General features: G+C 61.2%; 214 protein-coding genes and 2 pseudogenes (2 of these 216 running past the window's edge). 88 read left to right on the plus strand and 128 right to left on the minus strand.

Annotated elements, in window-relative coordinates; genetic code table 11:
• The 9 genes from HB630_RS07925 to HB630_RS07965 form a co-directional block, all read right to left on the minus strand.
• On the minus strand, positions 1-859 hold the 5' portion of the coding sequence (locus HB630_RS07925) for an amino acid permease (RefSeq protein ID WP_213771512.1). Its footprint begins 620 nt before the window's first position; the window shows 859 of its 1,479 coding nt (coding positions 1-859); it begins with the start codon at positions 857-859; its stop codon lies beyond the left edge, outside the window.
• 93 nt (positions 860-952) lie between these two features.
• Positions 953-1,657, minus strand: coding sequence for an ABC transporter ATP-binding protein (locus HB630_RS07930; protein WP_213771514.1), 705 nt, complete (start codon positions 1,655-1,657; stop codon positions 953-955).
• 4 nt (positions 1,658-1,661) lie between these two features.
• Positions 1,662-2,429, minus strand: a complete 768-nt coding sequence (locus tag HB630_RS07935; RefSeq protein ID WP_213771516.1) for an ABC transporter ATP-binding protein — start codon at positions 2,427-2,429, stop codon at positions 1,662-1,664.
• Positions 2,422-3,411, minus strand: coding sequence for a branched-chain amino acid ABC transporter permease (locus tag HB630_RS07940; protein ID WP_213771909.1), 990 nt, complete (start codon positions 3,409-3,411; stop codon positions 2,422-2,424). Before HB630_RS07940 ends, HB630_RS07935 begins: the two co-directional genes overlap by 8 nt.
• A 14-nt stretch (positions 3,412-3,425) precedes the next feature.
• The gene (locus tag HB630_RS07945) at positions 3,426-4,310 is read right to left on the minus strand and encodes a branched-chain amino acid ABC transporter permease (protein ID WP_213771518.1); all 885 of its coding nucleotides are present in this window, start codon (positions 4,308-4,310) and stop codon (positions 3,426-3,428) included.
• A gap of 54 nt (positions 4,311-4,364) precedes the next feature.
• Positions 4,365-5,618, minus strand: a complete 1,254-nt coding sequence (locus tag HB630_RS07950; RefSeq protein ID WP_213771520.1) for an ABC transporter substrate-binding protein — start codon at positions 5,616-5,618, stop codon at positions 4,365-4,367.
• A gap of 65 nt (positions 5,619-5,683) precedes the next feature.
• Positions 5,684-8,077 carry a xanthine dehydrogenase family protein molybdopterin-binding subunit gene (locus tag HB630_RS07955; protein WP_213771522.1) on the minus strand — a complete coding sequence of 798 codons (2,394 nt, stop codon included), beginning with the start codon at positions 8,075-8,077 and terminating at the stop codon, positions 5,684-5,686.
• Positions 8,074-8,568, minus strand: coding sequence for a (2Fe-2S)-binding protein (locus HB630_RS07960; protein WP_213771910.1), 495 nt, complete (start codon positions 8,566-8,568; stop codon positions 8,074-8,076). The genes HB630_RS07955 and HB630_RS07960 overlap by 4 nt, the downstream gene beginning before the upstream one ends.
• Before the next feature lie 2 nt (positions 8,569-8,570).
• Positions 8,571-9,449 carry a xanthine dehydrogenase family protein subunit M gene (locus HB630_RS07965; RefSeq protein WP_213771524.1) on the minus strand — a complete coding sequence of 293 codons (879 nt, stop codon included), beginning with the start codon at positions 9,447-9,449 and terminating at the stop codon, positions 8,571-8,573.
• 183 nt (positions 9,450-9,632) lie between these two features.
• Here HB630_RS07965 and HB630_RS07970 point away from each other — a divergent pair, with 183 nt between their 5' ends.
• A complete protein-coding gene (locus HB630_RS07970; RefSeq protein ID WP_213771525.1) occupies positions 9,633-10,739 on the plus strand; it encodes an LLM class flavin-dependent oxidoreductase in 1,107 nt (368 codons plus the stop codon).
• Positions 10,740-10,782: 43 nt separating this feature from the next.
• Positions 10,783-11,658, plus strand: coding sequence for a polysaccharide deacetylase family protein (locus HB630_RS07975; RefSeq protein WP_213771527.1), 876 nt, complete (start codon positions 10,783-10,785; stop codon positions 11,656-11,658).
• 25 nt (positions 11,659-11,683) lie between these two features.
• Here HB630_RS07975 and HB630_RS07980 read toward each other — a convergent pair whose 3' ends face one another.
• Genes HB630_RS07980 through HB630_RS07995 form a run of 4 tightly spaced genes read right to left on the minus strand, consistent with a single transcriptional unit; the run spans position 11,684 to position 14,674 of the window.
• Entirely contained in the window at positions 11,684-12,367 is a 684-nt protein-coding gene (locus HB630_RS07980) for a TetR/AcrR family transcriptional regulator (RefSeq protein ID WP_213771530.1), read from the minus strand.
• The gene (locus HB630_RS07985; RefSeq protein ID WP_213771532.1) at positions 12,364-12,936 is read right to left on the minus strand and encodes a flavin reductase family protein; all 573 of its coding nucleotides are present in this window, start codon (positions 12,934-12,936) and stop codon (positions 12,364-12,366) included. The genes HB630_RS07980 and HB630_RS07985 overlap by 4 nt, the downstream gene beginning before the upstream one ends.
• Before the next feature lie 10 nt (positions 12,937-12,946).
• Positions 12,947-14,164 (minus strand): acyl-CoA dehydrogenase family protein, encoded by a 1,218-nt coding sequence (locus HB630_RS07990; RefSeq protein ID WP_213771534.1) that lies wholly within the window; start codon positions 14,162-14,164, stop codon positions 12,947-12,949.
• 9 nt (positions 14,165-14,173) lie between these two features.
• The gene (locus tag HB630_RS07995) at positions 14,174-14,674 is read right to left on the minus strand and encodes a VOC family protein (RefSeq protein ID WP_213771535.1); all 501 of its coding nucleotides are present in this window, start codon (positions 14,672-14,674) and stop codon (positions 14,174-14,176) included.
• Between the two features lie 146 nt (positions 14,675-14,820).
• Here HB630_RS07995 and HB630_RS08000 point away from each other — a divergent pair, with 146 nt between their 5' ends.
• On the plus strand, positions 14,821-15,711 hold the full coding sequence (locus HB630_RS08000) for an NAD(P)-dependent oxidoreductase (protein WP_213771536.1): 891 nt from the start codon (positions 14,821-14,823) through the stop codon (positions 15,709-15,711).
• A gap of 51 nt (positions 15,712-15,762) precedes the next feature.
• Here HB630_RS08000 and maiA read toward each other — a convergent pair whose 3' ends face one another.
• The 5 genes from maiA to HB630_RS08025 form a co-directional block, all read right to left on the minus strand.
• Positions 15,763-16,422: a maleylacetoacetate isomerase gene (maiA, locus tag HB630_RS08005; protein ID WP_213771537.1), complete on the minus strand. Its 660-nt coding sequence runs from the start codon at positions 16,420-16,422 to the stop codon at positions 15,763-15,765.
• A 224-nt stretch (positions 16,423-16,646) separates the two neighbouring features.
• Positions 16,647-18,128 (minus strand): ATP-binding cassette domain-containing protein, encoded by a 1,482-nt coding sequence (locus HB630_RS08010; RefSeq protein ID WP_213771540.1) that lies wholly within the window; start codon positions 18,126-18,128, stop codon positions 16,647-16,649.
• Complete coding sequence (locus tag HB630_RS08015) at positions 18,128-19,054, minus strand: branched-chain amino acid ABC transporter permease (protein WP_213771542.1); 927 nt, start codon at positions 19,052-19,054, stop codon at positions 18,128-18,130. The genes HB630_RS08010 and HB630_RS08015 overlap by 1 nt, the downstream gene beginning before the upstream one ends.
• A gap of 2 nt (positions 19,055-19,056) precedes the next feature.
• Positions 19,057-19,932, minus strand: coding sequence for a branched-chain amino acid ABC transporter permease (locus HB630_RS08020; RefSeq protein ID WP_213771544.1), 876 nt, complete (start codon positions 19,930-19,932; stop codon positions 19,057-19,059).
• 95 nt (positions 19,933-20,027) lie between these two features.
• Complete coding sequence (locus HB630_RS08025) at positions 20,028-21,284, minus strand: ABC transporter substrate-binding protein (RefSeq protein ID WP_213771546.1); 1,257 nt, start codon at positions 21,282-21,284, stop codon at positions 20,028-20,030.
• A gap of 190 nt (positions 21,285-21,474) precedes the next feature.
• Here HB630_RS08025 and HB630_RS08030 point away from each other — a divergent pair, with 190 nt between their 5' ends.
• Positions 21,475-21,702 (plus strand): hypothetical protein, encoded by a 228-nt coding sequence (locus tag HB630_RS08030; protein WP_213771548.1) that lies wholly within the window; start codon positions 21,475-21,477, stop codon positions 21,700-21,702.
• 221 nt (positions 21,703-21,923) lie between these two features.
• On the opposite strand, the gene HB630_RS08035 is transcribed toward HB630_RS08030, so the two are convergent.
• Positions 21,924-22,445 (minus strand): hypothetical protein, encoded by a 522-nt coding sequence (locus tag HB630_RS08035; RefSeq protein WP_213771550.1) that lies wholly within the window; start codon positions 22,443-22,445, stop codon positions 21,924-21,926.
• 217 nt (positions 22,446-22,662) lie between these two features.
• On the opposite strand from HB630_RS08035, the gene HB630_RS08040 reads away from it, so the two are divergent.
• Both HB630_RS08040 and HB630_RS08045 read left to right on the plus strand, forming a co-directional pair.
• Positions 22,663-23,133 carry a tripartite tricarboxylate transporter TctB family protein gene (locus tag HB630_RS08040; RefSeq protein WP_249780720.1) on the plus strand — a complete coding sequence of 157 codons (471 nt, stop codon included), beginning with the start codon at positions 22,663-22,665 and terminating at the stop codon, positions 23,131-23,133.
• Positions 23,130-24,689, plus strand: a complete 1,560-nt coding sequence (locus tag HB630_RS08045; RefSeq protein WP_213771552.1) for a tripartite tricarboxylate transporter permease — start codon at positions 23,130-23,132, stop codon at positions 24,687-24,689. The genes HB630_RS08040 and HB630_RS08045 overlap by 4 nt, the downstream gene beginning before the upstream one ends.
• Positions 24,690-24,837: 148 nt before the next feature.
• On the opposite strand, the gene HB630_RS08050 is transcribed toward HB630_RS08045, so the two are convergent.
• Positions 24,838-25,065: a hypothetical protein gene (locus tag HB630_RS08050; protein ID WP_213771554.1), complete on the minus strand. Its 228-nt coding sequence runs from the start codon at positions 25,063-25,065 to the stop codon at positions 24,838-24,840.
• A gap of 285 nt (positions 25,066-25,350) precedes the next feature.
• On the opposite strand from HB630_RS08050, the gene HB630_RS08055 reads away from it, so the two are divergent.
• Entirely contained in the window at positions 25,351-26,391 is a 1,041-nt protein-coding gene (locus HB630_RS08055; protein WP_346656049.1) for a 5-methyltetrahydropteroyltriglutamate--homocysteine methyltransferase, read from the plus strand.
• A gap of 165 nt (positions 26,392-26,556) precedes the next feature.
• Here HB630_RS08055 and HB630_RS08060 read toward each other — a convergent pair whose 3' ends face one another.
• Entirely contained in the window at positions 26,557-26,934 is a 378-nt protein-coding gene (locus HB630_RS08060; RefSeq protein WP_213771558.1) for a carboxymuconolactone decarboxylase family protein, read from the minus strand.
• A gap of 361 nt (positions 26,935-27,295) precedes the next feature.
• Here HB630_RS08060 and HB630_RS08065 point away from each other — a divergent pair, with 361 nt between their 5' ends.
• Positions 27,296-28,183: a hypothetical protein gene (locus HB630_RS08065; protein WP_213771560.1), complete on the plus strand. Its 888-nt coding sequence runs from the start codon at positions 27,296-27,298 to the stop codon at positions 28,181-28,183.
• A 15-nt stretch (positions 28,184-28,198) separates the two neighbouring features.
• Here the strand turns inward: HB630_RS08065 and HB630_RS08070 are convergent, their stop codons facing one another.
• The 4 genes from HB630_RS08070 to HB630_RS08085 form a co-directional block, all read right to left on the minus strand.
• On the minus strand, positions 28,199-29,740 hold the full coding sequence (locus HB630_RS08070) for an MFS transporter (protein WP_213771562.1): 1,542 nt from the start codon (positions 29,738-29,740) through the stop codon (positions 28,199-28,201).
• 68 nt (positions 29,741-29,808) lie between these two features.
• Positions 29,809-31,098, minus strand: a complete 1,290-nt coding sequence (locus HB630_RS08075) for a cytochrome c (RefSeq protein WP_213771564.1) — start codon at positions 31,096-31,098, stop codon at positions 29,809-29,811.
• The gene (locus HB630_RS08080) at positions 31,095-32,858 is read right to left on the minus strand and encodes a GMC family oxidoreductase (protein ID WP_213771566.1); all 1,764 of its coding nucleotides are present in this window, start codon (positions 32,856-32,858) and stop codon (positions 31,095-31,097) included. The genes HB630_RS08075 and HB630_RS08080 overlap by 4 nt, the downstream gene beginning before the upstream one ends.
• Positions 32,858-33,652 (minus strand): gluconate 2-dehydrogenase subunit 3 family protein, encoded by a 795-nt coding sequence (locus tag HB630_RS08085; protein WP_213771568.1) that lies wholly within the window; start codon positions 33,650-33,652, stop codon positions 32,858-32,860. Before HB630_RS08085 ends, HB630_RS08080 begins: the two co-directional genes overlap by 1 nt.
• 362 nt (positions 33,653-34,014) lie before the next feature.
• Between HB630_RS08085 and HB630_RS08090 the strand changes: the two genes are divergently transcribed.
• Entirely contained in the window at positions 34,015-34,548 is a 534-nt protein-coding gene (locus HB630_RS08090) for a methylated-DNA--[protein]-cysteine S-methyltransferase (protein ID WP_213771912.1), read from the plus strand.
• Between the two features lie 93 nt (positions 34,549-34,641).
• Here HB630_RS08090 and HB630_RS08095 read toward each other — a convergent pair whose 3' ends face one another.
• Positions 34,642-34,938 (minus strand): hypothetical protein, encoded by a 297-nt coding sequence (locus HB630_RS08095; RefSeq protein WP_213771570.1) that lies wholly within the window; start codon positions 34,936-34,938, stop codon positions 34,642-34,644.
• A gap of 495 nt (positions 34,939-35,433) precedes the next feature.
• Here HB630_RS08095 and HB630_RS08100 point away from each other — a divergent pair, with 495 nt between their 5' ends.
• The 3 genes from HB630_RS08100 to HB630_RS08110 all read left to right on the plus strand — a co-directional run bounded on the left by HB630_RS08100 (position 35,434) and on the right by HB630_RS08110 (position 38,101).
• A complete protein-coding gene (locus HB630_RS08100) occupies positions 35,434-36,729 on the plus strand; it encodes an O-acetylhomoserine aminocarboxypropyltransferase (protein ID WP_213771572.1) in 1,296 nt (431 codons plus the stop codon).
• Positions 36,730-36,732: 3 nt separating this feature from the next.
• Positions 36,733-37,515 (plus strand): alpha/beta hydrolase, encoded by a 783-nt coding sequence (locus HB630_RS08105; RefSeq protein WP_213771574.1) that lies wholly within the window; start codon positions 36,733-36,735, stop codon positions 37,513-37,515.
• A gap of 154 nt (positions 37,516-37,669) precedes the next feature.
• Positions 37,670-38,101, plus strand: coding sequence for a hypothetical protein (locus HB630_RS08110; protein ID WP_213771576.1), 432 nt, complete (start codon positions 37,670-37,672; stop codon positions 38,099-38,101).
• Positions 38,102-38,177: 76 nt separating this feature from the next.
• Here the strand turns inward: HB630_RS08110 and HB630_RS08115 are convergent, their stop codons facing one another.
• The 11 genes and pseudogenes from HB630_RS08115 to HB630_RS08165 form a co-directional block, all read right to left on the minus strand.
• Positions 38,178-39,023, minus strand: coding sequence for a CmcJ/NvfI family oxidoreductase (locus HB630_RS08115; RefSeq protein ID WP_213771577.1), 846 nt, complete (start codon positions 39,021-39,023; stop codon positions 38,178-38,180).
• A 226-nt stretch (positions 39,024-39,249) separates the two neighbouring features.
• Positions 39,250-40,224, minus strand: coding sequence for a tripartite tricarboxylate transporter substrate binding protein (locus HB630_RS08120; protein WP_213771578.1), 975 nt, complete (start codon positions 40,222-40,224; stop codon positions 39,250-39,252).
• Between the two features lie 41 nt (positions 40,225-40,265).
• Positions 40,266-41,024 (minus strand): ABC transporter ATP-binding protein, encoded by a 759-nt coding sequence (locus HB630_RS08125; protein ID WP_213771579.1) that lies wholly within the window; start codon positions 41,022-41,024, stop codon positions 40,266-40,268.
• A complete protein-coding gene (locus HB630_RS08130) occupies positions 41,021-41,836 on the minus strand; it encodes an ABC transporter permease subunit (protein ID WP_213771581.1) in 816 nt (271 codons plus the stop codon). The genes HB630_RS08125 and HB630_RS08130 overlap by 4 nt, the downstream gene beginning before the upstream one ends.
• Positions 41,833-42,804 (minus strand): ABC transporter substrate-binding protein, encoded by a 972-nt coding sequence (locus HB630_RS08135; protein WP_213771583.1) that lies wholly within the window; start codon positions 42,802-42,804, stop codon positions 41,833-41,835. Before HB630_RS08135 ends, HB630_RS08130 begins: the two co-directional genes overlap by 4 nt.
• 88 nt (positions 42,805-42,892) lie before the next feature.
• Complete coding sequence (locus HB630_RS08140; protein WP_213771585.1) at positions 42,893-43,360, minus strand: carbon monoxide dehydrogenase subunit G; 468 nt, start codon at positions 43,358-43,360, stop codon at positions 42,893-42,895.
• 9 nt (positions 43,361-43,369) lie between these two features.
• Positions 43,370-44,347 carry an amidohydrolase family protein gene (locus HB630_RS08145; protein ID WP_213771587.1) on the minus strand — a complete coding sequence of 326 codons (978 nt, stop codon included), beginning with the start codon at positions 44,345-44,347 and terminating at the stop codon, positions 43,370-43,372.
• Positions 44,344-46,752, minus strand: coding sequence for a xanthine dehydrogenase family protein molybdopterin-binding subunit (locus HB630_RS08150; protein ID WP_213771588.1), 2,409 nt, complete (start codon positions 46,750-46,752; stop codon positions 44,344-44,346). Before HB630_RS08150 ends, HB630_RS08145 begins: the two co-directional genes overlap by 4 nt.
• Before the next feature lie 140 nt (positions 46,753-46,892).
• Positions 46,893-47,351: pseudogene (locus HB630_RS08155) on the minus strand ((2Fe-2S)-binding protein); the annotation flags it as partial.
• Positions 47,348-48,229, minus strand: a complete 882-nt coding sequence (locus tag HB630_RS08160) for an FAD binding domain-containing protein (protein ID WP_213771591.1) — start codon at positions 48,227-48,229, stop codon at positions 47,348-47,350. The pseudogene HB630_RS08155 and the gene HB630_RS08160, both read right to left, overlap by 4 nt.
• A gap of 29 nt (positions 48,230-48,258) precedes the next feature.
• Entirely contained in the window at positions 48,259-48,582 is a 324-nt protein-coding gene (locus HB630_RS08165; RefSeq protein ID WP_213771593.1) for an NIPSNAP family protein, read from the minus strand.
• 252 nt (positions 48,583-48,834) lie between these two features.
• Here HB630_RS08165 and HB630_RS08170 point away from each other — a divergent pair, with 252 nt between their 5' ends.
• Entirely contained in the window at positions 48,835-50,223 is a 1,389-nt protein-coding gene (locus HB630_RS08170; protein WP_213771595.1) for a PLP-dependent aminotransferase family protein, read from the plus strand.
• A gap of 68 nt (positions 50,224-50,291) precedes the next feature.
• Here HB630_RS08170 and HB630_RS08175 read toward each other — a convergent pair whose 3' ends face one another.
• The 9 genes from HB630_RS08175 to HB630_RS08215 all read right to left on the minus strand — a co-directional run bounded on the left by HB630_RS08175 (position 50,292) and on the right by HB630_RS08215 (position 58,784).
• A complete protein-coding gene (locus HB630_RS08175) occupies positions 50,292-51,983 on the minus strand; it encodes a thiamine pyrophosphate-binding protein (RefSeq protein ID WP_213771597.1) in 1,692 nt (563 codons plus the stop codon).
• A 214-nt stretch (positions 51,984-52,197) separates the two neighbouring features.
• On the minus strand, positions 52,198-52,938 hold the full coding sequence (locus tag HB630_RS08180) for a Crp/Fnr family transcriptional regulator (protein ID WP_213771599.1): 741 nt from the start codon (positions 52,936-52,938) through the stop codon (positions 52,198-52,200).
• A 19-nt stretch (positions 52,939-52,957) separates the two neighbouring features.
• Entirely contained in the window at positions 52,958-53,263 is a 306-nt protein-coding gene (locus HB630_RS08185; RefSeq protein ID WP_213771601.1) for a hypothetical protein, read from the minus strand.
• Between the two features lie 202 nt (positions 53,264-53,465).
• Positions 53,466-54,215, minus strand: coding sequence for a hypothetical protein (locus HB630_RS08190; RefSeq protein ID WP_213771603.1), 750 nt, complete (start codon positions 54,213-54,215; stop codon positions 53,466-53,468).
• Between the two features lie 40 nt (positions 54,216-54,255).
• Positions 54,256-54,996: an ABC transporter ATP-binding protein gene (locus tag HB630_RS08195; protein ID WP_213771605.1), complete on the minus strand. Its 741-nt coding sequence runs from the start codon at positions 54,994-54,996 to the stop codon at positions 54,256-54,258.
• The gene (locus HB630_RS08200; RefSeq protein ID WP_213771606.1) at positions 54,980-55,741 is read right to left on the minus strand and encodes an ABC transporter ATP-binding protein; all 762 of its coding nucleotides are present in this window, start codon (positions 55,739-55,741) and stop codon (positions 54,980-54,982) included. The genes HB630_RS08195 and HB630_RS08200 overlap by 17 nt, the downstream gene beginning before the upstream one ends.
• Complete coding sequence (locus HB630_RS08205) at positions 55,734-56,669, minus strand: branched-chain amino acid ABC transporter permease (protein ID WP_213771608.1); 936 nt, start codon at positions 56,667-56,669, stop codon at positions 55,734-55,736. The genes HB630_RS08200 and HB630_RS08205 overlap by 8 nt, the downstream gene beginning before the upstream one ends.
• On the minus strand, positions 56,666-57,532 hold the full coding sequence (locus HB630_RS08210; protein WP_213771609.1) for a branched-chain amino acid ABC transporter permease: 867 nt from the start codon (positions 57,530-57,532) through the stop codon (positions 56,666-56,668). Before HB630_RS08210 ends, HB630_RS08205 begins: the two co-directional genes overlap by 4 nt.
• A gap of 31 nt (positions 57,533-57,563) precedes the next feature.
• Positions 57,564-58,784 carry an amino acid ABC transporter substrate-binding protein gene (locus HB630_RS08215; protein ID WP_213771610.1) on the minus strand — a complete coding sequence of 407 codons (1,221 nt, stop codon included), beginning with the start codon at positions 58,782-58,784 and terminating at the stop codon, positions 57,564-57,566.
• Positions 58,785-58,943: 159 nt separating this feature from the next.
• Here HB630_RS08215 and HB630_RS08220 point away from each other — a divergent pair, with 159 nt between their 5' ends.
• Positions 58,944-59,846: a LysR family transcriptional regulator gene (locus tag HB630_RS08220; RefSeq protein WP_213771612.1), complete on the plus strand. Its 903-nt coding sequence runs from the start codon at positions 58,944-58,946 to the stop codon at positions 59,844-59,846.
• 146 nt (positions 59,847-59,992) lie between these two features.
• Positions 59,993-61,009, plus strand: coding sequence for a formamidase (locus HB630_RS08225; protein WP_213771614.1), 1,017 nt, complete (start codon positions 59,993-59,995; stop codon positions 61,007-61,009).
• A 159-nt stretch (positions 61,010-61,168) separates the two neighbouring features.
• Here HB630_RS08225 and HB630_RS08230 read toward each other — a convergent pair whose 3' ends face one another.
• Positions 61,169-61,942 (minus strand): ferredoxin--NADP reductase, encoded by a 774-nt coding sequence (locus tag HB630_RS08230; RefSeq protein ID WP_213771616.1) that lies wholly within the window; start codon positions 61,940-61,942, stop codon positions 61,169-61,171.
• A 156-nt stretch (positions 61,943-62,098) separates the two neighbouring features.
• On the opposite strand from HB630_RS08230, the gene HB630_RS08235 reads away from it, so the two are divergent.
• Positions 62,099-63,295, plus strand: a complete 1,197-nt coding sequence (locus HB630_RS08235) for an amidohydrolase family protein (protein ID WP_213771618.1) — start codon at positions 62,099-62,101, stop codon at positions 63,293-63,295.
• A gap of 43 nt (positions 63,296-63,338) precedes the next feature.
• On the opposite strand, the gene HB630_RS08240 is transcribed toward HB630_RS08235, so the two are convergent.
• Complete coding sequence (locus tag HB630_RS08240; protein WP_213771620.1) at positions 63,339-63,770, minus strand: EamA family transporter; 432 nt, start codon at positions 63,768-63,770, stop codon at positions 63,339-63,341.
• Between the two features lie 53 nt (positions 63,771-63,823).
• Complete coding sequence (locus HB630_RS08245) at positions 63,824-64,543, minus strand: transporter (protein WP_249780721.1); 720 nt, start codon at positions 64,541-64,543, stop codon at positions 63,824-63,826.
• Between the two features lie 143 nt (positions 64,544-64,686).
• Between HB630_RS08245 and HB630_RS08250 the strand changes: the two genes are divergently transcribed.
• Both HB630_RS08250 and HB630_RS08255 read left to right on the plus strand, forming a co-directional pair.
• Positions 64,687-65,574 carry a MurR/RpiR family transcriptional regulator gene (locus tag HB630_RS08250; protein WP_213771622.1) on the plus strand — a complete coding sequence of 296 codons (888 nt, stop codon included), beginning with the start codon at positions 64,687-64,689 and terminating at the stop codon, positions 65,572-65,574.
• A 41-nt stretch (positions 65,575-65,615) separates the two neighbouring features.
• Positions 65,616-66,389, plus strand: a complete 774-nt coding sequence (locus HB630_RS08255; protein ID WP_213771624.1) for a hypothetical protein — start codon at positions 65,616-65,618, stop codon at positions 66,387-66,389.
• A 33-nt stretch (positions 66,390-66,422) separates the two neighbouring features.
• On the opposite strand, the gene HB630_RS08260 is transcribed toward HB630_RS08255, so the two are convergent.
• The 8 genes from HB630_RS08260 to HB630_RS08295 all read right to left on the minus strand — a co-directional run bounded on the left by HB630_RS08260 (position 66,423) and on the right by HB630_RS08295 (position 74,673).
• Positions 66,423-66,878: a MarR family winged helix-turn-helix transcriptional regulator gene (locus tag HB630_RS08260; RefSeq protein WP_213771626.1), complete on the minus strand. Its 456-nt coding sequence runs from the start codon at positions 66,876-66,878 to the stop codon at positions 66,423-66,425.
• A gap of 30 nt (positions 66,879-66,908) precedes the next feature.
• Positions 66,909-67,613, minus strand: coding sequence for an ABC transporter ATP-binding protein (locus HB630_RS08265; RefSeq protein WP_213771628.1), 705 nt, complete (start codon positions 67,611-67,613; stop codon positions 66,909-66,911).
• On the minus strand, positions 67,610-68,401 hold the full coding sequence (locus tag HB630_RS08270) for an ABC transporter ATP-binding protein (RefSeq protein ID WP_213771630.1): 792 nt from the start codon (positions 68,399-68,401) through the stop codon (positions 67,610-67,612). Before HB630_RS08270 ends, HB630_RS08265 begins: the two co-directional genes overlap by 4 nt.
• Positions 68,398-70,284: an ABC transporter permease gene (locus tag HB630_RS08275; protein ID WP_213771632.1), complete on the minus strand. Its 1,887-nt coding sequence runs from the start codon at positions 70,282-70,284 to the stop codon at positions 68,398-68,400. The genes HB630_RS08270 and HB630_RS08275 overlap by 4 nt, the downstream gene beginning before the upstream one ends.
• Positions 70,285-70,453: 169 nt before the next feature.
• Positions 70,454-71,659, minus strand: coding sequence for an ABC transporter substrate-binding protein (locus HB630_RS08280; RefSeq protein WP_213771634.1), 1,206 nt, complete (start codon positions 71,657-71,659; stop codon positions 70,454-70,456).
• Between the two features lie 24 nt (positions 71,660-71,683).
• On the minus strand, positions 71,684-72,268 hold the full coding sequence (locus tag HB630_RS08285) for an amino acid synthesis family protein (RefSeq protein WP_213771636.1): 585 nt from the start codon (positions 72,266-72,268) through the stop codon (positions 71,684-71,686).
• Between the two features lie 36 nt (positions 72,269-72,304).
• Entirely contained in the window at positions 72,305-73,216 is a 912-nt protein-coding gene (locus HB630_RS08290; RefSeq protein WP_213771638.1) for a UPF0280 family protein, read from the minus strand.
• A complete protein-coding gene (locus HB630_RS08295) occupies positions 73,213-74,673 on the minus strand; it encodes a 6-hydroxynicotinate reductase (RefSeq protein WP_213771640.1) in 1,461 nt (486 codons plus the stop codon). The genes HB630_RS08290 and HB630_RS08295 overlap by 4 nt, the downstream gene beginning before the upstream one ends.
• Positions 74,674-75,001: 328 nt before the next feature.
• On the opposite strand from HB630_RS08295, the gene HB630_RS08300 reads away from it, so the two are divergent.
• From HB630_RS08300 to HB630_RS28745, 6 genes are all read left to right on the plus strand, one after another.
• On the plus strand, positions 75,002-75,484 hold the full coding sequence (locus tag HB630_RS08300) for a (2Fe-2S)-binding protein (RefSeq protein WP_213771642.1): 483 nt from the start codon (positions 75,002-75,004) through the stop codon (positions 75,482-75,484).
• Positions 75,484-79,050, plus strand: coding sequence for a molybdopterin cofactor-binding domain-containing protein (locus tag HB630_RS08305; protein WP_213771644.1), 3,567 nt, complete (start codon positions 75,484-75,486; stop codon positions 79,048-79,050). The genes HB630_RS08300 and HB630_RS08305 overlap by 1 nt, the downstream gene beginning before the upstream one ends.
• 55 nt (positions 79,051-79,105) lie before the next feature.
• The gene (pncB, locus tag HB630_RS08310) at positions 79,106-80,410 is read left to right on the plus strand and encodes a nicotinate phosphoribosyltransferase (protein ID WP_213771646.1); all 1,305 of its coding nucleotides are present in this window, start codon (positions 79,106-79,108) and stop codon (positions 80,408-80,410) included.
• Positions 80,411-80,514: 104 nt separating this feature from the next.
• Entirely contained in the window at positions 80,515-81,036 is a 522-nt protein-coding gene (locus tag HB630_RS08315) for a CAP domain-containing protein (protein ID WP_213771648.1), read from the plus strand.
• 344 nt (positions 81,037-81,380) lie between these two features.
• Positions 81,381-82,142, plus strand: a complete 762-nt coding sequence (locus tag HB630_RS08320; RefSeq protein ID WP_346656050.1) for a hypothetical protein — start codon at positions 81,381-81,383, stop codon at positions 82,140-82,142.
• Positions 82,143-82,276: 134 nt separating this feature from the next.
• Positions 82,277-83,290 (plus strand): LysM peptidoglycan-binding domain-containing protein, encoded by a 1,014-nt coding sequence (locus HB630_RS28745; protein ID WP_213771650.1) that lies wholly within the window; start codon positions 82,277-82,279, stop codon positions 83,288-83,290.
• A gap of 108 nt (positions 83,291-83,398) precedes the next feature.
• Here HB630_RS28745 and HB630_RS08330 read toward each other — a convergent pair whose 3' ends face one another.
• The 6 genes from HB630_RS08330 to HB630_RS08355 all read right to left on the minus strand — a co-directional run bounded on the left by HB630_RS08330 (position 83,399) and on the right by HB630_RS08355 (position 88,378).
• Positions 83,399-84,022 (minus strand): isoprenylcysteine carboxylmethyltransferase family protein, encoded by a 624-nt coding sequence (locus tag HB630_RS08330; protein ID WP_213771653.1) that lies wholly within the window; start codon positions 84,020-84,022, stop codon positions 83,399-83,401.
• Positions 84,015-85,019, minus strand: coding sequence for an NAD-dependent epimerase/dehydratase family protein (locus tag HB630_RS08335; protein ID WP_213771656.1), 1,005 nt, complete (start codon positions 85,017-85,019; stop codon positions 84,015-84,017). The genes HB630_RS08330 and HB630_RS08335 overlap by 8 nt, the downstream gene beginning before the upstream one ends.
• 21 nt (positions 85,020-85,040) lie before the next feature.
• Positions 85,041-85,580, minus strand: coding sequence for an Mpo1-like protein (locus HB630_RS08340; RefSeq protein WP_213771658.1), 540 nt, complete (start codon positions 85,578-85,580; stop codon positions 85,041-85,043).
• 276 nt (positions 85,581-85,856) lie between these two features.
• Complete coding sequence (locus HB630_RS08345; protein ID WP_213771659.1) at positions 85,857-86,663, minus strand: RMD1 family protein; 807 nt, start codon at positions 86,661-86,663, stop codon at positions 85,857-85,859.
• 203 nt (positions 86,664-86,866) lie between these two features.
• On the minus strand, positions 86,867-87,262 hold the full coding sequence (locus tag HB630_RS08350) for an OB-fold domain-containing protein (RefSeq protein ID WP_213771660.1): 396 nt from the start codon (positions 87,260-87,262) through the stop codon (positions 86,867-86,869).
• A 573-nt stretch (positions 87,263-87,835) separates the two neighbouring features.
• On the minus strand, positions 87,836-88,378 hold the full coding sequence (locus tag HB630_RS08355) for a MarR family transcriptional regulator (protein ID WP_213771663.1): 543 nt from the start codon (positions 88,376-88,378) through the stop codon (positions 87,836-87,838).
• A gap of 323 nt (positions 88,379-88,701) precedes the next feature.
• On the opposite strand from HB630_RS08355, the gene HB630_RS08360 reads away from it, so the two are divergent.
• The 3 genes and pseudogenes from HB630_RS08360 to HB630_RS08365 all read left to right on the plus strand — a co-directional run bounded on the left by HB630_RS08360 (position 88,702) and on the right by HB630_RS08365 (position 91,640).
• Positions 88,702-90,324: a porin gene (locus HB630_RS08360; RefSeq protein ID WP_213771665.1), complete on the plus strand. Its 1,623-nt coding sequence runs from the start codon at positions 88,702-88,704 to the stop codon at positions 90,322-90,324.
• A gap of 244 nt (positions 90,325-90,568) precedes the next feature.
• A pseudogene (locus HB630_RS28750) lies at positions 90,569-90,842 on the plus strand (methyl-accepting chemotaxis protein); the annotation flags it as partial.
• Positions 90,843-90,995: 153 nt separating this feature from the next.
• Positions 90,996-91,640, plus strand: coding sequence for a hypothetical protein (locus HB630_RS08365; protein ID WP_249780722.1), 645 nt, complete (start codon positions 90,996-90,998; stop codon positions 91,638-91,640).
• Position 91,641: 1 nt separating this feature from the next.
• Here the strand turns inward: HB630_RS08365 and HB630_RS08370 are convergent, their stop codons facing one another.
• The 4 genes from HB630_RS08370 to HB630_RS08385 form a co-directional block, all read right to left on the minus strand.
• Positions 91,642-92,196, minus strand: a complete 555-nt coding sequence (locus HB630_RS08370; protein WP_213771667.1) for a PQQ-dependent catabolism-associated CXXCW motif protein — start codon at positions 92,194-92,196, stop codon at positions 91,642-91,644.
• On the minus strand, positions 92,193-93,032 hold the full coding sequence (locus HB630_RS08375) for a substrate-binding domain-containing protein (protein WP_249780762.1): 840 nt from the start codon (positions 93,030-93,032) through the stop codon (positions 92,193-92,195). Before HB630_RS08375 ends, HB630_RS08370 begins: the two co-directional genes overlap by 4 nt.
• Positions 93,033-93,127: 95 nt before the next feature.
• Positions 93,128-93,607, minus strand: a complete 480-nt coding sequence (locus HB630_RS08380) for a c-type cytochrome, methanol metabolism-related (RefSeq protein ID WP_213771915.1) — start codon at positions 93,605-93,607, stop codon at positions 93,128-93,130.
• Between the two features lie 150 nt (positions 93,608-93,757).
• Positions 93,758-95,638, minus strand: a complete 1,881-nt coding sequence (locus HB630_RS08385) for a methanol/ethanol family PQQ-dependent dehydrogenase (RefSeq protein WP_213771671.1) — start codon at positions 95,636-95,638, stop codon at positions 93,758-93,760.
• Positions 95,639-96,128: 490 nt separating this feature from the next.
• Here HB630_RS08385 and HB630_RS08390 point away from each other — a divergent pair, with 490 nt between their 5' ends.
• Positions 96,129-96,995, plus strand: a complete 867-nt coding sequence (locus HB630_RS08390; RefSeq protein ID WP_213771673.1) for a quinoprotein relay system zinc metallohydrolase 2 — start codon at positions 96,129-96,131, stop codon at positions 96,993-96,995.
• 162 nt (positions 96,996-97,157) lie between these two features.
• Entirely contained in the window at positions 97,158-97,994 is an 837-nt protein-coding gene (locus HB630_RS08395) for a quinoprotein dehydrogenase-associated SoxYZ-like carrier (protein WP_213771675.1), read from the plus strand.
• Between the two features lie 143 nt (positions 97,995-98,137).
• Here the strand turns inward: HB630_RS08395 and HB630_RS08400 are convergent, their stop codons facing one another.
• Both HB630_RS08400 and HB630_RS08405 read right to left on the minus strand, forming a co-directional pair.
• Positions 98,138-98,488 carry a hypothetical protein gene (locus tag HB630_RS08400; protein WP_213771676.1) on the minus strand — a complete coding sequence of 117 codons (351 nt, stop codon included), beginning with the start codon at positions 98,486-98,488 and terminating at the stop codon, positions 98,138-98,140.
• 84 nt (positions 98,489-98,572) lie between these two features.
• Complete coding sequence (locus HB630_RS08405; RefSeq protein WP_213771916.1) at positions 98,573-98,926, minus strand: cytochrome c family protein; 354 nt, start codon at positions 98,924-98,926, stop codon at positions 98,573-98,575.
• Between the two features lie 315 nt (positions 98,927-99,241).
• Here HB630_RS08405 and HB630_RS08410 point away from each other — a divergent pair, with 315 nt between their 5' ends.
• Both HB630_RS08410 and HB630_RS08415 read left to right on the plus strand, forming a co-directional pair.
• Positions 99,242-100,018: an ABC transporter ATP-binding protein gene (locus HB630_RS08410; protein ID WP_249780723.1), complete on the plus strand. Its 777-nt coding sequence runs from the start codon at positions 99,242-99,244 to the stop codon at positions 100,016-100,018.
• Positions 100,015-100,860, plus strand: a complete 846-nt coding sequence (locus HB630_RS08415) for an ABC transporter permease (protein WP_213771680.1) — start codon at positions 100,015-100,017, stop codon at positions 100,858-100,860. Before HB630_RS08410 ends, HB630_RS08415 begins: the two co-directional genes overlap by 4 nt.
• An 18-nt stretch (positions 100,861-100,878) precedes the next feature.
• Here the strand turns inward: HB630_RS08415 and HB630_RS08420 are convergent, their stop codons facing one another.
• Together HB630_RS08420 and HB630_RS08425 are read right to left on the minus strand one after the other, a co-directional pair.
• The gene (locus HB630_RS08420) at positions 100,879-103,122 is read right to left on the minus strand and encodes a TonB-dependent receptor (RefSeq protein ID WP_346656061.1); all 2,244 of its coding nucleotides are present in this window, start codon (positions 103,120-103,122) and stop codon (positions 100,879-100,881) included.
• Between the two features lie 385 nt (positions 103,123-103,507).
• Positions 103,508-104,884, minus strand: coding sequence for a histidine kinase (locus HB630_RS08425; protein ID WP_213771684.1), 1,377 nt, complete (start codon positions 104,882-104,884; stop codon positions 103,508-103,510).
• Positions 104,885-105,211: 327 nt separating this feature from the next.
• On the opposite strand from HB630_RS08425, the gene HB630_RS08430 reads away from it, so the two are divergent.
• Entirely contained in the window at positions 105,212-105,832 is a 621-nt protein-coding gene (locus HB630_RS08430; RefSeq protein ID WP_213771686.1) for a response regulator transcription factor, read from the plus strand.
• Positions 105,833-105,921: 89 nt separating this feature from the next.
• Here the strand turns inward: HB630_RS08430 and HB630_RS08435 are convergent, their stop codons facing one another.
• The 3 genes from HB630_RS08435 to HB630_RS08445 are packed head-to-tail and all read right to left on the minus strand — an operon-like array spanning position 105,922 to position 108,382.
• Positions 105,922-106,665, minus strand: coding sequence for an ATP-binding cassette domain-containing protein (locus HB630_RS08435; protein WP_213771688.1), 744 nt, complete (start codon positions 106,663-106,665; stop codon positions 105,922-105,924).
• Positions 106,625-107,365 carry an ABC transporter permease subunit gene (locus HB630_RS08440; RefSeq protein ID WP_213771690.1) on the minus strand — a complete coding sequence of 247 codons (741 nt, stop codon included), beginning with the start codon at positions 107,363-107,365 and terminating at the stop codon, positions 106,625-106,627. The genes HB630_RS08435 and HB630_RS08440 overlap by 41 nt, the downstream gene beginning before the upstream one ends.
• A 3-nt stretch (positions 107,366-107,368) precedes the next feature.
• Entirely contained in the window at positions 107,369-108,382 is a 1,014-nt protein-coding gene (locus HB630_RS08445) for an ABC transporter substrate-binding protein (RefSeq protein WP_346656051.1), read from the minus strand.
• Positions 108,383-108,492: 110 nt separating this feature from the next.
• Here HB630_RS08445 and HB630_RS08450 point away from each other — a divergent pair, with 110 nt between their 5' ends.
• On the plus strand, positions 108,493-109,425 hold the full coding sequence (locus HB630_RS08450; protein WP_213771692.1) for a hypothetical protein: 933 nt from the start codon (positions 108,493-108,495) through the stop codon (positions 109,423-109,425).
• A gap of 23 nt (positions 109,426-109,448) precedes the next feature.
• On the opposite strand, the gene HB630_RS08455 is transcribed toward HB630_RS08450, so the two are convergent.
• Positions 109,449-109,853: a hypothetical protein gene (locus HB630_RS08455; protein WP_213771694.1), complete on the minus strand. Its 405-nt coding sequence runs from the start codon at positions 109,851-109,853 to the stop codon at positions 109,449-109,451.
• 89 nt (positions 109,854-109,942) lie between these two features.
• On the opposite strand from HB630_RS08455, the gene HB630_RS08460 reads away from it, so the two are divergent.
• Entirely contained in the window at positions 109,943-110,467 is a 525-nt protein-coding gene (locus HB630_RS08460) for a DUF3280 domain-containing protein (RefSeq protein ID WP_213771696.1), read from the plus strand.
• A 36-nt stretch (positions 110,468-110,503) separates the two neighbouring features.
• Here HB630_RS08460 and fghA read toward each other — a convergent pair whose 3' ends face one another.
• The 3 genes from fghA to HB630_RS08475 all read right to left on the minus strand — a co-directional run bounded on the left by fghA (position 110,504) and on the right by HB630_RS08475 (position 113,317).
• Positions 110,504-111,349, minus strand: a complete 846-nt coding sequence (gene fghA / locus HB630_RS08465; protein ID WP_213771698.1) for an S-formylglutathione hydrolase — start codon at positions 111,347-111,349, stop codon at positions 110,504-110,506.
• A 134-nt stretch (positions 111,350-111,483) separates the two neighbouring features.
• Positions 111,484-112,056: an S-(hydroxymethyl)glutathione synthase gene (gfa, locus tag HB630_RS08470; protein WP_213771700.1), complete on the minus strand. Its 573-nt coding sequence runs from the start codon at positions 112,054-112,056 to the stop codon at positions 111,484-111,486.
• Between the two features lie 151 nt (positions 112,057-112,207).
• The gene (locus HB630_RS08475) at positions 112,208-113,317 is read right to left on the minus strand and encodes an S-(hydroxymethyl)glutathione dehydrogenase/class III alcohol dehydrogenase (RefSeq protein WP_213771701.1); all 1,110 of its coding nucleotides are present in this window, start codon (positions 113,315-113,317) and stop codon (positions 112,208-112,210) included.
• Between the two features lie 429 nt (positions 113,318-113,746).
• Between HB630_RS08475 and HB630_RS08480 the strand changes: the two genes are divergently transcribed.
• On the plus strand, positions 113,747-113,953 hold the full coding sequence (locus HB630_RS08480; RefSeq protein WP_213771703.1) for a hypothetical protein: 207 nt from the start codon (positions 113,747-113,749) through the stop codon (positions 113,951-113,953).
• Positions 113,954-114,045: 92 nt separating this feature from the next.
• Here HB630_RS08480 and HB630_RS08485 read toward each other — a convergent pair whose 3' ends face one another.
• Positions 114,046-115,029 (minus strand): PQQ-dependent catabolism-associated beta-propeller protein, encoded by a 984-nt coding sequence (locus HB630_RS08485; RefSeq protein ID WP_213771704.1) that lies wholly within the window; start codon positions 115,027-115,029, stop codon positions 114,046-114,048.
• Between the two features lie 327 nt (positions 115,030-115,356).
• Here HB630_RS08485 and HB630_RS08490 point away from each other — a divergent pair, with 327 nt between their 5' ends.
• From HB630_RS08490 to HB630_RS08505, 4 genes are all read left to right on the plus strand, one after another.
• A complete protein-coding gene (locus tag HB630_RS08490; protein ID WP_249780763.1) occupies positions 115,357-116,529 on the plus strand; it encodes an ABC transporter substrate-binding protein in 1,173 nt (390 codons plus the stop codon).
• A gap of 140 nt (positions 116,530-116,669) precedes the next feature.
• Complete coding sequence (gene pqqA, locus HB630_RS08495; RefSeq protein WP_009031067.1) at positions 116,670-116,750, plus strand: pyrroloquinoline quinone precursor peptide PqqA; 81 nt, start codon at positions 116,670-116,672, stop codon at positions 116,748-116,750.
• Positions 116,751-117,299: 549 nt separating this feature from the next.
• Positions 117,300-117,752 (plus strand): (2Fe-2S)-binding protein, encoded by a 453-nt coding sequence (locus HB630_RS08500; protein ID WP_213771706.1) that lies wholly within the window; start codon positions 117,300-117,302, stop codon positions 117,750-117,752.
• 2 nt (positions 117,753-117,754) lie between these two features.
• Complete coding sequence (locus HB630_RS08505; RefSeq protein ID WP_213771708.1) at positions 117,755-120,073, plus strand: molybdopterin cofactor-binding domain-containing protein; 2,319 nt, start codon at positions 117,755-117,757, stop codon at positions 120,071-120,073.
• 91 nt (positions 120,074-120,164) lie between these two features.
• Here HB630_RS08505 and HB630_RS08510 read toward each other — a convergent pair whose 3' ends face one another.
• Together HB630_RS08510 and HB630_RS08515 are read right to left on the minus strand one after the other, a co-directional pair.
• Complete coding sequence (locus HB630_RS08510) at positions 120,165-121,892, minus strand: methanol/ethanol family PQQ-dependent dehydrogenase (RefSeq protein ID WP_213771710.1); 1,728 nt, start codon at positions 121,890-121,892, stop codon at positions 120,165-120,167.
• 72 nt (positions 121,893-121,964) lie between these two features.
• Positions 121,965-122,621 (minus strand): ubiquinol-cytochrome c reductase iron-sulfur subunit, encoded by a 657-nt coding sequence (locus HB630_RS08515; protein WP_213771712.1) that lies wholly within the window; start codon positions 122,619-122,621, stop codon positions 121,965-121,967.
• Positions 122,622-122,874: 253 nt separating this feature from the next.
• Between HB630_RS08515 and HB630_RS08520 the strand changes: the two genes are divergently transcribed.
• Both HB630_RS08520 and HB630_RS08525 read left to right on the plus strand, forming a co-directional pair.
• The gene (locus HB630_RS08520) at positions 122,875-123,021 is read left to right on the plus strand and encodes a hypothetical protein (protein ID WP_213771714.1); all 147 of its coding nucleotides are present in this window, start codon (positions 122,875-122,877) and stop codon (positions 123,019-123,021) included.
• Between the two features lie 192 nt (positions 123,022-123,213).
• Positions 123,214-124,854, plus strand: a complete 1,641-nt coding sequence (locus tag HB630_RS08525; RefSeq protein ID WP_213771715.1) for a methyl-accepting chemotaxis protein — start codon at positions 123,214-123,216, stop codon at positions 124,852-124,854.
• 93 nt (positions 124,855-124,947) lie between these two features.
• On the opposite strand, the gene HB630_RS08530 is transcribed toward HB630_RS08525, so the two are convergent.
• The 14 genes from HB630_RS08530 to HB630_RS08595 all read right to left on the minus strand — a co-directional run bounded on the left by HB630_RS08530 (position 124,948) and on the right by HB630_RS08595 (position 138,643).
• The gene (locus HB630_RS08530; RefSeq protein WP_213771716.1) at positions 124,948-125,133 is read right to left on the minus strand and encodes a hypothetical protein; all 186 of its coding nucleotides are present in this window, start codon (positions 125,131-125,133) and stop codon (positions 124,948-124,950) included.
• Positions 125,134-125,360: 227 nt separating this feature from the next.
• Positions 125,361-125,642: a ferredoxin family protein gene (locus tag HB630_RS08535; protein ID WP_213771718.1), complete on the minus strand. Its 282-nt coding sequence runs from the start codon at positions 125,640-125,642 to the stop codon at positions 125,361-125,363.
• Positions 125,643-125,654: 12 nt separating this feature from the next.
• Positions 125,655-126,698, minus strand: a complete 1,044-nt coding sequence (locus HB630_RS08540) for an aromatic ring-hydroxylating dioxygenase subunit alpha (RefSeq protein ID WP_213771720.1) — start codon at positions 126,696-126,698, stop codon at positions 125,655-125,657.
• A 260-nt stretch (positions 126,699-126,958) separates the two neighbouring features.
• A complete protein-coding gene (gene ggt / locus HB630_RS08545) occupies positions 126,959-128,599 on the minus strand; it encodes a gamma-glutamyltransferase (RefSeq protein ID WP_249780725.1) in 1,641 nt (546 codons plus the stop codon).
• 18 nt (positions 128,600-128,617) lie between these two features.
• Entirely contained in the window at positions 128,618-129,394 is a 777-nt protein-coding gene (locus HB630_RS08550) for a class II aldolase/adducin family protein (protein WP_213771722.1), read from the minus strand.
• Positions 129,395-129,420: 26 nt separating this feature from the next.
• Positions 129,421-130,881, minus strand: coding sequence for an NAD(P)-binding domain-containing protein (locus tag HB630_RS08555; protein WP_213771724.1), 1,461 nt, complete (start codon positions 130,879-130,881; stop codon positions 129,421-129,423).
• An 81-nt stretch (positions 130,882-130,962) separates the two neighbouring features.
• On the minus strand, positions 130,963-132,126 hold the full coding sequence (locus tag HB630_RS08560; protein ID WP_213771726.1) for an ABC transporter substrate-binding protein: 1,164 nt from the start codon (positions 132,124-132,126) through the stop codon (positions 130,963-130,965).
• Positions 132,127-132,146: 20 nt separating this feature from the next.
• Complete coding sequence (locus tag HB630_RS08565) at positions 132,147-132,878, minus strand: ABC transporter ATP-binding protein (protein ID WP_213771728.1); 732 nt, start codon at positions 132,876-132,878, stop codon at positions 132,147-132,149.
• Positions 132,868-133,695 (minus strand): ABC transporter ATP-binding protein, encoded by an 828-nt coding sequence (locus tag HB630_RS08570; RefSeq protein ID WP_213771729.1) that lies wholly within the window; start codon positions 133,693-133,695, stop codon positions 132,868-132,870. Before HB630_RS08570 ends, HB630_RS08565 begins: the two co-directional genes overlap by 11 nt.
• A complete protein-coding gene (locus HB630_RS08575; protein WP_213771731.1) occupies positions 133,692-134,525 on the minus strand; it encodes a branched-chain amino acid ABC transporter permease in 834 nt (277 codons plus the stop codon). Before HB630_RS08575 ends, HB630_RS08570 begins: the two co-directional genes overlap by 4 nt.
• Positions 134,525-135,400, minus strand: a complete 876-nt coding sequence (locus tag HB630_RS08580) for a branched-chain amino acid ABC transporter permease (protein WP_213771732.1) — start codon at positions 135,398-135,400, stop codon at positions 134,525-134,527. The genes HB630_RS08575 and HB630_RS08580 overlap by 1 nt, the downstream gene beginning before the upstream one ends.
• Before the next feature lie 257 nt (positions 135,401-135,657).
• Positions 135,658-136,362, minus strand: a complete 705-nt coding sequence (locus HB630_RS08585) for a GntR family transcriptional regulator (protein WP_213771733.1) — start codon at positions 136,360-136,362, stop codon at positions 135,658-135,660.
• A gap of 123 nt (positions 136,363-136,485) precedes the next feature.
• Positions 136,486-137,871 (minus strand): FAD-dependent oxidoreductase, encoded by a 1,386-nt coding sequence (locus HB630_RS08590; RefSeq protein WP_213771735.1) that lies wholly within the window; start codon positions 137,869-137,871, stop codon positions 136,486-136,488.
• 64 nt (positions 137,872-137,935) lie between these two features.
• On the minus strand, positions 137,936-138,643 hold the full coding sequence (locus tag HB630_RS08595; protein WP_213771737.1) for a glutamine amidotransferase: 708 nt from the start codon (positions 138,641-138,643) through the stop codon (positions 137,936-137,938).
• Here HB630_RS08595 and HB630_RS08600 point away from each other — a divergent pair.
• The gene (locus tag HB630_RS08600) at positions 138,614-139,222 is read left to right on the plus strand and encodes a tripartite tricarboxylate transporter TctB family protein (protein ID WP_213771739.1); all 609 of its coding nucleotides are present in this window, start codon (positions 138,614-138,616) and stop codon (positions 139,220-139,222) included. The two genes, HB630_RS08595 and HB630_RS08600, sit on opposite strands and share 30 nt — an antisense overlap.
• A 4-nt stretch (positions 139,223-139,226) precedes the next feature.
• On the opposite strand, the gene HB630_RS08605 is transcribed toward HB630_RS08600, so the two are convergent.
• Entirely contained in the window at positions 139,227-140,759 is a 1,533-nt protein-coding gene (locus HB630_RS08605) for a tripartite tricarboxylate transporter permease (protein ID WP_213771741.1), read from the minus strand.
• Between the two features lie 295 nt (positions 140,760-141,054).
• Here HB630_RS08605 and HB630_RS08610 point away from each other — a divergent pair, with 295 nt between their 5' ends.
• The 5 genes from HB630_RS08610 (at position 141,055) to HB630_RS08630 (ending at position 146,039) form a co-directional block, all read left to right on the plus strand.
• Positions 141,055-142,494, plus strand: a complete 1,440-nt coding sequence (locus HB630_RS08610; RefSeq protein WP_213771742.1) for a UbiD family decarboxylase — start codon at positions 141,055-141,057, stop codon at positions 142,492-142,494.
• A gap of 36 nt (positions 142,495-142,530) precedes the next feature.
• Entirely contained in the window at positions 142,531-143,739 is a 1,209-nt protein-coding gene (locus HB630_RS08615; RefSeq protein WP_213771744.1) for an FAD-dependent monooxygenase, read from the plus strand.
• Between the two features lie 66 nt (positions 143,740-143,805).
• Positions 143,806-144,765, plus strand: a complete 960-nt coding sequence (locus HB630_RS08620; protein WP_213771746.1) for a tripartite tricarboxylate transporter substrate binding protein — start codon at positions 143,806-143,808, stop codon at positions 144,763-144,765.
• Positions 144,766-144,779: 14 nt separating this feature from the next.
• Complete coding sequence (locus HB630_RS08625) at positions 144,780-145,424, plus strand: UbiX family flavin prenyltransferase (RefSeq protein ID WP_213771748.1); 645 nt, start codon at positions 144,780-144,782, stop codon at positions 145,422-145,424.
• A gap of 108 nt (positions 145,425-145,532) precedes the next feature.
• Positions 145,533-146,039 carry a TIGR02444 family protein gene (locus HB630_RS08630; RefSeq protein WP_213771751.1) on the plus strand — a complete coding sequence of 169 codons (507 nt, stop codon included), beginning with the start codon at positions 145,533-145,535 and terminating at the stop codon, positions 146,037-146,039.
• Here HB630_RS08630 and HB630_RS08635 read toward each other — a convergent pair.
• Positions 146,036-146,236 (minus strand): hypothetical protein, encoded by a 201-nt coding sequence (locus HB630_RS08635; protein ID WP_213771753.1) that lies wholly within the window; start codon positions 146,234-146,236, stop codon positions 146,036-146,038. The two genes, HB630_RS08630 and HB630_RS08635, sit on opposite strands and share 4 nt — an antisense overlap.
• 41 nt (positions 146,237-146,277) lie before the next feature.
• Here HB630_RS08635 and HB630_RS08640 point away from each other — a divergent pair, with 41 nt between their 5' ends.
• On the plus strand, positions 146,278-146,667 hold the full coding sequence (locus tag HB630_RS08640; protein ID WP_213771755.1) for a RidA family protein: 390 nt from the start codon (positions 146,278-146,280) through the stop codon (positions 146,665-146,667).
• 626 nt (positions 146,668-147,293) lie between these two features.
• Here the strand turns inward: HB630_RS08640 and HB630_RS08645 are convergent.
• From HB630_RS08645 to HB630_RS08680, 8 genes are all read right to left on the minus strand, one after another.
• Entirely contained in the window at positions 147,294-147,878 is a 585-nt protein-coding gene (locus tag HB630_RS08645; RefSeq protein ID WP_213771756.1) for an NAD(P)H-dependent oxidoreductase, read from the minus strand.
• 1 nt (position 147,879) lies between these two features.
• A complete protein-coding gene (locus HB630_RS08650) occupies positions 147,880-149,235 on the minus strand; it encodes an FAD-binding oxidoreductase (protein ID WP_213771920.1) in 1,356 nt (451 codons plus the stop codon).
• 78 nt (positions 149,236-149,313) lie between these two features.
• Positions 149,314-150,066 carry an alpha/beta hydrolase gene (locus tag HB630_RS08655; protein ID WP_213771757.1) on the minus strand — a complete coding sequence of 251 codons (753 nt, stop codon included), beginning with the start codon at positions 150,064-150,066 and terminating at the stop codon, positions 149,314-149,316.
• A 38-nt stretch (positions 150,067-150,104) separates the two neighbouring features.
• Positions 150,105-151,085, minus strand: a complete 981-nt coding sequence (locus tag HB630_RS08660) for a 2-oxoglutarate and iron-dependent oxygenase domain-containing protein (RefSeq protein WP_213771759.1) — start codon at positions 151,083-151,085, stop codon at positions 150,105-150,107.
• Positions 151,086-151,235: 150 nt separating this feature from the next.
• Positions 151,236-152,273: a BMP family ABC transporter substrate-binding protein gene (locus HB630_RS08665; RefSeq protein ID WP_213771761.1), complete on the minus strand. Its 1,038-nt coding sequence runs from the start codon at positions 152,271-152,273 to the stop codon at positions 151,236-151,238.
• A 114-nt stretch (positions 152,274-152,387) separates the two neighbouring features.
• Entirely contained in the window at positions 152,388-153,308 is a 921-nt protein-coding gene (locus tag HB630_RS08670; protein WP_213771762.1) for an ABC transporter permease, read from the minus strand.
• On the minus strand, positions 153,305-154,411 hold the full coding sequence (locus HB630_RS08675) for an ABC transporter permease (RefSeq protein WP_249780726.1): 1,107 nt from the start codon (positions 154,409-154,411) through the stop codon (positions 153,305-153,307). Before HB630_RS08675 ends, HB630_RS08670 begins: the two co-directional genes overlap by 4 nt.
• Positions 154,404-155,978 (minus strand): ABC transporter ATP-binding protein, encoded by a 1,575-nt coding sequence (locus HB630_RS08680; protein ID WP_346656052.1) that lies wholly within the window; start codon positions 155,976-155,978, stop codon positions 154,404-154,406. The genes HB630_RS08675 and HB630_RS08680 overlap by 8 nt, the downstream gene beginning before the upstream one ends.
• Positions 155,979-156,443: 465 nt before the next feature.
• Here HB630_RS08680 and HB630_RS08685 point away from each other — a divergent pair, with 465 nt between their 5' ends.
• The 13 genes from HB630_RS08685 to HB630_RS08745 all read left to right on the plus strand — a co-directional run bounded on the left by HB630_RS08685 (position 156,444) and on the right by HB630_RS08745 (position 171,295).
• The gene (locus HB630_RS08685) at positions 156,444-157,304 is read left to right on the plus strand and encodes an alpha/beta hydrolase (protein WP_213771764.1); all 861 of its coding nucleotides are present in this window, start codon (positions 156,444-156,446) and stop codon (positions 157,302-157,304) included.
• A gap of 13 nt (positions 157,305-157,317) precedes the next feature.
• Positions 157,318-158,658 carry an 8-oxoguanine deaminase gene (locus tag HB630_RS08690; RefSeq protein ID WP_213771766.1) on the plus strand — a complete coding sequence of 447 codons (1,341 nt, stop codon included), beginning with the start codon at positions 157,318-157,320 and terminating at the stop codon, positions 158,656-158,658.
• A gap of 242 nt (positions 158,659-158,900) precedes the next feature.
• Positions 158,901-160,385, plus strand: coding sequence for a 4-hydroxyphenylacetate 3-hydroxylase N-terminal domain-containing protein (locus HB630_RS08695; RefSeq protein ID WP_213771769.1), 1,485 nt, complete (start codon positions 158,901-158,903; stop codon positions 160,383-160,385).
• A 9-nt stretch (positions 160,386-160,394) separates the two neighbouring features.
• A complete protein-coding gene (locus HB630_RS08700) occupies positions 160,395-161,588 on the plus strand; it encodes an amidase (RefSeq protein WP_213771770.1) in 1,194 nt (397 codons plus the stop codon).
• A complete protein-coding gene (locus tag HB630_RS08705; protein WP_249780727.1) occupies positions 161,585-162,502 on the plus strand; it encodes a polysaccharide deacetylase family protein in 918 nt (305 codons plus the stop codon). Before HB630_RS08700 ends, HB630_RS08705 begins: the two co-directional genes overlap by 4 nt.
• The gene (locus HB630_RS08710; protein WP_213771772.1) at positions 162,499-164,004 is read left to right on the plus strand and encodes an amidohydrolase family protein; all 1,506 of its coding nucleotides are present in this window, start codon (positions 162,499-162,501) and stop codon (positions 164,002-164,004) included. The genes HB630_RS08705 and HB630_RS08710 overlap by 4 nt, the downstream gene beginning before the upstream one ends.
• 4 nt (positions 164,005-164,008) lie before the next feature.
• Positions 164,009-165,523 (plus strand): NAD(P)/FAD-dependent oxidoreductase, encoded by a 1,515-nt coding sequence (locus tag HB630_RS08715; RefSeq protein ID WP_213771774.1) that lies wholly within the window; start codon positions 164,009-164,011, stop codon positions 165,521-165,523.
• Positions 165,510-166,583 (plus strand): hypothetical protein, encoded by a 1,074-nt coding sequence (locus HB630_RS08720; protein ID WP_213771776.1) that lies wholly within the window; start codon positions 165,510-165,512, stop codon positions 166,581-166,583. The genes HB630_RS08715 and HB630_RS08720 overlap by 14 nt, the downstream gene beginning before the upstream one ends.
• Entirely contained in the window at positions 166,552-167,529 is a 978-nt protein-coding gene (locus HB630_RS08725) for an ABC transporter substrate-binding protein (RefSeq protein WP_213771777.1), read from the plus strand. Before HB630_RS08720 ends, HB630_RS08725 begins: the two co-directional genes overlap by 32 nt.
• A gap of 201 nt (positions 167,530-167,730) precedes the next feature.
• Positions 167,731-168,684, plus strand: a complete 954-nt coding sequence (locus tag HB630_RS08730) for a 2-oxoglutarate and iron-dependent oxygenase domain-containing protein (protein ID WP_213771779.1) — start codon at positions 167,731-167,733, stop codon at positions 168,682-168,684.
• A 233-nt stretch (positions 168,685-168,917) separates the two neighbouring features.
• Positions 168,918-169,085, plus strand: a complete 168-nt coding sequence (locus tag HB630_RS08735) for a hypothetical protein (protein ID WP_213771781.1) — start codon at positions 168,918-168,920, stop codon at positions 169,083-169,085.
• A 413-nt stretch (positions 169,086-169,498) separates the two neighbouring features.
• The gene (locus HB630_RS08740) at positions 169,499-170,779 is read left to right on the plus strand and encodes an MFS transporter (RefSeq protein ID WP_213771783.1); all 1,281 of its coding nucleotides are present in this window, start codon (positions 169,499-169,501) and stop codon (positions 170,777-170,779) included.
• A 213-nt stretch (positions 170,780-170,992) separates the two neighbouring features.
• Positions 170,993-171,295, plus strand: a complete 303-nt coding sequence (locus HB630_RS08745) for a carboxymuconolactone decarboxylase family protein (RefSeq protein ID WP_249780728.1) — start codon at positions 170,993-170,995, stop codon at positions 171,293-171,295.
• Between the two features lie 220 nt (positions 171,296-171,515).
• On the opposite strand, the gene HB630_RS08750 is transcribed toward HB630_RS08745, so the two are convergent.
• The 10 genes from HB630_RS08750 to HB630_RS08795 form a co-directional block, all read right to left on the minus strand.
• Positions 171,516-172,109, minus strand: a complete 594-nt coding sequence (locus HB630_RS08750) for an NAD(P)H-dependent oxidoreductase (protein ID WP_213771787.1) — start codon at positions 172,107-172,109, stop codon at positions 171,516-171,518.
• A 253-nt stretch (positions 172,110-172,362) separates the two neighbouring features.
• Positions 172,363-173,271, minus strand: a complete 909-nt coding sequence (locus HB630_RS08755) for a DMT family transporter (protein WP_213771789.1) — start codon at positions 173,269-173,271, stop codon at positions 172,363-172,365.
• A 37-nt stretch (positions 173,272-173,308) separates the two neighbouring features.
• Complete coding sequence (locus HB630_RS08760; protein WP_213771791.1) at positions 173,309-174,307, minus strand: 2-hydroxyacid dehydrogenase; 999 nt, start codon at positions 174,305-174,307, stop codon at positions 173,309-173,311.
• A 137-nt stretch (positions 174,308-174,444) separates the two neighbouring features.
• Complete coding sequence (locus HB630_RS08765) at positions 174,445-175,113, minus strand: helix-turn-helix domain-containing protein (RefSeq protein ID WP_213771793.1); 669 nt, start codon at positions 175,111-175,113, stop codon at positions 174,445-174,447.
• Positions 175,114-175,283: 170 nt separating this feature from the next.
• Positions 175,284-175,910, minus strand: coding sequence for a 2-phospho-L-lactate guanylyltransferase (gene cofC, locus HB630_RS08770; RefSeq protein ID WP_213771794.1), 627 nt, complete (start codon positions 175,908-175,910; stop codon positions 175,284-175,286).
• Positions 175,907-176,872 carry a 2-phospho-L-lactate transferase gene (gene cofD / locus HB630_RS08775; RefSeq protein WP_213771796.1) on the minus strand — a complete coding sequence of 322 codons (966 nt, stop codon included), beginning with the start codon at positions 176,870-176,872 and terminating at the stop codon, positions 175,907-175,909. Before cofD ends, cofC begins: the two co-directional genes overlap by 4 nt.
• Positions 176,869-177,597 carry a coenzyme F420-0:L-glutamate ligase gene (gene cofE, locus HB630_RS08780; RefSeq protein ID WP_249780730.1) on the minus strand — a complete coding sequence of 243 codons (729 nt, stop codon included), beginning with the start codon at positions 177,595-177,597 and terminating at the stop codon, positions 176,869-176,871. The genes cofD and cofE overlap by 4 nt, the downstream gene beginning before the upstream one ends.
• Before the next feature lie 186 nt (positions 177,598-177,783).
• Positions 177,784-178,461, minus strand: a complete 678-nt coding sequence (gene npdG, locus HB630_RS08785) for an NADPH-dependent F420 reductase (RefSeq protein ID WP_213771800.1) — start codon at positions 178,459-178,461, stop codon at positions 177,784-177,786.
• Positions 178,462-178,480: 19 nt separating this feature from the next.
• A complete protein-coding gene (gene cofH, locus HB630_RS08790; protein ID WP_213771803.1) occupies positions 178,481-180,907 on the minus strand; it encodes a 5-amino-6-(D-ribitylamino)uracil--L-tyrosine 4-hydroxyphenyl transferase CofH in 2,427 nt (808 codons plus the stop codon).
• A 64-nt stretch (positions 180,908-180,971) separates the two neighbouring features.
• Positions 180,972-182,234 carry a pyridoxal-phosphate dependent enzyme gene (locus HB630_RS08795; protein WP_213771805.1) on the minus strand — a complete coding sequence of 421 codons (1,263 nt, stop codon included), beginning with the start codon at positions 182,232-182,234 and terminating at the stop codon, positions 180,972-180,974.
• A 47-nt stretch (positions 182,235-182,281) separates the two neighbouring features.
• On the opposite strand from HB630_RS08795, the gene HB630_RS28755 reads away from it, so the two are divergent.
• Together HB630_RS28755 and HB630_RS08805 are read left to right on the plus strand one after the other, a co-directional pair.
• Positions 182,282-183,211 (plus strand): IclR family transcriptional regulator, encoded by a 930-nt coding sequence (locus tag HB630_RS28755; protein WP_213771807.1) that lies wholly within the window; start codon positions 182,282-182,284, stop codon positions 183,209-183,211.
• Between the two features lie 472 nt (positions 183,212-183,683).
• The gene (locus HB630_RS08805) at positions 183,684-184,634 is read left to right on the plus strand and encodes a tripartite tricarboxylate transporter substrate binding protein (RefSeq protein WP_213771809.1); all 951 of its coding nucleotides are present in this window, start codon (positions 183,684-183,686) and stop codon (positions 184,632-184,634) included.
• Between the two features lie 105 nt (positions 184,635-184,739).
• On the opposite strand, the gene HB630_RS08810 is transcribed toward HB630_RS08805, so the two are convergent.
• From HB630_RS08810 to HB630_RS08820, 3 genes are read right to left on the minus strand one after another with little or no spacing between them, the layout of a single operon-like run.
• A complete protein-coding gene (locus HB630_RS08810) occupies positions 184,740-185,927 on the minus strand; it encodes an alanine racemase (RefSeq protein ID WP_276571595.1) in 1,188 nt (395 codons plus the stop codon).
• A 14-nt stretch (positions 185,928-185,941) separates the two neighbouring features.
• On the minus strand, positions 185,942-186,943 hold the full coding sequence (locus HB630_RS08815; RefSeq protein ID WP_213771813.1) for an LLM class flavin-dependent oxidoreductase: 1,002 nt from the start codon (positions 186,941-186,943) through the stop codon (positions 185,942-185,944).
• Positions 186,944-186,996: 53 nt separating this feature from the next.
• Complete coding sequence (locus HB630_RS08820) at positions 186,997-188,181, minus strand: Xaa-Pro peptidase family protein (RefSeq protein ID WP_249780732.1); 1,185 nt, start codon at positions 188,179-188,181, stop codon at positions 186,997-186,999.
• A 204-nt stretch (positions 188,182-188,385) separates the two neighbouring features.
• On the opposite strand from HB630_RS08820, the gene HB630_RS08825 reads away from it, so the two are divergent.
• From HB630_RS08825 to HB630_RS08840, 4 genes are read left to right on the plus strand one after another with little or no spacing between them, the layout of a single operon-like run.
• On the plus strand, positions 188,386-189,255 hold the full coding sequence (locus HB630_RS08825; RefSeq protein WP_346656053.1) for a xanthine dehydrogenase family protein subunit M: 870 nt from the start codon (positions 188,386-188,388) through the stop codon (positions 189,253-189,255).
• Positions 189,252-189,737, plus strand: coding sequence for a (2Fe-2S)-binding protein (locus HB630_RS08830; RefSeq protein ID WP_213771814.1), 486 nt, complete (start codon positions 189,252-189,254; stop codon positions 189,735-189,737). The genes HB630_RS08825 and HB630_RS08830 overlap by 4 nt, the downstream gene beginning before the upstream one ends.
• A complete protein-coding gene (locus tag HB630_RS08835) occupies positions 189,734-192,040 on the plus strand; it encodes a xanthine dehydrogenase family protein molybdopterin-binding subunit (RefSeq protein WP_213771815.1) in 2,307 nt (768 codons plus the stop codon). Before HB630_RS08830 ends, HB630_RS08835 begins: the two co-directional genes overlap by 4 nt.
• Positions 192,037-193,053, plus strand: coding sequence for an LLM class flavin-dependent oxidoreductase (locus HB630_RS08840; protein ID WP_213771817.1), 1,017 nt, complete (start codon positions 192,037-192,039; stop codon positions 193,051-193,053). The genes HB630_RS08835 and HB630_RS08840 overlap by 4 nt, the downstream gene beginning before the upstream one ends.
• A 6-nt stretch (positions 193,054-193,059) precedes the next feature.
• On the opposite strand, the gene HB630_RS08845 is transcribed toward HB630_RS08840, so the two are convergent.
• Positions 193,060-193,833 carry an FCD domain-containing protein gene (locus HB630_RS08845; RefSeq protein WP_213771819.1) on the minus strand — a complete coding sequence of 258 codons (774 nt, stop codon included), beginning with the start codon at positions 193,831-193,833 and terminating at the stop codon, positions 193,060-193,062.
• 295 nt (positions 193,834-194,128) lie between these two features.
• On the minus strand, positions 194,129-195,376 hold the full coding sequence (locus HB630_RS08850; protein ID WP_213771821.1) for a Rieske 2Fe-2S domain-containing protein: 1,248 nt from the start codon (positions 195,374-195,376) through the stop codon (positions 194,129-194,131).
• Between the two features lie 354 nt (positions 195,377-195,730).
• On the opposite strand from HB630_RS08850, the gene HB630_RS08855 reads away from it, so the two are divergent.
• The 10 genes from HB630_RS08855 to HB630_RS08900 all read left to right on the plus strand — a co-directional run bounded on the left by HB630_RS08855 (position 195,731) and on the right by HB630_RS08900 (position 205,568).
• A complete protein-coding gene (locus HB630_RS08855; protein ID WP_213771822.1) occupies positions 195,731-196,900 on the plus strand; it encodes an ABC transporter substrate-binding protein in 1,170 nt (389 codons plus the stop codon).
• 12 nt (positions 196,901-196,912) lie between these two features.
• Positions 196,913-197,779, plus strand: a complete 867-nt coding sequence (locus HB630_RS08860; protein WP_213771823.1) for a branched-chain amino acid ABC transporter permease — start codon at positions 196,913-196,915, stop codon at positions 197,777-197,779.
• Between the two features lie 55 nt (positions 197,780-197,834).
• Positions 197,835-198,716, plus strand: coding sequence for a branched-chain amino acid ABC transporter permease (locus tag HB630_RS08865; RefSeq protein ID WP_213771824.1), 882 nt, complete (start codon positions 197,835-197,837; stop codon positions 198,714-198,716).
• Between the two features lie 53 nt (positions 198,717-198,769).
• A complete protein-coding gene (locus tag HB630_RS08870; RefSeq protein ID WP_346656054.1) occupies positions 198,770-199,492 on the plus strand; it encodes an ABC transporter ATP-binding protein in 723 nt (240 codons plus the stop codon).
• A complete protein-coding gene (locus HB630_RS08875) occupies positions 199,485-200,195 on the plus strand; it encodes an ABC transporter ATP-binding protein (RefSeq protein ID WP_213771826.1) in 711 nt (236 codons plus the stop codon). Before HB630_RS08870 ends, HB630_RS08875 begins: the two co-directional genes overlap by 8 nt.
• Before the next feature lie 183 nt (positions 200,196-200,378).
• On the plus strand, positions 200,379-201,383 hold the full coding sequence (locus HB630_RS08880; protein WP_213771827.1) for an efflux RND transporter periplasmic adaptor subunit: 1,005 nt from the start codon (positions 200,379-200,381) through the stop codon (positions 201,381-201,383).
• Positions 201,380-202,318, plus strand: coding sequence for an ABC transporter ATP-binding protein (locus tag HB630_RS08885; protein WP_213771828.1), 939 nt, complete (start codon positions 201,380-201,382; stop codon positions 202,316-202,318). Before HB630_RS08880 ends, HB630_RS08885 begins: the two co-directional genes overlap by 4 nt.
• Positions 202,315-203,295: an ABC transporter ATP-binding protein gene (locus tag HB630_RS28760; RefSeq protein ID WP_213771829.1), complete on the plus strand. Its 981-nt coding sequence runs from the start codon at positions 202,315-202,317 to the stop codon at positions 203,293-203,295. Before HB630_RS08885 ends, HB630_RS28760 begins: the two co-directional genes overlap by 4 nt.
• Positions 203,292-204,428 (plus strand): ABC transporter permease, encoded by a 1,137-nt coding sequence (locus tag HB630_RS08895; protein ID WP_213771830.1) that lies wholly within the window; start codon positions 203,292-203,294, stop codon positions 204,426-204,428. Before HB630_RS28760 ends, HB630_RS08895 begins: the two co-directional genes overlap by 4 nt.
• A 6-nt stretch (positions 204,429-204,434) precedes the next feature.
• A complete protein-coding gene (locus tag HB630_RS08900) occupies positions 204,435-205,568 on the plus strand; it encodes an ABC transporter permease (RefSeq protein WP_213771831.1) in 1,134 nt (377 codons plus the stop codon).
• Between the two features lie 240 nt (positions 205,569-205,808).
• Here HB630_RS08900 and HB630_RS08905 read toward each other — a convergent pair whose 3' ends face one another.
• Positions 205,809-206,282, minus strand: coding sequence for a hypothetical protein (locus HB630_RS08905; RefSeq protein ID WP_346656055.1), 474 nt, complete (start codon positions 206,280-206,282; stop codon positions 205,809-205,811).
• 35 nt (positions 206,283-206,317) lie between these two features.
• Positions 206,318-207,343: an alcohol dehydrogenase AdhP gene (adhP, locus tag HB630_RS08910; protein ID WP_213771832.1), complete on the minus strand. Its 1,026-nt coding sequence runs from the start codon at positions 207,341-207,343 to the stop codon at positions 206,318-206,320.
• Positions 207,344-207,497: 154 nt separating this feature from the next.
• On the opposite strand from adhP, the gene HB630_RS08915 reads away from it, so the two are divergent.
• Positions 207,498-207,896 (plus strand): translational machinery protein, encoded by a 399-nt coding sequence (locus HB630_RS08915; protein WP_213771833.1) that lies wholly within the window; start codon positions 207,498-207,500, stop codon positions 207,894-207,896.
• Positions 207,897-207,928: 32 nt separating this feature from the next.
• On the opposite strand, the gene HB630_RS08920 is transcribed toward HB630_RS08915, so the two are convergent.
• Positions 207,929-208,459, minus strand: a complete 531-nt coding sequence (locus tag HB630_RS08920; protein WP_213771834.1) for a flavin reductase family protein — start codon at positions 208,457-208,459, stop codon at positions 207,929-207,931.
• A 232-nt stretch (positions 208,460-208,691) separates the two neighbouring features.
• Between HB630_RS08920 and HB630_RS08925 the strand changes: the two genes are divergently transcribed.
• From HB630_RS08925 to HB630_RS08970, 10 genes are all read left to right on the plus strand, one after another.
• Positions 208,692-208,916: a hypothetical protein gene (locus tag HB630_RS08925; protein WP_213771835.1), complete on the plus strand. Its 225-nt coding sequence runs from the start codon at positions 208,692-208,694 to the stop codon at positions 208,914-208,916.
• Positions 208,917-209,149: 233 nt separating this feature from the next.
• Complete coding sequence (locus tag HB630_RS08930; protein WP_213771836.1) at positions 209,150-209,557, plus strand: Hsp20/alpha crystallin family protein; 408 nt, start codon at positions 209,150-209,152, stop codon at positions 209,555-209,557.
• An 8-nt stretch (positions 209,558-209,565) separates the two neighbouring features.
• Positions 209,566-211,956 carry an endopeptidase La gene (lon, locus tag HB630_RS08935; protein WP_213771837.1) on the plus strand — a complete coding sequence of 797 codons (2,391 nt, stop codon included), beginning with the start codon at positions 209,566-209,568 and terminating at the stop codon, positions 211,954-211,956.
• Between the two features lie 201 nt (positions 211,957-212,157).
• Positions 212,158-212,907, plus strand: coding sequence for a CBS domain-containing protein (locus HB630_RS08940; RefSeq protein WP_213771838.1), 750 nt, complete (start codon positions 212,158-212,160; stop codon positions 212,905-212,907).
• A gap of 284 nt (positions 212,908-213,191) precedes the next feature.
• Positions 213,192-215,840 (plus strand): magnesium-translocating P-type ATPase, encoded by a 2,649-nt coding sequence (gene mgtA / locus HB630_RS08945; RefSeq protein WP_213771839.1) that lies wholly within the window; start codon positions 213,192-213,194, stop codon positions 215,838-215,840.
• Between the two features lie 289 nt (positions 215,841-216,129).
• Positions 216,130-217,758, plus strand: a complete 1,629-nt coding sequence (locus tag HB630_RS08950; protein ID WP_213771840.1) for an NAD(P)-binding protein — start codon at positions 216,130-216,132, stop codon at positions 217,756-217,758.
• 8 nt (positions 217,759-217,766) lie between these two features.
• The gene (gene nifJ, locus HB630_RS08955) at positions 217,767-221,363 is read left to right on the plus strand and encodes a pyruvate:ferredoxin (flavodoxin) oxidoreductase (protein WP_249780733.1); all 3,597 of its coding nucleotides are present in this window, start codon (positions 217,767-217,769) and stop codon (positions 221,361-221,363) included.
• Positions 221,364-221,413: 50 nt separating this feature from the next.
• A complete protein-coding gene (locus HB630_RS08960; RefSeq protein ID WP_213771841.1) occupies positions 221,414-222,415 on the plus strand; it encodes a dihydroorotate dehydrogenase-like protein in 1,002 nt (333 codons plus the stop codon).
• A gap of 32 nt (positions 222,416-222,447) precedes the next feature.
• On the plus strand, positions 222,448-223,254 hold the full coding sequence (locus HB630_RS08965) for an SDR family oxidoreductase (protein WP_213771842.1): 807 nt from the start codon (positions 222,448-222,450) through the stop codon (positions 223,252-223,254).
• A gap of 64 nt (positions 223,255-223,318) precedes the next feature.
• Positions 223,319-224,941: a UbiD family decarboxylase gene (locus tag HB630_RS08970; RefSeq protein WP_213771843.1), complete on the plus strand. Its 1,623-nt coding sequence runs from the start codon at positions 223,319-223,321 to the stop codon at positions 224,939-224,941.
• Positions 224,942-225,038: 97 nt separating this feature from the next.
• Here HB630_RS08970 and HB630_RS08975 read toward each other — a convergent pair whose 3' ends face one another.
• The 5 genes from HB630_RS08975 to HB630_RS08995 form a co-directional block, all read right to left on the minus strand.
• On the minus strand, positions 225,039-226,481 hold the full coding sequence (locus tag HB630_RS08975) for a porin (RefSeq protein ID WP_213771844.1): 1,443 nt from the start codon (positions 226,479-226,481) through the stop codon (positions 225,039-225,041).
• A 356-nt stretch (positions 226,482-226,837) separates the two neighbouring features.
• Complete coding sequence (locus tag HB630_RS08980) at positions 226,838-227,992, minus strand: dihydrolipoamide acetyltransferase family protein (RefSeq protein ID WP_213771845.1); 1,155 nt, start codon at positions 227,990-227,992, stop codon at positions 226,838-226,840.
• Entirely contained in the window at positions 227,989-228,969 is a 981-nt protein-coding gene (locus tag HB630_RS08985; protein WP_213771846.1) for an alpha-ketoacid dehydrogenase subunit beta, read from the minus strand. The genes HB630_RS08980 and HB630_RS08985 overlap by 4 nt, the downstream gene beginning before the upstream one ends.
• Before the next feature lie 3 nt (positions 228,970-228,972).
• Positions 228,973-230,073, minus strand: coding sequence for a pyruvate dehydrogenase (acetyl-transferring) E1 component subunit alpha (pdhA, locus tag HB630_RS08990; protein ID WP_346656056.1), 1,101 nt, complete (start codon positions 230,071-230,073; stop codon positions 228,973-228,975).
• Positions 230,074-230,083: 10 nt separating this feature from the next.
• Positions 230,084-230,686, minus strand: the final stretch of a protein-coding gene (locus HB630_RS08995) for a sodium:solute symporter (protein ID WP_213771848.1). It continues 1,038 nt past the right edge of the window; only the last 603 of its 1,641 coding nucleotides appear in the window; the start codon falls outside the window, past its right edge; it ends in the stop codon at positions 230,084-230,086.

Below are 230,686 nucleotides of genomic sequence, written 5' to 3' on the forward strand. Positions count from 1 at the left end.
GAATGCCGATCGGCATATCGCGCATCGGCACCTTGGCCTCCTGCGCGGCGGCCGCGACGGCATCGAACCCGATATAGGCAAAGAACACCACCGCCGCGCCGCGCAGCACGCCGGACCAGCCGAACATGCCGACCCCGGCATTGGGGGGAATGAAGGCGCCGTCCGGATTGCTCGGCGTCACCCAGTTCGCCGCGTTGAACGCCGGCGCCGCGCAGACGATGAAGAGCGCGATGACAATCAGCTTCACGACAACGATCAGGCCGTTGAACCTTGCCGACTCCCGGATGCCGATCACCAGCAGCGCCGTCATCAAGACGATCACCAGCATGGCCGGCACGTTCAGGACTGCGCCGGTCGAGGACCAACCGTGCCGGGCGGCGTCGAAGGCCAGCGGCGACGATACGAACCGCTCGGGCAGAGCGAGCCCCAGATCCCTGACGAAACTCACGACATAGCCGGACCAGCCGATGGCGACGGTGACCGCGCCAAGCGCGTATTCGAGGATCAGGTCCCAGCCGATGATCCACGCCACAAGCTCGCCCAGCGTCGCATAGGCATAACTATAGGCGCTGCCGCTGATCGGAATCGTCGAGGACAATTCCGCGTAGCACAGGCCGGCGAAGGCGCAGGAAACCGCGCCAAGCAGAAAGGACAGCGTCACCGCCGGCCCTGCATTGGCCGCGGCGGCATGCCCGGTCAGCACAAAAATGCCAGCGCCGATGATGCCGCCGACGCCAAGCCCGACCAGATTGAGCGCGGACAACGAGCGATGAGGAAGATGGACGTCGCCATCGCCCCCGCCACACGCCGCTTCGTTCGCCAGTTCCGCCGTCGACTTCCGGGCCCAGAAATTCGCCAAGAATGAGCATCCCTTTGGGCAAGGCTCAAACGTGACAACGTGCCAGACAGGGCCTGATTTGCCGCTCGAACTTGCGAGTACCCGACACGTTGCTCACACCGAGCAGTAACGTTCCTTGATCTCGCTATCTGCTAGCAATTCCCGTGCCGAAGCCTGGTGTACGACGGTGCCCTGATCCAGCACATAGGCGCGGTCGGCGATATCCAGCGCCAGTTCGACATTCTGCTCAACCAGCAGCACGGTCGTTCCCTCCGCCTTCATGGCACGGAACAGCTCGAACATCTCGTCGACCAGCACCGGCATGATCCCCTCCGAGGGCTCATCGAGCATGATGAGATCGGGCTTTGAGATCATGGCGCGTGCGATCGCCAGCATCTGCTGTTCGCCGCCGGACATGGTGACGGCTTCCTGGTCCAGCCGCTCGGCGAGCCGCGGGAAAATCCGGGCGATGCCGTCGATCAGTTCCGCCTCCCGCTTCTTTTGCGGCGAAGCCACCAGGCCGAGCCTGAGATTTTCCCGCACCGACAGCCCCTGCACGATGCGCCGCTCCTCCGGCACATAGGCCAGCCCCAGGGCAAAGCGCGTATGCGCCGGCTGCCCCATGAGCTCGCGGCCCTTGAACAGGACCGAGCCGCGCGTCTTGTCCAACAGACCCATCACCGATTTCAGCGTCGTGGTCTTGCCGGCGCCGTTGCGCCCGATCAGGCATACGATCTCGCCCTTGGCGACTTCGATGGAAATGTCCTGCAACACATGGCTGGCGCTATACCAGGCGTTCAATTGGCTGATCCGAAGCATCCGCTCAGTGCTCCCGCTGGCCAAGATAGACCCGCTTCACCGCCTCGTTCCGGCGCACCTCGGACGGCGTGCCTTCCGCCAGCAACTCGCCGTGATGCAGAACCAGGATGCGGTCGCTGATCCCGAGCACCAGCTTCATCTTGTGCTCGACCAGGATGACCGTGCGCTCGCTGGCGAGCTTGACGATCAGATCCATCATGGTGCGGGTTTCTTCCGGGCTCATGCCGGCGGTCGGCTCATCCAGCAGCAACAACCGCGGCCGGCTCGCCAGCGCCATCCCGATCTCGAGCGCCCGCTGTTCGCCATGCGCCAGCGTCTTCGCCGTTCGTCCGCGCGACTCCCACAAGCCGACCAGCGCCAGCAATTCGTCGGCCTGCTCGGTCAATTCGCGCAGCCGCGCCCGCGGCCGCCAGATGTCGTAACGCGACACCAGCGCCTGAAGTCCAACCCGGACGTTCTCGCGCGTGGTCAGTTGCGGAAAGACATTGGTGATCTGGAACGATTTCGCGACGCCCATATGCGCGAAGCGATGCTGCGGCAACCCGGTGACGTCGCGGCCTTCGAACTCGACGCGGCCGCTGGTCGGCCGCAGCGCGCCGGACAAGAGATTAAAATAGGTGCTCTTCCCTGCCCCGTTGGGGCCGATGATCGAGGTGATCGCGCCTTCGGGAAATTCCGCCGAGATGTTGTTCAGCGCGACGAATTTGCCGAATATCTTGCCCACCCCCCTGGTGCGCAGGATCACCTGCCGCTGCTCGCTGGATTCAGTCATGCTTGGCCCGCCGAATCAGCGTCCCCCAGATGCCGGCCGGGAAGAACAGCACGCAGATCATGAAGATGGCGCCGACGACGAGCTGCCAGTGTTCGGTCCACAGCGAAACTATGTTCTCTAGCAGCAGAAACACCGCCGCGCCGATCATCGGCCCGAAGAACGTCCCCATGCCGCCGAGCAGCGCGATCATCACCACGATTCCCGAAGTGTCGTAGTGCAGGATCTCGATCGGTACGATCGACCAGTGCAGCGCCTGCAACGCGCCGGCCAGCCCGCAAAACCCGCCGGACAGGATGAAGGTGATCAGGCGCGTCGCGGTGACGTCATATCCCGAGGCTCGCGCCCGCGCCTCGTTCTCGCGCACCGCTTCGATCACGGCGCCGAACGGCGACGCCAGAATCCGCGACAGCACGAAAAAAGCCGCGATCACGAAGGCCGCAATCACGTAATAGCGGATCAGCGGATTGATGAAGTCGAGCTTGAGTCCGAACAGGTCGATTTCGCGCACATTGATGCCGCGAAGACCGTTCTCGCCGCCGGTCCAGCCGACCGCCTCATAGAACAGATAATAGACGCATTGCGACAACGCCATCGTGACCATCGCGAAGTAAATGCCGCGGGTCCGGATCGCCAGCGCGCCGATCGCGGCCGCCATCACCAGGCCGCCGCAAATGCCGAGCACAATGGCGACATACCACGGCAATCCGAAATGCACGATGGCGATACCGCAGAGATAAGCGCCGGTTCCGAACAGAGCGGCATGCCCGAACGACAGCAGGCCGAGATAGCCGTAGACCAAGTTGAAACCGAGCGCGTAGAGGCCGTAGATCAGGATGTTGGCAGCCAATGCCGTGAACGGCATGACCAACGGGAATGCAAGCACGGCCAGGCCCGCGATACTGGCACGGTGCGTGGTGGCAAACGCGAACCAGCTCACCGGCGTGGCTTGTGGCCGCTGCAATGGCTGGGTCATTTCATTCACGCTGGATTGCATTTTCAACTCATCAATCCGGCGCGGCCGAAGAAGCCTTGCGGCCGGACGATCAGGACGATCGCCATCAGCGCGAAGATCGACACCTTGCCCATTTCCGGCGCGAACAGCGAGGTCATGCTGACGACGACACCGACCAGAAGCCCCGCCAGCACCGCACCGCCGATCGATCCCATGCCGCCGACGACGGTGACGACAAAGGCTTCGGCGAGGATGGTGCCGCCCATTTCCGGGATGACGCCTTGCAGCGGCGCCGCCAATAATCCGGCAAGGCCGGCAATCGCGGTCCCGATGCCAAACACGATCAACCAGACCTGCGCGACATTGACGCCAAGCACGCGAACGATCTGCGGATCGCGCGCGCCGGCGCGGATAATCAGGCCGAAGCTGGTCCTTTCCAGAAACAGCCAGAGCGCGAGCAGCACGACCGCGGCGGCGCCGATCACGAACAGCCGATAGAGCGGAAAATAGCCGACGCCGATGTCCACCGCACCCTGGAGAATATCGGGCGTATCAAAGGGAATGCCGGTCTTGCCGAAGGCGATCCGCACCAGTTCGACCATCACATAGCTGAGGCCGAAGGTCAGCAGCAGCGGATAATCCATCCCCCGTCCGTAAAGCGGCCGGATCAGGAAGCGTTCGACGACGAGACCGATCAGGCCAACCGCCAGCGGCACCGCGATCAGGCAAATCCAGAAATTGCCGCCGAGCATCAGGATGTAAACCCCGACATAGGCGCCGACCATGTAAAATGCCCCGTGGGCGAAGTTGACCACGGTCAGCATGCCGAAGATCAAGGATAGACCGATCGCGAACAGCACATAGATCGCGCCGAGCGCAAGGCCGGCAAACAACTGCAATGCGATGAGATCAAAGCTCAAACCGTCCATGCGCGCTCCCCAAAGAGCGATACGCGCCTCGAAGGCGCGTACCCGTTGACCCCATCAGGCCTTGTGACCCAGCTCTTCACAGCTGCGCAGATTGGCTTCGCTCGGCTCGTCGGCGCCGATGATCTCGAAGACGTCGGATTCGTTGCGCAGATCCTTCGACTTCGACTTGATGACCAGCACCGACTGGACCGACTGATGGTCGCATTGGCGATAATATTGCGGTCCCTTGTAGAAATCGTATTTCAGCGCTTCCAGCGCCGCGATCACTCTGTCGGTGTCGGTGCTGCCGGCATTCTTGACGGCCGCGAGCACGGTGCGGACGCCGCCATAGCCGAGCGCGCCGTAGTCGGACGGCAGCTTGCCGTCATACATCTTGCGGAAGGCGTCGTTGAAGGCCTTGGTGGAAGCGAATTTTTCCTCAAGGCCCCAGTAGAATGAGCAGCCGCCGATCACGCCTTCGAACGCCTGCGGCCCCGCCGCGACCCGGCTTGCGTGCGAGAGCAGCGGCGCGATGATCTGCGTGGTCTTCTTGACGCCGAAATCGGTCGCCTGCTTCAGCGCGATCTGCTGATCACGTCCGAAATTGCTGATGCAGAGGATGTCGGGCTTGAGCGACTGAATGCGCGGCAACAGCGTCGAGTAATCGGTGGTGCCCAGCGGGTGCCGGATATCTCCGAGGTTCTCGATGCCGAAGGTCTTGCCGACATCGAGAAAGCCGCGGACCATTTCGTGACCATAGGCATAATCCGCGGTCAGGAACGCGACCTTCTTGCCGAATTTCGGAAAGGCGTAGCGGCCGACCGCGCCCGCGGTCATGTGCGGGTTCAATGCTTCGTGGAAGGTGTATTTGCTGAAGTCGGCCGCTTCGTTGATGGCGTCGGACTGGCTGATCGAGTTGAAGATGACGCCGCGCTCCTTGGTCACGTTGTTGATCGCGAGTTGCACCGCGGCCGAAAGGCTCCCGACGACGAAATTGACCTTGTCCTTCTCGACCAGTTCCAGCGTGCGGGTCGCCGCCTCGCCGGGATTGAGCTTGTCGTCTCGCACCAGCAGTTCCGCCTTGCGCCCGTTGAGGCCGCCGCCGTCGTTGAATTCGGCAATCGCCAACTGCGCGGCCCGCACCTGATCCTGGGCCTCGGTGCCGTAGGGCCCGGTCAGCGGCACCGGAAAGCCGATCTTGATGGTGGCTTCTTCCGCCTGCACAAGGTTGATGCGAAACGTCGAGGCGGCGAGTGCGGCTCCCGCGCTAACCGTTGTCAGAAGACGGCGGCGGGAAATCGATCCGAATGCGGTGATGCTTCGTGCCATGTTGTCCTCCCTGGGTATTTTATGATTTTGTTTGTTATAATCGATCTTGTCGGCGGCGTCCTTGCTCAAATTCGCCGCAGCGCGGTCAGGATCGTCTGCGGCGTCAATGGAATTTCGGTGATCGTGGCGCCGAACGGCCTCAATGCATCGTTTACGGCGTTCGCGACCGCAGCAGCGGCTCCGGCGGTGCCGGCCTCGCCTGCGCCCTTCGCCCCCAATTCGGTCTCGGCAGTCGGCGACACCACGTGACCGATGTCTATATCCGGCATCTCGCCGGACATCGGCACCAGATAATCGGCCATATTGGCATTGGTGAGCTGGCCGCGCTCGTCGTAAATACATTTCTCGAACAGCGCAGCGCCCAGACCCTGGACGACGCCGCCCCTGATCTGCTCGTCGACCAGTTGCGGGTTGATGATGGTGCCGCAATCCTCCACCACCCAGTGCTTAAGCAGCTTGACAAAGCCGGTATCGGTATCGACTTCAAGCCACGAGGCCTGAATGCCGTTGGTGAAGGCGAAGGGATAGTCGCGCGGCACGAAATGGCGCGTGGCCATCAGTTCGGGCTGAATGCCCGGCGGCAGCGTGTCGGGACGGAAATAGACGATCCGCGCCAGTTCGCTCAATTCGATGCGCGTCGATCCGTCGCCTGCATTGACGATCGCATTGTTGACGATATCGAGTTCGGCCGGCGTCGATTGCAGGATGGCGGCCGCAACGTCGAGGATATTACTGCGCAGCGCCTTGGCGGCCTGAAGCGCGGCCTCGCCGCCGATTCCGGCGCCGCGCGAGGCCCAGGTGCCGCCGCCATAGGGCGTGTTGTCGGTATCGCCGAGAATGACGCGGACGCGCTCCATCGGAACACCGAGCACGCTGCCGACGATCTGCGCGGTGAGCGATTCCGATCCCTGCCCCTGCTCGGTGATGCTGGTCTGGCAGATCGCCGCGCCCGTCGCATCCATCCGCACCGCGACGCCGTCCTGCGACGAGATCCGCGCGCCGCCGACGCCGTAAAATGCCGCGCTCGGATTGGTGATCTCGATGAAGCTCGCAATGCCGATGCCGCGGTGAATGTTCTTCTTGCGTAATGCCGCCTGCTCGGCACGCAAGCCATCGTAATCCATCATCGCCATCAGTCTGTTGAGCGCGGCGTGATGCGACAATAGCTCGAACTTCAGGCCCGAGGGCGAAGCACAGGGATAGGCGTCATCGGGAACCAGGTTGCGGCGGCGGATCTCAACCGGGTCCATGCCGATTTTAGCGGCCGCCAGATCGACCAGCCCTTCCGTCACCGAGCACGCCACCGGATGACCGACGCCGCGGTACTGGCACATGACGTTTTTGTTCTGGAACACGACGCGGGTCCGCGCGCGATAGTTCTTGGCGACGTAAGGGCCGCCGACGAGGTTGACGACCTGATTGGCCTCGATCGCGCTGGTGCGCGGATACATCGAATAGGGGCCGATGCCGGTGAGATCGTCGATCTCGAACGCCGTGATGGTGCCGTCGCGCTTGACCCCGATCCGGCCCCTGCAAAGGTGATCGCGGGCGTGAATGTCGGTGTTGAAGCTCTCGACCCTGTCCGCGACATACTTGACCGGCCGGCGCAGCAGTTTCGACAAGGCGTAGGTCGCCATCTCGTCGGCATAGACATGGACCTTGATGCCGAACGAGCCGCCGACATCCTTGCAGACCACACGAACCTGCGAATCCTGAAGCCCGAGATGCAGCGCCGCGATGTTCTGCACCATATGCGGCGCCTGGGTGCCCTGATAGATTGTCAGCCGCGCCTCGGCGGCGCTCCAGTCGGCGACCACCGCGCGCGGCTCCAGCGTGACGCCGGTGTGCCGTCCAAAGACGAAATCCGCCTCCACCACTTCGTCGGACCCGGCGAAGGCCTGATCGACGGCGCCGGCGTCGAGATGGCGCTCGAAGGCGAGATTGTCGCCAAGCGAGGCGTGAATGACCGGGGTGCCCGGGTCGAGCGCGGTGCGCATATCCGTCACCGCCTCCAGCTCTTCATATTCGACCGCAACCAGTTCAGCGGCGTCCTCGGCCACCGCGCGGCTGGTCGCGACGATCGCGGCGACCGCCTCGCCCTGCCAGCAGACATGGTCGATCGCGATCGCGTGCTGCGGCGCCGATTTGAGGCCCTTCATGTGCGAGAGCACGCCGACCCAGGGCGTGATGACGGCCGACAACTCCTTGCCCGTTACCACCGCGATGACGCCGGGAACCTGCTTGGCTGCGACAGTATCGATCTCGATGATCCTGGCATGGGCATGAGGCGAGCGCAGATACACCACCTGCACCATGCGCGGCAGCACCATGTCGCTGACATATAGCCCGCGCCCCTGCACCAGCCGCTCGATGTTCGGCCGCGGCACCGTCTTGCCGATATAGGAATTTGGCCGGTCCAGCACCGAGAGGCGTTCGGAATGCGTTGCCGCCGTCGTCATGATGGGCGTTCCATGCGTGTACGCGCCGTGGCTTCGACCGCATCGACAATGGCCTGATAGCCGGTGCAGCGGCAGTAATTTCCAGAAAGATGCTCGCGGATCTGCTCGCGGCCGGCTTCCGGATGCTGCTTCAACAGGTCCTGCGCGGTCATCAGCATTCCCGGCGTGCAGTAGCCGCATTGCAAGGCGTTGCGCTGGCGGAAGGAGGCCTGCAAATCGGCGATCTCGCCGGAGTCAGATAAGCCCTCGATGGTTTCGACCGAGGCGCGATGGGTTTGCACCGCCAGCATCAGGCAGGAACGCACGATGTCGCCATTGACGCGCACCGTGCAGGCGCCGCAGACGCCATGCTCGCAACCGACATGCGTTCCCGTCAGGCTCAGATGTTCGCGCAAGAAATCCGCAAGGTTGAGTCGCGGCAGCACTTGCGCCTCGACGGGCTCGCCATTGACCTGGAGCGAGATCGGCACCAGCACGATGGGCGCCTCCATTGTCACGCCGGCGCTCCGCTCAAATCCGGACGGCCGAGCAGCGCGGAAACGCCGCGCACCAGAAGCACCCCGGCCAGATGCCGCCGCATCGCGGCGGACGCCTGCTGATCCTCCTGCGGATCAAGTTCTTCGCCGAGCGCCGCCGAGGCCTCAGCCAAGATTACAGGTGTGATCGCGACATCGACCAGTCTCGCGGCCACCTTCGCCAGCAGCGGACGGTCACCGACCGCAAAGAAGGCGATACGCAAATCGGCGAACACGCCGTCTCGCACGACCGCCTGCGCCGCCGCGCCGACGATGGCATAGTCGCCGTGCCGCCGTGCAAATTCGTGAAAGAAATGGGTAGAGTCTTTCCGCGCGACCGGGACTTCGACGGCGACCAATAGTTCCTGCGGCGACAGCGCCGTCTCGTAAATCCCGGTGAAAAAATCTCCCGCCGCGATGCGCCGCTCACCGGGCTGACCGCGAACAATGATGGTTGCCTTCAACGCCAGCATGCAGGCCGGCAGTTCGGAAGCCGGATCAGCATGGGCCAGGCTGCCGCCGATCGTCCCCCTGTTGCGGATCGCGGGATGCGCGACATGGCCGATCGCTTCCGTCAACAGCGGCGCATGCGCCGCAATCTCGGGCGACTGCAACAGATCCACATGACGCGTCAGCGCGCCGATCCTGAGCACATCGCCTCGCAGCACTATGCCCCTGAGCTCGGCAAGATCGCCGATATCGACCAGCAGTTCCGGATTTATCAAACGGAGGTTCATCGCGGGCATCAGGCTTTGGCCGCCCGAAAGCACCTTCGCGCTGTCGCCATGCGCGGCGAGCAAATCCAGCGCGTTTGCAACGCTGGTTGCGCGTGCGTAGCTGAAAGCCGAGGCTTTCATCCGACGTAACCTCCCCGGCCAATTTCAGGCGTGTTTCTTTTGATTAGAAGACGGGGACTCTTAAAGGTCAAGTTTGTTTATCGAACGATTATTTGAGATATATTCGACTTTCGGACATGTCATGGTAACGAAAACGCGCGCGGTGCAATCCGCGGCAAAAAACGGCCCAGGGAGGACCAACTCATGAAACTGGGTTTCTTTACGATGCCGATCCATCCGCTTGAGAAGGATTGGCGCAAGTCCCTCAAGGAGGACCGCGAAGCCTTCGTGCTGGCCGACGAGCTTGGCTTCACCGAGGCTTATGTCGGGGAACACGTTACCGACAGAGCCGAGAACATCACCTCCTCGATCGCGTTTCTGGCCTGGGTGGCAGCGGCCACCAAACAGATCAGGCTGGGGACCGGCACCCTCAACATGCCGAATACCCATCCGGCCACGGTCGCGGCCTCGATGGCGATGCTCGATCACATGCTCGACGGACGGCTGATTTTCGGCATCAGTCCCGGCGGGCTGCTGTCGGATGCGGAGATGTTCGGCAACCTCGCGGCCAATCGCAACGAGATGTTTCTCGAAGCGATCAACCAGGTGCTGGCGATCTGGTCCGGCGAAGCGCCCTACAATATCGAAGGCAAATACTGGAACCTCTCGACGCAGAAAACGCTGATGGCGGAGGTCGGCCAGGGCTATATCGCAAAGCCGTTGCAGCGGCCGCATCCGCCCATCGTCGTGACCGCGGTCGCGCCGTTCTCGAAGGGCGTCGAGGAAGCCGCCGCCCGCGGCTGGAATCCCATCTCCGCCAATTTCCTGATGCCGGCCTGGGTGAAAAGCCATTGGCCGAGATATGCCGAAGGCTGCAAGCGCGGCGGGCGCGCGGCCGACCCTGCGAACTGGCGCGTCGCCAAGAGCGTTTTTGTCGCCAAGGACGCCGCGACGGCCAAGGCCTACGCCACCGACCCGAACGGCCCCTATGTCTATTACTACCGCTCGCTATACACCAAGCTGAAGAAGAACGGACGGATCGAACTGTTCAAGACCCGCCGCGACCAGCCCGACGAAGAAGTGACCCTTGAGAATGTCTGTGACCGATTGATCATTTACGGAACGCCCGATAGCGTTGCCGACCAGTTACTGGCTTTCCAGGACGAGGTCGGCAGCTTCGGCACGCTGCTCTATGCCGGCAAGGACTGGAAAGATCCCGAACTCGCTCGCCAGTCGATGATCCTGATGGCAGAAAAGGTCCTGCCGCGGGTCAATGCAGGCGCGGCGAAACGGTCCACCGCCGCGGAATAGTCCGCGGCCATTCGAGAAGTTTTTGACATTAAAAGGTTTTGACGTGGCTCTTAGCGATCGCATTCCCTACCAGGCGCAAATCGACCGGCCCAGGCTCCGATTGCCGGGCGGCAAGAAACTGGCCGTATGGGTCATTCTCAATGTCGAAGAGTGGCGGATCGAGAACGCGATGCCGCGAACCGTGCTGAGCCCGCCGATGGGCCAGCCGATGCTGCCGGATGTGCCCAACTGGTCCTGGCACGAATACGGCATGCGCGCCGGCTTCTGGCGGCAGCTCAAGGCGCTGACCGATCGCAACATGCCGGTGACGCTGGCGATCAACGGCAATGTCTGCAACTCCTACCCGCGCGTCGCCTCCGCCGCGCGCGAAGCCGGCTTCGAGTTCATGGGCCACGGCTTTCTGCAGGGCCCGATGCACAAATTGGAAAACCAGGCCGATGCGATCAAGCGGGCGGTCGACACCATCGCGAAATTCGCCGGCCGGCCGCCGCGGTCATGGGAAAGCCCCGGCCTGACCGAGACCGAGGAGACCATCGATCTGTTGCGCCTCAACGGCATCGAATATCTGGCCGACTGGGTGATCGACGACCTGCCGCAGGACATCGCGACGCCGCACGGCGTGATCACCACCGTTCCCTATTCGGTCGAAACCAACGACATCGTCATCCACGCGCTGCAACATCTTCCGTCCGAACAATTTTTGAAACGCTGCACCGACCAGTTCGACCGGCTCTACCTCGAAGGCTCCACCAATGCGCGGATCATGGCGATCTCGATCCATCCCTACATCACCGGCGTCCCGCATCGCATCAAATATCTGGAAGCGCTGCTCGACTACGTCATCGGCCATGACGGCGTCGCGCTGATGACGGCGAGCGAGATCGGCGACTGGTATCGCGCGGAAATGGCGAAACTGTAGCCGGAGACGGCTGCACGTCAGCAGCCTATACTGGCAGTTTCTCCGGCGTTCGTTGCGTGGCGGCGGCGGCAAACACCTGCTGGAAGCCGGCCAGAAAGGCATCCACGGCATCGCTGATCATCTGCTCCTTGTCTTCGAGCACCGGCGATTCGTAGATGTATTTGCGAACGCCGTAATAGAAAATGCCGCTGTGGAATACCCACGCCATTTCCAGTTCGGCTGCCGTCGGTTTACCCCGCGCCGGACGTCCCGCTTCATGCCAGCATTCTCTGACGATACGGGTCAGGATCGTGTCCCCGACCATGCCGACATACCAGCGGTTGATATCGAGCCCCTTCAGGCCCGAATAGAAATAAATACGGAGCCATTTACGCGTGAAGATGACCTTGGTGTAGGCGCTGTAGAATTCCTTGAGCCGGCTGCGAAGCGGACGGGAACGGTCGGCCAGCAGCCTGTCCCAGGCGGTATCGAACGGCTCGAGATAGACCGTGCGATAGACTTCCTTGATGAGGTCGTCCTTGCTTGGGAAATAGCGGTAGAGCAGCGGCTGGGTGACGCCAAGCCGGCGCGCGAGATCGCGGGTGGCGCCGCCAAATCCCTCTTCGGAAAAGAATTCGGTCGCCTTGGCGACGAATTCCTTGCGGCGGTCGTCCGGGGAAAGCCGCTTCTGCTTGGTACGCCCACCCTTGGGCAGGGCCTTCCTGCTCATGACGACCTGTCGGATCCGGCAACGCCGTCAGGCGGGATAAATCGCCCATAGCCGCCGCGCACGAACAACAGCGGCTCCTGCCGGTTATACGCATAGGCTTCCACCGCGCCGAGAAAGATGATGTGGTCGCCGCCATAGTACCGGTCGGCCGCGCGGCACTGGAAGTTCGCCACGCAGCCGGCGATGATCGGCGCGTTGCCGAGCCCCGGCGTCCATTCGACGCCCGCGAACTTGTCCTCCGACGATTTTGCGAACTTGTTCGAAAGCGCCTGCTGCGAAGCGCCGAGGACGTTGACGGCGAAATGGCTGGCGTTCTGGAATATGCCGACGCCTTGCGAAAACATCCCCAGGCTCCAGAGCAGCAGCGGCGGATTGAGCGACACCGAAGCAAACGAGTTGCAGGTCAGCCCGTAAGGCTTTCCGTCGGCGGTAGCAGCCGTAATGATGGTGACGCCGGTGGCAAAGGTGCCGAGCGCGTTGCGAAAATCACGGGGATCGATCGGCGAATTATCGCTCGCCAGTTCAGCGGCCGGATCCGGATGTGCTGGATGCTTGGGTGCGTCGGTCATCCCGTGTTTCTCAAAGTGTCAGGTTTTCCGATGGCAGGCCAAGGGCAACGCGGCCGTAATTGGTGCCGGCCGCATCAAAATTGAAAGCCAAATGAGCGTTGATCGCGTGCGCGTCGCGGAACTGGCGTTGCAGCGCGCCCGAGATGAACAGGCTACGCGCGCCGCTCGCCGCGAACAGAAGCGAAACCGCTTCGGTGCAAAGATTGACCGAGAAGGCACCATCGCGCCGCAGCCGCGTCTTCGCCGCCATGTGAGGAATGTGATTGCGCCGCGCGTCCGCCATCGCCGCGATGCAGTTCGAGCGCATCACGAGCCGCGCGGCGTCGACCTTGGCGGAGGCTTCCGCGATCTTGATCTGCGTGATCTGCATGTCGCCGACCTTGGCGCGGTTATAGGTCGAGGCGCGATGCCGCGCGATCTCGACATAGTCGTCGAGGCAGGCCTGCGCGTTGCCCAGCGCCACCCCGGACAGCACATAGGGAAACAGCGAAAATACCGGCAGCGCATAAAGCGCGTTGGGATTGACCGTGCTTCCCGGCGTCGGGCCGCCGGCGAGGTCGCTCGCCGCGACCGACATATGCTCCGCGACGAAGGCGTCCTCGACTTCGACATCGTTGGATCCGGTGCCGCGCAGTCCGGCCGCGATCCAGGTATCGTTCACCTTGTAGTCACGCTTGTTGAGCAGGAAAATCCGGTATTCGATCCCGTCGGCTTCGTCATCCGAGGAGACCACGCTGGCGAGCATGTTCCATTCGCAGGACTCGACGCCCGACGAGAACGGCCAGCTCCCGCTCAACACATAGCCGCCATCGACCTTGCGGGCGCGTCCGGCGGGGAAGATGAACGAAGACGCGATCAGCGCGTTGACGTCCCTGTTCCAGACTTCGTCCTGGGCGCGCTTGTCGAACATGCCCAGCATCCAGTGATGGCTGGCCAGATTGGCGAAATTCCACGCCACCGATGCGTCGCCCTGCCCGAGCGCGTCGGCGCAATCGACCAGCGCGACATAATCGAATTCGGAGCCGCCCACCCGCTTCGGCTGCACGACCCGGAACAGGCCGGCATCATGCAGGTCGCGCTCGGTCTCCGGCGGCAGACGCCGCAATTCCTCGGTCCGCGCCGCGCGATCGCGCAGCTTTGGAATCAGCGCTTCCGCTCGCGCGATCATCGCGGCATAGGCGCCGTCGTCTCCATCCGTCGCGGAGGACTTGCGATCGACGCTTGCCATGCGTCCTCGCTATCCTGCCCGCTGCCGCGCGCGCTTGAGATGCGGCCGATCCAGATAGAGCGAGGCGGCAAGCCCTTCCGAATCCTGCTCGGCGAACTCCGTCAGTAGTTTCATCTCGGGAATGCGCGAGCGGTCGAGGGTTTCGACATCCGGCCAGTCGATCTCGATCAAATTGCCGTCGGGGTCACGCAAATACATTTGCACGCAGCCGTCCGGAAGTTCGTTCACCGGATTGCGGAACGCTTTCGAATCCAGGGCGCCGATCGCCTTGGCGGCGTCATAGGCAGCATGGAAGTCATCCACGTCGACGGCAAAATGCTGATAGACCGGAACGCGGTCTTCAAGTTCGAAGAGGTGCAACTGAAGATCGCCGCAGCGGAGATATTTGGTCTTGAAACCGAAATTGTAGCTTGGGATGACCTCCATGCCCAGCACGGTCTCGTAAAACCTGACCGACTCGGCAAGGTCCCTGGTGCCGATCGACAGATGGTTGAAGCCGGTAACCTTCATCGCTCGCCTCCCTTGAAAACATTTTGCATTGCACTGCAACGTAGCCAACTGACGCGACCTTGCCCTTGTTTATCGCTTGATCACTAGTTATTCAAGGCGCGGCCCGGTTTGGATCGCAGCCGTTCCCCTGCTCCACGGAGATGTTGATGAGCAAGACCGTTGGAATCATTGGCCTCGGCATCATGGGAAGCGCGATTGCGCCCAACCTGGTCGAACGCGGATGGCGGGTGATCGGCTTCGATATCGATGCCGCGCGGCGGGCGGAGCTTTCGAAAGCTGGCGTCATGATCGCCGATGATGTCGCCCATATTGCCCGCGACGCGCCCATCATCATGACGAGCCTGCCGACACCGGCCGCGGTCATGGAGGTCGCGCAAAGCATCGCTGCTTCCGCGCAGAAGCCGCGGATCGTGGTCGAACTCAGCACGCTCGCTCTGGCCGACAAGCTTCGCTTCGAAGACATCCTGAAGCAAGCCGGCCACATCGCGCTGGACTGCCCGTTGAGCGGCACCGGCGCGCAGGCCAGGCTGCGCGATCTCGTGGTCTATGCCAGCGGCGACAGCCAGGCGATTTCACAATGCGCGGGCTTGTTCGCCGACTTCGCCAAGCAAAGCGCCGATCTCGGCGCTTTCGGCAATGGCAGCCGGATGAAATTCGTCGCCAATCATCTGGTTGCGATCCACAATGTCGCCACCGCCGAAGCGATGGTGCTGGCGGAACGCGCCGGGCTCGATCCGCAAATGGTGGTCGATCTGGTCGGCCCGGGCGCCGGCGGCTCGCGCATGTTCCAGATGCGCGCGCCGATGATGGTGAAGCGCGTCTACGAGCCTGCGACCATGAAAGTCTCGACCTGGAAAAAGGACATGGCGATCATCGCCGAATTCGCCGACGACGTCGGCTGCGAGACGCCGATGTTTACGCTGACCCAGCCGGTCTACACCGAGGCGATGGCGATGGGGCTGGGCGACCAGGATACGGCGTCGGTGTTCGAAGTGTTGAAGAAGACGATTATTGCCGCACCCGGATCGAGCGAATAGCCGGCCTCTCCGATGTCTCCTGACATCGGAGATACCAAGCGCCACTCATCGTCAGTGGTGTGCGCTCGCCGTCTTGAAGCCGGGCTGCTCGAATGGATGCGATGTGGCAAACGCCGGCAGCGCAAAGCAGCGGTCGGCCAGGGCGGCGACCGCCGGAAAAGGCGCCAGCCCGAGTTTGAGGAAGTGCGCGCCCACCACCTGGCCCGCGATGCAGATATCGGCAAGGCCGGGCTTTGCGCCCAACGCGAAAGGCGCCGCCGGGCGGCGGGCCAACAGCCGCTCATAGGTCGCAAGCCCTTCGGTGGTCCAATGCTCGCCCCAGGCTTCGATCGCCTTCGCGTCGGCGCCGAAGGCCCGGGCGAGATGATTGCGAACACGCGGCACCACCAGCGGATGCGAATCGGCGATCGTCATCAGCGCCAGCGAACGCGCATAGGCCCGCTCCTTCGCATCCTCCGGAATCAGCCGCGGCTCGGGGTGGATCTCATCGAGATATTCGAGGATGGCCAGCGACTGGAATACGGAGTGTCCGTCATGGATGAAGGTCGGCACCACGCGCTCGACATTGACGGCCTCATAGCCCGGCTCGAATTGCTCGCCGGACAGGATGTCGATCGGGATTTCCTCAAACGGCAAGCCCTTGAGCCTCAGCGCGACCCTGACGCGAAACGAAGCAATCGACCGCCAGAACCCATAGACCTGTATACCCATCAGACCCCCGTTTACTTAAAGCCATAGCGTTTTCGAGCGAGGCGGATTTCCGGCCCGCTCGAAAACGCGTCAAAACAGAAATATGAGGACCGGTTCTGACTTAATCAGAACCGATAAGGCTCTCACAGGCGATGCCGCCGGCCGGTTCTATAACCCCGGCCGCGCCGGCTTGCCGCGCACATTCGCTTGAACAGCGCCGACGGCGGCGCGGCGAAGTTGGGTTTTCAGAGGTACCCTTCTCCGGCCTCGGCCGCAAAGCGGCCGGGGTCGCCCTCCCACACGATCCGCGCATGTTCGAGCACATAGACCCGGTCGGCATGGGGCAGCGCGAACGTTACGTTCTGCTCGCCCAGCAGCACCGTGATCGATGTGGTCTGGCGCAGTTTTTCCAGCGCCTTCGACAACAATTCGAGGATGACGGGCGCGAGCCCGAGCGTCGGCTCGTCGAGGATCAGGATTTTCGGCTGCATCATCAGCGCGCGGCCGATCGCCAGCATCTGCTGTTCGCCGCCGCTGAGCGTCTGCGCCAGCTGGCCCTGCCGCTGTTGCAGGATCGGAAACAACTCGAACAGCCAGGCGATCTGCTTGGCCCTCACCTCCTCGGTCAAATGCTGTCCGCCGAGATCGAGATTCTCGCGCACGGTCATCTCACCGAACAGTTCGCGCGACTCCGGGCATTGCACGATGCCGCCGCGCGCGATGCGCGCCGCGCTGGTGCCACGAAGCTTCCGGCCGCCATGAGCGATCTCGCCGGAATAAGGCAGGAACCCCGAAATCGTATTGAACAGCGTGGTCTTGCCGGCGCCGTTGAGACCGACGACGGAAACGAATTCGCCTTCATGCACATGGATCGAAACGTTCTCCAGCGCCTGCGCCTTGCCGTAGTGAACGCTCACATTCTCGACCTGCAACAGCGGCACCTTGTCCTTGAAACTGGTTTCCGGCCGGGCCGATATTTCGAGCGCGCCACCGAGATAAACCCGCCGCACGGTCTCGTTCCGCATCACTTCATCGGCGCGCCCGGTGACGATCTCCTCGCCGAGATACATCGCAAGCACCCGGTCGACCAGCGCGGCGACGCTCTTGACGTTGTGGTCGACCAGCATCACCGCGCGCCCTTCGTCGCGGAAGCTGCGGATCAATTCCGAGAACGTGCCGACTTCGGCCAGCGTCAGCCCCGCGAACGGTTCGTCCACCAGCACCACCTTGGGATCACGGGCGATGGCCTTGGCCAGTTCGAGCCGGCGCAAATCGGCGAACGGCAAGGTCGGCGGCCGCCGACCCATCACCGCGCCGAGGCCGACGCGCTCGGCGATCCATTTGGCGCGCTCGGTCAGAGCCCGGTCCGGAAACAGCATGAACAGGCTGTCCGGCAATAGCGCGACCATGATGTTCTCGAGCACGGTCTGGCGGTTCAGCGGCCGCGAGTGCTGAAACACCATGCCGAAGCCCTTGCGCGCGATCTTGTGCGCGGGAAGGCCGGCGACGTTTTCGCCCTGGAAAATCACTTCGCCGCCGGTGGGCCGCTCGATGCCCATCACGCTCTTCATCGCCGTCGACTTGCCCGAGCCGTTCGGGCCGATCAGGCCGAAGATTTCGCCGGCGCGCAGATCGAAGCTCAGATTCTTGACCGCGGTGAGTCCGCCGAACCGCTTGATCAGGCCGCGGACTTCAAGGACGGGTGCGTTGTTGGTCATGGCGTCCATTACGATCGGGCCTCACGTGACAACGCCGCTCCGAGGAAGCCGCCGGGGAAGAACAGCACGACGAGCAGCGCGACGGCCGAAACGATGAACGTCGCCAATTCACCGGTCGGCCGCAGGAATTCGCCGGCAACGATCAGGAAGATGGCGCCGAGCGCCGCGCCCAGCACGGTGCGGCGGCCGCCGAGCACCGCGGCGACGATGACGTTGACGCCGACGGCCACATCGACCACCGTGCCGACCGACGCGGTGCCGAAATAGAACACCAGCAGCGCGCCGGAGAGGCCCGAGAAGAAGGCGCTGACGATGAAGGCCGCGAGCTTGTGCTTGACGATGTTGAAGCCGAGCGCGCCGGCCTGAACCGGATCCTGCCCACTCGCCTGCAACACCAGGCCGATCGGCGATTGCGATAGCCCGTAGAGGATGGCCGCGCTGACGACCATGAAGCCGAGCGCGATCCAGTAATTGGCGTTGGCGTCGATCGTGATCACGTCGGGAATGGTCAGGCCGATCTCGCCGCCGGTGAGATCGGCGAACACCACGATGAAGTTCTGCAGCATCAGCACCGCGACGAGGGTCGTCAGGCCGAAATAAGGGCCGCGCAAGCGCAAGGCCGGCAGCGCCAGCACGAATCCGGCGACGACCGAGGCCAGTGCGCCGAGCACGATGCACAGATAGACCGACCATCCATACTCGTTATTGAGGATGCCCGCGGTGTAGGCGCCGACGCCGATCAGGAACGTGGGACCAAAGTTCACTTCGCCGGCGAAACCGAACAACAGGTCCCATGACATCGCGAACACGCCGAAATAATACGCGACCGTGAGCAGGCCAAGAATGTAGCCGGAAACATAGAGCGGCAGCGTCGCGGCGACGATGACGACCAGCAGCGAGACGAAGAACAGCCGCGATTTGAAAAAACCAGCCATGCTCATCGCCTCCCGAGCAGGCCTTGCGGCCGGATATACATCACGACAACCAACAGCAGCAGCGCCGGAATGGTTCGATAGGCCGGCGAAATCAGGTAAGCGGTCAAGGTTTCGAGATAGCCGACCACAAAGGCCGCGATCAGGGAGCCGGACACGCTGCCAAGTCCGCCCAGCACGACGATCGAAAACGCGCTCGCCGTGAGCGGACCGACGCTGTAGGAGCTGACGCCGAGAAACATCCCGAGCAGTACGCCGGCGATGCCGGCCAGGATGCCGTAGATCGCCCACACCACGATATAGATATTGGTGAGTTCGAGCCCGAGCAGCGTGACGCCGCGCGGATTCATCGACGCCGCCAGCACCGCCTTGCCGGTCCGGGTGCGGTTGACCAGCAGCCACAGCAGCCCGATCACGAGGCAGCAGACCAGGGCGGTGAAGATCTCATTCCTCGGCGTACGCACGCCGAGGATGTCGACGACACCCTCGACGATCGGGAGCACCGTCTTGGCGTTGTTGGTGAAGAAATACGCGATCAGTTCCTGGATCATGATCCCCCACAGCAAGGTGCCGGTGAGAACGAAGATTTCCTTCTCTTCGTTCGGGATCCGCCGCGATTTCTGGATCGGCTGCACCACGGCGAAGTAGGTGAGGAGCGCCGCAACCAGCGCGACCGCGACGCCGAGCAGCGCGCCCAAATAAGTATCCAGATGCAGCACGCTGGCGGCCGCCCAGGCCGCCACCGCCGCCAGCACCATGATGGCGCCATGTGAAAGATTAAGCACGCCGGAAACGCCGAAGATCAGCGTAAAGCCGGTCGCACCGAGCGCGTAGAGCGCACTGATGGCAAAGCCGTCGATCAGGATCTGGAACGCAAGCATCTATAATGGCCACGGCAGCAGCGCTGCCCCACATTGGAAAAACTGCACAAGCGAAAAGGCTCCCGGGAAGACCCGGGAGCTCGTTCGTTCGAGTTTCAATTCGAGGTGACCTTGATGAAGTTCGGGAACTTCAACGGGCCCTTGGCCACTTCCTTCGGCCAGACCGCGACCTGCTGGCCGTCCTGCCACTGCGCCAGCAAGCCGGTAATGAGACCTTTGCCGTATTTGAGGCCGTGGGTGAATTCGTCGTCCTTGCCGTAGAACTGGACGCGGCCGATGGTCCCTTCCCAATCGGTCTTTTCCAGCGCATCCACCATCTTGTCAGCGTCGGTCGAACCGGCGCGCTTGATGGCGTCGGCGATGTAATAGACCTCGTCATAGGCGGTGTAGCCGGCATAAGAAGGGTAGTTGCCGTACTTCTTCTTGAACGCCTCGGCAAACGGCACCGATTTCGGCGTCATGGCAACGCCCGGCCCGGCGACAGCCTGGAAAAGCACACCGTCAGCGGCGTTGTTGGTGTCCTTGCCGAAGGTTTCGTTGGTCGCCTGCGAACTGATGCCGAGCATCGGGATCGGCACCTGCTGGTTCTTCCACTGCACCGTGGGCTGCACGCCGACATGGGAAATGCCGGTGATGATCACGTCAGGTTTCGAACCTTCGATCTTGTTGAAGATCGGCGTGAAATCCGTGGTGTCCGGCGAGAAGCGGATATGGTCGAGTTCCTTCAGGCCGATCTTGGGCAGGCAGGCCTCGTATCCGATATCGAGCGGCTTGGTCCAGGCCGCGTCCTCGCTCATGATGACCGCGGTCTTCATGTGCTTTTCGTCGACCAGAAGATCCTTGGCGGCGTCGCAGACCGAAAGCGCCAGCGCCGCCGACGTCAGATAACCGTGGAAGGTATATTTGTTCTTCTCGTAGTCCTTGTGGACGCTGAGCGGGATTTCGTTGGAGGCGGCACCGGGAGTCACCAGCGGCGTCTTCAGGCGCGCGGCCCACGGCATCAGCGCCAGCACCACTTCGCTGACATAGCTCGCGATCACGGCATGAACCTTGTCTTCGTTCACGGCGCGCTGGAAGGCGCGAACCGAATCCGCCGATGAGCTGTGATTGTCGTAGGTGACGATCTCGATCATGCGGCCATCGACGCCGCCCTTGGCGTTGATTTCATCCGCGGCCAGTTGCGCCGCCTGGGGAATCGACGCGCCCGCGATCGCCTGGGCTTCCGCAATCACACCGAACTTGATGGGATCTGCAGCCAAAGCCTGACCGGAAGTCAGCAACAGGCCGATTGCGCTGGCTCCGAGAAGCCTACGCACTGACCAAAAAACAGGCGGCCTGGATGTATTCGTCATTTCGTTTCTCTCCACTAAGCTATTAATTTTTCTTGTGGCTATTTTAACCGTGCTTACACACCGGGCAAGCGAAACTGCAACCGAAATCGCGTTCGGACGACGCAACTTAAGTAGATAGACCTGACCTCCGCGCGGCCATGAAGAGGCCAAGCGCAAGCCATCAGCACTCTGAATGTCCGGAAATACCCGCATGCTGGAGAATTCCCGGCCAGTTTGTGCGCTGCAGGTGCGGCCCGGACGGCAAGCGGTTCACACCGCTCGATCTTCGGATCACGATCATGTCGCGGCAAGCACGCCAGCTTCGCATGCGTTGACAGCGAGCGAAAACCGCCGCGTCACGCACCGCTGGTTATTCCCGGAGACGGAAAAATTCCAGCTGCACGCCGAACGTATCGGTGATGACACCGCTCGTCCCTGAACTGGCTTCCTGAAAAATCCGGCGCACAGACATTCAAGCCCTGTTGCGTAAAGCCCGCAGGCACGGGATCGTCATGCGCGCGATCCGTTGCCTAAGGTTTTTCCACCCGGCACAGAGGCAGATCAGCGATCAGGCGGTCTAAGCCAGTCGCCGCCGGGTGCGGCATTGAGACGCAATGACGAATATCGGGAGAAACGCCGCCGCGGATAAAGCTCGATCCCCTATCCGGGATCTCGCAGTTGCGAAGAGATTTCAGGGGCCAGAATGCACCGGCCCTGCGGGTCGATCGACGCCGTTATTTTCTCGGCGGGCAACGTGCTCAGAAAATTCTGTAAAATCAGCCGGCTCTCATCGGAGAGGCTGAAAAGCCCGCGCACCATTTCGAGAAATCCCGGTTCTTCGCCGACATACAACAATTCGAGCAGTTCGGCGCTCGTATACCGTCCCAGAGCGGACATCAGCCGCTCCGTTTCGTCGATTGAACCGCTCTCGCCCGAGCGATCGAAATTGTAAATTACTGCAGTCATTGATGCCCCCGTCGCCCAACGATAACGCCGCCAGCCTGCGCGCGCCATCGCGAATTCAATTTGAGGAGAATCAAGAGAACCGTCTGGCTGAACAGCCCCCGAGAGCAATCGTGGAACGGCCGCCCAGGATCTTTCGCTGTGAATCCAGGCGAAAAAGGCCGGTAGAATGCCCCTCTCCTCGCCTTTCTGCGGCGACCGCGCCGACATGGTGATCAATCGGTAAACTTACCTTGATCGGCGCGCCGCCCGCGCCCGATGCGAGTTGCCTGACCGCGGGATCTGCGACAACCGAGAATATCGGATCATTGCCGAGGCAACTCATAATGGCCGCGCTCGCGAGATCCCTGCGGGGCGGATAGCGACGAGAGCTTATCTCGACAGGCCGCGGCTCTACGGGTAGGGTCCGGCAAAACATTACCTGGAGACACCCCCGTTGGAGAAGTTTAAGCTTAAACGCGACTATTACGCCGGGGGTCTGATGATCCTGATCGGCGTCGGAGCTGCGGTCATCGGGGCTGGCTACAAGTTCGGAAGCCTGGCCAGAATGGGGCCCGGATTTATGCCGGTCATGCTCGGCATCGTACTGGCCTTTCTCGGCATCCTGATCGCCGGCACCACTCTGGCCTCCTCCGAGCCCGACGACGCCAGATTTCTGCCGGCCAACCCGCAATGGTTCGGCTGGGCCTGCATCATCGCGGGCCCGATCCTGTTCATCGTCCTTGGAACCTATGCCGGCATGATCCCCGCCGTGTTTGCCTGCGTCTTCGTCTGCGCGCTCGGAGACAAGACGGCCACCTACAAATCGTCGGCCATCCTGGCGGCAGGCATTACGGTGTTCGGCGTCCTGCTGTTCCATTACCTGCTTGCTGTCCCGTTCCCCTTGATGCGCGGGGTCGACCTGTGATTTCCACTGCCATTACCGATCTCTATTACGGCTTCGGCGTCGCGCTCGAGCCGCACAACCTGATGTACTGTTTTCTTGGCGTACTGGTCGGCAATCTCGTCGGCGTGCTGCCTGGAATGGGACCGGTCGCCACGATTTCCATTCTGCTCCCGCTGACCTTCGGGATGCAGCCGGTGCCCGCGATCCTGATGCTGTCCGGCGTCTATTATGGCGCGCAATATGGCGGCGCCATCTGCTCGATCCTGCTGAATTTGCCGTGTCATCCGCCGCATGCCGTGACATGTCTCGACGGATTTCCGATGACGAAGCAGGGCAAGGGCGGCACCGCGCTCGGCATCACCATCATCGCGGCCTTTATCGGCGCATCATTCGGCATCACCGAGATGATTTTCCTGGCGCCGTTCCTCGTCAAGATGGCGCTCGAATTCGGGCCGGCCGAAGTATGCTCGCTGATGCTGGTGGGATTGCTCGCGGGCTCGACGCTGGCCAAGGGATCGCCGCTCAAGGGCATCGCGATGACGGTGTTCGGCCTGCTGGTCGGCATCGTCGGATCGGACATCGAGACCGGACAGCCGCGCTTCACTTTCGGTATCACTGAATTGTTCGACGGCGTCGAAATCGTGGCGCTGGCGCTCGGCCTGTTCGGCGTGGCCGAATTCCTGAACAGCATCAACAATACCGAAACCGTCGACATGAAATACGCCAAGGTCGGCATCTCCGACATGTTCCCGTCGAAGGCCGACCTCAAGAAGGCGTTTTTCCCGATGATCCGCGGCACGATACTTGGCAGCCTCTGCGCGCTGATTCCGGGCACCGGACCGACCATCGCTTCCTTCGTGTCCTACGCGACCGAGAAGAAGATATCGAAAACGCCGGAGCGTTTCGGTCACGGCGCGATCGAGGGGGTGGCATGTCCGGAGGCGTCGACGCACTCTTCGGTGCAGGGCGACTTCATTCCGACCATGAGCCTGGGCATTCCCGGCGATACCGTGATGGCGCTGTTGTTGGGCGCGCTCATCATCCACGGCATCGTTCCTGGCCCGCAGCTCATCAGCCAGCACGCCGACATCTTCTGGGGCCTGATCGCAAGCTTCTGGATCGGCAACATCCTGCTGGTCGTTCTCAACGTGCCCATGATCGGCTTGTGGGTGAAGATGTTGAGCATTCCCTATCGCTATCTCTATCCGAGCGCGATGTTCTTCGTCTGCATCGGCGTTTACGCCGCCAACAACGACATGTTCCAGGTCGGCGAGACGCTGTTCATCGGCATACTCGGCTACATCCTGCTGCGGCTCGATTTCCACCCGGCTCCGATCCTGCTCGGCTTCGTGCTTGGACCGCGCTTCGAGGAAAACTTCCGCCGCAGCCTGCTGATCTCGCGGGGCGACCTGACGACCTTCATCGATCGCCCGATCAGCGCATTCTTTCTCCTCATCTGCGTCGTGCTGATCGGAGCCCAGATCTACGTCTGGCTGCGCAAGCCGAAGATTATCGAGGAAGAAAAAGCCATCGAGGCCCAGGTACCGACGACGCCCTATTCGGAACTGGCCGAATAGCTACCGCCTCTAATCCGCAGCCCTTGATTTTCTGCCTTTGATAAAGACCTCCGGCGACCCTGCCGGGGGTCTTGGATTCGGTGGGCAGCAAATTGGCCGAGCCATCGAAATCGCTGAATCCGGAACGATGCGCAGGCGCGCAAAAAACTCAGCCGGCCAGCAACAGGCTCTCGTCAGCTGCATCGGGCGCGGTCTGGATCACCGGTCCCGCTGACGCAGCGTCGGCGCGTTCCTTGAGACGGCAAGCCATCTCTTCCTGCGCCTTGTGATGCCATTTCTCGGCTTCGGCCAGCAGCCGCCAACTCTCGAGGGGCCGGAACACCGCGTTCTGGCGGCACAGGGATTCCATCGCACGGTAGCGAGCGAGGTTGCTCATCTCACGCCTCCAAGCAGGTCGCCCGGTATAATGTAAAGCCGATATTGAGACGGTCTCACAACGCTTCGTCATCGACCGAGTTCCGCCGAAATCCTAAGGAACCCGCCTGATACGCGAGTATCGATAATGCAACTTGACGACGCGCGTACGACGCCATCGCTAAAAGCACCTGCCCGGCCTGCGATACCCGCCTTGGCAAGCTTCTTTTCGGGTGGAACGATCCGGCGCGGGACGATCGCTGTCATGGTACAAGAACGATCAGCTTGCTCGCAAGGAGTCGAAGCAGTGGCGCTACCGAAACACCTCCTGCCGACCACCGTGGTCGGAAGCTATCCGCAGCCGGACTGGCTGGTCGACCGCCAGTTGCTTTCAAAATCCGTTCCGCGAACCCGCATGACGCAGCTGTGGCGGATTCCGGACGCCTATCTTGAGCAGGCCCAGGACGATGCGACGGTCGTCGCCATCCGCGACATGGAACGCGCCGGCATCGACATCGTGACCGATGGCGAGATCAGGCGGGAGAGTTACTCCAACCGTTTTGCAACCGAGCTGGAAGGCATCGACACCGAAAATCCGGCCATCATCATCTCGCGGTCGGGCAATGCGACTCCGGTCCCGCGCATTGTCGGCGAAATCCGCCGCAACGGCCCGGTCGAACTCCGGGACATGGAATTCCTCCGCCGCAATACCGACCGCGCGGCCAAGATCACCCTGCCCGGCCCGTTCACGATGAGCCAGCAGGCCAGCAACGAGTTCTATAAGGACGACGAGGAACTGGCGATGGCGATGGCCGCCGCCGTCAACGCCGAAGCGCTCGAATTGCAGAAGGCCGGCGCCGATATCATCCAGCTCGACGAGCCCTGGGTGCGCAATGATCCCGCCTCCGCCAAGCGCTATGCCGTGAAGGCAATCAACCGCGCGCTGCAAGGCATCACGGTGCCGACGGTCGTGCATATCTGCTTCGGCTATGCCGCGGTCGTCCCCGGCGATACCAAGCCGTCGGGCTATTCCTTCCTGGCCGAACTCGACGATTCCATCGCCGAGCAAATTTCGATTGAAGCCGCGCAGCCCAGGCTCGATCTCGGCGTGCTCGCGGATCTGTCGTCGAAGAAAATCCTACTTGGCGTGATCGATCTCGGCGATCCCGAAATCGAGACCGCCGCCGTGATCGCCGATCGCATCCGCCACGGTCTCGATTATGTCTCCGCTGACCGGCTGATCCCGGCGCCGGATTGCGGCATGAAGTACATGCCGCGCCATGTCGCATTCGGCAAGCTCAAGGCGATGAGCGACGCCGCAGCCCTGGTCCGCCAGGAAATTAGCTAGCTAAAACCCTCTCGGTTCTGATGGAATCAGAACCGAGCTCACCTCTTTTGTTTTGACGCATTTACTTCACGCGAACCGGATGCCACCCCGGATCAAGTCCGGGGCAGGCTTTCGCTCGAAAACGCTATAAGAGATTAAGGCGTTGGCCCAAAGCCGCTCACGCCGTTAGCCGTTCTCCAGTTCCTTGAATGCCTCGCGGGCGATGCGGAAACTGTCGATGCCCGCGGGAACGCCTGCATACACCGCGACCTGCAGGAATATTTCCTTGATCTCGTCCTTGGTGAGGCCATTTTTCAGCGCCGCCTTGACATGCAGCTTCAGCTCGTGCGGCCGGTTGAGCACGCTGATCATCGCCAGATTGACGATGCTGCGGGTGCGGCGGTCGACGCCCGGACGGGCCCACAATGCGCCCCAGCAGAATTCAGTCGACCATTCGGCCATCGTGCGCGTGAACTCGTCGGCACCGGCGATCGACTTGTTGACGTAGTCCTCGCCAAGCACCTCTTTGCGGACCTTGAGTCCCTTATCAAATAATTCAGTCATGGTTTGCCTTGCCTCATTTCTTGTGCGGGACGGAATCGTCTGCGCAGTCATAAACCTTGTTGGGCCTCCAATCCTAGAGCCTTATCGGTTCTGATTAAATCAGAACCGATAGAACTCTAACATTTTGTTCTGACGCGTTTTCTTTACACGAACCGGAATCTACTTCGTTCGAAAACGCTATAGTGCGGCAGGTCCCGGCCTGTCGATAGCGGGTTCCAACGCTGTGCCTCCCGCGCCAAACCCTCGCGGGCGCGCCTCCGGGTCGTTCGTCAACGAACGCTCGGAGCTTCATCCCATTTTATTGGATCGGTGCGTCCCGTTGCAGTATGATGTCGCGTTGTCCGCATCCGGGATCACGTCCATGCAGCCATTCGACCGCGCCGCCGAGGACCTTGGCAACTCCATCCATCTCGAACACGTCAATGTCCAGGTGCCGGACCAGCATCTGGCGATGCTGTTCTACGTCGCGGGACTCGGGCTGACGCGCGATCCCTACCTGATGGTATCCGACAGCAACATGTGGATCAATGTCGGCAGAAATCAGTTCCACCTGCCGAGCGGCAACCCGCAGGTGCTGCGCGGCCATACCGGCATCGTGATCTCCGGCCGCGAAGCGCTGCTCAACCGGCTTTCGTCGGTGGCCCGCAAGCTCGAAGGCACCGCGTTCGCTTTCAAGGAAAATAACGGTTACGTCGAGGCGGTCTGTCCGTGGGGCAACCGGGTCCGCTGCTATGAGCCGGATGCGGAGCGCTTCGGACGCATCACGCTCGGCATTCCCTATGTCGAGTTCGAAGTGCCGGTCGGCACCGCAAAAAGCATCTGCGGCTTCTATCCGGAGATCATGGGAATGCCCGCCGAATTCAGGAACGGCGACAGCGCCGTGGCGCGCGTACAGGTGGGCAAGGCGCAATATCTGCAATTCCGCGAGACCGACCGACGGCAGACGGAATATGACGGGCATCATGTGCAGATCTACATCACGAACTTCTCCGGGCCGCATCGCGAGCTGGCAAAGCGCAATTTGATCTTCAGCGAAGACAACCCGTACCAGTATCGGTTTCGCGATATCGTCGATATCGAGAACGGCAGGCACCTGTTCACCGTCGAGCATGAAGTGCGCAGCGCCACCCATCCGATGTTCCTGCGGCCGCTGGTCAACCGCAGTCCGGCGCAGAACAACCGGAATTATGCCCACGGCTACGAACAATGGCCCTGGGCGATGCAGCCGGAAGAGTACGACCGGCCATAGCGCCCGCGTCGGTTTTTAATTGCCACTTCTTTTTAAGACTACGTCGGTCTGCCGGATCGTCAACCAGCCCACAACGCCGCCAAGTGCGGCGCATGAGGCGGCAACCTGCATCACCAGGCGCAGAGCGCGCTCGAATGCCGAAATGGCGGCGCTGGTCGCGCCAGCCTGCCCGGCCAAAACCGCGTTCAATGCCTCGTTGGCATGGGTGGGCGCAACATTGGCCAGATGATGTGAGAAACTTACGAATAAAATCGCGCCGAGCACCGCGACCGCCAGCAGACCGGCCACGCGCGCAACGGCGTTGTTGACGCCCGAGGCGACGCCCGCGCGGGCCTCCCCGACCGAGGTCATCACGGTCGATGTCAACGGCGAAACGGTAATCGTCATTCCGACGGCGAGCGTGCAAATCGGGGGAAAGACATTTTCCCAATAGGGTCCGCCGAAATCGCTGAAAGCCAGCCACATCAATCCAGCGGCGGCGATGATCGGTCCTGACGTCAGCGACAACCGTGGGCCGAAACGGTCGGAGAGAGCACCCGCGAATGACGAGCCCACCCCCATGATCAGCGCGAATGGCAGGAACGCCGCGCCGGCCTGGGTTGCGGAATAGCCCCCGAGCCGGATCAAACCGAAGGGAAGAAAATACAGCACGCCGCCGAGCGCGAAATAAAGCAGCAGCGTCAGCGCATTGGTTCCGGAAAAATCACGCGAGCGATACAGCGACAGCGGCATCATTGCATGTTCCCGCGAATGGGCTTCAATGGCGAGAAACGCCACAAGAAACACGATGCCCAATCCCAGCGCGCAGAGCACGGCGACGTCATGGAATCCCGAGGCCGGAATGGCGCCAAGACCCCAGGTGATTGCCGCCAGACCGATCGCGACCGCGGCTGCGCCGTTCCAGTCGAGCCGTTTTGCCTGGGGATCGCGGCTCTCGCTGGCAAACAGGATCGCAAGACCGGCCGCGGCGATGGCAAGCGGCACGTTGATCAGGAAAATGGCCCGCCATGACACATGATCGACCAGCCAGCCGCCGAGCACCGGCCCGGCCGCGGACGTCAGCGCGCCGACGCCTGCCCATATGCCGATCGCGCGGCTGCGCTCATGCGCATCAAACGTCGCGCCGAGCATGGCGAGACTGGCCGGCGTCAGCAACGCCGCACCAAGACCTTGCACGGCGCGGCTGGCGACCAGCGCGTTGATATCCGGCGACAGGCCACAGGCAATCGAGGCAAGCGTAAATAGCGCGATGCCGATCAGGAATATCCGCCGGCGGCCGAAAAGATCGGCGGCCGAGCCTCCGACCAGCACCAGCGCGCCCAGCAGCAGCAAATAGGCGTTGACGATCCATTGCGTGGATATTGCATCAGCCTGCAATGCCTGCTGGATCGCGGGGAGCGCGATGTTCACGACCGAACTGTCGACGAACGCCATGCTCGATCCGAGGATCGTCGCTGCCAGCGTCAGGCGCTTGCGCTTTTCCGGCAATGCGACCGGAAACGCAGGGGCGGCGCGGATGACGCCGGCGTCGCAGGGTGACCTCGAAACGCCGAGCATAAGATCCTCGCCACGACATGATGCCCCGCCTTGCGACCGATCTGGAAATCCCCGCGCCGATAGAAGCCTTATTGCGATGCCGAGCGTTCGGCCGGCCCCGCGACCTTGCTCCGCAAGGCCTTGACCATGTCAGCATCCACGGCCGACGCCGCATTGCCCCAGCTATTGCGGATATAGGTCAAGACCGCGGCGACCTGACTGTCATCGAGACGATAGCCGAACGATGGCATCGCCGGCGAGGTCGGCGCCGCATCGGTGCCTGCGCCCCTCACGCCGGTCAGGACAACCCGCACCAGCGTCGCCGGATCATCCTGCCTGACGATCGCGTTGCCGGCAAGCCGGGGAAAGATGTGCTCGATTCCATTGCCGTTGCGGGTGTGGCACGCCGAACAGACATCGACGAAGACGGCTTCGCCGACCTGCATGCGCGGATCGGAGCCCGCGATCGGCGTGGGCGCAGACGCGCCGGACCCGCCCTGTTCCTTCAGGTAAACCGCGATCGCCTTGAGATCGGCGTCCGGCATCTTGGAGGTCGAGTCTTCGACGACGTCCTTCATCGGACCGCTGGCGATGCTGGTGCGCGTCTGACCGGTCTTGAGATACTGCACGATCTCCTCGACGGACCATTTGCCGAGGCCCGCCTGCTGATCATTGGTGAGGTTCGGCGCCGTCCAATTGTCGATCCGGCTGCCCTGCAGGAACTGATCGGACTTGTTAGCACCGAACATATTCATCGGCGTATGGCAGGCGCCGCAATGGCCGAGCCCTTCAACCAAATAAGCGCCGCGATTGAACTCCTCCGAGTGACCGGAAGCCGGCACGAACCGGCCCGGCTTGAAGAACAGCGCATTCCATCCCAGCATCGAGGTGCGGATGCTGAATGGAAACGGCAGCGTATTGCGGTTGACGGCGTTGGAGACTGGCGTCAGCGTCCGAAGATAGTCGTAGATCGCGTCGGTGTCCTGACGCGTCACCTTTGTATAATAGGTGTAAGGGAAAGCCGGATAGAGATAGCTGCCGTCGGGCCTTCGGCCCTGATGCATGGCGCGGGCAAAATCATCCTTGGACCAGCGGCCGATTCCGGTTGCCTCGTCGGGCGTCAGGTTTGGCGTCACGATCGCGCCGAACGGCGTTGCCAGCGAAAGGCCGCCGGCGAACGGCTTTCCGCCGGGTGCGGTATGACAGGCGAGGCAATCTCCGGCGGTGGTCAAGGCCTTGCCGCGCAGGACATCGACATAATTGTCCGGGTCCGCCATGGCGCGGTCCGCGACGATCAAGCCGACGAGCACAATCGCGTACCGCCACCATTTCCTCGCCGGCCCGGCAAGGCGCGACGCACCGTTCACGGACGAACTCATAGCTGCACCAGCGGGCCGGAGGATTTGAGATAGCGCTTGATCGCGTCCAGCGCCCAATAGGTCAGTGCGCCGACGGTGCCGGTCGGGTTGTAGCCTGCATTCTGCGGAAACGCCGAAGCGCCCATGACGAACACGTTCGGGACATCCCAGGACTGCAGATAGCGGTTCAGCACGCTGGTCTTCGGGTCGTTGCCGAACACGGCGCCGCCGGTGTTGTGCGTCGTCTGATAAGGAACCACCGACCACGGGCCGACCAGACGATTTAACTGCGTTTGCTTGGCACCCATCGCCTTTGCGATCTCATCGCAGCGGTCGGCCATCCAGTTCGCCATCTTGCGTTCATTGTCCTGGTAGTCGAACGTCATCCGCATCAAGGGCCGTCCGAGCGGATCCTTGTAGGTCGGATCGAGATCGAGATAGTTGTTGCGATAGCTCATGACGCTGCCTTGCGCGCCGACGCTGGTGACGCGCTGATAGGTCTCGTGGACTGCCTTTTTCCATTGGCTGCCCCAGGTTGGCGTGCCGGGCGGCGTCGGATGATAGAGAATGGGCCGGCCGTTGGTATAGGCGCAGGTGATCGAGGCGCCGCCGACGAAGCCGTGCGGCCCGTGATCGAAATTGTCGCTGTTGTAATCGTCCGCCGCGGTGCCGAGCGAGCCGGCCGCCGCGAACGGATTGAATTTCGCGTCCTCGAAAAACGCCGTCGAACCGGAACCAGTCTGGTAGGCGTAATTGCGTCCGACGACGCCCTCGTCTTTGACGGGATCGTAGGGCTTGCCGATGCCCGACAGCAGTAACAGCCGCACGTTGAAAAGCCCGAAGGCACAGACCAGCACGAGATCGGCGGGCTGCTCCCATTCCTCACCGTTGAGATCGACATAGGTGACGCCGGTGGCGGTCTTGCCGTCGGCGGACAGATTCACCTTCGTCACTTCGCTGTCGGTGCGCGCCTCGAAGGTGGGCTGGCGCACCAGCGCCGGCAACACGCAGGTTTGCGGCGAGGACTTCGAATAATTGGCGCAGCCGAATCGTTCGCAGAAGCCGCAATAGGTGCAGGGCGCCATGCTGCATCCATACGGATTGGTGTAGGCGACGGAGAGGTTGGCCGACGGGCGCGGAAAGGGATGCAGGCCGAGGTTGGCGGTCGCCTTGTTGAACAAATCCTGGGCGTAGCCCTGCTTCATCGGCGGCGTCGGATAGTCGCGCTCGCGCGCGCCCTCGAACGGATTGCCGCCCGGCTGGATCTGTCCCTTGATATTGCCGGCCTTGCCGGAGATGCCGGCGACATATTCGAACTTGTCGTAATAGGGCTCGAGCTCTTCGTAAGAGACCGGCCAGTCCTGAATGTGGTGGCCTTCCGGAAAGATCGCTTCGCCATAGCGCTCAAGCATGTGGCTGCGGATGCGGAAATCGTCCGGCAGGAAACGCCAGGTCTGACCGTTCCAATGCACACCGGCGCCGCCGACGCCATTGCCCGGCAGGAAGCTGCCCCATTTGCGGATCGGCAGCGCCGTCTGCGACGGGTTATTCCGCATGGTGATCGATTCCTGCGTCGGACGCAGGAAAACGTCGTGGCGCACGCCATATCGCAACTCATCCGGCGCCGTGCCGATATTGAAATCGGTTGCGGTGTCGCGCCACGGGCCGCGCTCGATCGCGACAACCTCCAGGCCGGTGCGGGAGAGTTCATAGGCAAGGATCGATCCGGTCCAGCCGAGACCGACGATGACGACATCCTTGCGTGGCAAACGGCGGGCCATCAGCGCTCTCCCCAGGCCGGACGGCCTTGCATACCAACCGGCGGCAACAGATAGGCCTGATTGGGTTTCTCCATCACGTCGCGATAATCGTAGCGCGTGCCGGGGAAGCCGATCAGCTTCCAACCCGCCATGTCACGATTGCCGCCATAGATCGGATCGGCGAAGAAGCCTTCCATCGTGTTGCTGTAGATCGCCGAGAACAACATCCTGCTGCTGAAATTCGGCAGCTTCACCTCGCCCTTCTCCATGCCGGTCAACAGCTTCTCCTGCTCCCCGGTGCTAAGCTGAACGAAGCCGCGGCCGCCAAAGCTCGTCTTGCAATAGGCCTCCAGCGCCGCGAGCCCCTGGCGGTATTGCTGCCGTGGTGTCAGCGGCGACTGCAAGCCCTGGCTCGGCAGCGGCGTCGCGGAAAATGGACCCTGCATATAAAGCCAGTCATGCCCGCCATAGGGGCCGGTCAATTGCCGGTCGATAAAGGTCGTCACGCCCGCGTCCCTGGCGCCGGGGCCGAGATCGTCGGCCGGGATCAGGCGGTCCACGAAAGCATCGACGATGGCCGCCTCTTCGGACGTCAAGAAGAAATAGCCGCCGGGCTTCACCGGCACCACCGGATAGGCCTCGTTGGGGTCCCACGGCAGAACTTTCGTCACCACGCGGGCGCCGGCGACGCCGGTCGTCATCAGGAGGGCCGCGCTGGCCAGCAGGCTTCGGCGCGTGATGTGGCCGCGATGATGCCGGGCCGGGCCTGACGCAGAACGTTTTCCGCGTGACGAGATACTATCCGGATGCGTCATCAAAATCCTCCAGCCCACGGCCTGCGTCTATTGCCCGATTCTCGACAGAATGCACCTTTCCCGCGCGCATGTCAGGGATGAAAATCGAAGCAGCGGCCCTTCGGGAAGGTATCCGCCGTACATCAAATCGGTCGCCTGACCGGCTATCGCGCGCCGGATAAAATCCGGGAGCGGCGAATATGATGTTTTTAAGAAGATTGTCCGTGCCCGCGTCGTCGCAGCGCCGTGCCAGCCATCATGATCGGGTTTCGGGTGGTGAAATATCGCGTGGACGTCCAATCTCAGCGGCAGGAAAAGGAAATTGTCGGAAAGGACATGACGCCGTGACCCAGAGCGCAGCGCAAAAAACTGTCTACGTCTACATGATCATCGACTCTCCGCTTGGCCGGCTCAAACTGATCGCGAGCGAAAAGGGATTGGCCGCGGTGCTGTGGGAAAACGACGACCCGCGGCGCGTCCGTCTCGGCCCGCTAACACCTGACCCGGATAACCGTTTGCTGAAACAGGCCGAGAAACAACTGAACGCTTATTTCAAGGGCAGGCTGAAACAGTTCACGGTGCCGCTGGATTTCAAGGGAACTGATTTTCAGAAAAAAGTCTGGGCGGCATTGCTCACGATTCCGTTCGGCGAAACACGCAGCTACGCCGAAATCGCCAGGCAGATCGGCAAGCCCGCGGCGTCACGCGCGGTCGGGGCGGCGAACGGCCGGAATCCGATCTCGATCATTGCCCCTTGCCATCGCGTGCTCGGGTCCACCGGCAAGCTGACCGGCTTTGCCGCCGGTCTCGGAGCCAAGGAGGAATTGCTCAAGCTGGAAGGCCGCGCACCCCTGCTCGGACCGGCCAGTCGGAGCACCCGAAAAGAACAGAACCAATCCAGATGGATCATGCAATAGCGCCGGCGACCGTTGCTTGCGATCAGTGCGACCGCCTTCCGCATAAGCGTCGTCGGCGCAGGCACTATGCACCAAAAGCTTCGTAGCGAACGCTTACCAAGCCAATTGCATCGTCCGCCACGGATAGTCGTCGATGTCCGCCAGCACCGCGCTCAGATAGCGTTCCGCCGCCGGAGACGTGCCGAGGACCAAAGGCAGATCGCCCGTCTCGCCGCTGTTCAACACAACGACATCGCGATCCATTTCCGACAGCGGAATCTTTGCCCGGATCGCGTTGGCGACGCGCTGCGCCAGCCAGCGTGAAGCGGCGCCCCCCTCGGGCAGCTTCACGACAATAATGTCACTTCCGGATGGTCGCGGAATATCCGTCACCCACACTTGCTTCGTCATGGCATCGTTCTCTGTCGGTCGTAACCTGGATCAATCTGGAAGATACTGGAGACAGGTGATGACCGATATCGAGGCGGCATTCCATCTCAAATACTTTTCAACCAAGGCGGCGTAAACGGAACTTGCCGCATCGCAGGTAAACCTTGCCGCGACACAGACATTTGATATGTCCCGATTCGATTGAACTGAATAGCAGAACAAATATCGTCGCGCAGACATTTGCTCGCGCCAACCTTACAGGCTTGTAATTTTCTCTGCTCCGCGTTGCCCTCCAAAATAGTGAGATAAAAGCACCGCAGATTGCCGGATAGGCTTGATACGACCTCTCGTCGAAGCTGCCGGTAGCGCGGCTGCCATCCGGAAAATCACCGCTGAACGTACCATGCAGCGTCAAAAAAGACGCAAGGGGCGGCTAACGCCCCTCGCCGTTTTGTGGCAAGAAACGCGGGCGTCACTTCCAGGTTGATTTTGCAGGTTGATTTTGTGAGGTCCACAATGCCCGCGCCAAAGCCTCCCGCGTTCGAGACATTGAGCCTGCATGCAGGCCAGCATCCCGATCCCTCGACCGGCGCGCGGGCCGTGCCTATCTATCAGACGACCTCCTATGTCTTTCAGGATTCCGAACACGCCGCGGCGCTGTTCAATCTGGAACGCGCCGGGCACATCTACACGCGGATTTCCAATCCGACGACGGCCGTTCTCGAAGAGCGGCTGGCGGCGCTCGAAGGCGGAATAGGCGCGATCTGCACGGCGAGCGGAATGGCCGCGATGCATCTGGCCATCGCGACATTGCTCAATGCCGGCGACCATATCGTCGCCTCGTCCTCGCTCTATGGCGGCACCATCAACCTGCTCGCGCACACCCTGCCCCGCTTCGGGATCACCACGACATTCGTCAAGCCGCGCGATCTCGGCGCATTCCGCTCGGCGATCCAATCGAACACGCGGCTCGTGATCGGCGAGACCATCGGCAATCCCGGCCTGGAAGTGCTCGATATTCCCGAAGTCGCCGGCATCGCGCATGACGCCAAGATCCCGCTTTTGATCGACAACACGTTTGCGACGCCCTATCTGAGCCGCCCGATCGAGCTCGGCGCCGATATCGTCATGAACTCGGTCACCAAATGGCTCGGCGGGCACGGCATCGCGATCGGCGGCGTCATCGTCGATGGCGGCCATTTCGACTGGCACGCCTCCGGCAAACTCCCTGTCCTGACCGAGCCCTATGCCGGGTACCACGGCATCGTCTTCGACGAGCAGTTCGGGCCGGCCGCTTTCATCATGCGCGCGCGGACCGAGGGCCTGCGCGACTTCGGCGCGTGCCTGTCGCCGACCAACGCCTTCCAATTGTTGCAGGGGATCGAGACCCTGGCGATCCGCATGGATCGCCACCTGCAGAACACCTACGCCGTACTCGATTTCCTGAAGGCCAACAAAGCCGTCGATTGGGTTCTTCATCCCTCGCTCGCAGACCATCCAGATCACGCCCTGGCGAAACGGCTGCTGCCGCGCGGCGCCGGTTCGATCGTCAGCTTCGGCATCAAGGGCGGGCGCACCGCCGGCCGCAAGTTCATCGAGAGCCTGCGGATGATCAGTCATCTCGCCAATGTCGGCGACGCCAAGACGCTCGTCATTCATCCCGCCAGCACCACGCATCAGCAGATGGATGCCGCGCAACTTCAGGCCGCCGGCATCGGCGAGGAACTGGTACGGCTGTCGGTCGGCATCGAGGCGGTCCAGGACATTGTCGAGGATCTCGGCCAGGCGCTGCGCGCATCCCAGAAGGTGTAGCCCATGAATTTGTCCATCAACGGCAATGAAACGTTCGTCGCAACCGGCGGCCGCGAATTCGATCGTTCCTTGCCGGCCGTGGTGCTGCTGCATGGCGCCGGCTTCGATCATTCCGCCTGGGCGCTGCACAGCCGATGGTTCGCGCATCACGGTTTTGCCGTGCTGGCGCCGGATCTGCCGGGTCATGGGCGCTCGGCAGGTCCCGGCTTGCGCAGCATCGCTGACATGGCGGACTGGGCGGCGGCGCTGCTCGACGCGACGGGTGCCGCAAAGGCGCATCTGGTCGGCCACTCGATGGGCTCCCTGATCGCACTCGAAACGGCGGCACGGCATCCAGCGAAAGTATCGGCGCTCAGCCTGATCGGAACGGCGGCCGTCATGACGGTCGGTCCCGATCTTTTGACGGCCGCGGAAGCCGATGATCACGCCGCCATCGACATGGTGTCGATCTGGGGCCTGGGCTTCAGGGCCGAACTGGGCGGCAGCCTGGCGCCGGGATTGTGGATGCACACCGGGGCGGAACGCGTCCTGGAACATTGCCGGCCTGGCGTGCTGTTCAGCGATTTGTCGGCCTGCAACTCCTATCAGAATGCGCTTGCCGCTGCCGCAGGGATTGCGGTGCCGACGGCCCTGATCCTCGGCGAGCGCGACATGATGACCCCCGCCAGGGCCGGCAAGACGCTCGCCGCAGCGATTCCTCACGCGCGAACCGTGATCGTGCCCGGCGCCGGTCACATGATGATGGCCGAACGTCCCGACGAATTGCTCGCAGCGTTACGAGGCTGAGCCCTCACAAGGACCAATGCTCATAAAATACGAGGAAAGCGTCCCGAAATCGGAAACAGGGCATGGCGCCTTGAAGCATCGCGTGCCAATCATATTTGCTGCGCATTGCAAAAATGCTTCGGCCTGGCCGCCTTAGCCATCTGTGGTAGTCCCTATGCGATTTCGGGTCAGGAGATTCGCCCACGTTCTGGAACGCGTCGGGCTGGCGATGGCCGGCGCGGCAAGCGGGCTGTTTGTCGGCGTCCACGTCGGTTCAAGTGTTGCGGCGCTCACCTCCCAGGCCTTCCTGCTGCTCATGATGATCAGCGGCGCCGTCGGATTTTACCTGGGGATCGACACGCCCCCGCTGCCCTTTCACAGCCCTGACGAGGCGTCGAAAGACGGCTCGGCCGGACCGATCGATTCCGCGGAATTTCTAACCGCCGTGGGCACGTTTCTGGCCGCGCTGACGGCCTTTGCGTCGGTCGGCGTGATCGTGCTCCGGGCCGAACCGCATATCGTCTGGACAGCGATGATCATGCTGGGATGGGTGGTCGGCGTGGCGATGCAGATCGTCGCCGGAACGATGGCGCGCCTCCGCAAGTGATATCCTGCAAGGGATCCTGCAACCGCACGCCCCGAGCCCTCGCCCGGAGCGTACAACGCGTAAGCTCTTACCAAACTCAGTGCTTGTGGAATACCAGCGTCCGCAGCTCGATGCTCTCGCGCGGCGGCGCATCGGCCGGTGTCGTCGGGTCGATGAACGCCGTATGCGGCCCGAAACGGGTCCGGCCATCGGTCGCGGAATCGTAGCACTTCAGCAGCAGCGCTTCGTCGGCAGTCATTTCCGGAACGTAGAACCAGCGATGGTTGGGGTTGAACTTCACGGAATAGGTTTCGCCGTTCCGGTTGGGATAGATCAGGTCGGAGGCGACGAGATCGCCGGGCGCCACGGTCTGGCCGTCGCACATGGCGAGCGGCGCGTCACGCAGCGGACCGCGTATCGGCCGCCACAGATTGATGACCTGCACGCGTCCCTTCAGAAGCTCATCCGCCTCTTCCGGCAAATGCTCGCGAACGCGATTGCGGCCCGATAGATCGGTCTGGTCGACGTGAACGCGCGTTGCCGGCTGCCGCGGGGCGACGCCGCGAACATCGTCCGTGCCTTCCACCCGTTTGCGGACGGTATGGTCGAATATAAAGACGCGATCCGCCTTCAAGGTCGCCTTGATGAACGCCTCCGCCGCCGGATAATAGACGCTCCTGACCTCCTTATCGTCATAGAAGTTCCTGACCGCGGTCGGATGCCGGACCAGGGCAAAGCCCTCACGATCCAGTGAAATAGCGTCGGCGATCAAGCGCGCATCGAAGATCGGAACGATGTGAGGCTCGGGCAGCGCCGTCGTCCTGGGTTCTCCCGGCGGCGGATCATAGGCATAGGTCCTGGGCTTGCCTGCAACGGGCGCGAGATAATTGAGTTCCGCCGTCACGAACGGCAGCGATTCGATGTTCGACTGTTGAAGGCCCATGGCGATCTCCCGGAGAATCCGATGTCTCGCCTTCATTTTGGACGGCCGGCACAGCCCGGCAAGGCCACGGCCAAAATAGCAACATTGCTATGCCGAATAGCTGGAAACGAGGAAAAACCTTTCCGGGACATCGTCCGGCCTGGGCGGTCCTTCTCGGCCGCGCGGATTTCGGGAAGGCGGCCCGAGCAGGGACTTTCAACGGCCGTCGATGGGAGCCTTCAGAACGTTAATCGACGCTGATCCCGCTGGTCTTGATCAGCGTCGACCATTTCGCGATCTCGCTCTGCACGAAGCCGTCGAGATAGGCCGGCGTGGCACGATCTTCCGAAACGATCTTGAGGCCGAGCGCGTCCATCCGCTGGCGCAGTTCCGGCGTTTTCATCGCCTCGATCATGGCGTGATTGAGCTTCTGGACAATGGCATCCGGCGTGCCCTTCGGCAGGAAGAACGCATTCCAGGTGTAAGCCTTGACATTGAAACCCTGCTCGACCGCGGTCGGAACGTCCGGCAACGCCGACGAACGCGCATCGTCGAGCACCGCGATCGCCTTCACTTGGCTGGAATCGATCTGCGGCTTGGCCGAGGTGACGATATCGCAGAGATAATCGACCCGTCCGCTGACGATATCCTGCATGGCAGGATTTGAGCCGCGATAGGGCACATGCGTGACATCCAGCCCCGCCACCGAATTCATCAGGGCGCAACCAAGATGGATGGCCGAACCGGTGCCGGCGGACGCAAACTGCATCTTGTCCTGATTGGCCTTGGCGTAAGCGACGAATTCCTTCATCGAGTTGACCGGCAGATCCTTGCGCACCACCAAAACCAGCGGCACCTCCAGGAACAGGCCGACACTGACGAAGTCCTTGGTCGAATCATACAGCGGCTTCTTGTAGAGCGTCTGGTTCTGCGCCTGAGTGCCGACGGTCCCCTGCAGAAACGTATAGCCGTCGGGCGTCGCCTTCACGACGCGTTCGGCCCCGTTCATGCCGCCCGCGCCACCGACATTCTCGACGATGATGGTCTGGCCCAGGATCTCACCCATCCGCTGCGCGAACAGACGCGCGGGCACATCGTTGGGCCCGCCGGCAGCGAACGGATTGACCATGGTCAACGTATGCGTTGGCCATTCCTCCGCCGAGGCTTGCCCGGCCGCGAGCATACCCAGCACCGCCAGACCGGCAAAAAACAACTTTCGCATCGCCTCCCCCATCGCCTAGACGTCCGGTGCGCCGTTCGCGCTTATGCCGCCAACACGCCCTGGATCTGGTTACGGATCGCCAGCTTTTCCGTTTCCGTCGTTTCCGATGTCAGGGGCAGATCGACGGCGATGTTCGCTGGCCGCTTCAGTACCACGATCCGGTCGCCGATCTCCAGCGCTTCGTTGATCGAATGGGTGATGAACACGGCGGTCTTGCCGTTCTGCTTGACCAGCCTGGCAAACTCGGCCCGCAGCGAGCGGCCCGTCATTTCGTCCAGCGCGGAAAACGGCTCGTCGCATAGCAGAATGTTTGCGTCGGTGGCGAAAGCGCGCGCAATCGACACGCGCTGCCGCATACCGCCGGACAGCGCGTGCGGATAATCGTTTTCATGGCCCCGCAAACCCAGCGTCGTCAGCCAGTGCATCGCAGCTGTCCGGCGTTTCTCCGCTGGAACATCCAGCATCTCGAGACCGAGTTCGACATTCTGGACCGCGGTACGCCAGGGCAGCAGGCGATCGCCCTGAAAAACGATCGCGATCTTGCCCCGAAAAGAATCGAAGTCGCGGAACGGGTTGCGGCCGTCGATGGTTACATCGCCGGAGCTCGGCTCCGTCAATCCTGCAATCATGTTGAAGATGGTCGATTTGCCGCAACCGGTCTTGCCGAGCAGCGCAAGCATCTGACCTCGCCCGACGTCGAGATCCAGCCGGTCGACGGCCGTATAGGACGAAGCCCCGCCCGCCTTGCCAAAGCTCTTGGAGACCTGTTTCAGACTAATGATCGGCTGTGATGTGGTCATAGGCTACGCTCCGATACGGCCCGGTAGCGGAAAGCAATGTTCTCGATCAGGGTGAGCACCCCCTGCGCGATCAGCACGAAAAAGACGAGCTGCAACGTCCAGGCCAGCGCGCCGGCCATGTCGAACACCTGCTGTTGCTGCAAAAGTTCATATCCGACGCCGCCGGTCGCGCCGACCAGTTCGGCCACGACGACGACGCGCGAGGCGTTTCCGAGATTGACCTTCCAGGCCGTGAGAATGTCCGGCAGGATCGCGGGAATGATCATCACGCGAAACAGCTTCACGCGGTTCGGACGGAAGCTCATCACCATTTCCATGAGATCGCGCGACATCGCCTGCAGCGCGCTCAGCACCTGAAAGGCGAAGGCCGGCAGCGTCGTCATCACCATGATGAAGAAGATTCGCGGCTCGACACCGTGAAACCAGATGATCGCAAACACCACCCAGGACAGCGCGGGAATGCCCTGAAACAGGGTCAGGATCGGCGAGAGGAATTCATTCGCCGCGCGCGAACGCGCCATCATGACCGCAAGCACGGCGCCGACGATAAAGGCTCCGGCCAAGCCGGCCAGGATACGGCCGACCGTCGCGAGCACGTCGCTGAACTCGCTCCAGCTCGCGAAAATCAGTATACAGCGCTTGAACACGTCGACCAGCGACGGAAACAGGAATGGCGGAAAGAACAGCGATGCGATCTGCCAGATCCCGGCCACGACGACGAATGGAAAAACATACGTCAGCGCGCGGCGACCGACGGCCCAACTCCAGCTCGCCGGCTGTGGCGAAGATAATTCAGCTTGCGGCATCGTCATTGCATCGGTCCATCATAGATTGTTGAAGCCGAAGGATCCGACGGTAGAAAGGCGATCGACTTGCCGGCGTCGTAAACCGACCTGATCTCCTTGCTGACTTCGGCGGCGGTGCGGATATTCATGCCGAGCCGGTCGTTGGCGCGAATGAGATCGGCGATCGCCTTGCGGTCGTCGTCGGAACCCTTGGGCGAGATCAATTTGGCCGCATCATCGGGATGCGCGGCGGTCCACTGGCCGGCTTCCTTGTAGGCCGCATAGAGTTTCGGAATCAGGTCTTTGTTTTTCTCCGCCCAATCGGTATGAGCGGCGACGCCGAGATACGGAATGTTGGTGCTGCCCGTCACCCTCTTCCAGCTTTCGGCGATCTTGAGATCGATGGTCTTGATGTCGGGCTTCTTGGTGAGCAGCGTGGTGTAGGCCGGTTCCCAAAGTTGAACGGCGGTGGCGCGGTCGGCAATGGCATAGCCGATGAGGCCCGGCGTGGCGGTGTTCACGACGGAGAACTTGCTGGTGTCCGCGCCCAATTGCCGGGCAAACCAGTCAAACATCACGTAATTGGTCGTGCCTTTTGCCGCCGCGAGATCCTTGCCTTCGAGGTCCTTGATCGACTTGATGTCCGAGTGCGTGGTGACCACCGTGCCCCAGAAATCGAACAGATTGAAAAGGTAGGTGACCTTGACGCCCCTGATATCGGCAAGCCCGACGGTCAGCAGCGCCGCGCTGCCGCCGAGCTGGAATTCCCCGGAATTGAACTGCGCCGTATAGGCGTCCGGCGTGCGCTCCTCGAACGAAATCGACAATCCGTTCTTTTCGTCGAGCTTCTGGGCCTTGATGACGGGCGGCAGAAAGGCGCCGAGGGACGGCGTTCCGAAAACAACAATGGAGAGCTTCTGCAATTCCTGGGCCGACGACGGCGATCCGATCACGGCCAGCAGCAACAGGCCAAGACTCATACTAACTCGGTTCATTGCACTCCCTCCCGACGCCTCAAGTGCCGCGCCCCGCATGCGGCCCCTGCCTTATCCCCCGCCGCGCTCAATAGCGCGATGCGTCATTTTATCCCGCAGCGCCGCCGATCGGCGCTTCGAACTCCTTGCGCAGGGCAACGAAGAAACGGCCGATCAGGTGCTTTGAAACACTCGCCAGAATGCGCTGCCCGACCCCGGCCACAAGACCGCCGATTTCGCCATTGCCCTTGTAGACCAGGCGAGAACCGTTGTCGCCATCGGGCTCGATTTCAAACCGGGCAGTGCCGTTGCCATGCCCCAGCGAGCCCGCGCCGGACACCTTGATGCTGCACGTCTTGGGCTCCTGCTTGTCGAACAGCGATATCTCGCCTTCGAACGAGCCGCCGACCGCGGCAACCTTGAGCTGCATGTCGACCTTGTAGGAATCAGGAGCGATCTCCGTCATGCTCTTGCAGCCGGGAACGCAGCGCGTCAGGACGTTGGGATCGTTAAGCGCGACCCACAGCGCATCGACCGAGGCGGGAATCGCTTCATTGCCACCGATATCTAGTTTCACGGCCTTACCTCACAATCCAAATAGTTTTTGCGCGAGTCCGCCATTGATGCTCGCCCGTTCGCTGTCCGTGAACGGCGTGTCCTGCACGATCTTGAGCGGCACCAGGTCGCCGATCGGGAACGGCATGTCCGACCCCATCATGATGCGGTCGGCGCCGACGACGTCCGCCAGGAACCGCAGCGCGCGGGTATCCTGCACGATGGTGTCGTAGTACATCGCAGCCAGCGCCGCGTCGGGATCGCCGAGCTTGTCCTTGTCGAGCGAATAGTTCCGGCGCAGGCGGCCGACCACATAGGGCAAGGCCGCGCCGCCGATGCCGGCCACGATCTTGGTGTTGCTGAAGCGCGTGACATGGCCGGCATAAATCAGCCGCGACATCGCGATCAGCGTATCCGTGATGCGCCCCACCGCATTGGCCATTCCGTAATCGTGAACGCGATCGTCGCCGCTCTCGAACACCGGATGGATGAAGATGACCGAACCGAGTTCGTTGGCGGCCTGCCAGAACGGCAGCAGGCTGGGATCATCGAGCACGCCGCCCTTGCCTTTCGGCTGGGTGCCGATCATCGCGCCCTTGAAACCCTGGCCATGGGCTTCCTTCAGCACTTCGGCGGCGCGCGCGCCATCCTGCAACGGGACCGTTGCAAGCGGAATAAAACGCGGCTGTTCCTTCGCCGTCTTTGCCAGATAGGTGTTGATCAGGCGAGACCAGCGAAGACCCTCCTCCGCCGGAATCTCATAACCGAACATGTCGAGCCAGCCGCCCACGACCTGACGCTCGACCTTGTTGGTGTCGAGCCACTGCAACCGGGCGGCAATGTCACTGAGCGGCTTCGACACCGGACGGGTCGGCTTGTTGCCGGCGAATGCGAAGCCGAGGCTGCCGCCCTCCTCGATCAATTTGACAGAGGGGAAATTCGCGCTGTCGGCACGAATGGCATCCAGCAGGGCGGGCGGAACGAGATGAGCGTGACAATCGATGATCATTTCTGGACCTTTGTTTTCGATTCTTGCGCGGCGGCTATGGCGTCGCTGATGGCTGCGATCCGGATCGGCAGCCTGGAGAACGAAACTCCGAACCCCGAAACCGCGTCATTGATAGCCCCGGATATCGCAGCCGGAGACCCTAGATAGCCGCTTTCGCCGGACCCTTTCTGGCCGAAGACGGTGAATGGCGAGGGCGTGCAATGATGCACGATCTCGACCTTCGGCACCTCGTGAGACGACGGCAGCAGATAATCCATGAAGCTCTGCGCCAGCATCTGGCCTTCGCTGTCGTAGACGAATTCTTCCAGCAGCGCGACGCCGATGCCGTGGGCGATTCCGCCGAGCGTCATGCCCTTGACGATGTGCGGGTTGATCACCGTGCCGCAGTCATGGCCAATCACGTAACGCTTGATTTCGGGCTTGCCGATCTGCGGATCGAACGCGATCAGCACCAGGTGGAACTCAAAGGAATGACACGGATACATCTGCACCCGGCCGTTTTCCGGCAGCTTGGCGCCGGTCGGCACCTGCATCACATGGGTGACCTCGAGGCCGGGCTCCATGCCTTCCGGCAGCAGATGGAAATTGCGGTGCGCGATGTTGACGTGTTCGATCCAGCTCAGCTTTTGCTTCGAAGCGGGATACGAGACCGCGCCGCCGTCGTAAACGACATCCTTATCGCTGCATCCGAACTGATGTGCGGCAAGATGCACAATCTTGGCCTTGAGCTTCTGCGCGGCATGGAACGCCGCTCCGCCCAGCATGATCGCCATGCGGCTGCCGACCGGCGTATTCGACGGCAGGCAGTTGAGCGAATCCGGACGCACGATCCGGATCATATCCGGATCGATCTCCAGCACCTCGCCGATGACAGTGGCCGCCAGCGTCTCATGTCCCTGCCCGGCTGAGGTCGTATGGATGGTCGCGGTGATGAAGCCGACGCCATCGACATTGATGCGGCAGGAATCCATCCAGGTCGTGGTGGTGTTCTTTTCGTTGAGCAGAGGCTCAAACGCCGAGTTGCCGCCGCTGGGCTCGAGACAAGCGGCAATGCCGATGCCGGCGCATTGTCCGGCCGCCCGCAAGGCGTCGCGCTCGCGCTTCAACCCTTCGTAGTCGGCATGGGCCAGAACCTTGGCGACCACGGTGTGATAATCGCCGCTGTCGTAACGCGTGCCGCTCGGGATCAGATAGGGAAATTCATCGCTGCGGATGAAATTGCGGCGGCGGATCTCGATCCGGTCCAGCCCGACCGCGGCAGCGACCTTGTCGATCGCGGTTTCGATCGCGTAATTGGTCGGCGATTGTCCGAAGCCGCGCACCGCCTCCTGCGCCGCCTTGTTCGAAGTGACCGCGATCGCGCGATACTGCACGCTCTCGATCTTGTAGGGCCCGACGATCGCGCCGATCGGCTTGCCGAGCTGGAACGGCGATCGTCCGGCATAGGCGCCGACATTGTCGAGCGCGCGCATCTTCATCGACTTGATGATGCCGTCGTCGTTGAAGGCGATCTCGACGTCGAAGGTGCGCTCCGGCCCATGGGCGTCGCCGGCCCGCATGTTGTCCAGCCGATCCTCGAGCAGGCGAACGGGACGTCCCAGGATCCGCGCCAGATGCGAGGCGATCACCGTCTGCTTGATGCCGCGCTTCACGCCATAGCTGCCGCCGACATCAACGTCCTGGTGAACCCGGACGTTGTTGGCCGGAATACGAAGCGCGCGCGCGATCTGATCGGGGTATTTCGGCATCTGGATCGAGGCCCAGACGTCAAGCATCTCACGCCACGGATCCCACTTGGCCGCGACGCCGAAGGTTTCGATCGGCACGGTCGAGTTACGGCTCCAGGCCACGCGGAACGAGAGATGGCGCGGGCTTTCGGCGAAGTGCTTTTCGACCTCGCCCCAGACGAAGGTCTTGTCGAGCAGCACGTTGCTGCCATGCGCCGGATGGACCGGCGTACTTGACGGATCGAACGCTTCTTCCCCGTCAATCACATAAGGCAGCGGCTCGTATTCGATGCGGACTTTTTCCGTGGCATCTTCGGCCTGCGCGCGAGTCTCGGCAACCACCGCAACCACCCACTCGCCGGCATAGCGCACCTGGCCGACGGCAAGCGGAAAACGCCGCACATTCGGCGTATCCAGCCCGTTCATCAGGGGTTCGGTCGCCTTGACGAGTTCCTCGCCGGTCAGCGCGTAATGCACGCCGGGCATTTTCATCGCTTCGGTCGCATCGATCGAAACAATCCGTGCCGCCGGATATTGCGACGGCACCAGCGCGACATGCAGCATGCCTTCGAGCGCGACGTCAGCGACGTAGTGGCCGTGGCCGGCGACAAAGCGGCGATCCTCGCGAACGCGGCGATTCGAGGAAACGAATTTGAGGGGCAGCGTCGGTGAACTCACTTACGGCCTCCACGCGGTGCGCTGGTCTGGGCGGTTTCGAGAACGCCCTTTTTCGGCGCGGCTCCGGATTCGGCGGAGGGAGCGACGGGCGCCTCATCGACAGGTGCAAGCTTGGCGCTGCGCGGTGCATTTGCCTTGCGCAGGCGGTCGGCAGCGAATTCCACCGCCTCGACGATTTGTCCATAGCCGGTGCAGCGGCAGATATTGCCGGAGATCGCTTCCACGATATCCTCTCGCGAGGGCGCATCGTTATTGTTGAGCAGCGCATGCGCCGTCAGGATCATGCCGGGCGTGCAATAGCCGCATTGCAGGCCGTGGGTCTCGCAGAAGGCGTCCTGAACCACGCTCAACTCTCCCGGCGCTGGCGCCAGGCCTTCGATGGTCGTGATCTCATAGCCGTCGGCCTGAACGGCAAACATCAGGCAGGAACGCGCCGGCTCGCCGTTAAGCAGCACCGTGCAGGCGCCGCAAACGCCGTGTTCACAGCCGGCATGACTGCCTACCAGCAGGAAATCCTCCCGCAGCGTGTCGAGCAGCGTCTTGCGCGGCTCGACATCGACCTCGCGCTTGTGCCCATTGACGTTGAGGCTGACCTTCATTGAACCACCCCACCATGCGAGCGCGCCTCGGCAAAGGCATCTTCGAGCGCGCGCGTTCCGAACACGGCCGCGACGCGCTGGCGATAAGAGGCGGTCACATGCATATCGGAACTTGTTTCAAGATCTTTTGTACCCGCCCGAACGACGTCCGAAATCTGCGCCCGATCGACATTCTTGCCGATCAGCGCCGAAACATCGATGCGCGTCGCACGATCGCCGACGCCGCCGAGACCCAGAACGGCATCGACGCAGCGGCCGTTTTCGTCGATCGCCACCTGCGCGGCAGCCGCGACAAAGGCGAAGTCAGACTGGCGCGCGCTGACTTCATGGAAGCCCGTTCCCACGCGCGGCTGCGACCAGACCGGAAAATGCACCGCGCAGACGCAGTCGCCCGGCATCACCGAGGTGAGCATCGGCCCGATGAAGAAATCATCGGCCGGCATCTTGGTGCGGTCGGACGAATTGGCGATTTCAATCTCGGCGCCCAGCGTGACCGCGACCAGCGGGATTTCGGCCGACGGATCCGCGTTGGCGATCGAGCCGCCGACGGTGCCGCGGTTGCGGGTCGGCGGATGACCGACCCACGGCAGCGCCTTCATCAACAGCGGCAGCTTGCGATGGAGCATTTCGTTGCGCTCGACCTCGACCTGGCGGGTAACCGCACCGATCACGACCGTATCGTTCTCGAAACGAACGCCCTTCAGTTCCTGAAGACGCAGGATATCGACGAGTCTGGTTGGGCGGGCGAGCCGCATCGCCAGCATCGGGATCAGCGTCTGGCCACCTGCGATGACACGCGCATCTTCATCGGCCCCCAATATCTCGCAAGCTTCTTCAAGCGAGCCGGGCCGGGCATATTCAAACGGCGCTGGTTTCATGTTCGTCCTTCGGGCGCGCGATCGGCGGCTTACGCCAGCAGCAGGCCGGCCACTGTCGGCGACAGCACCGACACCGTCTGGTTCTTGAGAAGCGGACCGTTGGTTTCGGAGGCGGCCTTGATGGCGCGCCATTCCGGATCGGCGCCGAAAGCGGCCCAGCCTTTGGTGCGGTCTTCTTCGGATTTGAAGCGCGTCACGTAAGTCAGCCGCGAAGCGTCGGCCTCCGATTCAAACACGCCGAGCAATTCAATGCCATGCCCTGGAAGCCGCTTGACGACTTCATTCTTGAACCGCGCCTTCATCGCCTCGGCCTTGCCGTCGGCGGCTTCGTACACTCTGATTTCGTAGATCACTTGCGCACTCCCTTATGCCGGAACGATAAAAGCCAAGGGGAGCCAAATGTCAAACTTCCAATAGTTCAATTTGTCATATTTGTTATAATGCACCGCAACAATTCGCCCATTCAACGCTAAATTCCACCAGGATTGCCACGGATTCCCTCCAGAATTCGCATTTCAGCATATCAGCGTGTCTTTGATAGCATCACGTATTGCAACAATTCCACGATTGTACTATTCAGATAAAATAAAAATTAGAGAGCCATTGTGTCTCAAACTTCTTCTTCCGACGATTGGCTGCCGGTTCTGTCCGAAACAGACGGGCCTCGATATCTCGCCTTCGTCCAGGCGCTCGAAAACGACATTCAAACCGGCGTCCTGAAACCGGGCACCCGCCTGCTGCCCCAACGCGACATGGCGAGCCAGCTCGGCCTCAGTGTCGGGACGGTCTCGCGGGCCTATGCGGAGGCCGAAACCCGCGGCCTGATTTCGGGTGAGGTCGGCCGCGGCACCTTCGTGCAACGCCGCCGGCCGCCCGCGAACACCAAAGGCCCGGTGCAAACCACCATCAATCTGGCGCTCAACGTTCCTCCCTCGACCGGCGAGGCCGAACTGATCGCCTCGGTGCTGTCGGAGATCCTGGCGGACGGCGCGCTCAGTCCCCTGCTCGGTTATCTTCCGCACCAGGGACTGCCCTTGCATCGCGAGATCATGAGGGGCTGGCTTGCGAGCTTCGGCATGAAAGCCGATGTCGCCAACCTCTTCATCACCCATGGCGGGCAACACGCGCTTTCGGTTGCGTTCAATATGGTGGCGAAGCCGAACGAGATGGTGCTGACGGAACGTTTCACCTATTCCGGAATGGCCGCGCTCTCGTCGCAAAACGGATACCGGCTGCACGGCGTCGACGGCGACGCCGAGGGTTTGCTGCCCGACGCGCTCGACCGCGCCTTTACGGAAACCGGCGCGCGCGTGCTGTTCGCCACCCCCAGCCTGCAAACGCCGACGGGGACCGTGATGATGCCGGAACGGCGCCGCCAAATCGCCGACATCATTCGAAAGCACAACGCCTATTTCCTGGAGGACGACGCCTACGCGTTTTTGTTCGCGTCGCCGCCGACCCCGATCTCGGCGCTGGTTCCCGAACGGAGCTTTTACGTCACGAGCTTCGCGAAATGCCTCGCGCCGGGCCTGCGGATTGCCGCCATGATCGTGCCGGAGCAATTCCGCGACCGCTCCATCAATGCCGTGCGCGCAACGGGCTGGATGGCTTCGCCGATCATGGCGGAAGTGGTCACGCGGCTGATCCATAGCGGCGACCTGTTGCGGCAGGTGCATGCGAAGCGCACTGCGGCAGCCCGCCGCAACGCCATCGCCGATCGCGTGCTCGGCACCTGGCTCGCACCGATGTCAGACACGCCGGGATTTCATCGCTGGCTGCCGATTCCCGCCGGACGCACGCTGATCGCGCTGGTGGCACAAGCCGCGCAAGCCGGCATCACCATTGCGCCACCGGGCGCGCTGCAGCAGGTCGACCGCGGAACGCTCGGCATCCGGCTCTGCCTCGGTCATCCCGCGACCGACGAGATTCTGGAAAAAGCGCTGCTTGAACTCCGGCAGATCCTGGAGACCGCGGAAGCGATCTCTTTCGTGTGATGAATCGCGTTGCCTTGCGCAACGATTCCGGCTCGGCGATCAAAGCCGCCGGTATCACTCCCCCGTCATCATCCCGTCACCGCGACGATCGCTTCCTTGATCTTGGCCAACGCATAATTGCCGGCCTGTTCAAGCTCGATATGCGGCATGTTGGGCATCTCATCGGGAACGACCACGCAATCCACGATCGCCGGGCCATCGCAGGCAAATGCTTCGCGCAATGCGGCCGTCAAGCCGCCCGGCTGTTTGACCGAAAAACCGTGCGCGCCGCAAGCGCGGGCAAGGGCGGCGAAGTCCGGATTGGGAAATTCAATCGCGCTGCGGAACGGCAGGATACCGACGCTCTCGGCCTCCAGCGTAATCAATCCCAGCGCCGAGTTGTTGAAGATGACGACCTTGATCGGCAGCTTATGATGAACCGCCGTCATGAACTCACCCATCAGCATGTTGAAGCCACCGTCGCCGGTCAGCACGATCACCTGCTTGGTACGGTCGAGCGACTGGACGCCATTGGCCTGGCCGACCGCGGTACCGACCGCGGCGTTGTTGAAGGAGCCGATGATCCGTTGGGTGCCGTTCTGCCGGATCCAGTTGCCCGACCACAGCGTATTGAGGCCGGTATCGAACACGAAGGTCGCATCGGATGCCGCGAGGTCGCTGACGGAGCGCGCGACCGCCTGGGGATGCAGCCTGTCGCGGCTGCGTGCCGGATCGGCCTGCTTATCGAGCATCTCGTCCCATTGACGGCGTTCGTGGGTCACGTGGGTGAAGAATTTCGCATCGGCCTTGGCCTTGGTCTTTTCGAGCAGCCGTTCGATCGTCGGGCGCGCCGATCCCGTGATGCCGAGAGCCGTCGGCGTGCGGCGTCCCAGCGCCAGCGGCCGTTCGTCGATCTGGATCACATTGCCGTTCGCCGGTAGAAAATTCGAATAGGGATAGTCGGTGCCGATCATGACCAGCAGGTCGCAACGCTGCACGGCGTGGTACACCGGCTTGGTGCCGATCATGCCGAGCCCGCCCATCCAGCGCGGGTCCTTGTAGTCCATGATCTCCTTGCCCCGCACGGTATGGACGAGCGGCGCTTTCAGCCGGTCCGACAACGCCCCGAGTTGGTCGGCGAGGCCCCGGCAGCCCGCGCCGCACATGATGACGATGCTGGAGGCCGCATCGATACGGCTGGCCGCATCGTCGATATCGGCCTCGTTCGGAACGATCTCGGCGCGCGGCCGCAGCGTCGCGACGCTGGACATCGCGCCCTCCGCCTTTGACGACAATACGTCCTGCGGCAGCGTGAGATGGGCAACACCCGGTCCGGCATAGGCGGCTGCGATCGCCTGATGGATCACGCCCGGCGCCTGCGCGGCCGAGACGATCGTCTGGGTGTAGAGCGACACGTCGCGGAACAGGAGATCGGGTTCGGTCGTCTGGAAGAAATCGATGCCCTTCATCTTGCGCGGCATCTCGCCCGAAAGCGCCAGCACCGGTGCGTGGTCGCGGCTTGCCTCGTACAGCCCGGCCACCAGATGGGTGCTGCCGGGACCTGTCGTGCCGGCACACACGCCCAGCCGGCCCGTGAGCTTGGCCTGGCCCGAAGCCGCCAGCGCCGCGCCTTCCTCGTGCCTGACGCCGATCCATTCGATCTTGCTTTTGCGGACCGCGTCCCCGAGCGGGTTAAGGGAATCGCCGATCAGGCCAAAGACCTGTCTGACGCCAATCCGTTCAAGCACATCGACGAGCACTTCCGCGACCGTTTGCGACATTTGACACCTCGGGTTTTTTCCGCCGTCCGATCATCATAAGATATCCGAACCAAAATGCGCGGCATTTTCCGTTGGCATCCAACCCCTGCGAATTACGACTGCGTGATTACCAGACTGGCATCAATTTGATTCAACCGCCCGGCTCGCGCACAAAAAGCAAGCTGATGTTCCTGATTTTCGGAACGCACGCGGCGTCAGGCCCGCCGGCCACCTCTTAGCCATCCTGGCTATCGGCGATCTTTTCGAACGCCTTCCTGTCGAGGATCTTGACGTGACGGCGATCCCGGCAAGAGATGACCTTCTGGGAAATCAGCGTCCGAAACGCCCGGCTGACGGCCGACAAGGTCAGCCCCAGATAGGCGGCAATGTCGGAACGATCCATCGGGAGGTATATTTCCGAAGCCGATTCGCCCTGCGTGGTTTGCAGATGTTCGTGCAGATCGAGGAACATGGCGAGCTTCGGGACCGATCTCTTCTGGGTGAGAAGGAATGCATGGCGCTGGGCCCGGCGCAGCTCCTCGCAGAGCTTGATGATGACATCGACGTCCAGATCCGTGCTGTTCGCCAGCAGGCGTCGCATCGCCGTCACAGGTATCTTGTAAGCTACGACCGGCGTAACGGCCCTGCATGCGTTTGTGTAACGCCCTTCCTCAGACAGGCCGAAAATATCACCTGGATGCAGCAGCGAGGCGATGTGCTCGCCATCGTCCGGGAGATTGCGATACGCGGCAACGACGCCGCTTATGATATTGAAAGCGGCGTCCGCGGCATCGCCTTCACTGTAAATCCGGTCGCCCTTCTTGAATCGCACAATCGATGAAATTTTTGCAAGCTGCGCCCGCTCATTTTCACTGAGTAATTGATGCCGCCTGCCCTTGGCGGGGTTGCCAGGCAACCACGGATCAACCGCGTGGATCGCCGGTCCGCCCGGGCGCTTCAGGTCAACCGGCGTCACGCCCCGTTCCTTTCCATTTTCAGCAATATTCAGCAATATCAATATAAGCCAAATGTCGAACCAAAGTTTGATCGCAATCAAACTCTGGCTTGATGCTGGCACTGGCCAAAAACCGGTCTAAAATACGATAGTCGCGCTCCCGGAGGGAAAGGTCGTGACTGATGATGCCAGGTTCACAAGTCCACGCGAGATAGCCGAACTGAACATCGAGCACCTGAGCAAGCTCTTGCAGGCCCCGCTCGATGAAGAAAAACGCAAGGTAGTCGAGAAACTGCTCGCGCAGGAGCGGGAAAATCTGGCGAAACTCCTTAAAAAGTAACGCCACAGACGACGGACACGGTGTCCATCTTCAAAAGGCCATAGCCCGCTGTATCGGCAAACCGGAAATCACGCTGCCGGCGCTCTTGCCATTCAAGCCTGAAAGATCATGATCCGATCAGATCGAATCACGGTCCTGTCTCTTGTCTGAGCATGATCTCCGCGCAAGCGCGTTCTGCGTTTGTCGCGAGGGAAGACCGGATCGTGCTTTAGACAACGCGCTCGATATGGACCTTGCGGCAGTCCATCTCGTATTCCAGATCGACCACGGGCGGACGGTTGAAATGCCATGTCAGGCCGGAGCGCAGCACGCCGCGGCGGCCCAATTCGCTTTCCAGAAACGGGAAAATATCGCGGATGGTGTAGAGCTGTACCGCCGTGGTCTGGCTCCAGTCGCCACTGAACGCACTCATGCGCCGCTCCATCTCGCCCAGCACCCATTTTGCCTTTTCCAGCATTCCCGCCGGGCTGATGTCACCGAGGCGAATCGCGTGGTCGCGATAATTGGCCTTGCCTTCGACGGACTCTCCGCTGCCGGCGACGACGAACGACGCCGGCGTATCGGGCGCGACGGTCGCGAAGGAAAAGGCATGAAAGCCCGGCTCGGCCGGCGGATCGAGCTTCGGGCAGACGTTGCTGCGCGCGACCGGATTGACGCCGTCTTTCATCACGCCCCATTCGATCAGCGTTTTGATATAGATCTCGTTGAAGGCCTTGAAGCCTTCCTCGGTGAATGGCGCGGGCGAGCGCAATTCGCAGGCGCCAAAGGCCGTCAGCGGCCGGCCGGCGGCCTTGATGATCTCCGCGATCTTCTCGAAGCCCTGCTTCAAGGGAATCACTTTTGAAAAGCGCACGCGCTCGATGGTGAAACCGGGAAGCGCGCCGATGCCGCATGAATACTGGCTGACACCCGGCATGAACCGGTAGCCGCCGTTTGCCGCCTCAATGGTTTCGATCATGGTAACTCCTTGTGAAAAGCACGAGAGATATTTGGCGCGATCAATCCTCGAGCACGCCGAGATAGGCCTCGCGGATGATCGGATCGGCCAGCAATTCGGCGCCCGGCCCCGTTCGCACGATGCGGCCCATGTCCATGACATAGGCGGAGTGGCAGATGTCGAGCGCGGTGGTGACGTCCTGCTCGACCAGCAGGATCGACATGCCCTTTGCATTCAGCGCCCGCAGCGCAGCGACCAGTTGCTCGACCAGGAGCGGCGACAGGCCGAGCGACAATTCATCGATCATCAGAAGCCGCGGCGCACTCATCAGGCCACGCCCGATCGCGCACATCTGCTGCTCACCGCCGGACAAGGTCGCCGCCGCCTGGTTGCGGCGCTCGCGTAACTTCGGGAACGTGCCATAGACGGAATCGAGATCGCGGCCGAGTTCGGCACGGCTCACCTTGCGCGAATAGGCGCCCATCAGGAGATTGTCCTCGATGCTCATGGCGCCGAACAGCCGTCGTCCTTCCGGAACGTGGACGACGCCGCGGGCGAGAAGCTCGGCGGCGGTGTCGCCCGCGACGTCCCTGCCATCGGCGAAATAATGGCCGCTCTGTACCGGGATCAGCCCGGAAAGAACCCGCATCAATGTGGTCTTGCCGGCGCCGTTCGAGCCGATCAGCGCGGTGATCTCGCCCTGCCGCACCTTCATGTCGACGCCCCACAGCACCTGCACCTCGCCATAACCGGCGCAGAGTTGCTGCAATTCGATGATGAGGGAATCAGACACCGGCCGCATTCCGTTGTGCGTATTGCTGCCCGAGATAGGCGTCGACCACGGCGGGATTCTTGATGACGTCGCGCGGCGCGCCATCCGCGATCAATTGGCCATTGTGAAGCACCGCGATGCGGGTACAGACATTGAGCACGACCTTCATCAAATGCTCGATCATGACGATGGTGATGCCGCCGGCCGCCAGCTCGTGAATGAGTTTGGTCGCGCGCGCCACCTCGGCGCTGTTGAGGCCGGCATTCACCTCATCGAGGAACAACAGTTTCGGCTTCATCGCCAGCGCCTTTGCCAATTCGAGCCGCTTGCGCATCGCAAGCGTCAGCGTCGCGGCCGGCTGGGTCGCCTGCGCCTCCAGCCCGACAAAGGCGAGATGGGCGCGGGCCGCCTCGCGCGCGGAAGTCAGGCTCTCGCCCGGCTGCGAGAACAGGGCCGCCGCGGCGACATTGTCGAGCGCGGAGAATTCGGCAAAGGGCTGCACGATCTGGAAGGTGCGCGACAGGCCGAGCCGCGCCGCCTGATAGGTCTTGATCCGGGTGATGTTCTTGCCCAGGAAGGTGACGGTGCCCCCGCTTGCCGGCGTCACCCCGCAGATGGTGTTGACGAGCGTGGTCTTGCCGGCGCCGTTCGGGCCGATCAATCCCAGCACTTCACCCCTGGCGATGCCGAGCGTGACCCCGCGCAGCGCCTGCAACCCGCCGAAACGCCGGGATACGTTATCGAGATGCAGGATCTCAGACGCGCCCTCAGACATGTTTCGCCTTTCGCCTGAACATGCCGGGGCGCAACGATATCAGGCCGTGCGGCAGAAACAGGAGCAGCAGAACGATGAGCACACCGAGCACGCCGCTATGGATCTGGATGTAATTGCGCCAGACCACTTCCTCGAGGCCGAAATAAAGGAACGCGCCGGCCACCACCCCGATGGGCGATCCGAGCCCGCCCATCAGCGCCATCACGATCGGCTTGACGGAATAAAGCACATCGAACACGTCGGAGGGATCGATGTAATGCACCCAGGCGGCATAGATGCCGCCGGCGGCGCTGACGAAACAGGCCGACAATCCGAAGGCGATGCTCTTGTAGAGCGTCGCGTTGAGACCAACCATGCCGGAAGCGGTTTCGTTCTGCCGGATACAGGACAGCCCGAAGCCGAGCTTCGACATCGAAACCGCGATCACCGTCACCGCTGTCGCCAGCAATATTCCCCACATCGCGTAGAAGAAGAACATGGCGTCCGCCATGATGCCGGACCCGGACGCGAGCGGGATATTCAGGCCCATGCCGCCGCCGGTGAGATCGGTGGCATTGTTGACGAGTTCGCTCAAGACCTCGACCAGCGACAGGCTCGCGATCGCGAAGTAATGGCCGCGCAGCCGCAGCAGCACGGCGCCGAGCAGGCCTGCCAACAGAAACGACGTCACGAAGCTGAGCAGGATGGTCAGGGATAGCGGCAGGCCCATGTTGAGCAGCACGCCGGTCGCATAGGCGCCGAAGCCGAAAAATGCCGCCGTTGCAAATGACGGATACCCGGCCAGGCCGCCGACCACGTTCCACGACAAAGCGAGGATCGCATACATGCAGGCGATGGTGCCGAGCCGCAGCGCGTAAGCGCCGCCGAACAGCGGCAAGGCAGCAAGGCAGACCAGCAACACCAGCAGCGCCGCATTGGACCGGGTCATTCAAAACCCTTTCGGCCAAGCAGCCCCTGGGGCCTGACGATCAGGAAGACGATCAGCAGCACAAAGGACAGCGTGGTCGCGTGCTCCGGCCCCAGAAAAGTCGTACCCACCCCTTCAACCAACGCCAGCAACACGCCGCCGGCGAGCGCTCCGGATACGCTGCCGAGACCGCCGAGCACGCAGACCACGAAGGCCTTGCCGAGAAAGGTCGACGACGTCAGCGGCGAGATCGGGTAGACCAGCGCCATCAACACGCCCGCGCACCCGGCCAGCGCCGCGCCAAGACCGAACGCGACGGCGTAGATCGATTTGACGTCGACGCCCATCAGCACTGCGGCATCGCGGTCAAGCCTCACCGCGACGATGGCGCGGCCAACCCGCAAGCGCCGCAACACCAGATAAAGCAGGCCCGTCAGGGCCAGCGCGGCCACGGTCGCAATCAGGCGATCAATCGGCACCACCGCGTGAAACAGCGAGACCGACCCCATCGGCGGACTTAACGTGAGCTTCCGGTAGTCCGCCTTGAAGAAATAGATCATCGCATTGTTCAGAATCAGGTCGAGCCCGAAGGTCATCGTCAACGTCACCAGCACCGGCGCATTGATGACGCGGTTGAGCAACAGAAACTGCAACAGGTAACCGAGGACGAAAAACAGCGGCGCGGCGACGATGATCGCATACCAGGGCGAGATCCCCAGCGTCTGGTAGAGGCCGAACGCGAGATAGGAGCCGAGGACGATGAACGAGCCGTGGATCAGGTTGATGACGTTGAGGACGCCCCAGACCAGCGAGAAGCCGATCGCGATACACGCGTAAAGGCAGCCCAACACCAGGGCGTTGATGAGCACCTGGGTTAGCCACATATCCGATCCTCGCCGGCCGCGATAATCGCCGTCAATTGACGCCGAGCTGGAGGTCGCCCTGCTTGATCGCTTCCGGGAACAGCACGACGGGCTTGGCGTTCTGGATCTGGAACACCGGCGGCTCCAGCGAATTGATCTGGCCGTTGGCTCCGAACTTGACCGGGCCCCAGAACGTCACGACGTCCAGGCTCGCGAGCGCGTCGCGCACCTTATCGCGGTCGAGCGAATCGGCCTTCTCGATCGCAAGCTGAAACAGCGCGCCGCAAACCGCGGCCGACGCCTGCCCGTAATCCGGATCGTAATTGTATTTGGCGTGGAACAGTTTCACGAAATTGCTGGTCGAGCCGAAAACGTCCTTGCCCTGATATTCCTCGGCCGGATGCCACCACGACGCGCTGGTGAGGTTCTCCGCGCTTTTTCCGGCCGAATCGATGAAGTCGCGATAGGCCGGACCGGCGATCATCGTGACCACCGGCGCCTTGATCTCCTGATCAACCATCTGCTTGCGCGCCAGCAGCAGGTCGTTGACGTAGCCGGTGATGAAGATCCATTGCGGCGACAGCGATTTGATCTGCGACAGCGCCGCCGAATGATCCAGCGTGCCGATCGCGTATTTCTCGAAATAGACCACCTCAAGGCCGTTCGCCTTCGCCGACTTTTCCATCTCCTGCGCAATCGCCAGCGGGAACAGGTCGTTGCGCGCCAGAATCGCCACCTTCTTCACATCCGGCGCCTTGGCCTTGACGATTTGGGTCAGCGGCGTGGTCAGCGTGTCGTTCGGCGTGAAGGTGCCGAAGAAATACTTGTAGCCCTGGTCGTAGACCTGAACCGACGAAGCGGCCGCGGCGATCGTCGGCACCTTGTATTTTTCGGAAACCGTGCTCGCCGCCTTGGCTGCGCCGGAACCGAACGCGCCGAACAGGAAGTTGACGTTGTCCTGCGTGATCATCTGTTCGGTGGTCTGCACCGCGCGCGGCGTGTTGGACTGGTAGTCGGAATAAACGATCTCGACCTTGTATTTCTTGCCGCCCACGGAAATGCCGCCGGCCTTGTTGGCCTGCTCGGCCCAGAGGTCATAACCTTCCTTCTGCTTGATGCCTTCCGGCGCCAACGGCCCCGTCAGCGGCAGCGGGGCGCCGAATCGAATGACGTCTTCAGCCCTGGCCGGGGATGCCGTCGCGCTCCAAGACGCGGCCGCCAGCACCGCGGTGCCCAGCAAAACCGAGCAACGGACCCATTTCGAACCGAACATCCCAAGCTCCTTATTCAGACCGCCAAATCACAGCAACAGCACAGCATGGCAAATAGAACATTCGAATAAAAGCATTGAAATTAGAGATTTCAGGTCGAATAATTCGAACATTAGCCAATACCTGCCGATATTTTGGGCAAATTTGCCCCAAGGAACCCCATGATTGAATCGACCGCAATCCGGTATTTCCGGGCGGTGACCGAAAGCGGCTCGATCAAACAGGCTGCCGCCTCGCTCCGCATTGCCCCCAGTGCGATCAGCCGCCAGGTACAGGCCATCGAAGAGGAATTGTCGGTCAAGCTTTTCGAGCGCGGGGCGCGCGGCATGACCCTGACCGATGCCGGCCACCTGCTCTATCGCTATGCGATCGAGAACCGCAACCAGCTCGACGGCATCCGGGTCAAGGTGCAGGAGTTCGACACCCTGCGGCGCGGTCAGGTCAAGATCGCGACCGTGGAGGGAATGCTCGCGAACTTCCTGTCGAATTTCGTCATCGATCTCGCAAACGACTATCCGGGCATTTCGATTTCCATCACGGTGTTGGGTTCGCGCGCCGTCGCCGAAACGGTGGGCCACAACGGCGTCGATCTTGGCCTGGTGTTCGGCCGGTCGCCGCGGCGCGACCTGATCGAACTGGCGCGGATGCGGCAGTCGCTATGCCTGATCGTATCGCCCCGTCATCCTCTGGCCGGCAGGGATCATTGTTCGGTCAAGGATCTCGCCGGCCTACGCGTGGTCGTGCCGGACATATCCTTCGGCATCAGACAGGAAATCGACCGGGCCTGCGCCGGCAGCCGGATCGGACTCGAAATCTGCAACGAAACCAACTCACTCGCTTTCGCGCAGACGCTTGCCGCGCGAACCGACCTCGCCACCTTCCTGCCCCGCGACACCGCGATGCCCTCGCTGCAAGCGGGACTGCTGGTGGCCGTGCCGTTGCGCGACGAACGCCTAGAAGCGACGCAGGTGACGCTGGTTCAACTGGCCGCGCGGAACATGTCGCCGTCGGGCCGGCTGGTGGCCGACCTGCTGGTCGGCAGAATGAAAGCCATCAAGGATTGACGAGGCGAACGTGGCCGAAAATCCTGGAGGCTTTGTGCTGGCTAATCATTAGCCGTTCGCCTGAAAAATAATCTGTTGCCGTTGACAGAAATCGGCTTTGTTTCGCAGCGGTCGCGACCAATGCACGGCGTTTCAAGGAGGTGGACATGAATGGGCTTGGCGGTCTCAACAAATCTCCGGAAGGCGTGGTCATCGGGCTAGTCCAATTGCAATTGCCTGTCGTGGCGACCAAGGCAGATCTCGCGCGCCAGACCGAACGCATCGTGTCTATGGTCGGCAAGGCGCGCCGTAACCTCGGCACCATGGACCTCGTTGTCTTCCCCGAATATTCGCTGCACGGCCTGTCGATGGATACCAATCCCGACATCATGTGCCGGCTCGATGGCCCGGAAGTCGCAGCCTTCAAGCAGGCCTGCATCGATCACAAGATCTGGGGCTGCTTTTCCATCATGGAATTCAACCCCCACGGCAATCCCTATAATTCCGGGCTGATCATCGACGACCACGGCGACATCAAGCTTTACTATCGAAAATTCCACCCGTGGATTCCGGTCGAACCGTGGGAGCCCGGTGATATCGGCATTCCCGTGGTCGAAGGACCGAAAGGCGCCAAGATCGCGCTGATCATCTGCCATGACGGCATGTTCCCGGAAATGGCGCGCGAATGCGCCTATAAGGGCGCGGAGATCATGATCCGCACCGCCGGCTACACCGCGCCGATCCGTGAAAGCTGGCGCTTCACCAATCAGGCCAATGCGTTCCAGAATCTCATGGTCACGGCCAATGTCTGCATGTGCGGCTCCGACGGGTCGTTCGATTCGATGGGCGAAGGCATGATCGTGAATTTCGACGGCAGCGTCATCGCTCACGGCACCACCGGACGGGCGGACGAGATCATAACCGCGGAAGTGCGTCCCGATCTCGTGCGCGAGGCGCGGATCCACTGGGGCGTCGAAAACAACATCTACCAGCTTTGGCACCGCGGCTATGTCGCGGTCAAAGGCGGGGCGATGGATTGCCCCTACACGTTCATGCAGGACATGGTCGCCGGCACGTTCCGGCTGCCCTGGGAAGATCAGGTCAAGATCACCGACGGCACGTCGTGCGGATTTCCCGCACCGACCCGCATGTTCGGGGCCGAGCCGGCAAAGGCTGCGGAATAGCCGCAGCCCATCGCAAGCGACGATATCGCGCGCGAGAGCGTTTTCGAGCGACAACCTGCCCCGGACTTGATCCGGGGTGGATACAGGTTCGCATGAAGAAAACGCGCCAAAACAAGAATCCAGAGCTTCGGTTCTGGTTCAATCAGAACCGGCAATGTCCTAGCGCTCGGCGAAGGCCTTCTCGACCACGAACTGGGCCGGCTCGCCGTGATTGCCTTCGACAAAACCCTTGTCCGACAGTAACACGCGCGTGTCCTGGACCAGCGACGGGCTGCCGCAGATCATGACGCGGTCGTGTTCGGACTGAAGCGACGGAAGGCCGATATCGGCGAACAGCTTGCCCGATGTGATCAGGTCGGTAATCCGGCCGCGATTGCGGAACGGGTCGCGCGTCACCGTCGGATAATAGATCAACTGGTTGCGCACATATTCGCCCATCAATTCATCGTTCGGCAATTCCTCGGTGATCATCTCACCATAGGCGAGCTCCGCGACCCGGCGGCAACCATGCAGCAACACGACCTTCTCGAAGCGCTCGTAGGTCTCGGGGTCCTTGATCACGCTCAGGAACGGCGCCAGCCCGGTGCCGGTGCCGACCAGATAGAGATTGCGGCCGTTCTCGAGATTATCGATCACCAGCGTGCCGGTCGCCTTGCGGCTGACGATGATTTCGTCACCTTCCTTCAGATGCTGGAGGCGTGAGGTCAACGGCCCGTCCGGCACCTTGATGGAGAAGAATTCGAGATTGTCCTCGTAATTGGCGCTGGCGACGCTGTAGGCGCGCAGCAGCGGCCGCTCGCCGACCTTGAGGCCGATCATCGTGAACTCGCCGTTGCGAAAGCGGAACGAGGGATCGCGGGTGGTGGTGAAACTGAATAGCGTGTCGGTCCAGTGATGGACGCTCAAAACACTTTCCTGATTGAAATTGCTCATCGTCTGATCCGAGTTTGGGCCTGGTCGGCACCGGATCCGGCAATCCCGGTTGCCAATCAAATTCATTCGTATACAAATGACTAATTCAGCTTGGCCCCGCCGTCAAGGCACGTTCAAAATCGCAAGCGATTTCAGTTACCAGAAGGGAACCTTCTCATGGCTCACGATGCACCCCAGGCCGCCGGCCCCAGCAAGCTGGTGATCCGCAATATCGGCTTGCTGCTTTCGGGCGCCCTGGAAAAGCCGATCCTCGACGCCGATACGATCGTCGCCGAAAATGGCAGGATCGCCGCCATCGGCCGCGCCAAGGACGTCGATACCGAAGGCGCCACGACCATCGTCGACGCCAACGGCACCACCGTCGCCCCCGGCCTGATCGACAGCCATGTTCATCCCGTCGCCGGCGACTGGACGCCGCGGCAAAACCAGAGCGGCTGGATCGACAGCTCCCTGCATGGCGGCGTCACCACCATGATCTCCGCGGGCGAGGTTCACATGCCCGGCCGGCCGCGCGACGTCGTCGGACTCAAGGCGATGGCGATCTTCGCGCAGCGCGCATTCTGGACGCTTCGTCCCGGCGGGGTGAAGGTTCATGCCGGCGCGCCGGTCATCGAATGCGAAATGGTCGAGGAGGATTTCAAGGAATTGGCCGCCGCCGGCGTCAAGCTGCTCGGCGAGATCGGCCTTGGCGGCGTCAAGGACGGACCGACCGCGCGTAAGATGGTCGGATGGGCGCGCAAATATGGCATCCAGAGCACCATCCACACCGGCGGCCCGTCGATCCCGGGCTCCGGCCTGATCGACAAGGACGTGGTGCTGGAGGCCGACACCGATGTGGTCGGCCATATCAATGGCGGCCATACCGCGCTGCCCGATGACCAGATCCGCTGTATCTGCGAGGGCTGCAAGCGCGGGCTCGAACTGGTTCACAACGGCAATGAACGCTCGGCGCTCTATACGTTACGAACCGCGCGCGAGATGGGCGATCTCAGCCGCATCATCCTGGGCACCGACGCACCGGCCGGCTCCGGCGTGCAGCCGCTCGGCATTTTGCGCATGGTGTCGCTGCTGTCCTCGCTCGGCGAGGTGCCCGCCGAACTCGCCTTCTGCTTTGCCACCGGCAATACGGCGCGGATGCGGGCGCTCGATTGCGGCCTGATCGAAGTCGGCCGCTCCGCCGATTTCGTCCTCATGGACAGAGCGCAGCATTCACCGGGCAAGAACATCCTCGAAAGCGTGCAGCTCGGCGACCTGCCCGGCATCGGCATGACCATCATCGACGGCATCGTGCGCACCCAGCGCAGCCGCAACACCCCGCCGGCCGACCGGATTCCGGAGATCGTCGGGCGTTAGTTGTTACCTTGCTGTCGATCGGCAGCGCGATCAGCGCTGTTGCTCAGGCTCCGGACGCCAGGAGCACGGCGCCGCCGCCGATCATGGCGATTCCCAGCCATCCGGCAGGCGAAGGCCTTTCGCCTAATATCAGCACGCCGAAAATCGCGACCAGCACCACGCTAAGCTTGTCGACCGGCGCGACCAGCGATGCCGGTCCCAGTTTGAGGGCGCGGAAATAGCATAGCCAGGACGCTCCCGTTCCCAGACCAGAAAGGATCAGGAAGGTCCATGTCCGGCCTGAAATGGACTCCGGCTGCACGAACTGGCCGGTGGCAAGCAGCAGCACCAGGAAGCTGAAAAGCACCACGACCGTCCGAATGAACGTTGCCAGATCGGAGTTGATATTCTCGACGCCGATTTTCGCGAAGATGGCCGTCAGCGCGGCGAATATCGCGGACAGAACTGCCCATAGCTGCCAGAATTCGAAACTCACCCAATCTCCTCTCTCATCCGGTAGCGCGCCAGCACAGGCGCCACGTCGTCAACTCAAAACGTAAACAGCACGGAGGCGTACCAGGAATATCGATCGGTCTCGCTGGTATTCTCGATTCCGCGCCTGACATAACCGAGCAGGTGATAGTTATCGTTCAGATCGTAGCGCCATCCGACGCCGACACTGGATGTCGCCGGCGTGCCGTTCGAATCGGCGGTCTGGTGAAAGATCTCCGCTCCGACCTGGAGCCTGGGCAGAAGCTGATAGGTCAGGACGGCGCCTGCCTGGCAAAAATCGACCGCACGGAGTTCGCTGAAAGTACATCCGCCGCCACCGAACGCCGACCATCCGCTGCTCCAGTCCTTCTGCACCCACACCGGCAACAGCAGCGACGCGTGGTTGTCGCCAACATTATCCGAACCGCTCGGAAGGAAAATGCGCGGGAAAATGCTGACGTCGAGACCGAACGTATCCTGATGCAGAAAACGATATTTGGCAGCGAGTTCGATATTGCTCAAGCCGACGCTGGTGCCGCCGCCGGCGGTTTGATCAAAGCCCGCGGGCAGGGTTGCGGTGAGTTGAAGGTCGGGCGCCGCGCCATAGTTGAAATCAATGCCGCTCTCGCCCGCCGTGCGGCCGCGCGTCACCGTGCCGCTGTTGAAGGTATAGATCTCGAAGTGCTGGTAGTCGGTCGGTTCAGGATCGTCGGAAACATAGGGCGGTCCGGCAACAGCCGCTCGCGTCAGCAGCGCCAGCACCAGACTGGCGCACATCCCTAAACGTATCAATTGTCTGCTGCCATTGGGCATCGGCTGCGCGAAACCGCTTGAGATAGGCCAATGTAGTATATACTACATATTTCTATATCGAGATTATTTTGCTACTTTACGGCCATCATCGGAGCCCGGAACCGCCCTTGACCGTCGAAGCCGCCATCGATTTTGGGACCAAGCTCGACCGCATGCTGCGACGGGCGAACCAGCAGCTCGGCGCCGCCGGCCTTCGCGTGGCGAAATTCATCGACGAAAACCGGCAGATCGTTTTGGCCAGTTCCGCCGCCGCGCTCGGCGCTCGCATCGGCACTTCCGACGCCACCGTGCTGCGCACCATTCAAGCCCTGGGCTTCACCAGCCTGGCCGACCTCAAGAACGCCATCCTGAACTCGGGACCAGTCTCGACGCCGGCCGACGACATGCGGCGTACCTTGGTCGATCTCAAGAAGACGACCGGCGAAGCGCTGGACGGCATATTACACGCCCATGCCGAGGGTCTGGCCGTCCTGCGATCGGCAAAATGCCGCGGCGAGATGGCCGAGGCCGTTCATGTTCTCGATAAGGCCGAGCGGATCGCCGTGTTCGGGATCGGCCCATCCGCTGCGCTTGCGGCCTATGTCTCGATTCTGTTGACGCGAAGCGGCCGCCGCAGCCGGACGATCAGCGCGACAGGATCGATGCTGGCCGACCAACTTCTCGATCTGCGTGCCGGGGACACTCTGCTGATCCTCGCCTATGGCCGCCTCTACCGGGAAGTGAAGGCTGTGTTCGCCGAAGCCAGGGCGCTACGCCTGCCAACCGTTCTGGTCACCGAAGCCGATGACACGCCGCTGGCAAAATTGGCCGATGTCCGCGTGGCAATTCCGCGCGGGCGTCCGGGCCAGATGGCACTGCACGGCGCGACTCTGGTGGGCCTGGAAGCTTTGGTGCTCTCGCTGGCCGCCGCGAAACCAGAGTCGGCACTGGCCTCGCTCGACAATCTCAATCGGCTTCGACGGGCCACCGAAGTCCAACGCCAGAGCGCGAAGTAGCGCGGCGGCCGCGACGACTTTCAGAAATGACGGGCAACTGCATGGATCGGGATATTGACCGAAGCAAGGTTCCGGAGGTCACGCTCGTCTTCTGGATCATCAAGATACTGGCAACGACGCTCGGCGAAACCGGCGGCGACGCCGTTTCGATGTCCATGAACCTCGGCTACGCCGTCGGCAGCTTCATCTTCATCGGCATCTTCGCGGTTGCCGTCGTGGCACAGATTTCGGCGAAAAAATTTCATCCATTTCTCTACTGGCTCGTGGTGATAGCGACCACGACGGCAGGCACCACCACGGCCGACTTCGCCGACCGGTCGCTCGGCATCGGTTATCCCGGCGGCGCCGGCCTGCTGTTCGTGCTGCTGATGGCCTCACTGGCGATCTGGTATCGGTCGGCGGGATCGATTTCGGTCAATACGGTTTCAACGCCGCCGATCGAGACATTCTACTGGGTTGCGATCCTTTTCTCCCAGACCCTTGGTACGGCGCTGGGCGACTGGATGGCTGACACCAATGACCTCGGTTACGAAGGCGGCGCGCTGGTGTTCGCCGGAGGCCTCGCGCTGATTGCGGCGGCCTATTTTTTCACGGGCATCTCGAGAACGCTGCTGTTCTGGGCCGCCTTCATTCTGACCCGGCCGCTGGGCGCGACGCTGGGAGACCTGCTCGACAAACCGCTGGACGATGGTGGCCTGGCATTCAGCAGGTTCTACGCCTCGGCCATCCTGGCCGCCGTCATCATCGCTTGCGTGGCGTTACTGCCGCAACGCGCCGGCACGCATCCGGGCAAGGCCGAGGCAACCCATATCTGATCGGACACAGCAAACGATGATCTTGCAACATCATCACCGCAGCTTGCTGAGCAGCGCCATCAAGGTCTCGCGTTCGTTCGCATCGAGCGGCGCCAGCGTTTCCTTCGTGATCACAGCCGCGTTCGGCGCGGCCTTCTCGGCCATCTGCTGACCGAGGCGGGTGAGGCTGACGAGAAGACGGCGGCCATCATCGGGATCGCGGCAGGTTTCGGTCAGGCCGCGTGCGGTGAGCCTGTCGATCACGCCTTTGATGGTGGCGACGTCCATCGACGTCAGCCGCCCGAGCAGGTTCTGCGAGCATGGTCCGGTTTCGGCCAGCTTGGAGAGCGCCGCCCATTGCGTCGACGTCACGTTGATTCCGATTTCCCGCCCGAAGATCACCGCATGGCGCTGCCACACCTGACGCAGGATGAAACCGATCTGATCGTCGAGAATGTAGGACGGCTTCGAAGGCTTCGCGCTTCGTTTAGACGAACCGCTCCTGCTCATCTGCGTTCCCGCGTTCTTACCCGGCACCGGTCACAACGCCAGATGCGCGTCGCGGATGTCCGGGCGGGCATCAAGTTCGTCCATGGTGCCGCTGAAGCAGATGCGGCCACGCTCGATGATATAGGCACGGTCGGAGATCAACCGTGCGAAGTGCAGGTTCTGCTCGGACACGACAATGCTGACGCCCGCCTTTTTCACCGTCAGGATCGCCTCGATCATCTGCTCGACGATTTTCGGCGACAGCCCTTCGGACGGTTCGTCGAGCAGCACCAGCGACGGGTTTCCCATCAGGGTCCGCGCGATCGTCAGCATCTGCTGCTCGCCGCCGCTCATGCGCCCGCCCGGGCGGCCCCGCATCTCGCCGAGATTGGGAAACAGCGCGAACAGTTTTTCCGTGGTCCAGTGCGGCGTATTCGGCCTGACCGGCTGGCGGCCGACTTCGAGATTCTCCTCGACCGTGAGATCGGTGAAGATCCGCCGCTCTTCCGGCACGTAACCCAGGCCGCTGCGCACGATCGCATGGGTCGGCGCGTCGGAGACGTCCCTGCCCTCGAACACGATGCGCCCGGTGCGCTGCGCGACCAGACCGACGATGGAACGGAAGGTCGTGGACTTGCCGGCACCGTTGCGGCCGAGCAGCGCGACCACTTCGCCTTCACCGACTTCCAGCGCGATGTCGAACAGGATATGCGCGGGGCCGTAATGGCTGTTGAGATCATGGACGCTGAGCTTCATGCGCTCGCTCCTTCGCGGTGGCGCGCGTCATAGACAAGGCCCTCGCCGAGATAGATGGCGCGGACCTGCGGGTTGCGACGGACTTCCGCCGGCGAACCTTCGGCGATCAACGTGCCGCGGTTAAGAACGAGGATGCGGTCGGCATGTTCGAACACCACGTCCATGTCGTGCTCGGTGAAGAGCACGCCGATCGATTGCTCCTTGGCGATCTGTGCCGTCAACCGCATCAGGTCGATCCGTTCGCGCGGCGCCATGCCGGCGGTGGGCTCGTCCATCAACAGAAGCTTCGGCTGGTTGGCGAGCGCTATCGCAAGCTCCAGCCGCTTGAGGTCGCCATAGGCGAGTTCACCGCAGGGACGTTCCGCATAGCCGGCCATGCCGACCAGTTCGAGCAGGCGGCCGGCCTCGTCTCGTTCGAATTTCGGCGTCGAGCCCCAGAGATTGAACAACTGGCGCTCGAACGACACCAGCGCGACCTGGACGTTTTCGCGCACCGTCATGGTCGGGAACGTCGCGGTGATCTGGAACGTGCGTCCCACCCCCAGCCGCCAGATGGCGCGCGGTTTCTCGCCGGCCGTATCCTCGCCCAGCAACACGATCCGGCCGCTGTCGGGAACGTTCTGGCCGTTGAGCATGTCGAAGCAGGTGCTTTTTCCGGCGCCATTGGGGCCGATCAGCGCCAGGATTTCACCGGCCTTCAGCGCAAAGGACACGCCGCGCACCGCATGGATGCCGCCATAGGATTTGGTCAGGCCTTCGACCGACAGCAATGTGGGCGCGGCGTTCATTCGGCGGTCTCGATCCGGGAGGTGAGCGAGGCAGGCTTCGATAGTTTGGGCCGGCGGCGGTTGCGGATCGTCTCCAGCATCCCGACGATGCCCTTCGGAAACGCGACGACGATCAGAACGATAAAGGCGCCAAGCACCAGTTTTGAAAGATCGGTCCGGCTCACCAGCCAGATATTGAGCGCCTTGTAGACGATCGCGCCGACGACGCCGCCGGAGACGGTCTCGACGCCGCCGAGCAGCACCATGACCAGGGCATCGACCGAGAGCGAGATACCGAGGCTATCCGGAAATACGCTGCCTTTGAGATAGGCGAACAACGCGCCCGCAATGCCTGCGACGGTGCCCGCGATCACGAAGGCGGTCCACTGAATGCGCTTGCCGTCGATGCCGATGGCCTCGCCGCGCAACGGCGAGTCGCGCGTCGCCCGCAGCGCATAGCCGAACGGAGAGAATACGATGATCCGCAGCGCGATGACCGCAAGTGCCGCGATACCGATCGACAGCCAGTAGAAATGCGAAGGGCTCGCCGCCCACCGCTCCGGCCATACGCCGAGGATACCGTTGTCGCCGCCCGTTACCGCCACCCACTGGAATGCGATCGACCAGACGATCTGCGCGAAGGCGAGCGTCAGCATCGCGAAATAGACGCCGGACAATTGAACGGCGAAGACCCCGAACACCGCCGCGCCGAGACAACCCAATAGCGGGCCAAGCAGCAGGCAAACGATCATCGGCAGGCCGGCCATCTTGGCGAGCAACGCCACGCCATAGGCGCCAAGACCAAAATAGGCGGCGTGACCGAACGACGCGAGCCCGCCCACCGCCATCAGGAAATGCAGGCTCACGGCGAAAATCACGAAGATCGCGATCTCCGACCCGACCGTCAGCGCATAATTGCCGCCGACCAGCGGCAGCCCAGCCGCCAGCGCCAATGCGGCGATCGCGGCCAAGCGTTCGCCTGACGTCAGCGGCCGCCAGGGATTCACCGTCAACCCCGGCGTGCGGCGCGCCGGCGCTTCCTGCTTGCCGAACAATCCCCAGGGCCGCACGATCAGAACCGCGGCCATCACCAGGAATACCAGGATGATCGATATTTTCGGGAAAATCAGGATGCCGAACGCGTTGAGTTCGGACACCAGCACCGCCGCGACAAACGCGCCGACGATGCTGCCGAGGCCGCCGATCACCACCACCACGAACACGTCGACGATGATCTGCAAGTCCAGCGCGTGATTGACCGCGTCGCGCGGAATCTGCAACGCGCCGCCGAGTGCTGCGAGAAATACGCCGACGGCGAACACGCTGGTGAACAGCCATTTCTGATTAACGCCGAGCGCCGCGACCATGTCGCGGTCCTGCGTCGCCGCGCGCACCAGCACGCCCCAGCGCGTGCGCTGGAACAACAGCCACAGGATTCCGAGCACGACCGGGCCGAGCACGATCAGGAACAGATCGTAGCTTGGAATATTCTGGCCGAAGAAATCGACCGCGCCTCTGAAACCCGGCGCGCGGCGGCCCAGTAGATCGCTCGGTCCCCAGATCAGGACCACCAGATCCTCGACCATCAGCGTCAAACCGAAGGTCGCCAGCAGTTGAAACAGTTCGGGCGCATGATAAATCCGCCGCAACAGCACCATTTCGACCAGCACGCCGATCAGCGCGACAATCACCGCCGCAACAACGATGCCGCCCCAAAATCCGATCGCGCCGGAAAACTGCTCGGTCAACGTGAACGCGACATAGGCGCCGAGCATGTAGAACGCCCCATGCGCGAAATTAACGATCCGCGTCACGCCAAAGATGATTGACAGGCCCGATGCGACCAGAAACAGCGACGCCGCGCTGGCCAGACCTGTCAGGAACTGAACGATGTAAAAGGCCATCGGCGGTCCGCGGTACCCAGTTTTCAGTACAATGGCTTCATCCTTCGAGACGGCGCTTCGCACCTCCCCAGGATGAAGAGTTCTTGACCCTCATGGCAAGCAGCGCGGCAAGGCCGCGCGACTCGTACCATGAGGCGTTCGGAATCAAGGTCATCAACTGACCTGTTCCTCACTCCTTCGGGCGAAGTTTCTCGACTTCCGCATCGCTCGGCAGATAGTCGGAGCCTTTGCGATAGGAGTTGTCGACCATGATGCCCTTGCCGTCTTTCAGCGCCGTCTTGCCGACGAACGCGCCCAGCGTCGACTGATGGTCGATCTTGCGGAAGGTGATCTCGCCGAATGGGGACGGCACGGCGATCCCCTCCGCCGCCTCGACCAGTTTCTCCGGATCGGTCGATCCCGCCTTGGTGAGAATGGCTGCGGCCGCCTTGATGGTCTCGTAGCCGACGATCGAGCCCAGCCGCGGATAGTCGTTGTACTTGGCCTGATAGGCTTTCAGGAACGCCTCGTGCTCCGGCGTGTTGATGCTGTACCAGGGATAGCCCGTGACGATCCAGCCCTCGGGCGTTTCATCCTTTAGCGGATCGAGATATTCCGGCTCGCCGGTCAGGAAGCTGACCACCGTGCGATCCTTGAACAGGCCGCGGGTGTTGCCTTCGCGCACGAACTTGACGAGATCGGCGCCGAAGGTGACGTTGAGGATGGCATCCGGCTTGGCTTCGGCAAGAGCCTGCACGACCGGACCGGCGTCGATCTTGCCCTGCGGCGGCCACTGCTCGTTGACCCACTCGATGTCGGGCCGCTTTTTCGCCATCAGCGCCTTGAACACCGCAACCGCAGACTGGCCGTATTCATAGTTCGGCGCGATCGTCGCCCAGCGCTTGGCCGGCAGCTTTGCGGCTTCCTCCACCAGCATCGCCGCCTGCATGTAGTTGGAAGGACGCAGCCGGAACGTATAGCGATTACCCTTCGACCAGGTGACGGCGTCGGTCAGGGGCTCGGCCGCGAGGAAGAAGACCTTCTTCTGATTGGCGAAATCGCTCACCGCAAGACCGATATTGGAGAGAAACGTACCGGCCAGCATCGCAACATTCTCGCTCGACACCAGTTCGTTGGCGGCGGTCTGCGCATCGGCCGGCTTGCCGCCATCGTCCTTCGAGATCACGACGAGCTTCTTGCCATTGATACCGCCGGCGGCGTTGATTTCCTCGACCGCGAGCTGCCAGCCCTTGCGGTAAGGATCGGTGAAGGCCGGCAACAGCGAATAGCTGTTGATCTCGCCGATCTTGATCTCGCTCTGCGCCATGGCGGAATTCGCCATGCCGGCGACCGCGATCGCCAGTACCGCTCCTATGAAATATCCGCTCCGTCGCATCCCTTGCCTCCAATGTTGAAGAGATTATCTCAGACCGTCTTCACCCTTGATCTCGGCGGTCGTCAGGCCGCCGACCCGGGGCAACGGCCTGCCGCTGTCGGTGACGGCGACCGCCACCATGATCTCGTTGGCGCGCGGCGCATCGTTGATCTGCACCTCCATGCCGTCGAAATGGCTGCGCACGAAAGCCGCATCCTTGTGACCGAGCGGAATATCCAGCGTCGTTCCCGGCCCGCTCCGCTTCTTCGACGACGGGATCAAAGCCGCGCCCTTGCTCAAGACCTTGCGCACCGGCGTGCCCATTTTCGGATGCAAGATCGCGGCCGCATGCTCAAGCTCGCCGTTTTCGCCGACCGCAGCCGCCTTGCCATAGCTATGCGCCTTGGCGCCGTCGATCCCGAGCGCGGCGACCGCTCTTTTCGAGAGCAGTTCGCCGAGTTCCTCGCCGATGGCGATCAGGGGCGAAAGGTCTTCGACATAGCGGCCCGCGAACGGGTTCTCGATCACCGCGATCGCCGCCGCGCGCCGGGTCGGCGGCGCGATGGTCTTTCCCATCTCCAGATGGGTTTCCTCGACCACCGTGACGATCTTGCGAATGACGGCATTCATGGCCTTCCCCCTCGTTCCCTGATTTTGACGACGATCTCAGGCATCCGCCAGCTCTTTTACCGCATTGGCGGGAAAGCGTCGCGCCAGCCCGCGTTCGCCAGCCGTCTTGGCCGTGACGATGACCGTCTCACCGTGCAGCCGGAGCGCGGCGGCTTCAATTAACCCTTCGGCGAGTACCGCGCGTGCGCGGGCCGCACCGGCTTCGAGAGCTGCCTCGATTTCCCAAGGCGACAGCGGGCCAACATCGCGGGTCACAAGACGTTGGCCGAGATCGCTATCGGGCTGCAAATCCTGCGCCGGGCAGCGGATGATGGCGGGATGGCCGGGCAGATCGACGGCGTTGGCGATGATGGTCGCGGCGGCGTCGGCCTGCGAGGCGGCTCTGGCCAGCACCGTGACAGCATCGGCAATGCCGAGCGAGAAGCTGCGCCCATGACGTCCGCTGGTCGCAACCCCGCGCGAGGGATCGTCCGCATCGATGGTCATCGTGTGCAGCACGCCTTGCCGGTCCGGCCGGTCCATCAGACCGACCGTAAAATGCTGGCCGCGCGCCAGATGCAGCGCGATGTCGCCGCCATTGTTGACATAGGCGCGCTCAAGCTCGGCGGCGCGCACCATCGCGCCGAGGATTTCCTCCGCCACGCTGCCGGCCACCGCCGCCATCGGCGTGACGAACTGACCGGCGGCAAATGGCGCCACCGCCGCATGCATGCGGCGCGCGACGATCCCCTTCGGCACGCACCGCGCAGGATCGACAGCCTTGCGCAATTCCGCCAGTTCCGCGCAGAGTTCGTCCAGCAAACCCGTGAAACGCCGGGCCGCGGCTTCGTAGGCCGCGCGTATATCGGCATCCTTCCCGTTGGCCTCGACGATCAGATCGATCGGGCCGTCCTGCAAATGCAACCGCTTGCCGTCGGAAAGAAGCGCGATTTGCGGCAACCGTTTCATGTGCGCCATCCCAGCGCCGGCCGCGGCCACGGCACCTGGCGGATTTCCGTGCTATCCTTCAACGACGACAGCGGACGCACATAATCCATGTGGCCGCCCAGCGCCGCATAATCCGACAGCCGCAGCGTGAACTCGATCGGCGCTACCAGCGCCGGGGTCGGCACATAGCCGAAGGCGCCTGACGGCATCTGCGTGACATCGACCATGAAGGTGATGCCGCCGCCCGGCCAGACATAGACCGGCGCGCCGCCGCTCGTGACCCGGGTCAGGGCGTCCTTGACCGACCGCGTCAGGCGCACCGGATTATCGGTGACGCCGGCCCGCAGCGAGCCGCCGGCGCCGGCCATGAACATGACCGTACACAGCGCGGGCTCGCAGTTTTCCTGAATCCGCTCGACCGACAATCTAAGCGCGGCCGGCATCTCCGTCTCGACCGGCCGCAGCGCCTCGTCGAGACGGTAATAGGCGGCATGTTCGCCCGTGGTCGAGACCATCAGCATGGTCAAGCCCGGACGCGCCGTCTTCGGATCGAACGGCCCCAGTACGGACAACGGATCGGAAATCTGGGTACCGCCCCAGCCGGTGCCGGGCTCGGCCACCTGGAAGTAACGGCCGGGCGTCGAACGCCGGCCCTTCATCTTGATGCCGGTGTCGGCGATGTCGAGCAGCTTGCCGGCCTGATGCTCCGAAAGAACACCGGTAATGTGGTCATCCACCACGACGACTTCGTCGACCTTGCCGAGCCATTGCTTGGCGAACATGCCGATCGTCGCCGAGCCGCAGCCGACCCGCATCCGTTCTTCCGCCATGCCGTTGACGACAGGCGGACGGCCTGCCTGAATGACCACCGTGGCGCCGCCATCGATGGTGACCTCGACGGGCTTGCAGTTGCTCAAATCCATCAGCGCGTCGCAGGTGACACGGCCTTCCTTCTTCGAGCCGCCGGTCAGATGATGCACGCCGCCGAGCGACAGCATCTGCGAACCATATTCGCTGGTGGTGACATGGCCCACGGCCTCGCCTTGCACCCTGACGGCTGCCGTCTCGGGGCCGAGATAGCGGTCGGTATCGATCTTCACCTTGACGCCGCAATAGCTGAAAATGCCTTCGGTCACGACAGTGACCATGTCGACGCCGTCGAGTTCAGATGACACGATAAAGGGCGCCGGCTTGTAATCGGGATAGGTGGTGCCGGCGCCGATCGCGGTGACGAACAGGCTCGGTTCACGAACGATGGAGCCATCCCAATCGCCGCTGGCCTGAAACGGCACCAGCCGTCCGCCATGCGACACCGTCCGTTCCAGCACGATATGCGGATCGACCCGCACCAGTTCGCCGTTGTGATTGGCATAGCGGTCGCAAGCCCCCGCCGCGCCCGGCTTGATGTAGCACATCACCGGGCAGGCATCGCAACGGATCTTGTCGCCCGAAGCAGCACTCGTGATATCAGTCGTCATCTGCAAACCTGCACATCCGCGTCGCATAGCGGATCAAATCGGTAACGATGCATTCTGACGCGGCGCGATCATAGCAAATTTTCGCCGCCGGTTCATTTCGTTTGTATACGAACGATGTTGCGCGGGGTGCCGGGACCTGTCAAGCGCCCTTTCGGCGCGGGACTGCCGTTGCCGAATAAAAAATCAATTTGCTTACGACTTTGTCCATAAAGCAGGCAAACGCTTGCACGTGCGGGACCGGTTGCTTGCACGTTTGTATGCAAACGGTATCTTCGCAAGGGTTTTGCAAGCGATATTGCAAGCGCAAACGCTATAGGGCTCAAGGCGCATGACGCAGACCACGATCCGCCTGACCGTCAACGGCGGGATCCACGACGTCGATGCGGCTCCCGACACCGCGCTGCTTTACGTGTTGCGCAACGATCTCGAATTGAACGGACCCAAATATGGTTGCGGGCTCGGCGAATGCGGCGCCTGCACGGTGTTGATCGACGGCGTCGCGGCGCGCTCCTGCGTGATTCCGATCGAGGGCTGTATCGGCCGCGAGGTCACGACCCTCGAGGGCCTCGGCTCGCGCGACCGGCCAGATCCGGTGCAAGAGGCCTTTATCAGGGAGCAGGCGGCGCAATGCGGCTATTGTCTCAACGGCATGATCATGAGCACCAGAGCCTTGTTGAATCGTAATCCCCAACCTTCCGAAACCGAGGTGCTGGAGTCACTGCGATATAATCTGTGCCGATGCGGCGCGCATATTGAAATCATGCGTGCGGCATTGCGCGCTGCCGGCCACGCCGGCGAGGCCCGCGACTGATGGCGACGGCATCGGACACTCCCCGCGACCGCCAACCATGGCAGGGATCGTTATCCATTACGCGCCCCGCCGGCCAGGGCGCGGGCGGCGCATTCGAAACCTTCATCAAGATCACCGCCGACGGCTCGGTCATGGCCTTCAACGGTCATGTCGATCTCGGCACCGGCATTCGCACCGCGCTTGGACAGATCGTCGCCGAGGAACTCGACGTGTCCTTTGCGCGCGTCGTCGTCGTGCTCGGCGACACCTCGCGCGTCCCCAATCAGGGCGCGACGATTGCCAGCGAAACCATCCAGGTCACGGCGATTCCGCTGCGCAAGGCGGCGGCGCAGGCGCGGCACTTCCTGATTGCGCGCGCCGCCGAACAACTGGAATTGTCGGTCGAAGAGCTTTCCATCGAAGACGGCCTGATCCGCGGCATGGATAACCGCAGCGTCAGCTATGGCGAACTGATTGCCGACGAGACCATCCGCCTCGAACTCGCGGACGACGTTCCGGTGAAGGCGGTCGGCGCCTACACCATCGTCGGGCAATCGATGCCGCGCGTCGATCTTCCGGCCAAGGCCACCGGCGAACTGGTCTATGTGCATGACATGCGCTTGCCCGGCATGCTGCATGGTCGCGTCGTGCGCCCGCCCTATGCCGGCGTCGATGCCGGCGCCTTTGTCGGCACCAGCCTGATCGCGATCGACGAAGCTTCGGTGCGACATATCCCAGGACTGGTCGCGATTGTCAGGATCGGCGATTTCGTCGGTGTCGTCGCCGAGCGCGAGGAGAATGCGATCAAGGCCGCCGCGCAGCTCAAACTGAGCTGGAAGCCGACGCCAACCCTGCCCGACCTGAAAGATGTCGAAACCGCGTTGCGCGCCAACCCGTCGACGCCGCGGACGCTGATCGACAAGGGCGACGTCGACGCCGCCCTGGCCGGTGCGGCGAAGCCGATCGATCGGACCTATGTCTGGCCATACCAGATGCACGGCTCGATCGGCCCGTCCTGCGCGGTCGCGGATTATCAGGACGGGCACAGCCGGGTGTGGTCCGGCACGCAGAACCCCCACGTCTTGCGCGTGGATCTTGCGCTGCTGATCGAGCGGCCGGAAACCGAGATCGACGTGATCCGGATGGAAGCGGCGGGCTGCTACGGCCGCAATTGCGCCGACGATGTCTCCGCCGACGCGCTACTGCTGTCACGCGCGGTCGGCCGCCCGGTTCGCGTGCAGTTGACCCGCGAACAGGAACACGCCTGGGAGCCGAAGGGCACCGGACAATTGATGGACGTCAAGGGCGGCCTGAACGCCGACGGCAACGTCGCCGGTTATGATTTCGCCACCCGCTATCCGTCGAACGGCGCACCGACGCTGGCGCTGCTGCTGACGGGAAGAATCAGCCCCGCCCCGGCCATATTCGAGATGGGCGACCGCACCGCGATCCCGCCTTACGACTACGACCATCTGCGCGTGGTGGCGCATGACATGCCGCCAATCGTTCGCGCATCATGGCTTCGCGGCGTCTCGGCGCTGCCGAACACCTTTGCCCACGAGTCCTATATCGATGAGCTGGCGAACGAGGCCGGCGTCGATCCGATCGAATACCGGCTGCGCTATCTGAAAGACCCACGCGCCGTCGATCTCGTCAAGGCAGTCGCCGAACGCGCCGGGTGGACGCCGCGTCCGGTGCGGCAGGAGCCGGTCCCCGAAGGGGATATCGTGCGCGGGCGGGGTTTTGCCTATGCGCTTTATGTACACAGCAAGTTCCCGGGATTCGGCGCGGCATGGTCGGCATGGGTCGCCGATGTCGCCGTCAACAAGGCGACCGGCGATGTCAGCGTCACGCGCGTGGTCGCCGGCCAGGATTCCGGCCTGATGATCAATCCGGACGGCGTCCGGCACCAGATCCACGGCAACATCGTTCAATCGACCAGCCGCGTTCTGATGGAGCAGGTCTCCTTCGACCGCAACGCGGTGACCAGCCGGGAATGGGGTGCTTACCCCATCATCACATTCGCAAACGTCCCCAAGATCGATGTCCTGATGCTGCCGCGCCAGGATCAGCCGCCGCTCGGCGTCGGCGAATCCGCCTCGGTTCCGAGCGCAGCCGCGATCGCCAATGCCATCTTTGATGCGACCGGCGTGCGCTTCCGCGAATTGCCGTTCACGCCGGAACGGATTCTCCGGGGATTGCGCGGCGACGAGCAGACGACACCGAGCGTACTGCCCGCCCCGGTCGCGACGCCGACACCCCCGATCGACAGATGGCAAAATCCGTTTGCCGGCCGGCGCGGCCTGTTCGCGGGCGTCGCGGCGTTGTGCGCCGCAGTCGTCGGCATCGGCGCCGCCGTGCTGCCGTGGCGGACGATCGCGCCAATCATCCGGCCGGACCCATCGGTCTATTCGGCCGAAACCATTGCCCGCGGTCGGCAACTGGCCGCGCTCGGCGACTGCGCCGTCTGCCACACCGAAACCAACGGCATCGTCAACGCCGGCGGCCGGCCATTGGAGACTCCGTTCGGCACCATCTACAGCCCCAACATCACACCCGATGTCGAGACCGGCATCGGCGCTTGGTCGTATCCCGCATTCGAACGCGCCATGCGCGAGGGCATTCATCGCGACGGCCGCCATTTGTATCCTGCGTTGCCCTACACGCATTTTGCCAAGACCACCGATGCCGACCTTCAGGCACTTTATGCGTTCCTGATGGCACAGGCGCCGGTGCATGCCGACGCGCCGAAAACGGCGTTAAAGTTTCCCTTTAATCTTCGCCCGCTGATGGCGGGATGGAATGCGCTATTCCATCAAGCAAGCGCGTTCCAGGCCGACCCGGCGAAATCGGAAGCCTGGAATCGCGGCGCCTATCTGGTCGAAGGCCTCGGCCATTGCGCCGCCTGTCATTCGCCGCGCAACGCGCTCGGGGCGGAAAAGGCAAATGCCTATCTCGCCGGCGGATTTGCCGAAGGATGGGAAGCGCCGCCGCTGACCTCGCTGTCGCAGGCGCCGATCCCATGGAGCCAGGATGAACTGTTCGCCTATCTACGGAGCGGCGAATCCCGTTTCCACGGCGTCGCCGCGGGCCCGATGGCCCCGGTGGTGAAGGAACTGGCGGCTGTTCCGGATCAGGATATCCGCGCCATCGCCGTCTATCTCGGCTCGTTCAACGACAATGCGATCGACCGGCCGGCGCAGGACGCGCTCGCCGCCCGGCTTGAAACGGCGACCGGCACCCGAACCACAGCGCCCGCGTCGGCCGGCGCCCGCCTCTACCAGGGGGCCTGCGCGGTTTGCCACGAGACCGGCGGCGCGCCGCTGTTCGGCAGCCGGCCGTCACTGGCGCTGAACAGCAATCTGCACAGCGCCCTGCCGGACAATCTGATCCAGATTATCCTGCACGGGATTGCGTCACCCGTGTCGAGCGACCTAGGCTATATGCCCGGCTTCAAGGACAGCCTGAGCGATGCGCATGTTGCGGAACTCGTATCCTATCTCCGGCGGCAATTTGCCCCGGACAAGCCAGACTGGACCGATGTGGGAGCTGCCGTCGAGCGGGTCAAACAGGGAACGCCAGACTAAGCTCCCCGCAAGAAACCCACTGGTTGCATGGTTTCCGGCGGGGTAGAGTTGGAGCATGACAGTTACCGATATTGCGGCCCGGACCTATAATCATGGCTGGCGGCTGGATCCGATCGTCCGCAGCCTGCTCGATACCGATTTCTACAAGCTGCTGATGCAGCAGATGATCCGGGAATTCTATCCGCAGACCCGTACGACCTTTTCGGTCATCAATCGAAGCCGGCATGTGCGGCTCGCCGAGATCATCGACGAAGGCGAACTTCGCGCCCAGCTCGATCACGCCCGCACCATCCGCTTCAGCAAGAAGGAGCTGATCTGGCTCGCCGGTAACACGTTCTACGGCAAGACCCAGATGTTCTCGCCGGACTTCATCGGCTGGCTCGGTCATTTCCAGCTTCCCGAATATGAGCTGCACAAGGTCGACGGCCAGTACGAGCTGCATTTCCACGGCCCGTGGACGCACACGACGATGTGGGAGATCCCGGCGCTCGCCATCCTGAACGAGCTGCGCTCGCGCGCCATCATGAAAGGGCAAGGCCGTTTCGCCCTCGATGTGCTGTATGCCCGCGCCAAGGCCAAGCTCTGGACCAAGGTCGAGCGGCTGCGCAAGCTGGAAGGTCTGCGCCTTTCCGATTTCGGCACACGCCGCCGCCACGGTTTTCTGTGGCAGCGCTGGTGCGTCGAGGCCGTGAAAGAAGGCCTTGGGCCGTCCTTCACCGGCACCTCGAACGTCCTGCTGGCGATGGATAACGATCTGGAAGCGATCGGGACCAATGCGCATGAACTGCCGATGGTGGCGGCCGCGCTGGCGAATGACGACACCGAGTTGCGCTGGGCGCCCTACCGCGTCCTCGATCAATGGCGCCATACCTATGGCGGCAACCTGCTGGTTGCGCTTCCCGATGCGTTCGGCACCACACCGTTCCTGCGCGATGCGCCCGAATGGGTCGCGGACTGGACCGGCTTCCGGCCGGATAGCGCGCCGCCGATCGCGGCGGGAGAACAAATCATCAAGTGGTGGAAGCAGAACGGCCGCGATCCCAAGGAAAAGCTTCTGGTTTTCTCCGACGGCATGGATGTCGGATCGATCGAGGAGACCTATCATCATTTCGCCGGCCGGGTCAGGATCAGCTTCGGTTGGGGCACCAACCTGACCAATGATTTCGTCGGCTGCGCGCCGGACAATTCCACCAATCTCGATCCGATCTCGATCGTCTGCAAGGTGACATCGGTCGATGGCCGGCCGGCGGTCAAACTCTCGGACAATCCGGAAAAGGCCACCGGCATCCCGTCCGAGACCGACCGTTACCTGCGCGTTTTTGGCAACGCCGACCGCGTCCGCACCGCGGTATCGGTTTAACCGGACCAAGCCAAGCCTGTCCCGCCCCGCTGACATTCCCCGCGCGCGCCGCGATCATTGTTCTGATAAGCAACCCAAGCTTTGAGATCGCGCAGACGAATTACATGAAACCATCGGCAGTCCTCTTGTTCCTGATCCTGCTTCTTGGCGGCTCTTCCGCTGCGCAATCATCCCCCGCCGAAATGATTTCGGATTTTCGCCTGAAGCACGGCGAAGGACGCGTCAGCATCGACGCCACGCTCAACCGGATCGCGCTGCAACAGGCCAGAGCGATGGCTGCAAAAGACACGCTCGATCACGACGTGCTGGGATCGTTCAGTTCGCGCATATCATCGGCGGGAGCCGGACGCGCTGCGGAAAATATCGCTTACGGCTACGACAGTTTCGAAAAGACGCTCGCTCAATGGATTAACTCGACGGAACATCGCAAGAATCTCCTGCTGCACAACGCCTCGCGTGTCGGCGTCGCCAGCGTCAGGAACGACGCCTCGCATCGCACCTATTGGGCAATGGAAATCGCAGGCGACTATGAATCCCCGCGGGCGGGCTCGGCCGGGAGAACCGCGGCCAAAAGAAAGCCCTCCGCTCGATCCTGTCGCGCCAGACTCCCCGGCATCTGCTTTTGAAGCCATCCTGACGCAGGGCCGATCCGGCCGAGGGCCGCACGCACAAAACCGTCAAACGGAGCGCTTCACTTCAACTTCTCGTTAACCAAGTTACGCCAGCCTCGCATCATGCAACCAAACCAGGCCTGGTCCGGCAATCGGATGAGAAAGCCGCCAAGCGTAACGCCCGCGCGGCTTTGTTCTCGCGGAAATCCCGATGGCTCCGTCAAAATCACCCGTGTTGCAATTGAGTCGCGCAGCCGGGAAAAAGAGCGCCGCCAGGAGGTCTTCGGTTTGCGGATGCGAAGGTGGAGACTATACGTCCGGCGGGGCCTTGTGGCTGGTGCGCCTTTGGCGAGGAACTCATGAAATTACATAAAGGTAACATGGTGTTTTCAGGCAGGTTTTCGTTCCTGTCGATGCCATGGTTGGATTCGCTGAAAGCCGCCGCGGTCGCCGTGCTGCTGCTCGGCCTGCCGATCAATCTGGGCGCGGCCCACGCGGCACCCGCAGCACCACCACCAGGCGCTCACGTTTTTCTGGTCCGCGGGGTTCTCAACATCTTCTCGCTCGGCATGGACCAGATGGCATACCGGCTGCAACAGCAGGGCATCACCGCCACTGTCCATAACCACATATTCTGGGCCTCGATCGCGGACGAAGCCGCGGCCGAATACAAAAGCGGCCGCATCCAGACCATCATCCTGGTCGGGCACTCATCGGGCGCGACGGTGCTGCCCGATATCGTCGCACGGCTGGATCGGCAAGGGATTCCTGTCAAATTGGCGGTCGGCCTCGACTCGGTGTTCCATACCAGCCTCACCGGCCGGGTCGGACGCTATATCAATTACTACGTCGGCAACGGCGCCGGCACCCGTGTTGCAGAGGCCAAGGGCTTCAGCGGCAAGCTTGAGAATGTCGACGTTGAGACGGTGCCCGGTATCTCGCACCTGTCGATCGACAAGAACGGCCTCATTCAACAGAAGGTGATCGCGGAGATCGACGCCGCCGTGCGCAGCGGGCCGGGCCCGGTGCGGGCAGCCAAGAAAGCGCAGCCGGTTGCAGCCATAGCCCCGCAGCGTCCAGGCACGCGGAGCGCAGCGGCAGCGGCCGCTACCGCCAATTGATCGGCCTGCCGAACGCCGCAACCGGCGTTCGGCAATGCCTCAAATTCCGCTCATTCCTCGGCAATTCAGCATCGAGCCGCGGCGAGCGGCTCGCTTCGGCGTCGTCGGCGCCAATATCGGCGAATGTGCGGGCAGTGAAAACCAGACAAATTCGTCCCAAACAGGTTGCGGCGTTCCTGATCGCGGCGATGATTGCCGTCTATTTCAGCGGCGGAAGCCTGCACCCGGCGCTCGCGGGCCCAACCGCCGCCGCCAGGGAAGCTGCAGCGCAGGTCACGGACCGGCTGCCTCCGCAAGCGAACATCGGTTTGCCGGGCACCCATCCCGCCGCGGCACCGCCGGTAACGGAACAGCCGCCGGTGGTGCCGCGGGGGCGCGCCTATCTGTTCCGGGGGGCGCTTGGGCCGATTTTCTCGCGCGGCATGGATGCGCTGACGGAGAAGATCCAGCGCGCCGGCATCACGGCCGATGTCTACGAATTCACCATCTGCGAACTGGTGGCCTCATGGGCGATCGATGACTACAAAAAAGATCCCCAGCCGATCATCCTGATCGGTCACTCGATGGGCGGACGTTGCGCCGTGCTGTTCTCGGAGAAGCTTCAAGACCAGGGCATTCCGGTCAGCCTGGTCGTCAGCATCGATCCCGCTCACATGACCCCTGACGTCCCGCCCAACGTCGAGCGTTACATCAATATCTTTATCTCGACGCAAATTCTCGGTGGCGGCGACATCAAGCAGGTGGCAGGTTTTCCTGGCCATTACGCCAGCTATGACATGGCCCAACATGACGAGATCTCGCATATTACGATCGACAAGATGGACCTGGTCCATCAACAGATCGTTGCCAAGATCCTGCAACTCTCCGCAACGCCGGCAAAGGTCGATGGTGAGATATTCCCGCTGCGCTATGTCGTGCCGCCGAAGGAACAGATCGAGCTGTGGGATAGCGGCACGGCCATAGCGGCGCGCTCGGGCGATACACTGAAAACCCTGGCGCAACAATACGGCCTGCCGCTGTGGGCGCTGACCCAGATCAACCAACGGATTCCGGAAACCGCGCCGCTTGCCGCCGGCCAGCGCGTGATCATTCCGCGCCATCTGCTGCCGGTCGCCGATATTGCCGAGCCGAGTTCGGCCCGGCGCTAAAATCTTATCGGTTCTGACGGAATCAAAACCGAGGCTCACCTCTTTTGTTTTGACGCGTTTTCTTCAGGCGAACCGGCCTCCGCTTCGCCCGAAAACGCTCTGGACTAACTAAAAGTGAAGGAACGGCACGATCATCGGCACCCGGCGACAATAGGGTCCGTAGTTCTCCGGGCCGAGTTCGGCGGTGAGGAAGACCTCCTCCATGCGCGCCTTCTGCCACTCGCCGAACGAGATGAAAATCGCGCCCAGCAGCGCTGTCCATGTCCCAACGGCGACGCCGGTCGCCAGAAGCGCGAGGATCAGGCCGGTATAGATGGGATGGCGCACCAGCCCGTAGGGTCCGGTATCGACGATGCGGTGGTCTTCCTTGTGCGTGATGGCATTGGACCAGTAGCGCCCGAGATGAATGCGCCCCCACCAGGTGAAGGAGATACCGATCACGACCACGACGGCCGCGACATAAGTGCCGATGTTGCCGAGGTCGTAGAGCGGCTTTTCTTCCAGCGCTTGCGCAAGCCACGGCGACAGCAGGATCGCGCCGACCAGAATGGGCAGGCGATAAACCCATGAATCCAGGGTCGGCACATAGTTCTTGGTCCGTCCGGACCAGAAAGCCGCAACGACCCAGCTGATGACCCAGGCGAGCCAGATCAGCGCCAGCAATTTCGTGGGCCAGGTGACAATCCAGCCGCTCAGGATGGCGTTATAGATTTCGCCGGGTTGACTAAGCATGTTTCAGAATCCGGCTGAGGGGGACATCCATCATGTGGGCAATGGTTTCTCGCAAAACAGACTCGACGGGACGCGGAGCATAGCCGAGTTCACGCTTCGCCTTCTCGATTGAAAGCGCCGACGCCCGCCGCGCGATCCGGACGCCTTCCACCGTCGCCGCAGGCGTGCGACGCGTTACATAATCCGCCTTGAACTCGATGATCGAAGCGGCCAGTTGCGCGAGCAGACCGGGAACCGGAATGAACAGCTTGCGGCGACCATTGACCGCCGCCATCAGCGCCAGGATCCGGCTGAGCGGGACGCAGTCGCCGCCGAGAAGGTAGCGCTGCCCGACCCGCCCCTTCTCCATCGCGAGGATAAGGCCAACCGCCACATCGCGCACGTCGACCAGGTTCACGATGAAGTCGAGATACATCTGAAAGCGGCCATCACCGAGAAAATGCTGAAGCATGGCGGTCGGCGGCGTCAAATTGTGATCGTGCGGTCCGATCGGCATGGTCGGGCAACCGACAATCACGGGAAAACCGGTTGCGGCAGCCTGCAATGCCAGCCTGTCGGCGAGCATTTTCGAGCGGGTATAGGGACCCGGCATTTCTTCGACCGTCAACGCGGCATCTTCCGCGGCGACGCCGTCCGTTTGTGAGGTACGGAACAGAATTGATTCGGTCGAGCAATGCATGAACCTGGCTACGCCGCGCTGACGGGCGGCGTCCAGAACGTTCTCGGTGCCGGTGAAGTTGACCGCGTGAAAATCCGCCTTGTCCGATTTCCACATGCCGGGCAGCCCGGCCAGATGATAGACCTCGTCGACGTCGGCCATCACCTCCTGCACCAGCCCCTTATCGAGCACCGAGCCCTGGACATAGTCGACCGCCGGCAAGGCGCGGGTCGGGAGCAGGACATCGAGAACGCGCACCTGGAGGCCCCGGGCGACAAGCTCGGATACCAGATGCTGCCCGATGAAGCCGCTGCCGCCCGTAACGAGTGCGCGTGTCATGAATAGAGCTGTGTGTCTTGCTTAGCGGTCGTCAACGGATAACGAAGCGCGGCTTGGCGCAAGTTGCGCGGTTGGCCCGATGATCGCGGCAAGATCGTGGCGAAATCCAAGGGCTATGAACAGTTTCGCCATTACGAACATCGGTCCAAGCAAAAGATGCGTCGGGTTGTCCACCAGCGCCGGCTGCCGGCGTTCGAACACCTGATGCCCGACGATTTGAGACGCCACGCCGACGACGATCAGAACCGCGGTCGTCACCCACACGCCAGCGACACCCGCATACCCCACGATCAGCGCCGCGGCCGATAGTAGCAAAACGGCCACACCGGCGATCGCCAACCCGATCGGCAGGTCGAGGACCAGCCAATAAATCAGTACGGGCAGAGCCAATAGCGTCGCCATCGTGGTTGGGGCGCCGAACAACGAGACCGGCCACATCGAGAGCGGCAGCGTTGCGCCCAGGAACAGTAAAAGGATGCCCTGCACATGCATGGCGCAATTCCACGGATCGCGGTGATATTCCACGTAATCCACCAATTGGCGCTGAAAATAGGCGGTCATACGGGGTCCTTTCCTGCTTTTTTGGCGCGCTGGAACAATCTAAAGCAACCGGTCATGGCAATATGGAACTCTGGATCGCCCCCCGCTCGGACGCGGCACTACTTAAACTGCCGGTCTGGCCCGAGTCAAAACCCGGTTTCGGAGCTGGGATACCATGTCACAATTTAGGGGCGCCACCCCATCGTCGCACAGGCCCGGTTTCGGTCTGGACCATCCGCCCGACTGGCGATCCTGCCGGCTGCGCCGCATATAATTCAATCATTCCGATCCGAATCTCTAATGCGCCGTTCGAGCGGCAAAGATCTGGTAGAAGGTAATCACGATCTCGAACGCAATCAAACCCACGACGATCAGCTCGAGGCGCAGAGAGCGCTGCGTATCGATGATGTCGGCAAGCGTATTCGCGGTCTCCGAGATCACGGCAAGCTTTCGATTAAGCGTCTCGACGCGCTCCTGCAACTCATACTCGTCTTCAAGACGAGCGTATAGCCGTTCCATATCCGGACGATCCCACAACGCGTCGGGCTTCTCCGTGATCGCCACCCGGCCGGAAACCCTGTGCTGAACCAGGAGCGCGTTGCCGATGAGCTTGAGGATTCCCGTCCGGTCGAGCCGGGCTTTTCCCCGCGTCGCCAATTCCCGCGCAAAAGGCTCGATCACCTCGAACACGCTGGCAACCTGCCGTTCATCGTGGGCGAGCACGACGCTCTTGGCCAGCACGTCAGAAATAACCAGCAATCTTTCCTGCGACATCGACTTGATCTGGATCGGCCCTCCAACCGCAACCTGATCCTCGTCGCCATCCGCCAGCCTTATCGCCGCGGTCTCTTCCTCGTAGCGTTCGAATTTGCCGGATACGTAAGGAGAAAGTTTCTCCAGGAAATCGAGTTCCTGCTGCGGCGACAGATCGATCAGAACAACGACACCGTAGCGGAATAGCACGGCAACACCGCTGCCCTGGATGCGCACCGCGAGCGGCGTGTTCGATAAGATCTCCCCCTCAAAGCCGGTCGTGTTGATGCGATCCCCGACATGGAGGGCGTGAGCCGTCATGACATGACCGCCCGGCGCCAAGGTTTTCATTCGCGAATCCCCGTTGATCATCAGGAAAGAGACTGCGTCTCCATCCGTTCCCCGGAGTCACAACATCCGACGGATCAGCCTTAACAAAGGCCAACCGCTCTTGCCTTATCCATGCTGAGCATCGCTCACGCCATCCAAGACCTGACGGCAGCCTGAACGAAATCGCGCGCGCCGGCGATGTCGTCGTTGCCCCTGCCCCGAACTCAGGCGGGACGAAATTTGGGGCCGATAAATGTATTGCCGCTGGCATCGCGCTTGATCTCGCCGATGACCAGCGCGACACGTGCGCCGCTGCGAAGATCGGCATCTTCCCAGTCCACAAGCGGGGCCGTCAGCACAGGGCCGGCATCAAGCCTGATCAATCCGATCGCGAAGGAAGTATTGAGTCCGGGAATGCCGCGCAGCACACGGGTGAAATTGAGAAGCGTTCCGGTGCCATCGATTTCGACAGGTTCGATTTCGTCAGCCGCGTGGATTTCCGGATTTGTCGAGGGCGGCGGATAGAAAATCTCGCCTGTGGCGCGGGATCTGCCACACACGAGACGCGGCAGCGGCGCTTCGACAAAAGGAGCGTCACGCAGAGCGTTACGTTTGGTCATGATTGTCCCCCTCGTCCACAGTGATGACGGAGTCCGCCATCCGGCTTGCCACACGCGGCTAGGCTATGAGGGCCACAGGAACCGCCTCATATTTTTCTCCCTGGAAGGTTTTGTTGTTTTTATTATTTTTGTTGTTCATGCTCCGCTCCATTGCGGAGTTTGGCTGAAGCGCAGCGCCTCCCGACTTTGCTGGCGATTCTTAATCCATCCAGCGAAACCGAAAACCGCAACGACGATCTTCCGACAAAGATCGTGCCTCGAATACGACAGCAATTTATCGCGGTAATCAACCCTTCGTGAGTAAGACTTTGGCACAATCGATATCCGATTGAAAAGCCTTTCCGCCGGGACGCGCCAGCTAATTAGGCCACGCTCAAACCATCTTCACGACAACCAGCGCGGGAATAAAGACTGTTTCGGCACCGCAGCAAAACAACGGCCATCGTCGTTTTACCCGAGCCCGATGGCGTCGCTGAAACGCACCCTCCCCGCAAAACGCAGTGGCGCTAGTTACCGAATTCCTGACGGCTGAAGCAGAGTAACCAGAACTCGTTGGTCCGCAGCGAACGGCTTCTAGATTTCCGCAGCCAGTCGGAGGGAAGCCTTTTCCAACCGAAGGCGGAGCATCGTGAGGGTCTCAGTAAACCTCTCCAACTCCTGATCACTCAAATCATTGAATACATAATCTTCCACGCCTTCCTGCCGTGTCGACAGGCTCGCCAGCCCTTTCTGGGCCTTGTCGGTAAGGGACAACAAGACCACCCGCGCATCCTCAAGCGACGACTTTCGTCGCATGAAGCCATTCTTTTCCAATTGCTTGGTCTGGGTCGTCACGAACGACGGATCGACATGGAGCTTTGCCGACACCTCCCTGACCGAGACGCCTTTACCGCGATCAAGATCGTGGACCGCCATGACAATCAGCCATTGCGGTCCGCTGACATGCAGGACCCCGGCCCAGAAATAACGGATGTCTTCCATGTGGCTGTTAATGGATAAAATATTCCATACCAACGTCCGAACCAGTTCCGGATCCCGACGGCCGCGACCGGATGTCGCCTGGACGTCGATCTGGTTCGGAAATCCGGCTGGGTTGGTTGTGCGCCGCGGCGGCATTTCTAGCTCCTCAAGAATCTCCCTAATAATCTAGGAAGTTGAGGGTGCCGGAAACTCACGTTTTGCGGATACGGCCCCCCGAAATTGAGGGGGGCCCAAGTCAAAAAAGTGTTGCAAAGAAAGCACGATCCGCTGCCCAAATAGATAGCTTAGTAACTCAATTATTGTGCTCAACTTACTTTTACATCAAAGCTACCGTGTGGGGGCGGGGTAGATTCCTTACCGTTCGTCCTTTGGCTGGAAGCGCCGTCGTGGGCGCTTGAAGGCGTAAGTGGGGCTTTAGGACTTTGGCCCTTTTCGACGGAGCAACTTGGAGGTTTAATATGAAGACGATTAAGAGCCTTGTCCTTGGCTCAGCGGCGGCTCTCGTCGCCATGAGCGGGGCACAGGCGGCTGATCTTCCCGTAAAGGCCAAAGCGGTCGAATACGTGCGGATCTGCTCCCTGTACGGCGCGGGATTCTTCTACATCCCGGGCACCGACACCTGCGTCAAGATCGGCGGCTATCTGCGTGCCGACCTGACGATCAACGGCAGCGGTGCGCCGTTCACCGCTGGCAGCGGTGCGATGCACGAGCGTTACGCCAACTACTACAACGACTACTCGCGCTTCGCCCTGACCTTGGATACCCGCACCGCGACCGAGTACGGCGTGGTCCGCACCTTCGGTCAGGCCGACTTCACCTTCGGCACCGAAGGTCTCGGCAGCATCAACCAGCAGTCGACCCTGAACACCAACGCGCAGCAGGGCAATATCAGCTCGAACTACGTTGGCCAGGGCCAGCTGGGCGTCGAATACGCCTTCATCCAGTTCGCGGGCTTCACCTTCGGTAAGTCAGCTTCGGCCTATGTGACCCCGTGGCAGGGCTTCCCGGGCAACATGACCAGCGGTCTGGTCGGCGGCTACGACACTGTCACCGGCATCAACAACGTGCAGTACACCGCGCAGTTCGGCAACGGTGTGTCGGCCACGATCGGTGTCGACGACAGCAGCGCCAACGACTACAACCGCACGCAGTTGCTCAACGTGGCCTCGACCAACACCGCTTCCGGCACCTGGGGCCTGTACGGTGCACCGAGCTCTAACGTCACAGCGGTCGGCACTTCCTACACCGGCGCCTACGTTCCTGACTTCGTCGGCAATATCCGCGTCGATCAGGCCTGGGGCCTCTTCCAGGTGTCGGGTGCGTTGCACTATGTCGATGGCACTTACTTCCAGAACGCCAACACCTTGGGCGGCCAGTACGGTGCAGTCCCCGGGTCGGTCGCGACCAACGTCGGCGCGATGGATTCCGGCCATCCGGACGGCAAGTTCGGCGGTGCCATCAGCGCAGCCTTGCAGATCAAGAACCTCCCGACCGGTCCCGGCGACGACTTCAAGATCGAAGGCACATGGGCCAAGGGTGCGACCAAGTACGCGCTCGGTGGGTCCGGTGCGCTCGGTGGTTCGTACTTCTTCATCTCGAACGCCACCGGCGGCCCCGGCTCGATCGTGTTCGGCTCCATCAGCGACGGTATTTTTGGCGGTCCGGGCAAGAGCGGCATCGATCTCACCACCTCGTGGGGTGTCCGTGGTGCGTTCAACCACAACTGGGATCCCTACTGGTCGAGCAGCCTGTTCGGCGGTATCGCCGGCGTGAGCTACGACAGCGCGGGGAAGGATCTTTGGTGCACCGCCTATTTTAAGGCGACCAGCAATGGTGGTGCGGGCATCACGACGTGTGATCCTGGCTTCACCTTGGCTGAAGTCGGCGTGACCACCCGCTGGACTCCGGTCAAGAACCTGACCTTCTCGAACGAAATCATGTACGCCCAACTCGATGGCAACATGAGGGGAGCGGTGACCGGTACGGTGACTAGCGCCTTCCCGATCAATGCTGGCACCTACAATTTCAAGAACCAGCAAGGCAACGTGTCGGTCGAGTTCCGCGCTCAGCGTAACTTCTGATCGCATCAGCATTATTGCAAATGGGCCCGCGGAAAATCTCCGCGGGCCCATTTTACATGTTGAAATTAATTGATTTACTCATATAATGGATTCGTTTCTGGCTTCACAGAAATGGAGATCAAAGTCTTCATCTAACCTCCAAAACCTCCGGCAATGCCCTGCCGGAGGTTTTTAATTTTGCCGGTTCCCTGCGAATCATGGCTCCAGCGCGGCCCCTTCCATGTCGCGCGATCGATAAAAATGCGCCCGATCGATGTCTTCCACGGCCGCGGACACGAACCGTCAGGCAGGCGTGGTGACGGATGCATCCGAACAGACGTCAGAAAATATGCAAACCGTCGCAAGCGCCACCGAGGAATTGACCACCTCGATCGCCGAGATTGGCCGGCAAGTCGTCCAAAACTCCGTACGCGCGCTGGAAAATCGGGCGCCGGACCAGCGACACGGCGCAATCGCTCGCCACGGGCGCCCAGAAGATCGGCGATGTCGTGACATTGATTCAAGGCATTGCCGCACAGAGGCAGGCTGCGTTCCAACAGCTTTCATCGCCTCTTTCAGATTTCATTTGCCGCGACCAAAGCCTGCCCAATATATTTCCAGACAAACATCCGCCCGCGCGACATTCGCAAATCAGTCTCTTCGACGGCGGGCGGCCAACAGGGAGGTATGGCATGGCCCTTTCAATGCGCGATGCGACGCTTCGCATGATGATTGCGGTGACTGCCTGCTCGACGTCGCCGACCTTCGCGCTGGACCCACGCTATCCCGACTGGCCATGCCAGCAGTTGAAGGTGCCCGGAATCTCGATTGCGAATGTCTGGACCGGCCCCTCGGTCCAGACATTCGACGCGTCGCAGCCGATGGATACCAAGGAAGCAGAACTCATCGCCCGTCTGGCGGCACGCCGCACGCCGATCGAGGAAGCCAAAAAACTGATCGCGGACTTCGTAACCGGCACCAGGGAGGAAAAGCAGGAAAAGGCCAAAGCGCTGTTCTCGGGATTGTATTCGATCCTCAACGCACAGCGCGACCAGGTCATGGACGGGATCGAACGTTTTTCACGCAAGCAGAAGGCAATGGCCGCCGACATACGCGAGCAAGCGCAGAAATTGCGGGCCATGCAGGAAAAGACCGCCGACGATCCGGCACAAAATGAGGAATCCGCCAATCGGCTGGCGTGGCAGACGCGCATTTTCGAGGACCGGCGCAAGGCAACATCCTATGTCTGCGATGTTCCCGTCCTGATCGAAAAGCGGCTGTTCGATTTGAGTGGGGCAATCCAGAACGCCATGAACGACGGCTCGTCCGGGAATTGAGTTATTCGTCCGGCCGCGGTTCCGGCGTGGCGCTTTGCAGCGGCAGGCCGGCCGCAAACCAGCCATCGGTGCCCCCCGGATACCAGGCGACATTCGGATAGCCGAGCGAGAGCGCGCGTTTGGCCGCGTTCCACGACATCCAGCAATCCGCCAAACAATACAGAACGAGCAACCTCGCCCGGTCTCCGCCGGTCGCGTTCCCAAGTCCTTTCGAAAAATAATCCGCCATGGCGGGCGCGAGTTCGCCATAGCCGGTATCAGGCAGCCAGATGCTGCCGGGAATGTCGGACCGCGGCTTGTCGTGCCAAAGGGTACCTTCCGGCAAATTCCTCGGCCGCGGTGGTCGCGGCCATACATCGACAAAGGACGCCGAGCGGCTTCGCCAGAGCCTTTCGGCCTCTTCCGTCGTAATGACCCGAGCACCGCGCAGCGTCGCCGGCGTCGGGGCACGATAATCTTCGAGGCGATAGTTTTCGGGCTCCAGCACGTCCGCGGCTCTCAGCCCGGCGGAAGACACGATCATCGCAAACACAAGGCAGATAGCGGCCCTGATCATGGCCGCTTGGAAATCGTCTCGGTGGTGATCGGGACGTTGGCCTCATCCAGGATCGGAACGTTGTAACTGATCAGAAGCCTGTTGATCTCGGCCTGGTTTTCCATGATCAACCGGTTGAGCGTGCGCTTCCATTCCTGATCCGACGGCCGCACCGCCATGCCGATGCGAAAGGTCATTGGCGCACCCGCCGCCTCCTTGAGCAGCGGCACGACGGTCAATGGCGGGTTCGCCTGCTTGGCATAGTAGCCCGCCATCGGTCCCCACAATATGCCGATGTCGATATCTCCCTTGGCAAGATCGTCCATCATCGCCTGTGCGGAGGAGTCCGCACGCGTGTCGATGAAGAGCGGATAGGATTTGGCATGGGCGAGCAGCCCGTTGATCGCCATGCTCGTGCTTGGCGGCGTCCTCGCGACCACCCCGATCCGCTTGTCCTTCAGTTTTGGATCGCTGATCATGGTCACGTCGTCGAGACCGCTTCCGGGCTTGGAGACCAGCGCATAGGTCGTCCGGTAATACGGGATCGTCACCTGCGCTTGGTCATCGCCCTGGGGAAATCCGATGATCACATCGCAGCGGAAAGAGCCCAACGTCATCCGGACGAAACCGGTCGCCTGCGGGAAGTAGGTGTAGCTGAGCTTCTTGCCGAGCTTGGCGGCAAACAATTCGGCAAGCTTGTTTTCAAAACCCTCGCCCTTGTCGTTCGAGAACGGCATGTTGCGCGGATCGCCGCAAGCACGGAACACGTCAGGATCGACGAGTTCGAGCGACCCGGCGTCGCTATTGGCCTGCGCGTAGGCCCTGACGGACGTCAAGACGAAGCCCCATGCCAGCATGCCGGCCAAGATACCGGACAAGACCGGCATCGCCATCTCCGACCGCCTCGACGCTCGCGGCATTTGCAGCATCATCTTTTTGAATCTCTTCCAAATCATTTGATGCCCGTGCAACTGGTCTCGGCCTGCTTGGCCGCTTCCGGCTTGTCTTCATGTGCCGGCGGACGACCGCCCGGAATGGCATTATTGGCGCGCGCCCGCAGATACACGTAGATGTCGTCGATGTAGCACATGACATTCACGTTGGTTGCGAACGAGGGCATGACCTTGTCGTTGGCAGCGTCGACATGATTGCGGCCGTTGGTGACGACACTGACGAAGTCCGGGTAGGTGAGCGTCTTCAATGATTCAGCCAGCGCCGGCGCGTAGGTCGATCCCTCCCCATTGGGACCGTGACAGACGTGACAGTCCGAATGGTAACGGCGAAAGCCCGAGAACGTATACCAGTCGACCGTTCCGTCCGGGCTTATCTTGTAAGTGGGGTTGCCGTCCTTATCCGCATATTTTCCATTCTCGGACGAAGCGACGGCGGGATCGTCCGCCCCATCAGCAAGTGCCACGGAGCTTGCAGAAATGAAGCTTGCAGAAACGCTCGCCAAAACAACGAGCGCAAATTTCCAATGCTTGATCGTCACGTAACCATCCCCATGCAACGTTGAAACAAAATCGGTGCGCGGCAAGAGCTCAGCGCACCGATTTATCGTTGTCTCCGCGTGATGCCGCTCTTACTCGTTCGGCAACGCGAATACCGTCAACGTTCCACCAAGCGATGTGTAGGACGCCAGGCCTGCATAGCCGCCGACCGCACCCAGGCCTGCGGTATCGACGGTCTTTTCCTGGGTCGGCAATTTGCCCTGATCGACCGCGTTATGCCAGGCGGCTGCGTTTTGGGGTTGCAGCAGACCAGCCGCGAGGCCGATGCCTGCCCAACCGCCGACGCCCGAGAGAACGGCGACATACTGCTTGCCGCCGTGCTCATAGGTCATGACGTTGCCGATGATGCCGGACGGCGTCTTGAACCGGTAAAGTTCCTTACCCGTCTTGGCGTCGACCGCCTTCAGATAGCCTTCGAGCGTGCCGTAGAAGACGACGCCGCCGGCCGTCGCCAACGCGCCGCCCCATGCCGAGAACTGCTCCTTGTTAGACCACGCGATCTTGCCGGTCTTGCCGTCCCAGGCGATGAAGTTGCCCATGTTGGTGTCGCCTTTCGGCGGATACATTGCCACCGCGGCGCCGACATAAGCCTGACCGGCCGTGTAGGACACCTTGTAGGGCTCATAGTCCATGCAGACGTGATTGGTCGGCACGTAGAACAACTGCGTCTCCGGGCTGTAAGCCGCAGGCTGCTCATCCTTGGTGCCCAGCGCCGCCGGACAGATACCCTTCGAGTTGGTGTCTTCGCCATTATGCTGGGTGGAATAGGCGTCGACCACCAGCGGACGGCCATAAGTCTTGGAGGACTTGTCCATATCGACCTTGGTCGCCCAGTTCACCACCGGATCGTATTTTTGTGCGACCAGCAGTTCACCGGTGACGCGATCGAGCGTATAGCCAAAGCCGTTACGGTCGAAATGCGTCAAAAGCTTTCGCTGTTTGCCGTCAACATTCTGATCGGTCAGGATCATCTCGTTGACGCCGTCATAGTCCCACTCGTCGTGCGGGGTCATCTGGTAAACCCATTTGACCTTGCCGGTATCGAGATCGCGCGCCCAGACCGACATCGACCAGCGATTGTCGCCGGGACGCTGCACCGGATTCCAAGTCGAAGGATTACCCGAGCCGTAGTAAACCAGATTCAGCTCGGGATCGTAGGAATACCAGCCCCAGGTGGCACCGCCGCCGATCTTCCATTGATCGCCTTCCCAGGTGGAGGTTGACGAATTCGGCCCGACGGGCTTGCCAAGCGACGTCGTCTTCTCGGGATCGATCAGCGTGTCGGAGTCCGGTCCTTCCGAATAGCCGCGCCAGGCGAGTTTGCCATCCTTGATGTTGTATGCGCTGATCCAGCCGCGAACGCCGAACTCACCACCGGAGACGCCGACGAGAACCTTGTCCTTGAATACGAACGGCGCGTCCGTACCGGACTGGCCCTTACCTGCCTCGCCATCCATCACCGACCAGATTTTTTCTCCCGTCTTGGCATCGAGCGCAACCAGGGTCGTATCGGCCTGATGCAGGAAAATCTTGCCGTCGGCATAGGCAACACCGCGGTTGACCGTATCACAGCACATGATCGGAATGACATTCGGATCCTGCCGCGGTTCATACTTCCAGATAATCTTGCCTTCATGGTTCAGATCGAGCGCGTAGACCGTGTTCGGAAATGGCGTATGCACATACATCAGGTCGCCAACGACCAACGGTCCGCCCTCGTGGCCGCGCAGCACGCCGGTCGAGAATGTCCAGGCGACCTGCAGCTTCTTGACGTTGGACGTGTTGATCTGATTGAGCTTCGAGTACCGCGTATTGGCGTCATCACCCTGCTGCATGACCCATTGCTTGGGGTCCTTGGCCAGCCTGTCCAATGCCTCATCGGCGCGCGACGCCGATCCATGCAGGGCCATCAGGCCCACGATCGACGCCGAAGCGACTAACATCTTTTTCATTTGCTTCCTCCCTGGGTTTTTTGCCTAGAGGGTCGCCGACGCTCCTTGGATACGCACAGATTCTCCACGGGACGTCATTCGCCCTCTCTTGGATGAATTGTATCGGCACCGTGTCGTAGCTCGCGAAGCTATTCACAAGTCGCGAAATGAAAGTGCAGCGAACAGTGCCCACCTATGTCTTCAGCAACCGCGCTCCCTATCCGCAGTTGCCTGTGAAGGCAGAAGCAAAAAAAGTTTAGGTAACTCCTCTTCCATAAGCAAGTTATGATTTAGGAGAGTTCGGCATTCGTCGTGACGACTCTCATTGCAGTGCAACCTGGGCAGGAATCCGGAAATCAGCGGCGGCGGCTTTCGAAGGACGAGACCGATCTCAAAGAACCGATCTCAAAGACTTGAAGATACGGAGCGAACCTTGCGTTTTTTGGCCAGGCTATTTTGTATCATTTTCATTTTTCTTCCGGTCCCTCACGATTGTAATGCACAGCAGCAAATGCCGCTCGCGCCGTTCCCGATCTCGGAGATCGCGCCCGGCGTGTATGTCCATGTCGGCAATATCGATATGATGAGCCAAGCCAATCAGGGCGACGCGGCCAATGCCGGCTTCATCGTCGGCGACGACGCCGTCGCGGTCATCGACACCGGCGGCAGCACCGCCGAAGGAACACGCCTGCTCGCGGCGATCCGCGCCGTGACACCGAAACCGGTTCGCTACGTCATCAACACCCATGTTCATCCCGACCATCTGTTCGGCAATGCAGCATTCGCGCAAGCCGGCGTCGTTTTTGTCGGACACGGGAATTTGCCGCGCGCGCTCACGGCGCGGGGCGAATATTATCTCAAGTCATTTCGAGCCGTGCTCGGCGATGCCCTCATCGACGAGGTGAAGATCGTGCCGCCGACACTGCTTGTCGATGGAGACATGCAACTCGATCTCGGCCGGCGCGTGCTGACTCTCAAGGCCTGGCCGCCCGGACACACCGACAACGATCTGACGGTCTTCGACCAAACCAGTTCCACGCTTTTTGCGGGGGATCTCCTGTTCGTCGAGCATGTTCCGGTCATCGACGGCAGCATCCGGGGCTTTCTCGCCGATCTCGCCGCATTGCAACGCATTCCTGCCGAACGTGTCGTTCCCGGACACGGCCCGGTCGCCCGCGATTGGCATGGCGCGATCGAAAAGGAACAGCGTTACCTCGATGATCTCACCAAGGAGGTAGGCAGCCTGATCGCCCGGGGCGTTCCTCTCACGGAAGCCGCAAGGCAGGCGGGACGAAGCCAACAGTCGCAATGGAAATTGTTCGATCAATATGGCTCACGCAATGTGATCGCGGCGTTCAGCGAACTCGAATGGGAGTGACAAGCCAACCGGTTATGGGCCGGGATCGGCCGAGGCTGTTCCCGCGGGCTGACCTTGGAGTAAACCTCGGCTCATCGTGCTTGCTGCAGCGCAGCTTGCCGCTCGGTGTCGCTTCAGATAGTTTTTATCCGTTTCCCCTCCTTGTGGAAGCGGAACTCGACCATGTCGATTTTTTCCAGAGTGATCGCTCCCGCTTTGCTTGCAGCCGTTTATTGTGCGGGATCGCCAGCTGCGCATGCCCAGGCCACCTCCCCCGTCGCGGAGCAAGCTTCGGAAGACACCTGGAACAGCATCAAGGGCGATATTTTCAAGAATCGCCCGATCGGGGATGGAACGGGGCTGGTGGCACTCGATGCGCCGAGGCGCGCCGAGGATTCCGCGCTGGTACCGATCGGCATGCGCGTCACTCTCAACGATGACGACAAGCGTAGACTGCGATCGCTCACGCTCGTCATCGACGAAAATCCCGCCCCCGTCGCCGGAACGTTTACAATCGGCCCTCATGCCGGCGTGACCGAGATCTCCACGCGAGTCCGGGTTAACAGCTATTCCTATGTTCGGCTCATTGCCGAACTCAGCGATGGCAAGCTTTATGGCGTCAAGGCCTATGTGAAGGCATCCGGCGGCTGTTCGGCACCGGCAGCCTCGAACGCCGACGCGACCAGTTCAGCCCTCGGACAGATGAAGTTTCGCACATTCCGTTCCGAGGCCGGTGCGCTGCCGGAAGCCCAGCTCATGCTGCGCCATCCGCAGAACTCCGGCTTGCAGATGGACCAGCTTACGCGGCTCTACATACCGCCCTTCTTCATCGACAACCTCAAAATCTGGCAGGGCGACGATGTCGTCGTGTCGATGGATGGCGGGATCGCAATTTCGGAAGATCCGAACATCCGCTTCAACTACAGGTCCAATGGCGCCGCCAGCTTTCGCGTTGAAGCCGTCGACACCAGCAAGCATATATTCAGGGACGAATGGACGATCGAAAAGTCCATGCTGTAGCAGCAGGGCTGCCGCAGGAATTCTCCTGGAGCATGATCGGTTCTCATTGAATCAGAACCGAAGCTCCAGACTCTAGTTTTGACGGATTTTCTTCACAAGAACCCGTTCCATCCCGCTATCCAAGTCCGGGGCAGGCTTTCGCACTAAAAGCAGCGAATCTCGGCTTCCGCCTGTGCGCGCCGGAATTCCTGCACGGCAAGCCTGGCAGGTTCGGTCGAGCGAAATTCAGAGCCGACCGGCCCCGTGACCTGGGACATCGACAGGATCGTCTCCGTGGTCACATACCGGTCGTAAGGAATGATCGACGCAATCACGTCGATCGAGCAGGCGCATTTCTGCAGGACTTCCTGGGTCTCCCCATTGGCTTTCATGCATCCAAAAACGTAATCCGCGCGCGCCGACGTTGGATAGTCGTTCAGATCTTCAGCCCGTGCATGCGACATGACAGCAGTCAATACCGCCACAACAGCACTCGCACCGAACAGGAAGCGCATACGAGCCATCGTCAGCGCCTTTCGCGGCTCCTGCGTCCGGCGCCGGAGGCCTCGGTTATGAGCGCCCGTACAATGCAGCGTCGCTCAGGACTTCTTGCCGTCAGCCCCGAACTGCTTGAGATAGGCGGTGACATTGTCGATGTCCTCATCCTTCGTCAAACCAGGGAAAATCATCTTGGTTCCGGGAACCTTGGCACGGGGATTCTTGAGATATTCCTTCAGCGTCGCCTCGTCCCAGGTGATGCCAGAATTCTTGTTGGCGTCGCTGTAGGAGTAATCCGGATAGGTACCCGCCTTACGGCCGACAACGCCGTTCAGCACCGGTCCGACCGCATTCTTCGCACCCTCGCCGATCTGGTGACAGGCTTTGCACTTGAGAAACACCTTCTCACCCGCCGCCGCATCCTGAGCAGTTGCAGCACCGATCGAGCCCGACATCGCCAAGCCCGACAACGCAAACGCAAAAACATAACCCCGAAGATCTTTCACCGGCTCATCCGTGATTTGTGTTCAATGGAAAGAAAAAATTACCCCAGCACCGTGGCAATTTGTCAGGATCGACAATCGAGGTCAAGCTGAGGCGCTTCAACAGTGCCTGATCGCAGACTCGGCATTTCATTGTGACGCAGACCGCAACACGATTGTCACAGAGCTTGCCGCACACTACGCGGTAGGTTAAACGGCCAATGACGCGGCGCGCGAGAGGCCGAATGTGGGCCTGTCGACCCTGCGCATAGGCTCCTGGGAATGGTCATGAAGCCATTCGAACCTGCTCAGATTCCGGCGCTTGAGATCGACCATGTCAGCCATCGCTATGGCGCGCGCGTTGCGTTGAACGATGTCAGTTTTGTGGTCCGGCAATCGTCGTTCACCGTCCTGCTGGGATTGAATGGCGCGGGAAAGTCGACGCTGTTTTCGTTGATTACCCGCCTCTATGCGATTCGATCAGGTCATATCCGGATTTTCGGCCATGATGTCGGGCGGGAGCCCGGCCCGGCCTTGAGCAGGCTCGGCGTGGTTTTCCAGTCGCGCGCGCTCGATGTCGACATCTCGGTCCGCCAGAACCTGATGTACCATGCGGCGTTGCACGGCATCGCCAGCCAGCGGGCCGCCGAGCTCATGGCACAGGTTCTCGACCGCGTGGCGATGGCCGATCGGAGCCAGGACCGCGTCGGCGACCTTTCGATCGGACAGATGCGGCGTATCGAGATTGCCCGCGCGCTGCTGCACCAGCCCTGCCTGCTGCTGCTCGACGAGCCGACGGTCGGCCTCGACATCAAGGCGCGCGCCGACATTCTCGATCACGTTCGCCGTCTATCATCGACCGAAGGCATCGGCGTGCTCTGGGCAACGCATCTCATCGACGAGGCCCGGAGCAGCGACAATGTCGTGGTTCTTCACAAAGGCCGTGTGCTTGCGAACGGGATGGTCAGGGATATCGTCGGACAATCCGGCGGCGCCGATCTGCGCGAGGCATTCAACCGGCTGACCGGAGCCGCCGATCAGACTGAGCCGGAGGCGGCCAGATGACGGTAGCTGTCGAAGCGACAGACCCGCATAGCCTCTCGCTGGCGCAATATTTCATCTGCCTCAAGGGCATCGTCTGGCGCGAGGCCTTACGCTTTATCCATCAGCGCGAACGCTTCGTCTCGGCGCTTGTCCGACCGCTGGTCTGGCTTTTCATTTTCGCCACCGGCTTTCGCCAGGTACTCGGTGTTTCGATCATTCCGCCGTACGAGACCTATGTTCTTTACGAGGTCTACATCGCGCCCGGACTGATCGCGATGATACAGCTCTTCAACGGCATGCAATCCTCGCTGACGATGGTATACGACCGCGAAACCGGGGGAATGCGCACGTTGCTCGTCAGTCCGTTCCCGCGCTGGTGGCTGCTCACATCGAAGCTCTTGGCGGGGACGATCGTATCCGTGTTACAGGTCTATGCGTTCCTGCTGATCGCCTGGTTCTGGGACATCGAACCGCCTCCCCTCGGCTATCTGGCGCTGCTTCCGGCGCTGCTGCTTAGCGGATTCATGCTGGGCGCGCTGGGAATGCTGATCTCCTCGCTGATCAAACAGCTCGAAAATTTCGCCGGCGTCATGAACTTCGTTATCTTTCCGATGTTCTTCGCGTCCTCGGCGCTGTATCCGCTGTGGCGGGTCAAGGAATCGAGCCTGCTCCTGTACTATGTCTGCGAGTTCAATCCTTTCACGCATGCGACCGAGCTCATTCGTTTTGCACTTTACGAGCAGGTCAACTGGATCTCACTGGCGGTCGTGCTCGGCTGCACGATCGTATTTCTGTTCGGCGCGATCCTGGCCTACGATCCGGCCCGCGGCTTTCTGGCTCGCCGCAATACACCAGCCGGCTGAGACGGAACTCGGAACACTTCAGAAAGTCACCTTCATGCCGGCGTAGAAGGCGCGCGGACGTGCCGGGCTCAGCGAGCGAGGATCCGTGAACGGCGCGCCGCCATTGGCGAAATTGGGAACATCGCCGGTATCGAAGAACGTGCCGTAGGTTGCGTAGCGATTGTCAAAAACATTATCGACCCGCGCATAGACCTGAAACATCTTGTTGATCTGATAGGAGGCGTGCAGGTTGAAAACCGCATAGGACGGCAGCTTCATGAACTGGTTGGATTCGTCACCGGCGAAATACTGGCTGCTGACAAACAGCGCGTCGCCCCCGACCTTGAACGCGTCGGTGACCGCATAGTCGACGCTCGCTTTCAGCCGATGGCGTGGCACTGCCGGAATTTGGTTGCCCGGCATCACCTGAATATTGCCGTCGTCATCGGCGAAGGGGCTATTCGAGCCGAGTTGCAACGCATCGAGGAAACGGGCGTCCACGAACGTATAGCTGGCGCTGATCTGCATCTTGCTCGACTTCAGATTGACCTCGGCCTCGATGCCTTGACGGCGGGTCGAACCGACGTTCTGGAAATAGCCAAACCCTTGCAGAACCGGACTCGGAATATCGAGAATATCGTCCGAATTATCGGCGCGGAACGCTCCGAGTTTCCACGCCAGCGTCCCAATGCTGAAATCGCCGGTGCCGCGAAAGCCGGCCTCCACCGTGTGCGATACGACCTGTTTCAGCGGCGGATCGGAGACCAGGAACGACGCAATGATGCAGGGGTGCGCGGGATCGGCGCATCCCAATTCCAGCGGCGTTGGCGCGCGATTTTCCTCGGAATAGCCGGCATAGGCCGTCAGCCCCGAAGTGATCTTGTAAGTGCCGCCGATGATCGGATTGAAACGCATATAGTTGTCATTGCCGTTCAATGCGCTGCCGATGCGGTCTTGCAGGCTGATATTGGCGAGGTTGAAACGGCCGCCGCCGGTGACCGAAAACGCGTCGGTGACGTCGAACGTATCGAGCGCATAGAGCCCGGTATATTGATTGGTGGTACGAAGCGAGACCGGACCGTCCGAAACCGGGTCGCCGGAGGCGCCGAGGAAGAGTCCAGAGCCGCTCAGCACGTAATTCGGGCCGAGCGTCCCCAATTCCGCGTTGGCATTGAAATGCGTGACGCTGTAATCGAAGCTGGTACCAACCACGAAGTGATTGTTATGTCCAAGTAGCCGATCGGTATCGGTCGCCTGCAATGAAAATCCCGTCGTCGTCGACTGCGTCGATGTCCGGTCGTTCTCGCCGAGCACGGCATCGGGAGCGAAGGGATTGGAAAGCTGGGCTCCGTTCAAACCGTTGGCCGGCGTGCTGTCATCCCCAAAGCACAGCAATGTCGGGTCGGCACAGGGCTGGGTTCCCGTCGGATTGCCGTCCTGGGTATTCTGATCGAAGATGCGGGCATGCGCGATGCCCTCGACGGTCCAGGTCGGCGTGACCTCCACCTTCCCCGTCAAATTGACATAGCCGACCTTGTTGGTCGACGTTTGCGGCGTGGTGTAGGTCGCGCCCCAGGATTGCTGCAGCAATTCGGCCGGCACGGTCGCGGCAGCGCCGAAATCATTATCGGCGACGCCCATATTGATATGAAATTCGGCGTCATCATTCCTGACGCCGATGTCGCCGTAGAAACGGCGAACGTTCGACGCCGAAAAATTACGGAAGCCATCGTCGTGCAGTCCTTCAAGCGCCCCATAGACGGAAAAATTATCGATCTGCTTGCCCCATTGCGCCGAGCTTTGAATGCGGCCGAACGAACCTCCCATCGTGTCGATTTCGGCGCCCTGATAGTTGAACCCGTCCTTCATCTGCACATCGACGGCGCCGCCGAGGGCGTTGAGGCCGAAGGCCGGGTTGTTGGTCACGATGGTGACGGATTTGATCGCGGCGGTTGGAATCAGATCCCAATTGACGGTATCGCCGAACGCCTCGTTGATCCGCACGCCATTCTGGTACACCGCCAATCCCTGCGGCGTGCCAGACACGGGGGATGCGACGAAACCGCGGAATTGCACGTCCGGCTGGAACGGATTTCCGGCGACTTCATTGACGATGACGCCCGGCACATATTTGACCAGTGCATCACTGATGTTCAGCGAACCCGTTTGCTTGATCTGATCGGCGCCGACGACATAAGCGGTAGCCGGCGCCTTGTCGGGATCGATGTCGGCGCCAGATAACGGCGTCGTCGGATAGACGGTAACGATCGGTATGGTTCGAATCCTGCGCTCCGCGCTCCGGTCGCGACCCGGCTTGGCGGATGGCTTCGTTCTGGATACCACGATGGGCGGCAACGCCTGTGTATCGCTGGATGATCCCTGGGCATGCGCCGATTCATTCCCGGGACAGAGGCACATCGATATCAATACAATAAGCAGATATCGCTCACGCATCGTCTCACTCCCCCCGCTCCGCCCGGCTGTTTTGTTTCCGCCGGTTGCGCAGGTATTATTGGAGCGTTGATGGAGATGCACTAGCTACAAAACGTCACGGCGTAACCGTCGCTTGTTTCCCGAAATTTTCGGGAAAAATTCCCGGCCGTTTTGTCGGCAGGCCATCATGACGATAATGGCTATGGCAAATCCTGCCGCCGGAATCCGTTGAAATCTAGAGGCGCTGACCGATGGGAACGACGGCCTCGACCAGCACGCCGGTTGCGCTGCTGGCAACCGTCAGCGTACCGCCCAATGCGGCGATGCGCTCCCGCATTCCCGTCAGGCCAAGTCCGAACCTGTGCTCCGGCTTCAATCCACCGCCATTGTCATGCACCCGAACAAGCGCGCAGCCCTGATTGGGCCGGCCCAAACCTGAGAACGATCCGGCCGGCTCGACCGTCACGTCGACGGCGGTCGCATCGGCGTGACGGAAAACATTCGTCAAGGCCTCCTGGACGATGCGGTAGATCGTCAAATCGGCCATCTCTCCGGTCTCGCCCAGCGACCGCGAGATTGTGGTTTTGATAGCCACGCCAGGATGCGATTCTCGCCATAGGCGCACGAGAGCGCCGATCGCCTCGCACAGGCCGAGCTCTGCCAGCCCGACCGGCCGCAGCCTTTCCAGTACCCGCCGGTTGAACTGCTGCAAGGCGTTCACCTGTTCCAGTACGGCGCCGCCATGCCTGCGCAAGGTCCCGGTATTCAATTCGCGCGTGTCGGCAAGCCGCACCAGCGAACTGGCGTGCGCCCGCAGCGCAAAAAGATAGGGCCCGAACTCGTCATGCAGTTCCCGGGCAATCTCCTTGCGCTCGGCATCCTGCAACGATACGGCGCGTTCGGCGAACCGTCGCTTTTCTTCGACCGCGTCTCCCAGGGTTGCCGCGAGATGATTGAGCTTGCCACAGATCGCCGCCAGTTCGGGTGAACCGCCGGGCTTCACACGCGTATCATAACGGCCGCATTCGATATCCGTCATCGCCCTGGAAAGCGACTGCAGCGGCGCGAGCGCCCGGCTTACCACCGTCATCGTCATCAGCAGAAGCGCGATAGCGATCGCGGAGCCGACCTCGAGTTGCGTGACGATGCCGTCCCAAATCTCGCTGATCTCGTCGTTCGGGTGCGACGTGATCACAAGCGATCCAGCGTGGCCGTGGACCGAGATCGGAACGTTCACCGACGTCTGTTCCGGATGGACGAGCGCGACGAACCACGGCGGCGCCGGAGATGGTTCGCCGTCATCGCCAACGCCATCGCTCGCCGATCGCTCGGCCGCCGGCGTATCGTCCTGCCGTGTGATGCTGACATGACGCAGCCGGTTGAGGTCCCGGATCGTCTGGCTCAGGCGCGCTTCGGGATCCGGTGTTTCGTTCAGACTGACGACCAGCGCTTCGATGAATTCGCGGGCGAGGCGTATGACGCTCTGATCCTCGGCCCTGACGCGCGGCGCCGCCTCCAGCACCAGCCGCGTGATATTGATCGCAAGGCCCAGCATGAGAACGAACGCCAGAAGTGTATTGAGCCGCGCCCGCAAGGAAAGTTTCTGCCACATGACATTCATCCAGCCCCGCGCCGCGCGGTTTTTCATTCAGAAGCAGCGTTGACAGATAAAAACAGCGGCGATCTAATCACAGCGTACCGCAATTGGACCCACGATGCATAATCCGACTCGGGGAGCAGGTCATAGAGTGCGCCGCGGAAATTTCTACCGGTCAGCCTGACGCGATGCAGCAATCGCTGGCCTAGAGCATGATTCAACTGAGTTGCATCATGCTCGTCGTCCATCTTCTTGTTTGAGCATGATCTTTCGGAAAACCGGCTCCCACTTTTCCGGATCATGCTCTGATAAAGGATTCGCTCCAGTATTGGATCAACGCCGATGCGTGTTCTGGTCGTCGACGATCATCCCATCGTGGCCTCGGGCTGCCGCGCCCTGTTCGCGGAAGATACCGATATCGAGATCCTGGAGGCCTCCGACGCGGAAGGCGGGGAACGCGTGTTTGTCGCCGAAGCGCCGGACGTCTGCGTGGTCGACATCAACCTGCCGACCGTCTCCGGCTTTGAACTGGCGCGGCGCATTCTTGCCCGTAACGCATCGGCGCGCATCATTATGTTCAGCATGAACGACGATCCGGTATTCGCCGCGCGGGCGATCGAGACCGGCGCCAAGGGCTATGTCTCGAAATCCGGAGACCCCTGCGATCTCGTCGAAGCCATTCGCGAAGTCGGCAATGGCGGCGTCTATCTGCCTGTAGCGATCGCACGGAGCGTCGCATTCGCAGGCCCCGCGGTCGCCCAGAACCCGCTGTCGAAACTGACGTCGCGCGAGATCGAGATCTTGCGCCTGCTCAGCGCCGGCAAGAGTCTTTCCGAGATCGCCTGGCTGGTGCATTCATCCTACAAGACGATTGCCAACACATCCTCGATCATCCGGCAAAAGCTCGGCCTACGCTCGTCCTCGGAACTGGTGCGCTTTGCGATCGAAAGCCGACTGGTTTGATCCGGGGCGCTGTCGCTTGACGGCGCTTCCAGGGCATTGATGCGGCGCATTTTCCTGACTCGAACCGGAAGTCATTTCGCTCGAAACCGCTATAGAGGCCGCGCCGCCAGCGCGCGCGCCTCCGCGCGGATCGACGCAGCGACTTCCTGGCTGCGCCCTCCCCGCGGCGGCGGCAGCGTCTTCTCAAGCACGATCCGTGCAGGCCGATCGGACAAAAAGAACAGGCGATCCGCCAGTTGGATCGCTTCTTCCAGATGATGGGTCACGAACAATGTCGTTACCTTGGTCCGCGTCGTCAGCGCCAGCAATTCATCGCGCAAGCGGGCGGCGACCGCTTCATCGAGCGATACGAAGGGCTCGTCCAGCAGCAGGAAATCCGGCCGCACCGCGAACGCACGGGCAATTGCCGCGCGTCGTGCGAGCCCCAGCGACAATTCGCCTGGATATCGCGCCAGATGCGAGCCGAGGCCGAGTATTTCGACCAGATCGGTGAGATCGACACCGGACAGGTGAGCGGGAAGCGCCAGGCGGATGTTTTCCTCGACCGTGCGCCATGGCAACAGACGCGGCTCCTGGAACACGAAACCAAGGCGTCCGGATCCCGGCGTATTGAGCCTACCTTGGAAGTCCTTATCAAGCCCGGCCGCGATCCTCAGGATCGTGGTCTTGCCGCATCCCGACGGGCCGATCAGCGCGCCGAACGATCCGGCATCGAGCCGGAGTTCAAGGCCACGGACGACCTCGACCGGCGTGCCGTCAGCCGACCGGTAGCTCTTCGCATCGATGCGAAGCTCAAGCGGGACGGCGTCTCCAGCGATTGGCGCGTCGTTCAAGCGGTTGTACCAGCAAGCTTTCGATCACAAGCATAAGCACGATGAAACTGATCGCATAGCTCAGTATCCTGGCCATGTCGAATAACGAAAAGGCCGAGCCCAGCACGAACCCCACGCCGTTAGGCCGCCCGATCAGTTCGACCACGAGCACGATCTTCCAGACAATGGAAAGGCCCGAGCGCGAACTGGCCGCCAGATAGGGAGCGAGTTGCGGCATCACGACATGGCGCATGCGCGCAAACCAGGCGAGTTGAAACGCCTCTGCCATTTCGTCCAGTTCAGGATCGAGCGCGCGGGCGCCCTCGCGCATGACGGCGGTCACGTTGGGCAGTTTGTTGACGGCGACCGCCAGGATCGCCGCGGTTTCATTGAGGCCGACCCAGATATAGGCGAAAATGATGATCACCAGCGCCGGCATGTTGATCAGCACGACCAGCCACGGATCGGCAAAGCGATCGACGGCTTTCGAGCGCCCCATCACATAGCCCGCCGCCGTGCCGAGCAGCATCGCGATCGCGAACGAGACGATCACCCGCCCGAGCGTACAGGCCATCTGGAACGGCAATTCGCCGGAACGAATCTCGGCAAGGATCTCGGCCCCGATCACAAACGGACCAGGCAGCAGCCGCGATTGCGCCAGCGCAGCGGCGAGCGCCCAAACCGCAATCAGCGCCGCCAGCGAGAAAATTCTCGGCCACACTGCCTAGTCTCCGCGCGGGGCCGGACGATAGTAAAGGCCGGGATCAAGCTCCTGCGATGGGCCGACAAGCTCCGCGCCACCGATGCTGGCGAGCGCCTTGAACAAGGCGCGGGCGTCGGCTTCCTCTGCGGCGATTGGCCGCCGCGGCATGCCTTCCCTGGTCCGGTCGCGATAGGCCTTGAAGATCCGGTCATCCTCCGCATTCATCAGGGGGCGCAGCGCATTCCACTCTTCATCCGACTGCAGCATGATGTCGTTCGCTTTTTGCGCTGCCGCAATGAAGCGATCGATCGCGCTGCGGTGTTCGGATGCGAACGGCTCGGAAAATACATAGCCGATGAGCGCGACCGGTTCGCTGAGCCCGAGGGCTGCTTCGGCGTCCCGCACCTCGAAAATGCGGCGATAGCCGCGCGTCTCCAGGCTGGCGCAGAAATTCCAGAAATTGAGGCTCGCCTCCGCCTCGCCCTGCTGCAATTTTTGAGAAATCAGCGGCGGCGCGCCGTATTCAAGCGTCGTCTCGTGCTTGAGATCGATGCCCCGTCGGGTCGCGGCCGCCTGGACGATCAGCCAGCTCTTGTCGAGCGGGCCGCCGGCGATGGCGAGAACGCGGCCTCGGAGGTCTTCGATTCCATGCACCGGAGATTGGTTTTTTACCATGACGGCGCCGACCGCGCTGGAATACGGGTAAAACAGCAATTTCGCGCCCAGCGCACGCGCACGCGCGACCCAAAGCCAATCGGTAACGGCAATGTCGACCGAACCGCTATTGAGCGCAAGCTTGCCCGCATCGGGCGAGGCAAATTCGCTGACCTTCAGATCAAGCCCGGCGCTCTCGGCAAGACGGTGGCGGCGGATGACGTCCAATTGCCAAGCAAAGGTGCCGGTGCTTTGCAGTCCGATCCGCAAAGCTTCAGACGCGCGGGCGGGAGCGATCCCGACCACGAGGCAAAGAGCCACCACAATTTTGAACAGGCATATCGTTCTCACCTCGCCATTCATGCGAGAAATCGTCCGCACTGTCCACTCGTCAAAGGGACAGACAGATCGACGGCTGAAACACCAGCACTTCGGATGCTGGATGGCAATGTAAGATGCCCATAGCAGCAACGCCCATAGTCGGATTCCTCATGCCAGCAAAATCCGCGCGTCAGTTTGGGATGCAGTGCGGCAAAACCTCGCGCCGATCGGTGTGCAGCGCGAGATGGTGGCTGACGTCCGGATCATGGCTGTTGCTCGCGCTGGCATCCAGCCCGACCGGCGCCTGGGCGGAAACCATCGAGACCGAGCACTTGTTCGGCTTCACGATCGGCAGCGACGTGGGCGATGTCGGCGAAAGAGAACTGGAGGGCTCCTTCACCGGCCGCTTCGCGAAGCGGATCGGTACCTACGATGCCGGCTCCGGCACGCTGTCGGCGGAGTTCGTGCCGTTGCCAAACCTCCGGACCGAATTCACCGGCACGGTGAACTCCTACGACATTTCCGGCGTGAGCGGATTTTCCGATCAGCGCTATACCGCTTTTGGCGGATTGTCGGCCGATATCCGCTACCGTTTGCTCGATCGCGCCTCCGCACCGCTCGGTCTCGCCATCGGCGCCGAGCCGCACTGGAGCAGGTCTGACGACGTGACCGGTACACGCGCCGCTCAGTATGGCGTCGACTTCGTCGCCGCGGCCGACTGGGAGATCATCCATGACCACCTCGTTGCGGCGCTGAACCTGCTCTATCAGCCCGATACGACCCGCTCGGTGCTGACGGGAACCTGGTCGCGGGAAGCCACAGCCGGTGTTGCAATCGCACTGATGGCGCAGGTTCACCCCGGCATTCTTGTCGGCGGCGAAGCCCGCTATCTGCGTCGATATGACGGGCTCGGGCTAGATACCCTCGCCGGGCAAGGCTTTTTCGTCGGGCCGACGATCTACTTCAAGCTCTCCGAACAGGCCTGGATCACCGCCGCATGGAGCGCCCAGGTCGCAGGCCACGCAACCGCCATCGCCGGTTCGCTTGACCTCGTCAATTTCGAACGCCAACAGGCGCGCGTCCTGTTCGGCGTAAACTTCTAAGTCCCCACCGGCACTTAGCGCCGTCATCTGGCGCAGTCCCTAAGGTCCTTCTCCTCGATTGAGAAGATCGCGCCGCTCTTCACCTGAATGTTTGGAACGACACAGGTTCGACCACGGCTGTCGATGAACTTAACGTCGTAAGTCCCGGCGGCCGTGTCGGTAATTGTCAGCCGCTCATCATGATCAACGGTGTGATCGCGATCATTTTCGGTCTGATTGCGTCCCCACTCGTTCTTGCCGGACGGCGAGAGCTGCAACGAGGTAATCGTGTTGGCGGTCAGGTTCCAGAACCTCGTGTCCTTTGCCGAAGCGGCCGCTGGAACGAACGCCAGAACGAAGGCCATCAGGATAGCCGCCTTTGCCATTGTGCGCTGCTCCCAAAATAGTTCGGCATCCAACGCCAACGCTCTCGCACGGGTTGGCGCCATCGGTTGGTGCCTGTGCTAATATCAATCCGGGTCACCGGCCGCAATCGGAAGCAGGATTGATGGCGCAAGGCCCGCCGTGAGGAACGATGATGCTCTCCCGAATGCTGACTCCGATCGTGCCCCTTGCTTGCGGTATCCTGGTTTGGACCAGCACGGCCACCGCCGCTCCCGCCACAGCCATCTTTCCTTTTGAAATCTACGACAGCAGCGGCGAACCGCCGCAGCCCGATCGGGCGGCCCGGCTCGCAATGGCGACGCAGGTCCTGTCGGAGGCGCTGGAAAAGACCGGGCGCTATTCGCCGGTCGACCTCGGGCCGTTCAGCGCCGAGGTGGCTGCGACATCGCCGCGTTACCGATGCGGAGATTGCTTTCTGCCAGTCGCGCGCAAGGCCGGCGCGGCTTACGCCGCGGTATCCGTGGTACACAAGGTGTCGTCGCTGATCTCGTCGATGGACGTATGGATCTTCGAGACTTCCGGCGGCGCGAGCGTGGCCCATCTCAGCGGCCAGATCCGCGGCGACACCGCGGAAGCCTATGAGCATGGGGTGCGCTTCCTGGTCAGGAACCGGATGCCGACCGACGCGCCAGTTGCCGACGGCACACAGTCCAAATAGTTGAATCCAGGGAGTGGAATAGAACGGTAAATTCGCTCACGCCGTCAACCGTGCGGCGTGCCAACGCAAATGATCTTCCATGAAGCTCGATATGAAATAATAGCTGTGATCATAACCAGCCTGGCGGCGGAGGACCAACGGAATTTCCGCTTGCGCGCAGGCGCGTTGCAGAAGCTCCGGGCGAAGTTGCCCGGTCAGGAATTGATCCGCATCGCCATAATCAACCAGAAAATCGGAAAACCGCGCGCCATCCTCGATCAGCGCGACCGTATCGTGCTTGCGCCAAACCACGCGTTCTTCGCCGAGATATCCGCCCAACGCCTTGATCCCCCACGGCACTTGCGAGGGCGCGACGATCGGTGAAAAAGCGCTGGCGGCGCGATAGCGGTCGGGATGCCGCAGCGCGATCGTGAGCGCACCGTGACCGCCCATCGAATGCCCCATGATCGATTGCCGTTTCGGATCGACCGGAAATTCACCCGCGACCAGTTCCGGAAGCTCTTCGGTCACATAACTCCACATCCGGTAATTATCCGCGAACGGCGACTGAATAGCATCGACATAAAATCCGGCGCCGAGCCCGAAATCATAGGCGCCGGCGGGATCTCCCGGTACGCCCTCCCCGCGCGGACTGGTGTCCGGCGCGACAAAGACCAGCCCCAGTTCGGCGCAGGCCCGGCGAAACTCGCCCTTCTCCGTGACGTTGGCGTGCGTGCAGGTCAGGCCCGACAGATACCAGACCACCGGCAGTTTCGCGCCGGCCCGGTGCGAAGGCACATAGACCGAGAAGGTCATGGCAGTCCCAGTCTCGCGGCTGACGTGCCTGTAAACGCCCTGTACCCCGTCATGCGATCGGTTCAGCGAAACGGTTTCAAGAGACATGATATTCCGGCTCCGGCGCCGCAACGACGCCAAGATGATCGCCGATCGGGCGCGAGATTCTCAATCTCTATATTCTGGATACTCCGGCTCCGCCAGCGGTTGCCCGCCAGCAGGAGCCACACCAATCAGCCGCGTCAGGCTGCCACCGCCGCCTTGGATTTCGCCACATGGGTGGCGATCGCATCCATGAGCGGCGGCGACAGGCAATCATAGGATTCGAGCCCAAGCTCCTTCAGGCGCGACCTGATGCCGGACATCTCGGAGGGATTGACGCCGGACTCGATCACGGACGATACGAACGCCGCGAATCCCGGAGCCGCCCAGCCGCCTTCGGTGAAAAGCTCGGGATGGATGAAATCCAAACCGTAGAACGGATGCCCCTTGTTCTCGATGCGGCCATACATATGCGTGCCGCAAACCTTGCAGGCATGGCGCTGGATCGCCGCCGAGGCGTCAACAATCTGAAGCTTGTCGCCGTTTTCGAGAACCGTGACGTTCTCGCGCGGAACAACGGCGATAACCGAAAAGGTCGCGCCCTCGGGCTTCCAGCATTTGGTGCAGCCGCAGACGTGATCGTAGGCAACATCTCCCTTGATGCCAATCTTGACCGGCTCGTCCTTGCATTTGCATACAAGCGTGCCACCGGCAAAATGGCCGGTGCCTTGCTTTACTCCATTGTCAACCGATGGGTGGATATGAACAGTCATGGGCCTATCCTCCTTGTGTTTGACGTTTTTGATTTTAAACGCGACTTCGACTTCAGATCGTGACCCGATCCGATGGAATCGGATCACGACCTCAGTTCCTGCTTGAACACGGTTTTATTGAAAAGCGCTCCCGGCTTTTCCGGACCATGTCCTAGAACACGACGACCGAACGGATCGACTTTCCCTCGTGCATCAGATCGAATCCCTTGTTGATGTCCTCGAGCTTGAGAACATGGGTGATCATCGGATCGATCTGAATCTTGCCGTCCATATACCAATCGACGATCTTCGGCACGTCGGTACGGCCGCGCGCGCCGCCGAACGCCGAACCTTTCCAGACCCGGCCGGTGACAAGCTGGAACGGCCGGGTAGAGATCTCCTTGCCGGCTTCCGCCACCCCGATCACGACCGACACGCCCCAGCCGCGGTGGCAGGCTTCCAGCGCCTGCCGCATCACCGTCGTGTTGCCGGTGCAGTCGAAGGTGTAATCGGCGCCGCCGTCGGTCAGCGCGACCAGATGCTGGACGATGTCTCCATCGACCTTCTTCGGATTGACGAAATGAGTCATGCCGAAGCGGCGGCCCCACTCCTCCTTGGAGTCATTGACGTCGACGCCGACGATCTTGTCGGCTCCCACCATCCGCGCGCCCTGGATGACGTTGAGGCCAATGCCGCCGAGGCCGAACACGACCACATTAGCGCCCGGCGTGACCTTGGCGGTATTGACCACCGCACCGACGCCCGTGGTAACGCCGCAACCGATATAGCAGCTCTTGTCGAACGGAGCGTCCTCGCGGATCTTGGCGACCGCGATCTCCGGCAGCACCGTGAAATTCGAGAACGTCGAACAGCCCATATAGTGAAAGATCGACTTTCCCTTGTAGCTGAAACGCGAGGTGCCGTCAGGCATCAGGCCTTTGCCCTGGGTGGCACGGATCGCGGTGCAGAGGTTGGTCTTTTGGCTGAGGCAGCTTTTGCACTGGCGGCATTCGGGCGTGTAAAGCGGGATCACATGATCTCCCGGCTTTACCGAGGTGACGCCCGGCCCGACCTCCCGGATGATGCCGGCACCCTCGTGGCCAAGAATCGAAGGGAAAATCCCCTCGCTGTCGAGACCGTCGAGCGTATAGGCGTCGGTGTGGCAAATTCCCGTCGCCTTGATCTCGACCAGGACTTCGCCGGCCTTGGGGCCTTCCAGATCGAGCTCGACGATTTCCAGCGGCTTCTTGGCCTCGAATGCGACTGCGGCCCGTGTCTTCATCTACCGTTCCTCCACTCAAAGAGATTCTTCTTGAGCCGGGATTAGTTACGGTTTTTTTAAAGTTCTTTGACCATTGCAATACTGCAGAACAGCAACGTGACAGCATCACGCGCGCCTGACATCAACGACAAAGTGCAAGAACCCCGGGGCAAGACACCTAATCCAACATTGCACGCTTACGACCGTTGTCAAGGCCACCGCTTCACAGCGCCTCCGCCTCTGCCGCAATCCGCATGCCATGATCGCACTAAATATGCCGCGCCAGCTTACGCAGTTTGCAATGCGGCAAGGCGCTATTCGTTGCGCGTGCTGCGGGTGACACGGAACCAAAGGGCCGGCAGCGGGAACGAGGCCGGCGCCAAAGTTTGAGACGCGGGCCTCAATTGGGCATAATATTTTCGCATTTCATTCGAACAGGGGGCATGGGGAATGATTGAAATCATCCTGACGGTCTGTGCCATCGCCAACCCGGCCAATTGCGAAGAAAAATATCTTCAGTTCGCCTGGGACGGCTCGATCGGTCAATGCATGATGGCAGCGCAGCCCTACATTGCCGAGTGGATCGGCCGGCATCCCGAGTGGACCGCGACGAAATGGAGCTGCGACTATCCCGGCCATGAGAAGCGGAAGATTTGACCGGCGCGGCCGATGCGCGTTGCGGCCGCGTCCCCCCAAGACACTTCCAACAAGACGGGACGGATCCGTTCCGGCAATCGCCGGGCCAATGTTCAATTCGGACCGAAAGCTACGCCCCAGGGCAGCTCGCCGACCTGAATGGATTTGATCACCTTTTGCGCCGCGACATCGATCACCGAAACATCGTTCGACACGCCGTTGGCGACCAGCAGATATTTTTCGTCGGGCGTGAACGCGCCATGCCAGACCCGCTGCCCGACAAGCAGATATTTCAGGACAGCGTGGGTGAGGCCGTCAACCACCGCGACCCGATTGGCAGGCCCGAGATCAATAAAGCCGAGCTTGCCGTCCCTGGTGATATTGATGCCGACCGGCTGGATCGCCTCGGATCGCAACCCCGGGATCTCGAACGTCACGGTTTGCTTGAGTTGCCGCGTCGCGGGATCGATGATCGCGAGCGTCCCACCGATCTCGGAGGTAACCCACAGTTCCGATCCGTCGGACTTGAACGCCGAGAAGCGCGGGCGGGAACCGACGAGCAGATTGTCCACGACTTCGCGGCTTGCGGTATCGATGAAATGGACCATGCTGGTGGTCTCGGACGTACAAATCAGCGTCTTTGAATCTGGACTGACCGCCATGCCCTCGGGTTCGGTGCCGACCGAAACCTGTCCGACCGCCGCACGCTTCTCCATGTCGATGATCGTCACCATCGCGTCGTTTTCATTGGCGACGTAAAGCATCTTCCCGGCCGGATCGAGCGCAAACTGCTCCGGATCCGGACCGGACGGCAAATCGCCGGCATCGTTGCGACTCCCGGTATCGAAGACCTGAATCGTATCGTCATCGCCAAGTGCAACAAAGACGGACTTGCCATCGCGGGTGACTTCGATACCGCGCGGCCGCTGCCCGGTCTTGATCGTGGCCACCGTCTCCATTTTATCGGTGTCGACCACGGAGATCGAATTGCCCTTCTCGTTGGAAACATAGGCGAGAAAAGCGAATGCGGGATCGAACGAGAGGAGGACCCCGGATAGCGAGAGACCGAGTATCGCGATCCAGCGCAAATCGAACATGTGGGCGTCCTCCCATGTGTCAGGTCCGGTTCATGCCGATTGAACTCAAGCGGCATGACGGCCTGTTTCAAGCCTGATGCACCGACCGGGCAATCTCAGCCGTTCGAGATCGCTGGCCGGCTTCGGGCTTTCTTGCGCCCGACGATAAATTGAGTAGCCTGAAAGCTCAAACGGGATGAAATGCCGATATCGGCAATGTCCGCTGCAACGGTTCAAGCCCCTGCCCTGCAAGCGATGTTGCGGCGCAATCGGACCATATAAGAAATCGGATCACATAAAACGTCCGAATAATAATCCGAATCTGGGAGGATCGATGTGCTCCGGCTCCTGATTGGCTGCTTCATACTGATCGCCCTGAGCGGAACCGGCCAGTCCGGCCAGCCGCTGGAAATCAAGATCGGCTATCTTCATCAGCCGCCATCGCGGATCAGGATATCGCTGATGGACGTACCGGCCGCCAATGATGGTCTCGCCGGCGCTTTGCTGGCGATCGATGACAATAATGCGACCGGACGCTTCCTCAATCAGCATTACACATTGGTCGAGAAGACAATCGGCGAGAACGACGATCCGGCCGCGGCCGTGGACGCGCTGGCGGATCAGGGTGTGTCCTTTGTCGTCACCAGCCTCGACGCCGACCGGCTGCTGAAGGCCGCGGATGCCGGCAAGGCACGCGGCGAGACCCTGATCAATGCCTTCGCGATCGATGAGCGCCTGCGCGAACAGGACTGTCGCGCCGACGTCATTCATGTCGCTCCCGCGCGTTCCATGCTCGCCGACGCATTGGCGCAGTATCTGGTTTGGAAAAAATGGCGCAAATGGATACTGATCGTGGGCTCGCATGAAAACGACGGGTTGTTCGCTGATGCACTGCGTCATGCTGCAACGCGGTTTGGCGCCAAGATCGTCGAGGAGCGAACCTTCAAGGACAATGGCGGCGCGCGGCGGACCGACAGCGGCGTGGCCGAGATCCAGCAGCAGATACCGATGGTGACACAGGGCGCGCCCGAGCATGACGTGCTGGTTGCGGCGGACGAAAGCGAGGTCTTCGCAGGCTATCTGCCGTACCGGACCTGGGATCCACGCCCGGTCGCAGGCTCCGCCGGACTCGTGCCGACCACCTGGGATGCGGCATTCGATCAATGGGGAGCGGTGCAGTTGCAAAACCGCTTCACAAGGACATTCCAGCGACCAATGACAGCACATGACATGCAGGTCTGGACGTCAGTCCGCGTGGTTGGCGAGGCCGCGGCGCGGACCAATTCCGGCGATCCCGGCAAGATGCTGGCCTATATGAAAAGTCCGGAATTTTCAGTTGCGGCCTTCAAGGGTCAGAAGCTGACGCTTCGGGACTGGAACCAGCAATTACGGCAGCCCATCCTGCTGTTCGACGGCAGGAACACCGTCTCGGTGTCACCCCAGGAAGGATTCCTTCATCAGGTGTCGACGCTCGATACGCTCGGCCTCGATCGTCCCGAGACCAAATGCGTGCTGAAGTGACCGCGCCAACAGGACAGACAGTCTCACCTAACGAGCGAATAACATGACCGGAAAACACAACGTCAGCTTGCACCGCTTCGACCGGGGTCTTATCCTTCCGAAGCGGCAAACCGCCGTTTTCGTGCGAGAGGAGATCTAAGATGGCCTGGAAGACTCCCAAAATCGTCGAAGTGCCGGTGGGCATGGAAATCAACATGTACGCCTGCGCGGCCCGCAAATAGATCGTTGCGACAGCTTCTCATTCGACCGAGGCCAATGCAGGAAGTGCAACGCTTTTCGGGGCGCGATGGCAACCAACCCGCCACCGCGCTCCTTTTTATCATTCGAGCGTCCTGTTTCGGCAAACCGACCATCATTTTACGCCGATAGATTGAGTAGGTCCGTTGACGTTTCCGGTGATTTTGACCGGTAATCCTGCCGCGCCGCTTCTGACAAGCGGAAAATGCAAAACACCAGTCTGTGAAGTCAGCCGCACGTATTTTCTGATAATCTTTGGGGATGATGAGCCTGCTCCGGCGAATCGGATTTAAAATCAAAAATAAAGAACCAAGACAAAACGGAAGGAATGCGCCGAAACGGAATACCGATAAAGGTCGTGCAATGAGGTCTGCCGGCTTCCCATTCCGGGATCGATTCCAGAGATCCACTTCAGGATTCACTTGAAGGGTGTTCCCTTGGAGGGAAGCAGAACGGCGGATGCGGGCCGATAGAAACATGTTCTGGCTCGCACCGAAGAGACATCAGCAGCTTATGAAGAGCGAGGAACGATCATGATCAAAGTGAAGATTAACGGACAAGAGCATGGCTGGGACGGCGACCCGGATCTTCCATTGCTCTGGTTTCTGCGTGACGAAGTCGGGTTGACCGGCACCAAATTCGGATGCGGCCAGGCGCTGTGCGGCGCTTGCACGGTGATGGTCGACAAGCAGGCCGTGCGCTCCTGCATCACCTCGGTATCCGACGTGGTTGACCGCGAGGTCGTGACCATCGAGGGCCTGCATCCGACCGGCGACCATTCGGTGCAGAAGGCCTGGCGTCAGACCAACGTTCCGCAATGCGGCTATTGCCAATCCGGCCAGATCATGCAGGCCGCCGCCCTGTTGACGGAGAATCCAAAACCCAGCCACGATCAGATACGCGAAGCGATGTCAGGCAATATCTGCCGCTGCGGTTGTTACCAGCGCATCGAGAACGCCATCCATCTCGCCTCGACGGGGGTCTGATCATGAATATCATCACCAATCCCGACAAGCTTCGCGGCTTTGAAAAACACGTCAAGGTGGAAAAGGTCTCGCGCCGCGCCATTCTCAAGAGCCTCGGCATTGCTGGAGGCCTTGTGCTTGCCGCACCGGTCACGTCGCGCCAGGCGTTCGCGGCCTATCAGACCGGCGCCGGAAAAATGCCGCACGGCACGGTGGTCGATCCCCACATCTTCGTTGCGATCGCGCCGGATGGCACCGTAACGATCCTGGCGCACCGCTCGGAAATGGGAACGGGCGTGCGCACGAGCCTGCCGCTGATCGTCGCCGAGGAGATGGAGGCCGACTGGTCGCGCGTCAAAGTGCAACAGGCCCCAGGTAACGAAGCCAAATACGGCAATCAGGATACCGATGGCTCCCGCAGCACGCGGCACTATCTGCTGCCGATGCGCCAGATCGGCGCGTCGGCGCGTGCGATGCTGGAAGCTGCCGCCGCCAAACGCTGGAACGTTGCGGTGTCCGAGGTCAAGGCCGTGAACCATGAAGTGGTTCATTCCGCCAGCAGCCGCCGTCTTGGATTCGGCGACCTTGCCGCCGACGCCGCCAAGGAATCGGTGCCCGCCATCGAAACCCTGAAATTAAAAGATCCGAAGAACTTCCGTTATCTCGGCAAGGGCGAAGTCAGCATTGTCGACCTGCGCGACATCACCATGGGCGCCGCGCATTACGGCATCGACACACGTCTTCCCGGCATGAAATACGCCGTGATCGCCCGGCCGCCGGTGACCGGCGGCAAGCTGGTGTCCTTCGATTCGAGCGACGCGATGAAAGTCTCCGGCGTCGAGAAGGTGATGGAAATCAAGGGATGGCCGTGGCCTTCCAAGTTCCAGCCGCTCGGCGGCGTGGCCGTGATCGCGCGCAACACCGGGGCTGCGATCAAGGGACGCGACGCGTTGAAGGTCGTCTGGGATGACGGCGACAACGGCAAATATGATTCGGTCACCTATCGCACCGAACTTGAGGAGGCTGCGCGCAAACCCGGCCTGGTCGTGCGCAAGGAAGGCGACGTCGACGCCGCCTTGAAGAGGGCCGACAAGGTCGTCGTCGGCGAGTATTATCTGCCTCACCTCGCCCATGTCAGCATGGAGCCGCCGGTTGCGGTCGCCAACGTGACGGGCGACAAGGCCGAGATCTGGGCGCCCGTGCAAAGCCCCGGCGGCACGCGCGAGGACGTCGCCAAGACGCTCGGCATCCCGGAGGATAATGTGACGGTCAACGTCACGCTGCTCGGCGGCGGCTTCGGGCGCAAGTCGAAATGCGATTACGCGCTGGAAGCGGCCCTGCTCTCGAAAGAGCTCGGTGTACCGGTCAAGGTGCAGTGGACGCGGGAAGACGATGTTCGTCACGATTTCCTGCACACTGTCTCGGCGGAGCGCATCGAGGCCGGCCTCGACAAGAACGGCAAGGTGATCGCCTGGCGCCACCGCAGCGTCGCGCCAACGATCGCTTCCACATTCGCAGCCGGAGCGGTCCACGCCGCACCGTTCGAACTCGGCATGGGCCTGATCGACATGCCGTTCGAGATCGCCAACATCCAGTGCGAAAATCCGGAAGCGGCGGCGCATACCCGCATCGGCTGGTTCCGTTCGGTCTCGAACATCCCGCGTGCCTTTGCGGTGCAATCAATGGTCGGCGAACTCGCGCACGCCACCAACCGCGACCAGAAGGATATGCTGCTCGAACTGATCGGTTCGCCGCGGATCGTCAATCTTTCGTCGGTGAAGGATCCGTGGAATTACGGCGAGCCCTATGACAGCTATCCGATCGACACCGCGCGTCTTCGCAAGGTCGTCGAGGAGGTCGCCGACAAGGGCGGATGGGGACGTTCGGTGCCCAAAGGACACGGGCTCGGCATTGCCGTACACCGCAGCTTCGTCAGCTACATCGCGACCATCGTCGAAGTGTCGGTGGACGACAAGGGCAAGCTCAGCGTGCCCAGGGTCGATACCGCGATCGATTGCGGCACCTACGTCAATCCGGAACGCATCCAGTCGCAGATCGAGGGCGCCGCGATCATGGGGCTGAGCCTTGCCAAATATGGCGAGATCAGTTTCAAGGACGGCAAGGTGCAACAGGGCAATTTCGACGACTTCCCGGTGATCCGGATCGATGAAGCCCCGCTCGTGACCAATGTCTATATCATCGAGCCCGGTCCCGAGACACCGCCGAGCGGAGTCGGCGAGCCAGGCGTGCCGCCTTTCGCACCGGCGCTGATCAACGCCATCTTTGCCGCCACCGGCAAACGCATCCGCGCGCTGCCGATCGGCAAGCAACTGGAGATTTGAGGCGAAGCGTCAAGCCGCACAGGCGTTTTAAGTACCCAAGTGAAAGCGGCGGGCCTTTGGTCCGCCGCTTTTTATTTCGAGGTGCCACCAACTACTTCTTGACCGCGAACACCCAAACGACGCCGCCCTGGGGCACATTGCTTTCGATGCCGACATTATCCCCGGCCAGCGCGTCCTGGATGCGCTGCGCATCGACGCCCCAACCCGACTGAACGGCGATATATTCGGTGCCGTCCACCTCATAGGCGACCGGCATGCCGACGATGCCCGAGTTGGTCTTTTGCTCCCAAAGGACATCGCCCGTCCTGGCGTCGAAGGCCCGGAAATTTCGATCGTTGGTGCCTCCGGCAAAGACGAGATCGCCCGCGGTCGCCGTCACCGAAGCAAACAATTGCGATTTGGCGAAGTTGTGCGACCAGGCCTTCTTGCCGGTGGCCGGATCCCAGGCCTGCAACTCGCCGAAATGATCCGCGCCGGGACGGACCGACAGGCCGATATCTTCCGCCCTGGTCCCGAGCCAGAGTTGCCCCGGCACCAGCGGCACTTTCTCGCCGGTAAAGCCGCCGCAGAAATTTTCGTTGGCGGGAACATAGACCAATCCGGTCTTCTGACTATAGGCCGCCGACGGCCAATCCTTGCCGCCCCACAGCGAAGGACAGAACTCGACTCGTTTGCCGAGCGTCGGTTTGTGCGCGGGGTCGAGAATGGGCCTGCCGGTCTCGGCTTCGATGCCTTTCCATACGTCGGTATGAACGAAGGGCCAGCCCGCCACGTAATTGATGCGGTCGGGTTTACGTTCCAGAATCCAGAAGATCGCGTCGCGCCCCGGATGGATCAGGCCCTTGAACGAGCGGCCGTCCCTTTGCAGGTCGACCAGCATCGGCGCATCCACCTCATCCCAATCCCATGAATCGTTCTGATGGTATTGGTGGAACGCCTTGATCTTGCCGGTCTCGGGATCAAGCGCGAGCACGGAGCTTGTGTAGAGATTGTCGCCGGGGTGAATTGAACCCGGCCAGGGCGACGCGTTGCCGATTCCCCAGTAGATCGTCTTGGTGTCCTTGTCGTAGGTGCCGGTCATCCAGGCCGATCCGCCGCCCGACTTCCAGTCGTCGCCACTCCACGTATCATGACCGGGCTCGCCCTCGCCCGGAATGGTGAAGGTTCGCCACAACTCCTTGCCGTCATTGGCATCGAACGCAACGATATAGCCGCGAACACCGAATTCGCCGCCGGAGCCGCCGACCACAATCTTGCCGTCGACCACCATCGGCATCAGCGTCATATACTGGCCCTTCTTATAATCCTGGACCTTCTTGTCCCAGACCACCTTGCCGGTCCTGGCGTCGAGGGCGACCACGTGATCGTCGGTCGTGGCCAGATACAGCTTGTCCTGCCACAGGCCCACGCCGCGGCTGGTCGGATGCAATTGAAAGAGATCGTCGGGAAGCTGGCGTTTGTATCGCCAGTATTCTTCGCCGGTCCTGGCGTTGAGGGCGATCACCTGCCCCATCGGTGTCGCAATGAACATCACGCCGTTATTGACGATCGGCGGGGCCTCATGCCCCTCCGATACACCGGTCGAGAAGGTCCATACCGGCGTCAGGTCCTTGACGTTCAAGGTATTGATCTGGTCGAGCGGGCTGTAGCCCTGCCCGTCATAGGTCCGGCGATATAGCATCCAGTTGCCGGGTTCGGGATTTTCGAGACGATCCGATGTCACCGGGCTGTAATTCTCGATCGGACCGGCGACGGCGGCGGTAGAGACAAGGCACGTGAACGCAACAAAGCCCGACAATAGCCATTGCTTCTTGGTCATGAACGCTACCTCCCTGTTTTTTCTGTTCACCAACTTTTTGTTGTGCGAAACCCCGATGCGACGGCGCAACCGTCAGCCTGACTGCTGAGCACCTACCTTTCCGATAAATGTTGCGGCCACGATGAGCGAACCGTCGGCGATGGCCAACGGCAGCGCCGCCAGACGCCGTGGCGCCGGCCCGAATACGACTTCCGCGGCGTTGCGCGGGTCATATTCGGAATTGTGACACATGCATTTGAAAACGTTCTTGTCGCCGTTATCCTGCTTCACCCAGGCAGTGACGGGACATCCGGCATGGGCGCAAATGGCCGAATAGGCGACGATGCCGTCGGCCGACCGCGAGCGCGTCTCGCCATCAAGCTCGGCCGGATCAAGTCTCACAATCAGGATCTCGTTCAGCCGCGAGCCCTTGCGGATGACGGAGGTTTTCGAATCTTTTGGCCAGGCACGTAACGGCGGGCCGCCGAGTTTCAAATCCTCCGGCGTGATGACTTCGCCTGCACGATTGCCTTCGGCGAAAACAAGCAGGTCCGCCTTTTGCGGCCGCTCGTCGCCGCCCGGCTGATCCTCCTCGGCGGCCGCAACATGGCCCACCGCCAGGCACGCACCGCCGGCAAGCGCCGTCAAGATAAGCGTGCGCCGCGTCTGATCGGAACAAGGCACAACCGTCTTGAGCTCCGCAACGCTGCGTTCGACCGATGCGTCGATGTCGCGCTCTGATTCAGACATGGCGCAGACTGAGCGCCGAAACTCGGACGAAAAGAGGGCGACCAACCATTCGTTCGCTTTGAGTCGCGCGCTTTCCACCCTCAGCTAAATTTTGGGAAGAACAGGTCCGTGAAATTCCTGTCGCATAACACCACAGCTAAGAAAAAAATGTCATGCCCATTTCGCCGGTCAGCCTGGAGACGCCAGATTTGTGCAGCGCGTTATGAAACGTATGGCGGATTGTTCGGGACGGCATGAACCCTGTTGAATCGGCTTGATGATCGTCTCGAATTTATCCATTGCCGCGATGCAGCGCCGGGCCCTGGCACATGACGACGCTGAGGATGTCGATCCGGCGGCCAATGGCGGGCCTGACGCAGGCGATCCGATTGCCGGCGGCGCGGGCTCAAACCAATCTTAACGGGAAATAAGCAAATCCGGCTGAAAGCCTCGCGGTCGGGGCGACCAGACCTTGCCGGTCCCGGGCTTTGTTAGGAGCTACTTTATCAATTGGCGTTAATCTTTTCCGGAATCGCCGTCCCAAAGACGGCCGTGTTCCCAGAAAAGGTGCGCGATGCTCGGTAATTTGCGAATTTCCTCCAAACTGATGATCATGGTTGGCTTATCGGTGCTCGGCATCGCAGCCGTTGCTATCGTCGGGCTCTCCACGCTCAGAACCAACTTGCTGGAAGATCGCAAATCCAAGCTCCACGATGTCGTTCTTCTCGCCCGGCAGGTGGTCGATCTGGATTACCAGGCCTCCAAAAAAGCCGGGCTTTCCGACACGGAGGCCTTTGAAAAGGGAAAAGCGCTTCTACGCACGCTGCGTTTCGGCAAGGACGACTATTTCTACGCTTTCAACTCGGAAGGGCTGGTGCAGTCCCACCCGAACCCGAATGTCGAGAACAAGAACCTGTATAACGTGCCCGACTCCGACGGTGTTTTGTTCACGCGGCAGCAAATCGAACTGGCCGCCAAGGGTGGCGGGTTTGTAGGATATCGCTTCACGCGCGCCGTAGGCACCGAGCCGTTGCCCAAGATATCCTATGCTACCGAGTTCAAGCCGTATGGCTGGACCATCGGCGGCGGCATCTATCTCGACGACGTCGACACGATCTTCTGGCAGCAGGTATCATGGATCGGCACCATGGTCGGCGTGGCGCTCCTGCTCGTCATCGGCATGTCGCTGGTGCTCGGACGCAGCATCGTCCGGCCCATTACCGGCATGACGGCGGCCATGCGCAGGATTGCCGACGGCGACACCGCAACCGTGATCCCGGCACAGGAGCGCCGTGACGAAGTCGGTGCGATGGCGCAATCCGTCCAGGTGTTCAAGGACAGCATGATCGAAGCTGCGCGGCTGCGCGGCGAGCAGGACGAACTGAAGAAGAAAGCCGAAGCCGAGAGAGCCGGACTGCTCGGCAAAATGGCCGACGACTTCGAACACAGCGTCCGCGGCTCACTCGATGCGCTCACAGGTGCTGCGGTCGAACTGCGCGGGACCTCGAACAGCATGTCTGCAACGGCCGAAGAGGCCAGCCGTCAGGCGACAACGGTCGCCGTGGTCGCCGGGCAAGCCTCCTCGAACGTACAAACCGTCGCCGCGGCGACCGAAGAGCTTTCGTCGTCGGTGTCCGAGATCGGGCGCCAGGTCGCTCAATCGACCCGGATTGCCGGACAAGCCGTCGCAGAGGCGACCCGCACCAATGTCACCGTGCAGGGCCTGTCGGCCGCGGCGCAAAAGATCGGCGATGTCATCAAGCTGATCAGCGACATCGCCAGCCAGACCAACCTTCTGGCTTTGAACGCGACGATCGAAGCCGCGCGCGCCGGTGAATCCGGCAGGGGATTTGCGGTGGTCGCGAGCGAGGTCAAGACGCTTGCCAGCCAGACGGCGAAAGCGACGGAAGAGATTTCGGCTCAGGTCGCCGCCATGCAAGGCGCAACCACGGAAGCGGTACAGGCGATCGAAAGCATCGGTGGAACGATCGGCACGATCAACGAAATCACGACCGCGATCGCCGCCGCCGTCGAGCAACAGGGCACCGCCACCAAGGAAATCGCCCGCAACGTGCAGGAAGCCGCGCAGGGCACCGGCATGGTGACGGATAATATCAACGGCGTGACAGATGCTGCCGGCGAAACCGGCGCCGCGGCCGGCCGGGTGCAGATCTCGGCCGAGGAGCTCAACCGGCAAGCGGCCGTGCTGAGAACCAAGGTCGATGGCTTCCTGGTGAATATCCGCGCGGCGTAATATCTCCGCGCGGCATCGATAGCGGTTCCGATTGAATCAGAATCGGGACTCTATTGTTTTGGCGCGTTTTGCAGCGAGGAATAGCTCTGCAATTTATTCCTTGACGTCACTGCGATTGCAGGAAGTTGCGGCACGGCGCGCCCGCATGTTCCATCCCGCGCTCAATGCACGAGACGAAGATAAAGTGTCCGCCAAGGCTTTCAGCCGCCGGCGCCATGTTGCATCGTCCAATTTCTTCATCGCAAAGAACAGCCCGGGCGGCAGATGCAATTCGTCCATGTCTTTGATCTCCGTTCTACCCGTCTTTCCATCAGCCTAGATTCGATAAAAGGATCATGGCCAGGTCGCATGCTCGATCGGCCCGATCGCATTGAAATTTATCCGGGAATCAAGAATCAGACAGCTGTTGCCGAGAGCCTGATACCTGAACAACGTGATGTCCGAAGACCGCCGCGACAGACCTGCCGCAGACAACGTCATGACGTCGAGCTGCGGGAAGAGGTGCATTACGCCCTTGCTTTCAAGGGAGTCTGCCTGTCCTCGACGACGGGCAGCTCAGCAGCTCGCTCCGCGTTGAGCGCAACCGAATGCGACCACTGGGGAGGCAGGTCCACTTCATCATAGATCGCCTGTTCCGGACAGACCGGCACACAGGCCTGGCACAGGATGCACGCGGCCGGATCGATATAGACCATTCGATCGTCGCCGTGAAAGCATGAGACCGGACAGACCGTCACGCATTCGGTATAGCGGCAATCCCTGCATTTTTCGGTGACGACAATAGCCATCGCGGCGACCGGCTAGGCTGTGCCGTAAGTGAGGCCGAACGCACCGAGCCAGCGGCGATAGGTCAATCCGAATTTGTCCGTGCGATGGTGGATTTCGGCGCGCAGATCGACCGGAATACGTTCGGGCCGCTGCGTCTCCACGATGTCCTTGTCCTGCGCAAAGACCTTGTCCTGCCGGCGCAGGATATCTGCTTCGGTGAGATCCGCGCCGAAGTTGATGGCGACACACAGCCGGATGACGCAGTTCACCTCGTCGATGGGCTGCGCGGTCAGGAAGGTGCAGAAGCGATCGTCCGGGCTTCCGAGATGACGCTTCTCGGGATCGGCGATTTCCACCGCCTTGGAGAAGTAGGCAACCAGCGGACGAAAGACCCGGTAAGTATAAGTCGCGTACACCGGAACCTGGCGATGATCGCCGTAAGGCTGGAACACGCGGATCCCGCTGGTGCTGATGCCGCTTGCGTCCTCAAAAACCTTGTAATCCTCCACCTTGTCCGGCGCCTCCTCAAGGCCGTTCAGGCCGCCATGAACGAACGGAAAATGCGTCGCGTCGATGAAGTTCTCGACCGAACGGAAGCCGTTCGCCTTGAAGAAATAGGGCCCGGTATTGAACTTGCGGAAGCTCGAATCCGTCCACTCCGGAAAAACCGGAACAGGGTGCTTCGGCTCGCCGAGCGATGCCCATACCATCCCATAACGCTCCTCGGCGCGATGAGGAAATGCGCGTGCTTTCAGCGGGGGCGGCTGATCGGGCGCGGCGGGAACCAGAACGCATTTGGCCGAGCCATCGTAACGCCAGCCGTGATAGGGGCACACGACCGTATCGTTGGCGATCCAGCCCTTGGACAACCGCGCACCACGGTGAATGCACAAATCCTTCCAGACATGGATTTGTCCTGCGGCGTCACGCCACAGGATCAGATCTTCCCCCAGCAACGTCGCCGGTACCACCTTGCCGACCGGGACATCCTTGCTGAAAGCGATGACGTGCCAGTCGTCGACTAAAGCCGCATCTGGGTTGACGGGTTCCGAGACCATCCGCACTGGAGCATTCATGTGGTCGTCCCTTCGTGCTTTTCACCACCCTGATCGCGTCCCCCCTCGGAACGCGACCTCATCCCTTTGTTCGAGCATGACCTCCGCACAAACGCCTTCCGCGGTTATCGCGAGGGAAAGCCGGTTTCGACTTTGCGCCAACGCGGCCCTCCGGGGCCGGATCATGCTCCAGCATTGCTCAAGCAATTTGCTTGCCATCGGTGCTAGACCCTTGCGGCCGGACAGGACATATCTGCCCTGACCGCGCCGCTGGTCCCGCATCAAAATCCCACCGCAGCTCCATCGCCCCTCGGATCCGCACCGCCCTTCATCACGCCGGTCGTCCGATCGATCAGGATCGCACCGGCATGGCCCATGATGTCGGAATAGTCCGGCGTCAGATTGATGCGATGGCCAAGCCGCATCAATTCCAACACCACATCGTCGCGCACGCGGCCCTCAAGGTTGAGCATCGTTCCCGGCTGCGACAGATCGAGCATGCGGCCCTGAAGCCAGCGCGGCGCTTCGATCGCCTGCTGCGGCGACATCTTGTAGTCGATGATCCGCGCCACGACCGCGGCCTGGGTCTGCGGCTGCCCCTCGCCGCCCATGGTGCCATAGACAAGCTCGGGAGCACCGTCCTTGAACAGCATTCCGGCGATCAGGGTATGGAAGCATCGCTTGCGCGGCTGAAGCCGGTTGGCCGAAGTTTCGTCGAGCACAAAATATTTGCCGCGATTTTGTAGATGCACGCCGGTTCCGGCCGGCATGATACCCGAACCAAAGCCGTCGCAGACGCTTTGAATCAGCGATACCGAATTGCCTTGTTGATCCACGACGCCGATCCAGACGGTGTCGCCGCCCTTGATCACGGACGCACTCGAAGCGGCCGAGGTCGATTGCTTGATCGCGTCGGCCTGCGCCTTGCCGTGCGCTCTCGACAGCAGCCGTTCGATCGGGATATCGACAAATGCCGGATCGGTCAGCCACTCGTCGCGGTCGGCGAATGCGGCTTTCACCGCCTCGGCCATCAGATGATAGAAGCCGGCCGAACCGTCCTCGATCCGCGACAGATCGAAATGGTTGAGGATGTTCAGGATGCCGAGCGCCGCCATGCCCTGCGTGTTCGGCGGCAGGTTGAAGGCCGTATAGCCGCGATAGGGTACAGAAATCGGGTCGACCCAATCCGCGGTGTGCGCGGCGAAATCCTCCCGCGTCAGCACGCCGCCATTGTCCAAAAGCTCCGCCGCGATCATCCGGGCGATGTCGCCCTTGTAAAATGCCTTGGCGCCTTCCTTGCTGATCGCTTCGAGCGTTGCCGCAAGATCGGATTGACGCATGACGTCGCCTGCCCGCAGCGGGCTTCCATCCGGCTTGCAGAAATGCTTTTTCATTTCCGGAAAGCGCTGCAGGTTTCCAAAACCCTTGTCAGCGGCGTTGAAATCCACCAGCCCGCGCAGATCCTGATGCGACGAAACCGGAACGCCGGATCGCGCATACCCGATCGCGTCCTCGAGAAGCTCGCTCCAGGCCATCTTGCCGCCAAGCTTGCCGACACTGTGCTGATAGGCAGCCTCCCATCCCGACACCACGCCCGGCACGGTATTGGCGGCCAGATATCCCCTGGCCGGAATCGCCGAGACTCCCTGCTCGCGATAATGGGCCAACGTAGCCTTGCTGCCCGAGCGCCCGGAGGCATTCAGCGCCAGCGGCGCGGATTGGCCATCCCGCGCGATCAGCCAGAAATTGTCACCGCCGATGCTGTTGGCCTGCGGATACACGACCGCGACCGTCGCGGCTGTGGCGATCGCCGCTTCGATGGCGTTGCCGCCCTGCCGAAGGATGCGCAATCCGGATTGAGAGGCCAGATAGTGCGGCGACGTCACCATCCCGTTCATCGCCAAGGTCGTTGGTCGTGTCATCTCAGGGAACTTTCACAGTCAATTGCGGTAGGATGGATCTTCGCTGTCGAGCTTGCGGATCAGCGCTTGCCATTCCAAAGCGCCCGGATTCGCGGTCAATTGCTCCTCCGAATAACGCAGACGCGCCGAATATTCCGAGACTTCTTCGGACGGCATGATCAGCTTCTGGCCCGACGACTGGGCCTTGAGCTGCACCTCGCAGGACTTTTCGAGGTAGTACATCAGGATAAAGGTCTCGGCGACGGTGCGGCCCGTTACGAACACACCGTGATTCTCCATCAACATCACCTGCGTATCGCCCAGATTGGCAAGTAGTCGGTCCCGCTCATCGAGACGCACCGGCGGCCCTTCATACGGATGATAGGAGACGCGCTTGTAGAATTGCTGCGCCCACACGGTGAGCGGCAACAGGCCGCCTTCAAGGCACGACACCGCCATGGCGTGGATCGGATGCGCGTGGAAGACGCAGACCCTGTCGTCACCCGAACGATGGACCGCGCTGTGCAGCACAAAGCCGGTGGGGTTATGCACCCAGCGATCGTCCGGTTCGACCATCTCGCCGTTCTGATCGACCTTGATCAGTGACGAGGCGGTGATTTCGCTGAACAGCATACCGTACGGATTGAGCAGGAAATGCAATTCCGGTCCCGGCACGCGCGCTGAGAGGTGGGTATAAATCAGATCGTCCATGCCGAGTTTTGCGGTCAGCCGGTAGGCTGCGGCGAGTTCGACTCTCAGCTTCGCTTCTTCGGCGCTCCATTTCGCCTTCTTTGCGATCGGCGTAGCTACGTTCATGCTTTTTCCCTTCTGTTTGGTCGAACTCATTCCCAGCCGGCATGCCGATCGAACGCAGATTTGATCTGCTGCTCGTTTTCGATGAACAATGTCCGGGAGATATCGTGACAGACGCGCTCGGCCGCGTATTGAAGCCCGGATAGGTTGCAGCGGAAGCCGCTCAAATGCGCGACGCCCGAGCAGAGATAGTAGATGCGCTTCACGAAATGGTCGCGGTCGTGCAGCGGCGTGAACTGCAATGCAGGACCAAGGTAAGGGCTGTTTTCGAGCTCTGGATGCGTGGCAAGGCCGTTGGGGATATAGCCATCCTTCCACAGCCGGATGAACGGCAATATCGAGTGCAGTTCGCTCTGATCGGCCAGCGAGTTGCGGCTGCCGGTGCCGCAGATCATGTAATCGTGCCGCATATCCGCGCCGCCATAGCGGCCGACGATTTTGCCGTTTTCATAGCGAACCGACTCGATGCCTGCGCTGCAATAGATATTGAAGCGATCATCGCGAACGGCTTCGTAATAGGTGTCACGGGGCGGCGGCACGCCGAGATCGAGATCGGCCAGCGAATACGCCCACTTCATCTCGTCGGAGAGCTCGATATAATGACGATGATATCCGTGCCACCGGCTCGCAAGACAGACGCGATGGACCGGTGGAAGATTTTCCCGGCGCACCAAAAGATCGACGGAACGCGCTCCGGCATCCAGTGCGGCATTGGCGGTGTCGAATGCACTCGCGCCGCCGCCGATGACGACGACGTCGCGATCGGCCAGCCGATCTGCGGGAAGATCTCCCATCGTGTGCGAGTACACGTGCGGCGGCAGGTTTTCCTGGACGAGTTGCGGAAAGCGTTGCAGGCCCGCGCTCTCGATCCCGGTGCATAGCACGATAAACTGCGCACGCGCCACGCCTTGCGAGGTTTCCAGTTCGAAGCACTCAAGGCCGGGATTCCAGACGATGTCGGAAACATTGACGTTGTATTCGATCGGGAGCTTCACCGCCTCTCCGAACCAGTCGAGATAATCCGCCCATACCAGCCGCGGAATTTTCTTGATGCTACGGAAATAATCCTCGCCGAATTTCGAGTCGCACCAGCGCTGGAAATGCAGATTGGGAAAACCCCAATGCAATCCTCCGGTCTCGCTTTTGCGAGTCCGCAGCAGGTGGTTGCGCGCGTAATTCCGCCAGGGCCCCTGCAATCCCGGCGGATTGCGATCGAACAGCTTGACGCTGCGCATGCCGAACCGGTCGAGACCGAACGCGACCGCTTTTCCGGTCTGTCCGGCCCCGATCACCGCCACCTCAAGCATGCCCTCGCGCGGCGTGTACGGAAGTGGATCGACCGGATAGCGCAGCATCTCGACGTCGACACGGATTTGCGCCTCGAGGTCGCGAAGACGCCCCTCCCATCCCAGACGCGGAGACGGCCGATAGAGCCGCTCCGTCATCGAGAAATCGTCTGGAATATCGAGCTTTTGCGCTAATGTTGCCATATGAATATTTCGTGTTTCATTTCAGAATAGGGAGCAATAGCCGGATGTCAAGCGCGATCGATTGAGGGTCAGAGGATTCGGCTAGTCGAGATGCTTGTCGACCAGCACCCACTTTCCGCCCTTGGCCTCGAGCACGTAGATCACCTTGATGGCATCGCCATCGGCATTGATCGAAAGCGGACCGACCAGCGCGGGGAATTTGTTGAGCTTGCGAAGCTGATCGCGGATCGCGGTCCGTTCGACGGCGCGCTTGTCCTTGTCTCCGGTCGCGCCGGCCTGCTGCATCGCATAGGCGTACATCGACACGATATCGTAACTTGCGGCGTCGAACTGGTTGGGCTCCACGACCGGCTCGCCTTTTTCCTTGAGCTTGGCCTGGAATTTCATGACGAAATCCCGCGTTCGCTCGTCGTCCAGTCCGCTGAAGAAGGTCGCGGTGATCAGCGTCCCCTCGCCGTTCGGTCCCATGCGCGCCGGCAATTCCGCATCCGCCACCGTTGAGCCGCCCAGCATCCTTCCCTTGTGGCCCTGGCGGCGCAGTTCGGCCGCGAGCTTCAGCATCGGCTCGGGCGGCGTCCCGACGGCGATGAGATCGGTCGGCTTCTGCATCAATTGCGAAACCTGCGGCGCCAGATCGAACGCCGCGACGCGAAGCGACACGCTCTGCTCCAGCGGAAGCCCGGCCTTCTTGATCGCGTCCGGCAGTACCTTGGTTCCCAGCGATTCCGAAACAGCGTCGTCGGTCGCATAGGCAATCGAGACCGAATTCGCCGCATAGCCCTTGGCCTTGATCGTCTTGAACAGGCGCTCATAGGTATAGGCTTCATCGGTGGTATTGCGGAATGCATAGGTGAATGGCGCCGCGACCTTCGGCGCCGAAGACGCCATCGACATCTGGGGAATGCCGAGGCGTTCGCCCGTGGGGAACGAAACGCGGCATTCGCTGGTGCTGAACGGGCCGACGATGGCGAGAGTCGGCGTGTCTTCGGCGAAGTGCGTGACGCCTGCGGTCGCCTGATCCGGCTTGCCTCCGGTATCGAACGACTCGAGCACGAGCTTCTTGCCGTTTACCCCGCCTTTCGCGTTGATGTCGTCGATCGCGATTTCGACCGCTATCGCATTGCGCTTGGCCAGGGCAGAGAACGGCCCGGTATTGGCCGCCAGATAACCGATGGTCAGGTCATCCGCCTGCGCGGCACCGCCCCCGAGCGCAAGAAGAACTGCAACAAGACTGACACGTTTCATCTTCTTTCCTTTCCCAACCGTTAGGCGTGCAGGCGATGCTTCGCCGTCGTGTTATCGCCGAGATAGGCTCTGGCGAGATCGTCGGATTTCATGAGCTCTTCGGTATCCGCCTCGAGCGCGAGACGGCCGAGCTTCAAGACGTATCCCCACTGCGCCGCCTGAAGCGCCATCCGGGTGTTCTGTTCGACCAGCAGGATCGCGAGGCCCGAGCTGTTCAGGCTGTGGATCAAGTTGAAGACCTCCCGGACGAAGAGAGGACTGAGCCCAAGCGACGGCTCGTCCATCAACAGAAGCCGCGGCCGCGCCATCAGCGCCCGTCCGATCGCAAGCATCTGTTGCTCGCCGCCGGACAATACCGAGCCGGGATCGTTCCTCCGCCGCGCAAGATTTGGAAACAGCTCGTACATCCGGCCCAGATCGCTCGCGATCTCGCGATCCCGCCGCTGATAGGCCCCCATCAGGAGATTTTCCTCGATGGTCAGCGACAACAATATCCGGCGCCCTTCGGGGACCAGCGCCATTCCCGCCGACACGCGGCGGGCCGACGACCAGCCGGATATCGTCTGCCCCGCGAAACGAAGCGTGCCTTGCGCGCGCGTCACGCCCATGATCGCATTGAGGAGCGAAGTCTTTCCGGCCCCATTGGCGCCCAGCACGGTGGCGACGCTACCCTCCTCGACATGAAGGCTGACGTCATTGACCGCCGCCACCTTGCCATACGAAACGCTGAGATTGCGAACCTCAAGCAGCATTGTCGTTCCTCTGAAAGGCGGCCTCGTTCGACAATGCCGGTTGCGGACGATTGCGATAGATGGGCTCGTCCTTTCCGAGATAGGCCTCGACCACAAGCGGATGACCACAAACCGAGGCCGGATCGCCTTCGGCGATCTTGCGGCCGAAATTGAGCGCCACCGTATGATCGCAAAGCGTTCTGACGAAGCCGGTATCATGCTCGACGATCAGCACCGTCGTGTCACGCGGAAGCGACGACGCAAGCACCGTCACCAGTTCCTCGCGTTCGCTCGAATTGAGTCCGGCAGCCGGTTCATCGAGCAGCAGAAGCCGGGGCCGGCCGACCAGCGCGCGGGCGATCTCGATGCGTTTTTGCACGCCGTAAGAAAGGCCCTGGGCCAATCTGTCGACGTCGTCGCGAAGCCCCAAGGTCTCGGCCACCTCCATGGCTTCGTCGCGCCAGGCGCGATTCCACCTGCCCCCGAGCGGCGCGAGAATTCTCGCCCACGACCCGACCAGACGGTGCTGACCGAGCATGATATTTTCCAGCACCGTCAGGTGCTTCATCAGGCGGAGGTTCTGGAACGTCCGCCCGATGCCGAGATCGATGCGCCGGTCGAGCGGGACATCGTCGATCGGCTCATCATCAAGCAGGATTTCGCCCGCGGTGGCGCGGTAGACGCCGCTCAGCAGATTGAAGATGGTCGTCTTGCCGGCGCCATTCGGGCCGATCAGCCCGCAACGGGATCCCTTGCGAACCTGAATGTCGAGATTATCGATCACCGACAACCCGCCAAAGGTGAGCGTAATACCGTGCAGGAACAGCAGGGGCTTCATGCGAGGCGCCTCCGGAACGGCAGATCGTGGATCAAACGCCTCGTCAGCAGGCCCTCGGGACGCAGCAGCATCAAAAGGATGATGCAGACGCCAAAGCCGACATACCGCCACTGATCGGTGCTCCGGAGAAATTCGGGCACGAGCGTAAACACGAGCGCCCCGATCAAGGGCCCGACGGGAGTCTGGAGCCCGCCCAGCAGTGCGTAGAGCACCGCATAGGTGCTGAGCAGCACATTGAAATGCTGCGCTTCGAGATAGTTGAAGTGATGGGCGTAAAGCGCTCCGGCGACGCCGGCAAATCCGGCGCCGATCGTCAGGGCGGCGATCTCGACGCGCCGCACCTTGACGCCGAATACCGCGGTGCCCCTGCCGTCGTTTCGGACCGCCGTCATGCACAGGCCAAACCGTGTACTGCTCAGCCAGACCACGGCCGCGAGAACGAGCACCATCACCGCCGCCATCGGAGCGACGCTCATATGATCGTTCACCACGAAGCCGCTGGCGCCCCCCAGTGCATTCACGTTGAGCAATACCGCCGCGACGACCTCCGAAAATGCCAGCGTCGCGATCGTCAGATAGATTCCGCGCGCGCGAAGAACCGGAATCGAAACCGCAAGTCCCGCGATCGTCGAGGCGCAGGCGCCGCCCAGGATCGAAAGGCCGAGCGGCACCCCATGTCCGTTCAGGACAGCCGAGGTGTAGGCCCCGATCGCCATGAAACCGGCGATGCCGAGATTGAGTTGGCCGCAGGCCAGCGGCATGTAGGCCGCATACGCCGCAACGACGTTGATGATCAGGATCGCGGCAATCTGGGTTGCATAGCCGCTCATCACATGCGCTCGACCAGAATGGCGCGATCGCCGAGCAGGCCGTTCGGCATCACAAGGATGAGCAGAAGCAGGAGACCATAGACAACGACGTTCACAGCCTCTGAACTGACATAGGAAATGGTCAACACTTCCACGCCAGCAATGATCATGGCACCGAGCAACGCTCCCCATATGTTGCCCATGCCGCCGAGCACCATCGCCGAAATGCCCTTGAGCGCAACTTCAGATCCCATGTCCCAGGACACCTGGAGATAGCTGATGCCGAACAGCGCGCCACCCATGCCGGCGAGCAGGCCGGAAATGAGATACATTCCGGACACGGTTCGCCCGACGTCGACGCCGAGCATTTCGGAAATGACAGAGCTCTCCGCGATAGAGCGAAGGCCTCGCCCAAGCTTGGTGCGCGTTACGACGACGTAACAGGTCACGATCAGCGCCAGCGAGATGGCGAAACTTGCGAGTTGAGGCAGGCTGAGCAGCAGTTTTGCGACGCGGATGCTCGCGCCGCCAAACGGGCTCGGATAGCCGACGGCGTCCGATCCGAAATAGATCACGACGAGGTTTTCGAACAGGATCAGGAAGCCGAGCGAACTGACAAGCGGGATATGGCTGTCGGAATTCTTCAGCCACCGGAACGTGAAACGCTCGATGATGAGCGACGCGCCGCCGGTGACGGCGAGCGCCACAGCTACCGAGAGGCCGATACCATACCCTTTCGACAACATTGCGCAGGAGACGATGCCGCCCAGCATGAACAGCGCCGGAATACTGAAATTCAGGAAATTGAGGATGCCGATCGTCAGCGAAAACGCGAGCGCCACCAGCGCGTAGATGCCGCCAAGAAGCAGTCCGTTGACGAGTTGCTGGGCCAGCATAAAATTCCGCTCAGTATTCGTGTTTCATTTCACGAAGCAAGCGACATGCCAGAACCCCTATTCGCCGGATTTCGACCGAAAGCCCCCAAAATCCGGATAACGCCCAGCTATTTCAGGAAGAGCGCCGGTCCCCTCCGGCATCATGGAACGCACCGGCAGCCCTTACGGGTGCAGCTTTGTGCAAGGTGCCACGAAATTAATCCAAGCTGCCTACCGGTGCCACGAAGCCGAAACTCGCTACACCGTACAGCAAGCGTTCAGCGGGCGAGCGCAGACAGCCTGCCCCTGGTGGCCGCGGGCGGCTGCGCCGGCACGCGCTCCTGCCGAATAGCGGTTGCAAGATCCTGGATGTGGCTGCGCGCTTCGCGTTCGGCGAGATCCGGATCATGCTTGCGGATGGCCGCCAATATCTTTTCGTGATCGGTGCATGATTGCGGCAGGTGCGTCGGAATCGAATTGCGTTGGATGCGCATCGCCCGCATCTGCGCAAACACCGATTTCAGCAGCCGTTCGAGCGTCACATTGTTGGCCGCACGGAGAATTTCCTCATGAAATTCGATGGTGCGCGTATAATAACCATCGGAGTCGCCGCTGCTCAGGCAGGCGCGCTGGTCGTCGATGCTCCGCTGCAGGATGGCGAGTTGGCGGTCCGTGACATTGGAGGCCGCGAGCCGCGCAGCCATCCCCTCAAGCGCCTCGCGCGCGATGTACATTTCCAGCGCACGTCCGGGATCGTAGTCGACGAGATACACCCCCTGCCGCGGCACGACCTCGACCACGCGCTCGGCCTCCAGCCGGTTGATGGCGGCCCATAACGGGGTGCGGCTGACGCCAAGCTCACGGCTGAGTTCCTCGACGCTGACCTTGTCGCCCGGATTGTACCGGTCGCCATTGAGCAGCATGTCGCGGACCACCGTATAGGCGTCCTCGCTTAAATTGGACCGTTTGAGCTTCCGCGCCATCCCAGAGAATCCACACGTTTCATGATAGATTTCTACTCTTAGCTGCGAATCCCCCGCGCCTCAAGCTGCATCTCGATCGGCCCCTCTGGAAAATTGATATATTTTTCAATGGCATGCCAGGCCTCATCCGACCGGCTGGGACGGCAGAACCGCCCCCTCCCCCCGTCTGGCGACGTCCAGCATCGCCGCAACGCTCACGATCTTGCGCCGCGGCCTGCCCGCCTCGCGTCCGGAAAGACATTCCGCGGCATCGATCCGCTTCCAATCCATGAAGTCGATCCGGGAACCTGAAAGCAGCGCAGGGGTCCGCGGCCGACCGGGCTTTACCGGCCAGCGCCCCTCGCGAAAGTCCGATAGCAGCGTGCGAACCGTTTCCATCGCATCGGCGCGATTGGTCCCGATCACACCGGTGGCGCCCCGTTTGATCCAGCCGGCAACATAAAGCGGCATACTGCCGTTGGCTTCTCCGGTTACACGGCCCGCAACATTGGGAATGATTCCGCGGCGCTCGTCGAATGGCGCGTTGCCCAACGGCTTGCCTCGAAATCCGATGCTTGAGATCGCAAGACCTGCCGAAATCGCAAAATGCTCCGCGCCCGGTACGGCCTTCCGGTTGTCGGCAGGGCCTTCCAACCGGTTGCGCGCAAACCGAACCGACCGGACGCGATCTGTCCCTTCGATCTCCATCGGGCTTGCGAGAAAATCGAGATGAAGCTCCTTTGCATCCTCGCCATGCGCCTCGCGGGCGATGGCGTCGGCCATCACGCTGACATTGCGCTTGATCGCCGCATTGACCGGCAGATCGAGATACGCCTGTTCTTCCTCATTGAGCTGCATGGCGTCCTGATCGATCACGACCCGAACGCCGGGCAATCCGAGAAGTTCGCGCAATTCCGCGGTCGTGAACGACGCCTGCGCCGGGCCCCGGCGTCCGACCAGGTGAACCCGCCGCACGCGGCTCTCGCGAAGCGCTTCGAGCGCGTGGTCGGCAATATCGGTCTTTGCGAGCCTTGCATGGTCGCTGAGCAGAATGCGCGCGACGTCGATGCCGACATTGCCATGTCCAACGACGACCGCGCATTCGTGATCGAAACGCGGCTCAAGGCCGGCGAAATCCGGATGGCCATTATACCAGCCGACGAAATCGGTGGCGGTGATGCTTTGTGGAAGATCGCTGCCCGGAATCGGAAGCGGCGTTCCGGCAGACGCGCCATAAGCGAGAATGACCGCGTCATATCGGTTTCGCAGCCCGGCGAGCGGAATATCGCGGCCAATATCGATATTCCCGAAGAACGCGAATTTGGGGTTAGTGGCCAGAGCGTCGAAGACCTTGACGACCTGCTTGATCTGCTGGTGATCCGGCGCCACGCCGGAGCGAACCAGGCCGTAAGGTGTCGGCAGCCGGTCGAACATATCCACCCGCACACCGGCATCGGATTTCAACAAGGCCTCGGCCGCGAAAAAGCCGCTCGGGCCGCTGCCGACAATGGCGATTTCAGGTTCAGACATCGCTAGAATCCGTAAGGCGCTTTCCACAGTTCGGCGTTTGCAAGCGCCGCCCATTTTTCAGCAATCATAATTGGGATAGCCAGCGCGAGACGAAGCGCGCATTTCTCTCGGCAAGGCCGGCGGCATATTTCGCGGTGTCCGCGCGAAGTCTCGACAGCGTGTCCGGTCCCATCTTGCGGATATCCCCTGCGAAAGCGACGAACCATTGTTCGAGTTCGGCCGCGTCGGTCTCGACGTGAAACTGCAAGGCAAGCCCATAATTTCCGACCGCAAAGGCCTGTTTCGCATAACGCGACGTCGAAGCCAGCAGCGTCGCGCCTTCCGGGAGATCGAATGTGTCGCCGTGCCAATGCAGCACCGGCAAATCCTCCGCCGCAATTTCGGCAAGCGCGTGCCGTTGCCCGTCCGCCGTCAACTGAACCGGCGCCCAGCCGAGTTCGACGCCGTTTGTTCCCGGAAACACCCTGGCTCCAAGCGCCGCCGCCATCAGCTGCGATCCGAGACAAATGCCGAGAACCGGCCGTTTCACCTTGAGGCGGGTGCGGATGATGTCGATTTCTTCGGTCAGGAACGGATATTCCGGCGCATCATAGACGCCGATCGGCCCGCCCATCACGATCAGCAAATCCGCTTCCTCGGCCCGTTCGCGAAATCGCCGAACCGATGCAGCCGGAATCGATACGACCTCGTATCCGCACGTCTCGAGCGTCGGCTCCAGCGTACCGGGATGCTCAACGGCCAGATGTTCGATGACCAGACAGGTTTTGCTCATGCGGCGGCCTCGCTCATGGCGCGGCGAATGCGCGTGCGGCACCATGGCCCGCGTTTTGCAAGCCCTGAAGGGGCTCCCGACTCGTGCGTGACTCTATTGAGGAATCCCATGCGTCCAAACTCGCTTCGCTTTCTCGCCGATAATTCCGATCGCGTCTGCGGAATCGTCGCAGCCGTCACCGCCGTTTTTCTGTATCTCAACGCGACCAACTTGCCCTTTGGGACCGTCGGCGCGCCCGACTCGGGCTTTTTCCCAAAATCACTGTCCGCGATCCTGGCCATCCTCGGCCTCGGCATGCTGCTGCGACCGCGATCTGCAAAACATGAACGAGCGGATTTCACCTTACGCAGTTGGGCCGTACCCTTGGCGGCTATCGTCCTGCTTGCATATGCAGCGCTTCTCGATAAGGCAGGTTTCGTTCTCAGCACGATTACGGTTCTCTTCCTTCTGATGACTGCCTATGGCAGGCTACGCTGGGTTGTCGCGCTCGCCTTTTCCGTCTCGGCCGTCACCGTCTGCTATGTCGGCTTCACGGAACTTGGCGTACCGCTTCCACAAGGTGTCCTATCCATTTTCTAAGCTCTCATTCCGCGGGTTGTGGTGCGCGCGGATCCTCCCGGATACCTCGCCACGCGCCGGCCAGTGCGCTCAATATAGGCCACAATCCGATGAGCAGCGCGGCGGCTATCAGTGAACCCGCCACGGGCCGGTTGACGAAGATCGAAAAATGGCCGCCGGACATGATCAGGGACTGCCGAAGCGCAGTCTCCATGATGGGACCGATCACAAACGCCAGCACCAAAGGCGGCAGCGGAAAATCGAATTTCCGCATCAGGTAGCCGAGCACGCCAAAGGCCGTCATCGACGCGATATCTGTGGGGTTGTTATTGACGCCATAAGCACCCGCAAGGCACGCCAGCACGATGACGGGCACCAGGATGCTGTTGGGCACCAGCGTGATCTTCGAGAGGTAGCCGATCAGCGGCAGCATCAGGCACAGCAGGATGCAATTGCCGACGAACATGCTGGTGACGATCGCCCAGAACATTTCCGGATGCTGTACCATCAGCGTCGGCCCCGGCGTAATCCCGTGAAGCATGAAAGCGCCCAGCATCAGTGCCATCACGGCGTTCTCGGGCAGTCCCAATGTCAGCAGCGGGATAAACCCGGCGCAGGTCGCCGCATTGGCCGCCGCTTCCGGTGCCGCGACGCCACCGACGGCGCCGCCGCCGAAATTCTGCGAGGCATGCCGCCAGCGTTTCGCCGCCGCATAGGCCAGATAGGATGACACCGTCGCTCCGCCACCCGGAAGCAGTCCGACAAAAAAGCCAACCAGCGTCCCTTGCGCAATGGGCCGCGCGGCATTCCGCCAGTCCTGCCGCGTCGGCAGGACCTCGCGCAGCCGCGTCGGCGCGCGGATCGCCTCCGAAGCCACGATCTTCTCCTCAAGCAGGGAGAAGACCTCGGAGATGCCGAACAATCCCATCACCATCGGCACCAGGTCGATACCGGATTGCAGGCTGAGCGAGCCGAACGTGAAGCGCGCGGTGCTTCGAACGGGGTCGAGGCCGACGGTACCGAGCAGAAGGCCGAACACGGTCACGACAAGCGCCTTGATGACGGAGTTCGTCGCCAGATAGCTCACCAGCGTCAGCCCCAGCAGCGTAAGCGCAAAATATTCCGGCGGCCCGAAGTTCAACGCGAAGTCGGCGAGCGTGGGCGCGAGCAGGCTCAAACCGACCAACCCGAACATTCCCGCGATAAAGGCACTGAACATGGATATGCCCAGCGCCACGCCGGCGCGCCCCTGTTTCGTCAGTTCATAGCCGTCGATTGCGACCATGACGGATGCGGATTCACCGGGCACGCGAAGCAGGATCGATGTGATCGATCCGCCATACATCGAGCCGTACCAGATGCCGGAGAGCATGATGATCGCCGTCGGCGTATCGAGAAAATAGGTGATCGGCAAAAGCAGCGCGATGGTCGCGGCCGAACCGAGGCCGGGCAATATTCCCACGATGACACCGAGCGACACGCCGATAAAGCAGAACAGCAGGCTCATCGGCTGCAATGAGATCGAAAAGCCGTGGGCGATGTCAGCGAGTGTGCTCAAGCCGTCCTCCACGAGCGGAACGCGTTTCCCGCCACCCTTAACGGATAGCGGCTAGCAAGCGACGTGCCAACGTGAAAAATGTTTCATTTCACATATCGATGACTGCCAACCCTGATCGAGTCCAACCTGCCACGCCCAATAATATTGCGGCTTTTGAGCAAAGTCTGGGCAAGGAACCGGAGTTTCCCAGCTCAAAGTTGTGAAATGAAACATTTTTTATTCTGGCACGCTTGTTGCTCGCGTTTGCCGGTGATGACCGGCGATATGCCCACCATGTCAAGGAAACGATAGCCCCATGTTGCACGTACCTAACAGCTCCTATTTCGAGTCGCTTCGGGATCTGCTCTCGCATCTGGAGAAGATCGGCAAGCTGCGGAAGATCACCAGGCAAGTCGACAAGGACTGGGAAATCGCCTGCATTACCCGCCAGGTCATGTATCAGCGGCCCGACGACCGCTACGCGCTGCTCTTCGAAAATATTGCCGGCTTCGAGACATCGGTAGCGACCAATACCCTCGGTGCATCCCGCGATATTTACGCGACCGCGCTTGGCGTTCCCTTCGTCGATGGCCGCATCGACAAGGAAGCGATCCGCACCAAATGGACGAAAGCGCTGAGTGCGCCGATCCCGCCGGTCGTGGTCAAGACCGGCCCCTGCAAGGAAAACATCATGCGGGGCAAGGACATCAATCTGCTGAAATTCCCGATTCCGACGTGGACGCCGGGCCTCGACGGCGGCGCCTATCTGTCGGCCGGTGCCGTCATCCAGAAGGATCCGGAGACCGGTATTCAGAACGCCGGCGTCTATCGCGGCATGATCAAGGGACCGAACCGGATCGGAGTGCTGGTGCAGCCAGCCAAACATTCCGGCGTCATCATGCAAAAATATGAGGCCGCGAACAAGCCGATGCCGATTGCGATCGCGATCGGTTCACCGCCCTATCTCGGGATGACATCGGTGGGGCGCGTGCCTTACGGCGTCGACGAAATGGCGGTCGCCGGCGGACTTGGCGGCCAGGCGATGGAAGTCGTGAAATGCGAAACCGTCGATCTGATGGTGCCGGCGCATGCCGAAATGATCATCGAGGGAATCGTCCAGCCGCATTTCCGCGAGCAGGAGGGGCCATTCGGTGAATTCTACGGCCATATGGGCCCCGTCGCCCAGTCGCCGGTCATCGAGGTCACGGCCATCACCTACCGCAACGGCACGATTCACCAGGGATTCCAGGAGCAGATGCCGCCGAGCGAAGGCAGTTGCATCAAGGATATCGCGATGGAATCGATTCTGCTCACCGGACTGCGCCAGTGCGGCATTCCCGGCGTGCTCGACGTCTATGTTCATCCGATGTCGTGCCAGTCGCACGTCGTCGTGAAGATCAAGCCGCAGTTTCCCTCGCACGCGAAAGCGGTCTATTCGGGATGCTGGGCAGTTTATCCGAACCGCGCCAAGCAGGTCATCGTGGTCGAAGACGACTGCGATATCTACAACGACGACGATGTGACCTGGCACGTCGCAACCCGCGTGCAGCCCGACCGCGACCACACCATCTGGGAAAAAGGCACGGGCCTTCCGCTCGATCCTTCGATGCCGAAGGAAATGGCGATCTACAGCGGCAAGATCGGCATCGATGCAACGCGCAAGCACGCCTATCCGCAGCGTTCGATACCGCCGCGCCAAATGATGCAGACCGTGCAGGACCAGTGGAGCGATTACGGCCTCCCCGATCTTACCTGACGTCTGCTGCAAAGCCATTCCGGGAGAAACAAGACAATGAAGTCCCGCGAGAAAGTCATCATCGTTGGCGGCGGCCCCGTGGGTCTTCTATGCGCGCTCAACCTGGCCACGCACGACGTGCCAGTGCTCGTGCTGGAAGCGTATTCCGAATTGTTCATGGATCTGCGGGCGGGCTCGTTTCACCCGCCCACCCTGGAAGTGATGGAGCCGCTCGGGCTGACGGCGAAACTGCTTGAGATCGGTATTCCCGTGCATAAATGGCAGCTTCGCGACCGGGAAAAGGGCGTCATCGGCACGTTCGAGCTCTCCCTGCTCGGCGACGAGACGCCATTCCCGTTCCGGCTTCATCTCGAGCAGCATCGTTTCACCCCGATCGTGCTGGAACAATTGCGCAAGATACCCCACGCGGAAGTGCGGTTTTCCTGCCGCGTGGAAGACGTCGCCCAAACCGGCAGCGGCGTTCGTGTCTCGGTGCAAACGCCTGATGGGCTCGAAGAATTCGAAGGCGGCTGGGTCATCGGCGCGGACGGCGGCGGCAGCATTGTTCGCAAATCCGCAGGCATCGAATTCGACGGCTTCACCTTCCCCGAACGGTTCGCGCTGATCAGCACGACCTATGATCTCGGCCAGCATGGCTTCACCGATACCGCCTATATCTCCCACCCCGTGGAGTGGTGCGCGGTGTTTCGCCTGCCGGACCAGGGGCCGCCGGGCCTATGGCGCTTTCTTTACGGATGCGACCCGAACGAGAGCGAGCAGGAGGCGCTGTCCGAAGCCGTCATCCAGCAGCGGCTCCAATCGGTACAGCCGAAACCGACGCCTTACGAGATCGTCCATCGCACGATCTATCGGGTCCATCAGCGTGTGGCCACCACCTTCCGCAACGGCCGAATCCTGATCGCCGGAGACGCGGCCCATCTCAACAACCCGATCGGCGGCTTTGGCCTGAACTGCGGATTGCAGGATGCCATGAACCTGACCGACAAGCTCATTCGTGTCATCCGGGAAACAGTTTCCGACGATTTGCTCGATCGTTACGTTCGGCAGCGGCGAACGGCCAATATCGAATATGTTCAGGAATCCTCGATCCGTAATAAACGCCTGCTGGAAGAGACCGACGAGAGCATCAGACTGTCGCGGCTCGACGACATGCGGCGCGCCTCGCAGGACCCATCGCTTGCGAAAGCCGTTCTCATGCGCTCCTCCATGATCGACAGCATGCGGCGCGCCAATACGATCATCTGACGTCAAAGCAACAGGGAGCAGCTGCCTCGACGGCGAATCATTCCTCATCATCACGGAGCCAACTGGATGAAAACGATCAGGTCACTGCTTCTCGCCGCGACGGTTGCCGCCACAATATCCAGCCATGCGCAGACCTTTCCAAGCAAGCCCGTGACCATGATCATTCCGTTTCCGGCTGGCGGACGAACCGATGTGATCGGCCGGATTTTTGCACAAAGCCTGCAAGACGCGCTGGGCAAGCCGGTCGCCGTGATCAACAAGCCCGGTGCAAGCAGCGTGCTGGGCTCGAACGAGGTGTCGGAAGCGGCACCCGATGGCTACACGATCGGCTTTTTCTCAACCGCGGCAGTGACCGCGCAATACACGGTTCCCACACCCTTGTCGCTCAAGAGCTTCGACCTGGTCGCGATCGTCAATGCCGATCCGGCGGCGCTTGCGGTGGCTGACAACGCCCCCTGGAAAACGCTGCGGGATCTCGTCACCGACGCCAAAGGCAAGCCGGGCGTGTTCCGTCTCGGCATGATCCCCGGCGCCTCGTCGCAGATCTTTGCAGCAGGTTTCATGCGGGCCGCGGGCCTCGACATGGTCGGCGTTCCCTTCAAGGGCGACACCGACGGGGCGATCGCGCTCGCCGGCCACAACATCGATGTGCATTTCGCGGTTCCGGTTTCCTACAAGAGCCTCGTGGAGAGCAAGAAAGTCCGCATTCTGGCGGTCGCTGCCGACGCAGCTTCGCCGATCTACGGAAATCTTCCCACATTCAAGGATAACGGCGTCGACCTGACGGTCGGCGCATTCCATGGCATCTTCGTGCCGGCCGGCACGCCTCCGGCCGTGAAGCAAAAGCTCGCCGACAGCCTCAAAACCGCCGTCGAAAATCCCGAACTGAAAAAACGCATGGAAGACGCCGGTGCGGCGATCGTGTTCCTGCAAGGTGACGAGGCCAAAGCCTATCTGGCCAAGCAGGACGAGACCTACCGCAACATCATCGAGGCGCTCGGCTTGCGCGTCGCCGCCACCCGTTGAACCGAGGCTGAAACATGAGCACTAGCGATCGGCGCCGAATGATCGTCGGCATCAGCGGGGCATCCGGCGTCATTTACGGCATCCGCACCCTCGAAATATTGCACCAGCTCGGCTACGAGACCCATCTGGTGATGACAAAATCCGCGCAGATCACGCTGGCGCACGAAACGAATACCAAGGTCGCGGCGCTTGCAAGGATCGCCAGCGTCGTTCACCGCATCGACGATATCGGCGCCTCGATCTCCAGCGGTTCGTTCAAGACCATGGGCATGATCATTGCGCCCTGCTCGATCCGGACATTGTCGGAGATTGCGACCGGCGTAACCTCCACATTGCTGACCCGCGCGGCAGACGTCGTGCTCAAGGAACGGCGACGGCTTGTGCTGCTGGCCCGCGAAACGCCGCTTCATCTCGGGCATCTGCGCAGCATGACGCGGCTTGCGGAAATGGGCGCCATCATCATGCCCCCGGTGCCGGCGTTTTACGCCAAGTTCGAAACCATCGACGACATGGTCAATCACACGGTCGGCCGGGCGCTCGACCTGTTCGACATCGATTGCAAACTCGTCAAACGCTGGGGCGAGCCGGGTCCGGACCAAAGCCGGGGTAATGCCGGAACAAGTCCGGGCGTGATTACCCCGATCGGCGTCCGCTCATAGCATAGCAATGCCTGGCATAAACGCGCGAACCGCCATGCGTTTTCCGGTATCGCGGCATCGGATATGAGCGCATAAACATCCGTTACTCTTAACAACGGCTGCGGAACAATGGTCGAATCTGCCGAAGGCCAGCGCTGCTGGCAATTTGTGGTCGAACTCTATGCAAAGCCCGGCGTCTCGCAGGCTTGCCTGGCGCTTCAGGACCGGCTGGGCGTCGATGTAAGTTTCCTGCTGACCATCCTGTTCTATGCCGTGCGCGGCGGCGCGGATTTCCAGGCGGATGAGATCGCAAGGCTCGATCACACCATTTCCGGCTGGCGCAACGAGGTCATCCGGCCGCTTCGCGCGCTGCGCCGCCGGTTGAAGGGCGGAGATTTGTTGAGCCAGCCCACCGACGAGTTCTACCGGCGGATCAAGGCCGATGAATTGTCGGCGGAGCAGATCGAAATCGGCGCACTGGTGCGGCAGCTTGAGCAAAGGCCGGGCAATCCATCGACGAAAACAGGCCGGGCCGTGATCGAACGCGTCGCAAGACATTTCGCCGAGGCATCCGGCCAAGCCGCTCACCTGAACGACGACGAAATCCAACACGCCATTTCGATTCTTCATAGCTAGGCGGGTTCCTGCCGGGACTGCTCCTCCTCGTTGCCGGCGCGAATCAATTCGAGCAGGCGCTGGCGCATCAGCATTCCCCGCCGATCTGGGAGCATGTGCTTTTCGATCTTGCGGCCCGTGTCGACGACGGCCTCGGGATCGTTGCGAATATGGCAAATTCCTGAATCAGCCAATGACGCCGCCGGCAAAATCGACATAACATGCGGCACCCCGTTTCACCTGCCAGGAGGCACGCCCCTTGCGCGCACTTGCCCCGAACTCGATCAAACCTCCCTTTGCACGCTACAGCCACGGGATCGCGGTGCCTGCCGGGCACCGGCTGGTGTTTATCTCCGGCCAGCTCGGCCTCGGCGCCGACGAAACCGTTCCGGCGGATTGCGAAGCCCAGGCCGACCTTTGCTTCGCCAATATCGCGGCCATCCTCGCCGAGGATCGCATGACGATGGCGAATATCGTCCGTCTCAACGCCTATGTGACGGCGCGCGACCATATGCAGGGCTACATGCGGTCGCGCGACCGGCAATTCCCCGGAACGCCGCCCGCTTCGACGCTGATGATCGTATCCGGCTTCGTGCGCGCGGAATTTCTCGTCGAAATCGAAGCTGTCGCGGCATCGGATGATGCCTAGCCAAGCAACGTCCGATTAAATCTCCAGACAGCCGAATGGATGCGCGGCCGCATTCCCGCGGCGCGGCGCGCCCGGGTTGCTGCATGAACGCTGTCCCTCGATAAGAGGGCGCAGGCGCCCCTCAAGAGAGGGCGCAGGGAATGCCGGGTGCCCGTTGCACCCGCAGCCTCGCGTGCAAAAGTAAAAAGCACACGAGTTAGTCACCACAGGTACACCGGAAGCGAACCCGGCATTCCCTGCACGACGGTTTTAACGGCTTGCTTCGTGCTCTCCCCGGCGATCGGGCTTTCTTGCCACCGTCGCTCACGCGGATCATCCCGCAGAAAGCTTAGCACCAGCGTCGAGGTGCCAGGACCACACGACTTCGCCGTCCGCCAAGCGCCGTTCGTCTTGCGGCACTCCGCGTCCATCGCATTCCGCGCCCAACGTTCGTGACGATCGCGATACGCCCCTCTTTCGGGCCGGAACGGCGGAATTGATAAAGCTGATTTTAGCTGGCGTAGAAGCAGAATATTTTTCGCTGCGGCACTGGACAGCCAAATCACCCGACAGCCTGTCGGGCAAATCAGTGACCCCGTCCGCCTGGACTCCATTGGAACAGGAGCATCTCAAACCGAACGCTCCAGCTAAAATCGTTCCATTTCCCGCCGGACCCTGGCGAGAAAGCGGCTCCGCTTCCCGGGCGTCGCCGTGTTCATGTGGTACAGCGCATAATAGCGCACCTTGGCCCTGGAGCCGGTGAACCACGGCAGATAGCGCTTGATGATCTTGCGCGGCGGGTCGGCCATGCCGATCGCCTGCCAGCGCGGGCGGCCGTAGGTCGCGATTCCGGTGATGCGCCGGATGTGCAGCAACATCGGCTTTGCCCGGGACGGCTCGGACAAATCCAGCGCGATGCCGGGGCCAAACATCCGGTCGAACCAGCCTTTCAACATCGCGGGCGGACCGAACGACCAGGTCGGAAATTGCACGACCAGGGCGTCGGCGGCGATCAGGCGGTCGGCATAGGCCTGGTTGTTGGCCCGGTTGCGCGCCGGATCGTGATAATCACGGCGCCGCTCCGCATTCAGCACCGGATCGAACCCCTCGGCATAGAGGTCGAGCAGGTCGACGGTGTGCCCTGCCTGGTTGAGCCCGGCCAGCGCCTCTTTCCGGATCGCCGCGTGAAAGCTGTCATCGAGCGGATGACAATAGACGTACAGCACCCGCATGTTACGTCCTCCCACTCACGAAGCTCCGCATCTTGCCGGGATTGAGCAGGCCATACGGATCGGCCTCATGCTTGAAGCCGAGCTGATCGGCGTCGGCGCGTTTGTAACGGCTGCCATCCTCGACGGTGAAGACGTGCGGGTTGGCGATATAGACGCCACGTTCCTCGTGCATCCGGATGATCTCGTTCAGCCGATCCGCGCTGGTATAGCGCACGACAGGCAACCCGCTACAGGCGACACGGCCGTTGAAACGGATGAATTCGAGATGCTGCAGCACTTCATCGGGAAACAATTCCCGCATCTCGACGACCTTCCCCATCAGACGATCGTGCGGATAGAGGCATTGCAGATAGGTGACGGAACGATCGGATTTCAGCACCTGCAGCGTGGTATGATTCCAGCTATATTCATAGAGCGGTACCTGACCGGGGCTGTCGTCGGTCGGCATTTCCAGCGTGACGGCGCCGCGGCCCCCCAGCAGCGATCTGAAGCTCTCCAGCGACGGCTCCGCGATCATCGCGATCAGGATGCTCTTGCCGTCGGGGCAATAGGGTTTCAGCGCGCCGAAATAGGACGGCAGCGGCGCGGTAATCGGCGCGAGCAGTTTCTTGACGATGCCGTCGGCCAGGGCCACTTCGTAACCGACAGCTGCAGCCTCCACGAAGTCGTCGAAGGCGACCACGACATCGATCCACTTCCAGGCCGGTGACAACGGCATTTCGAGCGCGGTGATGATGCCGGTCGTGCCGTAGGCGCGGTTGATCTTCTGCGCCGCGTCGCCGCGCAGTTCGATGATCCGCGGCGCCTCCTCGACCGTCACCACACGGGCGGCCAGGATGTTGCCGGGCTCGCGCAGGCCGCCATAGGTGATCGAGCCGATTCCCCCCGATCCGCCCGCCACGAACCCGCCGACCGTGGCGGTGCGCTTGGTGGACGGATGCATCCGCAACTCCCAGCCCAACGGCTGCAACTCGGTGTCGATGGCGTTCAGCTTGGCGCCGGCGCCGACCCGGACCACGCCGGGCTTGAACCATTCGATACCTGTCAGCGCCGTGATGTCGAGCAACACCCCGCCTTGCAACGGTACGGCCTGACCGTAATTGCCGGTCCCTCCCGCCCGCACCGTGATCGGAATCCGATGGCGCGCGCAGGCGGCGGCCACGCGCACCACTTCCGCCTCGTCACGCGGCGCGACGATCAGATCGGCCGACTTGCCATCGAGTTGTTCGTTCAAGATCGGGCTGTACCAGAAGAAATCGCGCGAGCGCCGGCGAACGACCCTGGGATCGGTGACGACGGGAATATCGCCGAGATCGGCAACAAGCCTGGCGAGAGCATTCGACGTAAAATCGTTCATGACCTGGTCACCACTGACGGACACCCGCGGTTCCTGAGTTCGGCCATGTGCGCATGAAAGTATCGAAGTTCCCTTCGGTCACATGGCGGAAGTCAGAAAGGGAATGATTGCTTCCGCCAGCCGAGCTGGCACGGAAAACTGCGGGGCATGTCCTGTCGGCAGGGAGACCACCGAGGCACCGGGCGCTAGGGCCTGCATGGCGCGCTGCACCGGCAGGATCACCGACCTGTCCTGCAAGGCTTCGACATAGAGACGCGGGATCCTGCCGTAACGCTCCGCCGTTGCGGGCGTCGTCACCGCGCGCCCGCCCTCGCCCTGCGGCGTCAATTGCGCGGCCGCCGCCGCCGCGTCGCTTTCCGGGCAATCGTGCAGGAAAATCGCGATCGCCGCCTCAGCCGGCACGCGCGACACCTTGCGGTCAGCCGACCATTCGAGATATGGCCAGATACCGGAGGCTTCCGGATGCCGTGGCCTGACCGAGGTGACGAGTTGCTCAAAGCCGGTCCCGTCCGGCAGCATCATCCCGACCACATACACCAGCCGCGACACGGATTGCGGCCAACGCTCGGCGAAAGCCGTTATCAGAAGTCCGCCGCCGGAGTGGCCGACCAGGCTGACCGGCCGGCCAAGGGCGCCGACGATGCGGTGGACATGTTGCAGGCAGGCCTCGAACGTGACGTCGGCGGGGTCTGAACCGTCTGCGCCGTTGCCGGGAAGATCGACAGCGTGGGCCGACAGGCCCGCAGCCTCGAGATAGGGCATGAAGCGCGCCCAGGCCCAGGAGCCTTGCCAGGCGCCATGAATAAGAATGACGGGATCGAAGTCAGACATATCGCACCGGCATAACCGCGCTGGATCAACGAGACCGTTTACTTGTAGGTCCGCCGATACATCTCCCGAAGATGGCCCTCGACCGTGGTGCGTGGATATTTCGGGACGTCACCGTCCTCCAGGCAGGACGGCAGGCACTCGACCTCCTGATCGGGATTGCCGGAAAAGAAGAACGGGACGGAATAACGCTCACGGCCGGAAGCGTTGACGACCCGATGCACGGTCGAGCGAAACCGATCATTGGTCCAGCGCGCGATCATGTCGCCGAGATTGACGACAAAGGTACCTGGAATTGGTGTGGCATGAATCCACTGATCGCGGGTATTGCCCTGAACCTGAAGGCCACCGATTCGATCCTGCAACAGCAGCGTCAGGCCTCCGAAATCGCTGTGGGCGCCGGCGCCCTTTTCGCCGGGAGCGGCATTTGCGGGCTGCGGAGGATAATGCAGCAAGCGCAGCGTGGCATGCGGATTGGTGCAATAGGCCGCGAAATAATCCTCGTCGAGGTCGAGCGCCAGCGCCAATCCGCCCATCAGGGTACGGCTCAGACCAAGCATGATGTTGAAATAGGCTTCGGTTACCGGCCGAAAATCCGGCATGGCGGCCGGCCACTGGTTGGGGCCGTGATTGAAGCGCCGCGCCACCACCCGGGGATCGTCAAGCGGCAGCTCAGGCCCGATGTAAAAACTTTCCTTGAGATCCGGCGGCGCGCCCGCTTCCAGCGTCTGCGCCCGCAGCGGCTCGTAGCCGCGCTGGCAGAAGGAAAGACTTTTATCGACAGCCTGCTTTGCGGCTACGGGTCGATCGAAGAAGCGCCTTGTCTGGTCAAAAAGCGCATCGATCAAGTCCACAGGCACGCCGTGGTTCGCGATGTAAAAGAATCCGTTGTCGAGACAAGCCGCCCGAAGACGCTGGCCGACCGCTTTCCGGTCGCTCGGCGCGCTGGATGAAAGGCCACCGATGTCGATGATCGGCAGAGCGGCCTTCGAGACATGAATAGCCTCAAGCGTGGATGTCATGGCGGCCTCTCCCAAAGGACGAAACCACGGCGGGGAAACTTCCTGTCATCGATCATCCTGTCAAACGATGCGCCGGCATCTCGTCACCGAGACGCCGGCACAATTCAGGATTCCGAGGCGAGCCTGGAGGCGGCACACCTCGGATACGGCTCACTTGGGAACGCTGCCTTCGACGCCCTCGACATACCAGTTGAGCGAGTTGAAGGTGGCGTCCGACATCGCCGCATTGGCGGCAACCATTTCCTTGCCGGTGCTGTCCTTGATCGGCCCGGCGAAGGGGTTCAGCGTACCGGCGACGATCGCGGCTTTCTTGTCCTCGAAAATCTTCACGGCGGCCGGCGGAATATCAGGATTGAGCGGCGCCATCACCACCATTCCTTCCTTGATGCCCCAACGCGTGTGCCGGTTGCCGGTCCAGCTGCCGTCCAGGACCTTCTTGGTTTCGGCGATGTAATAGCCGCTCCAGTCCTCGGTCGAACCGGTGAGCTGCGCCTTCTTGCCGAAGCTCGACATGTCGGCATCGATGCTGAAGGCGTAGGTGCCCTTCTCCTGCGCCGCCTGAATCGAGGCCGGCGAATCCGTGTTCTGGGCAACGGCGTCGGCCCCCTGCGCGATGAGGGTATCCGCCGCCTGACGCTCCTTGCCCGGATCGTACCAGGTATTGACCCAGATCGGCTTCATCTTGACCTTGGGATTGACCGAAAGCGCGCCAAGGGTCATCGAGTCGACGTTGCGCATCACGCTCGGGATCGGGAAAGATCCGATGAAGCCAAGCGTATTGCTCTTCGTCATCTGGCCCGCGACGACGCCGATCAGATAAAAACCTTCCTCGAAGCGAGGCTCGTAAACCGAGATGTTGGGCGCGGTCTTGAAGCCGTTGACGTGTTCGAATTTGACGTCGGGAAACAGCTTCGCGACCTTCTGAAGCGACTCCATATAGCCGAACGATGTCGCGAAGATCAGCTTGTTGCCATCGGCGGCAAGCTGGCGAAACACGCGCTCGGAATCGGCCGTCTCGGGCACGTTCTCGACATAGGTGGTCTTGATCGCGGAACCGAGCGCCGCTTCGAGTTTTTTCCGGGCCATGTCGTGCTGTTGGGTCCAGCCGCCGTCGCCGACCGGGCCGAGATAGACGAAAGCGACCTTGAGCGGCTCGGCGGCGAACGCCGCCACCGACGTTGTCGCCATGAGACCCGCCGCAAGACACAAGCGGATCGTTTTCCAAATCTTACTTGACTGCATCGTTCTTCCTTCTGGTTGGAGCTGAAAGTGAGTGTCGAGTCCCGACTGCGGACGCCGTTCTCAGGCGGCTGAATGAAAGCTGTGCCCGAGCGAGGCCGGCTGGTTCAGCAAAATCGTTTTGGGATCGCGACAGATGATGACGAGAACGACGACGGTGGCCGCATAGGGCAACATCGACAGAAACTCGGTTGGAATCGGCAAACCAAATCCTTGCGCGAAAAGTTGAAACTGGGTGACGCCGCCGAACAGATAGGCGCCGATGACGACACGCGCCGGCTTCCACGTGCCGAAGACGACGAGCGCGAGCGCAATCCAGCCCTTGCCGGCCGACATGCCCTCGACCCACATCGGCGTCTGCACCAGCGAAAGATAGGCACCCGCGATGCCCGCGGTCGCGCCGCCGAACATCACCGCCAGGTAACGGGTGGTCAGAACCGGTTTGCCGATGGCGTGGGCGACGCCCGGCGATTCCCCGATCGCCCGCAATGTCAGGCCCGCACGGGACTTGGTCAGGAACCATTGCACGCCGATGAAAAGCGCGACCGAAAGATAGACCATGATGTCGTAGTGGAACAAAAGATCGCCAATCACGGGGATGGCGGTCAGTCCGGGAATCGTAATCGGCGCCAGACGCGCTACCGGCAGCCCGGCCAGATTATGCCCGACAAAGGCCGACAGGCCGATCCCGAACAGGGTCAGCGCGAGACCAGTCGCCACCTGATTGGTTTGCAGGTTGAGCGTCAGAAAACCGAAAATCAGCGACAACGCGACACCGGCCGCAGCCGCCGCCAGGAAACCGACGGCATCGCTTCCGCTGCTACGGGTCGCGGCAAAGCCGGCCACCGCGCCGATCAGCATCATGCCTTCAATGCCGAGATTGAGGACCCCCGATCTTTCGACAACGGTTTCGCCCAGCGCGGCGTAAATCAGCGGCGTGGCCGCCAGCACGGTGCTGGCAATCATCGGGATGAGAGGATTCATACGGCGCCCTCCACGCGTATCGCGGGCTTCGGCTCGGGGCTTTCCACCACCCCCACCCGCTTCAGCCGGAAATAGATGAACAAATCCGCAGCCAGCAAATAGAACAGCAGCAATCCCTGGAACAGTCCGGTGATAGCGGACGGCAATCCCATTCCCATCTGCGCCGCCTCGCCGCCGAGATAGAGCAACGACATCAACAACGCCCCGAACACCACGCCGATCGGATGCAATCGCCCGATCCAGGCGACGATGATCGCGGCAAAGCCATAGCCGGGAGAAATTTCCTGTTGCAGCCGTCCGATCGGACCGGCGACCTCACAAATGCCGGCAAGCCCGGCGGTCGCGCCGCACAGCATCAGCGCGATCCAGATGTTGCGCTTCTCCGAAAAGCCGGCATAGGCCGCGGCAGCGGGCGCCAGCCCCGCGACCTGCATCCTAAAACCGGCGAAGGTCTTCTCCGAGAAAACCCAGGCGATCAGCGCCAGTCCCACGGCATAAACGATGCCCCAGGTCACGCGCGTTCCGTTGATCAGAACAGACATGGTTTCGGCATCGCCGAACCCTTGCGATTGCGGATAATTCTGTCCCTGCGGATCGCGCCACGGTCCATGCACCAGCCAGGACAGCATGAGCTGGGCGATATAGACCAGCATCAGCGTGACGAGAATTTCGTTGGTGTTGAAGCGGGTTCGGAGGAAAGCCGGAATCGCGGCCCACGCCATCCCGCCAAGGATACCCGCCAGCAACATCAACGGCATCGCAAAGCTGGAATCGCTGTCGCCGAACCAGAGCGCGACGCCGCCGCCGGCGATCGCGCCCATGGTCAGTTGTCCCTCAGCGCCGATGTTCCAGACATTGGCCCGAAAGCCCAGCGCAAGCCCCAATCCGCAGAGCAATAATGGCGTCGTCTTCAGGAGCAGTTCGCCGATGCCGTAGGTGCTCGACAGCGGCTTGATGAAGAACAGATAGAATGCTTCCAGCGGATCCTTGCCCAGCGCGCTGAACAACAGGAATCCGGTTACCAGCATGCCGGCCGCCGCCAGCAGGGGCGAGGCAATACTCATCGTCGAAGATGGCGTTGCGCGCCGCTCGAGCCTAAGCATGGGCAGCCTCCAGATACGAAGCCGCAGGCGTCGAGGCGTCGTTTTCACCTTCGCCGAACTTGCCGCTCATCCATGTCCCAATCTGCTCGATCGACGTCTCCGCCGGCTTGACCGAAGGGGAAAGACGTCCGGCGGCCAAAACGCAGAGCCGATCGCTGATCATGAAAAGCTCATCGAGCTCTTCCGATATCACCAGCAGCGCCACGCCCTGGTCGCGCAGGTCGATCAGCGCCTGCCGGATCAGCTGGGCCGCACCGACATCCACGCCCCATGTCGGCTGAGCCACGATCATCATTTTCGGCTGCAACATGGTCTCCCGCCCGACGATGTATTTCTGGAGATTGCCGCCGGACAGGCTCGAGGCGACGGACTGCTCACCGCCGCATTTGACCTTGAAACGTTCGATGACGGTTTTGGAAAAGGTCCGCATCACGGAGGGATGGATCAGCCCGTTCAGCACCATGCCTTTTCGCGCGCCCGTGAGCAGCGCGTTGTAAGCCAGACTCATCGGCGGCACCGCGCCGCGACCGAGACGCTCTTCGGGAACAAAGGTCAGCCCGACCGTGCGGCGCTTCGCCGGATCGAGCGCGCCGACCGGCTGCCCGAGCAGCTTGATCATGGATCCGGTGCTCAGCCGTTCGCCCGAGAGCGCCGCCATCAATTCCTTCTGGCCGTTTCCCGAAACGCCGGCGATGCCCAGAATCTCGCCGCTCCGTACCGTCAGGCTGATATCCTTGAGCGATGTGCCGAACGGATCCGGCGTCGGCAGCGACAGGCGCTCGACCTCGAGCCGAACTTCCTTCGGCTCGCGCGGCGTGAGATGGCATTCCGCCAGCTCGCCGCCGATCATCAACCGGGCGAGACTTTCATTGGTTTCGTTGCGGGGGATGGCGCTGCCGCTGACACGGCCGCCGCGCAATACCGTCGCGGTATCGCAGAGCGAACGAATTTCATCGAGCTTGTGGCTGATATAAAGAATGCTGCAGCCTTCCGAAGCGAGGCGACGAAGCGTCTTGAACAGGATCAAGACGGCCTGCGGCGTCAGCACGGAGGTGGGTTCGTCCATGATCAGGAGCTTGGGTTCCTGAAGCAGGCAACGCACGATCTCGACGCGCTGCCTTTCGCCGACCGACATGCTGTGAACGAGGCGATACGGGTCGATGGGAAGCCCGTATTTCTCCGACACTTCGGTAATCCGGGCCGCCAGTTGCGCCGTCGGGACATGTTCGTCCAGCGCCAGGGCGATATTTTCCCAGACCGTCAACGTCTCGAACAGGGAGAAATGCTGGAACACCATACCGATGCCCATGCGCCGCGCCTGCGAAGGCGCGGCGATGGTTTCATATTGATCGTTCCACATGATGGTCCCGGCGTCGGGCTTGGTGACGCCGTAAATGATCTTCATCAGCGTGCTTTTGCCGGCGCCATTCTCTCCCAGCACCGCATGAATTTCGCCCGGGCGGACGCTCAAGGAGATGTCGTCATTGGCGACGACGCTGGGATAACGCTTGGTAATGCCGGTAAGCACCAACCGCGGCTTCAGATCTGCCAATCCCGAATGGTCCATGTTTTCCAATCAACCGACCAAAAATAACGCAGCGGCGGTCGCCGCCTTCTGAAGCACAAGCAATCTGCGCGCCAAATGGGCGACGTCAGCTCCATTCAGGAATTAATTTCGGCGGATGGCGTCCATTGGAAGCCGGAATCCGTGACCGACGCCCCGATTCACGGCCGGGGGAAGCTAAAAATACCTCCGGGAGCAGATCCGGCTGTTGCGATCAATTAGCAAGCCGCCGCCGTCGCGGCACCTCTCCCGGCTTTGGCGGAAAATCCGCGTCGTAATTTGCTTAGTCCGAGGCGGCTTCGCAGACGGCCCATATATAATGGCACAGCTATAAAGTATCGGGACGCAAGCACGCATAGGCATCTCGCCCCATCATGCGCGCTTCGCCGTCGTGCCAGGGGCAGAAGCAGAACGCATCAACTGGCATCCTCCTTGCTCCGAAAATGCTTCCGGGTCTAAGGAGATGGAATGCCTTACGTTCAGGCGCCTGACGGCGTTAAGCTATATTACGAAGAAATCGGGACCGGCAGCGCGGTCGTTTTCGTCCACGAATTCGCTGGCGACTACCGCACCTGGGAGCCGCAACTGCGGTTTTTCGCGCGCTCGCATCGATGCATCACGTTCAGCCAGCGCGGCTATCCGCCGTCGGACATACCGGAGGATCCCGCGCGTTACAGCCAGGACATCGCGCGCGACGACATCGCCGCTGTTCTCGACGGATTGGGGATCGAAAAGGCGCATATCGTCGGTCACTCGATGGGCGGCTACACCGCGCTGCATTTCGGCATCCATTCGCCGCAACGCTGCATCTCGGTGGTGGCCGCCGGATGCGGCTGGGGTTCGCTTCCGGATGCTGAACGCGCCGCGGCCATGAAGCAGCACGCCGCCGAGACCGGCAAGATGTTCGCCGAAGAAGGTATCGAACAGGCGGCGGCAAAATACGCCGACGCGCCGATGCGCCAGGCGCACAAGAACAAAGACCCGCGCGGCTGGTCCGAATTCGCGCGCATGCTGAGCGAGCATTCCGCCCTGGGCCACTCGCTCACCATGTTCGGCGTACAGCTCAAGCGGCCGACGCTGGGTGAAATGGAAGCCGACCTGAAGCGCTTCACACCGCCTTTGCTCGTGATCGTCGGTGACGAGGACGAGCCCTGCCTTGAAGGCAGTTTCTTTCTGAAACGCACGGCGCCGACGGCTGCTCTTCTGGTCATCCCGCGCACCGGCCACAACGTCACCAGCGAAGAGCCCGCCGTGTTCAACGCCGCGCTATCCGAGCTGTTTTTCGCTGCGGAATCAGGCCGTTGGCTCGCGCACAAGAAACCCTCCTAGCAGAGCCGGCGCCATGAAAACCTGGATTCGCGATCCGATCGCCATGCTGGCGGAAGGCGGCAAGCGCGGGCTTGTCGTCGAAGACGGCAGGATCATCGAGCTTGTCGGACAGGATGGCCCGGCGACGCCTTGCGACGAGATATTCGATGCGCGGCGGCACGTCATCATCCCCGGCCTCGTCAACGCGCATCACCATTTTTTCCAGACGCTGACGCGCGCCCATCCGGACGCCATCAACAAGAACCTGTTTCCGTGGCTGAAGCAGCTTTATCCGATCTGGGGCGCGCATCTCGATCGCGACAGTTTCCGTCTCGCGGTGCGCGTTGCCTTGACCGAACTGTTGATCTCCGGCTGCACCACCGCCTCGGATCATCTGTTTGTCTTTCCGGACGACATGGCCGACGCCGTCGATATCGAGGCCGAGGAAACTTCGAAATTGGGAATGCGCATCACGCTGACACGGGGCGCAATCAATCTCGGTTTCGCGGACGGCGGCATCGCCGACGAACGATTGATGCAGGACTACGACACGGTCCTTGCGGACTGCGAACGGGTGCTGGCCAGATATCACGACCCGAGCGAGGGCTCGTTCCGCTGCGTCGCCCTGGCGCCATGCGCTCCCTTCAACGTCACCAAGCAGCTCATGATCGATACGGCCGATCTCGCCGCGCGGCACGATTGCCTTCTTCACACCCATCTCGGAGAAACCCGCGACGAGGACGATTATTGTCTGCATCACTTTGGCTGCCGGCCGCTCGACTATCTCGAAGAAGTGGGCTGGTTGAACGAACGGGTCTGGCTGGCGCACGGCATCCACTTCAACGATGCGGAGATCGCACGCCTCGGCAAGCACCGGATGGGCGTTTGCCACTGTCCGACCTCGAACATGGTGCTGTCGTCAGGCGTCTGCCGGACCAAAACGTTGGAGGCCGCCGGCGTGACGGTCGGCCTCGGCGTCGATGGCTCCGCCTCGAACGACAGTTCGAACCTGATGGAAGCGGTCCGCCACGCCTTTCTGCTGGGACGTCTGGCTTACGACGCGTCCTCGGTCACCCATCTGGATGCCCTCCGCTGGGCCACGGAAGGATCCGCCAAATGTCTCGGACGCCGCGATATCGGCAAAATAGAAGTCGGACGCCAGGCGGACCTCGCCTGCTTCACCTTGGACGAATTGAGGTTTTCCGGATCCGGTGATCCGATCGCAGCGCTCGTGCTGTGCGGCGCGCATCGGGCTGACCGGGTGATGATCGGCGGCCATTGGCGCGTGACCGACGGCGTACCGGTCGGTATGGATATGGCGCGGCTGCGCTTCGAGCATGGCCAGGCCGCCTCCGCGTTCCTGACGGGTATTTAGCTCGACGAAATCTCCAGGAGCCACCGCCACGCGGCGTGGAATTGCATAAGTTTCAAATCCATTTGCTCAATTGCTAATCACGTTGCATGCAACACACGAAAAAACCTACCAATATCGACACGACTGCTGCCCAATCGATCAGCTTGACCGGGTTTCGCCCCCGATCCTAATGTCGTCCTTAATTCCGGCTGCAATGGGTAAATGCCTGGCGTCGGATTCCAGCACGCTTTGCGGAGTCCTCCATGGCCAAAGACGGAAAAGCCTACCTTTCAAGCCTGCACGACGACCGGACGATCTATATCGACGGACGAAGGGTCGCTGACGTTACGACCGACCGCAGCTTTCACAGCGTGGTCGAGACCGCGGCCGGCCTGTACGACTATCAGGCCGCTCCCGAGAATCTCGAACAGATGACGTTCCAATCGCCGACCAGCGGCGAGCGGGTGAATTTGGCTTGGCTGCTTCCGAAGACCTACGGGGATCTCGTCAGGCGCCGTCAGGCGATCGAAAAATGGTCCGCGCTGTCCTGCGGCATGTTCGGCCGGTCGCCGGACCATGTCGCATCCACATTGGCCGGTTTTCGGATGGGGCTTGCAGCCTTCCGCGACTACAATCCCGCCCGCGCCGCCGCTCTGGAATCCTATTTCCAATATGCGCGGGACAACGACCTTTTCCTGTCCTACGTCATCATCAACCCGCAATCGGACAAGGCCAGATCGGCCGGCGGCCAACCCGACCCGCATCTGGTGGCGTCCGTCGTCGACGAGGACTCCACAGGCATCACCATTCGCGGCGCGAAAATGCTGGCGACCAGCGGCATCATGGCCAATGAGTTGCTGGTGTCGGGATTCCAGTCGTTGCAGGCCGGAGACGAAGCCTACGCCTTCACCGCCGTCGTTCCGCTGGGCGCCAAGGGCCTCACCTTGATGTCCCGGCGCAGCTACGAGCAAAACGCGACCTCCCAATTCGATTACCCGCTTTCGTCCAGGTTCGACGAGAACGACGCCGTCGTTCATTTCGACGATGTGAAGATCCCGTGGGACCGCGTCTTCGTCTTCAAGGACCTGAAGATGGCGCAAGCCCAGTGGCACGACACCAGGGCTCATGTTTTCCAGAACTACCAGTGCATCGTCCGGCTGTCGGTGAAACTGAAGTTCCTGCTCGGGCTGGCGCGCAAGATCGCCGAGGTCAACAACATCATCAACTATCCCCAGGTCCGCGAGACCCTCGGATTGCTGGCGGCGAAGGTCAGCAACATCGAGGCGCTGGTGATCGCGATGGAAATCAAAGGCGAGATGTTCCAGGGGTTCTACGTTCCGGATCGCAGCATTCTTTGCACCGCCCAGGTCATCGCCCAGACCACCTACCCCGAAGTCGTCGAGGCGATCCGCTCGCTGTCGGGCGGCGGCATGATCATGGTCCCGTCGTCCTATGCCGATTTCGCCACGCCGGAAACCAACGCCATCATTCACAAGACGCAGCGCTCGACGGTTGCGACATCGGAGCAGCGCGTCAAGCTGATGAAACTCGCATGGGACGCCGTCGGCTCCGAGTTCGGCTCGCGCCATCTGCAATATGAGATGTTCTATTCCGGCGCGCCTCTCGTGACGCGCGGAAACTCCTTCCGGTTCTTCGATTGGGATGAAGTGAAGGGCACCGTCGATCAGTTCATGGGCAGCTATGGCCTGCCCGGTAGCAGTCCAAAACTTTCCGACGCCGCCGAGTAGTCAGCCGATATGTACAGTCCGGAAGAAATCAGGCGTCTGGCCTTCGTCGAACATGGTCCATCGTCGCTGCGGCTGAAACAGGCCGGCCCGCTCTCGGACCTGTCATTCGCGGCGAAGGATCTGATGGACGTCGCCGGATACAAATCAGCCTGGGGCAATCCGGACCGGCTGCGCGACGCGGAGCCAGCCCTTGCGACGGCCCCCGCCGTGCTGGCGCCGCTGATGGCCGGCGCGCATCTCATCGGCAAGACCCATACCGACGAGGTGGCGTGCGGCATGTTCGGCATGAATCCGCATTTCGGCACGCCGATCAATCCCAAGGCACCGGCCCGCGTTCCCGGTGGATCTTCCAGCGGTTCGGCTTCCGCCGTGGCGGCGGGTTTTTGCGACTTCGCGCTCGGCACCGACACCGGCGGTTCGATCCGCGTGCCGGCGAGTTTCTGCGGACTCTATGGCCTGCGCACCACCTATGGCCGGTTGTCGGTGGCCGGGATCATGGCGATGGCGCCGAGCTTCGACACCGTCGGCTGGCTCGCGCGCGATGCGACCACGTTGCAGCGCGTCGGCGAAATCTATTTCGGTGGAATCGAAGAATTCAAGCCGGCGCGGCTGCTGCTCGCGCGCGACGCGTTCGATATCCCGGTGCGCGACATCGGCGCGGCTCTTCTGCCGGCCGCGCGATCGCTTGGAGACATGACCGAACTGACGCTGTTCACGGAAGGCGTCGAAACCTGGCTGGAGACCTTCAGGCCGCTTCAGCTCTACGACCTCTGGTCGACGCTTGGCGCCTGGGGCAAGACGCCGGGACGAAGGCTCAGTCAGGCCGTGGCGGAACGCATCGAACTGTCGTCGCGCGTCGATCCGGAAAAATTCGCCGCCGCGGTCATCAGGCGCGAAGCCCTGACGGACCGGTTGGTCAACCTGCTCGGCAGCGACGGCGTATTGGTGCTGCCGACCGCGCACGATCTTCCACCGCTTCGCGATGCACCGGTGTCGGCGCAAATCGAGTTCCGCGAAAAGACGCTCGCGCTCACCTGTATAGCGAGCCTGTGCCGATTGCCGCAGATCAACATTCCCGCCGTGACCGTTGACGGTTGCCCCGTCGGCTTGTCCTTCATCGCCGGCCCGCGGGGAGATCAATTGCTGCTGGATCTCGCCAAAAAGATCGGGGATGCCTTGCCGGTGGCGTCGCTCGCCAGATGAGAGCCAACAACGATCGCGATTTCATCGGCTATGGCAGGACGCCGCCGAATCCGCGCTGGCCGAACGGCGCACGGCTGGCGCTGGTGATCGTTCTCAATGTCGAAGAAGGCGCGGAGCCGTCCATTCCCGATGGCGACCCTGCCACGGAAATAGCCCTGACCGACGGCGTTCAGGGAGAGGTGCCTTCGGGCAGCCGCGATTTCGTTGCTGAATCTTTGTTCGAATATGGCTCGCGAATAGGCTTCTGGCGCCTCATCGACCTGATGAGCGCGCGCGGCGTGCCGCTCACGATCAACGCCTGCGCCCAGGCGCTCGCGCGCAATCCCGAGATCGCCGCGGCGATCAGGGATTCCGGTTTCGATCTTTGTTGTCACGGCGACCGTTTCGTCCGGCATTTTCTGATGAACGAAGCTGAAGAACGCACAGCCATCGCGCACGCGGTCACCGGTCTCGAACAGGCGATCGGACGTCGTCCGTCCGGATGGCAGAGCCGCTATTCGCCCAGCCAGAACACCCGCGCGCTGCTCGTCGAGCACGGCGGCTTCCTGTACGATTCGGACAGCTATGCCGATGACTGGCCCTATTGGGTGAAGGTCGGCGAACGGCCGCATCTCATCATTCCCCACAGTTTCACCAACAACGATAACCGGCTCGCGACTGCAAAGCTCGGCACCGCGAATGATTTCTATGACCACCTCGCCTCGGCGCTGCGGGTGCTCCATGCGGAAGGCGCGCGTCACCCGCGCATGATGACGGTCAGCCTTCACAGCCGCATTTCGGGCCAGCCGGCGCGGTTCGAAGCCATCATGAGATTTCTCGATCTCGCGGCACAGCACGAAGGCGTCTGGTTCGCCAGCCGCTCGGACATTGCCCGTCATTGGACCGATACCCATCCCGCGGAGCGGGATCGATGAAGGCCAATGAAGCCGTCCTCCTGAGCGGCGGGCTGGTGCTGGATCCCCGATCGGGCAAGGCCGAGCGACAGGATCTGTTGATCGAAGACGGCAAGATCGCCCGGATCGGCGCGTCTGGCACTTTCGCAGCCATTGCCGCCGCGCGGCACGATGCGAGCGATCGCCTGATCGTCCCCGGTTTCGTGAACGCCCACACCCATAGCCACGCCAATCTGATGAAGGGCGTTGCCGACGCCTGGACCCTCGAGGCGTCGCTTACCAACGGCCCCTGGCTCGCCGGCCCCCGCGATCCCGAGACAATCTATCTGTCGACGCTGCTCGGCGCGATCGACATGCTGTCAAAAGGCTGCACCGCCTGCTTCGACCTGATTTACGAATTCCCGCGGCCGACGCCCGAAGGCTTTGCCGCTGTGGCGAGAGCTTATGCCGATGCCGGCATGCGCGCGGTGCTTGCGCCGATGATCGCCGATCAGAGTCTGTTCAAATCGATTCCGGGCCTGGCTGACGCATTGCCGGATGATCTGCGCGATAGCGTAGGAAAATTCGATCTGGCGAGCGGAGACCACACCATCGCCGCCGTCGAAGCCATCATGGCCACGCGACAGGAAATGCCGGATTCCATCACGCTCGCCCTCGCCCCCACGATTCCGCATCACTGCTCCGAGCGCTTTCTTAAGAACTGCCTGGATATCGCCGATCGTCACGGCCTCCCGATCCACATGCATATCGCGGAATCGCGGCTGCAAGCGGTCGTCGCCCGCAAGATCTATGGCCGCTCCGCGGTGAGCTATCTCGCCGATTTCGGCATGCTGCGGCCACGCTTCACGGCGGCTCATGGCGTGTGGCTCGACGACGGCGATCTCGACCTGCTTGCCGAACATGGCTGCTCCATTGCCCATATCCCCGCCAGCAATTTCAGGCTGGGGTCCGGCGTTGCGCATGTCAGGCCGATGCTGGAGCGAGGCATCAATGTCGGCCTGGCGACAGACGGCGCCAACTCCTCGGATTCGCTGAGCATGTTGCAGGCGATGCGGCTGGCTTCCTTTGGCGCGCGGATATTCACTGGCGAGCGCGACGGCTGGCTGCTTGCGGGCGAAGTCATCAAGCTTGCGACCCAGGGCGGCGCGAAGCTTCTGGGTCTCGAATCATGCGGCCGGATCGAGCAAGGCGCCTGTGCCGACCTCGCGCTGTTCGACCTGGGCCATGTCGATTTCATTCCCGGCACCGATCCCGTCAATCAACTGGTGACCTCCGCCGATTCGGCCTCGGTGACCGACGTGATGGTCGGCGGCGTGTTCAGGGTTCTCGACCGCAAAGTCATTTCGGTCGATACCGCAGACCTGCGCAGCCGCGTCCGCGAGAGCGTTGCAAAAATTTCCGCTGCGACGAGAGAGGCTCGTGCCCTCGCCTTCCGGCTGGAACCGCATGTCGTGGCCTTTGCTCAATCGATGTCGCATGAGCCGCTTGCCATCGAACGCCGCATCCTGCCGAAGATTGGATGACCTCATGGCTGCAACGGAAAAAGAAAATCTCGATCTCACTGAGCTGGAACGGCGCGTTCGCTTTGAACTGGATTGCCTCGGCTATCCGGCGCGACCCTGGACGCTTCCGCGCAGCCAGAACGGAACGGCCGTGCATGATGTCATCATCGTCGGCGGCGGCCAGAGCGGAACCACGATCGCATTCAAACTGTTGCGCGAACGCATAACCAATGTGCGCGTGCTCGACCGGAATCCGGCAGGTCTCGAGGGACCGTGGCTGACCTTTGCCCGCATGCACACGCTGCGCACGCCAAAGGCCGTGACGGGACCGGACCTCGGCATTCCCAGCCTCTCGGTCCGCGCCTGGTGGGAGGCACGTTTCGGCGAGCAATCCTGGGCAGGGCTGAACAAGATACCGCGCGAATCGTGGCAAGCTTATCTGTCGTGGGTCCGCAAGACGGTCGGCATCGACGTCAGCAACGAGGCCGAGGTCACCGACATCGAACCGCTGGACGACGGCCTGCTGGCGGTCCACGCCAAGATCGGCGGCGTCATACAGACATTGCTGGCGCGCAAGGTCGTGCTTGCGACCGGGATCGAAGGATCCGGCCACTGGTCGGTGCCGGCCGCGATCGCTAACCCGTTGCCTCGAAAATGCTACGCCCACACCTCGGAGCAGATCGATTTCCGTTCGCTCGCCGGCAAGGCCGTTGCGGTAATCGGCGCCGGAGCCTCCGCCTTCGACAATGCCGCCATGGCGCTCGAAAATGGCGCCGCTTCCGTCGAGCTCTTTGCCCGCAGAAAAAAACTTCCGACGGTCAATCCGAACCGGTGGATGGAGTTTGCGGGTTTTCTCCGCCATTTCGGCGATCTGGACGATGCGCGAAAATGGCGCTTCATGAAGATCATTTTCGACATGAACCAGCCGCCCCCGCAGGACACGTTCGACAGATGCACCCGCCATGAGAATTTTTCCGTTCGGCTCGACAGCGCGATTGAACGCATCGCTTTCGAGGATGGGAAGATTTTACTCACCACGCCGCACGGAAAAAAGTCGTTAGATTTTCTGATTGCGGGCACCGGATTCACCGTCGACCTCGCGGCCCGACCTGAGCTGGCGCGTTTCCACGACAAGATCGCCCGCTGGTCGGATCGTTATCGTCCGCCGCGCGGCGAGGAATACCCGCTGCTTGGCGACTACCCTTATCTTTCTGCCAATTTTCAGTTCACCGAAAAGACCGAGGGATCGGCGCCGTTTCTGGCCAGCATTTTCAGCTACACCTTTGCGGCCATGCCGAGTCTCGCCGGTTCGGCCGGTATTTCCGCGCTCAAATTCGGCGTTGACCGGATCGTCACCGGAATTACCCGCGGGCTGTTCGTCGAGGACGCCGATATCCATCTGCAATCGCTGCGCGGTTACAACGAGCAGGAGCTTGATCCCGCCGCCGCGATCCCGGGGAACGCCGGCCCGGACCGCAACAGCGACGCCGGTAAACCACAACAGGAATTTTCAGGGATGATCGGCCATGGTGAGCGTTGAAGATCGATCCAAGCGGGTGCTCGAATCGGCGCTCAAGATCGAGAGCCCGTTTCAGCTCGATGAGACATTGTGCCTTTACTCTCCGCAGGACAATGTCGACTCGCTGACGCATCCCCGCATCGCCGAGTGGCTTGATTACATTCAGAACGATTACGAGCCTGAGCTTCCCGGCGGCGAACGTCGCGTGCTGCTGTTCATGCCCTGTACCAAGACCAAGCCCTACCCTTTTTCCTCCGAACATCTGGCGATCAACCAGCGGCTGCTGGACGAAGGATACCGGCCAACCGGCCGACTTTATCTGCCGCAGGAATTGCAAGCGCGGCTCGAACCGCGATTCTCGCCCGAGGTTTTGAATTTATCGCCGCTCGTCGACAACAGCGGAACGGTCGTACACCGCATGGTCATTTCGGAGCCGATGGCCGTCGTACCGTATGAGCATATCGCTCAATTTCGCGAGAGACCCTCTCCCGCCGTTGCCTATGACGATCCCGGACTTTTCGAAAACAGGGGGAACGCGGTGTCTCCCTGGCGATCCGACTCGACCGCGACCCGCGTATCGGCGACGCGCTGGAAATGGGGCGACGAGGAACGGCGGCAGTATACGGCCATGCATAACGAGATGGCGCGCATATTGGCGAACGTGGTCTCCCGGATCGGCCGAAACTATACCGATGTGATTTCCTGGGTCGCCCCGGGTCTCACCCATCGAAGCTTCGTGCTGGCGCGGGATGAGCGCGCCTTCCACCATGTCGCCACCTCGCGGAAGGTGGGAACCAAGCGGCTGGAACTGACCGGCGCCAACGATCATCTCCCCGCCGCCCTCAGAATCGCCTGCCTGCCACTGCCGGACGACTGCAAGAACGCCATCCAGCGTCTTTCGCGCCGTCTCCGGGTCGATATTCCCCGGGCAACGGCCATCTACGCGCGCGGCGGCGTCAACGCGACCCCGCTCGCCCTGCCGGAGCTTCTGGATGTGCTGGTGAAGCGGCTGGCCGACAACAATCCCAGCGTCGAAGGAAACAAAAGTCATGACCGCGTTGCCGCTGAAAATAGGCGTTAGCGATTCCGACCGGACCAGGCCGATCGCCAGCGGCGAGGTGCCGATCGCCGGGGTCTCCGCCGACGTGACGCTGATGGGCGTCCAGGCGCTGTTCAACAAGCAATTGACCGAGCACAGCTTCGACTGCTGCGAATTTCCGCTGTCGTCCTATCTAAGATTCATGGAACGCCCCGACCGGCCGTATGTCGCCGTGCCGGTATTTCCTTCGCGGCATTTCCGGCTCTCGAACGTCTTCGTCAACGCCGCAAAGGGAATCAGGAAGCCGGCGGACCTTGCCGGCAAGCGCATCGGCGTTCCCGTGTTCGACATGGCCGCGGCGGTCTGGCTGCGCGGCATCTTTCAGGATCACTACGATCTGGCTCGCACCTCGCCGATTTATGTCGCAGGCGGATTGGAGACAGCCCGCACCGGCGACGAACACCCGCAGTTCTATCCCGACCGGTTCAGGCACGAGCAGCGACACGACCAGAGTCTCGCCGTGTTGCTGGCGAAGGGCGAAATCGATGCGTTGTACACGGCGCGCGCACCCAGTACCTGGCCCTCCGCGTCGGTCACTCGCTTGTTCGAAGACCCGATGCGGGCGGAGCTCGATTACTTTTCGAAGACTGGAATCTTTCCGCCCATGCATCTCATCGCGGTCAAGCGGACGATTGCCGAAGCCAACCCCGGCCTGATGATGGCCATCTACCAGGCTTTTGCGCAGGCCCAGAAAATCGCCCGGGAAAGGCTGTTCGATTCGGCGGCGCTCTGCACGATGTTGCCGTGGCAGCTCGAAAACCTGCTTTCCGCCGAACAGCATCTCGGCAACGACTACTGGCCGGTTGGACTGGCAAAGAATCGCGCGATGCTGAAGGTCGTCACCCGCTACATGGTGGAAGATGGCCTGATCGCGACCGAATTTTCGCCCGAGCAATTGTTTTCCGACCCGGACATTCTGAAAACGTAAGAGAGCCCCGTCGCGATATGATTGCTGGAAAAAGCGCGGGCAGTTCGCGACGATAGACGACCGCCCGGCAACAGGATCCCGGACATGATGGCGCAACATGCCGGGCGTTTCGGCGTCCTGTCGATGACCGGCAAGCCCCGGCTCTGAGAAGTCGGGGCATGGATATTGCTTGGTGATCGGCGATCATCGAAGGAGATGCATATGAGCGCCATTCCCGTGATTGATATCGCAGCTCTGATCGACGGCTCGCCGGAACAGGCACGGGCCGTCGCAGCGGCCCTGGGCCGTGCCTGCCGGGAGGTCGGTTTCTTTTATATCACGGGGCATGGCGTTCCACCGGCGTTGCGGGCTAGCGTCTTCGATCATTCGGCTGCGTTCTTCACCGGGCCGGCTTCGATCCGGGAAGCGGCTTCGTTCAGCGGCCCCGGCGGCAATCGCGGTTACATACGACTTGGCGGCGAAGCGCTTGATCCGGACAAGCCTGCCGACGTCAAGGAAGCCTTCAACATCGGCCTCGAACTCGCGTCCGACGATCCGGAGCTGCTTGCCCGTGTGCCGTTTCGCGCGGCCAATTTGTGGCCGGATGTGCCGGGCTTTCGCGAGACGATGCTCGACTATTTCAACCGGGTCTGGCGATTGGGGCGCGATCTGCATCGTGGATTTGCGCTCGACCTCGGCCTCGATCCCGATTTCTTCGAGGCCAGGCTCGACAAGCCGATCGCCACCCTGCGCTTGCTTCATTACCCTCCAGTGACGGGGACCTTGTCCGACGGACAACTCGGCGCGGGCGTTCATACCGATTATGGCAACGTCACGCTGCTCGCGACCGATGCCATCGGCGGCCTGATGGTGCAGGACCGCTCCGGCCGCTGGCTTGACGCGCCGGTCATACCCGATGCCTTCGTCTGCAACATCGGCGATTGCCTGATGCGATGGTCGAACGACGTCTACGTTTCGACGCCGCACAAGGTCGTCAGCCCGCCGGGCGCCGATCGCTACTCCGTCGCCTTCTTCCTCGATCCCAATCCGGACGCGATGGTGGCCTGTTTGCCGACCTGCATCAGCCCGGAACGCCCGGCCAAATACGCCCCGATCACCGGCGCCGAGTTCCTTCGCTCGCGACTCGAGCCGACCTATGCCGCCAAGGCGAGTTGAAGGGCGGCACGGATAACGCAGGCCGTCGATCCGTGCGAATTTTCCGAAGCTAAAGCGTGATAAGTGGATGGCATCGGAAGTTCACCTCTCCCATCGCGACAGGCGAATGGAACATGCGGGAAAATCGATTCAACCAAAAACCGTCCTGCTTTAGCGCGAAAAATTGATCTCGCTCAACACCGGCCATGATCAAGAGCCTTTACATTCCAAGGATCGGAATGGAGGAGCGGAACATGATCAATAGCCAGCCGAAAAAAGCCATTCGAAAAGATTCCAAGAATATTGACATTCTTGCCGAGGCAGAACGTCCTGACACAGGCAAGGAACGTGCGACTGAGGATGCGCTTGAAGACGATGACGTGCGCGAGGCATTAAAGCGCCTCCATAAGTATGAAAAATGATGGCGATATCTTATTGTCATCAAACCTTTTGATCCGCTGAATTGTTATTTTCTGAATTATAAATTGGCGGTCTTTGTCGCTGACATTTCATTGTTCGTGGCTCCAATCAAGACATAGCAACAACGATATACGGGCGAATGCACCTCATCCGCTGCCATGCGGGGGTCGAAATTCGACCGCGCACCGATGATCGGCGACGTCAACATCGATGTCCTGCTGCAACGCGGCAGCGTTGAACCGAATTCACCCGGAATATCTCCAATTTGACGAAAGAGATCTCGCTCTGCCCCAGAGAGAGTGAATTACGCGCCGGCAACTCGCGGAATCGATAGCGGCTTGAGATAAATCAAGACCCGCCCCTACGCTCCCCATAGGCTTAATAGATCGAACAACGCCCAAATGGGAGCTTAGTAATGTCTATTCAGGCTGTTTCAACGGCAGCGGCCCAGCGAAAGACGCCTGTGATCAGCGGCTTTCATTTTGCGTTTGTGGCTGCGTGGCTTTTCTGTTTGCTGTTCTACTTCATGCAATATGCGGTGCGCTCGGCGCCCAGCGTGATGCTGCCGGAACTCACCACGGCATTCGGGCTGACCACCCTTGGGGTCAGCTCTCTTCTCGGACTTTACTATTACACCTACTCGACATTCGCGATTATCGCCGGCGCGTCGCTGGACCGCTGGGGAGCGAAATATTCGATCCCGATCGGCGCGGTTCTGCTCGCTGTCGGAATCGTGATGTTCGGCCTCGGCATTAGCTGGGCCGCCTCCGTAGGCCGTCTTCTGCAGGGCGCGGGCGCGGCGTTCGCGTTCGTCGGAGCCGTCTATCTCGCCACCCACGGTTTTCCGGCACGCTATCTCGCTACTGCGGTAGGCTTTACCCAATGCTTCGGCATGCTGGGCGGATCGGCCGGACAATTCGTTGTCGCGCCTCTCGTTCATGGCCCGATAAACTGGCAACAATTCTGGATCTATGCGGGCATCCTGACGGTGATCATCGCATTTGCGATGCTGTTCGTGACGCCGCGCCAGGATCTCGCCGAACGTTCCAAGACCAGCATTTGGCACATGTTCGATCCATACAAGACGGTGCTGACCAACCCGCAATCCTACCTGTGCGGCATTTGTGCTGGTCTGCTGTTCCTGCCGACAACGGTCGGCGACATGATCTGGGGCGTCTCGTTCCTGCGCGATGGCTGGCATATTGATTATGCCGAGGCGGTCAACCGCGCTTCGATGGTGCCGCTCGGCTGGGTGATCGGCTGTCCGGTGCTGGGCTATATCGCCGACCGCATGGGACGCCGGAAGCCGGTTCTAATGGCGGGAATGGCGATCATGCTCGCCGCCACCCTGGCGATCCTCTATCTGCCCGCCAATTCGCTGCCGCCCTATCTTCTCGGCTTCCTGCTCGGCTTCGGATCCGGTGCGGCGATGATCCCCTACAGCATCATCAAGGAAGTCAATCCGGACGAAGTGAAGGGCAGCGCGACCGGCGCCATCAACTTCATCGTTTTCGTGATGAGTGCATTCGTCGCGCCCGCCTATGGCTGGCTCCTGCAAAAGCTCGCCGGCGGCGGCGCATTGACGCTGGACGTGTTCGTCAAGGGCGGCGTGGTCGGCATCATATCGATCGTCGTTGCCATCATTCTGGCGCTGTTCATCCGGGAAACCGGAACGGCAGTTCGGAAGGCGTCGTAAAGCCGAGCCGTGTAGCGGATTCCCGTCCGCTGCACGGCTTGCCCCCGAGTCGCGATCACAGGGGCGTTTTCGGCAACGACAGGACGCCGCCGCCTCTGCGAGCACTTCAATGAGTCGATATCAAATCCTGAAAAATGAGCATCAAGAAGGACGAGAAAAATGAGCAGTGACTTTCCGGCAAAGTTCCATGATCTGCAAGTTATGCTAGGGAAATTGAGCCGAGAGCTACCGGGGGCAACCGCCGGCTTCGCTCATTTGCACAAGGAAGCCACCGCTCCCGGAACGCTCGGCAGCAAGGTCAAGGAGCTGATGGCGCTGGCTATTGCGGTTGCCATCCATTGCGAGGACTGCATTGCCTATCATGTCCATGATGCGCTGAAAGCGGGCGCCACCCGCGGCGAAGTCCTGGAAACGCTGGGTGTCGCCATCATGATGGGCGGAGGGCCGGCCTTGATGTATGCCTGCGAAGCCTTCGAAGCCCTGCAGCAATATGAGGACCAGGCTGCAAAGGCCTGAGTTTCGAACGCCGCCGCGGAGCACTGACGCTTGTTGTCAATGTGCCGCCAGCCTAAGCCTTGCCGAATCGGGCATCCAGGACGATGATGGCGACTGTTTGATGTTAGATGCAAATAGCCCAAGGTCCGTTTCTGATTTCAGAAGCGGACCTCGACGTTTTTCGCAGCAATAAGATGCCAATCGACTCCAGTAAACTTGCAGGCATATTTGGCCGTTTCTATCAGCTGGCGAAATGGGTGCGCGCGCACAATCGAATCCGGGCAAGATGGTCATCGAGCGAGGGTTTCGGCAAATCCGGCTGAATATGATCGAAATGGATATGCTCCAGCAACTCAAAGCCCGACGAGCGAAAGATGTGCTTATCCTGCAGCGCCTCGACGGCATTCCAGCCGCCGCTGTTCGCGAGAACGGACATGGGAGCGCCGGACATGGTCACCAGCACGCACTTCTTTGCAGATAACAGGCCCCGGACGATCCCGCTGTTTGATTCATAGGCAAACCCGCGGGCGAACACGCGGTCGATATAGCCTTTCATCATGGCCGGCATCGATAGCCACCAGAGCGGATAAAATATCGCGAGAACATCGGCGTCGCGAATATCGTCTTGCGCTCTCGACACGTCATTGGCGACGCGCGGCGCCACGTTCGTCGCGTTCAATTCGGCCGCGGTAAGCAGCGGGTCGAACCTGTCGCGATACAGATCTCGAAACTGAAAATCCTGGTTCAATGACTGTAATTCATCCGCATAAGCCCGCGCCAGCGTCATCGTGAAGCTGCTTTCGGAGGGGTGCGAGACAACGATCAGATGTTTCATAAAATTCTCGGGACTCGTCAAATTAGAACTCGTCAATCCGGCCGTGCCAAATTTGACCGGCCTCACGAAGCGGCATGACTTTTCTTTGGATCGTCATCCAGCTCTATGTTTTTGCTTGGCATGATCTTCACGGAGGCGCGTTCCGCGTTTGCCGAGAAAAGCCGGTCTCGGACGATCATTAACATAATAGGATTTTAGCGGATGACGAAATTGATCTGCCGCAACCATGTGAGTGGAATTCGTCGACGCCGAACTAGCGCCCGATGAGGGCGACCCCGGCCGCGACGAGCATGGCGGCACAGCCTTTCTGTATCAGCTCACGGCGGTCCAGGCGCTCCTGTGCGGCGGTCAGGTGAAAAACCGACAGGATGACCGCAAAGGCGAAAACAAACAGCGTGGTCGTGCTGCTGATGGCCTGCACCAGGCTAAGGGGCGCGAGGACGAGCGCATACCGCATCGCCAGCGAGCCAATCAGGTTGATCAGCTCATTAAGAGCATTGATGGAAATGACGAAACCGGGGCTCGATTTGACCAGGCGAAGAAACTGCTGCCTGTCGGACCGGAACGACAGCAGAAACAGCCCAAACAGCGCTTCTCCGGCATACGTCCAGAACGTACTCGGCCAAAATGCCTCATGAATGGCGACGACCTTGAATAACAGCGAACTGATCGAAGCGACCAGACTGCAGGCCAGCATCAGGACAACAAGGCGCGCATTGAATTTCCGTCCTGCCGAGCGTGTGTTGAGCGATGCGACCGCGACGCCGCAAATCGTCAACAGGCCACCCGCCATCTGGGAATGGGATAGGTGTTCATCCAGAATAAAGTAGCCGAGGGCATAGCCGAACAAGGGGCCGGCCTGAAAGAACACCGCGACCAGCGAGGCATCCTCGATCTGCAACGCCCGAAGGTAGAACAGCATGGCTGCCATGTAGAGCGCGCCGGCCGTAACCAGACAGGCCGCGCTGGCGGCATCGATATCGACGACCGTCCTGCTCAGAGACCAGATAATCGGCAACGCCAGCGCGCTGATGCAGGCGGTCAATATCAGGAGGGTGCCGACGTTACTTGTCTTGAAGTACCGCTCGACGAGGTACTTATCCAGATGGGTGGATGCGGCCCATAGAATGGGCCCCAGGAACGACAGCAGCAGCCAGCTCATTTATGCTGAAACCTGTCGCCGTTTGTCCGATATCCCATCACGCGCTTATCAGATTTTCCTGCTTCGGGCGGCCCGCTTCGAAACTGCTGATGTTTTCAAGCGTAATCTCGGCTATTTCAGTCAGTGCTTCCCGGGTGAGAAAAGCCTGATGTCCCGTAATGACAACGTTCGGCATCGTGGTCAGCCTTTCGAAGGCATCGTCCTTGATAATGGTCAGGGATCGATCCGAAAAGAACAAACCGCCCTCTTCCTCGTAAACGTCCATGCCGAAATATTCGAGCCCACTGGCACTCTTCAGGCTGTCGATAACGGCGGCGGTATCGACGACTCCGCCGCGGGCCGTATTGATAAGCATCGAACCGGGCTTCATCAGACCAAGCATTTTCCCGTTGACGAGGTGTCGCGTTTGCGCGGTCAGGGGACAATGCAGCGAGACAATATCCGATTTGGACATCAGCTCGGCGAAATCGACATATCGCACCCCCAGTTCGATACAGTCGGGCTGACGGTACACGTCGTAAGCCAGCATTTCGCACCCGAATCCCTTCATAATTCGCGCCAGCGCGGTCCCGATCTTGCCGGTGCCGACAATGCCTACGGTCTTGCCGGTCATGTTAAATCCGACGAGGCCGTTGAGATCGAAATTGCCCTCGCGCACGCGATTATAGGCCTTGTGAATATGACGGTTCAACGTCAGCATCAACGCCACCGCGTGCTCGGCAATCGCCGACGGCGCATATGCCGGCACCCGCATGACCGAAATGCCGACCTTCCTGGCCGCGTCCAGATCCACATTATTGTAGCCGGCCGACCGCAATGCGATGAGGCGGGTGCCCCCTTCCGCCAGGGCAGCAAGCGTGTCCGCGTCAAGATCATCCGCCGGGAACGTGGAAACGGCAGGAAAGCCCTTCACCATCGATGCCGTTCCGGCATGCAGGCCTTCCTTGAAGAAGACAAGATCGTGGTGAAACCGGGCATTTGCCTGGAGGAGGAAGTCGACTTCGAATTTCTGGTTGCCAAATATCGCGACTTTCATGGGCATCTCGGTTGTGGTTGCGGCTTTTAATCCAAACGGTTCGCAAAGACTGACTTGCCGACGGGAAACAGATTTTTTGCGTGGATGACCGCCTGAATTCGGTTCACGTCCGGGCTAGTTCGTTCCCGCGCGCCGGATCAGGAATTCATACGGTTGAGCGCCGCGCGATCGCGCAGCTCGACACGGCGCGATGCCGGCAAAGCGATCAGACCCGCGTGCTCGAACTGCGTCAGGGTGCGGGAGACGGTTTCGATGGTCAGGCCGAGATAGTCCGCAATATCCCGGCGGCACATCGGCAATTGTACCGTCGTCGCGGTGGCGGCGCGGCGCGCCATTTCAAGGAGAAAGCCGGCAACGCGCTCTTCGGCGGTCTTGATCAGGAGCAGCGCGCGATTCTGAACCCGGGCAAGCTCCTGGCTGGTCAAGGACCAAAGCTGCCGTACCACCGACCGGTCCTGGTCGGCCTGGGCCAACACCGTGCTGCGCTTGATGGCATTGACGTGGGAGTCGGCGATGGCGTCGGCCGACGAGGTATATTCGTCGCCTGCCTCCAGCCCGAAAATGTCGCCCGGGAGATAGAAGGCGCTTATCTGGCGCCGGCCATCGTCCAGAATCTTGTAGGCGCGCACCGCGCCCGAGATGACCTGATAAAAATATTCCGCAGCCTCGTCCTCGCCGTAAATCTCGCTGTTTCTGGCGAACCGCATCACGGTTCCCGTCGGGCCGCGCGGCTCATCGATATTGAACAGCACGTACGGCGGCGCGGCGAAGCGGGCGGGACCGGTTGCGGCAGCGTAGTTCAGCATGGCGGGCTCCTCTGTCAACGAATGTTGTCTGGAACATTGACCAGGACATCCGCCTTGAGAAATTTGGATGTTTTCCCTAGGGGATTTTACGGAGGCTGGCTTATTGCCTTGACCGTCCCAAAATTACCAACGCCTGCCGCATACACTAGAGATTGTATTGCTACCCGGAATTAACCTGCCATATGCATGGTCGCGGCGAACCCGTCTTGCAAATGAGGCAGCCATCGCCAAAGCTGTTCGGGAAGATCGATATCGAACGAGAGCGTGCCGTCGCGAACGGCCCGCAGCGTCAGGCGGGCCTCTTTGGCCAGGCGACAATGGGCCTGGTAACTGTTCGGACCAAATCGAAACTGGAATGTACCGGCCGCCGTCTGCCGTAGAAACAGAAGATTGGTTCCGGTTTCGCTCTCGTCAGGTACAATGACGATATCTCCGGGAGCCGACACGACGGATGAAAGCGAATGAGAGGTGGAAAGCGGCAAGTCGATGGGCATGATCAGCAGGCCCTCCACGTCCGCATGCCGGGCGATGATCGCCGCACGCGCCTCCTCAAGCGCACGATTGAGATCGAGGCTGGAATCGGCAAGGACTGAAGCGCCGTACCGGCCTGCAATTTCGACGGCGTTCGGGTCGGCAGTGACGAGATAGACCTGATCCGGAGCAACAAGAGTGCAGGCCATCGCCAGCGTCCGGCACAGCAGGAATTCGCACAGGGCACGCCGTGCGTGGACATCCAGGGCGGTCGCGAGCCGGGACTTGCCCTGATCGAGACTCTTGCAGGGGATCAGTATAATCACCTGGCTCGGCTCCTGACCGCCTGCAAGAACGCCAGGCAACTCTCCGCGAGGGTCTTTCGATCATCGATCGAGCGCATGACGGTGCCCGTGACATTTGTTGCGATTCCCATCGCCTGGATGTCGGCGGCGTGAAAATCGTCGACCGTGTCGATCACGAGGCCATCGATCAGACCGCGATAATGAGCGGCGACGCTGGCGGCCGAGGGCTGCACGTCGAGTTCCTGCATGATCTTGGCTGCCGGTCCCTTGATCGCCGCCCCCCCAACGATCGGCGATACGGCGATGACCGGCGCGCCGGTAGCCTTGATCCAGCCACGCATCGCCGGCACGGACAGGATCGGATCGATGCTGAGATAGGGATTTGACGGACAAAGGATGATCGCTTCGGGCGCTTCATCGCCCCGCATCGCATCAACGAGCGGATTGAGGCGCGCGGCCGCAGCACCTTCGAACGAAAGACGCTCGACCGGAACATCGCAGCGCAAGCGGACGAAGTAATCCTGGAACGGCAATGCGCGACCGCGGCTATGAATTGTCGTCCGCACCGGGTCGTCCGACATCGGAAGCAGTTGCGATGAAATCCCGAGCGCGCGGCAAAGGTCGGCGGTAATGGCCGTCAACGTATCCCCGGCCCGCAAGCGGCCGGTCCGTATCGCATGGGTGGCGATATCGCGGTCGCCGAGGCGAAACCAGTCCGGACCGCCGAGGCGGGCGACTTGCTCCATGAAGGTCCAGCTCTCTCCGCTCAGCCCCCAGCCCTGTTCCTTGTTGGCGATGCCGGCGAGCGTATACATGACCGTATCGAGGTCGGGCGAGATATGCAGGCCAAGATGTTCGAAGTCGTCTCCGGTGTTGACCACCACGACGAGGCGATCGCCAAGCAATTGCGCAAGACCATCCGCGAGCTTGGCTCCGCCAACGCCGCCGGCCAGCGCCACGATCCGTCGGTTCGACGTGTTCACCTGAACAAATCCTTTTCCTTTGGCCGCACCAAATCCGCAACAGGGCCTTCGCCGGTTTCCGTGACGCCACGAACCAGCACGACCGGCCGGCCCTCGCCGGCCTGTCCCATCATCAATGAAGCTGCCGCCGCCAATTCGTCCGCCCAGCCGACTTCGGTGGTCTCAAGCGGTCGTCCATGAAGATCCGGACGGCCTCTCAAGTCGAGCAGCGTCGGTATACCACTCGCGCCGATCGCCGTACCGATGGTCCCGTTGCGCCAGGCACGGCCAAAACTATCGATGACCAGCACGCCGACATCGACCTTTGTCCGCGTCGATATCTCGCGCCGGATCGCACGCGCAGAGCGATCCGGATCGAGCGGAAGAAGCAGCGCGTGATCCGCGCCGTCGACATTGGAGCGGTCTATTCCGGCATTGGCCATGACGAATCCAAGCCTGTGCTCGACGATCAGAACACCGGGACGCTGCCGAATGACGGCTTTCGATTCCGACAGGATCAGTTCGACGAGCCTTGCATCCTTCTGCACTTCGGCGGCCAATTCGAGGGCGCGCGGCGAAGGGATCACGCCAGCGAGGTCGACAATGCGATTTTCCGCTTTCGAGACGATCTTCTGGGCGATCACGAGAACGTCACCGTCCTGTAACGACCAGCCTGCCTTCCCGATCGACGCAAGAATGATCCCGGCCAGATCTTCGCCTGGCTTGATCAGCGGGACGTCCCGCAACGGCCGTATCCATAAGTCCTGCGAGACCAATGTTGTTTCCTTGCAGAATCAGACCATCCCCGCCCCGACGGTCGGGACGTGGCAACTCCGATTGATCCAAGCCGGCGAGAACGTCAAGCCTTCAAGAACACCACGCCTTGGCGCCCCTTCAGGCAAACGACAGGCAGCGTGCCAAAGAAGGACAGTTCAGGCTTTTTCCTTGACCGGCAAACCGGTGATCCGGATTCCGCTGCCGGGAACCTTGTAGCGCCGATTGATCGCGATCAGCAGCGATGTCAGCGCTTCCGCCGCCGCCGAATTGTCGATCGTTCCGGCATAGATTCCCCGCAACCCGATGGCTTCCACCAATTCGATGATCTTTTCGCAGGCGGCGCCATCATTGCCACACACCAGCACATCGCAATCGACGTCATGACCGAGATCGGCGAGATGATGGGCCGAGACGTTCTGAAACGCCGACACCACGCGCACGCCATCGCCAAGCAAGGCCTGCAACTTCGCGACCGCCGATCCGCCTTCCGGGAGTTGCACCCGGCTGACTTTCGGCGGCACCAGCGGAACGGTGGCGTCGATCAGGATCTTGCCCTGCAAGGCGTCCCGCAACGCTTCGACGGTCTTGACCTGCCCCGCAAAGGGAACGGTCAACAGCACGATCCCGGCTTCAGCGACGGCCTGTGCGTTATCAGCCCCCCGCACGCGCGAATGGCCGATCCGCCCGTTGATCTTATCGGCCGCTTCAGCCGCGCGAACGGCATCACGCGAACCGATCACGACGGAATAACCCGCATGCGCGAACCGCAAGGCCAGTCCGCCGCCCTCGCTTCCGGTGCCGCCAAGCACGGCTATCGTTTCGGGTCCGCTCATTCAGAAAATTCCTTCTTATTCAGGTTGAAAGCGCCGCCGCGCTCGCCGCCGCTCGGGTGTTGATTTCGCCCACGATCATCGGCTGCAAGGGCGGCGCGCCATAGGAGACAGCAACGCGATCCGGCGCGGCGGCGTTGTAGAGCGGCGTGCGCTGCATTGGCGTCCGGCCGCACGTCCGGATAATGTCATCCATCGCCTCGGGCGCAAATTCCTGACCATGCTCGGTGCCCGCCGCGCGCGAAATGCTTTCGTTCATCAGGGTCCCGCCAAGATCGTTGGCACCGGCCGCAAGGCAGGCCTTGATGCCTTCCGGACCCAACTTCACCCAGGAGACCTGGATGTTGGTGATGAGCGGATGCAGCGCAAGACGCGCCACGGCATGCATCAGCACGGTCTCGCGAAACGTCGGGCCCTTGCGGGCGCGGCCGCGGAAATAGAGCGGCGCCTCCATATGGACGAACGGCAGCGGGACAAATTCCGTGAAGCCGCCAGTCTGTTCTTGAAGGTCGCGCAGGCTGAGCAGATGCGTGGCCCATTGCTGCGGCGTATCGATATGGCCGAACATGATGGTCGATGTCGTCCGCAATCCGGCGTCATGCGCGGCAGCTATCACATGCAGCCATTCGGCGGCGCTGAGCTTGTCGGGGCACAGGATGGCGCGCGCGTCATCATCGAGGATTTCGGCCGCGGTTCCCGGCAGCGAACCGAGACCGGCGTCCCTCAGCATCCGCAGGAAACGTTCAACCGGGATGCCAAGCGTCGCGGCGCCGTGGGAAACCTCGAGCGGCGAGAAAGCATGGACGTGAATTCCCGGTGCGCCGGATTTCGCCGCCGCCAGCAAATCGAGATAGGTTTGTCCATTATAGCGCGGATGAATCCCGCCCTGCATGCACACTTCGGTTGCCCCGCGCTCCCAGGCTTCCGCCGCGCGCCGCGCAATTTCTTCATGGTCGACGTCATAGGGCTTGCCGCGCAGATGGTCGGCGCCCTTGCCCTTGGAGAAGGCGCAGAACGTGCAGCGATAGGCGCAGATATTGGTGTAGTTGATGTTGCGGTTGACGACATAGCGCACGATGTCGCCGCTGGTATTAGCACGCAGCGTATCCGCCGTCTCGACGACGGCCTGAAAATCTCCGTCCCGTGCGGAAAACAGCCGCGCAATATCGCCATGGGAAAGCCGTACACTGGAAGCCGCGCGCGCAAGCAAGCGCTCAATGCCGGAATCGACATTGCGCAGGGCGGCCGGCGCCGGCATCGCCGGCGCGCAGGGCAGCCCCGGCGACCAGCGGTCGGCGCGCGCCCATCCCTCCGCGTCGCTGGCGCGCAGCAACGGCGTGCTGAGCGCCGGATCCGTCCACCGCGTCATGTCGCGCAGATAGCGTGGATATAGCGGCAGCCGCGGCAACAGGGTAAGTCCCGCATGCGCCGTGGCATCGCGCAACGTGTCGAGCGCAGGCCACGCCGCTTCGGGATTGACGTGGTCCGGCGTGACCGGCGAAACGCCGCCCCAGTCGTTGATGCCGGCGTTCAGCAATTCGGGAAAGCGCTCGTAACTCAGATTTGGCGGCACCTGGATGCTCATCGCCGGCCCGAGGATCAGCCGCGCGGCCGCGGCAGTCCACAACAGGTCATCGAACGAGGCGCCCGGCACATTGGCCATCCGCGTTCCGGCCTTGGGCTGGAAATTCTGGACGATGACTTCCTGGATATGACCAAACCGCTCATGCAGCGCCTTGATGACCAGCAGGGATTCGATACGGTCCTCGCGTGTCTCGCCGATCCCGATCAGAATGCCGGTCGTGAACGGAATCGCAAGCCGCCCGGCCTCCGCAAGCATCGCAACCCGTGTTTCCGGCACCTTGCCCACGGAGCCGTAATGCGGGCCGCCCTTCTGCAGGAGGCGCATCGAGGTGCTCTCCAGCATGATCCCCTGGGAAACACTGACCTGCCGCAACTTCGCCATTTCATCTGGCGACAGAATGCCGGGATTGACGTGCGGCAACAGCCCGGTCTCGGCAAGCACCTGTCTGCAGGCTTCCGCCAGATAGTCGATCGTACTGGCATAGCCCAGACGATCGAGCTCTTCGCGCACGACGCGGTAGCGCTGCTCCGGCAACTCGCCAAGTGTAAACAGCGCTTCCGTGCATCCCGCAGCGGCGCCCGCGCGCGCGATCGCCAGAACCTCGTCGATCGTCAGGAAAGCCGGCTCTCCCTGGCGCGGCGGATGGGCGAAGGTGCAATACCCGCAAACGTCGCGGCACAGACGCGTCAGCGGAATAAAGACTTTTGGAGAGAACGAGACCAGGCTTCCGTGGCCCTCGGTCCGGAGCGCACAACTACGCTCCATCAAATCGTCGATGGGCAGTTCGTCGATCTCGCGCAGCACGTGCTGCACGGCGTCGTTTTCCGGAAAGAATTCCACCATCTCGCGATACTCGTTTACCATTCAATTCCGGCGACTTGCTGCCGGTATCCTTCGGTCATGTGCGCCGCCCGATCAAGCTTCCAGTTCAAACCGCGAACGCGGCCGGCACGGCCTCACGTAAACGGGAAAATATCTGGTTTACGTCGCCGTCCTCGGTCCGCAGTTCACCCTGCGCCGCAGCCGTTGCCTGCGGATCCTTCAACCCCGAGGCGGTCAGCAACGCAACCACGGTTTCATTCGCACCAATGAGACCTGCTGCCTTCAACTGTGCCACGGCAGCGACTGCGCCCGCGGAAGCCGGCTCGACGTAAAGTCCCTCCAGCCGCGCCAACTTCTGCTGGTATTCCAGGATCGCCTCATTGCTGACCGTAACCGCGGCTCCGCCCGACTTTTTCAGGACATATAACGCCTGGAATGTGCTGCGCGTTGCGGTCGTCGATTTGGCGAGCGTGTCATGCGTCATCGGCATGTCCGGCAGCGCGTCGCCACCGCTGCGTAACGCCGCCCCGAGCGAACCGTAAATTTCCGCGGCCATCATCCGGGGCATCCGGTCAATCCAGCCAAGGGCAAGCATTTCCTCAAAACCGCGCCACATCCCGATCAACGCATCGCCATAGCAAACCGGCAGCACGCAGCAATCCGGAACCCGCCAGTTCAGCGCCTCCACGATTTCGTAAGCGAGCGTCTTGTAGCCTTCGAGACCATAGGGATTGCTGCCCACCACCGGGCCGAAAAACGGCGAAGTCGGAAACCAGCCTAAACGGTCCACCGCATGGCGCATCAGCGGCCAGCGCTGTTCTTTCCGCGGCAGCGAAACCACCGTCGCCCCGTAAACACGCATCTGCGTCAGCAACGGGCCGACCGCCCCGCTGGCCGTAAAGATAATGCATGGAAGGTTGGCTTTGGCCGCATAGGCGGCGACGGCGGCCCCGGCATTTCCGGTCGAACTGGACACGACGGCCGGCGCCCCCATCTTCTTCGCGGTGGAAACCGCGATGCAGGCCAGCCGATCCTTGAACGACCACGTCGGGCTACGCGTCTCGTCCTTGCCGAACACTGCGTCAAGTCCGAGAGATTCGCCGAACGAAGAAAGATGATGCAGCGGCGTGCCGCCCTCGCCCAGGCTGACAGCCTCATGGCTGGCGACAGGCAGGATGTCTCCATAGCGCCAAAGTCCGCGATCAGCGCCCGAGGGCTTGGACCGGGGCCGGAACGGCGCGCCGTCATCATACGCGACGACCAGATTGCTCGGCGCGTCATCCCGGCATTTGGGGCAATCGCCGACGTAATCCCGCACGCCAAAGCGGGAGCTGCAGCGCAGACATCGAAGCCCCACGACCTTTGCCATGCAAACTCCCGCAGGCCGCCCTCGCCGTTTGACAGGACCGCCATCACGTGCCAAATATCGGCACATCGTTCCAATTAATCGGTTTCGAAGAGAACCTTTCCGCCTCAAACTGTCAAGTCGAGGTTGGCGCCCTTGCCGCCCTAACCCAGGAGACGCCCGTGGGCCGAATTGCCGTAGGCAGCGGAGAAAATCAATCGGTTACGCGCGCCATCGAGTTGCTCAACCTGCTCGCCGACTCCGCCGAACCGCTCGGCGTGCGCGATATCGCGCGGCGCATCGACGTCGCTCCGAGCAACGTTCAGAGGCTCATCAATACGCTTACCAAGGCCGGTTTTCTCGAGCAAAGCGAGAGCAACGGACGTTACAAGATCGGCCACCGGGCGTTTCGCGTAGGCAGCGCCTTCGTCGAGCAGAACAACCTCTATTCGGCCGCCATGCCCGAGCTCTATCACCTGGCAAGCCTGCATATCACCGGATTTCTCGGCGTCCTCCGCGACAATATGGTGGTGTACCTCGCCACGGTGCAGAGCGAAGGCCCTGTCGCGGTGACGCACCGGCCGGGTTCCCAGACCTATCTGCATTCGACCGCAATGGGCAAAGCGCTGCTGGCCGAGATGGACGATGCCAGGATCAAGTCCATCCTGACTGCGCGCCCCTTGCCGCGGCTGACACCGAGAACGCAGATCTCCGTGCCCCAATTGCTCAAGGAGATCGAAACCATTCGCCGCACCGGCGTGGCGATCAGCGAAGAAGAGAACCGGTACGGCTTCTTTTCAGCCGGAACCGTTGTCCGTGATTTCAGCGGAACCGCTATTGCCGTTATCAGCGGCGCCGTTCCTGCGGCCCTGATGAAACCGGACGATCGCGCGAAAATCGCCGATCACGTGTATCAAGCCGCGCAGAATACCTCCCTGAAACTGGGAGCGCCCATACGCCGGCGCGAAGCCCCTTACAAGCCGGGCCGCAAAGCGCGGTAGGCGCAGCCGCGGCCAAACACGCCGTCAGGATCTTATAACGGCGCCAGGAGCGCCGGATTCCGCTGTTTGCGCTTCTGTAGGTCTGGCGGCGTTTGCCAGGATCACTTCCACCTTTCGAGCATCACCTCCACTTTTCAGGTGAGGCGCCTTGCGCCTAAATCCGCGCCGCGCTGCCGCATAAATTTGCAAAACGATCCCGACATCGTCGGTGCCGCGACCATCCGACACGATGACGAAACCGCGCCTGCATTGACACCCCTCGCCTGCAATGTCAGCATTAATTAGAACGCTGTGCCGATAATCGGCACAGCGCGCGGCCATGACGACTAACCCTTTCGGTTGGCCCGTGATTTGCTCTGTTGAGGCTACGTTCAATCGCACCACAATGCGGGTTTGAGAGAGGCCAAAGATGTCGTTGTTTGAGAGACGCTCGTCACGTTCGTTCGGCGGGCGAGTGCAGCACGCGAGCAGGATGATTGCGATATCATTCGCGTTGCTTGGCGCCGTATCGCCGCTTCGCGCAGGTGATTATCCCGATCGTCCCATTCAGATTGTTGTCCCGTTTACCGCGGGCGGAAACACCGACACCATCGCGAGGGTTATTGCCGATCAGATGCAGAATTCGCTCAAGCAGCCGGTGATCGTCGTTGATAAGCCCGGAGCCGGCACGAATATCGGCGCGGAATATGTCGCCACCAGCGACCCCGACGGGTACCGGCTGCTCCTGAATGCGCCGGCTTCGTTCGTCGTCAATCAATTCATCTTCGACAGCCTGGGATACGATCCCGACACCGCCTTCACGCCGGTTTGCCTGCCCGCGCGCGTTCCGAACGTACTCGTCGTCCATCCATCGCTGGGCGTGAAAACCATTCAGCAACTGATCGACAAGATCAAAGCCAATCCGGGAATGATCCAATACGCCACGGCCGGAATCGGCACCACCAGCCACCTGTCCGGCGCACTGTTTGCGGAAATGGCGGGATTGGATACGACCGCGGTGCCGTATAAGGGCACCTCGCAATCGGTAACAGATCTGGTCGCCGGTCGCGTCGGATTCACCATCGATAATCTGGGCCCCATCCTGCCGTTCATCGAGTCCGGTCAGTTGATCGCGCTTGGCGTCTCGACCAAGGATCCCGTCGACATCCTTCCCAACGTTCCCCCGATCAACACGGTGCTCAAAGGCTACGAGCTCAGTCCCTGGAACGCGCTGGTGGCGCCGGCGAAAACGCCAGACAATATCATCCATCTGATCGGACGCGAATGCGACCGGATCGTGCATCTCCCCGACGTCGCTGAAAAGATAAAAGCGCTTGGCTCGGATCCCGTTGGCGGTACGCCCGAAGAGCTGGCGGACTTCCTGAAAGCCGAACGGCCCCGATGGGAAGCCGCGATCAAGGCCGCGAAAATCCCGAAGCAATAAGCTAGAGCCCGGTTCTGATTCAATCAGAACCGGGCTCACCTCTTTTGTTTTGACGCGTTATCTTCACGCGAACCGGAAGCCGCCTCGCTCGAAACACCATCGCTATCATCGATGCGTGCGCGATCCGTAACGCGCACCAATCGGCCAGGTCCACATCTGCGCCCCTTCGACGACGTGATAGAATGCGTGCAGATTGACGGTCGGGTCGCAATGGCTCGCGCCCAGCAACACCCTCTGACCGAGCCGGGGCTGCGCGGCTCCCTCGGGAAATGTCAGAATCCCGTGCTCGTCACCGGCGAAGCGATAGATCGCGCCATCGGCCGCGCCGAGGATTTTGCACGGCACAGGCCCGTTCGTTGCCAGGGCCTTGGTTCCCGCATCAACCGTAACCTCATTGACCCGGTTTACTGAAACAACGGTCGCCATCACGAACAGGCTCGGTTCAAACGGCGGACCCGCGCCGGTCTCATCGACAATGCGCGAATAGTCGGCATCCATGAAAACATAAGACCCCACCTGAAGCTCGCTGTAGGGACCGGCGCTGTCCTGAACATGCGTTCCCGTTCCGCTTCCCGTGATGATCGCAGGGCGGAGGTTTATTTCCGCCAGGGCCGCGGCGAAATTCCTGAGTATCAGCGCGGCCTTTTCGGCCGCTGCTCGCCGGGCCAGCGGTTCGGGAATATGCTGAGCGTTGCCCGCAAAACCCTGAATGCCGGCGAACCGAAGTTGGGGATGTGACGCTATGGCGCGAGCCAGGGCTACCCCCTCCGCAATGCCGGTCACCCCGGTACGGGCTTGCCCGACATCGGTATCCACGACCATCGCAAGAGGCGGGTCGCCCGCAGCAACCGCATTGGCGGCGGCACGAACCTGTTCGATGTGATCGATGGCGATGGTGAGCGGGCTCTTGCGATGGAGAGCCGCCAACCGCGCGAACTTGGCGGGATCGACGACCGGCGCGGTCAGCAGCAAATTCGCCAGGCCGGCTGCGGCGAGCATTTCCGCCTCGGCGACTGTCGCGCATGCGATGCCGAGCGCCCCTGCCTCGATCTGCAACCGCGCGATCTCGACCGATTTGTGGGTCTTGGCGTGCGGCCGCAGGCTCACACCTGATCGCCTGGCCATCGCGGCCATCTTCTCGATGTTGCGCCGGAGCGCCGCCAAATCGACGACAAGCGCCGGCGTCTCGACTTCGCGGAGAATGGTATCGAACTGCAGAACGGCTAGCCCCCTTTTATGAGAACCATGATCATTGCACCGCGGTCGGGGCCCAGCCCCCACCGCTTGAACCATGCCGGATGGCAGGCTCACTTGATATGCGGCATGACCTCTTCGGCGAACCAGTGCATCTGCTCGAGCAGTTCGTCCTGCGTATTGACGGCGACCGCCATCGCGGCACAGTGATCGACGCCCATCGCCTTCAGCTGATAGATCTTGTCAATGATCGATTGCGGCGATCCGACGAGGTTCGCAGTGACCTGATAGGCCGGATCGCGGCCGGTATGCGCCAGCGACACGCGATGGGCGACGAGACCGCTCTTCATATAGGTCTGTTCGGCCGCTTCCTGCGTTTTCCCGACCAGCAGGGAGAATTGGGGCGCGATCTCGATTTCCTTCGGATCGCGTCCGACCGCCTCCGCATGCTTGTGCAGCGCCTGGATCCGCTCGGCTACCTCGTGGAACGGCCGCCAGCCGGGAAGCCAGCCCTGTCCGATCTCAGCGGCCCGCTCGACCGCCTTGAGATTGTGGCCGCCGATATAGAGCGGAAACGGGCTCTGCTTCGGCTTCGGAAACATCTCGATGTTCCGGTACGAATAATATTTCCCGCTGAAGGACGACACCTTTTCGGTCGTCAGCTTGTGGAATATCTGGAGCCCCTCTTCCATCATGTCGCCGCGATGGGGATGCGGGTACCGATCGCCGACCCAGGACTCGAATTCCTCCCGATATGCGCCAAGGCCGACCGCCATCATGAACCGTCCGCCGGACATCTGATCGATCGTCGCGATTTGCTTGGTCAAATAGACCGGCTCCCGGTTCGGCATGACCAGGAGCGCGGTGCCGACCCGAAGCTTTGTGGTCGCCTGCGCAATCATCGCCAGCGTGATCAGGACGTCGTAGAAATTCGGCGAATCCTTGAAGTGCTCGCGCACATAGTTCGGCGGCGTAATGTGGTCGTTGCCCCACACCGAGTCATAGCCCAGCTTCTCGGCGAGCTGCGACTGACGCACCAGATCCTGCGGCGCGCAGAAATTCACGGGATAGGCAAGGCCTTCATATCCGGTGGAAAGGCAAATCGAGAACTTCATGGCTTGGGTACTCCTTCAATTCGATCCGGACGGCCGTAAATCGGTGCGATGTTCTAGAGGATTCTCAACCCCGTGGGCAGGGACATCAGCGACTCGGCGCCATCCTTCGTGACCCTGACCATGTCCTCGACCTGCAATCCTGCGAAGCCAAGCTCGTAATAGGGGGTTTCGACGCAGATCACCATGTCTTCCTCGAGAACATCGACCGAGCTCGCGGCGATGTTCGGCGGATCGTATCCATCGACACCGATGCCGTGTCCGACATGGCTGCGCGCGAAATGCGGAATGCCTTCCCGCTGGACCGTGGCGACGATTTCCTGGAACAGATCGGCGACCTTCAAGCCCGGCTTGATGATGTCGTAACCGCGCAGCACGCCCTTTTCGACCGCGGCGTAGTATTTCCTGATCTTCTCTCCCGGATCGCCCAGCGCCGCGCCGCGCGACATGTCGGAACGATAATGGCGGTAGCGGCCGCCGACGTCGAAGCGGATCAGATCGCCCTTCTTCAACTTCCGGTCCGACGGCTGCACGTTGATCATCGCGCTGCGATTGCCGAATCCGATACAGCCGACGACCGGAGCGGCGTCATTCTCGGCGAGATGGGCGTTGAACTTCCGCAACATCTCCCGCTCGGTAACGCCCTCCTTCGCGATCGACAGGGCGGCGTCGATGGCGCCCTCGGTCACCCGGGCGGCGCGCTTCAGTATTTCGATCTCCTGGGGCGTCTTGATCGAACGAACCCGCTCGAACAGCGAAAAACACCGCACGAACTTGATGTCCGGAAACGCGGCGGTCAGCTGCTCCATGCACTGGGGCGTGATGCCCATTTCGTCGATGCCGACCGTTCCGCGCTCGATGCCGCGCTCTTTCATCGCGCTGACCAGCGCGTCGACCGAATCCTTATAGGCCTTGCTGCTGAACAGCCGATGCTGAAGCTCGTCGGCGGCATCGAGCTGGGCGGACTTGTCGGTATCGATCTGGAAGTAGCCGTATCTGCGGATGTCGCTGACCCACGGCATCTGGTCCGGGACCAGATCCAGCAAACCCGAGTTCACGATGATGCAGGGCTGATGGCTGTCGCCTGGGAACAACACATAGGCCTGCGGACCGCGCCGGACCCATTGCGACATCGCCCAAAAGCCGCTGAGATATGTCACGTTCTCCGCGCAGGTCGCGATGACGGCGTCGAACCCGTCCTTCCGCATCAACGCCTTCAGCCGCGGAACATTCGCCAGCATCACCGTAAACCCCCTCGATATCTAGTGTTCTGATAATAGGAACGACGTTTCATTAAATTGGTCCGCGCCGCGTGCTGTGTCAACCAGGAAGGAAAATTGACACCCGAATTTCGCGGTGTCATGTTGGATCGAAACATCGTTCTGATTATCGGAACGATGGTGTGACTGAAAAATCCATGCCGCAAGACCGGGAATGCGCTTGACGTGAAGTTTCCCCCACTCAGGTATCTGACGCCGCAATCGCTCGACGAAGCCATCGCGCTTCTGGAACAGCACGGCGCGGACGCCAAGCTGTTGAGCGGCGGCCAAAGCCTGATGCCGATGCTGGCGTTTCGGCTGGCATCGTGCAGCATCCTGATCGATCTCAAATTCGTTCCCGGTCTCGATCGCATCACCGTTACCGATCGCGGCGTCGAACTCGGCTCAAGGGTGCGCTGGCGCGATATTGAGCACGATGTTCGTTTGCCAACCGTCCAGCCCCTGCTCTCGATGGCGGTAAAGCACATCGCCCATTACGCGATACGAAATCGGGGAACGGTGGGCGGCAGCCTGGCGCATGGCGACCCCGCCTCCGAACTGCCGGCGCTTGCCGTCGCATGCGGCGCGACGATCGCTATTGCCGGGCCGAACGGCCGGCGATCGCTGCCGGCGGAAGAATTCTTCCTCTTTCCTCTGATCACCGCGCTCGAGCCGAATGAAGTGATCGTTTCCCTGCACTTTCCGCCCTGGCCGAAAGCGCGGAGCTTCGGCTTTCAGGAATTCTCGCGCCGCAGGGGAGACTTTGCCATGGCCGGCGCCATCGTCTTCTTCGACCAGGACAAGGATCAAAACATCTGTTCGCCCCATATCGGCGCGTTCGGCATCGCCGATACGCCGTTGCGGCTGGGCGAGGCGGAAAAATTCCTGCTGGGCAACCGCGCGGGCTCGCGGATTTTTGAAGAAGCCGCCGCGCACGGCGTTCGGAACGTCGATGTCAGAGCCGATATCCACGCCGATTCCGACTATCGTCGGGCGCTGCTCGCAACCCTTGTCAATCGCGCGCTGGTGGAAGCCGCGCAACGGACCAGCCCATGACCTCGGCACCGATTACAGTCACGATAAACGGCGCCAGGAAGACGCTGAACGTATCCTCCCGCATCACGCTCGCCGACGCCTTGCGCGATGTCGCGCGTCTCACCGGAACGCATGTCGGCTGCGAGCACGGCGTCTGCGGCGCATGCACTGTCATCATTGACGGCCTTGCCGTCCGTTCCTGCCTGATGCTGGCGGTTCAGGCGGCGGGCTCCGAGATCACGACCGTCGAAGGCTTGGCTAACAAGGGCGAGTTTTCGGCGCTGCAAGCCTCGTTCCGCAAGCACCACGCGGTTCAATGCGGCTTCTGCACGCCGGGCATCCTGACGACCATGCATGCCCTTCTGAGGGAAGAACCGGACGCCGACGAGGAGCGCATCCGCGATGTCCTGTCCGGCAATATCTGCCGCTGCACCGGCTACGTTCAGATCGTGGAAGCCGTCATGGAGGCGCGCGCAAGTTATTCCCGCGGATCCGCCGCATGACGAGATCAAACGCCTATATCGGCAGCCCGCTCGACAGAATCGAGGATCTGCGTCTGCTCGCGGGCGCCGGCACGTTTGTCGGCGATCTCAAGCCGGACAACCTGCTCTATGCCGTGATCCTGCGAAGTCCGATTTCCCATGGGCGAATCCGGAAGATCGGGACTGCGGCGGCCAGATCGTTGCAGGGCGTGGCAGCCGTCATTACCGCGGCCGAAATCGGCGAGGTTCCCATCATTCCGGTTCGACAGCATGGCAAGCCGGAAGGAGAGCCCTATCGGCAGCCCGTGATCGCGGGTGAAAAGGTTCGCTATGTCGGCGAGCCGGTCGCCGTCGTTATTGCTTCGGAACAATGCATCGCGGAGGATGCCGCCGAGCTCATTGAACTGGAAATCGACGAACTTCCCGCGGTTGCGACCCACGAGATCGCCGCGCGTGACCAGACGCTGCTGTTTGAAAACACCGTCACCAATCTGGCGACGACCTTTTACGCCCGGATGGGCGATGCCGACATGGCCTTCGCGACGGCGGAATACAAACGGAAGGAAAAGTTCAGCGTTCATCGGCATACCGCCTCGCCGATGGAAACGCGCGGCCTGCTGGCCGAATGGAATCCCGAACTGCAACGGATGGTGGTCAGCGGCGCAACCAAGGTGCCGTTCTTCAACCGGAACGTCGTCGCCGAAATGCTGCGATTGCAACCGTCACAGGTCGATTTGATCGAGGTCGATGTTGGCGGCGGCTTCGGCGCACGGGGCGAATTCTATCCCGAGGATTTTCTGATTCCATTCGCCGCGCGCTATGTCGGCGGAAACGTCCGATGGGTCGAAGACCGGCGTGAACATCTGATGGCGATGAACCATGCCCGCGAGATGTATGCGGACCTGGAAATTGCCTGCCGCAAGGATGGCACCCTGGTCGGCGTCAGGGGCCGCATCGATATCGATCTCGGCGCCTATGTGCGAACCAACGGCTTCACCACGCCGCGTAACGTGGTGCAATTCGTTTCGGGACCGTATCTGATCCCGAATATTGCCATCGATGCCTTTTCCTACCTGACCAGCAAGACACCGACCGGGACCTATCGCGGTCCGGGCCGCTATGAGGCGAGCTTCTTTTGCGAACGGCTGCTGGACATGGCGGCCAATGATCTCGGCATTGACCCTGCGGAATTTCGTCTGAAGAATCTGATCCCGGAGGATCAGCTGCCGCGCCCGCTCGCGACCATGGCCGGTCTCGATCGCACATGGCAGACCGAACTCGACAACGGCGCCTATGGTGTCGTCATGGAGCGATGCCTCAAGGAATTCGGCTGGGAAGAAAAGAAGAAGCTTCAAGGCCAATTGATCGATGGACGCTATCACGGCATCGCCGTCGGCAATTTCGTCGAGGGCGGCGCCGGCGGCAGGTTCGAAAACGCCCGGATGACAATCGAGAAGGGCGGAACTGTCACCGTCGCGGTCGGCTCGACGGCTTTAGGGCAAGGGCTTCAGACCATCTTGAGTCAGATCGCCGCCGACGCGCTTTCGATGCCGATCGAACGAATACGGCTGCTGCATGGATCGACGACGTTGGTCACGCAGGGTTTCGGATCATTCCATTCGCGCTCGACCGTGATGGGAGGGTCTGCCATTCTGCTGGCGGCCGAAGCGCTGGTTGCCCTGCTGCGCGATAAGGGCGCAAGCCATTTCGGCTGCGAGCCCGACCAGGTCTCGGTTTCGGACGGGTATGTGTACTACGGGACGAAATCGATGGAATTCTCCGCCTTTGCCGGATCGGAGGTCGAACGGCAGTTCGAGAACCGCAAGCTGACCTACAGCTATGGGAGCCATACGGCTCACGTTGCGGTCGATCCCGGCACCGGGCATGTCGAGCTGCTCGATTACATGACGGTGGACGATGTCGGCCGCATCATCAACCCGGCGACGCTCCACGGCCAGATTCTCGGCGCCATCGTCCAGGGACTGGGCAGCACCTTTCTCGAACATTTGCAATATGACGAGAATGGACAGTTGTTGACCGGCTCGCTTGCCGACTATCTTTTGCCAACCGCGACCGACTTCCCCAATATTCGCGGCATTTCGCTCGGCCTTCGCCCCTGCCCGAACAATCCTCTTGGCGCGAAGGGCGCCGGCGAGGGTGGCCTGATCGCGGTCGGCGGCGTAATTGGAAATGCGATAGCGGCTGCGCTGCGGTCGATGTCGGTCGAACCGCGGGACCTGCCCCTGTCGCCGCCGCAGATCTGGAGACTGATCCAGCAGGCCAAGGCATCGAACCATAACCCCAAGATGAATGAGCAATCGTGACAAGCGACCTTCCAAAAATCGGCCTGCGGCTGGACGGCTCAATCCCACCACATGAATGCGTGGAGCTCGCGGTTGCGGCCGACAAGGCCGGACTTTCAGGCGTCTGGTTTGCGGAAAACGCCTTTGCAAGAGGTATCTGGCCGGCGGCGGCCGCCTGCGCCGTTGCGACCAGCCGGATTCACATTCACGCCGGCGTTTTCAATCCGTTCAATCGCCATCCGACGATGATGGCGATGGAAATCGGCGCGCTGGACGAATTGTCCAATGGCCGGGCCAGCATCAGTATCGGCGCCGGCATTATTGGCGCTTCCACCAAAATGGGGATCGACGCCGAAAAGCCCGTTCCTGCGCTTCGCGACGCCTTGATCATCTTGCGCGGGCTGCTCAACGGCGAAGAGGTCAATCATGTCGGCCCAAGATTCTCCGCCAAGAAGGTCAAGCTCGACTACAAGCCCCGGCCGGGGATCCCGATTTTTTTGGCCGGCCGCGGCAATCTGACGATAAAATTGGCCGGTGAAGCCGCCGACGGGTTATTGGTTTCCAACATGTGCTCCGCCGGATATGCCGGGCGCTCCGCGGAATTAATGCATTCGGTCCGTCCCCACACTGCAAGCGGCACTGCAGGCAGCGTCATTCAATACATGCCCTGCATCGTGAACTCTTCATCCCTCGAGGCTTTCAGGGACGCCAAGCGCATCGTCGGCGAGATGGTCCCCCGGTTCTGGGCGCTGGGGCAGAAGGTGCCGTCCGCAAAGGACGCGCTTCTTCTTGGAACCGATATCAGCGAGGACGATTTTGCGGCGGCGGCGAGCGATATCAACAGCGGCCGGGATCCTGCCGACATTCTCGACGAACGCTACGCCGTGGCTTTTTCGATTTATGGAACAGCGGAAGAATGCCTGGCGCTGGCGAAGCGCTACAAGGCAGCGGGTGTTGATGAACTTGCATTGACCTTCAGCGGCCCCTCGGCGCCGCACGAGATCGCCACGATCGGAAAGGCCATGAAGATCTGAACAACGTTATGGGGTCGTGGCTCCACGTTCTCGCAGGCACGATCCGTATCCTTCATCCGCATCGTATCGTTCCAGCACGATGTCCGTGATGCTCTGAATGTGCTGCCGAATGAGCGCAACGGCGCGCCTGGTATCGCGCCGGATCGCGGCGTCCTTGATCTCCTCATGGTCACCGGCCGTTCCCGCCATGTAGGATCCATAGGGAAGCGTCAGGCGCCGGTAGCGGTCGAAACGATCATGAAGTTGCGAGCAGAAGTTAAGGAGTGTGGGTGAACCGCATGCCGCGATGAGTGAGAAGTGGAATTCCCGGTGATAGGATTCCCAGACATCGCTGATCGGCGTGTGTTGACCCGCTTTCTGCGACAGATGAGAAAATCCTTCATAGACACTGCAGATTCCCTCGACCCAGGCAAGACCTCCCCGCTCGATGGACAATTGAAGGGCGGTTACTTCCAGCTGCATCCGCAAGGCTGCGACGTCGATAAGGTCGGCACGTGACGCAGGCGCAACCCGGAAACCACGCTGACTTTCCGAAATAACAAGACCCGCGCCAGACAAGACCGCCAGCGCCTCGCGGACGGGCGCCACGCTTGTGGCGTAACGCGCCATCAGGATCTTGAGATAGAGTTTGGCGCCCGGCCTGAAATAGGCCGAGAGGATGTCTCCCCGCATACGGGCAAGAACGTAGGCCGACGCCGAACTGGCGCTTGATCGATCAAGCTCCTGACGTTTCCAGTACAGAGAACTGGTCGCCCAGGGCATTGCATCGGCCGCGATCATGGAACTACCCCCTCACTGAGTGTCCCAGCCGCGTTGCAGATTTTATACCATTTCTAGAGCATGATCCGAAAAAATGGGCACCGGTTTTCCGAAAGATCATGCTCAAACAAAAACAAACAAAAAGATGGCGTTAGAGGTGATTCAACTCGATTGAATCGCCTCTAACGCCATCATGGCTGCCAATCCGTCGCGAATTGTCGGGCAAATGGGCAACCATCCATCAAATTCCGTGCATCCGGCCCGAATTTCAAAATTCCGGAAACGGGCACGATCAGGTTATCGACTTGCCGATAAATCAGGGTTTTGCCGCCTGCTTGTAAGCGTTGATGAGCCAAACGTTGAACTGGACCAGCGTCGTTTCAAGAGGACCATAAATACCACGTGGAGCGAAGCGCGACTTCTTGCCCTTCTGCATCCCCATATTTTCCGGAACGTCCTGCGCCCAGATCTTGGCGCCTCCTTCCAGCACCATCGCCGCGCGCTCCCTGAAATCCGCAAGCTCGACGGAGGAACGCGGCATTAGCCAACCTCCGGCGGTCTGACGGTCGCTTGAGGCGTAAGTTTCTTCCACCGCCGTTGCGCTGATCAACGTGAACGCGATCGCGTTCGGCGCGAACACCATCGTCATGCTCGGTGGAATCATCACGAAGGTGAGCCGCTGCCGCTGCGCGGCCGAGATCGTCGTGATCGGCGGAAAAGCCGGGTTTTCTCCCCAGCCGTCTCTCATCATCCCGCCATCCGGCTTCAGCATCGGCACCGTTCTGACAATCGCATTGTCGCCGGGCTTCATATCGGTAAAGACGACGCCGCCCTCCGCCAGCACGCTGGGTGCAAAATCATGTGTACCGCGGTGAACGAATTCGGGATGGTAGGCGTCGGTGAAATTCTCGACATGGACCTTCCAGTTCCAAGGCAGCGGCTTGTCCGCCAGTTTCGGAGGAATTCCGACCAGGTCCGCCGCTTCATAACCTGCCCAAAACGGCTCGACCTTCGCCAGCGACGGAGCCAGGGGCTCCGCGTTTGGATCAAGATTCACGAAGACGAAGCCATGCCACAGCTCCAGCCGGATCGGGGGAAGCCGTTCGGAACGACGCAACGCGGCTGTTTCCTCCCTGCCGATATGGGGGGCACCGATCAGCCTGCCCTCGAGATCGTATGTCCAATAATGCAAGGGACACCGGAGCGTCTTCTGGTTTCCCGTGCAAGGGATCACCTGGCCGCGATGCCGGCATATCGCCGCCATCGCATGAATTTTGTCGTTACTGCGGGTGACGATGATGGGCTCTCCGGCGGGCTGCGCGGAGATGCAGTCACCGTGGTTGGCCAATTGTTCGACGCGACCGACGCAAATCCATGAGCGCGCGAAGACCCCCTGTCGCTCGAATTCGAAGAATGCGGGCGACGTGTAGCATTCCGCGGGAAGCATCCTGTCCGCGGCTTCCGCCTCCGGCGGAAGGCGGTTCAGGATATCCAGCACCGCCTCCGACGTCGTGAACGTGACTGGATTGATCGGAGACGGTCCCTGCGTTTCAACAATCGCCAACGTGATGCTCCCGCTTCTTCAACACAAATGCAGTCGTGAATCGACTCTAGTGCTCCTTGCCGTCGGCTGACGAATGCCTAAAAAACTAAATTCATGACGCTGATGGATTTCGTGCTCGTTTTTTATCCAAGCCACCCGAACGCAGCCATGCAGCGTCAGCGTGCAACACCGAACGCCCCAACCAACAGCCGCGTCTCACACCACGGCCGGAAGCGGCGATTGGGCGACTCCAGCTCCATCTGAAAAGCCAGGAATTATCGGGACGAATGGACCCAGATCGAGGGTCCAACAGGCCCGAACTGGCACCTCATTTGCATCTGGCTAGGCATATATGACGGCTTCAAGGACAGGTACATGTTGGTTTCAGCGCTTGCAAAACGCACTTCGATTCAGGTTATCGCTCTCGGCGGAGCGCTTGCGCTATGGAATACGGCCCTCGAAGCGGCGCCGGCAAGTTGTCCCTCCCCTATTCCGCTGGGACTGACGACCGCGCTCACCGGCAACCTCGCCCTGCTCGGAACGCAAGCCCGCAATGGCGTCGAATTCGCCGTTGACGAGATCAACAAGAACGGCGGCGTCGCCGGCAAGCAACTGGCCCTGACCACGGAAGATACCGGCGCATCGAGCACCGACGCACTCAACGCGATGAATCGCATCATCGACGGCAAACCCCTGGTGATCATCGGCTCCATGATCAGCCCGCACGTCTTCGCACAGACCGAAAGCGTCACCAAGTCGGAGACACCGTTTCTCGTCGGCGCAACGAATGCAAAGGTTACGGCACAGAACAGCAGATGGCTGTTTCGTACCCATGTCCACGACGGCCAACTGGCGGAATTGATACCCACATATCTGGTGAAATCGCTTGGCAAGACCAAGCCCGGCATCATCGCCGTGGCTGACGACTATGGCCTCGGAGCATCGAAGGGAATTCAAGAAGCCCTCGCCAAATTGAATGTCACCCCAGTGGCCGTGACATCCTATGCGCCTTCCGACAAGGACATGAGCGCGCAGCTCCTCGAGATCAAGGACAAAGGCGCGGACAGCCTCATCTTGTTCGGACGGCCTGCGGACATCGCGCTTGTGATGAAGCAGATGGGCGATCTCGGAATCAAGCTGACCACCATCGGAAATTCGAGCATCGTAGCTCAGACGACACTGAACAACCTGTCTACAGCCGAAGCGGATGGCGCCTATGCGATCGGCGGGATGATCCCCCAACCTTCAACCGATCCGAAGATCGTCGACTGGTCGAAGCAGATCCTGGCCAGGTACAAGGTGCCAGCCGACAACTTCACCGTCGCCTACTACGACACGGTCTATTTGCTCAAGGATGTGATCGAGAAAGTCGGCTGTGACAAGGCCGCGATCCGGGATAGCCTTGCCGCGACCAAGGGCTGGAAGGGCCTGTTTATCGAGTACACGGCCGACAATGCGGGCGATCTCGCGCACACGCTCGGAATCTACCGGAACAAGGGCAAAACGCCGGAATTTGTCGGCCCGATCAAGGATACCGCGGATTAGCGGAATTCAACGATGGGCCAACTCATCGTCAACGGTCTGGCACTGGGAAGCATCTATGCCCTGGTCGCGCTCGGGCTGCTCATGATCTTCAACACTGTCCAGATCGTTAATTTCGCTCAAGGCCAGTTGCTGATGCTCGGCGCCTTTATCGGAATCAGCAGCGCGGTCACGCAGGAATTACCCATTGCGATCGCCTGGATCGTTACCATGGCCGCGATGGCGCTGATCGGCATCGTTTTCATGGTGCTGGTCTATCTCCCGCTGCGTGGCCGTTCCCCTTTTCTCGTCATTCTCACGACGATCTCGATGGGAATCGTCCTGGAAAACCTGGCGCTCATCATCTGGGGACCGTTGCCGGTCTCCTTGCCGTCGCCCGTTCATGGCGCGCCGCTGCGGTTCGCGGGCGTGGTCATATCGATGCATCAGGCGTTCACCTTCGCGACGCTGATCGTGGTTCTGACGCTGCAGTTCCTGCTTCTGACCAGAACGCGTTTTGGAATTCTCATGCAGGCGACGGCGCAGGATCTGCGCACCGCACGCCTCGTCGGCATTCCGGTACAACGCACCATTGCCGTGGCGTTCGCCTCCGGGGCCGTGCTGTCCGGCATCGCCGGTCTTTTGGTGGCTCCGACCTATCTCGCCGAACCAACCATGGGCGGAAGCCTCGGCCTCAAGGCGTTCGTCGTCAGCGTGATCGGCGGCTTTGGCAGTCTTCCCGGCGCGGTTATCGGCGGCCTGTCTCTCGGCCTCATCGAGACGTTCGGAGCCCGCTATATTTCCTCGAATTTCCGGGACGCCTATGCGTTCATCATCATGATCGGCGTGCTGATCGCGTGGCCTCGCGGCCTGTTCGGCGAGAAAACCAGCGAGAAGGTGTGAGTTGAGGATTTCACCTTACCTCGCCCTCGTCGCGGCAGGAGCGCTGTCAATTCCATTGTTGACGCACGATAATTACGTCATCCAGCTGCTTAACATCGCAATCCTGAACGCAATCGTCGTGCTCGGCCTCAACTACACCACCGGCTGGACCGGCCAGATTAATTTCGGTCAGGCCGCCTTTTACGGGCTTGGCGCGTATTCGACGGCTCTTGCGACAAAATTCGGTCTGCCCTGGATCGCGGCGTCGTTCTCCGCCATCCTGGTGGTCGCTCTCGCCAGTCTCGTCCTGGGACTCCCGACACTGCGGCTGCGGACACACTATCTTGCCATGACAACGATCGGCTTTGCCGAAATTGTTCGATTGATCATCGTGCATTGGGAGCCCGTTACCGGCGGCACGTCCGGTTTGAGAGACATCCCCGGCATCGACCTGTTAGGCTGGCATCCCCAGGGGCAGATACAACACTACTACATCATGATCGCTGTTCTTGCCCTGGCTGTCGTTGTCGCCGCACGCATACGACATTCGACGGTAGGCCGGGCGATGATTGCGACCAAGGATAGCGAAATCGCGGCCGAGCAAAGCGGCGTCGATACGTTGCGCATGAAATTGCTCGCCTTCATGATCGGAGCGATATATGCGGGGATTGCCGGCTGTCTTTATGCCTCCTCGATCCGTTTCATAAGCCCCGACAGCTTCTCGGGAACGCAAGCCGTATTCCTGATGACCATGCTCATCGTCGGCGGCATGGGCTCCATCCCGGGCTGTGTGGCGGGCGCACTGGCGCTGACGATACTCCCGGAAGCCCTTCGATTCCTCGGACAATGGTATCTGGTGCTCTACGGGCTCGGGGTCATTGGCATCATCGCGTTGCTTCCGGGCGGCCTCGCTTCCGTCATCTCGGTCCGAAAATTGCGCTGGGGACATCCGCAATGAGTCCGGCAGCAATTCTGCAGGCGCGCGGCGTCACTCGCCGGTTTGGCGGCCTGGTGGCGCTGGACCACATCGATCTCGATATTCCGCGAGGCATCGTTCAATCCGTCATTGGGCCAAACGGCTCGGGCAAGACAACGCTCATCAATGCGTTGAGCGGCGCCTCGCCTGCCGATGCAGGTTCGATCCAGCTCGACAGCCGGGAAATTTCCGGTCTCAAGCCTCACAGGATCGCTCAACTGGGATTGGCCCGCACGTTCCAGAACATACGCCTGTTCGCCAATCTGAATGTATTGGAAAACGTCAAAGTCGCGGCCGGATGCCGTAGCGCCGAATCTCTCTTCGGTATCGTCACCGGGAACAGGAATCATCGCCGTACTGAAACGGCCATCGACGAAGCGGCGCGCGAGGCGCTGCATACCGTCGGCCTGATCCACCGGGCGGATGATGCGGCCGATCAACTGCCCTATGCGCAGCAGCGCCTTCTTGAAATCGCGCGTGCGATCGCAACCAAACCTCGTATCCTGCTGCTCGATGAACCCGCCGCCGGCATGAACATGACCGAAAGCCTGGCCCTTCTCGAAACCATCTCAAGGCTCAAAAGCACCGGCATCACCGTTTTGCTGGTCGAGCATAACGTAAGATTCGTCATGGATATCAGTGACAGGGTTGCGGTGCTGGATTTCGGCAAAAAGATCGCCGACGGCTCGCCGGCGGAGGTGCAGTCAAACGCTCTCGTCATAGAGGCCTATCTCGGCAGGCGCCGCCGTCATGCTTAGAGTGGAGAACCTGAAGGTCGCCTATGGACATATCGAGGTTCTGAAAGGCATCAATTTCAACGTCGAGGCGGCGGAAATCGTCGCTCTGATCGGCTCCAATGGCGCCGGAAAGACGACGACGCTGAACACGATTTCCGGCCTGTTACGGCCGACCTCGGGGGTCATTTCCTGGAAAGGCGAGAACATCAATCGCACGCCGGTCGAAGCGATTGTCGCATCCGGATTGGCGCATTGCCCGGAAGGACGCCGGATTTTTCCGGGCCTGACCGTTCGCGAAAACCTGCTCTCCGGAACGGCCGCCCGGCCTAACAACAGGAAGGCGATTGAAGAGGACATGACGCTCGTGTTCGATCTCTTTCCGCGTCTCAAGGAGCGGATCAAGCAGCTTGGCTGGTCGCTATCGGGCGGCGAACAGCAGATGCTCGCCATCGGGCGTGCGTTGATGAGCCGCCCAAGTCTTTTGATGCTCGACGAGCCCTCTCTCGGCCTCGCCCCTATCGTCATCGACCAGCTTTTTGACAGGATCGTCGAACTCAACAAACGTACACAGCTTGCGGTTTTCCTGGTGGAGCAGAACTCCGCAATGGCCCTGGAAATCGCCAACCGCGCTTTCGTCATCGAGACCGGAACGATCACGCTTTCCGGCCCGGCATCAGAACTGGCCGGGAATCCCCGAATCCAGGAAGCCTATCTCGGCGGCTGATCCCGCGACGCTCCGGCTGCGGAGTTCATCGGATGACGCAAGGCCGGCTAAGCTCCACGCTCGGACCCCGCCCCATTTCGGGCAATCGGCCCTTTTGATCCCTGTCAACACCGCCCGGTGAAATCCCGGCAATTTGCTGGCGAGCGCCGAATCTTGTCGGCCAGTGTTTCAATGGGATGAGAGATGGCTGTGGCGAAATTGCCGAAGTGGATATTGTTGGCTGGCGTATTGGTGCTGGCCGGCGCCGGGGTGGCCTACTGGCAATGGGACAGGATAACGGCGGGGCTGGGATTCGGCCATCAGAGCCAGACCATCTTCCTCTCAGGCAATATCGAGGCGCACCAAAGCGTCCTCGGATTCAAGACCGTTCAATCGCGCATTATTGAACTGCCGTTTGACGAAGGCCAGTGGGTCAAGGCCGGCACGCTGATATCGCGCGTTGATGATTCCGATTATCGCCAGCAGGTATCGATCTCCGAGACCACCCTGGAGGTGCAAAAACGTCAGCTTGCAACGGCCGAGCAGAACTGCACGGCGGCGCAGAGGCTGCTCGAAAGCGACGCGGCGGATCTCGAACTGGCGAAGCTCGAATTTACCCGTGCCGACGACCTGATGAAGCGGGGCGCGGGCACCATCGAAACGCGCGATCAAACCAGTGCGGCATTAAAGAAGGCAAACGCCGCGATCGAGCGTGACCAGGCGTTGGAGCTGGCCGCCGAGCGCCAGGTCGAACTGGCAAGGGCCAATATCAAGAATGCGGAAGAGGCGCTCAAGCTCGCCAAGATCATACTCGATTACACCGTTTTATCGGCGCCGTTCGACGGTGTGATCACCGTGCGCGAGGCCGAACTTGGCGAGATCATGGTGCCGGGCACGCCGGTGGCAACGCTCGCCGATCTCGACCATATCTGGTTGCGCGCCTATATCAACGAGACCGACATCGGCAAGATCCGGCTCGATCAGGCCGCCACCGTCACAACCGATACCTATCCAGGGAAAACCTACAAGGGACGGGTATCCTTTATTTCGTCTTCGGCGGAGTTTACGCCGAAGAGCGTCGAAACCCACGCCGAACGCGTGACGCTCGTCTATCGCATCAAGATCGATATCGCCAACCCGACTCATGAGCTGGTGCCGGGCATGCCGGCCGACGCCTTGCTCGAGGCGCTGCCGTCAGGCAAGTCATGACCGCCGAATCCCCGATCATTCAGGTTGACGGATTGGTCAAGCGTTTCGCGGCATTCACCGCGGTGGACCGGCTGAGCTTTTCGGTAAATCGCGGAGAGATTTTCGGTCTGGTCGGGCCCGACGGCGCCGGCAAGACGGCGACCATGCGAATGCTGGCCGGCGTCATGCGGCCGGACGGAGGCGCCATCGTGATCGACGGCGTCGATGCCGTGGCCGACCCGGAAGGGATAAAGCCGCATGTCAGCTACATGCCGCAACGCTTCGGTCTCTACGAAGACCTTACCGTGGATGAAAACATCCGTTTCTATGCCGATCTGTTCGAGGTGCCGCCCGCGCTTCGACGCGAGCGCGCGAGCCGCCTGCTGGCGGCGTCCGGCATGAGTAATTTCGGCAAATTCCGGGCCGGCCAATTGTCCGGCGGAATGAAGCAGAAGCTGGGGGTCGCCTGCGCGCTGGTGCATACCCCGAAGATATTGCTGCTGGACGAGCCCACCACGGGCGTGGACCCGGTATCGCGCCGTGACTTCTGGCGCATCCTGTACGGGCTGCGCGAAGACGGCGTGACCATCGTGATATCGACCGCGTATCTCGACGAAGCCGAGCGCTGCAACCGGCTCACCCTTCTGCATAGCGGTCGCGCGCTCTATTGCGACACGCCGACAGAGCTCAAGAAGCGCATGCCGGGAGCGTTGATCGCAATATCCTCCATGGACGGCCGCGCCGTGCGCAGCGCGATCACCGGGAAGCCGGGGGTGAGCCAGGTCCTGCTCGTTGGCGATGGGGTACATGCCGTGGTCGACAATTCGGACCTGCGTATTCCTCAATTGCGCGAGGCCATCGGTCTCGCCGGTGTGCAGGTTTCCGGCATCGCCGTTGCTGTGCCCAGCATCGAGGATGTCTTTGTCGCGCTACTGGAAACGGGGCAAGCGCAGTGAACGGACCCGCACAGCCCGCACAAGCCGGCAAGATCGATCAGGTCGTCGCCGAGGATCTTGTCAAGCGATTCGGCAATTTCGTTGCCGTGGATCACGTCAGCTTCCGGATCGCAAGCGGCGAGATCATGGGCTTCCTCGGTCCGAACGGCGCCGGCAAGTCGACGATCATCCGAACCCTGTGCGGCCTGCTTCGGCCGAGCAGCGGCCGCGCGATCGTCGCCGGGATCGACGTCGCGCGCGATCCGGAAGGCGTGCGCCAGCATATCGGATACATGTCGCAGAAATTCTCGCTCTATCGCGACCTCACGGTCGAGGAAAATCTGGAGTTTTTCGGCGGCATCTACAGCGTGCCGCGCGCCGAGCTGCGCGAGCGCATGCGCTTCGCGATCGACATGGCAGGCCTTGCCGGCCGCGAACAGGCCATGGTGGGCACGCTCGCCGGCGGATGGCTGCAACGCCTGGCGTTGGGCTGCGCCGTTTTGCACAGGCCGCCGATCTTGTTCCTGGATGAACCGACCTCGGGCGTCGAACCCGCATCGCGGCGGCGTTTCTGGGATCTGATCCATAACCTGGCGAGCGAGGGCGTGACTGTCCTGGTCTCCACCCACTACATGGAGGAGGCCGAATACTGCCATCGCATCGCCCTGATCAACCATGGACGCCTGATCGCGACCGGCAGCCCCGCGAAACTCAAGCAGACGGGCATCGGCGGCGATCTGCTGCTCCTGGAATGCGACGCGCTTGGCCCGATGCTCGAAGCCTTGCAGCATGCGCCGAACGTGCGCGACTGTTCGGTATTCGGCGATGCGTTGCACCTGCTGGTCGATAACGCGGAGAAAAGCCTCGCCGAGATTCCGGATTTCCTCGCGTCGAAAGGACTGCATCCGCGTCGCATTTCCCGCATTTCTCCATCGCTGGAGGACGTATTCGTTCAGCTTATCGCAGCCGACGTCGCCGCCGCGGGGAAAGCCGCATGAGGTTCCGCCGGCTCAGAGCCATCGCTCTCAAGGAGCTGCTGCAGATCTGGCGCGATCCCCGCAGTCTGATGATCGCGCTGTTGATGCCGTTCACCCAGATGTTCCTGCTCGGCTACGGCGTGACGCTGGATCTCAAGCACATTCCGGTATGCACATTCGACCGCGAGGCAAGCCAGAACAGCCAGTCGCTGCTCAAGCATTTCGAAGCGTCATCCTATTTTGCGATCGCCCGCAACGTCCGGACCTACCCGGAGCTGATCTCGGCGATCGACCGTTCGGACTGCAAGATCGCCATCGTCGTTCCCCCGGACTTTTCCGAACGCTTGAACGATACCGGGACATCGAGCGTTCAGGCCATCCTGGATGCGACCGACGACAACACCGCGAACATCGCCTATGGCTACGCCGTCGCAATCGTCTCCGGCTATTCAAACGACGTCGCACTCGACGCGCTGGGCCGACAGGGGGGCGAACTCCAGCAAATCCAGCCGGTGGCCGTTCAATCGCGGGTCTGGTTCAACGAAGACCTGGACAGCCGCAACTTCATTATTCCGGGACTGGTCGCGGTCATCATGGCGCTGGTCGGCGCACAACTCACGTCACTCACCATCTCACGCGAGTGGGAACGTGGAACCATGGAGCTGCTGGTGTCCACACCGGTCACGCCGAGCGAGGTCATGGTGGGCAAGCTTGCGCCCTACCTTGCGCTTGGCTGGATTGACGCCTCATTCTGCCTGATCATCGCGACACTCTGGTTCGGCGTGCCATTTCGCGGCACCCTTTTCACGCTGTTCGCCACCACGACCCTGTTCCTGACCGTCGTGCTGGGGATCGGCTATCTGCTGTCGGTGCTGATCCGCAGCCAGATCGGGGCAAGTCAGGTCGCGCTGCTGCTGACGATGCTGCCGACCACGCTGCTGTCAGGCTACGTATTTCCGATCGATCAGATGCCAACCATCATTCAGGACATCACCTATCTGGTCTATTCCCGATACTATGTGACGATCATCAAGGCGATATTTCTCAAGGGCGCGGGCATCGCCGCGCTGGCGGTGCCAATCCTGTTCCTGCTCGTCTACGCCGCAGCCGTCATGACCTTGGCCGCGCGGGCATTCCGCAAGAGACTGGATTGATCGCCGATGTTTGGCCGCCTCACCCACATCCTGACGAAGGAGTTCATTCAGCTCTGGCGCGACAAATGGGGCCGTTTCCGCCTGATCGTCCCGCCTGTCATCCAATTGCTTCTGTTCGGCTACGCCGCCACCTTCGAGGTCTATCATGTCTCGACCGCAGTGCTCGACCTCGACCACACCCAGGAAAGCCGGGAACTGATTGCCGGATTCACCTCGAGCACCCGGTTCGATATCGTTCGAGTGGCGCAGTCGCAGCAGGAGGCGGACGCCGCGATCGACCGTAGCGACGCCGCGGTCGCGCTGGTGATCCACGCCGGATTCGCCAATCTCCTACGCAAGGGCCAGGCCGCGCCTCTTCAGGTCGTGGTCGATGGCACCAATTCCAATACGGCGCTGATTGCGCTTGGCTACGTCAATACGATCGCCGCGCAATTCTCGGCGAATTACATCACCGATCTGGCGGAACGCACCCGGGGCGTCGAAGGCTCCGAACTGGTGCAGGTCGAGGTCGTGCAGCGGCCCTGGTTCAATCCGGATCTCAACGGCCGCTGGTTCTTCGTGCCCGGCCTGATCGCGACGATCACGCTTGTCATGCTGGTCAATCTCACCGCCTTCGCGGTGGTGCGGGAACGCGAAGTCGGCACGCTCGAACAGATCATGGTGAGCCCGATCCGGCCGGCCGAATTCATACTCGGCAAGACGGTGCCGTTTTTCGTCGTGGGGTTGGGAATTGCCGGCCTGATCAGCATCGTCGGGATCCTCTGGTTTCAGGTTCCCTTCGTTGGTAACCCCTTGGTTTTCGCATTTGGCACGATGCTGTATCTTTTGAGCCTGCTCGCGATCGGACTGCTGATTTCCACGGTCTGCTCGACCCAGCAGCAGGCGTTTGCGACCAATTTCTTCGTCGTGAATCCGCTGTTTACCCTGTCCGGGTTCAGCTTTCCGATCTCCAGCATGCCGAACGTGCTGCAGTGGCTGTCCTACATCAATCCGCTGCGCTACTATCTCATTGTCATCCGCGGCACTTTCCTGAAGGGAGTCGGGGTGACGATCCTGTGGCCGGAATTTCTGGCGATGGCGATCATTGCCGCGGTTCTCATGACCTTCAGCATCCTGAGGTTCAGGAAATCACTGGAGTGACAGGCTGGTCGTGACAGGCTGGTCGCGGCCATTCAACCATCACGTGACCTGTCTTCCTCCCGCATTGCATATCCGGGCCACGGAGCCAATTGTCGGGGGGCGTGAACGCGGCACGGATACGTCAGGCCGCCAACCTCCCGGCCTCCAACAAAAAAATAATCCGCCGGAGCTCCCCGGCGGATTATTTTGACATCTTCCCATTCAGATCAGGATAACGATCCTGACCCGAACCAAACATGATCAATCGCAGACCTCGACATTGCGGACGCGCCAGCCCTTTTTCGTGTGGACACGCTGCCGAACTACGTAGCAGTCCGAGAGGTCGTCATCACCATAGCCAAAATCACCGTAGCCAAACGGGTAATCATCATATCCAAACGGCATCAGGCCGTAGCCCCAGCCGCCGCCGTGAAAATGGCCTCCATGGAAACCTCCACCGTGGAAACCTCCTCCGCCATGGAAACCTCCCCCGTGACCGCCGCCGCCATGACCGCCGCCGCCACGGGCAACGGATGCTCCTGTCGAAGCCAAACTCACTGCAGCGACCGCAAAGACGGCGAGGATCGTTTTACGTAACATCATTCTTCTCCAAAACACATTGCCCTTGATATGAATATCCCCTGCGGAAAAAGCCGTTTTGATCCTCATCAACGCAGCCGTCGGCTTGAATATCCGTATGCTGGAAAATGATCGCTTAAGCGATCTCATGCTCATGAAGCAATCCATTCCGCACATTGGCATCGGATCGTTCAGAACCTGAGGACGACACGCCCGTCCACCTGGCCGGCCTTGAGATCGGCGAAGACGGAGTTGATATCTTCCAGCCGCCGCTCATGGATATGAGCCTTCACTTTTCCTTCGCTGGCAAATTCGACGGCTTCCGCCAGGTCTTTGCGCGTTCCGACGATCGATCCGCGCAGAGTGATGCGCTTGAGAACAACATCGAAAATCGGCGTCGCGAATTGCCCCGGCGGCAGGCCGACCAGGCTGACCGTCCCCTTGCGCCGCACCAGTTGCAATGCCTGCGAAAAGGCCGGAGTCGAAACCGCCGTTACGAGAACACCATGGGCGCCCCCGCCGGTCTGCTTCAGTACCTGCGCGCTGGCGTCGGGCGCTCGGGCGTTGATTGCCAATTCCGCGCCCAGGCTGCGCGCCAGTGCGAGCTTTTCCTCGGTCACATCCAGCGCGACGACGTGAAGTCCCATGGCCTTTGCGTATTGAATCGCGACATGTCCAAGCCCACCAATGCCTGAAATCGCAATCCATTCTCCGGGACGCGCTTCGGTTTCCTTGATACCTTTGTAGGTCGTGACACCCGCGCACAGGATTGGCGCCATCGCGACGAAGTCCACATTCGCAGGCAGGCGCGCAACATAGGCCGCCGAGCCGATGGCGTATTCCGCGAAACTGCCATTGACGCTGTAGCCGCTGTCATTCTGCGTTTCGCACAGCGTTTCCCATCCCGTGATGCAATGCTCGCAGCAACCACAGGCATCGTGCAGCCAAGCGATGCCTACCGGATCGCCTTCCTTTAGCTGCGTTACGCCCGCACCTACCGCCGCCACGATTCCCGCACCCTCGTGGCCGGGAATGAACGGCGGGTGAGGTTTCACCGGCCAGTCGCCATCCGCCGCATGCAAGTCGGTATGACAAACACCAGTCGCGACGATCTTGACCAAGACCTCGCCCGGGCCCGGCGACGGAACTGGAACCTCTTCGATCTTCAGGGGTTTTCCAAATTGCCGCACAACCGCGGCTTTCATCATCTTGGCCATCAGATAACTCCGATTTTTCTTCCTAGGCATAAAAATTAGAACGCGGGCGCCGCTGAAGTGTTGATGCGGATCAATCCCCGGTTTGTCATTTGAGGCTTAACGAAAATCGAATGCGTGAACGACGCGAGTCATCATGCGAAAATGGAGCAATACAATGCCGAGCCACTTTCATGCGATCGTCTGGATTGATCATTTGCAGGCCAGGATTTTTCATCTTGGCCTCTCCGGCACCGACGAAATCGTCTTACATCCCCACATGCCGACGCGGCATATCCATCACAAGGCCAACTCGATAGCGAGCGGCCATGTCCATGAGAGCGAGGAATTCCTGAATCAGGTCATGACTGCCGTCAGTGACGCCGGCGAGATCCTGATACTCGGGCCGTCCGGCACAAAGGTTGAGCTTGCCAAATATATTCGCGAGCGCAACCCGGAACTCGGTAGCCGGATCGTTGCGGTCGAAGCAGCCGACCACCCCAGCGACCCCGAAATCGTCGCCTACGCCAAACGACATTTCAAGATTGGCATCGTCCGGTCCGCCACGCGAGGATAACCATGCCTCAAAAACCGGCTCAACGCCTCCGGTCAGCGCATTTTCGATCTGAGCTTGATCACATCGCCATCCACCACGAACTTGCCATATCCGTGATGGTGGATGGTTTTGGGATTTCGCTGCCCCGGATCGGTCCAGGCCTTCACTACTTCGAGAACAAAAAGGTCATATTTGTTCACGAGGTGGCTATCGACCACCTTGCACTCCAGATTGGCGAAACACTCGCCAATCAAGGGTGCCGATACCTGCTCGGCGGGCAGCGGCGTCAGTCCGAACTTATCGAATTTCGCGACGTCGCGGCCTGAACAATTGCCGACATCCACGACCTTTTTGGCGAGCTCCAACGCCGGAATGGCGATGACGCATTCTGCCGTGGCGCGCAATGCCGCAAAACTGTAGTCGCCCTCGCTGACCACGCAGGCGATAAGCGGCGGCTCGAACTCCACCATCATATGCCAGGACATCGTCATGACATTGGCGCGCCCCTTGCGGGCGGTCGTCAGCAGGACGACCGGGCCCGGCTCGAGCAATTGATAGACCTTCGCCAGCGCGAGCTCTTTCATCCGGGCATGCTTCCAAGTTGAATATTTGCGACGTCAACACCCGCCAAGAGGGCCTCAGCGAGCCGCCCCCATTTTAAGCCCCTTAACATGCTGAGGGCCGAAGATGGTCTCCGGTAATGTACGTAGGGAGGTTCCCCTAAGATAAGAATCGAAATTTCAGCACCTGGTGACCTCGACTAAAAACCATCGGGCAGGGAATGCTTTTGCTCAGCCGGAAAGCCGGGAGGCGTCGATGAATTCTTCCATGTACAGCGCGGATCGCACGACCCACCTGAAAATCGTGGTCCTTGCGCTGGTCGCGGCCATCGGGGTGGCAGGTTTCGGAATTTCCGCGCGCTTCAGCGCCGACGACGGATATTCCCAAGCGGCACACCTGATCAAGGCGGGCAAGCCGAGTTACCGGGCGGACGGTTTGCCATTACGCTGCCTGCCCGGCAGGGTATCCTGCTCGACTTGATCCTGCTCAAGAAACTTCCGCTACCATTCGGTACTGTCCTCCTTAGTGGCGGCTTTTTTCCGGCAGGTTTGGATTGGGGTAATCATGCCAATCGTCGCAGCGCTTGTTCTCGCCGGCCCTCGATTGCAGGCTCTTGATTGAGTGGCAGGGAGTCAAGGCTATCCTTATATTTTGACTGGCTGCATTGGGCTGGACGGAACACAAAGTGACCGTTCGATAGAGGCGAGAGAGTAATGGCGACAAAAAATCCCGTTAACTGGATGCTGTCCGAGGCGATCGATTCGCTCGCCCGCGCCGAACGATTACATCGGCAATTTTTCAGCCTGCAATCGGCGGCCGGCGCTCGAGAGCCCAGTTGGGAGCCTCCGATCGACGTGATCGAGACCGACAGGGAATTGCTCATCCTGGTTGCCCTGCCCGGTGTCGATCTGGATCAAGTCAAGGCCGTGATTGAGAACGGAACGCTTGTGGTCAGCGGGCATCGCGTGCTGCCGGTTGAACTGCGTAACGCGCGAATTCACCGGCTTGAGCTTCCGCAAGGCCGGTTCGAACGCCGCATCGTACTGCCAACAGGGCGTTATGCCGTAAGCCGATTCGCCGTGAATGGATGCCTCGCGTTACGGCTGGCAAAATCAGCGTAAGGATGACCATGCCGACCATCACCGAAGAACCCACATCCGGCTCGTCGCGCGTTCAGGCCGAATCCGTTCCGATTCCGGGCGATGCCCTTATCATCGTTCCGGTTCGTAATACCGTCCTGTTTCCGGGAGTCATCACTCCGGTTACGATAGCCCGCCCGCGATCGATCGCCGCCGCACAACAAGCGTTGCGCGAACAGCGGCCGATCGGAATCCTGTTGCAGCGAAACGCGGAAGCGGAGGATCCCGCCCCCGGCGACCTCTATCGGATTTGCACGATCGCCAACATCATACGTTACATCACCGGGCCGGACGAAACCCATCACATCATCTGCCAGGGCGTGCAGCGCGCCCGCATTCTTGATTTCCTTCCCGGAACGCCGTTCCTGGCGGCGCGGGTTCTGCACATTCCGGAGCCGACAACGAGTTCGCCGGAGATTGAGGCGCGCTTCCTCAATCTGCAACGGCTGGCCATCGAAGCTGTTCAGCTGCTTCCGCAGGCACCGCCGGAACTGCTTGCCGCATTCCAGTCCACGACCTCTGCCGCGGCGCTCGCCGATCTCGCGACCTCCTATATGGACATCAAACCGCAGGACAAGCAGGAGATTCTGGAGACGATCGACCTCTCACAGCGAATGGAGAAGGTTTCGCGCTATCTGGCCGAGCGGCTGGAGGTTCTTCGGCTGACGAACGAGATCGGTCAAAAGACCAAAGCAACCTTCGATGAACGCCAGCGAGAGGCGATCCTGCGCGAGCAGATGGCGACCATTCAGCGCCAACTGGGAGAAGGCGACGGAAAGGCGCAGGAAGTTGCGGAATTGAACGAAGCGATCGCCAAGGCCGAGATGCCGGCGGAAGCCGAAAGCCAGGCCCGGAAGGAAGTGCGCCGCTACGAGCGGATGCCGGAGGCCGCCGCCGAAGCGGGCATGGTCCGCAGCTATCTCGATTGGCTGATTGACCTGCCTTGGGCGCTGCCGGCCGAGAAGGCCATCGATATTGCGGAAGCGCGACGCATCCTCGACGAGGATCATTTCGGCCTGGAGAAGATCAAGAGCCGAATTGTCGAATATCTGGCGGTGCGAAAGCTGGCACCGCAGGGCAAAGCACCGATCCTGTGCTTTGTCGGACCTCCCGGCGTTGGCAAGACCTCGCTGGGGCAGTCGATTGCACGCGCGATGGGGCGGCCATTCGTTCGTGTCAGCCTGGGCGGCGTTCATGACGAGGCCGAAATCCGGGGACACCGGCGAACCTATATCGGGGCCCTGCCCGGCAACATCATCCAGGGAATCAAGAAAGCCGGCGCGCGCAACTGCGTTATGATGCTCGACGAGATCGACAAGATGGGGCGCGGAATCCAGGGCGACCCGTCGGCCGCCATGCTCGAGGTTCTCGATCCGGAACAGAATGCGACATTCCGCGACAATTATCTTGGAGTGCCGTTCGACCTTTCACGCGTCGTGTTTATCGCCACCGCCAACATGCTCGATACGATTCCGGGGCCGTTGCTGGACCGTATGGAAATCATCAGCCTGCCGGGCTACACGGAGGATGAGAAGCTTGAGATCGCACAGCGTTACCTGGTTCGCCGCCAGCTTGAGGCCAACGGCTTAAAGCCGGAGCAGGCCGAGATCGACGCCGAAACGTTGCGGCTCATGATCAAGGGTTACACCCGGGAGGCTGGCGTACGGGCTCTGGAGCGCGAAATCGGCAAAGCCTTCCGATATGCGGCGGTGCAGATTGCCGAAGGCAGCTCGAACAAGGTGATCCTTACGGCGAAGGATCTTATTACGGTTCTCGGTCAACCTCGCTTTGAAAACGAGATCGCGATGCGCACCAGCATTCCCGGTGTTGCGACCGGGCTTGCATGGACGCCGGTCGGCGGCGACATCCTCTTTATCGAGGCCACCCGCGTCCCCGGGAAAGGAGCCCTGATCCTGACCGGCCAGTTGGGTGACGTGATGCGCGAGAGCGTGCAGGCAGCTCTGACTTTGGTAAAGAGCCGCGCCACGCAGCTTGGGATCGATCCATCGATATTCGAGAAGAGCGACATCCACGTTCACGTGCCGGCAGGTGCCACGCCGAAAGACGGGCCAAGCGCGGGGGTCGCGATGTTCACCGCGCTCACCTCCTTGCTCACCAACCGCACGGTCAGGAACGATACCGCCATGACCGGCGAGATCTCGCTGCGGGGCCCTGTGCTGCCCGTTGGCGGAATCAAGGAAAAGGTTGTCGCGGCTGCGGCTGCGGGCCTGACCAGAGTGATGCTTCCCGCGAGAAACCGGCGGGACTTCGATGAAATTCCCCAGGGCGCCCGCAATAAACTCGAATTCATCTGGCTCGAGCGGGTTGACGATGCGATCGCCGGCGCGCTCGAAAAAAGCATGCCGGCGGCCGCGGGCTGACACAGACAAAAGTGGCCCTTCAGCAGCCGTATCCGGACGAACGCCGTTCAGCCTGTCGTGTAATGCTTTTATGAACGCCATCGTCCTGTCCGGCGCTGGCACTGGATCTTTGCCTGGGGGCGCCGATTGACCCTGATCAAGCCGCCCGCAATCTCTTCGACTACCATCACTAATTATGGACGTCGGTCGTGGAGATCTTCAGTGCGCGCCTATCAAATCATGACCCGGAAGGTGGTTACGGTCGGCCCGGAAACTTCCATCATCGAAGCCGCGAACATCATGCTCAAGCATCACATCAGCGGCCTGCCGGTCGTTGATGCAGCGGGCAAGCTCGTGGGCATTATTTCGGAAGGTGACTTTATCCGCCGTGCGGAAATCGGAACGCAGCGAAAACGCGGCCGGTGGTTACGCCTGCTGGTGGGCAGCGGCCAGATCGCATCCGACTTTGTACATGAGCGCGGCCGCAAGGTCGGGGATATTATGTCATTGGATCCCGTCACCGTTGCGGAAGATGCCTCGCTCGAAGAAATTGTACGGATCATTGAAAAGCACAATGTCAAGCGCGTGCCGGTGATGCGCAAAGACCAGATCGTCGGCATCGTGACCAGGTCCAACCTCCTTCAAGCCGTCAGCGATTTCGCCCGCGACGTTCCCGATCCAACTGCCGACGACGATCAAATCCGCAGCAATGTCCTCGCAGCCATCAAGCGAGCCGACTGGTCTCCGTCCAGATTCAACGTCATCGTACGCGATGGCATCGTATCGCTCAGCGGCATCATTACGGATGAACGTTGCCGGCGGGCGGCGATCGTCGCGGCCGAGACCACGCCGGGCGTCAGGCAGGTGTACGATGAACTCAGCCTCTATCCGCCTCCCGAAGAGGACTTCGGCGGTGGCGATTTTGTATCGCTGCAGGAGCAGCCTTCCACCGTGGATGATGTCGCGCTGTAAGAACCTTGGTGATTCACGCAGCGATCGCCTCGAATATATCTCGGGTCGCGGCGATCCAATAAAGACTGAAGGAAAGATAACTGAGCAAAACGACGCAGAAAAAATCACGCATATTTTTCGCCTGATCAAACCATGCAACTGATCTTTGGCCAAATTCTTTTCAGAGTTTTTTCGGTTCTGATGGAATCAGAACCGCGGCTCCTTTCCTGTGTTTTGAGGCGCTTTCTTCACGCGAACTGGAAGTCACGAAAACAGTATAGTGCGCGCCACCCGGGAAAATAATCATGACTTTTTCAGCGCCCGCGGCCAAGCCTGCAAAAGATGATCGCGCCTTCTGGCGTATCCCCTCAACTACGCTTCTGGCCGCCCTTAATGCGCAACGGACCGGATTGACCCAAAGCGAGGCCGAGGAACGGGCGAAACGCTTCGGCCTAAATCGCTTTGCAGCGGTTCGAGGCCGGCCGCTTCTCGTCAAGCTCGCAATACGGCTCCTTAATCCGTTGATCGCGATCCTGCTCGTGGCAGCGGCGGTTTCGGGACTGATCGGAGATCTCGGAAGCTTTTTTATCATCGCCGCCGTGATCCTGCTTTCCCTCACGCTGGATATTGTGCAGGAACATCGCGCCGAGCAGGCGGCCGAAGCGCTGCGCCAGTCCGTCGCGGTTCGCGCCGACGTGCTGCGCGATGGAACATGCCTGTCCATTCCGGTCAGCGCCATCGTGCCCGGCGACATCGTGATGTTGCGCATGGGCGATCTTATTCCCGCCGATGGCATCGTGCTGGAAGCCAAAGCGCTTCAGGTCGACGAGTCGCTGATGACCGGCGAGCCGTTTCCGGCGAGCAAGAGCGAGGAACCCTGCGCTGCGATCCTTCCGGCCGAAGCGCGCAATGCGCTTTTTTCGGGTACTTCCGTCATTGCAGGCTGCGGCACCATGCTGGTGGTCGAAACCGGAGCCCGCACGCGATTTGGAGCGATTGCCTCGGCGCTTGCCGCAAGCGTTCCGCCAACAGCGCTTGAACAAGGCGTCCGGCGGCTCGGATTTCTGATCGTGCGGCTCACCTTGTTCCTGACGCTGTTTGTGTTGCTGGCCCATCTGGCAGCCGGCCGCCCAGCCCTGCCGTCGTTCCTTTTCGCTGTGGCACTTGCGGTCGGTCTCACGCCCGAACTTCTTCCCATGGTGATGACGGTCACACTGGCCCGCGGGGCACAGCGCATGGCCGCGCAGCGCGTCATCGTGAAGCAGCTTTCCGCGATCCATGATCTCGGCGCAATGGACATTCTCTGTGTCGACAAGACAGGCACGATAACGCAGGCGAAGATCACGCTCGCGGCGCACGTCGGCTATGACGGTGGCCCCAGCGAACATGTTCTTGAATACGCCTGCGTGAACAGCCGTTTTCAATCGGGCATGCGCAGTCCGCTTGACGAAGCCATTCTGGATGCGAGCCAGGAATTCGACGCCACGTCGTGGACACGGCAGGATGAACTCGCTTTCGATTTCAGCCGCCGTTGCTTGTCGATATCGGCCATCCGGAACGATCAAACGATCTTGATCGCAAAAGGCGCACCGGAGGAAATTCTGGCACGCGCCGTGGCGATCGAGGTGGATGGCCTTGCGCATCCTCTCGATGACGATTGGCGTCTACGCATTGATACGCTGCAGGAACATTATAACCGCGAAGGCTACAGGCTGCTTGCCGTTGGCATCCGGGCGCTGCCTCCAGGCAAAATCCATCTGACGCTGGAGGATGAATCGGACCTGACCTTCATCGGCTTTTGCGTCTTTTCTGATCCGGTGAAGCCCGATGCGGCAACGGCAGTGGCCGAACTGACTTCGCTTGGCGTATGCCTCAAGATTGTTTCGGGCGACCAGCCGGGCGTGGTCCGGCATGTGGCTGCCGCGGTCGGCATTCATTCGGAGCGCGTGCTGACCGGAGCCGACATCGCCGCACTCAGCGACAGCGGCCTTGCCGCGCAGGTCGGGAACGTCAATCTCTTCGCGCGCATCGATCCCGAACAGAAAAAACGTATCATTGAAGCCTTGCGCCTGGGTGGACATGTCGTTGGATTTCTGGGCGACGGCGTCAACGACGCGCCCGCGATCCACGCAGCGCAGGTCGGGCTTTCCGTCGAGGGGGCGACCGAGGTGGCGCGCGCAGCCGCCGACATGATCCTGCTGGCCGCGGATTTGAGTGTATTGGCGGCCGGCGTCCGGGAGGGCCGGCGCACCCTGGCCAACATTCTGAAATACGTGCGGATGGGCACAAGCTCGAATTTCGGCAATATGCTGTCGATGGCGTTGGCCTCGATCGTGCTGCCCTTTCTGCCGCTGCTGCCGTCGCAGATTTTGCTGAACAACCTGCTCTATGACCTGTCGGAGATCGGCATCCCCTTCGATAACGTGGATTCCGAGGACGTGTCATCGCCGCGCAGCTGGGACATGGCCGGCATCCTGCGATTTACGCTGATCATGGGCGCCGTCTCCTCGTTATTCGATGCCGCCACCTTCTTCGTCCTTTTGAAGGGCTTTGGGGCCGACGAAACCGTTTTCCGGACGGGCTGGTTCCTGGAATCGATCGCGACGCAGATCCTGGTCATCTTCCTGATCCGTTCGTCGCGGCTACCGTGGAAATCCTCCCGCCCGCATGTGGTTCTGGTCGCGACTTCTCTCGGAGCTTTGGCGGTGGCGTTGCTTCTGGTGCTTGGACCGTTCAGGGCATGGCTTGGATTCACCACGATTACCTGGCCGGTCGCAACGATGATCGTGGGCGTGACGGCGGCCTATCTTGTCGCCGCGGAAGTGGCAAAACATATCGCCATAACGGCGTCACGACGGATGACGGAAGCCCCACAGCCTTGGAGAAACCTGGGCGTGCATGGCAATATTGTTCTACGCAAGATCAAGGCCATTGGCCGCACTCCCGCGCCTTAGGGCGCGGGATGACTTTCCCCCGAATCGTCATTCAGCTGTCTTTTGCATTTTAGCAGGATCTCCATGTCGTCTTGCCTGCTTGAGACGTGCGGCGCCCGGCCATAACGCGATCAATTTTGTTCAAAGGCCGCCAGCTCGGACCTGAGGCACAAACGCGCTCTGAAGCAGCGTTCTTGATCAAGATCAACGCGCGCCCGGTCATTGGCCTCTAATCATTCTAAATGGAATTGATGACGCTTGAGATGTTCCGGGAGCACCTTATTCCCGGCATCGATAGGGAGGATGCGCGATGAGCGATACCCACCAAGACATGAGCCCGTTGGTGGATATGACTCACCGTCAGATGTCGGGTCCGACGCGAAGTACCCATCCGGCCTATGTCGACCTTCTGCCGCCCTGCAACCATGCCTGTCCGGCCGGAGAAGATATTCAGGGCTGGCTCGATCTGGCGCAGGCCGGCAAATTCCGTGCCGCCTGGGAGCATTTGGTGCGAGACAACCCGATGCCCGCGGTGCATGGCCGGGTCTGCTATCATCCTTGCGAGAGCGCCTGCAACCGCGGTGAGCTCGACAGCAGCGTGAGCATCCATGCCGTCGAACGCTTCCTGGGCGACAAGGCGACCGCCGAGGGCTGGCGGCTGCCGCATGACGCGGCGCCGAGCGGCAAGCACGTTCTCGTCGTCGGCGCGGGTCCCTGCGGGCTGTCGGCCGCCTATCACCTCACCCGTCTGGGCCACACGGTCGAAATTCGCGAGGCGGGGCCGGTTGCCGGGGGCATGATGCATTTCGGCATTCCGGCCTATCGGCTGCCTCGCGATATCCTGATGCAGGAAATCGCGCGGATCGAGGCGACGGGCGTCACCATCACCACCAACCACAAGGTCACGGATCTCCTCGCCGAAAAGACGGCCGGGAAATTCGACGCCGTTTTCATCGCGATTGGCGCCGGCATCGGCAAGCATGTTGACATTCCCGCGCGCGACGCCGCGCGCGTGCTCGACGCCGTCTCGCTCCTGCATGACGTGCAGCCCGGCAAGAAGCCGCTGCTCGGCCGCAAGGTTGTGGTCTACGGCGGCGGCAACACCGCCATGGACGCGGCGCGCACCGCCAAACGCCTTGGCGCTGACGAGGCGCTCATCGTCTATCGGCGCGACCGGGAGCATATGCCGGCCCATGCCTTTGAGGCCGACGAGGCGGTCGAAGAAGGCGTGAAGATCAAATGGCTGACCACGATCAAGCAGATTTCCGGCCCCGAACTCACCGTCGAGAGGATGGAGCTGGACAAGGACGGCAGGCCCCAACCGACCGGACAGTTCGAAACACTAACGGCCGATGCCGTCGTGCTGGCGCTCGGCCAGGAGACCGACAGCAGTTTTCTCCGTCAAGTGCCGGGCATCGTGTTTGCGCATGACGGCGCCGTTGTCGTGGATGACGATATGATGACCGGGCATGAGGGCATTTTCGCCGGCGGCGACATGGTCCCCGGCCAGCAATCGGTTACGATCTCGGTCGGCCATGGCAAGCGAGCGGCGCGACATATCGATGCGTGGCTGCGCGACGCACATTATCAGGCCCCCGCCAAGCACCGCGTCGTCGGCTTCGCCGACCTGCATCTGCCGATTTACAGCGACGCCATACCGTCGCGCCAAACCGCACTCCCGCCGGCGTTGCGGGAAGGCTTCGTCGAAGTCACCGCCGGTCTTTCCGAGGTACAGGCTCTGCATGAGGCGAGGCGCTGCCTCTCCTGCGGCAATTGCTACGAATGCGACAATTGTCTCGCAGCCTGCCCGGAGACCGCGATCATCAAGCTTGGCCCGGATCGTGGTTATCGCGTCGATCTGGCGCTCTGCACCGGATGCGCCGCCTGCTTCGAACAATGCCCCTGCCACGCGATCGATATGATTCCGGAACAAGCCTGAGGACGGTCATGAGCACCAGGACAACCATGGACGGCAATACAGCCGTCGCCGACCTCGCCTATCGGATCAATGAGGTCTGCGCGATCTATCCAATCACGCCCTCTTCAACGATGGCCGAGCTCGCCGACCAGTGGATGGCGGAAGGCCGCACCAACATCTGGGGCAACGTCCCCGTGGTGCAGGAGATGCAGAGCGAGGGCGGGGCGGCAGGCGCCGTCCATGGCGCGCTGCAATCCGGCGCGCTGACCACCACCTTCACGGCCTCGCAAGGCCTGCTGCTGATGCTTCCGAACATGCTGAAGATCGCCGGCGAGTTGACCTCGACCGTCTTTCATGTCGCGGCCCGCTCGGTCGCCACCTCGGCCCTGTCGATCTTCGGTGACCATTCCGACGTCATGACGATACGGGCGTCCGGATTCGCCCTGCTCTCCTCGGCCTCGGTGCAGGAAGCGCACGATTCCGCCCTGATCGCGCAAATGGCGACGCTTGAGGCACGTGTTCCCTTCCTGCATTTCTTCGACGGCTTCCGCACCTCGCACGAATTGAACACGCTCGACCTGCTTTCCGATGCGGAAGTCCGCTCGATGATCGACGACGATCTGGTCCGCGCCCATCGCGCCCGCGCCCTTAACCCCGAGCATCCCTTCGTGCGCGGCACCGCGCATAATCCCGACACCTATTTCCAGGCCCGCGAAGCCGTGAATCCCTATTACGACAAGGTGCCCGGCATCGTTGAACGCGCGATGGAGCGTTTCGGCGCCGCCATCGGCCGCCGCTACCGGCTGTTCGAATATCACGGCGCGCCCGATGCCGAACGGGTGCTGGTGTTGATGGGATCCGGCGCCGAGACCGCACGCGAAACGGCAGCGGCGCTACAGGCGGCGGGCGAGAAAGTCGGGGTGCTGCAGGTCCGCCTGTTCCGCCCCTTCTCGGTAAGCCACATGCTCGCCGTGCTTCCCGCCTCGGTGCAGCGTATCGCGGTTCTCGAGCAGACAAAGGAGAACGGCGCAACCGGCGAGCCGCTTTTCCAGGACGTGGTGACCAGCCTCGCCGGCGCCGTCAGCCGCGGCAACTGGCCGAAGCTGCCCCTCATTATCGGCGGCCGCTACGGCATCTCGTCGAAAGATTTCACTCCCGCCATGGCCAAGGCGGTGTTCGATGAACTCAAATCCAGCGATCCCAAGACCAGCTTCAGCGTCGGCATCAACGACGATCTGAGCCACAGGAGCCTGGCCTATGATGCGGCATTCACGATCGAGCCGCCTTCGGCCACCCGCGCGCTGTTCTATGGCCTTGGCGCCGACGGCACGGTCGGCGCGAACAAGAACACCGTGAAGATCATCGCCGAGGATGCCGGGCTCTACGCACAGGGCTATTTCGTCTACGATTCTCACAAATCCGGTGCGCAAACCGTCTCGCATCTGCGTTTCGGGTCGACGCCGATTTATGCGCCCTATCTCATCGCGCAGGCAAGCTTCGTCGCCTGCCACCAATTCGGCTTTCTCGAGCGGCAGGATATTCTTCGGGTCGCCGCGCCCGGTGCCGTTTTCCTGCTCAACGCGCCTTATCCCGCCGATGAAGTCTGGAACCACCTACCCCGGACGGTCCAGCGCGCCATCATCGACAAAAAGCTGCGCCTGTTCGTCATCGACGCTTCGGCCGTGGCCAGGGAGGTCGGTCTCGGCACGCGCACGAACACGGTTTTGCAGACCTGTTTCTTCGCCATCTCCGGCGTGCTGCCGCGCGACAAGGCGATCGCCCACATCAAGGAATCCATCCGCAAGACCTATGGCCGCAGGGGGCAATCCGTCGTCGACAAGAACTTCGCGGCTGTCGATGGAACGCTGTCGCATCTGCACGAAGTACCGGTGCCAGCCGCGGCGACGAGCACGATCGAGATGCCGCCGCTGGTCCCCGCCAGCGCCCCGGCTTTCGTAAAGTCGGTGACGGCGCGCATGTTCGCCGGCGATGGAGACCAGATCCCCGTCAGCCTGATGCCGGCCGACGGCACCTACCCTTCCGGAACCAGCGTGTACGAGAAGCGCAACATATCCGACATCGTGCCGGAGTGGCGCGAAGATCTTTGCATTCAATGCGGACAATGCAGCTTCGTCTGCCCCCATAGCGTTATCCGCTCGCGCTATTACAACGAGGACCTGCTTGCGGCGGCGCCGAACGACTTCAAATCGGCGCCGGTTAATGCGCGCGGCTATCCCGAAGCCCGCTTCTCGCTGCAGTTCTACGTCGAGGACTGCACGGGCTGCGGCCTCTGCATAGAAGCCTGCCCGGTGTCGAGCCCACGGGAGCCCGACATCAAGGCGATCAACCTGACCGACAAGCTGCCGATCCTGGAGCGGGAGCGGACAAACATCGCTTTCTTCGAGACACTGCCGGTCAACGACCGCGCACGGGTCGACTTCGCCAATGTCCGCGGCGTGCAATTCCTCGAACCGCTGTTCGAATTTTCCGGAGCCTGCGGCGGGTGCGGCGAGACGCCTTATCTCAAGCTCTTGAGCCAGTTGTTCGGCGACCGGGCGCAGATCGCCAACGCTACCGGCTGCTCCTCGATCTATGGCGGCAATCTGCCGGTCACGCCGTGGGCCGTGGATCGGGAGGGCCGCGGGCCCGCCTGGTCGAACTCGCTGTTCGAGGACAATGCCGAATTCGGCCTCGGTTTCCGGCTGACCGCGGACAAGCACCTCGACCTTGCTCTGACGCTGCTCGCCGGGCTTGCCGCAAAGGTCGGGCAGGATCTCGCGACCGCCATCGCAACCGCGCCGCAGATCAGGGAATCGGAGATTCGGGCCCAGCGTGTGCGGGTTGCGGAATTGAAGACCAAGCTGCTGGCGCTCCCGGATGCGGCGGCGCTCGACTTGCTATCGGTTGTCGATCACCTGGTTCGCCGCAGCATCTGGATCGTGGGCGGCGATGGCTGGGCCTATGACATCGGCTATGGCGGTCTCGACCACGTCCTGGCCTCCGGCCGCAACGTCAACGTGCTGGTGCTGGACACCGAGGTCTATTCAAACACCGGTGGCCAGTCTTCCAAGGCGACGCCGCTTGGCGCGGTGGCGAAGTTCGCGGCCGCCGGAAAGCGGACGGCGCGCAAGGATCTCGCCCTCCAGGCCATCGCCTATGGGAATGTCTATGTCGCGCAGGTCGCGATGGGAGCCAATCCGCAGCAAACGCTCGAAGCGTTCCGTGAGGCCGAGGCCTATGACGGGCCGTCGCTGATCCTGGCCTATAGTCATTGCATTGCGCATGGCATCGACATGCGGTTCGGCATGAAGCAGCAGGAACTGGCGACAGCAAGCGGCGCGTGGCCTCTGTTCCGTTTCAATCCCGCGATGCGGGAGATTGGACAGGCTCCCTTCCTGCTCGACTCGCCGCGGCCGCGCATACCCTTCAAGGATTACGCCTATAATGAGATCCGCTACCGCTCGCTGGCGCAGTCACGCCCAACCGAGGCGGCGACCCTCCTGGACGCCGCGCAACGCGGCATCACCGAAAAATACCGGCAATACGAAGATCTCGCGATGCGAGACGGCAGCCGTTTCAATCATTCCGTACCCGAAGCGCCGGGTGGCCAAACGCCGCCGGCATGAAGTCGCGCTCGATTGCGGCGGCCGGACCGAAGAACTCGAAGGGACATCCTATGTCGCTTGCAACGCATTATCTTGGCCTCTCGTTGAAGAACCCCGTGGTCGCTTCAGCCGCGCCGGTCAACGCGCAGCTCGATCATCTGCGCAGGCTGGAAGATGCCGGCGCGGCCGCGGTGGTCCTGCCTTCTCTTTTCCAGGAACAGATCGAGGCCGAGGCTGCGCTCCATGATCATCTGACAAACAGCGCCGCCTATAATTCTCCCGAAGCGTCTGACTATTTCCCACCAACAGCGGCGGGGCCTTATGGGGTGGGGCCGGATGCCTATCTTGATTTGATCAGCTCCGCGCGCGCCGCGCTTTCCATTCCCGTGATCGCCAGCCTGAACGGGTCTTCAGAGGCCGGCTGGATCGAATACGCCAAGTTGATGCAGCAAGCGGGCGCCGACGCGCTTGAGCTAAACATGTATTTCGTTCCGGTCGACATCGCTTTGACCGGTCAGAGCGTCGAAGACCGTTATGTCGACATTGTCAGCGCCGCGCGGAAGGCGACCACCATCCCTCTCGCCGTAAAACTGTCTCCCTATCTCAGCTCGCTCGGCAATCTGGCGCAGCGGTTACACAAGAGCGGTGCAAACGGACTTGTGCTGTTCAACCGCCTTCTGCAGCCCGATATCGATCCGGTGACCTTGCGGCTGGTGGAAGGCGTTCATCTCAGTACCCGCGCGGAGATGCCGCTTCCGCTGTTCTGGATCGCGCTGCTGGCGGGCCGGACGGGCGCGTCGCTTGCCGCATCCACGGGGGTAGAGAATGCCGACGATGTCGTAAAATACCTTCTGGCGGGCGCGGATGTGGTGATGACGACCTCGGCTGTGTTGCGGCACGGCGCCGGCCATGTCACCGGCCTCATCAGGGATCTCGAAACATGGATGGAAGCGCGCCAGTTCGCCTCGGTCTCGGATTTGCGGGGCCTGATGAGCTGGAAACGATCCAGTCACAAGGAGCGCTACGGCCGGCCGAGTTACATCAAGATGCTTGAGACGGGCGTCGTCGGTTGATGACCACTCCCGCCTCGCGGAGAACGTGAGACATGGACCTGGGAATTCGGGGCAAGGTCGCAATCGTCACCGGCGCAAGCGCTGGTGTGGGACGGGCTATCGCTTGCGAGCTTGCTGAAAACGGCGTCGATATCATCCTTGTCGCGCGCGGCGCGGAGCGCCTCGAAACCGCAGCCGCCGAAGTCGCAAGCCGATACGCCGTTCGTACCTTGGCCATTCCAGCCGACGTCGCGGAAATCGACACTCCGGCACGCGTCGTTGAACGCGCCGCCAGGGAATTTGGCCGCATCGATATCCTCGTCAACGACGCGGGGCGGGCTCATGCAGGCGGCTTGATGCAGACGACCGAGGCGGACTGGGCCGAAATGACGAATACGAAATTCTCGGCCATGCGGCGATTCTGCGGGGCCGTACTTCCTCACATGCGTGAGCGCGGCTGGGGGCGCATCGTGAATATCTCGTCGATCGGCGGCATCTATCCCAACCCGAAGCTCTTGGTCTCCCACACGCTGAGCGCCGCGATCAACAATCTGACCCGGGGCTTTGCCCTTGAAGTAGCCAAGGAAGGCATCCTGGTGAACGCCGTCGGGCTGGGAGCGGTGCTCACCGACAATTGGAAGAAGAACATGATTCCTTCCGTCCGAAAAAGCCGGCCCGAACTTGGTGCGGCGTCCGACGACGAGATCGTCAGGCAACTCGGCGCGGAAATGACACCGGTAGGCCATTTCGCCCAACCGGAGGAAATCGCCGCGATCGTCGCCTTTCTGGCTTCCGCCCGCAACAGCTTCATCACCGGCGATACGATCGAGGCCAGCGGCGGGGCCGATCGCTTCATGTAGCCGCCGGCGGAACATCATCGGCCTACCCCTGTCCAAATCGGCTCGCAGCAGGAGCACCGTTCAGATGATCAAACCTCCGAACCTCGATTTACAGGCTCATCTGGCAGAGCTGGAAGCACAAGGTCTGCTTGTTCGTATCGACCACCCGATCAACAAGGATACCGAGTTGCACCCGCTGGTTCGCTGTCAGTTTTTGGGCGGCATTCCTGAAGATGAGCGTCGAGCGTTCCTGTTCACCAATGTTGTCGATTCCAAAGGTCATCATTATGATATTCCGGTCGTCGTTGGAGCCTACGCCGCCTCACCGCGGATTTACGCCATCGGAATGGGTCGTCCCGTCGCCGAAATAGGCAAGGACTGGCTCAATGCCATCTCCAACCCGATCACTCCCCTAACGGTAGGCTCGCCATCCTGCCAGCAGGTGATCGTCAAGGGTAATGATCTCCTGTCGACGGGCGCTGGACTGGAAAGCCTGCCGGTGCCGATCTCCACCCCCGGCTTTGATGCGGCACCGTATCTCACTGCCACGCTGTGCATCACCGCGGACCCGGACAGCGGAATCCGCAATATCGGCACCTACCGTGCTGCGTTAAAGAGCAACAATCGGCTTGGCGTGCGCATGTCATCCCGTATTGGCGGTGCTGGCGGCTACCTTCACTGGTGCAAATATCGCGATCGAGGACAGCGGATGCCTTGCGCCATTGTTATCGGAGCGGCGCCCGTGATTGCCTATACCGGCGCTGAAAAGCTTGCCATCGACCAGGACGAAATGTCGGTAGCAGGCGCGCTTGCCGGTGTTCCGATCAAGACCGCAAAGGCCATCACGGTCGATCTAGAAGTACCTGCCGATGCCGAAATCGTAATCGAAGGTCTCATCGATACGGACCAGCTCGAGCCCGAAGGTCCCTTTGGAGAGAGCAACGGTTATGTCGCGCTCGAAGAGTTCAACATGTCGATGGAAGTCACGGCGATTACACGTAAGCGTTCGCCTGTATTCATCTCCATCCTCAGCCAGGTAACGCCGAGCGAATCCAGCGTTATCAAGAAACTGGCCCTGGAGCCGCTGTTTCTGAACCATCTGCGCGATCATCTGTCGCTCAAGAACGTCCTCCGGGTGGTCATGCATGAACCCCTGACCAATCTCCGACCTGTTATCTTTGTCCAATTCGCAAACGGCACGCCGCGAACCGAAGTCTGGCGAGGCTTGCGGGGCACCGCAACGCGGCAGGCCGATTGTGGCAAGATCGTCATCGCAGTCAGCGAAGATATCGATCCGGATAACACGGATGCGATAATGTGGTCGCTTGCCTACCGGTCGAACCCGATCGAAGACATACATATCGAGCCTTACCGCTCCACCGGCCACGTCCCCAATTCAGCTCCTGGTCAATTGGAATCGACTGTCCTGATCGACGCAACGCTTAAACATTCAATGCCGCCGCTGGCCTTGCCGGGCCGAATTTTCATGGAGCGGGCCCAGGCACTCTGGCAGGAGCTTGACCTCCCGCCTCTCAGCGTCAAGTCACCCTGGCATGGATATTCGCTCGGTGACTGGAGCGATGCATGGGAGGAATTCGCGCGCAACGCCGTCGATGGCGCCTGGGCGAAGAACGGCGAGAGCTCCTGGGCCCGGAGGCGAAGCGGCCTCAAGCCGGAGACACCCGTACGCGGCGTCAGAGCGGGATGACTTCTCTTCTAAGCGTCGTCCAGCTCTAACTTTCCGTTTGAGCATGATCTTGTCGGAAACCGGTTTCCACTCCAATGACCTCGGTGCCCGTTGGCCGTCAGAACTGGAAACGAAGTCCAGCCGTTGGAGCGAAATTGTTCGTGAACAGGTAGCCGTTCGCCAGCCCGTCATGGACACGCGAATACATGATGCCGGCATAGGCGTCGAACTTCTTCGCAAACTTCCAATCGACGTCGACCGAAAACGCGTCCAGCGTGCCGGCACAGGTTGATGCCGAGTTATCGCCACAGAACGTCTTGCCGAAACTGTTTTGGTCGTAGTGGTAATAAGCGACGCCGGCATCGACCGCGTCGGTGAAGGCATATCGCGCGCCGGTCCACATGATTTGCAGATGCTCGTCGTGGACGAAGCCGGTCTGCGAGATATTGGCGAAAAGGACGGGAATCCCGGCAATATTATTAAAGCTCTGGGTCAGAGGGGTGCTCGGATTTGCGAACGAGATGAATTCGTAACCACCATACACCCGGAGCTGCTTGTAAGTGTATTTGGCCAGCAGCATCCCGCTTTGGTCGTCGGAAATAGTGGCTCCCAGCGTATCCGGATTTGCCGCAAACGCGGCCGAACCCGCGGCCAGCGACGCTGCTTTCACCGCGCCCTTGTCGTAGTTCCAGATCGCATCGAGGGAGAGCTTACCGGAAGCGCCGAAATCAAGATCCTTTCCGATCTGGGCTGCGTATTCACCCTGCGCTGCGTTGTTTTGGTTGTAGCCGCCGATCTGGGCCATCGCCCCTACCCGGAACAAGTGGTCGCCGACATCGGCGCGATATTTCACCGCTGTCGAAACCCGGGCATCTTCCGTATCGCCGCCACCGACAGCCGTTCCCTGCCAGCCGATCACCGAGAAAGCATAGGAACCGCCCATCGGGTCGTAAGCATTCACGCCATCCAGTTCCAACGTGTTTTGCCGGCCGACGGTCAACGTGCCGTAGGTCGGTGAACTGATGCCCGCATAACCGACCGAATTGTAAAACTGACCCGCCCGGCTCGAGTCGGCGTTCGACGATTGGGAGGCGAGCGGCACACCATTATTGTCAAGAAGGGATTTCGGGCCGTTGGCCGCGGTCATGGTATAGGGGTCAAACCCGAAATTCAGATCAAAGACGAAATTCAATCCGGACGTGATGGTTTCGACACCCTTGATACCGATGTTCGATTGAGACAGGCCTCCCGGCGTAAGAAGCCACAGCGGCCGATTGCTGTTCTTCTGCACGAGTTCTTCCACGCCGGTAGCGATGTTCTTATTGAGCGGCGTGCCGTGGGTCTCATAGCCGCCGCCGATGTCGACGGTGCCGTACACGGTGATGCCGTAATAGCTCAACGGACAAGCGGTCACGAAAAATTGCTCGGCGCTGGCGCACGACGCCGGCGCAAGCGGCGCCGGCGGGGCTTTGTCATAAACCGGCAAATCCGCAGCTTGCGCCGCGCCGAAGAACGTGATCGCCGCCGTCGACGCCAAAAGACTCTTTCCGAAGTGCTTCACTGTCTATCCTTTATTACCCGCGCTTGGCCGAACGCCAACTCAATGCAAGCAACGTCGAAAGCAACGCTAACCGACGATCGCCCTCATTCTTGCTCGCCGGAACAGGATATGGACGAAATATAACACGGAAATTTCTGGAGCGGATGGGAACCGGTCAACTAGCTGTGTTCAACTCGGCAACTTCAATCAACTGCAAGAGAATTACCGCAGCTCTGGCAATCGACCGTCGACCACGATCGAGCCTGTCGCCACCGATCTTCCCGATCGCGACGAAAGATGCCGCTCAGCAGCCTTGTGCGCTGCGGAGCGGCATAATTGTGTAATGTGAAAATGGTCAGCGGCCTCTTCGGCTCACCTCACGCGCTCTTCTGCAAATCGTCAATCATTGCCTTCAAGAAACGCCCTGCCTCGCCGCCGGTTGCAACGCGATGGTCGAACGTCAGCGACAAGGGCAGCACATGCGTAAAGGTGAATGAAGCAACTTCGTGCAACACGGCCTGCTGGAAAATCCGTCCCGCCCCCACGATCGCCACCTGGGGAGGAACCACGACCAGCGCCGCCTGCAATCCAGCCATCATGCCGAAATTCGACAGCGTGATCGTCGGGTTGCGCAGATCGGCGAGCGGTACCGAGCGGGCGCGTGCCGCCGTTTTCAGACGATCGACATCGACGCGCAATGCAGACGGCTCGCGTTTGCCGGCGTCGCGGACGACCGGCACGATCAGGCCGCCCTCAAAATCAACCGCGACGCCCAAGTCGATCCGATCCATGGTCTGCAGGGTCATCGCCTGACCATCGTACCAGGAATTGAGAATCGGCTCGGCCGCGCAGCCCGCCGCGATGGCCCGGATCAAGCGCATCGTGACATCATCATGTCCGGTCCACCACGACCCGATATCGGCTTCATCCCATACGGTTGCAGGGACCACTTCGGCATGCGCCTTGGCCATGTTGATGGCCATGCTTCGGCGAATACCCACCAGTTCTTTGGCGCCGGCCGGCTTCTCGCCACCGGAAGCAGACACGCGTTCAATATCCGCGCGGGTAATCGTGCCTTCCGGTCCGCTGCCCGTGATCCGGTTCAGATCAATCCCCCGTTCGCGCGCCAGCGCCCGAATTGCCGGAGAAGCGGGAGCTCTTGCTCCATTGGCTGCGGGCGACGGAGGCGGAGGTGTCGGCTTCGCAGCAACGACGGTCGCGGCCTTCGGCGCCGCCGGCGGCGGTGTTTCCGGCTTTGCGTCAAGCTGACCGACCACGGTCCCGGTATCGACATGGGCCGCGTCGTCGAACTCAACCATGGGCGCGCCGACTTTCAATCGCTCATGCGGCTTGCCCAGCAAATGCTTGATGTATCCTGACCGCGGCGAAGGAACCTCGACCACGGCTTTTTCGGTCTCGACGGATACCAGGGGTGCATCAACCACGACATGATCGCCTTCGGCGACGTGCCATGCGACGATCTCGGCGTCCTGCAGTCCTTCGCCGAGATCCGGAAGATTGAACATACTCATGCGTAAGCCATCGCGCGATCAACGGCCTTGCCAATCCGGGCCGCATTCGGAAGGTAAACATTCTCAAGCTTGAGCAACGGCATGATCGTGTCGTAGCCGGTGACTCGTTCGATCGGCGCCAACAAGGAACTGAAAGCACCTTCCGCAACCCTGGCGGCAATCTCGCCGCCAAAGCCACCCGTCAACGGGGCCTCATGCACGATCACGCAACGGCCCGTTTTCTTGACCGAATTGATGATGGTCTCGGCATCAAGCGGCTTCAGCGTCGCCACATCGATGACTTCGGCGCTGACGCCCTTGGCTTCCCATTCCGCCGCGGTCTTCAGCGCCTCCGGCACCATCGCGCCCCAGGCAACCAGCGTCACATCGCGCCCTTCGCGCAATACGAAGCAGCGGTCGACCGGCAGATCCTTGCCGTCATCGAGCATTTCCTCGCGCGCACCGCGATAGAGTTTGGTCGGCTCCAAGAAAACAACAGGATCCGAACCGCGAATCGCGGCCAGGAGCAGGCCATAGGCGCGGCGCGGCGACGACGGAACGATCACCCTCAAACCCGGGATGTTCGCAAACATCGCTTCCGGGCTTTCCGAATGATGCTCGGGCGCATGAATGCCGCCGCCGCACGGCGCTCGCACCACCATCGGACATTGCAGACGTCCGCGCGTCCGGTTGCGGAACCGCGAGGCGTGATTGTTGATCTGATCGATCAGCGGAAATATGAAACCACTGAACTGGATTTCCGCGACGGGCTTGAAGCCGCCGGCGGCAAGTCCAATGGAGATACCCCCGATACCCATTTCCGACAGCGGCGTATCGCGGACGCGATCCGCGCCGAAGCGCGTGAACAATCCGTCCGTCGCCCGGAACACGCCTCCATCGACGCCCACGTCCTCACCCAGGACGATGACCCGCTCATCTTCGGTCATGGCTCGCGCGAGGGCGAGGCTGACCGCTTGAACCATTGTTGTTTCTGACATTTCTCACTCCGCCGCTTGGGATAGGTTGGCCGAAAGGCTGCTCAACACCGCCTGCTTCTGCGCGGCAAGATCGGCGGGAAGCTGAGCATAGGTGTAATCAAACATGACCGAGGGTTCCTGCGGCGCAGTTGCGAGAAAGGCAGCCGCCGCAGCTTCGATTTCCTCATTGATCTCCTTGAGAAGCTTGTCTTCGTCAGCTTTGGTCCATGACCCCGCCGTCGTCAGATATTGCTGCAGCCGCTTGATCGGCTCTTCCTGCCAATGCGGCGTCACCTCGGTATCCTTGCGGTATCGGCTGGCATCGTCGGAAGTGGTGTGATCGCCGAGCCGATAGGTGATGGCCTCGATCACACAGGGGCCCTGATCCTTGCGCACCCGCTGCAAAGCCACACCGACAACGGTCCGCACCGCAATCACATCATTGCCATCCACCTGCTCGCCGGGAATTCCTACCGCAATCGCCTTTTGCGCCAGGGTCTGCGCCGCGGACTGCGCGGATCGCGGCACGGAAATCGCCCATTGATTGTTGGAGACCAGGAAGACCACCGGCAATTTCCATACTCCGGCGAGGTTCATGGCCTCATAGACGTCGCCTTTGGAGGTGGCGCCGTCGCCGAAGATGCAAACCACGGCGCGCGGCTCCTTGCGAAGCTTGATGGCGAGCGCCACGCCCGCAGCATGCAGCGCGTGACTGCCGACCGGGACGCAGTTTGGAAAGTCATGAGGCGCCTTGGCAAACGAATTGCCGCGCTCGTCACCGCCCCAGTACAGAAACAACTCCACCGGGGTCGCGCCGCGCCAGAGCTGACCGCCATGCTCGCGGAAGCTCGGAACCAGCACATCGTCCGCGAGCATCGCGCTCGCCGCGCCGACCGCAACCGCTTCCTGTCCGATCGACGAACCATAGGTGCCGAGCCGGCCGGTGCGTTGCAGTGCGACCGCCTTGGTATCGAAGGCGCGTGCGCGCACCAGCCCACGATAGAGGGACTTGAGAGTTGCCGGATCCTTCGCCTCCGCCGGCAACTCCTTCAGGAGCTTTCCAGCCGGATCAAGATAGCGGGTGAAGTCGATTTCGAATGTTGCAGCGATATTTGGACTATTCACGATGATCTCCTTATTCTGCGGCTTGTGCGGCATAGTCTGCGATTCCGGTTTCATCGCGGCCCGATTCCCCAGCCCTGAAGAGCGGCGTGAGCACAACCGCTACCGCCAAATTGAGGACGAACGACGCGAAGGCGATGTAACAGGGGATGGTGATACCGAAGATGTGCAAGGGATAAACGCTTGCGGTGAACCCAAGCGACGCCACCATCCAGGTTCCGGAAATCATTCCGACCAGCCAGCCGACAAGCAGTCCCCGCCCCGTCAGCCAGCGCCGCACGAACAGGCTCATCGCAACTGCCGGGAACGTCTGGATAACCCAGATGCCACCGAGCAATTGAAACTGGATGACGTATTGAAGGGGGATGGCAACGACAAAGATGAGAGCCGCGGCCACCATCAGCAGCGCGAACACCTTGGCGATGGATGCCTCTTTCTGCTCCCTGGCTTCGGCGGTGCCGGAATGGACGAACTCGCCCCATATATCGCGGGTGATGATGTTGGCCGAACCGATCGCCATCACCGATGCCGGAACCAGCGCCCCGATGGCGATTGCTGCAAAAGCGACGCCGACAAACCAATCCGGAAAATATTTTACGAACAGCGCGAGAAGCGC

Origin of the sequence: Bradyrhizobium sp. dw_78, from assembly GCF_018449525.1 — a bacterium.
GTDB lineage: Bacteria > Pseudomonadota > Alphaproteobacteria > Rhizobiales > Xanthobacteraceae > Bradyrhizobium.

Coding starts and splice junctions, on each gene's coding strand:
- HB630_RS08060 (WP_213771558.1), bottom strand. CDS start 26,934: ATGACTGAATTATTTGATAAGGGACTCAAGGTCCGCAAAGAGGTGCTT.
- HB630_RS08225 (WP_213771614.1), top strand. CDS start 59,993: ATGAATGGGCTTGGCGGTCTCAACAAATCTCCGGAAGGCGTGGTCATC.
- HB630_RS08830 (WP_213771814.1), top strand. CDS start 189,252: ATGACCTCGGCACCGATTACAGTCACGATAAACGGCGCCAGGAAGACG.
- HB630_RS08160 (WP_213771591.1), bottom strand. CDS start 48,229: ATGAAACCAGCGCCGTTTGAATATGCCCGGCCCGGCTCGCTTGAAGAA.
- HB630_RS08075 (WP_213771564.1), bottom strand. CDS start 31,098: ATGAGTTCGTCCGTGAACGGTGCGTCGCGCCTTGCCGGGCCGGCGAGG.
- HB630_RS08305 (WP_213771644.1), top strand. CDS start 75,484: ATGGCGACGGCATCGGACACTCCCCGCGACCGCCAACCATGGCAGGGA.
- HB630_RS08455 (WP_213771694.1), bottom strand. CDS start 109,853: ATGGCGCCAACCCGTGCGAGAGCGTTGGCGTTGGATGCCGAACTATTT.
- HB630_RS08720 (WP_213771776.1), top strand. CDS start 165,510: ATGGTGAGCGTTGAAGATCGATCCAAGCGGGTGCTCGAATCGGCGCTC.
- HB630_RS08145 (WP_213771587.1), bottom strand. CDS start 44,347: ATGATCATCGATTGTCACGCTCATCTCGTTCCGCCCGCCCTGCTGGAT.
- HB630_RS08610 (WP_213771742.1), top strand. CDS start 141,055: ATGTTGCACGTACCTAACAGCTCCTATTTCGAGTCGCTTCGGGATCTG.
- HB630_RS08195 (WP_213771605.1), bottom strand. CDS start 54,996: ATGCGGCCGGTGTCTGATTCCCTCATCATCGAATTGCAGCAACTCTGC.
- HB630_RS08855 (WP_213771822.1), top strand. CDS start 195,731: ATGTTGGTTTCAGCGCTTGCAAAACGCACTTCGATTCAGGTTATCGCT.
- HB630_RS08220 (WP_213771612.1), top strand. CDS start 58,944: ATGATTGAATCGACCGCAATCCGGTATTTCCGGGCGGTGACCGAAAGC.
- HB630_RS08030 (WP_213771548.1), top strand. CDS start 21,475: ATGCTGGAGAATTCCCGGCCAGTTTGTGCGCTGCAGGTGCGGCCCGGA.
- fghA (WP_213771698.1), bottom strand. CDS start 111,349: ATGTCTCTTGAAACCGTTTCGCTGAACCGATCGCATGACGGGGTACAG.
- HB630_RS08595 (WP_213771737.1), bottom strand. CDS start 138,643: ATGAGCAAAACCTGTCTGGTCATCGAACATCTGGCCGTTGAGCATCCC.
- HB630_RS08330 (WP_213771653.1), bottom strand. CDS start 84,022: ATGCTTAGTCAACCCGGCGAAATCTATAACGCCATCCTGAGCGGCTGG.
- HB630_RS08695 (WP_213771769.1), top strand. CDS start 158,901: ATGGCCAAAGACGGAAAAGCCTACCTTTCAAGCCTGCACGACGACCGG.
- HB630_RS08080 (WP_213771566.1), bottom strand. CDS start 32,858: ATGGCCCGCCGTTTGCCACGCAAGGATGTCGTCATCGTCGGTCTCGGC.
- HB630_RS08805 (WP_213771809.1), top strand. CDS start 183,684: ATGATTGCGATATCATTCGCGTTGCTTGGCGCCGTATCGCCGCTTCGC.
- HB630_RS08190 (WP_213771603.1), bottom strand. CDS start 54,215: ATGATCGAAACCATTGAGGCGGCAAACGGCGGCTACCGGTTCATGCCG.
- HB630_RS08725 (WP_213771777.1), top strand. CDS start 166,552: ATGACCGCGTTGCCGCTGAAAATAGGCGTTAGCGATTCCGACCGGACC.
- HB630_RS08625 (WP_213771748.1), top strand. CDS start 144,780: ATGAGCACTAGCGATCGGCGCCGAATGATCGTCGGCATCAGCGGGGCA.
- HB630_RS08475 (WP_213771701.1), bottom strand. CDS start 113,317: ATGAAGACACGGGCCGCAGTCGCATTCGAGGCCAAGAAGCCGCTGGAA.
- HB630_RS08655 (WP_213771757.1), bottom strand. CDS start 150,066: ATGTCTGACTTCGATCCCGTCATTCTTATTCATGGCGCCTGGCAAGGC.
- HB630_RS08505 (WP_213771708.1), top strand. CDS start 117,755: ATGAATATCATCACCAATCCCGACAAGCTTCGCGGCTTTGAAAAACAC.
- HB630_RS08570 (WP_213771729.1), bottom strand. CDS start 133,695: ATGAAGCCCCTGCTGTTCCTGCACGGTATTACGCTCACCTTTGGCGGG.
- HB630_RS08265 (WP_213771628.1), bottom strand. CDS start 67,613: ATGAAGCTCAGCGTCCATGATCTCAACAGCCATTACGGCCCCGCGCAT.
- HB630_RS08295 (WP_213771640.1), bottom strand. CDS start 74,673: ATGACGACTGATATCACGAGTGCTGCTTCGGGCGACAAGATCCGTTGC.
- HB630_RS08385 (WP_213771671.1), bottom strand. CDS start 95,638: ATGAAAAAGATGTTAGTCGCTTCGGCGTCGATCGTGGGCCTGATGGCC.
- HB630_RS08430 (WP_213771686.1), top strand. CDS start 105,212: ATGCGTGTTCTGGTCGTCGACGATCATCCCATCGTGGCCTCGGGCTGC.
- HB630_RS08175 (WP_213771597.1), bottom strand. CDS start 51,983: ATGTCGCAAACGGTCGCGGAAGTGCTCGTCGATGTGCTTGAACGGATT.
- HB630_RS08050 (WP_213771554.1), bottom strand. CDS start 25,065: ATGAGCAACCTCGCTCGCTACCGTGCGATGGAATCCCTGTGCCGCCAG.
- HB630_RS08635 (WP_213771753.1), bottom strand. CDS start 146,236: ATGTCGATTTTGCCGGCGGCGTCATTGGCTGATTCAGGAATTTGCCAT.
- HB630_RS08700 (WP_213771770.1), top strand. CDS start 160,395: ATGTACAGTCCGGAAGAAATCAGGCGTCTGGCCTTCGTCGAACATGGT.
- HB630_RS08755 (WP_213771789.1), bottom strand. CDS start 173,271: ATGAGCTGGCTGCTGCTGTCGTTCCTGGGGCCCATTCTATGGGCCGCA.
- HB630_RS07970 (WP_213771525.1), top strand. CDS start 9,633: ATGAAACTGGGTTTCTTTACGATGCCGATCCATCCGCTTGAGAAGGAT.
- HB630_RS08200 (WP_213771606.1), bottom strand. CDS start 55,741: ATGTCTGAGGGCGCGTCTGAGATCCTGCATCTCGATAACGTATCCCGG.
- HB630_RS08065 (WP_213771560.1), top strand. CDS start 27,296: ATGCAGCCATTCGACCGCGCCGCCGAGGACCTTGGCAACTCCATCCAT.
- HB630_RS08320 (WP_346656050.1), top strand. CDS start 81,381: ATGAAATTACATAAAGGTAACATGGTGTTTTCAGGCAGGTTTTCGTTC.
- HB630_RS08905 (WP_346656055.1), bottom strand. CDS start 206,282: ATGAGCATGAGATCGCTTAAGCGATCATTTTCCAGCATACGGATATTC.
- HB630_RS08565 (WP_213771728.1), bottom strand. CDS start 132,878: ATGCTGCTTGAGGTTCGCAATCTCAGCGTTTCGTATGGCAAGGTGGCG.
- HB630_RS08120 (WP_213771578.1), bottom strand. CDS start 40,224: ATGCGAAAGTTGTTTTTTGCCGGTCTGGCGGTGCTGGGTATGCTCGCG.
- HB630_RS08020 (WP_213771544.1), bottom strand. CDS start 19,932: ATGCTTGCGTTCCAGATCCTGATCGACGGCTTTGCCATCAGTGCGCTC.
- HB630_RS08105 (WP_213771574.1), top strand. CDS start 36,733: ATGAATTTGTCCATCAACGGCAATGAAACGTTCGTCGCAACCGGCGGC.
- HB630_RS08550 (WP_213771722.1), bottom strand. CDS start 129,394: ATGAACGTAGCTACGCCGATCGCAAAGAAGGCGAAATGGAGCGCCGAA.
- HB630_RS08090 (WP_213771912.1), top strand. CDS start 34,015: ATGATCATCGACTCTCCGCTTGGCCGGCTCAAACTGATCGCGAGCGAA.
- HB630_RS08680 (WP_346656052.1), bottom strand. CDS start 155,978: ATGGACCATTCGGGATTGGCAGATCTGAAGCCGCGGTTGGTGCTTACC.
- lon (WP_213771837.1), top strand. CDS start 209,566: ATGCCGACCATCACCGAAGAACCCACATCCGGCTCGTCGCGCGTTCAG.
- HB630_RS08370 (WP_213771667.1), bottom strand. CDS start 92,196: ATGATCAGGGCCGCTATCTGCCTTGTGTTTGCGATGATCGTGTCTTCC.
- HB630_RS08485 (WP_213771704.1), bottom strand. CDS start 115,029: ATGTTCGATTTGCGCTGGATCGCGATACTCGGTCTCTCGCTATCCGGG.
- HB630_RS08555 (WP_213771724.1), bottom strand. CDS start 130,881: ATGGCAACATTAGCGCAAAAGCTCGATATTCCAGACGATTTCTCGATG.
- HB630_RS08000 (WP_213771536.1), top strand. CDS start 14,821: ATGAGCAAGACCGTTGGAATCATTGGCCTCGGCATCATGGGAAGCGCG.
- HB630_RS08705 (WP_249780727.1), top strand. CDS start 161,585: ATGAGAGCCAACAACGATCGCGATTTCATCGGCTATGGCAGGACGCCG.
- HB630_RS08100 (WP_213771572.1), top strand. CDS start 35,434: ATGCCCGCGCCAAAGCCTCCCGCGTTCGAGACATTGAGCCTGCATGCA.
- cofH (WP_213771803.1), bottom strand. CDS start 180,907: ATGGTAAACGAGTATCGCGAGATGGTGGAATTCTTTCCGGAAAACGAC.
- HB630_RS08650 (WP_213771920.1), bottom strand. CDS start 149,235: ATGAACGATTTTACGTCGAATGCTCTCGCCAGGCTTGTTGCCGATCTC.
- HB630_RS08900 (WP_213771831.1), top strand. CDS start 204,435: ATGTTTGGCCGCCTCACCCACATCCTGACGAAGGAGTTCATTCAGCTC.
- HB630_RS08070 (WP_213771562.1), bottom strand. CDS start 29,740: ATGCTCGGCGTTTCGAGGTCACCCTGCGACGCCGGCGTCATCCGCGCC.
- HB630_RS08365 (WP_249780722.1), top strand. CDS start 90,996: ATGGCCCTTTCAATGCGCGATGCGACGCTTCGCATGATGATTGCGGTG.
- HB630_RS08880 (WP_213771827.1), top strand. CDS start 200,379: ATGGCTGTGGCGAAATTGCCGAAGTGGATATTGTTGGCTGGCGTATTG.
- HB630_RS08925 (WP_213771835.1), top strand. CDS start 208,692: ATGAATTCTTCCATGTACAGCGCGGATCGCACGACCCACCTGAAAATC.
- HB630_RS08500 (WP_213771706.1), top strand. CDS start 117,300: ATGATCAAAGTGAAGATTAACGGACAAGAGCATGGCTGGGACGGCGAC.
- HB630_RS08300 (WP_213771642.1), top strand. CDS start 75,002: ATGACGCAGACCACGATCCGCCTGACCGTCAACGGCGGGATCCACGAC.
- HB630_RS08885 (WP_213771828.1), top strand. CDS start 201,380: ATGACCGCCGAATCCCCGATCATTCAGGTTGACGGATTGGTCAAGCGT.
- HB630_RS08965 (WP_213771842.1), top strand. CDS start 222,448: ATGGACCTGGGAATTCGGGGCAAGGTCGCAATCGTCACCGGCGCAAGC.
- HB630_RS08540 (WP_213771720.1), bottom strand. CDS start 126,698: ATGAATGCTCCAGTGCGGATGGTCTCGGAACCCGTCAACCCAGATGCG.
- HB630_RS08710 (WP_213771772.1), top strand. CDS start 162,499: ATGAAGGCCAATGAAGCCGTCCTCCTGAGCGGCGGGCTGGTGCTGGAT.
- maiA (WP_213771537.1), bottom strand. CDS start 16,422: ATGGGTATACAGGTCTATGGGTTCTGGCGGTCGATTGCTTCGTTTCGC.
- HB630_RS08480 (WP_213771703.1), top strand. CDS start 113,747: ATGATTGAAATCATCCTGACGGTCTGTGCCATCGCCAACCCGGCCAAT.
- HB630_RS08815 (WP_213771813.1), bottom strand. CDS start 186,943: ATGAAGTTCTCGATTTGCCTTTCCACCGGATATGAAGGCCTTGCCTAT.
- HB630_RS08860 (WP_213771823.1), top strand. CDS start 196,913: ATGGGCCAACTCATCGTCAACGGTCTGGCACTGGGAAGCATCTATGCC.
- HB630_RS08895 (WP_213771830.1), top strand. CDS start 203,292: ATGAGGTTCCGCCGGCTCAGAGCCATCGCTCTCAAGGAGCTGCTGCAG.
- HB630_RS08715 (WP_213771774.1), top strand. CDS start 164,009: ATGGCTGCAACGGAAAAAGAAAATCTCGATCTCACTGAGCTGGAACGG.
- HB630_RS08400 (WP_213771676.1), bottom strand. CDS start 98,488: ATGCGCTTCCTGTTCGGTGCGAGTGCTGTTGTGGCGGTATTGACTGCT.
- HB630_RS07945 (WP_213771518.1), bottom strand. CDS start 4,310: ATGGACGGTTTGAGCTTTGATCTCATCGCATTGCAGTTGTTTGCCGGC.
- HB630_RS08110 (WP_213771576.1), top strand. CDS start 37,670: ATGCGATTTCGGGTCAGGAGATTCGCCCACGTTCTGGAACGCGTCGGG.
- adhP (WP_213771832.1), bottom strand. CDS start 207,343: ATGGCCAAGATGATGAAAGCCGCGGTTGTGCGGCAATTTGGAAAACCC.
- pncB (WP_213771646.1), top strand. CDS start 79,106: ATGACAGTTACCGATATTGCGGCCCGGACCTATAATCATGGCTGGCGG.
- HB630_RS08095 (WP_213771570.1), bottom strand. CDS start 34,938: ATGACGAAGCAAGTGTGGGTGACGGATATTCCGCGACCATCCGGAAGT.
- HB630_RS08350 (WP_213771660.1), bottom strand. CDS start 87,262: ATGACCAAACGTAACGCTCTGCGTGACGCTCCTTTTGTCGAAGCGCCG.
- HB630_RS08810 (WP_276571595.1), bottom strand. CDS start 185,927: ATGGTTCAAGCGGTGGGGGCTGGGCCCCGACCGCGGTGCAATGATCAT.
- HB630_RS08765 (WP_213771793.1), bottom strand. CDS start 175,113: ATGCTGAACTACGCTGCCGCAACCGGTCCCGCCCGCTTCGCCGCGCCG.
- HB630_RS08135 (WP_213771583.1), bottom strand. CDS start 42,804: ATGAACCGAGTTAGTATGAGTCTTGGCCTGTTGCTGCTGGCCGTGATC.
- HB630_RS08630 (WP_213771751.1), top strand. CDS start 145,533: ATGGTCGAATCTGCCGAAGGCCAGCGCTGCTGGCAATTTGTGGTCGAA.
- HB630_RS07965 (WP_213771524.1), bottom strand. CDS start 9,449: ATGAAAGCCTCGGCTTTCAGCTACGCACGCGCAACCAGCGTTGCAAAC.
- HB630_RS08450 (WP_213771692.1), top strand. CDS start 108,493: ATGCCAGCAAAATCCGCGCGTCAGTTTGGGATGCAGTGCGGCAAAACC.
- HB630_RS08335 (WP_213771656.1), bottom strand. CDS start 85,019: ATGACACGCGCACTCGTTACGGGCGGCAGCGGCTTCATCGGGCAGCAT.
- HB630_RS08235 (WP_213771618.1), top strand. CDS start 62,099: ATGGCTCACGATGCACCCCAGGCCGCCGGCCCCAGCAAGCTGGTGATC.
- HB630_RS08615 (WP_213771744.1), top strand. CDS start 142,531: ATGAAGTCCCGCGAGAAAGTCATCATCGTTGGCGGCGGCCCCGTGGGT.
- HB630_RS07955 (WP_213771522.1), bottom strand. CDS start 8,077: ATGACGACGGCGGCAACGCATTCCGAACGCCTCTCGGTGCTGGACCGG.
- HB630_RS08375 (WP_249780762.1), bottom strand. CDS start 93,032: ATGCTGGCATGGGGCTTCGTCTTGACGTCCGTCAGGGCCTACGCGCAG.
- HB630_RS08685 (WP_213771764.1), top strand. CDS start 156,444: ATGCCTTACGTTCAGGCGCCTGACGGCGTTAAGCTATATTACGAAGAA.
- HB630_RS08560 (WP_213771726.1), bottom strand. CDS start 132,126: ATGAAACGTGTCAGTCTTGTTGCAGTTCTTCTTGCGCTCGGGGGCGGT.
- HB630_RS08620 (WP_213771746.1), top strand. CDS start 143,806: ATGAAAACGATCAGGTCACTGCTTCTCGCCGCGACGGTTGCCGCCACA.
- npdG (WP_213771800.1), bottom strand. CDS start 178,461: ATGAGCGGACCCGAAACGATAGCCGTGCTTGGCGGCACCGGAAGCGAG.
- HB630_RS07960 (WP_213771910.1), bottom strand. CDS start 8,568: ATGGAGGCGCCCATCGTGCTGGTGCCGATCTCGCTCCAGGTCAATGGC.
- HB630_RS08270 (WP_213771630.1), bottom strand. CDS start 68,401: ATGAACGCCGCGCCCACATTGCTGTCGGTCGAAGGCCTGACCAAATCC.
- HB630_RS07995 (WP_213771535.1), bottom strand. CDS start 14,674: ATGAAGGTTACCGGCTTCAACCATCTGTCGATCGGCACCAGGGACCTT.
- HB630_RS08915 (WP_213771833.1), top strand. CDS start 207,498: ATGCCGAGCCACTTTCATGCGATCGTCTGGATTGATCATTTGCAGGCC.
- HB630_RS08920 (WP_213771834.1), bottom strand. CDS start 208,459: ATGAAAGAGCTCGCGCTGGCGAAGGTCTATCAATTGCTCGAGCCGGGC.
- HB630_RS08795 (WP_213771805.1), bottom strand. CDS start 182,234: ATGGCAAAGGTCGTGGGGCTTCGATGTCTGCGCTGCAGCTCCCGCTTT.
- HB630_RS08405 (WP_213771916.1), bottom strand. CDS start 98,926: ATGTCGGGCTCGATCGGTGCTGCAACTGCTCAGGATGCGGCGGCGGGT.
- HB630_RS08510 (WP_213771710.1), bottom strand. CDS start 121,892: ATGACCAAGAAGCAATGGCTATTGTCGGGCTTTGTTGCGTTCACGTGC.
- HB630_RS08750 (WP_213771787.1), bottom strand. CDS start 172,109: ATGAAACATCTGATCGTTGTCTCGCACCCCTCCGAAAGCAGCTTCACG.
- HB630_RS08025 (WP_213771546.1), bottom strand. CDS start 21,284: ATGACGAATACATCCAGGCCGCCTGTTTTTTGGTCAGTGCGTAGGCTT.
- mgtA (WP_213771839.1), top strand. CDS start 213,192: ATGACTTTTTCAGCGCCCGCGGCCAAGCCTGCAAAAGATGATCGCGCC.
- HB630_RS07980 (WP_213771530.1), bottom strand. CDS start 12,367: ATGAGCAGGAAGGCCCTGCCCAAGGGTGGGCGTACCAAGCAGAAGCGG.
- HB630_RS08460 (WP_213771696.1), top strand. CDS start 109,943: ATGCTCTCCCGAATGCTGACTCCGATCGTGCCCCTTGCTTGCGGTATC.
- HB630_RS08015 (WP_213771542.1), bottom strand. CDS start 19,054: ATGGCTGGTTTTTTCAAATCGCGGCTGTTCTTCGTCTCGCTGCTGGTC.
- pqqA (WP_009031067.1), top strand. CDS start 116,670: ATGGCCTGGAAGACTCCCAAAATCGTCGAAGTGCCGGTGGGCATGGAA.
- HB630_RS08125 (WP_213771579.1), bottom strand. CDS start 41,024: ATGACCACATCACAGCCGATCATTAGTCTGAAACAGGTCTCCAAGAGC.
- HB630_RS08315 (WP_213771648.1), top strand. CDS start 80,515: ATGAAACCATCGGCAGTCCTCTTGTTCCTGATCCTGCTTCTTGGCGGC.
- HB630_RS08670 (WP_213771762.1), bottom strand. CDS start 153,308: ATGAATCCTCTCATCCCGATGATTGCCAGCACCGTGCTGGCGGCCACG.
- HB630_RS08600 (WP_213771739.1), top strand. CDS start 138,614: ATGTTCGATGACCAGACAGGTTTTGCTCATGCGGCGGCCTCGCTCATG.
- HB630_RS08740 (WP_213771783.1), top strand. CDS start 169,499: ATGTCTATTCAGGCTGTTTCAACGGCAGCGGCCCAGCGAAAGACGCCT.
- HB630_RS08415 (WP_213771680.1), top strand. CDS start 100,015: ATGACGGTAGCTGTCGAAGCGACAGACCCGCATAGCCTCTCGCTGGCG.
- HB630_RS08660 (WP_213771759.1), bottom strand. CDS start 151,085: ATGACATCCACGCTTGAGGCTATTCATGTCTCGAAGGCCGCTCTGCCG.
- HB630_RS08760 (WP_213771791.1), bottom strand. CDS start 174,307: ATGAAAGTCGCGATATTTGGCAACCAGAAATTCGAAGTCGACTTCCTC.
- HB630_RS08355 (WP_213771663.1), bottom strand. CDS start 88,378: ATGCCGCCGCGGCGCACAACCAACCCAGCCGGATTTCCGAACCAGATC.
- HB630_RS08575 (WP_213771731.1), bottom strand. CDS start 134,525: ATGAGCGGCTATGCAACCCAGATTGCCGCGATCCTGATCATCAACGTC.
- HB630_RS08205 (WP_213771608.1), bottom strand. CDS start 56,669: ATGACCCGGTCCAATGCGGCGCTGCTGGTGTTGCTGGTCTGCCTTGCT.
- HB630_RS08260 (WP_213771626.1), bottom strand. CDS start 66,878: ATGAGCAGGAGCGGTTCGTCTAAACGAAGCGCGAAGCCTTCGAAGCCG.
- HB630_RS07990 (WP_213771534.1), bottom strand. CDS start 14,164: ATGGCAAGCGTCGATCGCAAGTCCTCCGCGACGGATGGAGACGACGGC.
- HB630_RS08820 (WP_249780732.1), bottom strand. CDS start 188,181: ATGCTGGCGAATGTTCCGCGGCTGAAGGCGTTGATGCGGAAGGACGGG.
- HB630_RS08290 (WP_213771638.1), bottom strand. CDS start 73,216: ATGAAACGGTTGCCGCAAATCGCGCTTCTTTCCGACGGCAAGCGGTTG.
- HB630_RS08280 (WP_213771634.1), bottom strand. CDS start 71,659: ATGCGACGGAGCGGATATTTCATAGGAGCGGTACTGGCGATCGCGGTC.
- HB630_RS08010 (WP_213771540.1), bottom strand. CDS start 18,128: ATGGACGCCATGACCAACAACGCACCCGTCCTTGAAGTCCGCGGCCTG.
- HB630_RS08970 (WP_213771843.1), top strand. CDS start 223,319: ATGATCAAACCTCCGAACCTCGATTTACAGGCTCATCTGGCAGAGCTG.
- HB630_RS08985 (WP_213771846.1), bottom strand. CDS start 228,969: ATGTCAGAAACAACAATGGTTCAAGCGGTCAGCCTCGCCCTCGCGCGA.
- HB630_RS08845 (WP_213771819.1), bottom strand. CDS start 193,833: ATGATCGCGGCCGATGCAATGCCCTGGGCGACCAGTTCTCTGTACTGG.
- HB630_RS08530 (WP_213771716.1), bottom strand. CDS start 125,133: ATGGACGAATTGCATCTGCCGCCCGGGCTGTTCTTTGCGATGAAGAAA.
- HB630_RS08395 (WP_213771675.1), top strand. CDS start 97,158: ATGTCGATTTTTTCCAGAGTGATCGCTCCCGCTTTGCTTGCAGCCGTT.
- HB630_RS08275 (WP_213771632.1), bottom strand. CDS start 70,284: ATGGCCTTTTACATCGTTCAGTTCCTGACAGGTCTGGCCAGCGCGGCG.
- HB630_RS08950 (WP_213771840.1), top strand. CDS start 216,130: ATGAGCGATACCCACCAAGACATGAGCCCGTTGGTGGATATGACTCAC.
- HB630_RS07950 (WP_213771520.1), bottom strand. CDS start 5,618: ATGGCACGAAGCATCACCGCATTCGGATCGATTTCCCGCCGCCGTCTT.
- HB630_RS08690 (WP_213771766.1), top strand. CDS start 157,318: ATGAAAACCTGGATTCGCGATCCGATCGCCATGCTGGCGGAAGGCGGC.
- HB630_RS08730 (WP_213771779.1), top strand. CDS start 167,731: ATGAGCGCCATTCCCGTGATTGATATCGCAGCTCTGATCGACGGCTCG.
- HB630_RS08960 (WP_213771841.1), top strand. CDS start 221,414: ATGTCGCTTGCAACGCATTATCTTGGCCTCTCGTTGAAGAACCCCGTG.
- HB630_RS08345 (WP_213771659.1), bottom strand. CDS start 86,663: ATGAAAACCTTGGCGCCGGGCGGTCATGTCATGACGGCTCACGCCCTC.
- HB630_RS08515 (WP_213771712.1), bottom strand. CDS start 122,621: ATGTCTGAATCAGAGCGCGACATCGACGCATCGGTCGAACGCAGCGTT.
- HB630_RS08930 (WP_213771836.1), top strand. CDS start 209,150: ATGGCGACAAAAAATCCCGTTAACTGGATGCTGTCCGAGGCGATCGAT.
- HB630_RS08590 (WP_213771735.1), bottom strand. CDS start 137,871: ATGTCTGAACCTGAAATCGCCATTGTCGGCAGCGGCCCGAGCGGCTTT.
- HB630_RS08980 (WP_213771845.1), bottom strand. CDS start 227,992: ATGAGTATGTTCAATCTTCCGGATCTCGGCGAAGGACTGCAGGACGCC.
- HB630_RS07935 (WP_213771516.1), bottom strand. CDS start 2,429: ATGACTGAATCCAGCGAGCAGCGGCAGGTGATCCTGCGCACCAGGGGG.
- nifJ (WP_249780733.1), top strand. CDS start 217,767: ATGAGCACCAGGACAACCATGGACGGCAATACAGCCGTCGCCGACCTC.
- HB630_RS08130 (WP_213771581.1), bottom strand. CDS start 41,836: ATGACGATGCCGCAAGCTGAATTATCTTCGCCACAGCCGGCGAGCTGG.
- HB630_RS08585 (WP_213771733.1), bottom strand. CDS start 136,362: ATGGCGCGGAAGCTCAAACGGTCCAATTTAAGCGAGGACGCCTATACG.
- HB630_RS08360 (WP_213771665.1), top strand. CDS start 88,702: ATGAAGACGATTAAGAGCCTTGTCCTTGGCTCAGCGGCGGCTCTCGTC.
- HB630_RS08645 (WP_213771756.1), bottom strand. CDS start 147,878: ATGCGGGTGCTGTACGTCTATTGTCATCCGCTCGATGACAGCTTTCAC.
- ggt (WP_249780725.1), bottom strand. CDS start 128,599: ATGACACGACCAACGACCTTGGCGATGAACGGGATGGTGACGTCGCCG.
- gfa (WP_213771700.1), bottom strand. CDS start 112,056: ATGACTGTTCATATCCACCCATCGGTTGACAATGGAGTAAAGCAAGGC.
- HB630_RS08230 (WP_213771616.1), bottom strand. CDS start 61,942: ATGAGCAATTTCAATCAGGAAAGTGTTTTGAGCGTCCATCACTGGACC.
- HB630_RS08835 (WP_213771815.1), top strand. CDS start 189,734: ATGACGAGATCAAACGCCTATATCGGCAGCCCGCTCGACAGAATCGAG.
- HB630_RS08210 (WP_213771609.1), bottom strand. CDS start 57,532: ATGTGGCTAACCCAGGTGCTCATCAACGCCCTGGTGTTGGGCTGCCTT.
- HB630_RS08580 (WP_213771732.1), bottom strand. CDS start 135,400: ATGCTGGCCCAGCAACTCGTCAACGGACTGCTTCTTGGCGGCATCTAC.
- HB630_RS08535 (WP_213771718.1), bottom strand. CDS start 125,642: ATGGCTATTGTCGTCACCGAAAAATGCAGGGATTGCCGCTATACCGAA.
- HB630_RS08410 (WP_249780723.1), top strand. CDS start 99,242: ATGAAGCCATTCGAACCTGCTCAGATTCCGGCGCTTGAGATCGACCAT.
- HB630_RS08525 (WP_213771715.1), top strand. CDS start 123,214: ATGGTTGGCTTATCGGTGCTCGGCATCGCAGCCGTTGCTATCGTCGGG.
- HB630_RS08115 (WP_213771577.1), bottom strand. CDS start 39,023: ATGGGCCTTCAACAGTCGAACATCGAATCGCTGCCGTTCGTGACGGCG.
- HB630_RS07930 (WP_213771514.1), bottom strand. CDS start 1,657: ATGCTTCGGATCAGCCAATTGAACGCCTGGTATAGCGCCAGCCATGTG.
- HB630_RS08215 (WP_213771610.1), bottom strand. CDS start 58,784: ATGTTCGGTTCGAAATGGGTCCGTTGCTCGGTTTTGCTGGGCACCGCG.
- HB630_RS08340 (WP_213771658.1), bottom strand. CDS start 85,580: ATGACCGCCTATTTTCAGCGCCAATTGGTGGATTACGTGGAATATCAC.
- HB630_RS08245 (WP_249780721.1), bottom strand. CDS start 64,543: ATGTGCGCCAGTCTGGTGCTGGCGCTGCTGACGCGAGCGGCTGTTGCC.
- HB630_RS07985 (WP_213771532.1), bottom strand. CDS start 12,936: ATGACCGACGCACCCAAGCATCCAGCACATCCGGATCCGGCCGCTGAA.
- HB630_RS08875 (WP_213771826.1), top strand. CDS start 199,485: ATGCTTAGAGTGGAGAACCTGAAGGTCGCCTATGGACATATCGAGGTT.
- HB630_RS08285 (WP_213771636.1), bottom strand. CDS start 72,268: ATGAATGCCGTCATTCGCAAGATCGTCACGGTGGTCGAGGAAACCCAT.
- HB630_RS08390 (WP_213771673.1), top strand. CDS start 96,129: ATGCCGCTCGCGCCGTTCCCGATCTCGGAGATCGCGCCCGGCGTGTAT.
- HB630_RS08085 (WP_213771568.1), bottom strand. CDS start 33,652: ATGACGCATCCGGATAGTATCTCGTCACGCGGAAAACGTTCTGCGTCA.
- HB630_RS08735 (WP_213771781.1), top strand. CDS start 168,918: ATGATCAATAGCCAGCCGAAAAAAGCCATTCGAAAAGATTCCAAGAAT.
- HB630_RS08425 (WP_213771684.1), bottom strand. CDS start 104,884: ATGTGGCAGAAACTTTCCTTGCGGGCGCGGCTCAATACACTTCTGGCG.
- HB630_RS08255 (WP_213771624.1), top strand. CDS start 65,616: ATGGATCGGGATATTGACCGAAGCAAGGTTCCGGAGGTCACGCTCGTC.
- HB630_RS08675 (WP_249780726.1), bottom strand. CDS start 154,411: ATGCTTAGGCTCGAGCGGCGCGCAACGCCATCTTCGACGATGAGTATT.
- HB630_RS08665 (WP_213771761.1), bottom strand. CDS start 152,273: ATGGCGACAACGTCGGTGGCGGCGTTCGCCGCCGAGCCGCTCAAGGTC.